The following is a 230686-nucleotide window of genomic DNA, read 5'->3' as shown; positions in this document are numbered from 1 at the left end:
GCATTTAATGAAGGCTTACTGAGATTTATGGTTGGGTCAAGACTGTTGGCACATTATAACTCTAAAAAAGACGATTTATCTTTAAACATACATTCGTCATAGACAGGGCAAGCGCCACATTTGGGCGTGCGTGCTTGACAGGTATAGCGCCCGTGTAAAATAAGATAGTGATGGGCGTCAATCATAAAGTCTTCTGGAATACGCTCGACCAGATTTTTTTCAACGATGAGTACGTTTTTCCCAGTAGCAAGGCCAGTACGATTCCCTACTCGAAAGATGTGCGTGTCGACCGCCATGGTTGGTTGACCAAAGGCGGTATTTAAGACCACATTGGCTGTTTTTCGTCCAACGCCTGCCAGTGATTCTAAATCTTTGCGATTATCAGGGACTGTACTATCAAACTTTTCGATCAAATCACGGCAGGTCTTGATGACGTTTTTGGCTTTGGCGTTGTATAAGCCAATATTTTTGATATAGGATTTTAATCCGTCTTCACCCAGTGCCAGTATCGCCTCAGGCGTATTGGCCACGGGGTACAACTGCTGGGTGGCAATATTGACGCTCACATCCGTTGCCTGTGCAGATAGTATAACCGCCACAAGCAACTCAAAATTACTGTCATAATTGAGCTCAGTGACAGGCTCCTTAATTGTCTCTGCCAGCTTTTCAAAGAATGGACGCACATCACGGTTGGGCATGCGTCTGGATGGCGGTGTGTCGGCTGTTTTATGTTTGACCGTTTTACTCATGGCGTTTGGCTGTTATGTTAGTGAGTGGTGATACAAAATTATAGGCGAGATGTACTATCTGTGTGATTTATTAAAGTATCAATCTCGTAATGAAGGCGCTACTTATAGACTTTCGAGCTCTGCTTGTAGTGCGTCAAGCTCCGCTTGTTTTTTATCATTGGCTCGGACACTTAGCTGTTTTTCTAGTTTTTTAATCTTAGTGCGTAATTTGGCCGCTGCAATGGTGTTTTTTGCTTGCGCTTCACTGATGTTGAAAGATTGACTGGCGGCATTATTCAGTTTGGCTTCTACCATACTGACCACAGGTCTACTGTTGCTACTATCAGTAAGCTGGTCGGTCACGCGTCTTAGATGCGTGTGATAGCGCTGTCTTAAGTCTTCTTGCTCGGTTGCGCGTTCAGAGGTAGAAAGCTTACGCTCTATCGTGACCAAATCAATGCAATCAACAGGACAAGGAGCGATACACAGCTCACAGCCGGTACATAAATCCGTAAAAATAGTGTGCATGTGCTTGCCAGTACCGACGATAGCATCAACAGGGCAGGCAGGAATACACTTGGTGCAGCCGATACAATCATCTTCTCGGATAACGGCGCGTACCTCGGTAGGACGTTCAGATGTCGCGTCTATCGGCCACTGCGAAGGCGCCGCTTTGAGCGTCGTTTTATCGCTATCAGGAGCAACAATTTGAGCGATGGCATTGGTCACTGGCTGACCGCCAGGGACACACTTATTGTACGGTTCGTCACCTAGCACGATGGCAGCGGCATACGGTAGGCACCCATCTGGATGCTCACAAAGCCCGCACTGCGTCTGCGGCAAGCAAGCATCAATGAGTGAAATCTTTGCCTGTGTATCAGCGGGCAGTGTTTCAATGCTCAATGGATCGAACAATATTGGCAGATTGACTAAGCGGATATTGGTGCTATTTTGCATGTCATTAAAAACCTTAATACCAGTAATAGAGGGTGGTATTAGTATGATAAGTATAAAAATAAAGGGCTGAGATACCAGAGTTTGGAATCAGTAACGTATTGCCAAAAGGCATGTTCAGTCAGCAAAACGATTTTGACTAAAACAGTAATTTTAAAGACATAACGTTCAAACCACAACGTTAAAGCGCTGCTGTTGATTAAAGTGTTATTTGTTAAAGTGTTATGCCTTGTTCATGAGCAATCTGCGCAATCAACTCATAAGCAATGCTACCTTTTGACGGTATTTTGGGTAGGTTTGAGACATCAAAAAAATCAGCGTGTGACAGCTCATCTGCTTGGATGACAATGTCACCGCCTGCATAAGAGGCTCGGAAGCCAAGCATCAAATTAGACGGAAATGGCCACGGCTGACTGCTCACATAGCGAATGTCTGCGACGCTAATATTTACCTCTTCTGCTACTTCACGTACTACTGCGTGCTCTAGGCTTTCACCCACTTCTACAAAACCTGCAATGAGACCGTACAGTCGTGGCAGTGTTTGCTCCCCATAGCGATGATGGTGTGCCAGCAATACTTGCATTTCTCCCGTCTGTGGATTGGGACGAGTAATGGCAGTGATGACACAAGGCTGGACACGAGGGTATTGGCGTAATCGACACACTGGACAAACCATGGCACGCTCACCTCGGTCTGCATGAACGACGGCGGCCGCACAGCGACTACAAAACCGTGTGTCTGTCTGCCAACGCAATAACTGTATGGCTTGGCTAATCTGAGTGATTAAAGCCACAGGAAGCTGAGTGATCAGCTGGCGATAAGGAAGAAACACATTACTGCTGCTTTCAGCGACAAGAGGGAGCGCCACGTTATGAGCGACTGCATAATCATACGTAATGGCACTAGCAGCTTGTGCTGTGAAGGTATTGATATCACTGATTTTACGCTTAATGTCTATTGAATCATCTGGCAAGCCATCAGAGAGCCAGTGATTTGGCGCTAGGCTTTCGAGGAGGGTGACATGACCCACCTGATAAGCTTGCGGGTGTCCGCTATCATCTGGATTTGGACGGGTCTGTGGTAATTGAACCTGCAGTGGCCACCAGCCATCTGGCGTTTGTTGGCATAAAACGGTGTCATCACTAAACACAAAAGCACTGGCCATACCCAAAGTTCCAAAACGTTGAAGGCAAGTCTGTATCGTATAAAAAACAGACTTGCTTACAGTAAGATAAATTAATATTTATGGCTGCAAAAAATCGACCATAACACCATGGTCATAGCCACTGAATGGCGCTGTGATTAGGCAGCAAGTAGCTGACTTAAGCTCTGCTGACCGACATCAAGCGCCTGCTTGCTAACAGGACGATTGTGCTCAAAACCATCTAAATGATAGTCGACGGCCATCATGACATCGGCGATGTAGGCTAGCGTGTCATCTTCTATACGTCGTCCGCCTTCGATACGTTGCTCAATATAGTTGGCCAATTGGCTAAGCATACTAGCAGCGGTTGGCAGTTGTAAGAAGCGTACCGCCCCTGCAACTTGGCGCATCATCTCAGGAATATTCTGGATATTGAGCATGTCTCGCTCTGGCTCAGCCAAATAATCATTGACGGCTTGTTCGGCACTGGCAATAGCGGTACGACTTTCTTGTATCAAGGTGTCGCTTGCAGTATTGAGCTGATGCAATGAGATATGCGGATTGTTTAAAGGCAAATAAATCGCCCCTGGTGTATGCATTTCGGCCATAGCGATGGTCGCGTTCTCTGCATGCATCAATGCCAGTAACAAGTGGTCAAACTCATCAGAAGAGGGCGCTCGCCAATATCTGACAGCGTCTGCTGCGGTGCTCAGGCTGTTCGCGGCATTTGTTAGACCAAGCAAGTGGAGTGCGGAGCTCAATGCCGTGAGTTCTTCAATAATTTGTGTCGTCTGCATATCGATTGGATTGATTGAATCACCACGCGCGTAGCTGTCTACATGCTCCTTGATTGTGTTGATTTGGGTTTGAATGATGGTATTTAACGTATCGGTAAGCACACGATTAGGACCAAACAAAAAACGCTTCATTTGCTCAAGCTGAGGGCCTTCTAGATGATTATTGGCATATTGCTCACGCAGTCGCTGTGCTTCTTCATGGTCACGCTGGCAGGCAAAGCTGACCAAATCAGCAAAACGCCTATCCATGATGGGTAAGTAGCTTTGGAACTGCTGCTCTAAATAGATGAGAGTATGTTTTTGGCTCAGATTTAGCGGCAACATAGCCGCAATATCCGTGACGGCCGCATTGGCCGCTTGCCAGAACAGGCTGCTGGTGTTTGATGCTATCAACGCACAGGCTGCACTCATAGCATCAAGTTTTTGTTGATCATCTGGGCTGATGTCACCTTGCTGATGACGCAGAGCGACGCCAAGGCCACTACGGTAAGCATCGGTCAACAACTCACTATCAAGGTTGAGCGCTTTAAGTGGTTGGAAGTTTTGTTCAGGGTTGGCAATAACCACGCTGCTGCTGCCAAAAGCAGAAAAATTGTCTGCTGTGATAGGAGTCTCTTGCCCGTGAGCATTGAGCTTATTAATAACTGGTAATAACAAGGTTGGTTCTATCGACTCTGTCAACAGCACAAACTCGACATAACGATCCAGCGTCATGATGGCTTCTGATAAGTCCATGATTAAGTTGACATCGTTATTATCGCCACTATCATAAAGGCGCTGTAGTCCTTTCACAATAGCGGTATTTAACACTTTTGCACCGACCAAAGAGATCAGCTCAAAGATATAAGACAGCTGCTTTAATACCGTAATAGAATCTAGCAATAAAGGTGCCTGACTACTATCATCAGTAAACTCACTCAAATGAATCTCGGTGTCTTTCAGGGTTACGATGATCTCATCATGCAACAAATGTAGTGAGGGTAGATTAAAATCAGTAACACTAAGTGTTGGGACGGTGAACTTCATTTGCGCAGACTGGTCCATAGTTGTTTTTCCATAAGGTACTGATGCGAATAGCGATGGTTTAAATGAGGCATAAAAAGCGTTTATTAGTGATGTTTTAACGCTTAATATAACAATAATCAAGGCGATAGTATAAACACCAACGTCGTAAATTATTTAAATGACGGTTATATATTGGCTTTAAGCTCAGGATACTCTTCTGCAAGGGCGTTATACCAGTTTTGATTGGCACTCTCATCTGTGGTTGATTTTAGTAATAGAGACGCTAGATTGGCAAAGCTTGCATGCGCTGTTGGTCCGCCGTCGGTCTGTGTGTCTTCTTCAATAGCAAGCGTGACTTGTCCACCCGTCATCGCTAAATAAACTTCGGCCAAGATCTCTGAGTCAAGTAACGCCCCGTGGAAGGTACGATCTTGTTTACCAACGTCTAGGCGACGTACTAAGGCATCTAGCGTGTTCTTTTGCCCAGGATATTGCTGCTTTGCCATTACCAGCGAGTCAGTCACTTGTACGCGCTCGGAGAAGTCGTGCATACCGACTTTGGCAAACTCCATGTTTAAGAAGTTCATATCAAATGAGGCATTATGGGCGATGATTTCTGCGCCGTCCATAAAGTTATACAGCGATTGCGCGACTTGATCGAAGGTTGGCTTATCCGCCAAAAAAGCCTCAGAGATGCCATGAATGCGAATAACCTCATCATCCATACCGCGCTGCGGATTGATATAAACGTGTAGTTTCTCGCCAGTGAATTTGCGTCCCACCATCTCGACAATACCAACTTCAATGATACGATCGCCTTTTAGCGCATCAAGCCCCGTGGTCTCAGTATCCATAATGAGTTGGCGGTCAGCCTCATGGCGGTGTATGGGCTTTGGTAGTAGTGGGGTAAAGTGTGGGTTAGCACGGCTAGTATCACCATCGAACTTTGTGGCACCAGTCGCCATGTCTGGCGTGTGGCTATCTAGGGTGGTATCAGGCATTGGTGCGTGGGTCTCTGGCATATCTGTGGTACTCATTGACATGGGTTTTATCGCATCATTTTGAGAGCGATTGATTTTTATAGTAGTGGCTGGACTTAGCACATGATCGTGCTGATTTTCTAACGGTTCTTCATCATGCTCATCGTCCACCACATCAAAGCCTAAGGGGTCAAAATTTAACCAGTCATCGTTAGAATCGCTAGAAGCCGTGGGTGCTTTATCAGTCGTTATTTGCGCTTTTTTTTTAGACACATCTGCCAATACTGCAGTTGAGGCGTCCTCACTGTTAGAGGTTACGCCTAGGTTTGCCAACTCGTCTGCTTTTTCATTGCCTGCGTGTCCAGCATGTCCTTTTACCCAATGCCAATCAACATCACGCTGTTGACAAAGCTCGTCTAACTGTTGCCAAAGGTCTTGGTTGGCCACGGGTTTTTTACTGGCAGTTTTCCAGCCTCTTTTTTTCCACCCGTCAATCCATTCGGTAATGCCTTTTTTGACATAACTGGAGTCGGTCCAAATCTCAAGTCTTTGTGTAAGTGAGCTATGCGTCAGTGCCTTTATCGCACCCATCAGCTCCATACGGTTGTTGGTCGTCTCTTTGTCACCGCCATATAAATCTTGCGTACTGCCGTCACTAAATATGAGATGTGCGCCCCAGCCGCCCGCACCAGGATTGCCTTTACAGGCTCCATCTGTATAAGCAACCGTCGTATTTGCTTTGGCGGCCAACGGATTCATCGCGTTATTTTTGCTAAACTGCTGCGCTGAGGTGCGATTATCTGACATAACAAATTACTGACCTAATAAATGATAAATGAGGGTGGCGCAAAGAGATTCTTTAGCGTTATTTTCAAGATAGTTATCCCTTAATATGCTGGGCCTGAGTATAACAAATCTATCGTTAATATGGACAGTGCTATCGTGAATATCAGCAGTCTCAGTGCGCAAAATCGCAAAACCACTCATCACATCTTATATGATAATAGTAACTGTCTGGTTTTCTGTTAAAATAGGTTAGGTTGCGACAAGGTGGGTCTGTCGTCTGGCTGAACGAGTCAGTAGCCATTTACTGTACTGACACCACTCTACCGGTCACGCTAATCGTCATGTTTTTGTCACCACTGTATAATGATAATTTCCTTCACACACAAAAGTTTTAATGCATGCAGGATAACCCTATTATGTCCTTACGCTCAAACGTTTTTTCTAAAAGACAGACCCGCTTAGTGTTCAGTATGGCGATAAGCAGCGCGCTATTTTTGACCGCTTGTAGTGAGAGTCATACGCAACCTGAAGCAGAAGTGGTTGAGGCGGCGTCAGACTTATCTGTCTTTGAAGGGTGTTATACGGTAAGCCAAGATGAGCCTGCCCAAATAAAAGTCAGTCAACAGGAGGGCTCGTGGGTGATGCAAATGAAGGAGCCTGCAAGTGCCAAACGTGTTTGGGACAATCCTGAGCCATTAGAGGCGATCGAAAATAGTGCGGTGCCGCAATTTTTCTCTATTGACCCAGAGCATGTCGACGCCGTTATCGGTCGGCCTGATCGAGTACTGGTACTGGCTCATGTCAAACCCGTTTACGCCAATATCGACCCACTCTTAGACAGTGAGTATTTGTCCTACATTTATCGCGGTGCCAATACCATCTATCGTGTGGAGTGTGATGACGTCAATACGGATATTTTAGCCAACCCGCATGCCGATATTGTTATTGAGGATGTGGATGAGCGTATTTAGGTAAGTACTACGAGCGTGAGTTCAGCGTCATTTGTTATCAACAGTTCAGTCATTAGAGTTAGGCAATATGAATTTTTTTAGTTATGTGGTTTTGGGTGGGTTTTCTTATGCGGCTGGTTGGGCGGTAAGGACGTATATATTGGATAAAAAGCCTGAAACTGAACAACCTTACAACCTCAAACATCCTGCTATCTTGGCGTATTTGGGTGGTTTCTTTATTATTATGCTGATTGTCTCTTGGCTAATAGGTCGTTATTTACTCGGGCACGTTGCCATTGATTTACCCTTTATTATTATTAATAGTATCGTGGCGACCTTTGTCTATTCGTTCGGGCTTAATCCCGAAAAATCTCGTTATGATGTCCCTAATTAAGAGAGCTGATAGATTTAATAAACAAGAAAAAGCCATGATCAAACCAATGATCATGGCTTTTTTAGTCACGTAATTGTCTATGGCTTTAAGCGTTGGGCGGTTATGATTTTTTTTGAATATCGGTACTATTCTTAGTGTTTGATTGACTCTTAGTGTTTGATTGACTCTTAGTGTTTGATTGACTCTTAGTGTTTGATTGTTCTTCTTTCTGACCGTCCGATTGCTCTTCTTTCTTAGAAGTCGATTGTTCTTGTTTCCATGCTTTGTATTTATGTAGATCTTTTTTAGCTTGCTTTAGGAAAAATCTGAGTACCAGTGCGTCATCGACATAACCGATGAATGGAATGGAGTCTGGAATAAGGTCAATAGGATTTAGTGTATAAATCGCACCAATCACGCCAGCTGAGATGGTTTTAAAAGGAATCTTACGATAGTCGCCTTTGTAGTAGTCTTTGATCAGACTCATGAATAGCATCAAATCATCGCTAAAAGGTTCAAGATAGCTATTATCTTCTAGTTTTTCTTTGAGCTTGTCTTCTTGGCCTATCAGGTGTTTCAAATTGGAGACAAGTGCGTCGTGTTTATCAGTGTTTTTATTAAACATAATTATTATCCTTACTTATTTGCGATGAATTTGTATTTACAGTAACAAATCTAATCGCCCTATGTTGTGTGTCTCGGTAGCGAAAAAGTAAAGATGGGTAAAGGTTGGGCAACTTGGCGTGTGGGTAAATACGCTACCATAGACGAGCGTGATAACATGCGTATCCTGCACGTACTCGCGCCATAAACACGGCATTAAAGCGGATGAATAATCAATATAAAAGCATACAGGTAGTAGCAAAGCATGGGTTCAAAAATACCGTCTATACAGCCATCAAGTCGTGCAACACACACGCAGCCAAAGACAGCGACCGAAATAAGTACTGGATTAAATCGCCGGCAGTTTTTGCGTCGAATAGGCATTGGTGCCGGTACTGCAGCCTTAGCAGCCCAAGGGATCTCTCAAGTTTTTGCAGCCAGTCCTAGTGAGCATAATGGTCGTTTGCAGATTACTAAGGACGATTTGCCCACGGCGTTATTGGATGAGCGTTTACCATCGCAGACGTCATTTTCACAAACAAGCTGTATCACACCAACGATTGAGACACGAATTTTTGCCAGCTCCAATGTTGGCGGTAGTGAGGAGCGCAATCAGCTGGCGTTGGATCGGCTGGCTTGTGCCGGTTTTAAGGTGAATAACCCCGCGATTACCACTCGGCAGTATTTGCGCTTTGCAGGCACTGATGTACAGCGAGCCGGCGACCTACAAAATATCGCGACTGGTGCGATAGCGGCGCCTAAGCTGCTGCTAGGCGTACGCGGTGGATATGGTGCGATGCGTTTACTACCCATGGTGGATTGGTCAACGCTTGGGCGCATTATGGCGGAGCGCGGTACGATACTGGCAGGCTTTAGTGATGTGACGGCTATCCAGTGTGCGCTACTGGCAAAAGGGGCGATGAGCTCACTCGCGGCACCGATGCTTTATAGCGAGTTTGGCAAAATAAAACCCGACCAAGTGACGTGTCGACAGTTTGCTGCGGCCCTGAGCAATCCCAATTTAACCATCACGGTACAAGATGCGTCTTTAACCAGCCAGCAGTTACCCAGTATGCTGACAACGGGTGAGCCAAAAGTCTTGAGGGGCACCATTTGGGGTGGCAACCTGAGCGTGGTATCGGCGCTCGCAGGTAGTGAGTATCTACCGCGGCTCGAAGGTGGTATTGTATTTTTAGAAGATGTGGGCGAGCAGGCGTATCGTATTGAGCGTATGCTTTATGATTTGTATTTGGCAGGCGTGTTTAAGGGTCAGCAAGCGATCGTGTTTGGTGCGCTATCTGGGGCAGGGGAGGACAGTTACGACAAACGTTATGACGTTGCCACCGTGGTTCGTCAATTGCATAAGCTCACAGGCTTACCGATTTATAGTGGCATGCGTTTTGGCCATATTGGACAAAAACACAGCTTCCCACTTGGGGCAATTTGCCAAATTAGTCCAAACACAAGCAATGGCTATCAGCTAGCTTTTACCAACTACCCAACCATCAAGGCAGATGCCATGCACGTTGCAGGCTTGTGGCAAGCGGTTTAAGCGTTCAATGCTATCATTGCTAAATGGGCAGCCGCGAAAACTTATCCTGATACTCTTTAGGCGTTAGTTCCGTGGCACGTTTAAACAAGCGGGTAAATGAAGAGATATCATCATAACCAACGTGATCGGCCAGCGATTTAATCGTCACATCGCCTGATTCTAACAAACGTTTTGCCTGCTCAATTCTGACAGCTTGAATGTACTCAATCGGACGCATGGCGACACAAGACTGAAAGCGTCTGTTCAAGGTACGCGGGGTGATATTGACCATATTAGCCAAACGACTGACTTGAATAGGCCGATGGAAGTTTGCTTCGATAAACTCTTGTACTTGTTTGACGAGCGGGTCTGAATGCGGTTTGTGCAACGTCACGTTTGTATAACTGTTTTGATTGCCTCTTTTACTGTCGATAATCTGAGTTCTTGCCACTTGCGTAGAAATCTCACGCCCGCAGTAGCGCTCTATCAATAATAATCCCAAATCATAAAAAGCACTACCACCCGCGGCACAGAATATATTACCCGATTGGGTGACAAATTGATTCTCCTGTAAATCAACGAGTGGAAAATCTGCTTTAAATTTACTCGCATAACCCCAATGAGTCGTGGCTATCTTATCGTCTAGTAGTCCTGCCTTTGCCAAAAAGAACGCTCCGCTACAATTGCTGGCAATATCAGCCTTGGTCTTAGCCAGTCGCTGTAGGTGCGGTAGCAGCTCACTGTTTTGTCTTAATACTTTATCGATTGAATCACCAATGGTGGGTATTAATAATAAATCGCATGCCGTGACGTCTTGAATGTCGCAATGCGCTTGCATGAGTAAGCGATTGCTGCATCTGATATCCACACCGCCTAGGCTCGCTATTTGCACATTAAATCTAGGCTCAACTGCCTCATCCAAAAATCGCTGCCAGCTGACACCAGTGAATGAAAACAAGTCCAATGCGCCAGCAAGCACACTACCGAGCACCCCATCGAATCCCAAAATAATGACTTTAAAAGGTTGGTAGTTAGGCATCTGTGTCGGCTTTCCTTTGATAGCTATTACCCAAATAGACAGTTTTTTAGCTAAAAACTTCTGATGGTATGTCTTATTTGACCATAATTATGTCATAAATGACAATACGGCAAGGCGCGAAATTAGCTTAGTATCTATTGATAACCAATTTTTTTGTTAACGACAATACTAACGAGAACATTATGGCCGCAGAGACGCTTATCAATGATTTTGAAGTACCGTTCCAATTATACGATGTTTTGGACACTGAAACGCTGACCGAACATCCCAAATTCTCAGAGCATAGCCGCGAGACATTCGATGCGGTATTAGACACCGCTAACAAAATAGCAACCGATTTGTTTTTGCCGCACAACCATGTTGCCGATAAAAACGAGCCGCAGTTTGATGGTAAAAAAGTCAGCATGATAGATGATGTGAAAGTCGCCTTTGATGCGTTTCGTGAGTCGGGCTTTATCGCGGGTCGTTATAGCTTCGAAGATGGTGGGATGCAGCTGCCTGAAACAGTGATGACAGCAGTGGCAGGCTATTTTATGGCGGCCAACCCATCAACGACTGCGTATCCATTTTTGACCACAGCGGCAATCAACGTGCTCTCACACTTTGCCAATGACGATATCAAAGCGGCCTTTATGCCGCGTATGCTGACGGGGGACTTTACTGGAACGATGGCACTGACAGAGCCACATGCGGGGTCATCGCTTGCTGATATCAAAACCACCGCGGTAAAACAAGACGATGGCTCATATCGTATCAAAGGCAGTAAGATTTATATCTCAGCAGGCGATCACGAACTGTCTGACAATATTGTCCATCTGGTATTGGCCAAAATTCCAGGCGGGCCTGGCGGTGTCAAAGGGATTTCTTTGTTTGCCGTGCCAAAATATCGCTTAAACGATGACTTGTCGGTTGGCGAGAGCAATGACGTGCATTTGACTGGACTGATTCATAAGCTTGGTTATCGAGGGGCTACCTCGACGGCATTGAGCTTTGGTGATGAAGGCGAGTGCCATGGTTATCTGATTGGCGAAGCGCACTTTGGTCTGCGTTATATGTTCAAAATGATGAATGAGGCACGTATCGCGGTTGGTTTTGGTGCCTCTATGATTGGCTATCGGGGTTATCAGTACTCGCTAGATTACGCCAAAGACCGAATGCAAGGTCGAATCGCACCGAACAACAAGCCTGAAGATGCCGCCACGGCAATCATCCAGCATGGCGATGTAAAGCGTATGTTACTCGCGCAAAAAGCCTACTCTGAGGGCGGTATTTCCTTGTGCTTATACGGCTCAAACCTTATCGACCGTATCAATACTTGTGAAGACGAAACGCTAAAAAATGAGCTGTCAGAACTATTAGACTTACTCACACCAGTGTTAAAAGCATGGCCGTCTGAGTATGGCCCTAAAGCCAATGACTTGGGCATTCAAGTATTGGGCGGTGCCGGTTATACGCGCGAATATCATGCCGAGCAGTTTTGGCGTGACAACCGTCTCAACCCCATCCACGAAGGCACAAATGGCGTGCAAGCCTTAGATTTGTCATTTCGCAAGTTATGGCAAAAAGGCGGTCTTGGTATTCAGATTCTAAAACGTGAAATCACGCAAGATCTAACCAGCATCACCACGCCTGAGAGCGCAGCGCTTGCGGGTAAATTAACGCCTTATATGGGTCATCTGCATGACGTGCTGGTGCATTTAAGCAAAGTTTTACAGACTGAAGAGGCGGTAACGCTTACTGGCAACGCCCAAGCGCTCATGAATGTTTTTGCCTCCATTGTGCTGAGCTGGATTTGGATTCGCCAAGCGAGTAAAGCTGAGCAACTGTTAAGTGAGACAACCGATGCTGAAAAACAAAATTTCTATCAGGGAAAAATACAGGCGGCAAAATATTTTATCGATTGGGAATTACCATTAATCAATCGCGATATCGCAATTTTAACCCACAACAATTCTGTTTGCACGGACATGCAAGCCGACTGGTTCTAAAAACCTCTCTAAGGAAAGAGTAATGACAACAATCAACAAGCAGTGGCGACTAAAAGCAAGACCCGTTGGCGAACCGAGCGCCGATACTTGGGAATATACCGAGACAGAACTGCCGACCATCAAAGACGGACAGTTGCTGATAAAAATTGAGTATATCTCTATGGATCCGGCGATGCGTGGGTGGCTCAATGACGCAAAGTCTTACATCGAGCCGGTACAGATTGGTGATGTCATGCGCGCTGGTACGGTGGGTGAAGTTATTGCAAGCAAGCATGAGAAGTTTGCCGTTGGTGATTATGTGGCTGGTCACAATGGTGTGCAGTCGTATGCCGTCAGTGATGGTACGGGCCTGCACAAAGTCGATCCAAATCTCGCACCCTTGTCTTATTACTTGGGCGTATTGGGTATGCCGGGCATGACTGGCTATTTTGGTTTGTTAAAAACAGGGGAGCCAAAAGCAGGCGAGACCGTTGTCGTATCTGGCGCGGCAGGTGCGGTTGGTAGTTTGGTTGGTCAAATTGCCAAAATTAAGGGCTGCCGAGTCGTCGGTATCGCAGGCGGTAGCGAAAAATGTCAGTTCTTGATTGATGAGCTTGGATTTGATGCGACGATCGATTATAAAAATGAAGATGTAAAAAAAGCACTGAAGAAAACCTGCCCAGATGGCGTTGATGTGTATTTTGACAATGTTGGTGGCGATATTTTAAATGACGTACTCACCCAGATTAATCTGCGCGCGCGTATCGTTATTTGCGGTGCGATTAGCCAATATAACAACACCACAGCGGTCAAAGGCCCATCAAATTACTTGTCATTATTGGTCAATCGCGCGCGTATGGAGGGTATTGTGGTGTTTGATAATATCAAGGAATACCCAATCGCGATGAAAGAGATTGCGGGCTGGATTCAGTCAGGTGATATCAAAGTAAAAGATCATATCGTTGAAGGTATCGAGACCTTCCCTGATACCTTAATGATGCTTTTTAAAGGGAAAAATTTTGGCAAGTTGGTACTTAAGGTAGAGGGATAAATCATGACACCAAATATAAATGGAGTAGCAAGTAATGTTGCTGGTAAGCGCATTTTGATTACGGGCGGTGCTTCTGGTATCGGTGCAGCCAGTGCGTTACTACTGGCCAGTCGCGGCGCAAAAGTTGTGATTGGCGACAGGGCAGAAGAACTAGGCGCTGCCATCGCCAAGCAAGGTCAAGATGCTGGCAATAGCATTACCTTTAAAAAGGTAGATGTCACCAGTGGCGATGAAGTACGAGCGTTATTTGCTTTTGCTGTGCAAGCGCTTGGTGGCCTCGATGTCGTGGTAAACAACGCTGGTATCGATCATAAACCTGCCCCCATGCATGAGCTAACTGAGGAAGATTTTGACCGCAATATCGCAGTGAACCTAAAAGGTGTCTGGCATTGTATGCGTGCTGCGGTTACTTGTATGGCACCAACTGGCGGTGGTCATGTGATTAATGTGGCGTCCATTGCAGGCTTGCGATCTGCGCCCATGTTGTCTATTTATAGCGCCGCCAAACATGGCGTCATGGGGCTTACCAAGTCTGCGGCCCATGAATACGCCCGTGTCAATATTCGCTTTAATGCGGTGTGTCCCAGTTTTATCGATACACCAATGGTGCGTAATACCATGGCAAATATGGACGAGCGCGCGCAGCAAGCCACCATCAAGGCCAGCCCACTGCGCCGTTTGGGAGAAGTTGATGAGGTGTCTGGTGCGATTGCATGGCTGGCCAGTGACGAGAGCAGCTTTATGAATGGTCATGCCTTTACCCTCGATGGCGGTATGTTGGCTTAGTGTCTAAAGTATTTATTAAAATATAAGGAATAACGATGAAGGATTTATTTGATTTAACCGGTAAGATTGCCTTAGTGACGGGTGCCAGCCGCGGTATTGGCGAATCTATTGCACGTCTGCTTGCCTCAAGAGGGGCACACGTGATTGTCTCTAGCCGCAAAATCGACGCTTGCCAAGCAGTGGCTGATAGCATTATTGCTGATGGCCATAAAGCCAGTGCTTTTGCTTGCCATGTGGGAGATATGGAGCAGATTGATGCGATTTTTGAACATATCAAAAGTGAATTTGGTCAGATTGATATTTTGGTCAATAACGCCGCCGCCAACCCTTATTACGGGCATATCTTAGACACCGATTTAGCGGCTTTTGATAAGACCGTTGAAGTTAACATTCGCGGCTACTTCTTTATGTCGACCGCTGCGGGCAAGATGATGCGCGAGCAGGGCGGCGGCGTCATTTTAAATACCGCATCCGTGAATGGTTTGGTCGCAGGTGACAAGCAAGGTATTTACTCAATCACTAAGGCGGCTGTCATTAGTATGACCAAAGCCTTTGCAAAAGAGTGTGGCCCGTTAAATATTCGTGTGAATGCGTTATTGCCAGGCTTGACCGATACAAAGTTTGCCTCTGCCTTGACCACCAATGATAAAGTCTTAAAAATGGCGCTGCATGCCATCCCTTTAGGGCGCGTGGCTGATCCCGATGAGATGGCTGGCACAGTATTATATCTAGTGTCTGACGCATCGAGCTATACCACAGGCGCGACCGTGGTGGTAGATGGCGGCATGCTCGCCTAGCTTCGTGTTGCTGATAGAAGCACAGAAACCGTTTTTAAAAAAAACCGCATAAGAGTCATTTCTGTGCGGTTTTTGGTTTAACGCCTGAATTGAATAAAAAACTTCTTTAGACTTCTACTATCGTATCGCGTTTACGACCCTTCCTATACGCAAACCAGCTCGGTAATGGCATAATAAACACAAAGAACCAAACTGGCAGAGACGGACATAAAACAAGGGAGTCAACCATGGATTCAGTGAACGACAATATAGCAGCCGACATCTCTAAAAACAAAACGTGGTTATTTGTCCCAGCGACTCGGATCGATCGAGTGGCAAAAGCGTTTGCCAGTGATGCAGATGCAGTGATTATTGATTTGGAGGATGCCGTCGCCCAAGAGGATAAGGCACAAGCTCGAGAGGCGTTGAAAAAATACTATGATGATCAAAATGACACGCAAAATCATCAGCCGATTTGGCTACGGATTAATCAAGCAGGCAGTCAAGCATTTCCCAAAGACATAGCGCTATGTCAGAAAATGCCTAAAATAGCGGGTGTGCTACTGGCCAAAGCGGAAAAAGCAGCAGATATTGAATACGTGCATCAGCGTACTGGTCTACCTGTCATCGCACTAATAGAAAGTGCCGCTGGTTTATATCACATAGATAGCATGGCAAAAACAACTGGATTGATCGCGTTCAGTTATGGGTTTTTAGACTTGTGCAATGATCTGCGCGTGCAAGCAGGCACGCCCTCAGCGGATATCATTGCCAATCAAATCCGCTATCAATTAATTTTAACGTCGAAAATACATCAGTTAGCGCCGCCCATCGACACCATTTACCCTGACTTCAACGACGGGGCAGGATTGCGCGCTCGCGTACAGTTGTGGTCGCAAATGGGTATGTTAGGGATGCTGTGTATTCATCCCAAGCAAGTAGCCACTGTCCAACAAGCCCTACAACCGACAGCTAGTGAGCTTGAGTTTGCGCAGCGTGTGGTCGCAGAGTATGAACAAAGCGGGCAGGCGGTGTTTAAAATAGAGGGCGAGATGGTCGATGCGCCCGTGATTGAGCGCTGCCGTCAATTATTGGTGAAGTCGCAGTGATTGGCAAAGTGGCGAGCGGTGAAATAATGCTTTATCATAAACCACACATACTAAGACTCTATCAAAAAACCCTATGATTTTTATCAGCAATAATATTAGCCTCAGTGACAATGAAGTGGAGATCAGTGCCATACGCGCGCAGGGAGCAGGCGGGCAAAATGTCAATAAAGTCTCCTCTGCGATTCATCTGCGGTTTGATATCCATGCCTCAAGTTTGAGTGATATTCATAAGCAGCGCCTGCTGGATAGTAAAGATAGCCGAATCACCAAAGAAGGTGTGCTCATCATCAAAGCCCAGCAGTTTCGCACGCAAGAAAGAAACAAAATCGATGCGTTTGAACGTCTGCGCAGCTTCATCATAAAAGCCACGTATGTCAATAAGACCCGCAAGCCTACCAAACCGAGTAGAAACGCCAAGCGTAAACGTGTCGATCAAAAAACCCAGCGCGGCAAGACCAAAGCCTTACGCGGTAAAGTGGACTATTAAAACCAGCGCTCCTTACTGCTTAGCCGAGTCTGCTGCCCAGCTCAGGGAAGCGCTTTATCATAAATAACATCAGTAGCAGCGCGGCACTCGCGATAGCCGCCCCAACGTAGCCCACACTGGATAAAGAGATATGCGTCACTGCATAACCGCCGAACAACGCGCCTGTCCCAATTCCTAAATTAATAATGCCTGAGAACATCGACATCAGCATGTCTTGCGCACTCACATCCACCATGATGACTTTGGCTTGCATAGAGATAATCAGTAGCATGAGCGCGGCCCCCCAAAGTAAGGCAATCAAGCTAAGTGCCCATATCGAGGTCACAGCAAAGAGTAGCGCGAGCATAGAGACCAGCATCAGTATCGTCGATATCAGCATCAGCCTAGTGTTAAAACTGTCACCCCAGCGGCTAAATATCACACTACCCAAAATACCTGCGGCACCAAAAAGTAGCAATACAAAAGTCGCTAGGTTTTCACTGATTGAGCCAACCTGCCGCATGAAAGGCTCGATATAAGAGTAAGCAGTGTAGTGGGCGGTAAAGACGAGCAAAATCAGTAAATACAAACAGACCAACAATGGATTTTTGAGCAATTCTGGGATCTTTCGAAAAGAGCCTTCAAACATACTAGGCAGGGTTGGCAAGAGCTTCGCTTGGAGGATAAAGACAATGAGGGCAATGACGCCAATACCGCCAAAGGTCGCGCGCCAGCCAAACCATTGACCAATCAATCGTCCTAAAGGTACACCTAGCACCATCGCAAGCGACGTACCCGTCGCCAGCACACTAAGCGCCAACGCTTTTTTACCTTTAGGTGCCACGCGTATGGTAATTGCCGCCGTGATTGACCAAAATATCGCATGGGACAGTGCAATCCCAACGCGACTGATAAGCAGCACATCAAAACTCCAGGCAAACACTGACAGAACATGGCTTGCAATAAAGACGGCAAAAAGACCTAAGAGCAAACGCTTGCGCTCAAAGCGACTGGTCAGCAGCATCAGCGGCAATGACATCGCAGCGACAATCCAAGCATAAAGCGTCAGCATCCAACCTGTCTCTGCCGTGGTGATAGAGAAATCTTGAGCAATGTCACTTAATAATGCTACAGGGACAAATTCGGTCGTGTTCATAATGAATGCGCTCACACCCATCAAAAAAACTTGAAAATACTGAGTTCGGCGAGCGTCTGAGCTCACCTCAAGGTTGTGTTTCATAAAATCCAGTATAAAGAAGAGGCTAATACAGCAAAATTAGCTGAAAAGTGGGATAAGACATATAAGGGGCTCAAGAAAGGAGGGAAAGATACCAATTCAAAGGGATAAGTTAAAGTAGTTTTTTGCTAATGAGCATCGGTTTTCAAGCAAGAAGTAACACGATATAAAAGGAGTGTTGGGGTTTCATGGATAACCTTTGTCCACCTATTGGTCATCAAGAAGGCTGTTTTATAATCAGACGCTTGATAGGGTCTGGTATTGTTAACACGCTTTAAAAGTAAGATTAATAATAGTATTGGTTAACAGTAACAACATGAGTAACAGTATTTATTTTCTATCATCTGGTATGCTATCATCAGTGAATCACCTATCGTGGGTTTAACAGTTTTGTACCGCTAGCCGTTATGGCAATCTAATGGCGACGGACAAACCTTGCAACTTCCAGCACGATATAAAATAACTCTGGTAAAGCGCATGAGCCTGTACTCCGACATCCTCATTTGTGCCTGATTTTATTTGCCTGTTTGGGCTTATTTCATACTTTTTTGTCGGAGTTACAGGAGTCTAAGGTGTTCAATACCAAGAGCCACACGGCCAACCAATCCAAATATACCCGTCGTTACCGTCCGTGTCATCCTCTGGCGCAATATGCAGTCAATCAAATAGAGGCACTTAAGCTGTGTTCGCAAGACATTGTCAAAGCCATGGGTTATCCTCTGAAGCATACCATACCCGCCTGTGATCGCCTGCGGCACGTATTGTCGAACAAGCATCTTGGGCTGGATGGCAGTTATATAGATAAGTACTTTACAGCCGATGATTTTTTAGCGAAGCTGTTTGTGGTGCTAGAAATACCTTATGCCCCATTTGCAGAAGACATCGAGCAGATTAAGTACAAATTAGCCCATGCCCCCAATCCTTTACCCCAATATAACTTACGAGCGGATGTGGATTTTCACTTTACTAGCGGCGCAAATTGGATGTCTCGCGCCGCCGCATCACGTTTCGCTCAGGTCCATCTACCTCGTGGTTTTGCCACACTGGATGAGGCAGAGCGGGAGTCGATAGTGCAAGAAGGTATTTGTGAGCACTATCAGCAGTATGAAGGGCATTTGCCGTATGACGGGAGAATCAAAGGCTATCGACTGACTATTGAACAAAATAATACAGTGATGGATAGAGTGACGTACGGCTCACCAAAGTCTAGTGGTGTGTAAGTACTGTGATTATATAAAAGGCCTATTAACTTGAGTGAAGAGATTTTGGTAGATAAGCCATAAAGAGGGTTAGCATAAATATAGACGTTTTAAGCAACATAAAGCTTCACTTTTAGTGAGGCTTTTTTTATTGTCAAAGCCAACGTTTTAAGCGATATATGCTGTATCTATATCTATGTCTTGATTGGTCATTCAGGTTTAGAGATTGCCCGCCATAAAATCACAAACAGCGCATCGAACTCCGCAATAATGGGCGTCTCTGTCTGACGAATGATATGCATCAGTCCAAGGCGGTTGATAAACCCCATAAACACGTCAAAAAGTGTATAAAGTGGCACTGTGTCATTTAACACACCACGAGTTTGGCCATCTTCTAACACCGTCAAAAACGCATCAATCAGCTCTTTGTTCTCATAAATAGCGATATTACGAAAGTGTAGCTCTGATACCGAATACAACACCATCACCGCATCGGGATGGGAGTCGACAAAGTCAAAGCATACCCATAACGTCTTACGCAGCCGCTCCTCTACGCTATCAATACCTTGCAGATGATCTATCATCCGTGACGCTAGTCGTCCCAACACTCTGTCCATAATGGTATAAAACAGGGTTTGTTTGTCGCCAAAGTATTTGTAAAGGGTTTGCAATGAGACATTAGCGGTCTTCGCAATCTGCGCCATGGTGACCTCATTAGCATCAAAACCTGCAAATAGCTTACGTACGGCTTTTTCAATATTGTCCAGCGTGGTAGGGCGCATAGCGGATAAAGGGGATAGGTGCCGGGCCTCAGTGACGTGATCTACCTGACTGGTCGTTTTCATACCTTATGCTTCCTGTGTGCTGGTGTGTTTTAGACATTTTCTACGCAAGCCCTAAGTCGCCCAACCAACTTACTACACAAACAAAATGAGTAATGGGTATTACCATTGTTGTTTAAGTGGTTGCGCGAGTACGGATACTATCCTAGTATAAGTACTCAGTGTGAGCAATCAACAAGGGTTTATTATCTGTTTTTAACGGTAATACATATTACCATACATAGAGTGATTTCCCTTTAGATAAGTTTGGCTTACCCACTACCCATTCACCCTCGTCAAGGATAGACAACATGAGTATAGAAAAATTTACCCCAAACTGGATGACTGAAGAGCACCAAATGGTTTATGACAGTGCGCTAAAAATGTTTAAAAGTTGGGAGTCAAAGGATGAGCAGTGGCGCAAAAACGGCATGATTGATCGCGCGGCTTGGGAAGAGGCAGGGGCGATGGGGTTTTTGTGCGCATCAATACCAGAAGCGTATGGCGGCGGCGGCGGAGATTTTGGCCATGAAGCGGCGCTTCTTTATGCACAAGCAGAGGCCAATCAGTCAGGTTTTGGTGGGACGGTGCATTCAGGTATTGTCGCCCCTTATATCTTGGCTCATGGTACAGAAGAGCAGAAAAAAGAATGGCTACCTAAGATGGCGACTGGTGAGTATGTGGCCGCGATTGCTATGACTGAACCTGGGACTGGCTCAGACCTACAAAATATCAAGACTTACGCCGTAAAAGATGGTGAGGACTATATTATCAATGGTTCAAAAACCTTTATCACCAATGGTCAGCATGCCAATCTGATTTTGCTGGCTTGCAAGACAGATCGTGATAAAGGCGCTCAAGGTGTCTCACTTATTATGGTAGAAACCGATAAAGTGACTGGTTTTGAGCGTGGTCGTAATCTCGATAAGATCGGTATGACTTCACAAGACACCTCGGAGCTGTTCTTCAGTAATGTACGTGTGCCCCAAAAGAACCTTTTGGGTACAGTAGAGGGCATGGGTTTCATTCAGATGATGCAAGAGCTGCCCCGTGAGCGTCTGATCATTGCCATATCAGGGATTGGTGCAATGAAACTTGCGATCGATTTGACACTAGATTACGTTAAAGGCCGAGAAGCCTTTGGCAAGCCAGTTTGGTCGTTTCAAAACACGCGCTTTAAGATGGCAGAATGCTACGCTGATTATCTTGCTGCTAGCAGTATGTGTGATGCCGCCATTGATGCCATGTTGGAAGGTAAATTAACCGTTCCTCATGCCTCACTGGTTAAGTACTGGGTGACGCAAAAACAATGTGACGTGATTGATGAGTGCGTCCAGCTCTTTGGGGGCTATGGCTATATGACAGAGTATCCGATCGCTCGCTTGTATGCCGATGCCCGAGTTCAAAAAATCTACGGTGGCACCAATGAGATCATGAAAGAGCTGGCGTCACGCTTTATGTAAGTGTTTGCCGCCGTTTTTTGGATAAAGTTAGTACCTTTTATGGTTCGTTGAAAATAAAATTGCGCTAGTTATTGTTGATTGATAAAAGAAAAAGGGATTTTTTATGACTGAGACCGCTTACATTTATGAGGCTATCCGTACCCCGCGTGGCAAAGGAAAAAAGGATGGTTCTTTGTATCAGGCATCACCGACTTGGTTGACGCGTACCTTATTAAAGGAGATGCAGCAGCGTCACCACTTGGACACCAGTTTGGTTGATGATGTGGTGATTGGATGTGTGACACCAGTTGGTGAGCAAGGTTCTGATATTGCACGCATTGCGGTTATCGACGCTGGCTGGGCGCAAAGTGTCGCGGGTGTCACCTTGTCCCGGTTTTGTGCGTCAGGCCTTGAGTCTATCAATTTGGCTGCCGCCAAGATCATGTCAGGTATGGAGGACATGGTGGTGGCAGGTGGGGTTGAATCCATGAGCCGCGTACCGATGGGTTCTGATGGAGGTGCTTGGTATATGGACCCTCGGGTCAATGAAGCGACGCATTTTGTGCCGCAAGGGGTTGGCGCAGATACCATAGCGACGCTCAAAGGCTTTAGCCGTACTGACGTCGATGCCTTTGCCACCGAGTCGCATCGCCGTGCTGCTAATGCGTGGGAGAAAGGCTACTACGATAAGTCCGTCGTTCCTGTGACGGATATCAATGGCATGATGCTGTTGGACAAAGATGAAACCATCCGTCCTAACACCAATGTTGAGACGTTAGCGGGACTTAAACCCTCTTTTATTGTACCCGGAAAAATGGGCTTTGACAGTGTTATCTTGGACAGATATACCACGATTGAGAACGTTGACCACGTGCATCATGCTGGCAATTCTTCGGGTATCGTTGATGGGGCCGCTCTGTGTTTGGTCGGTAGTGCCGCTGCCGGTCAAAAAGCAGGTCTTAAGCCACGCGCTAAGATCACGATGGCATCAGTTATTGGCTCAGAGCCTGCCATTATGCTGACAGGACCGACGCCTGCCTGCCAAAAAGCCCTCAAAAAAGCGGGTATGCAAGCTTCAGATATTGACCTGTGGGAGATCAATGAGGCATTTGCTGCGATACCGCTAAATACCGCTGATGATTTTGGACTCTCGCTCGATATCGTCAATGTCAATGGCGGCGCGATCGCCATGGGTCATCCGCTTGGGGCAACAGGTGCCATGCTCATGACGACTGTCCTAGATGAGTTAGAACGTCGTGACCTAAAAACGGCGATGATTACCCTATGTGTGGGCGGCGGTATGGGTATTGCGACGATCATTGAGCGTGTCTAGAGCATTGAGCGCGAACAGGTTGATATGCTTTTATTAGCTTGATTTGGTTCAGATAGGAAGAGCATTGTAATTAAGGGACTATTCAAAGGACGAAACATGACTATAAACAATAGTGTAAAAGATGGGGCTAAAGACAGTGTGGATTTAATTAATAAGCTGAAAGGCTTTTCTGCCCAGCGTGATGACGATGGCATCGTGACTGTCATCATTGATCAAAGTGCACGCAAAATGAATGTCATCGGTGATGGTTTTACCGAGGCGTTTGCGGCAATGACAGACCTCTTTATCAACGATGAGTCTGTGAAAGGCTTAATCTTGACGTCAGGTAAAGAGACATTTGTGGTCGGTGCCGACATTGACCAATTGGCTACTATCAAAACCGCTGAGCAAGCGTTTGAGTTGGCTGAAGATCTGAAAGGTAGTCTGCGTAAACTTGAGACATCAGGAAAACCTGTCGTTGCAGCGTTGACAGGGACAGCACTTGGCGCTGGTTTAGAGCTTGCCCTAGCGTGTCATTATCGTGTTGCAATCGATGCACCTAAAATGAAACTGGGACTGCCTGAAGTCAAATTGGGCTTGCTGCCAGGCGGCGGCGGTACTCAGCGTTTACCGCGCCTAGTCGGTATTCAAGCAGCACTTGAGCTGATGACGCAAGGCAAAGAGCTGCGCCCAGCCACTGCTAAAGACATGGGTCTGATTGATGCCATTGCCACTGACAAAGTAGATATGCTAAAGCAGGCCAAAGAATGGATTAAGGCCAATCCAAATGCCCAGCAGCCATGGGACAAAAAAGGCTTTAAAATCCCTGGTGGCGATAGCAAGCATCCTCAGGTAGTGCCAGTATTTTCAGTGGCGCCGGCCATGGCCAATCAAAAATCGCACGGTAATTATCCAGCGATTACGCACATCATGTCTTGCGTGTTTGAAGGGTGCCTCGTGGATATCGACACTGGTCTTGAGATTGAATCGCGTTACTTTGCGGCTTGTGTGCTCTCTGTTGAATCTAACAACATGATCAACACGCTATGGACTCAGCTTAACAATATTAAAAAAGGTCAGTCGCGTCCTCAAGGGTTTGAGCGCATGCAAAGCAAAAAAGTCGGTATTTTGGGCGCTGGTATGATGGGGGCGGGCATTGCTTATGTCACTGCCAAAGCGGGCATTGATGTTGTGCTACTAGATACCGAGATAGCAGGGGCGGAAAAAGGCAAAGCGTACTCTGCTAAGATTCTTGATAAAGCCATCAGCCGTCAGCGCGCCACTAGAGAGCAAAAACAAGCGCTATTAGATCGTATCAAGCCAACTGTTTCCTATGACGATTTGGCAGACTGCGACCTTATCATCGAAGCGGTATTTGAAAATCGAGACATCAAAGCCAAGTGTACGCAGCAAAGCGAAGCCGTCATTGCTAAAACAGCGGTTTTTGCCTCTAATACCTCTACACTTCCCATCACTGGACTGGCAAAAGCCAGCACGCGCCCAAACCAGTTTATTGGTCTGCATTTCTTTTCACCCGTTGATAAGATGCCTTTGGTTGAGATCATCATGGGCGAGCAAACCGATGATGCGACTTTAGCCAAAGCCTTTGATTATGTGCTGCAAATTGGCAAGACGCCTATCGTGGTAAATGACAGTCGTGGGTTTTATACCTCGCGTGTGTTTGGCACGTATGTCTCAGAAGGTATCGCCATGTTAGGCGAGGGCGTTCATCCACGCAGTATCGAAGTGGCTGGCACGAAAGCAGGGATGCCGATGCCGCCACTGGCGTTACAAGATGAGGTGTCATTGAGTCTCGCGCTACACGTTAGTAAACAGCAGCAATTGGATATGGCCGCAGAAGGAAAGTCGATTCCTGTACGCCCATCGTATGAGATTCTCAAAACGCTGGTAAAAGAGTACAACCGCACAGGCAAAAAGAGCGGCAAAGGCTTTTATGAGTACTCAGACAATGGCGATAAACACTTATGGCCTGAATTGACGAAACTATACCCACCAAAAACGGCGCAACCACTGCAGCAGGATTTGGTCGATCGGTTGATGTTTATCCAAGCCAATGAATCTGCTAAGTGTTATGAAGAAAACGTCGTACGCTCTGTCGCTGACGCCAATATTGGTTCTATTTTTGGTTGGGGCTTTGCGCCACATCAGGGTGGTACGCTACAGTTTATCAATGCCATGGGAATAGACGCGTTTATTGCGCGTAGCCGTGAGCTTGCTGCGACATACGGGGAGCGTTTCGAGCCTGCTCAGATTTTGTTAGCAATGGCAGACAAAGGCGAGGTGTTCTCAGATGACTGACAGACAGCTACCAAACCATGGACAAATGCATGAACAAATGACTGACTGTCTGCGAGGGTTACGAGTGGTTGATTTGACTCGTAACCTACCCGGACCTTTTGCCACGCGCCTGCTGGCTGATTTGGGGGCAGATATCATCAAAATCGAACCCAAAAATGGTGACCCAGCCAGAGCTTTTGGTGACTTGTTTACCGCCTTAAATCATGGCAAGACCACCGAAAAACATGATTTTCGTGATGCTAAAGGGATTGAGGCCATTAAAGCCCATCTTAAAGACGCGGATGTCATGTTAGATAGTTTCCGCCCTGGTGTCCTAAAAGGTATGGGCCTAGACGCCCAAACGCTGCACGCCATCAACCCAAAGCTGGTGATCGTCTCAATCACAGGGTATGGTGTCACAGACAGCACGATGGAAGCTGAGGACAGTATCAATCATGACTGGGCCAATAAAGCAGGCCATGATATTAACTTTATGGCCATGAGCGGTGTCCTTGATCAATTAAAGACCGCCCAAGGTGAGCAGGCCATGCCGAATGTCCAGTTTGCTGATTTAGCGGGCGGTAGTGATACGGCAGTGATTGCTATACTTGCTGCTGTATTCGCCGCCCAGCGTACCCGAAAAGGTCGTCATATTGCGATCAGCATGACCCATAGCTTATATCAACACATGGTCATGCCAAAAGCAACCGGCGCACTGGTTGAGAGTCTCACAGGTAAGCGTCCCACGCCGCAGCATGACTTTTTGGGCGGGGCACTGCCTTGCTACCGTTTATACCAAACTGCCGACCATCGTTATATGGCGGTTGGCTCATTGGAGCTAAAGTTCTGGCAAGGACTGTGTGGTGTGCTGGAGTTGCCAGCGCTTAAAGATGTACACTGGCAACGGGGCGTTATGCCGCACATGATTGAGAGCCAGTCGGCAACCAAAACAATCGCAGAAAAATTTGCCAGTCAAACGCTGGCCTATTGGCAACAAGTCTTTGCTTCGGTTGATGTCTGCGTGACCCCTGTACTGAGCTTACATGAAGCCAAAGCGCATCCCTTGTTTGCCCATCAAGATGAGCATGACGCCACATCCGGATGGCAGCAAATTGTATAAATAAATGGCCGAGCATCATCACTGATGCAGCACGGGATACCTTTTAACTCAACCCTTGATGAGGTCATTCAGATAAATGGCTTTTTTCTAAATTCGCCAAAAATGCGGCAAAACCCTCTGCTGCCCGAGCTTCTAAACGGCTGCTGGTAATCACACGGACCTGATTGCTCCAAGTGATGGCATAGCCTTGGGCCTCAAATTTTTTAACCAAATCCACATCTTCATGACAAGGCAATGGGGCAAAGCCACCCACCGTGAGATATGCTTCACTGCTAAACATTAAATTTGCGCCGTGAATGTGGCGATGTCCCATACTGTCTTGGTAGTGATTGATATAATCTTGTCGCGTTTGCGGTGCTAAATGCGCCCAGCTATCCACGCTCACCACACCGCAAATCATATCCGTAGGCTGCTGCGTCATATGGGCGATTTGCTGTATCAGCCAGTCTACCGTTACGATTGAATCTGCGTCTGTGCAGGCAATCCACGTTGCGCCTTTTTTGATAGCATGGCGAATACCCATATCTCGCACCCGTCCCACACAGTGATAATGACAGCATAGGTAATCCACACCTGCGGCTTTGACTAATGCAAGCGTCTCATCGGTGCAACTATCCAGCACCACAAGAGGGTACGCCGTAATGGTCGGCGGCAGCTGCGTCATGGCTGTCTGAACCGACGTGAGGCAATTGGTCATTGTCATCGCTTCATTATGAGCGGGAATCACAATACCGATTTTTATCTCATTCATGTACCACCCATTCTGTTGCTAGCTGTCGTACGCCTCATATTAAGTTTTCTTGCATAGCGACTGAATTTGAAGTGTTTTGCCAAACGTCTAGTAAAAAATCGGTATCGATAATCTCACTTTGATGACTAAAAGCCACTTGCTGAGCGCTCTTATTGTTTGTCCCACGCTTTGCTAAATTAAATGCTTGGTGTAAGCGTTGGTGCACCGTGTCGCCCGTCATCACAAAGCCATCAATGGGGTAGCGCCAGTGACAGCACAGTAATGTGCCGCCTATGGCAAGGTTTTGACCGATCCAAGTGGTCACCGCATCAATCTCGTCTGGCGATAAATAATATAAAATTTCGCTAATGACAACCAAATCAAAGGGTGGTTGATTGACAAGCGGATGGTCTGATGAAGGATCAGATCCTAAAAATGCCTCTTTAAAAGTGAATAGGGCGTTAGGAATCGTCCCTTGAATCACCCTAACATGAGAGAACGCTGCCAAGCGTTGACTGGCAAGTTGTACCGCATGATGATTACCATCTATACAGGTCAATGCCTGACAGCGGCGGGCCAGTAATTCGCTAAAAACGCCATTGCCGCAGCCCAATTCAATGGCATTGCCATATTGTGCTTGGGGCAGGACCGCCAGACACATATCACGTTTGCGTTTTTCATACCAGCGGGTCTGATATTGCCATGGGTCGGTACTGTCGCTATATAACGCATCAAAATACGTGGCTGAATAGCTGTCAGACTGGTTGTCAGTATCAGTATCAGTATCAGTATCAGCGGTAAGCGTCATTGGCGTTGTCAATTCAGACATGTGGTTCATACAAATAAACCTCCCAGAGCTGGCTAATTCTAGCGATGGCTTGCGCCGATAAAATGGGCGGGTTGCCCGTACTTTCATCAACAGTGATTTGGCTTTTAAAACAGGCAATGGCTTGCGTTTTACGCTGTAATTGCTCAGCGGTTAAATCAACTCTGAGGGCACAGTGCCAAGGAATGCGGCCATCATCCGGTTTTGCCCAATGCCATGCCCAAATAAGTGCTTGATAACAGGCCAAATTGTGCTGCTTGGCAAAAGCAGATACCACCTGTCCTGTGGCTTCGTGATCAGGATGGCCATCGTGAACAAAAGGTGTCACTAAAATATCGTCAGGCTGAATAATAGCGGCTAATTTTTCGTTAAACGGGGCTTGTTGTGCAAATACATCACCATCTGCTAAACCTAGAGTCATAGTCGTGACTTGTTGAGCGATGCCCAATGCTTTTAAGGCCGCAAGGCTTTCTTGTGGACGGATGACATTAAGTTTTTGTGGCGGATAAATCTGTGAGTCTGGGTGGCTTTGTGTGCCATTGGTCACATGAATCAAGATGATAGGATTGCCATTAGCCGCCAGTTGTTGCAGCATACCGGCGCAGCCCAAGATTTCATCATCGGGATGCGGGGCAAAGACACACACACGCTGATGCGGCAAAAAGTTTTGTGCAAGATTCAATCGAGGTAAGTCTTGCAGTCCTTGCCAATTCTGCCAAGCGTCTTGACTGGTGCCATCGCCCTCAATCACACGGTCACCGACAATCGGATGATTGTGTTCAGAAGTGGCCGTATAATCGGTTACGGTATCGGTACTGACCGCTGCCTCATTATCGCTAAATGTTAGGTCAGACCATGCAGGATGTTCTGACATATTGGTGGTTACAGTTGCCATATGTTTTCCTGTCCATTCGTTGATTCATTGATTGTTTCGCTGGCTAAAGTACTTGATAGTTCGCCAATTTTTTGTAAATCAAACGCGCCGTGACTTTGGCGAATAAATACAGGCAAATCCGCTGATAGCCTTGCGAAATGGGCATTACCACAAAAGGGTGCTGCGCCCAATGCCAGTCCAACGGTTTCGATGACTTCAAGCGCCAACTGCTCGACGTTCACTCTTAATTGGCGAATGGCAAGTTCATGACTGTGTTCTGGTTGGCTGTCTATCAAGTGAGCCACATGGCGAAAATACTGCTGAGTGACGGCCAATGCTGTGCCAATCTGTCCCAGATACATGGCTTTAAAATCGTGCGGTTTACGCTGATACCCTTTTATCAAATAGGTCGCTATAGATGCCGTTGCGCCATACCAGCAGGCAGCTACCCCTGCCGCGCCATGCCAAAAGCCCACGCGTTCTAAATACGCGTTTGCCGCGCCAACATGACTGGCTGCTGCTTGATTGAACTGTATGGTAGCTGTATCAGTGGCTTGCATGCCGACCGCTTGCCATGCTCCGTTGTCGATCTTGATCCCGTCTTGCTGCATATTCACAACAAGTAATTGCAATTGACCATTCTCATCTCGATAAGTCATGAGACCATGATCCACGATATTGGCGCCTGAACACCATGACTTTGAGCCGCTGATTTTGCCTTGTTGATAACGTATGGGGTCAGGATGACCTTCTGCCGCCCAAATTGCCCATAGCCCTTGTGCCGTTTCGCTATAGCCGACTTCATGTAAAATACTTAGGGCGTCTAAGTGTGACTCAAACCATTTAGCAATCGTTAAATCAATGCCTGCCACATATGCCAAAATTTGCCAACGCATTAAGGTGTGTGGGTTTGTCCTGTCACCACTGGCAGGATGGGGGATTTTGTCGCTATAGGTGACTAAACGCTTTAAGAGGTCGTGCCGCAGTTTATCGGTGATAACCAACGTGTCAGTCGTTTGACGATCAGCGGAGATAATGTCGTCTATAGCGATCTTAATGTTTTTTAATAAAGGATTTTTTGCCTCTAACGTTACCATGGAGATTTCCTAATAATTATTGTGGGTCAGGCTTTTAGACGGTAGCTGGACACTCTTTGGTTGTGTGATGACTTTTGACATCGTATAGATCATCTAAAAAATCTTGTTGCCAAGCGTGTAAATTGTCTTGCTGTAACCCCTGTAACAACGCCTGATAGCGCTCCTTTCGCTGGGCAAGTGGCATCTCTAAAGCTGTTTTTAAACCGTGTATGATGCTTTTGGGCTGGTGCGGATCGATAATGACCGCCGCTTGCATTTGTTCAGCAGCCCCGGCATAACGTGATAGCATTAACACACCTGGATTCTCAGGGTTTTGGGCGGCAATGTATTCTTTGGCGACTAGGTTCATGCCATCTTTAAGCGAATTGACCCAACCGATATCGCTGTGCCAAAACGCCTTCATTAGTGCCTTGTGATTTAGCACTTTTTCGCTATACGTAATCGCCTGCCAGTTATTTATAAAATCGTTAGCTTTGTCGTGGGCGCTAAAGCCATCGGTTTTAAACGTAGGCATTTGCTCCCCATTCGGCAAAAATTGCTGATTAATACCACGGACGGTTTGTTTGACATTGTCATAAAGCCGGCGATAAACAGGTAGATCTAAGCGGCTAGGGCAGGCAATTTGCAGTAATTTTAGCTGGTTTTGATACAGCGGATATTGTTGTAAAAAATAGCGATATGCTGAAAAACGCTCCAATAAACCTTTGGAGTAATCAATTCTATCGACAGCAATTATCTGCTGTGCGGCGGGCTTTATGACGTTTTTTTGCTGTGGGTGTTTTACCGTTTGTGAGGGTAGATGTGAAGATGAACGAGTGATCTGCTGCTGGATTTTTGCCACATTCACACCGATTGGGTAGGCGTTAATCGCTAAACAGTGCGTGGCGCATAAATCTAGATTGAGCGTTAACTGCACCCCAGCGAATCGGTTAAATGGGGTAAAGTCTTGACTGTTATATGACTCATTTAAAGGGCTGTGTTGTAAAAAGCGGCCGTTTAAATAATGCTGAAAGACGGCTATAGCGTTGGTTTTATCTTGCTGAGTTTGCGTACCCAGTACATCATAATGGGCAAGATGTTCAATCAATTCAGGGCTTTGGTTAAGTTGCTGCCAAAATGCCAGTGGGGCAAATGGAATGTGCAAAAAAAAGCCAATACGATTATTTATCCCTAATTGTCGACAGTAATGCGCCACGCTTAAAAAATGGTAATCATGAACCCAAATCACGTCATCCGGTTCAATCACTTTTTTTAATTGCCTGGCAAAAAGATGGTTTACCGCTTGATAGCCTGCATAATCTTGCGGGGCTTGGCTGATTAAATTGGCTTGCTCGTGCAACAGTGGCCACAGTACATTATTGGCAAATCCGCAGTAAAAATGTTGGTACTGCTTGGTCGTTAGAGCAGTGGTTATATAGGTGACTTTTGGGTTTGCTCTTTGCCCGTCAACGTCAGCGCTTGCTAGAGTAGGTGGTTTGCTACTGCTAAACGCATTGGTCGCACAGTCGTTAAAACCATCGACACAAGGATCTAAAATCTTGCCATTCCAGCCCATCCAAATACTTGGATTTTCTATTAATACATCATGCAGTGCTACCGCAAGGCCGCCTGCCATCGGATTGTTGTCGGGCATTTTAACCCGATTAGATAAAACGATTAAACGGCTCATATAACGTGTCTCATTGGGTTTTTGATAGAAGAGGTGTGAGCGTCTGCTAAGTCAGATGGTAGAGCAAGGTGGCTTTGAAAAAAGCTTAAGAAGCTCTCAAGCAACACCCGTACCTCGTGTACGCTATGCACATAGTAATGGGCGCACGTTCGCTCATCGCCTACTTTAATACCCATGCCCTTTACTGTTTTTTGGGGTGTTTTTACTGTTTTAGCCCCATTTTTGTCTTGCACAGCTATAAAACCTGCCTCATCGGTAATGTCATCACCAATAAAGATAGGACACAAGTCTTCGCTGACTTGCATATTCTTTAATAAGGTTAAAATTGCTGTCCCTTTATCTGCCCCTTTTGGCATGATTTCCCACACATATTTCCCTTGTTTCAATGTCCAATTGGAATGATGGTTTAATACTGTTGACATTATGGTATAAGCTGCATCCGCTAAAGTAGGGTCACAGCGATAGTGTAGGGCAACGGAATATGGCTTATTTTCTATCGTGAAATCACGATAAGGCAGACAAGATTGGATGATGCGCTGCCTGATAGTGGTAAGCTCGGTAGCATCCACATGCGCAACGCTTATGTTGTCACTACTATTGCTACTATTATTATCACTGTCTTCTTTGCTATCAAATGCTATTTCTAGCCCATGAGTGGCGGCAATCGGTAACTGTAGAGGAGACAGCATTTTTTTTGCTTCATCAAGACTGCGTCCTGTCACGATAGCGACGTTAACGCCATGACTTTGTATTTTTTGTAAAAGTGTCAATGTGGCGTTTGGAATGGCGCTGTCTTTGGGATTAAGCGTAAAATCTGCCAGCGTGCCATCCATATCCAAGAACAAACAGTAGTGATACTGATTAGATAAATAATCAGCAAAGGTGTTGGGCGGGATGTACGACGGCGTACTTATGCTGGGGTTTATTGCAACAGTCACACTTTTTCCTTTTTAGTGAGGCAATATTATGTTTTGACTAAATGTAACCTGACTTTGAGATAGGCTATCTGCTAAAAGCTCATGCGTTTGTCAGTTTGGGTGGCGAGAGTAACGAGCTGTATACCTCCAAACCTGATAATAAGTTTGCCATAGACCCAGTTGTCCTCTGGTGGCGAGTATGTTTAATTTGGCATCATTTCTGTAACTCACCAGATGTGGCCTTAATGAACGCGCTTTCGTGAATAATGGCTCATCTACTGCTTGGATTGATAAGTACAGGTTTGATCCGTTTTTTATTAAGGGTCTTGCACGTTTTATAACAGCCTAATTTGCTTTGATATCGAGGGAATTGTTTGGCTGTTTTCTTTTATTGCTTCGGCTGCCGGTGGGTTATTCAAATTCACGCAGATTACGGTCGGCAATTTTGCGGCTTCAGTAATTGGTGGGCTGATGATGGGATATGGTGCCCGTCTTGCATTCGGCTGTAATATTGGCGCTTACTTTGGTGGTATTGCTTCTTTTAGCTTGCATGGCTATATTTGGGGCATACTCGCCATGGCAGGCACTTTTTTAGCATTGTACATGCGTCCCCTGTTTGGACTGTCAGTGCCAAAATCTAACGATTCTGTGTGCTAATACAAAATACTCATCCCTATGATGAGAGTGTCTAATCTGAAAAGGCTCGCAATTAGTTGTGAGTCTTTTTTACTGGGTGTTCCATCGTAAAATGAGGGACGCTTCTGAGGTTTAATAAGGCTCGTTTGTACCGTGTGACGGGTTATGTGCCAGCTTTTGAGTTTGAAAAACGGTATTATAGTCGTTTAACCTTGACCGCTATTATTGCCTGATAGGGTTAAATCAGCCTTCGATACAGTCGGAGCGGTTCCATACATTGAATAACTACTATGTATGTCTGATCCGCTATGAAAGAACATTTATACAAGACCATTGATATATAAGGTACATTGCTATGGAAACAAAACAGAATCCTCTGGAACAAAGCCAAAATGCTGTAGAACACAGACCCGTATTTATGCCTAGAGTCAACAGTGACAATCTGGTAAAAACAGACATGGTGAGGTTTGAGCGGCATGTGGGGTTTGCAAGTAGACAGAAGAAAAAATCTATCAATGATCTGCATCAAGTCATTCGTAAAAAGTATGGTTTTAACCACGTCCTAGAGCTGTCTAGTAAATCGGGTAATAAGTTGAGCTTTCCGTTAAGCCCACTGAGCTTGAAGCTAACGAATGAGCATGATGGTAGGGAATATAGTGTCGAAAACGCTTTTTATGCCAGTAAGGTGTTTGAACATGGTGGACCTTACATCGACTTGCTGACCGCCCCGCCAAGACAAGCCAAAAAAGACGAGCGATTAACAGCCTCAGGTGAACTCATTGGCTACAACTATTTTGGTATGGAGTGGAGTATCGAGCCATTGACCACCTTTTATGATTGGCTATATGTGAATGCTCTAAAACAAAACCCTTCGCTGCACGAGGCGGTCATGCAGTATCAAGCTTTTACTGATATTACGTTTAATCCTAAAAAATCTATCCATAGTGCGGCTTATGCGCTGGCGATGTTTGTGGCGCTCAATAAGCGAGAGTTGCTCGATGAGGTTGAAGATCCGATGGCATTTTTTGATTTATGTAGTGACTTTAAAGTGAGCAATACCGAGCAGCTTTTGGAAAAGGGTTGGGTCTGATCGCTAGATTGGCACTCTTTTTTGAATGCCATGACACAGAGGCATAGAGACACAGAAACATACTTACCAGTCAGTTTTTATAAACTGTAGTGATTGAGCTTGCGTTTTTATGACTATATATCTAAAAGCGTTGGAATGAGAGATAATACGCTACAGGCTTTTAGCCGCTATGATTTGAAAAGTAGAAACGTGCTTAGAGATGCGTACAAATTGATAATATTAGACATTTAATAAAGCTAACCCAAATAAAAAGGCAGTTCCAAATGACCGACAATAACCCATACAACTTTTTACCTTTGCAGCCGACAGGTAGAAATGAGACTGATACTGCAAACACTTATGCGCCTGAAGACATGATTAAAATATATGAGCAGCAATTTCTCATTTCAGTGCCTGAAGACAAGCTGACAGAGTTTTTGCCAGCGCTCAAAGAGTTTTATGACATTGATGATCATACGTTAGACGTCAGTGCCGTTATTTTTGAGGCAATCGCGGATTCTAGCATTATTTACAATCATAAAATCAAAGTAGGCGATTATCAAATAGTAGGTGGGTTGATAGAGGAAGCGATCGAATATGATGAAGATAATAAAGAAGACGAAGGCGTTAAAGACAAAGAAATTCAAGCCTATACATTAGAGTGTCAGCGTACTTTTTTCATTAACGATGTAGAGATACCTTATCATTTTAATTTGTTTATTTATGGTGACGGGTATTCTACTTTAACCAAAAAACAAACCGTGCTAGAAAAAATGTATTGGTTCGTCAGAGTTAGGTACGAGGAGAACCTATTAGACGATTCTGAAGATGGTGAGAGTTTAGAGTCTATTAATGAGCAGCTCGACCGCTTAGGTATTCGGAAAATGGATCTGACGACCATAGACGAGATAGTAAGCTATGTAGAGGACAACATCATAGATGACGCAATGGTGGACGAGCTGAATAAATTATTAGATGATGCAGAGTAGCGTAAAAAATAAGCGGTTGGGTGAGCGGTGTTTGTGACGCCAAGCACGATAAAATAAAGGGTTGTCTTAGGTAGGTAAAACGATCTAGGGCAGCCCCTTAAGTTTTGAGAGTTTAGGGCAGGGCACAGTTTGGGCACCAAATGGGCACCGCACCGAAAACGAGCTTTTTGACTGAGTAGATAAACTTAACTATATTCAAAAAGATATTACGAAAATTTCTCTACAAACCCCTGAAAATTAGATAAAAAAAAGCCTCACTGTTAAGTGAGGCTTTTTAAGTATTTGGAGCGGGAAAAGAGATTCGAACTCTCGACCCCAACCTTGGCAAGGTTATGCTCTACCACTGAGCTATTCCCGCTAAATCATCTGATAAACAATCTATTGTCTAGATGATGACGAGGTATTATACGCAGTTTTTTTGGTCTGTCAACACCTATGAAGAAAAAAAGTAAAGTTAGTAAAACAGGCGTGTCATCTGGTCATGAATATATGTTATAACAGTTTATTATATTATGTATTCCAAAAGCTTTGTATTGCATAAATAGGCTGGGACGCACTTTATAATTTAACTCACTGACATTTTCAATGATCAATACTTACCAAGATAAGTCATAAGGATAAAAAATGAGTCAACAATATACCATCGCCGATTATTTGTTTGATCGTGTCGCAGAAGCGGGTGCCTCTGAGATATTTGGCGTGCCTGGTGATTTTAATTTAACTTTTTTAGACAATATCATCGCCTCTGATAAACTACGCTGGGTGGGTAACACCAATGAGCTAAACGCAGGTTACGCCGCTGATGGCTACGCACGCGAGCGTGGCTTTGCTGCTATGGTGACCACTTTTGGGGTGGGGGAGTTGTCCGCGATTAATGCGACCGCAGGCTCTTTTGCTGAGTATGCACCAGTGCTACACATCGTGGGGGCACCAAGTACAGCACTACAAGATTCCAAACGTCGCATCCATCACACTCTGGGGGATGGCACATTTAATCATTTTATCAAAATGGTAGAGCCTGTAACGGTAGCACGGGCACAGATTACCCCTGAAAATGCGGCATCAGAGATCGACCGTGTGATTCGCTTGATACTAAAAAAGCACCGTCCAGGCTATCTGTTGCTATCCCCTGATGTTGCTCGTCAACCTATTTATCCGCCAACGACCAAGCTTGATGACAGCCAAGAAGACATCACTAGCCAAGCCGCACTAGCCAATTTTAAGCAAGCACTAATAGATTTTTTGCCAAATAAAACCACGACGCTTATGGCAGATTTGATGGTGCATCGTTTGGGGCTACAGCCGCAGCTCAAAGCCTTAATCGCCGATACCGATATTCCCTATACAACGCTGTCGTGGGGCAAGACATTGCTAGATGAAAACAGCGATCGCTGGGCAGGGACGTATGCCGGTGTGGCATCACGACCAGTGGTTAAAGATGCGGTAGAAAACTGCGAATGTTTGATAAAAATTGGTGTGCAATATACGGATACCACCACGGCAGGCTTTAGCCAAGATATCAATGAGGAGGTGGTGGTCGATCTGCATTATGAACGCGCGTCTATTAGCGGTCAGAATTTTGCTCCGATTGCGTTAAAGGATTCTTTACAAGCGCTACATGAAGTGATGACATCTGGTATCAATATTATGCCCAAACCTTTTTGTGAGCCAGTCAAGCCGCACGAGCAAAATGGCAAAGATGACGAGCCTATTCGTCAGGATGACCTTTGGCACATCATTGCAGACCACTTAAACCATAACAACCTGGTGTTTTCTGACCAAGGGACTGCCTACTTTGGTATTAGTGATGTGCGTCTGCCAGAGGGCGTTACGTCCTATGGGCAACCAATGTGGGGGTCGATTGGCTATACGTTGCCAGCAAGCTTGGGCGCTGCTATTGCCTCGCCAAATAAGCGTAGTGTCTTACTGATCGGTGATGGTTCAGCGTTATTGACGGTACAAGAGCTCGCAGTGATGATTCAAGAGCGTATCAACCCAGTCATAGTATTGGTTAACAATGATGGCTATACGGTTGAGCGGGCGATTCATGGTGAACATCAGCGTTATAATGACATTCCTAAATGTAATTGGCAGATGATGCCGCAAGCGTTTGGTGCCACGGAAGACAACAGTTTAATTCTCAAGGTGAACACTGCTGGTGAGTTGAAATCTGCGCTCGAAACAGCGGCGGCAACCACAGATAAGTTAGTCATGCTAGAGGTGATGGCAGACAAGCATGATATCCCGCCACTGTTAGCTGATATCAGCGCCGCCCTGAAGCCGAAAGCCGATTAACAGTATCGGCCAAGTTTTGATGATAAACGCAAAAACCCATTTAGTTTGGTGACTAAATGGGTTTTTTTTGACTGTTTTTATAATGTTGCCCAACTAAACAGAGATAGCCCTTATGTCTGTTTGCATACTTTAGTATCATGACAGGTTAGGCGATGTTCAGCCCTTGGCATTCAACAGGAGATAACCCATCGTGATTTGGCTAAAAATGCTTATTGGCGCGTTGATGGTATTGGTGATTCAATTATTCGCACAGACTCGGTTTTTCTATTTGGCTGCGCTTGCGCCCCTGTTCCCCACTTTTACTTTGATCAGTCATTTCATCGTTGGTACCGAGCGTAGTCCCGCTGACCTAAAAGTGGCCCTCATATTTAGTATGCTTGGGGTCATACCGCATCTGATTTACACTTTTGTGGTATTTTTTAGCATCAGCTATATTGGCTTGTATAAGGCGTTGTTATTAGGGGTCGTTGCTTGGACAGTGGCAGCGGCTGTCTTGGTGGTCGCATGGCAATACATTCAGGCTTAATGAAGGGTATAGCATCATTATTACGTCACTGTCGCAAGAACCCAACTCATCATAATCGATTAAAATAGGGCTTAAAAAGATGGATACCTTAAATATCCTGTATCTCGTAGGCGCAGTACTCATTTTCGCCAGCATTATGGCGAGCACACTATCTGCGCGCTTAGGCGTACCATTGTTATTGCTGTTTTTGATAGTAGGAATGCTGGCGGGCGAGCAGGGAATATTGGGTATTGAGTTTTCTCAATATGCGCTCGCCAATTTTGTCGGGCAAGCAGCCTTAGCCTGTATCTTGTTAGATGGTGGTTTACGTACCTCTTTTAAGTCGTTTCGAGTCGGTTTAAAGCCTGCAGTTACTTTAGCTACGTGGGGTGTGCTGGTCACGGTGATGGTGTTAGGCGTGTTTGTCACTTGGCTGCTCGATGTTGACTGGCGCTTTGGTTTGTTAATGGCCGCTATTGTTGGTTCGACCGATGCGGCAGCTGTATTTTCTTTATTGCGCAATGGTGGGGTTAAACTGAATGATCGCGTTCAAGCCACGCTTGAGTTAGAGTCCGGTGCTAATGACCCGTTGGCTATTTTGTTGGTAACTGGTCTGATTGCCTTAAACGTTGATCCTGCCGGACAGACGGTACTTGGATTTTTAGGCTTGCTGTTGCAGCAGCTGAGCTTTGGGTTGGGTATGGGCTTACTCTTTGGTTACTTGCTATCTCGGCTGTTGCCAAAGGTGCACTTGGCAGAAGGCATGTATGCTATTTTGATACTTTCTGCTGGTTTGGCCGTTTTTGCCGCGACCAATCTACTGGGCGGTAGTGGCTTTTTGGCGGTGTATCTGACGGGCGTGTTGATTGGCAATCATAAGGTGCGCTCAACTGAGCATGTCATGCGAGTGATGGATAGCTTTGCTTGGTTATCGCAAGCGGTACTGTTTGTGGTATTGGGGCTTTTGGTCACTCCATCGAATGTCATCAATGTCTGGCACTATTCAGTAGCGATTGCGGCCTTTATGATTTTGGTTGCCCGTCCTATCGCCGTTTATACCAGTGTGAAACCTTTTAGATTTAAAGACAGAGAGATTGGTTTTATCTCTTGGGTCGGCTTACGTGGGGCGGTACCTATTACTCTTGCCATGCTGCCCGTGATGGCTGGGATAGACAACGCCTTTATGCTGTTTGATATTGCGTTTGGTGTGGTGGTTTTATCATTGATTTTGCAAGGGACGACCATTCCTTTTATGGCCACTCTGTTCAAAGTACGTATTCCGAATAATAAAGACCCAAAAGAAGAACACGAGGTTTGGGTCTCAGATAAAGCGAGCATAACCTTGTATGAGTTTGAAGTTCAATCGGGCGCGTTTGCTATTGGCCGCCACCCGATGGACATCTCTAAACGCATTAGCCCCGACGAAATCAGTGTGTTTGCACTGGTACGCGGGCAGCAAATTGTGGTGGTTGATAATGACACCAAGCTAAAATTTGGCGATAGTGTCTGGTACGCGATGCGCGGCAATCATGCCAGTAAAATTGCCAACATCTTTAATGATACAACACTCGATCGTAAAGCCATCGATGATTTTTATGGTGACTGGCTGCTATCACCGAGTGTCAAACTTGGAGACTTACCATTTTTTGCCGGTATTATGGAATCTGAAACGTTAGTAAAAACGCTAAAAACCACAGATGAAGAGGGCTTCAAAAATATGTGGGAGCAAACGGTTGCTGAGTACGTAAAATCACACTTGGGTACCGCGCCCGTCTCAGGCGACACCGTGGCAATCAGTGAAGAGTGGTCATTGGTCATTAAGGAAGTGGATGACAAAGGCAAGCTGAGAACCATTGGTCTAAAAAACCAAGAACCACACACAGCAGTATAGTCTTTGTCACTATGGGCCATAATGTTGGTCAGTAGCTCAGCGTCTTAAAACTTGAGTGGTTGCAGTAAGCATGTGACTGGGTGAGAATAAATAGTCGTAAACGAATACTATCAAAAACCCTTTGTAGACTATCAAATGCTATAAAGGGTTTTGATTCAACAATCTTTATAGAAGTGAGCTACTACCACATTAAATCATCTGGAATCACATAAGCCGCGTAAGGATCGTCTTCTGCCAGTACTTCTTCTGTCGTATCGTTAGACACCACCATAAAGCCTTCCATTTTCGCATCTATACGATCTGCCAATGGTCGAGGGAGGAGGGCATAGCCTTCTTCTAGTCGTGCAATCACCACATGACCGACCACAATTTGATCATACAGTTTTTGGGTGATAGCAATTTTTTTCACCTTAGAGTTATCTACAAACTGATAGCTAACATCACCATCTGTATCGGTAATCTGATGCTGCTTAATCATTTGTACAATATTGGCTTTTAGCATTTTCTCTTCTAAAGCACGTTGTTTTTCCTGATTGAGCTTTTGATCTTTCTCCAGCTTTTTTGCTTGGGCTTCTGCCAACGCTTTTTTGGCTTCCATACTCTCTGAGTCACCAGTCCGCTTGGCATGCTGCGTCTGCTTGCTGATTTTTTTGGCTTTTTTGCTATCCACCAATCCCGCTTTTAACAATTGAGCCTGTAGGGCATTTTTTGCCATAGTTCCATCACCTAAATAAGATTACTTCAATCATAAATTAAAAAAAATATATTGTAGCAAACTTTCCTAGGGCATGCTGTTAGGAGAGGACAAGACTTCACGAATGTGTCAAACGAACTCTATTAGACATTGTTTTTGATTATGGTGTGGGTTGGTCTAACCGTATGGGACAATTGTAATTACATCACTGGATGAAAGGGTCTAAATTGGTTATGATCAAATCATGGGAGTAAATAACTACATTTAAGGATAAATTATGACGACATCACAGCACATTTTGGCCTGTATTGACGGCTCGGCAGTGACCGAATCGGTTTGTGACTATGCAGCGTGGTATGCCAGTAAGCTGAACTTACCAGTCGGTCTGCTGCATGTTAGTGATATTCCTGTGTCGACCAGACGTGATTTGTCAGGGGCGATCGGTATTAATAGTCGCCAGTTTTTATTAGAAGAGTTAACGGAACTGGATGAACAAAGAGCAAAGGTTGTGAACAGTTATAGCGATGCCCTAGTGCAAGATGCCAAAAGTCACATTCAAGGTAGCTTTGATGGTGTCAGTGTCCGTATCTACCAACGGCACGGCAAGCTGTTACCAGCCATTGAGCACTTTAAAACAGAAAACCGAGCCGTGGTCATGGGACGGCGCGGAGAAGACCATAAAAACAGTCGCATTAATATCGGTAGTCAAATTGAAACAGTTGCCCGAGCATCAGATGTTCCGGTACTGATTTGCTCAGAGAAATTCAAAGAGCCAAGCTCATATATGATTGCCTTCGATGGCAGCAAAACGGCTATTAAAGCGGCGTGGATGGTTGCGAGAAGTCCTGTCTTGAAAGGGTTGCAGGGTCATATCGTCATGATAGGCAACCATAATGACACTGCCAAACAAAGCTTGAGTGCAGCCGCAGCGCAGCTCGAAGATGCAGGTTTTACCGTAGAGGCCCATCATTTATCGGCGGCTGATGCCGTTGATGGCCTGTTAAAATTCCAAGTAGACAATCACATTGATATTATGGTGGTGGGCGCCTATGGCCATTCTAAGTGGCAGCAGTTATTTTTGGGAAGTACCACGACAGAAATTATCGCCAGCACGTTATCACCAGTGATTTTGGTGCGCTAACTTTCGTATTTTGTAAGCTTTACGATTGTAGTAGTCAACCAGTTTGAGTTAACTTCTAAAAGGTTTTGATAAGTAGAGTCTCTTTTGCTTAGCCGTCAGTAGAAAATCCTTAAGGCTATGGGATGACAAGTTAAATATCATCGCATAGCGTAAGTGATCTCTAAGACTTCAAGACGATTCATGCCTCTCGCGTGTTATGCGATGCTTTGTGCATCTTCGCGCTTCTCAATTTTGTGTTGATCCTCTGTGCTGTTAACTTTCCAATAGCTAGAGACATACAGATGTGTTTTTGGTATCAAGCGCTCTACTTTGAAGTATTGGCGTAGCGCACGCATACTATGGAACTCACAAGCCGCCCAAACCGCAGGTTGTCCCCTAAACCATGGAAGTGTTTTAATACGCTCAAGTAAAGGGCTGTTTTCTGCATTAGGTGTGGCATTAATAATCCAATGGATTTCAACATTTGCAGGCTTTTTGAGTGTTTGTCGGTCCGCCTCAGTAGTCACCTCAAGTACAGCGTAGCCGCGCGCGTCATCAGGGAGCTGAGCGAGGTTGACAGTGATCGCAGGTAGGGCCGTCATATCGCCAACCAATAAAAACCAATCCGCATCATTGTTAATGAGCTTCTTTGGTCCAGGACCACCCACCAAGATTTGCTGTCCAACTTGGGCGTTTCGTGCCCACGTAGAGGCAGGCCCCTCAGCGTCATGCAAAGCAAAATCAACATCTATTTCATTGTCACGTTGGCCGCTGATCGTATACGTACGCATCAGTGGACGTGACTCTTTTTCTTGAGGAAACATGAGTTTGATGTAAGCACTCTCTTGATCGACTGGAAAGTCTCTCAATCCGTCACCGCCAAGCGTGACGCGGCACATATGTGGCGTGATGTATGTCGTGCCAATAACCTCAAGAACTCTTGGATTGGGTTTTGCCATATTATATTTTCCTTTTATTGTCATGATCGTTGTTCAATGCTTCGTGGTGCTTAAAAGCTCGCCTTTAGACTGACTGACACTTGACGCTCAGGTCCCATCCAGCAGTTATCGAGGTCATAGCAAGCGCCAACATAGGTTTTGTCAAAGAGATTGTTGATACTAGCGCCGACAGCAAGCATAGGATTAATCTGATAATTGCCACCGATATCTACCAAAGTCACACTTGGTAGCTCGTCTGAGTTTTGTTTATCAACCTGCATGCCACCCTCATAGCGAACCCCGGCATTGAGGGTGAGCTTGTCTGTGGCATAGTAGTCTGCCCATAGCGTGGCTTTGTGCTTAGCGATTTGCGCCGGCGTGTTGCCGACCACATCTGGATTGAACTCATCCTCGGTAATCTCAGCATCGGTATAGCTGTAGCTTGCAGCGATATCTACCCAGTCATTCAGCATATGACTGCCGGATATCTCAACGCCTTTAGAAGTAATCTCGCCAGTTTGAACTTTCTGTTGAGAGTTAGATGGGTTCGTTACGATGACATTTTTTTGTGTAATATCAAACACAGCCAACGTCCCTTGGGTGGCACGATCTGAGGACAGGTATTTGATACCCGCTTCTAACTGGTCAGCGGTGGTTGGTTTAAATGGTTCATTGGTAATAAAGTTGCTACCGACAACGGGCTGAAACGATTGTGAGTAGCTGACATAAGGAGATAGTCCATTATCAAAGTCATAAATGGCAGCAAGACGGCCACTGGTCTCTGACGCATCATTACTAATCGTTTTGTCACTATAAATAGCCCCTTTAGTGGCTTCGGTTTGCTCGGTGCTACTGTCAAAATTGTCGTGACGTAATCCTGCTACTACCGTTAAATCTTGCCACTGCATCTCATCTTGTACATAAAGTCCCAGCTGGCTTTGTTCGATGTCTTGCTTTTGACGATAAATATCTAACGGCAAATTGTCCGCATTTATCTGGGAGAAGTCTGGACTCGATAAATCAAGATTTGGTGTGCCAGCTGGCCCAGCATCGTAGTAAGTCGCGTTGCTGTCGGTCTCTTGATACTCGACCCCAAACAATAGGTTATGTGATGTATTGGCAGTATCTAGCTGATAAGCCAGCTGATTGTCTGTGGTCCAGTTGTTCATAGTCTCATCAGTGGTGTATGCCACGCGATTGAGAGTCGTGTCACTACCCTCGACAAACCCACGGTTATATATATTACGTTGCTGCGCTTCGGCGTCGGTATAGCGCGTGACATGTTTAAAGGTTAACTGATCATTGAGGTCCCAGTTGACAGTGACGCTCGGCATGAATACTTCTTTGCTAAAGCGATTCCATTTATCACCTGCATAGGCATCACTGTCTAGTTTGCCGTAGCTGGCATTGTAGACAGTACCAACAGCAGGCAATGGGGTTGAGGGTACCATTTCTGGATCATCTTGATAAAAAAGATTGGCAAGGACAGAAACATCGTCAGTTGCTTGCCATTCAAGTGATGGATTGATCAGGGTGCGTTCTTCTTCTGTGGTCTGCATCTGTCCATCTTTTTTGCGCTTTAACGCGACCAAGCGATAATTCAGTGTGTCTGTAAGAGGGCCTGTGGTATCGATTGCTACTTCTCTGAGATTTTGGTTGCCAAGCCGAAGCTGCACCTCAGACGCTTGGGTATTTTTTGGACTCTTGGCGACTTGGTTGACCATACCACCGGGGGCGGCGTAGCCATAGAGTGAAGAGGCGGGCCCTTTTAATATTTCTACCGCTTCCGTGGCATAGATATCAACTTGTGGCATCAGGTTCCAAGCACCATCATAAGGCAGTCTTAGCCCATCGTAAAAATTAGAATAGGTCTTAAAACCGCGAATATTGTACTCATCAAAAATAGACACGGTGCCGCGACTCTCGGTCGTCACCCCTGGCTCATAACGTAGGGCGGCATTGACGCTGTCAGCTTGACGCTTTTGTAGCAGCTCTTGATCGATTCTTGTGTAACTCATTGGTGCGTCATTGGGATCTAATGCGGTTTTTGTTCCTGTACTGCGGTAGCTGTCGGCGTAGACGGTAACCGCATCTAAGGTGGTGGATGGAGTCGCCTCGTTGTCTCCGTTAAGCTTCGGCACATCCTCCGCATAAGCAGCATGACTGATGCCCATTAATAAGCCAATTTGTATTGCCACTGTTAGACGTTTTTTTTGAATAGATTGGAAGGGTAAAGGCGACCGCATTATATTTCCTTTTAGATAATGACCATTGACTATGACAGATTTTATTTCGAGTTCGTTAAACAACGCGATTAATGATAACATTAATGATTATCGTTATCATTAAAAAACTACATTTTGAGAGGATGTCGCAGGATTAGCAGTCATGAATCGTGTGCTTTACAGTGAAGTGACAAAGAAAAAATTTGTCTAGCTGAATGGTTAAATGCTCACAATAGATAAAAAACAGTGAATATTTGCCAGTATGTTTGTGTTATACGTTGAATAACTAAAGATGATTAATGGGCGTTGTTCGGATAAATAAACGACTATCACTGTACCTAAAAGCGGGGCGTCTTTCTAAAAGACGCCCCTTTACGTTATCGTTATGGATTTATTTTCAATGACTTTATTTACAATGGCTTTATACTCAAAGTCATATTTACTTCAACATGGAGATGGCATCGGCACTGGCGCGCTGTCGTTCTTCAGCATTTAGTTCAATTAAGCTGCCTTCTTTCATCAGTAACAATCGATCAGCATGCTCAAAGTAGCTGTCATCATGACTGATAATAAATAAGGTTTTACCCAGCGCTTTTAGTTCAGGAATCAGGGTCTGATAGAACACGCGGCGAAACGCAGGATCTTGGTCAGCCGCCCACTCATCAAGTAACAGGATGTCCTTATGTTCAGCGACAGCGATGAGCATGGCCAATCGTTTACGTTGTCCCTGTGATAGTTTATCGGTAGACAGTCGATGGTCAGTCACACTGACTTTATCTTGCAGGTTTAATTTATGCAGCCAGGTGTCTACTAACGTCATATCAGGGTCATTACCCTCACAGCCAATCAGTTGTTTAAAGAGATGTTGGTCACTAAAAATGGCAGAAAACAGCTGTCGATAATCAGCATTGTTTTTTGAGTCAATGAGCTGAGCATCAATGTGGACAGAACCGGTAGTAGGGGTAAAAATCCCTGTCATAATCTTGGCAAGGGTAGATTTGCCACTACCATTAGCGCCGATCAAAAAGACCACATCGCCACGTTTTAAGGTTAAATTGACGTCTTTTAATATATCATTTGAATGAGCCGTATTTTTTGTCACTAGAGCAGATGCATCAGAGTGATTGCTCTCATAACGATAATGAATATCGGACAAAGTAATAGATTGCCAGTCTTTGACGGCGGTGTCGGTGGCAAATGCTGATTGATAATCTGCCAGCTCTAAGGATTTTATTTTATCTAGTGCAACTTGTGCTGTTTGCAGCGTCGGATAAGCACCGACTGCATGAAGGAGAGGCGATTGCACAAATAAAATCGTTAAAGAAAAGGTAGTGGCCACAGGCATCGGTATATCAAGATAGTTGGACACCGCAAACACCACACCAATCGCTGCGAACATCATGATGTTTGACCAATTCACTGCCGATAAATGAAACGTGTCAGACTTAACCACTGTTTTTTCGTAAGATTTGGCATGGGACAAAAAGTCGGTGTTATACAACTTTTTAGCGCGATGTTGATTCAGCGCCAGCTCTTTACGTCCTTCTATAATAGATTCATAGTCTTGATATAAAAGATCGTTAATGTCTCGCAGTTCTGTCAAATGCTTATAGACATGTTTCACTAAAATGGTACTGATCCAAATGGTCATCACAATCCAAAACATGACAATCAACAGTAGGGGCAATGATAGCCAACCCAGATAAAGGGCGACACCCGCAGATAAGATAATCCCCTGTACCAACTCTGGCATGCGTACAAAAGCCACAGTAATGGACTGGATATCAGAGGATAGGCTGGCGAGTAAACGCGCACTACCCAAATGATCTATTTGCGGGACTTTGGTATCGATGATTTGTTTGACCAGCGTCGTTCTAAGCTCATAAACAAACTTGTGACCCAAACGTGTCAAGGCATACTGCGATAAGAAAGTAGTGACTAACAGCAGTAGCACTAACGCTGAAAAGTAACCCAAACTCACCCACGATAAGGTATTAAACGCGGGCTGACTGATAAACGTGTGATTGATATAAGCAATGATACCCACACTGACGGCCGCATTCACTAGATTAAGCAAGATAACTTTGAAAAAGGGCAAGCGGTAGTGCGCCCAAATCATGTGATATAAAGAAGCTGTGGCACGAGAGGACATAGTGACTCAATAATAGGATGGATTTTACGTATTTTTGATGGCATAAAAGGGAGTAGGTCGCGCCTAATCCCTTTTATTGAAAATTATTAATACGGCTTAAGCAGCGTCTCTTAAAAGTCGAAAGTTGCTGACACCTTTAATGCTGTGGGCTCACCTGCATTTAAATATCCAGCCCCCGCATAACCACCCACTGATTGCCAGTAATCTTCACCAGTAACGTTAGTAACCACTCCTTTTAACGTGACATCTTGTCCTGCCAGCATCGTACGGTAGCGCGCACCAAGGTCTAACGTGGTATAACCATCCACTTTTAACGTGTTGGCCGCATCGGCATAACGTGCGCCTGTGTGAATGATATCGCCCGTCAATGTTAGTCCTTCAACTGCTGCCAGATCATACTCTAGGTTGACGTTGCTTTGCAGTTTGGGTATACCAATGACACGGTTGCCATCTAATGAGGTATCACCCGTGTCTTTTTGTTTGGCGCTTAAATAACTGACACCCGCGATAATGCGCATATTTTCGCTTGGGCTACCGAAAACTGATAGCTCAGCCCCTTGGTGACGGTTTTCACCCGCTGCCACAAAAGTATTGGTATCATCGACATAGTCACGCGGCTCCTCAGTATGGAATATCGCGAGACTACTACCAATCATGCCGTTGTCATATTTAACACCCACTTCAGTTTGTTTGCTGATATAAGGTGCGAGTTCTTGACCGCCATTGGTGACAATCGTTTCACCTTGGTTCACAGTTAGAGGTGCCATTGCACCTGGCGCTAGGCTTTCGATATAGTTACCATAAACAGACCAGTCCATACTGGGTTGATAGACGAGACCGATACTTGGTGTCCACTCGCTCTCATCGTATTCAGAAGTTTTTGCCTGAGTGCTGTAGTCATAGCTGGTCGTTTTGATAGTCTGATGACGCACGCCTAAAGTGGTTTTTAGTTTGTCATCGAACAAAGAGAAAGTATCCGCTAACGCAAAACTTTGCAGCTGTGTTTCATTTATCCGTTTTGGATCGTTTAAGTCACCAGCAAAATCTGCGCTACCTGACCATCTATCATCACGATATTTAGTAGGACTATATAGATTAGTGGGAGTGGGAGGTGCACTATCATAAGAAGCATACGCGCCTTTTTCTTCCCGATCATAGAGATCGGCTGCTAGTACCCAATCATGATCGATCTTACCGGTTTGCCATTGACCACGGAGACCAAGCTCGGCACTCTGTACTTTATCTTCTCGAGTGTTATCAAATCGAGAAGTAGTAGCAGTACCATCAGTATTGGTTACTGTAAGACCGGATAAAGAGTTGTCTTCGTCGCCACTTCGCACACCGTAAGCACCATAACCAGTGACGGTGTCACTAAAGTCATATTCGCCTCTAATGGTACCAAACACATCTTCTTCATCAGAGTAAGTCCAAGGCTGCGCCCAGTTTTTTGATGCTTTTGGCGCATTTGGTACGCTAGACACTCCTGCAAGATTGACATTAGGACGAGTTTCTTTCAGCCTGTTGTCCTGCCAGCCTAAGTCTGCTGATAGTCGATACTGATCGCCTCTATAGTCTAGGCCAAAAGCGGCTAGACCCAAGGTTGAGGATTCGTCATCGATTGCGCTGTCGCCATCTTGATAAGCGGCATTAAAGCGCACACCAAAAGCGTCCTCCGTACCGAAGCGATCACTCACGTCGACTGCTACTTTGCCTTGATCGCCTTGACCATAGCCGAGCGTCACCTCACGCAGTGGCTCATTACCCGCACGTTTTGGTAGTAGGTTAATCGTACCACCAGCGTTACCTCCGCTAGGAGCTGCGCCATTTAACATGGCAGAGGCACCGCGCTGAACTTCAACACGCTCGAATAACTCAGTTGCGATATATTGTCTGGGCAATATACCGTATAAACCATTGAACATGGTGTCATCAGAGGTTGTGACAAAGCCGCGCATAAAGTACGCTTCTTGGAAGTTACCGTAGCCTCTGGCGACACGCACAGTCGGGTCTTTTTTGAGCAGGTCACCCACACTTTGTGCTTGCTGATTGGTGATATATTCGTTGGTATATGAGACCGTAGAGAACGGCGTATCCATGATGTCTTGATTCCCTAAGATCCCAACGCGGCTGCCTGTGGCAACTTGCTCGCCTGCATAAGCAGGGGGTAATCCGTCTGCTGAGGCATCGGCGCTACTGGTCACTACAATGGTGTCCAGTACGACGCTAGGGTCAACTGACTGGGTATCGGTACTGATATCTGTTTGTGCCCACGCAGCTTGGCTCGCCCCCAATAACACCACGGAAGTGGACAGACAAGAGGAGCATACTGACTTTAATGAGAGCGGGGCGTCAGACACATTCATGGGATTAAGGCGAAAAATAGCAGAGTATAAGCGAGACAGTTGCATGAATATTTCCAGCGTGTGATTTAAACGCATATTATAATGATAATTGTTTTCATTACAATAACATTACCGCATTAAGTGTAAACCTGTCTGTCAATGATAGAGAGTGTCCTTAACGTTATGGTGGTGTACCCGATAAAGCGTTTAAAGCGCCATACTCATGTAGTGCAAGCCATCAGATAAAAGCGCTACTTTGCTAGACCTATCCATATTTATCGATAATCGATGAGTCGTTCAGTCTCCACTGTGTGTGAATATATAAAGCGCGAACGGTTTATTGCATTCGCCAATACACCTTTATCACCATATCCTGACGTGATAAGCCAAGGCTTGCTTTTAATTTTGGTCTTAACGACTTGATATCTGTTGCTTCAAGCGCGCCCCATACCTTGTCAATCTTGCGCGGCATGGTGGTGAGCTGCGTTTGTAATAACGTCACTATTTGTGCAGCAAGGCCAGTCTTAGGTGTATTGACAATAGGCAGTAAGTTGTTTTGCAAAAAACACGCATCCTGACGTAGTTGGTCGCTAAGTTTTAGGGTATGGAGGTAACTCACGTCCTCTGGATCATTGGTGATGGTAATGACTAGGGGAGGGAGTGGGTTTTGCCAGTTCTCTAATAGATTGGCTACTGTAGGCAGCGAGGTTTCATCACAGATGAGTAAGCATTGGCCTTCAGTGAGATGTTCTGTTTTTTCAGGATACTCACGCACACTTTTTATTTGCATGTCACGGGTGAGAGAACGCGCCCAGTTACCGCCTGGGGTGTCACCATGAACATAGACATCTATCCAAGCTTGAACAGCGCCACTGTCTGAATCTTGCCAAGCTTTTCGTAAAGTGTAATAACGCTGCAAAGGCTTGTCCTGATTTACTGATTCGTTGTCTGCTGATATATTGTCCACTGATTCATTGTTTGGCGCCAATAATCCATCGGAATCAAGTTCAAATAAATAGGCATAGCCTGGATGATTAAGCGGGGTACTAGCAGGTGCGGTTACCACCAATCGGTATAGATTAGGACTGGCATAATAACCATTCATCACAGTAAAACGTTGCTCTTGAAGTTTAATCGTGCGTTTGCCAAGCTGGCTGGCAGACTTTTGCAACAGTGTGATGTATTGCTCTTGCAGTGCCACTGAGTCGCTAATAGGGGACGTAAAATGGATGAAGTGCTGACTTGTGACAGCGGAGGCGGCTGCGAAAATGTGGCCGCTGACAGGGCTTTTAGCTTGAAGTGTGCCGGCTGTGTTGTTGTCAGTAGTAGGGGTTATGACCTCTAGCAATATACCATCACTATAGATCTCTTTTATCGTCGCTACCTCGTACTCGCGCATTGATTTTTTGGTAAAAGCGTTGATAAACATGGCAAGTTCATCTTGATGCTCTTCATTGATGTGACTGACGAATTGGTCTTTATCGGTAATGGCTAACGGTGTTTTATTGATATCATGCTGGGCAAGTGGTTGAGCCATAAATATGATTCCAAGCTAAAAATCAAATAGCAGTCAATTAACTGATATCTAAAAATACGAAGTAGCGGAGAGGGTAGATAAAAAAATCAGAGACTTGATGTTGATCAACAAGACATCTATAACTGACTAGAGAGACAGAAATACAGGAACGAATAAACAGTGAGGATCGATAAGCGATGTAGGTTAGTGATAACCATTAACATCTAAATTATTATTACGTTAATCGGTGTATATGTCAATGTGTTTAGGCTTGACGGGACGTTATTTTATAGCTGTGACACCAAAGGTGATAATACAGGATGTGGGGAGCGGCAACACGCAAACAGCGTAAGAGATCTATTGAGTCGCTTTATTCGTTTGCTCGGGCGAATGGTTAAATGTATGCTATTTCTGTGTTAAGGGTAAGCAAGACGCTGGTAATGCCCGCCAGTAGGGCAGTCAGATGGAACTGGCTGATTAATATAATGAAAATGGATTTTTAAGGTGATTCTCATGTATGCAGTGATTGGAGCAGGTCCAATGGGGTTGGCTGCAGCCCGAAATTTACAAAAACTGAATATTGCTTTCACAGGTTTTGAGTTGCACACAGATGTGGGCGGATTGTGGGATATCGACAATCCACACAGCACTATGTATGAAAGCGCCCATTTAATTTCGTCCAAGCGCATGACCGAATTCGCCGAATTCCCTATGAATGACTCGGCCGCTTCTTACCCTCATCATACGCAGCTACGTCAGTACTTCCGCGATTTTGCAGAAAAATTCAATCTCAAGTCACACTACGAGTTCGCCACGCGAGTGATTAGCGTGGAGCCGGAAGGTGAGCGTTGGCGTCTGATTAGTGAATGTGATGGCCAAACGCAATCACGCTTATTCGATGGTGTCTTGATCGCTAACGGCACTTTGCACACCCCTAATATGCCAAGCTTGCCGGGTGAGTTTGCAGGCAAGTTGATGCACTCATCCGAGTATCGTAGCCCCTCCATTTTCACAGACAAACGCGTGCTGATCGTTGGCTGCGGTAACTCTGGGGCGGATATTGCCGTTGATGCAGTACATCATGCCAAGTCCGTAGACATCAGTTTGCGCCGAGGCTATTATTTTTTGCCCAAATTTATTAAAGGTCAGCCAAGTGATACGCTCGGCGGCAAGCTAAAGCTGCCACGTCCGGTGAAACAGCGCATGGACGCTGCCATGATCCGGATGATCATTGGCAAACCCTCCGATTACGGATTACCGAATCCAAACTATCGTATGTATGAGTCCCATCCAGTGGTCAACTCACTGGTGTTACACCATTTGGGACATGGCGACATTAAGGCGCGTCGGGATATTCGTCACATAGATGGTCATACTGTGACGTTTAGTGATGGTGAAAGTCATGATTATGACTTGATTCTTATGGCGACCGGTTACCTACTTGACTATCCATTCATTGACCGACAGCATCTCAACTGGCCGATCAATCAAGATGCACCGCAGCTCTATATGAATGTGTTTCATCCTACCCATGACAATTTATTTATGATGGGTATGGTTGAAGCCGCAGGTTTGGGTTGGGAGGGCCGCAATCAACAAGCGCGGCTGGTGGCGCTTTATATTCAGCAGCGTGAGCAAAACACAGAAGCCGCCAGACAGTTCAATGAGGTGAAACGTCGGCGTGCTGGCACAAATCTCGATGGTGGCTATAATTATATCAAGCTTGCACGCATGGCGTATTATGTGAATAAAGATGAGTACTTAGATACTCTGTCCAAGCACATAGCTGAGCTCAAGATAGAACAACCTATACTGGCGTCAGAAGTATGATGGCGGCGGTGGTATTTTCACCAAGTAGTTTGGTTTTGCTTAATCTGATCTTGGCGTTAATGATGTTTGGTGTGTCACTGAGCCTGCGTCTCGAAGATTTTAAGCGCGTCATTTTGTCTCCAATCGCACCAATTGCCGGTTTATTTGCTCAGTTTTTGTTGTTGCCTTTGATGACGTGTCTGCTTACTTGGGCATTAAACATCGACCCAGAGCTGGCGCTAGGGATGATTTTGGTGGCGTCCTGTCCTGGCGGTAGCTTCTCTAATATCATGACTTGGCTGGCACGCGGCAATGTTGCGGTGTCAGTCAGCATGACAGCTGTATCGAGTCTTGCTGCGACCGTATTAACACCATTGAATTTTGCCTTTTACGGTTGGCTTAACCCGCATACACGCGAATACTTGACGCAAATCACGATCGAGCCTAGCAGCATTTTGATACTGGTTTTGCTGGTTCTGGCAGTGCCTTTAGTGCTCGGTATGGTGACGGGGCGCAAACTACCGGATTTAGTAGTACGCATTCAAAAACCGCTGCGCATTGTCTCGCTGTTGGTGTTAATGGGTTTTGTCGCGATTGCTTTTTCAAGTAATGTCGCCCTTTTTATAGAGCGCTTTCACAGTTTTTTTTGGTTGGTAGTGGCGCACAATCTGCTGGCACTCTCGTTGGGTTATGGGATAGGCCAAATGCTCAAGTTACCAATCGCTGATCGACGCGCTGTGACCTTGGAGGTGGGCATCCAAAACTCAGGATTGGGTTTGGTCATTTTATTTACCTTTTTCCCAGAGGCGGGCGGCATGATGCTGATCACGGCATTCTGGGGCGTCTGGCACTTAGTGTCAGGCCTCACACTTTCACAAATCTGGGCACGGATTCCCTATGAATAAACGTATACTAATCACTGGCGCGGCTGGCTATATAGGCCATCAACTGGGTAATCGACTGGCTGCTCATTATCATGTAGTCGGTACAGATATCCGCCGCCGCGACGATTTGGACTTCTCAGTTGCAGTACTGGATGTACGCGATCAGAGTCTGACAGCATTACTAAAAAAAGAGAAGATTACCCATGTTGTGCATCTAGCCTCCATCCTACAAGCATCGAAAGATCGCGCTCGTGACTATGATATCGATGTCAATGGCACGCGCAATGTGCTCGACTGCTGCATTAAGGCAGGTGTACAGCACTTAACGCTGACCAGTTCTGGAGCGGCCTACGGGTATCACGCCGATAATCCTGAATGGATAGACGAACAAGATGCATTACGCGGTAATACTGAGTTTGCCTACTCCGACCATAAAAGACAGGTCGAGGAAATGCTGGCCGACTTCCGCCAGCAGCATCCGCAACTACAGCAACTCATTTTTCGGCCGGGTACCGTATTGGGAGCCGATACTCGTAACCAGATTACCAGTTTGTTTATGGCGCCGCGTGTTCTTGCGCTTAAAGGTAGTGATTCGCCTTTTGTGTTTATTTGGGATCAAGACGTGATTGGGGCCACGGAGATGGGGATACGCGAGGACAAAGTTGGTATCTACAATATGGCGGGTGATGGGGCGCTGACGATGAAGGATATTGCTAATCGACTCAACAAACCGCTACTTACGCTGCCAGTATGGTTGGTTAAATCTGGGTTGCAGGTTGCAAAATGGCGTGGCAAACCAACGGGGCCAGAGCAAGTTAATTTTTTGCGGTATCGTCCCGTTCTCAGCAACCAGCGGTTAAAAGAAGAGTTTGGTTATCCTTTAGCGAAGACGTCTGCCGAAACGTTTGAGTACTTCATCGAACGCAATGGTCTGCGTAAACCCTGACACAGAGAATGTCATCAATGTCATTAACATCTGTCACTCTAATCACTGGTGCGGCCTCGGGTCTGGGCTGGGCGATGTCTCGTCACTGGTACGCAGCGGGACATCGTTTGGTGCTGGCTGATATAGATGGGCCAGCTTTAAGCGCACGTGCTACTGAGTTGGGAGACTCTGATAGAGTCATGGCGGTCACCACAGATATCACTCAACTCGATGATATTGCTTTTCTTATTGAGCAAGTGCGTGAACGCTTTGGTCGGCTTGATCTACTGGTTAATAATGCTGGAATTACCCACCGCTCACCAGCGCATCAGACTGATCCTGCGGTGTTCCGCAAAATCATGGCAGTAGATTGGCAGGGGGCAGTAGAGTTGACCATGGCAGCGCTACCCCTGCTACGTGAATCCAGCGGTCAGATTGTCTGTATTGGCTCGATGGCAGGGTGGATGCCAGTGCCGGGGCGTGCAGCATACTGCGCCGCTAAGGGGGCATTGACACAATTCTTTGAAGTGCTACGCTTGGAGCTAGAGTCTGAGGGTATTCACATCCTCATGGTGTACCCAAGCTTTCTGGATACGCCTATTGAGAATCATGCGCTGGGGCATAATGGTGGCATCGCCCGGCACCCACGCTCGATGGTAGGTAATATGCGCAGCGCTGAATGGATGGCTGACTTGATCGATCAAGGGTTGCAGCAGCGCAAACGCTGGATACTGCCTGAACCTATTTCGCGCTTTGGCAGTTTACTGTGGCGAGTGGCACCGGCTCTATACTTGCGTCAGGTGCGTAAACGCTTTAAAAGCGAGCTGTGATAACTTGATTAAGACTAATATTTGGTAACTACTGAAAACAGGAGCTCTGACCCCTTGAGCTCATCCAACTACAGGAATAACTATGACTTCACCGCTTCACCGTCTGTACTCTTTTCGTCGTTGTCCCTACGCCATGCGAGCTCGTCTTGGCCTTTTATTTGCCCAATTGCCAGTGGCGCTGCGGGAGATCACGCTCAAAAACAAACCGGAACAGATGCTAGCGATTAGTCCGAAAGGCACCGTACCGGTTTTACAGCTTGCGGATGGGACGGTGATTGAAGAGAGCCTAGAGATAATGGTATGGGCATTGGAGCAGCAAGACCCACAAGGGCTGCTTGATGAAAACGTTTTATCTCAGGCCCATGCTTTAATTGAGCAAAACGACAATGAGTTTAAACACTGGCTAGATCGCTACAAATACGCCGATCGTCATTTAGAGATGACGCAGACAGAGTATCGACAGCGGGGAGAAGCGTTTTTACAGGTTTTGGAGGAATTACTGACCAAAAATCCCTACTTACTAGGGAGTCGTATGACTATTGCTGATATTGGTATTATGCCTTTTGTTCGCCAATTTGCCCATGTGGATCGTGACACTTTTTATAGCTTGCCATATCCCAAGCTGCAACAGTGGCTACAGAACTGGCTTGCGCACCCGTTATTTCTGCAAGTCATGACCAAATTTCAACCATGGCAAGAGGGAGATGCGGTGGTGGTTTTTCCGTCTTAATACGACAACTTCTCCCCCTGTAGCCTTTTTCGGTTGACCTGACCATACGTTGACAATAAAGAAATAGCGTACTCACATCGTGAATACGCTAAAAATTGATAAGTGTTAAATAATCGTGTGCAACCGCATATCACGCTTAAGTGAGTTTTAAGTCGAGATTGGGGTGTCTAAAGCCATCTGTGGTGGCTGATTTTTTTTACTGTCAACCGCAGCACTGAGGTTCACTAAGAAAATGGCAATGGCGGCAATAATACCTGGTATGGCGATAAACAAAAAGTTGGTTTGATGACTGAGCTCAAGCGTCAGTAACGCACCCGTCAAAATGGGTCCAACAATTGCGCCAATGCGCCCGATACCTGATGCCCAGCCCATCGCTGTCGTACGAACCGCGGTAGGGTAGTACTGAGCCACAAAGGTATAGAGCAATATCTGTGAGCCGATCGTAGTGGCGCCAGCAATCGCGATGAGGGTGTATAACACCACCTGAGGACTGTTATAACCAAGCAGTATTAATGAAACCGCACCAAGAGCAAACATAGTGGTCAAGACCGGCTTAAGGTGGAATTTATCAGCCAGCACACCGCCACCAATCGCACCCACCATACCACCAATGTTGAGCGCAAATAAAAACAGCATACTAGCGCCTAGCGAATAACCCGCTTGAATCATCAGTTTGGGCAACCAGCTGGCGAGGGCGTAAACCATCAGTAGGCACATAAAAAAGGCAACCCAAAACATAATGGTCGTAAAGCCGCGGTTTTTTAGGAAAAGCGCTTTAATAGGAGCGTCATCACCTTTGGTCGGTTCGTCTAACAATAAAGTGGTAGAAGGGGTGACGGTTGCCTGTGGCGCCAGCTTTCGCACGATGACTTTCGCCTCTGTGTCTCGTTTTTCTTTGACAAGATACATCAAAGACTCAGGCAGCATTTTCCAAATAATAGGTAGTAGCAAGGTCGGTATGCCGGCAATATAAAACATCACCTCCCAGCCAAAGTCCACCACCAAAAACGAGCCCAGTAGGGCGGATGCCATACCACCGATGGCATAGCCACTGAACATCACCGCGACCAACGTACTGCGGATGCGTTTTGGCGCATACTCTGAGGTCAGTGCGACACAGATGGGCATCACGCCACCAATGCCCAAACCGGCGATAAAGCGCAAGGCAGCAAATTGCATTGGACCACTAGCAAACGCGCCTAAAAAGGTAAAGCTGCTGAACAGGCCCACGCAAATCATGATGGTTTTTTTGCGACCGATCTTGTCAGATAAAGTACCAAAGATCATCGCCCCAAACATCATGCCAAATAAGGCCGCGCTGGCAAGAAAACCTGCTTGTACAGCCGTCAATGACCACTCTTCCATAAGCAGTGGTAGTGCCACACCATAAATGATGAGATCGTAGCCATCAAAGATAATAATTAATAAACACCAAAACAGCACTTTCCAATGAAAGGGCGCAAATTTGGCGTCATCAATCACTTTATTGACGTTTAACGTTGGTGATTCCATTCGTCTTTCTCCATGGGTAATGTCCCTATAAGTACTTATTAAGTTAGGGTTTTCTAAGGATCAAGTCAAAAACCCTCTAAGTATAAATTTATACCAAAAAGGTATGGTTGTTGCTTGGGTGGTGTAGGGGAAATAAGGGCTGCCACTAAAATGCATAGTTATGATTTATAAACCTATGACTTTTGCGGTGTGACTGTTGTGAAAAATCAGGTGCTTACTGACCGTAAATCACACTTTTAAAAACACGGGTAAAAAAACAGCTCATATATCTAAAAGATATATGAGCTACTGGGTTTTCTCTTCTCACATGGCTACTTAAGTGCGCAATAAGTTTGACGTTATGAATGGGTCAAATGTTGTCGCACAAGCTGGTTAAATACCTCAGGCTGCTCAATATTTGAGATGTGTGAAGCGTCGATCGTGGCAAGCGTGGCGTTTGGGAGACGCTCGACCATATATTGACCATCAGCAACCGTCGTCACAGGATCTTTAGATCCTGCCACCACCGTGATCGCGACATCGATATCTTTTAACTGTTCGCGAGTATCAGCGACAGACAGCGCTTCACAGCAGCTGGCATAACCCTCGCTACTACCAGCGGCAAGCGTATCAGATAAGGTTTGTACGACCTCAGGATGGGTATCGATAAAGCCTGCGGTAAACCAACGCGATGCTGCTGTGGCGGCAATAGGGTCTAGACCTTGCTCTCGTACCAACTGCGCACGATCTGTCCATGCTCCCTCGTTCCCAATCTTCGCGGCGGTATTGCATAGCATTAAGTGGTGAAAGCGGTTAGCATAATTGAGGGCTAGCCATTGACCAGTCATGCCGCCCATTGAGATGCCGCAAAAAAATGCTTTATCAATATTCAGATGATCAAGCAAATCAATGACGTCTTGACCAAGCTCATCAAGACTATAAGGGCCTTTGGGCGCAGAAGATTTACCATGACCGCGAGTGTCATAACAAATAATGAAGTAATCATTTTGCAAGGCGTCAATTTGCGGCTGCCACATGTGGTAATTTGTGCCTAAGGAGTTGGAGAATATAAGCGCAGGGTGGTGACTATCACCAAAAGTAGCATAGTGTAAAGTAACGTCTTTATTGTTAAATAGGGGCATAACTATTGTCCTTATTTGGAATGGTGTCATTATCGTGTCAGTGGCGCATAGGCTTGTGGCTATGATGGTTAACTATTTATATGCTCTATGCGCAATGGTCAACACGTTCAATAATCATGGCGATGCCTTGTCCCACCCCAATACACATTGAGCAGATGGCAAAGCGTTTGTCCGTTTTTTCAAGTTGATTGAGTGCGGTTAAGATCAGCCTTGCGCCCGACGCACCTAGGGGGTGACCAAGCGCAATTGCCCCACCATTGGGATTGACGCGTGCGCTATCATCTGGCAAACCTAAGTCGCGTGTACAGGCTAGCGATTGCGCCGCAAATGCTTCGTTTAATTCAATGACATCCATCTCATCGAGCGACAATCCTGTTTGCCCCAATAGCTTTTTCATTGCTGGTGCAGGGGCAAACCCCATGATGCGCGGTTCAACCCCGACCGTCGTTGCCGCCACAACACGGGCACGCGGCTTTAAGTTAAACTGCTTCACCGCTTGCTTTGAAGCGACTAAAAAAGCCGCCGCCCCATCATTAATCCCTGAGGCATTACCGGCTGTCACGGTGCCGTTCTCTTTGACGATGGCACGCAGTTTGGCTAATTTCTCAAGCGTGGTATCAGCCCGAGGATGCTCATCGGTATCGACAATGACCGCATCGCCTTTGCGCTGCGGGATGACGACTGGGGTAATCTCGTCTTTGAAAAATCCTGCCGCTTCTGCCGCTTTGGTACGTTGTTGGCTACGTAGGGCAAAAGCATCTTGGTCAGCGCGATTGATGTTGAACTGCTCGGCGACGTTTTCTGCCGTTTGCGGCATGGTCTCGGTGCCATATAATTTGTCGAGCTTTGGATTGATGAAACGCCAGCCCATCGTAGTGTCTTCAAGCGTTTGGCCGCGCCCAAATGCTTTATCTGATTTGCCCATTACAAACGGCGCACGGCTCATGCTCTCAACGCCGCCTGCGATAATGAGATCGGCTTCTCCTGCTTTAATCGCGCGCGCGGCGATGGCTAGCGCATCCATTGATGAGCCACATAAGCGGTTGACGGTGGTGGCAGGCACTTGATAGGGAAGGCCTGCGAGCAGTGACGACATACGCCCAACGTTACGGTTATCCTCACCGCTTTGATTGGCGCAGCCATAGATGACGTCATCTACTTGCATCCAGTCGACGTTGGTATTGCGCTCCATTAGTGCTTTGATAGGGATAGCGCCTAAGTCATCCGCCCGTACTGGTGCCAAGCCGCCACCGTAACGCCCAAAAGGTGTGCGAATGGCGTCTATAATATAAGCATCATTTAAACCAGTGATGAAATCAGTCATGGTGAGTATCCTGTCCTGAGAGTTGGGTTTGGATTGTGAGTTTTTTTATGAATGAGTGGCATCAATGAGCCTAGCACCAGTCACTGCTTGCAACTCAGCAAAGCTCATACCGTCAATCATCTCTGTGACTGCTAAGCCTTTATCAGTGACATCAATGACACACAGATCGGTGTAAACACGATCAACGCAGTGTTTGCCAGTCACGGGGTAGGTCAGTTCACTGACAATCTTAGGATCGCCTGTTTTCGTTGTGTGATTGGTCATAACAAAGACTTTTTTGGCACCAACCGCTAAATCCATGGCGCCGCCGACAGCGGGTATTGCGTCTTCTGCACCGGTACTCCAGTTAGCTAAGTCGCCATTGGCCGCCACTTGAAACGCACCCAACACGCAAATATCGATGTGACCACCACGCATCATGGCAAACGAGTCACCGTGATGAAAGAAGCTGCCACCCTCTAACATGGTGACGTATTCTTTTCCGGCATTGATCAGTTCGGGGTCTTCCTCACCTTTGGCGGGCGGAGGGCCAAAAGCCAACAGGCCATTTTCTGAATGCAAAAACACATCCTTATCAGCAGGCAAATATTTTGCAATTTTGGTGGGCAGACCAATGCCCAAATTGACATAGGCACCATCTGGGATATCTTGGGCAGCACGCTTGGCGATTTGGTCCCGTGTTAGTAACGTATGGCTCATGGTGAAGCTCCTTATAAATGGCAGTGTTAAGCGATGACTAAGCGATAGCTGCGGCGTTGGCATGAGTTGGCTGGATTGGCACCACATGCTGCACAAAGATACCCGGCGTGATGATGTGTTCGGGATCAAGCTCACCCAGCTCAACGGTTCTAGAGACTTGAGCGATGGTCACGTCAGCCGCCATTGCCATGATTGGACCAAAGTTACGGGCAGACTTACGATAGACCAAGTTACCCCAGCGATCGCCCTTGTCAGCTTTGATTAAGGCAAAATCTGCTTTAATTGGATACTCTAGGACATAGTCTTTACCATCGATATGGCGCGTTTCTTTACCTTCTGCGAGCAAAGTACCAAAACCTGTTGGCGTGTATACCGCACCAAGTCCCATACCGGCGGCTTGAATACGACAGGCGAGATTGCCTTGTGGCACCAGTTCAAGCTCGATTTTGCCCGCATGATACAGCTCATCAAACACCCAAGAGTCTGATTGGCGCGGGAACGAGCAAATGATTTTGCGTACCGCCCCAGATTTTAATAGTTTGGCAAGACCATGGTCACCGTTACCAGCATTATTATTGATGATAATCAAATCTTTAACGCCCAAACTGATGAGGCCGTCAATCAGTTCGGCAGGCTGTCCTGCAGTACCGAAGCCACCAATCATAATCGTAGCGCCATCTTTGATTTGACTGAGCACATCTGTGAGACTTTTATCCGCTTTGTTAATCATATTGATATCCTATAAGACAGTAGTGTTAGAGATTATTAGCCAGAATTTTCGTTAAAACCGTTGAATCATTCATTAAGGAGGCTGAGTGTTAATGGGTGGTATCAGAAGGTGGTATGATCAATCACTCATAGCGTTTGCGATTAAGTAGAAAGTGGTGATAAACGTTTTTTTGTCAAAACATAATGAGCCACCATACCGATAACAATGCCCCAAAATACAGAACTTAACCCAAGAAAACTCATGCCAGAGGCGGTCGCTAAAAAAGTAATTAAGGCGGCGTCTCGTTGGCCGTCATCTTTCATAGCAATCGTGATGTTGGCAGAAATAGCACCAATAAGAGCAAGGCCTGCCAATGCTGCGACCAGCTCTTTTGGCAACAGACTAAACACCATGACAATGCTACCGGCAAACAATCCCCCTAATAAGTAAAAAATCCCATTGGCGACGCCTGCGATATAGCGTTTTTCTTTGAGCTCATGTGCATCTTTGCCTGTACACAGCGCGGCAGTAATCGCCGCGAGTACAATGGTAATGCCACCAACACAAGCGACCACTAATGAGGCAAGGCTTGCGACACTGACGATGGGTTTGGCTGGTGTGTTGTAGCCACTGAGATTTAAGATGGCCATACCCGGTAAAAACTGCCCTGTTAAGCTGACCAAGATTAAGGGAATGGCTAGATTAAACGTGGCATTCCACGTCCATTCAGGCCAGATAACGGTGGGTATGGTAATCGCCAAATTCATCGCAACAGGATTCATCCTGCCGAGCAGGAGACTTAAAATAACCCCGCATAACAAGACCCAAATCATGGTGTAGCGCGGTGAAAAACGTTTGGCCAATAAGTAACAACCAAGCATGCTAAACACGATAAATGGCATGGTGTTGGTGGCCACAAATAACGCTAAGCCAAACTGAAACAAAATACCGGCCATCATACCAGCCGCAATACCATTCGGTATCCACCTTAAAATCTTGTCAAAAGACCCTGTAGCACCCACCAAAAATATGACCACTGCTGAGAGGATATAAGCAGATATGGCCTCATTGATACTCATCTCAGGAAATACGGTTACCAGTAGTGCTGTACCGGGCGCTGACCAAGCAGTGATGATCGGCGTCTTGTATTTAATAGAGAGATAAATGCCAGATACGGCAGCCCCAATTGAGATACCCCAAATCCAAGAAGCCATCATTGCATCTGAGACCTGCGCGGCTTGTGCGGCCTGAAAAAAGATAATCAGGGGGCCAGCATATGAGATGAGCACCGCCAAAAATCCTGCCACCGACGCGGAGAGTGACCAATCTTCTTTTAAGGTTTGGATGACAGTGGCCATATTGCTTCCTTGCAAATGAGCGGTAATCCTAGAGTAGGAGAGGTTAAATTAGTCAAACTCCGAGCTTGTTGGGCGCCTTTAGCCTGCGTCACCACCACCCACAGGGATCGTACTGCCAGTGATATAAGAGGACTCATCTGACGCTAAAAACACAATGGCATTGACTTGTTCATCGATCGTGCCATAGCGTTTCATAAAGGTGCGATCAATGGTTTGATCAACGACTGCCTGCATCCATAACTTTTCATCGTCTGTTAAGGGCTTAGCATTACGTGGAATCTTTCTGGGCGGCGCTTCTGTACCACCCGTTGCGACCGCGTTGACACGAATACCGTCACGGGCGTACTCAAAAGCGAGTGAGGCTGTCATGGCATTCACACCACCTTTCGCGGTTGAGTAGGGGATACGGTTGATACCACGTGTGGCGATGGAGGAGACATTGACAATGGTGCCCGCTTGCTGTTCGACCATGACTGGCAATACCGCACGGCAACACCAGAGCGTTGGAAATAATGAGCGACTGATTTCTTTTTGCACCTCTTCTTCTGAGAAGTTGATAAAGGGCTTCATCCATATTGCCCCGCCAACGTTATTGACGAGTACATCGATACGACCATAAGTGTCAAGAGCCTTATCGATAGCCGCTTGTGCGCCTTGATAGGTTTCAAGATCCGCTTGAATCATCGTGGCATCACCGCCGTTTGCCGTGATGTCGGCCAAGACTTCTTCCACCAACGGTGAGAAGTCGGCCATGACTATTTTTGCACCCTCACTTGCTAGACGTAAGGCGACGCCGCGCCCGATACCTTGGGCGGCGCCAGTGACGATACATACTTTATTTTCAAAGCGCTTACTCATTGCTGTCTCCTAAAAACCTTGCTTGTCACGCTATGGTTTAAGCCATGTTATTTTTCACTTGGGGTGAATTTTTCATAATAAAAATTGCTGGGTTTTAGCTGTCTAGTGTCTAGCCAGTCACTGACCGCATCGACCATGGCTAAAGGACCACAGAGATAAACATCAACGTCACCTCCATTTAACCACTCATCTTCAACATGGCTTGTGACGTAGCCTTTACGCTCATGGCTACTTTCTTCGCTTGCCACGCAGGTACGATAATCAAACCACGCATGGTTTTGTTTCACTTCTTCAAGTTTGGCGATTTCCACTAAGTCCGTATCATTGGTGACGCCGTAGACCATATTGACAGGGTGATGAGCGCCTGATATTTCCAAGCTTTTTAGCATGGATAAGAAAGGGGCGATGCCTGTTCCACCTGCCAAAAATAATGTCGGGCGCACCAGTGGACGTAGATAAAAACTGCCAAATGGCCCTTCAAAGTCAATGTCCTGACCAATCTGAGCGATATCAGATAAGAAGGTGCTCATCTTGCCGTTAGGGATATTACGGACGACAAACTCAGCCTGCTTCGTGCTAGGCACAGAGCTAAACGAGTAAGAGCGTGTCTCGTCAGAATCAGGAATACTAATATTGACGTATTGACCTGGCAAAAACACCAAGGCATCTGGGTTTTCGATGTCCACACCAAAGTGAATAGTGGACTCTGACAGTACATTGAGCTGTTGTAGCTTGCCTTTGAAAGTAGATTTACCCACTTTACAGGCTTCAGAGGAGCTTGGTACTTTGATGACGCAGTCGCTTTCTGGAATCATCTGACAGGTCAACACGTAACCCTCAGCAGCTTCCGCTTCTGTGAGCGCGTCTTCGATATACATGTCAGGGTGCATATCGTAGCTACCTGACTCACAGTGACAACGGCAGGTGCCGCAAGCGCCATCAAGACAATCCACTGGGATATTGAATTTTTGACGATAAGCGGCTTCGGCGACCGTTTCATCTGCTTCACACTTGATAAAACCTGTGACGCCGTCTTCGAACTGTAGAGCAATATTGTATTCCATGAGAAATATCCCTTTTCAACACGTGTTAAATGAAACGTAGTGTCTGAAGAATGAGTGAATGATAACTAGATGTGATAGACATCCATAATTTGATGCACATAGTCGTCTTTTAAGACCACGTATTTATCTAAAATCTTTGGTTTGTCTTGATTCATATCTATCTTGTACTGAGAGTATCCCCAATAGGTATTGGTCTCGTGATAGCGATAAGATTTATTAATCCAGTTAAAGCGTACAGTCACGATCCCGTCATTATCTTCAAGTAACTCAATGTTAGATAAGTTGTGGGTGGTGCGGGTATCAGGGATGGTCGCTGAAGAGCGCTCCGTTTCGATACGGAAAATACGATCTTCAAGACCACGACGATCAGGATAATAAATCAGTGAGATCTCTCTTTGTGGGTCGCTGATGAGCTCGCCATCGTCATCCCAGCTGGGCATCCAAAATGGACAGTCTTCGTCATAGCACGTCAGCCATTCATCCCAGTTTTTTTCATCAAGTAAACGCGCTTCACGGTATAAAAACTGCCGAACGTCTTCGATATTAACGGTTGTATTTTTCATTATCGATATCCTTATGTGTTTATGAATCCTGCCATAACAAGCAAGTTACTGGCTTTCGTATTACCCTTCACCATGTAGCTGTTTTTCTTGCTCTAGGGCCTTTTTCATCTCTTGATGCCAGTAGCGATGCTGTACGGTATATAAGCCTTCGTCTTCCGTTTTAACGCCACTCATTAAAGGTTTGAGATCGATGGCGGCTGCCCCTTCGTCAGCACCTTCTATCCAGTGCTCTGAGCCTCGGCACATATCATTCCATTCGAGCTTGATGCCGTTATAGCCTTCTTGGCATGAACGGAATTCCTCTAGGTCATCGGGTGTTGCCATGCCGGTGACGTTAAAGAAATCTTCGTACTGGCGGATACGGCGAGCACGTGCTTCATCGCTTTCACCTTTTGGGGCGATACACCAAATACTCACTTCTGTTTTATCAACAGCAATAGGACGTAGCATACGAATTTGCGAGCTGAACTGATCCATGATATAGACGTTCGGATATAAGCATAAGTTACGCGAACGTCCAATCATCCAATCCGCCATGGCCTCGCCATACTTGGCCACGTAGTCGTCACGATACGCATAGTTTGGACGGTCTTGTGGGTTTTCCCACTGGGTCCATAGCAGCATATGACCATTTTCAAAGGAGTAAAAACCACCGCCTTGACGACCCCATTTACCAGCGTTCATGGCCTTGATATTGTCTTCTTTAACCGCTTCGGTTTCTTTACGGCGCGCAGTTGTCGCAGCATAGTTCCAGTGCACAGCTGAGACGTGATAGCCGTCGGCCCCATTTTCAGCTTGCAGTTTCCAGTTACCATCAAAGGTATAAGTTGACGTGCCACGTAGAACTTCTAACCCTTCTGGTGATTGGTTGACAATCATGTCAAGGATTTTGGTGGAGCCACCAAGCCAGTCTTCGATAGGTTCGACATCATCATTTAGACTGGCAAATAAGAAGCCTTTATAGTTGGCAAGTTTGACTTGCTTGAGGTCATGCGAGCCTTCTTTATTAAAACATTCCGGATATCCTGCGTGTCTTGGGTCTTTTACTTTGAGTAGTTTGCCTGAGTTGTTAAAGGTCCAACCGTGGAATGGGCAGGTATAAGTGGCTTTGTTGCCTTTTTTATGACGGCATAACTGAGCGCCGCGGTGTGAACATGAGTTAATCATGCAGTGCAGCTCGCCTTCCTTATTACGGGCAAGGATGACTGGCTGACGACCAATGTATGACGTGTAGTAGTCGTTATTGTCAGGGACTTGCGTTTCATGAGCCAAATACACCCAATTGCTCTCAAAAATGTGTTTTATCTCAAGCTCAAATAGCTCTTCATTGGTGAAGGCACTACGATGCAGACGATAGATCCCTTGTTCTTTACTTTCTTCTAAAAAATCATCAATAGTGATATCTGATCCTTCAGGTATTAGGTTGATACGCTCGCTCATGGTGGCCTTCCTTGTATAATAACGGTGTTAAATGAGGGTAGGGAGTGAGGTTTGATACGACACTTGGGACGTATCAAACACAAGAATCTACTGTTTATTAGCTACTTATATTCAATAACAAGTGAGCCTTAACCTTGGGCACGGCGGCGTTCAACTTCACTGCCTTGGACCGGTTTATCGATGTCTTTTACGAGATGAAAATCAAAATCAATACTGGCATAGGGTTTATCAAGCGATTTTTCTTGTAGCTTGTCAGCGTCTTCAACCATCGTCACTTCTGGCACCAAGCCTTCACGACTGGCAAAAGCAAAGTCATCCCATAAGTATTCATCGCCATCGATGTTAATTTGCGTGGTCAATTTGCGATGTCCATCTGCACTGGCAAAAAAGTGGATGTGGGCTGGGCGATGACCATGACGGCCGAGCGGGCCCAGTACTTTTTGCGTCATGCCGTCTGGTGGTACTGAGTAACCGAGCGGTACAATACTGCGGAAGGCATAATTGCCGTTTTCGTCCGTGATGATGCTACGACGTAGGTTAAAATCAGACTGTGATTCATCAAAGAAAGAGTAGTTGCCTAAGCTATTGGCATGCCATACTTCAACTTTGGCATTTGGCAGTGGTTTGCCATCGTTGTCATAAACAGTCCCTTGCATAAACAGCACGGTGCCATTGTCAAGATCCGTACCGTCGTCTAGACGAGCAAAGCCCTTTTCTTCTGGCGCACCAGCGACATAGAGTGGCCCTTCGATAGTACGTATGGTCCCGCCATCAAGACCCGCTTCTTTTAAATCTTCTTCAATCATCAAATCCATGAAGTGATCGAAACCAAGACCGGGTGATAATAAACCAGCCTCTTTGCCCAAATCACCAATAAATTCAACCCCAGTCCAGTATTCATCGGCCGTGATTTTTAGGTCATTGATGGTTTGCATGAGGTCAGTGACGATACGTAATACAATCTCTTGTACGCGTGGATTGACTTGTTCAGGGAAGTCAATTTTGCCTTTGATGAATTGCGTGGCTAGTGCTTCAATTTGGCTGCGTTCCATGTCTCTCTCCTTGTTGAGGACTATTTAAAGGTTTTGATATTGAGCTTTCTTACTTAAATTGTGTCGATTAAATGGCTGATCTACTAAATTTTGGGTCATAAAGTACCCTTGGTCTGCGATAGACCAATGGAAGTCTAGTGAGAAAAATGTGTGGAAACGATTGCTGATACGCTATTGGTGATTGGTTATAAGCCACTCTGATGGCGCTGACCAATAGCGCTGTCTACGGGTTTAGCTATCATCATCACGGACAGATGAGGGATGACGTAGTAATGGCGTGACCTCAACTTTCATGTATGGGTACAGGGGGAGCGACATCATGATGTCGTGTAGCTCTTCATTACTATCGACATCGAAAATACTAAAGTTAGAGTACTCACCAGCCAAACGCCAAATGTGACGCCATTTACCTTGTTCTTGGAGTTTTTGTGAGAGGGATTTTTCGGTTGCTTTAAGCTCGTTGACTTTATCGGCATCCATATCCGTTGGGATTAAAACATCCATTCTGACGTGGTATAACATAACTGTTTCCTTGTATCTGTTGAAGGGTAGTGTGGCTGACAACTGCTTCCTATCAGCACTCAGTGTTCATATATATGGTTACCTGTATTTTTGACGCTTTTTGGCGACTTGCTATACGCTCTTAGTGTCAGAGTTACTCGTATAGTTTACTGCGGTTGGTTTTTATAATGTGGACGCGGCTTGTTTGGCATAGTGGTATACCTTGTCGCTATCTACTTCGATACCAAGACCTGCGCCAGTAGGAACGCTCAGGCCAAAATTTTGGTAGTCAAGCGGCTGTGCTAAGATATCTTCGGTCAGTAAGAGGGGACCGAAAAGCTCTGTGTCAAATCTCAAACTAGGATAAGTGGCAAACACGTGTGCTGATGCCGCTGTACCGATAGGACCCTCTAACATCGTACCGCCGTAAAGCTCGACACCCGCTAAATGTGCCATGTGTCCGATCAAGCATGCTGCCTTTAAGCCACCTGCTTGGTTAATTTTTACCGCAAAGACATCGGCACAGTGATCGGCTGCTAGCTGAAAAGCGTTTTGTGGGTCTTGAACCACTTCATCCGCCATAATAGGCACATCAAAGTGCTCTGTTAACCGTTTTAGGGCCGTTTTATTGCGCATCGAGATGGGCTGCTCTATTAGGTCAACGTCGCCTGCTTGCAGTAGACTAATGCCTTTCATTGCCTCAAGCTCTGACCACGCCTGATTGACATCGACGGTAATTCGGCAATCTGGTAGCGCTTGTTTGATAGCCAGTACGTGGGCGACATCTTCAAGAATCGGATTGCTACCAATTTTTAACTTAAAGATACGATGGCGTTTTTGTGCCATCATTTGCTTGGCCTCACTGATATCGGTAGCCGTGTTACCACTGGCCAGCGTCCACGCCACCTCGATACGATCACGTACCCGGCCACCGATCAGCTCACTCACGGGCAGGTTTAGACGTTTGCCTTCGATATCTAGTAGCGCTGTTTCAATCGCACACTTTGCAAAACGGTTGCCGTTGATGTGAAGGTTTAACAGTTGCATCGCTTTTGCTGCGCTGGCGGGCTGCTCTTTTAGTAGTAGCGGGGTAAAGTAGGTGTCGATGTTGGTTTTGATGCTATGAGGACTCTCTTCAGCATAGCTTAGGCCGCCAATCGTCGTCGCTTCGCCCCAGCCTTCATAACCGTCTTCTGTTTGAATGTGTACGAGCACGAGTACTTGTTCGTTCATGACGGTACAAGCAAGCTTATGCGCTCGAATAGTAGGTATTGGTACCAGCAAGGTATTAATTGAACGAATCATGACAGTCCCTAATTGAATGAGTGTTGCTTCCTTATGCTTAATAAGAACTATAAATGCTAGATAACTGCATGTCTAAGACCTATTTAGTCTACTATTGATACCTTTTAGGTATTTTTATAACCAACCTGCGCCGTGTTATGTTCTTTAGGTATAAAGATGGTTGCTATGATCGCGTTCACTCAGTTGATATAGCCACTAGTAACACCACTGAAAAATGACATTAAAAAAGCCCAAGGCTTAATCAAGGAAGAGAAAGATGGAACTGAGGCATTTACGCTACTTTGTGGCAGTCGCAGAAGAAAAAAGTTTCAACAAGGCTGCTGCTCGCCTGTATATCTCACAGCCGCCCCTTAGTAGACAAATCAAGCAGCTAGAGGAAGAGATAGGCGTTACGTTAATTGATAGGGAAAATCGCCCGCTCAAACTGACTGAAGCAGGGGAGTTTTTTTATGATCATGCGATGCAGATACTAAAGAAATCGGATGATCTGCGGGCGATGACCATTCGTAAAGGTAATTTTGACAACTCTTTGTCTATCGGTTTTGTCTCATCGATACTGTACGGCATCTTGCCAAAAGTAATCGCCTATTTTCGTGAAGTATATCCAAACATCGAGATTAAACTGTACGAGCTGAATTCTTGGCAACAAACACAAGGGTTGGTAGACGGCAAAATAGACGTTGGTTTTGGTAGGCTGCTGTTCGAAGATGCCTCTATTCGGCGGCTGTTGCTCAGAGAGGAAAGCTTGGTGGTTGCAGTTCCTATTGGTCATCCTTTCGCGCAAGAAGGGCGTACCAGTTTGAGACTAACCGATTTAACCAATGAGAATCTATTACTGTACCCAACCGCGCCGCGTCCCAGTTTTATCGATTACGTCTTGGAGTTGTTTGAGGCGCGTAATTTAAAAGCCAACTATTTTACGGAAGTGCGTGAGTTGCACATTGCATTAGGATTGGTGGCCGCTGGTGAGGGTTTGACAATTGTCCCCAAAACCCTTGAACATTTGCGTAGTCAAGAAGTGACTTATATACCCTTTGAAGATCGATTGATTACCTCACCGATTGTGATGAGTGTCAGGCACTTTGATAAGTCAGAGCTTTTAAAAACATTGCTGGACGTCACTTATCAAATCTATGATGCAGAAGGCTTTGACTATAAACGTGAAAACATTTAAAGATCTCAAGAAAGACAAAAAGACGGAGTATTCTCTCGAGGGTTTTAGGTATTTAGGCCCCAGCACTTTGCTGTTAGTGTTAAGGTTTACAATAAAAAAGCCGCTGAGCTGCGCCAATTTACCCTATAGTTGTTTATAAATTTGATGAATTTATTAGGACTTATCCCATAAAGTCTGAAACTTTGATATTAAGTATGGCCATAAGATTTAGCGAGTAGTTATAGACTCATCCCAGTAGGGCGGCGAACCATAGTACCCTTCAATAAAATCAATAAAACACCTGACTTTATGAGGCAATAGTTTCCTGTGCGCGTAGACCACATATAAGCCTAAAGGCTCTGGTTCAAACTCAGGCAACACTATCACCAGCTTACCACTACTAAGGGCAGCACTAGCAATAAACGTCGGTTGCAATATCAATCCTGCCCCCGCTATTGCAGCGTCAACCAGTACGTCGCCATTATTACTACGAAATTCACTCCCTTGTTGCATGTATTTTGTCTTTAAGCACTGGTAGAGGTCTTCCCGTCCTTCCATATTCATGTAGCTATAGTGCAAATAACGATGATGATTAAGGTCGGCAAGCTGTGTAGGCGTACCATGCGTTGCAAGATACTGAGGCGAAGCGCATAAAACCACACGTATGGGCGCGACGGGTTTGGCAACAAGCGATGAGCTTTTTAGCTGCCCGATACGCAATGCCACATCGAACCCTTCCTCAATGATATCTACCTTACGATCACTCAGTTGTAGATCGACCTTGACCAAAGGATAGCGTCGCTGAAAGTCGGTGACTAATCTCGCCATGTGTTTTAGGGCAAACGACACAGGCGCACTTATTCTTAAGACCCCTTTAGGGTTCTGCTGCAAGCCTCCTAATTGCGACTCCATGTCATCAATACTTAATAAAATTTGCTGTGCGTGCCCAAAGTAGTGACTACCAGCCTCAGTGAGGCTGACTTTACGAGTAGTACGATTAAGCAGACGTGTATTGAGCTGATCTTCCAACTTAGAGACATACTTGCTGACCAATTGCGGTGACAGGCGCAAAGCGTTTGCCGCATTACTAAAGTTGCCTTCGGTCACGACCGCGACAAAGGCACGCATCGCATCAATTCTATCCATGGGTTATCTACTCTTACCTTTATTATCAACGATATGTTGTTAATTATTCCCTATAATCTATCTTACTCTAATAATACGTTGATAGTAAAGTGTGTTTATGCCTAAAGGCTGACAATATATTTTAATGAAACATCATGGAGTAAGAATAAAATGCAAACATCCCTGTTCAATAAAACTTTGCAGACCAAAGCTGGGTCTGCCGCTTTCATCCTTCGTGTACCAGTCGGTTTGATTTTGGCCGCACACGGTGCCCAAAAGCTGTTTGGTTGGTTCGGTGGCAATGGTTTGGCAGGTACCGCGCAGTGGCTGAGCAGTATGGGCATTGAACCTGGGTATCTAATGGCTTTGCTGGCAGGAGGCGCGGAGTTCTTCGGCGGTCTTGCACTAGTAATAGGGCTACTAACTCGTCCTGCCGCTCTAGTAGCCGCCTTCACTATGCTGGTCGCTATCTTTTCTGTACATATTGGTAATGGTTTATTTGCCGCTGATGGTGGTTATGAGTATGCATTGATCTTGTTTGTTACTTTGATTGCTTTAGCTGTACAAGGTGGCGGGTATCTCAGTGTGGACAAGGCTTTATCAGAAAAACTAGGGCGTGTTTAATCGTTTCTATCAAAACGAAAGCAGCATTAGGACATTAGGAGTAAGCGATTATGTTGATTCATGGCAAGTGGACTGAAAACTGGCAACCGGTACAAGCTGAGGACGAGCAAGGGCGGTTTATCCGTCAGACCTCATCATTTCGTCATTGGATAACGCCGGATGGAGAGCCCGGTCCGACTGGCGTTGGTGGCTTTAAAGCAGAAAAAGGCCGCTACCATTTATATGTGGCATTGATTTGCCCTTGGGCATCACGCACCTTGATGGTACGGCAATTAAAAGGCCTACAAGAAATGATTGATATCACTGTTGTCAATCCACAACTTGGTGACCAAGGCTGGCAGTTTGGTGGGTTCGATGGCGCTGACAATGATACTATCAACAGTGCCCAATATGTCCATCAACTCTACACCAAAGCCGCGCCTGACTTTACCGGACGGGCGACTGTACCTGTGCTATGGGACAAAAAAAGCGGCACTATCGTCAACAATGAGTCCGCTGACATTTTGCGGATGCTCAATAGTGCCTTTGCAGAACTAGTGTCAAGCGATGTTGATTTGTGCCCAAAAGATCTGGCTGATGACATTGAGTCACTAAATTTAGACATATATAACAATCTGAATAATGGGGTCTATCAAGCGGGTTTTGCAACGACACAGCCTGCCTATGAAGAAGCTTATCATCAAGTATTTCACATGCTAGATTTACTGGAAAAGCGTCTGAGCGATGGTCGCCAGTATCTGTTTGGTACTCAGCTGACCGAAAGCGATATTCGCTTATTTGTCACCCTTGTACGCTTTGATGCGGCGTATTATGGACTGTTCAAATGCAATCGTCACTTGATTAAAGATATGAATGCACTGCATGCCTATATGCTACGAATATTAGCACTGGATGGTATCGCAGCAACGGTGAGTGTAGAGCATATCAAGGCGGGATATTATTCCATAAAGGCGTTAAATCCGAATGGAATCGTTCCTGTTGGACCTAAAAGCATTCAGTAAATCAGACAGCAAATCCATAAAGTTTTTACCTAACCTTAGTGTTTATAGGCTGCGTCGTATTATTTATCGCCTGAATGAACAGACTGGAGTAACGTTAATGAGTAATGAATTTACAAGTAATAAGATAGGGGAGAGTACCATGCCCGTACCATTATCGGCCGACTCAGTAACGCAGCCAGTACTGTTTATCCCTCATGGTGCGGGGCCGTGTTTTTTTATGGATTGGCAACCGGCTGATACCTGGGACAAAATGGCTGTGTTTCTAAAAAGTATCTCAAATCGTTTACCACAGCGTCCCACAGCTATTTTGATGGTTAGTGGCCACTGGCAAACGCCTGAGTTTAGTGTTACCGCTGGCAGGCAACCCGAGCTGATTTATGACTATTTTGGTTTTCCTAAGCATACTTATCAGCTCACTTATCCAGCGCCTGGTGCGCCAGTATTGGCAGATCGTATTAGTAAGTTGCTCACCACTGCAGGTTTAGACAACAGACAAGATATCTCTAGAGGCTTTGATCATGGCGTGTTTGTGCCGTTGAAGTTGATGTTTCCTGAGGCAGACATTCCAGTGGTGCAGTTGTCACTACGTAATGACCTTAATCCTGAAGCGCACTTGCTGGCAGGTCGAGCCATTGCATCATTACGTAAGGAAGGGGTGTTGATTGTGGGGAGTGGTATGAGTTTTCATAATATGCGTGGCTATGGAGACCCACGTTTTACCGCACCGTCAGAGATATTTGACGAGTGGTTGACTCAAGCTGTGGAGGCGGAGCCAGAAGCGCGATTTGCAGCCCTATCTAAATGGTCAAGTGCGCCTCATGCGCTCGAATCTCATCTGCTGGGTGCAGAAGAGCACCTGATACCTTTGATGGTGGCAGCAGGCGCAGCAGAAAGCGATCACGGTACCAAAGTTTATTCTCAGCAAGTCCTTAGCACACAGATATCAGCTTTTCAGTTTGGCTAATCTCGTTAAGTGGGGATTCAATCAGTTCCTTGACTGCCCGTGTACTAAGATGAAGAAGCGTCGAAACCAATACAGTCATGATCAGTATGAAGACTAAAAGCGATAGGTCAGTCTGCCTACCACATTTATAGGTTCACCATACGTTAACCCAAAGAAGTTTTCGCCAGCAAGATATTTTTGATTGAATAAATTATTGACGTTAAGCTGCGCTTCTAGATTTTCATTGACAGCATATCTTGCCATGATGCTAGCCAGTGTCACATCATCTTGGCCGTACTTTTCAGAGCGTCCAGTCACAGGATTGGTGACAATACCATAGTAGCCGTTTGACCAATCAATACCGCCACCAACGGTCAAGTTAGGAATGATATCGTTCATATCATAGGTGGCAAACAGATTAAGCGTGGTGTCAGCGTAGCCAGTGTTGATGGCTTTGCCATTCTTGCCTTTAGCATTAAAGTGCGTGTAGCCAATAGTCGCTTGTAGCTTGTCACTAAGCTGACCGGTGACTTCTACTTCGACGCCCTGACTGGTGCCATCTGCGCCAACATAGGCTTTTTCAAGACCAGCACCTGGTATTGTTTGACCGCCATCGAGTTGTGCAAGGTCGTTTTGCTCGATTCTAAAGATACTGACTTGGCTTTGTAGTGCGCCATTATCCGACTCACTTTTTAGACCAATCTCGTAGTTTTTGCCTTCGATAGGATCGAGATAACGACCATTGATATCACGTTCTGACTGAGGTTGAAAGATCGCGCTATAGCTGGTGTAGAGGCTGTGATTGTCGTTGACATCATAAGTGATACCCGCATAAGGCGTCCAAATGTGCTCGGATTCAGTATTTACATTACTGCCATACTGAAAACCCGAGCGCTCATAATCAGACACACGTGACCCCAAAATTAACGATAAAGGATCGGTTAACTGAAGCTGAGTTGCCGCAAAAATGGCTTTTTCTTTGGTAGTGACATCAGAGCTTTGGGTTTTGTCACCCCACACTGGTTCAGGATAACTGCCATCCCAATTGCCAAATTCAGACACAGGCAACAGTCCGTCGGGCGGTGCTGTATAAGTAAAGGTGTCAAGATCGCTTTTTTTATAAGAGCCACCGACGATGACTTGATGCGTTCTACCTAAGGCATCAAAATTACCGGTCAATTCGGTTTTAACATTGACTTGCTTGCGTTCGGTATCGGCGTGGAATGGATTTAAGTTGTAAATCAGTCCAGCGTCAGGATCAACGCTGCTGGCATACATGTACAGCAGTTTTGGGCTACTGTCGCTCTCGTTATAACTGGCGTTGGTGGTGAGGTTCCAGTTCTCATTGAAGTCATGGTCGATATCAGCAAAGTAATAGACGTTGTCAGAGTCCCAGTTTGTCCAATTGGCACTGCCATTCTTACTGGTGTCCCATTCTGCTTTTGAGCCATCGCTTAAGTAACTTGGCAAACCGCCCCACATGGTTGATTTTGACTTATTGTGCTGACGGCTGGCCCCAATGCTGACTGTAGTATTGTCGCTCACATCCGCATCAACCGTGGCATAAAGCAGATTTTGTCCCAATTCTTGACGGTCGATAAAGGTATCGCTATCTTGATAATTTGCCACAACTCGGCCCCGTACCGCACCGCTCTCACTCAATGGCTGGCTGTGATCGACACTGAGGCCATAATGACCATAACGATCTACGTCAGCTGAGAGTTCAGTAGCAGGTACACTGCTATCTGCACGTTTACGTATTAAGTTAACATTGGCAGAAGGGTCACCTGTGCCACTCATCAAACCGGTGGCGCCGCGTACAATTTCGACATGATCAAACATAGCGGTGTTAATACCATATTCGCCCATGGCGGCCTGCTGAACAAAGTCAGTGTCCAACCCGTCAATTTGGAAGCCATTAATGCCAAAACCCCTTGCTGAAAACCCGCTGCGAGCGCCATCAATACTGCCCACTTGAATAGCGGGTGCGCGTTTGAGTACCTCTGTTAAATTGTTTGAGTTTTGATCTTTGATCTGCTGATGGGTGACCACACTGACGGCCTGCGGGGTTTCTCTGGCTGATAACGCCAATCCTGTGGCGCTACTAGCGACAGGGATGGTGTAGCTATCAGTATTTTCAGTGACTTGTTTATTGATATCTGCTGTGACCACGATGGTGGGTAGCGTGGTACTTGGTTCTACTGCGCTGTCTGCGCGATTGATTTTTCCACTCTCATCCGTAGTCGTGGTTTGCGGTGATGTTTCAGCATGAATCATCGATGAACTTACCGCTAAAGAAGCAATGGCTGACAGGTGCATGGTTTGTTTGACAAACCAACTTAAAGTGCTGGGTTTATGGCGCTTTATATTTTGTGTGATTGTAAACATCAAATAAGATCTCAATTATAGTAGTAGGGTGGCCGGTCCAACATCATGTTGATACAGCGTTAAATTTTTTGCTAATCAAACGCTGTAGAAATAACATACCCATTGGCTGGTATTAGATAGACACGGTCGAATGCCGAACAATGATAATGATAATTGTTACTATTAGCAATACAGTATGAAATATTTTTGAAACATTAACGAATCCATCGATGTCCTACACCGTAAGTTTATTAATTTGAGGGAAGAGAACGAAGGGTATGAATAGACGATTTGGGAATGAAAGAATAGATGCTAAAAAACGAGGCGACACCACACTGCAAACTGTTAAATGCTATGAGTAGGCTAAGTGATGGTAATCGTTCACTAACGATAGCTTTTGCAAGACTTTTAATTGTCTAAATGTCTCGCTTGTCCAGAATGACGACACGGCCAGTTATCGTCACTTTGGGCAAACTTTTCTTTAATAGTGTTTACACTACTGTTTATGCTCTAATGCGACGCATCAGGTATAAGAAGTACGCGCCACCAATAATGGCGGCAATCGTGCCCGCTGGGATCTCGTAAGGAAAGATAATATAGCGGCCCAGCCAGTCAGCGACGACCATTAGGGCTGCTCCTAAAATAGCCGACAGCTGCAATTGGCGCTTTAGCTGAACGGCTCCTAGTGTGCTGGCGAGGTGCGGAATCATCAGGCCGACAAAACTGAGTGGACCCACTGCCAAAGTCGATACGGTACTAAGGGCTGCTACGAGAATTAATATCAGACTTTGAAACAGTCTCAAAGACACGCCGAGTTCACGTGCTATGCCACTACCTAAACTGAGTATCTCTAATGGTTTTATGACCATAAAACTCAATAAGAAGAGTAATAAAGCAAACGCCACAAGCAGCCACGCAGTTTCGGGACTGGCAAGATACGTAGAGCCTGACAGCCAGCTGAGGACCGCTTGTAGGCGCTGATCCCCAGATATTTTGACTAGGCTTAACAGCCCTCCCATCAATGCGGCAATAGCCACACCAACCAATAATAAATAGGCTGGATTGATCCGACGAGCGAGCCATAAGATTAGACCAAGCACGATAGAGGCGCCTAATAGTCCTGATAATACAATACCCAGGTAGCCAAAACTGGGTAGGAAAATAAAGGCCAATACCACACCGATCGCTGATCCTGAGCTAATGCCCAATACTTCAGGGCTAGCCATAGGATTGCGCGTCAAGGTTTGTAGCAACACGCCTGCCGTCGCTAACATGACGCCAGTGGCGGCAGCACTTAGGGTACGTGGTAGCCTAAAATCAATAATTAAGTGCCATATCGCGTTTAGTTGCCAGCCGTTTGCGGTGGCGGTGAAGACAAGCACGCTTATTACTAGCAGCACTAAGGCCACACTCCAGCGAATTAAGTGAGTGGGGCGGCGCTCTGACACCAGAGTTGGGATAACCTCATCGGTATGCTGGCGGCTTTGGGTCACTATCAGCCATATGACCAATGGCGCGCCAAGTAAGGCTGTCATAGCATCAGCAGAAATATTTAGGCTCAGATAGTGTTGTAGTAGTGTCGTGGCATTACTGGTAATCCACAATAAAAGCGCCCCAAACCCATACCCTAATAACAGGCGGTAACCAATACGCCGAACGGAAAACACATTAACAAGGGTGGCGGCACCCAAACCAATAAAACCAATAGGGCCCACACGACTAACGACAAGAGCGGTCAGTAAGGCCACCAATCCCACCACCAATCCGCGAATAAGATTAATAGGTACGCCCAAGCTTTTTGCCTGCCTATCGTCCAAGCTCATTATCTCTAGGGGTTTTAACAAGGGTAGTAAGCTGATAAAAGCAGCCACGCTGGTAATGGTTAATACACTAGATACTTGCCAGTTATTCTGAGTGAGGCTACCTGCCGCCCACACCATGACGTTTAAGGATTCTTCAGCGTAATAAATCAGTAATAAGGCCGCAATAGCCCCCAATAAAATGTTGGTGACCAACCCTCCTAACACCAGTACCAAAGGATTCATGCGACTAGGAGCAGCTAGGATGAATACAATCGCCATACTGCTAAGTGCCCCGATAAAAGCGACCCAAAAGCTTCCTCCTAGCGCCAAACTAGGCAGGAATAAAGTGACAATTAGCAAAGCCATGTTGGCGCCACTACCGACTGCCAGTGTCGTGTCCGAGGCAAGCGTGTTTTTAACCAACTGTTGCAATAGCACACTGACCAATCCTAAAAGACCGCCGGCAGTCGATGCCACTAACATCGTCGGTACTATTTTCAGCTGAACACTCATGTCCTCAAGTGACAGCTCAAACGAGGGGGTAAACAGTTCGAAAAAAGGTAGGTGCCATAGTTGACGTATGACCGCGTAACTGCTTACCAGTGCCATCACTATTAATAGGACAACCATCATATAAATGCGGTTCGCAGACAAAAAATTATTTTTACTCATCATAAATCGGTATTGCCTACAAAAGTGACATTCGTTAAGCGATCGGCTAAGACATTCATAGAAGCCACACCACTGTTATTCCATGTTGCGGGCAGTAAGGTGACGCAGCGTCTTTTACCAGCAGGTTGTCGGTCTCCATCAAAGGAGTAGCCCAGTCGTTGCCATACTAAGCTGTCTTGTAACTCCAGCTTAAGCAGGTTACTGAGAGGTTCCACGATCACAAGGCAGGTATCGTCATCAAGTTGTGCCAACTCTCCTAGCATGATGGGTGCAAACCCCCATTGATTGCCATCTGCCAATGCCACGAGCTGTAGGCCCATGACCTCTAAAGCGGGATGAAACAAACTATTGTATGAAAACATCCGCAAATTGTTGCTGTCAGCAAATTGTACAACGGCCAATTTTTTAATATGGGGGTGGCGCGCCCGAAAAGTCTGGCCCGCTTGAGCTATTTTTTGCTTACTTCTGTCTAGGTATGCCTGCGCGGCTTGAGGGTGGTGAACATACTCTCCCAGTTTTAAAGTGGGTTCTATAAAATCTTCCCAAGTCGCGACTTTATTAGGGCTGGTCAATTCAATAGAATGGATGGGCAAATCGCCGTACATGGGATGCAAATGCTGATAAAACGCGTTGTCTATCACCATATCTAAGTCTAACTGAGAGAACATTTCAGGATTGGGCTGATAGCGTGTGCCTACATCGAGTGTCGTATCGGGTATGGTGGGTTTGCCGACCCATTCTCTATAAAAGGGTTTATCACCCATAGCCACTGGTGGATAACCCATGGCAATGAGCGTCGCGGCAATTCCCCAGTCGGGGGTCATGACACTAGGTAGTGATTGATCGTTTGGATTAGATAAGGGAGTAGGTGGGGTATCAGGCGACTGGCAACTGCTTAACAATAAGCTACAGCACAAAGCCACAAAGAATCCGATCAAAGGGGAGGCAGTGTGACGCTGTGATCGATAAATTCTCATATAACTGCTACTTTTTGGTCAGTGGCAGGATGGGTTAGCAAGGTAAAGTCCACCCCAAATATTGAATGTAACACCTCTTTTTGCATCGTACTTGGGACATCACCCATGTGACAAAGCTGGCCTTGTTTTAAGGCAATAAATTCATCACAAAACCTTGCCGCTAGGTTCAAGTCATGCAAAATAATGACCACACCCAAGCCTTGTTGGTCAACCAATTGCCGAATCAACTTTAGAACTTCAACTTGATAAACCACATCAAGCGCCGCCAATGGCTCATCTAACAGTAGAAACTCTGTATGCTGTGCCAAACACATCGCCAGCCACACGCGTGCGCGCTCACCACCAGATAGCGTCGACACTTGACGGTCTCTAAAGGCATCGACTTGAGTGAGTGTGATGGCTTTATCCACTTGCTCATGGTCCTGCGCAGAGGGTTTTTGCAGCCATTTTTGATGGGGATATCTTCCCAGCATCACCAGCTCATAGACAGTGAAAGCACCAGCGTCAGGAAGGTGTTGCGGCAGATACGCCAGATTTTGCGCTAATGCCTTGGCAGAAAACTCTCGTAAATTGTGGTCATTGATATGGATGTCACCTTGAGTCGGCGTCATCTCTCCTGCCATCGCTTTAATAAGGCTGGACTTACCTGAACCGTTGTGACCAATTAAGGCGTACAGTTTTTTTGGCTCAATTTTAAAAGAAGTTGGATGCAGCAATACTTTCTTTTGACGTATTAAGGCTAAATTATTGATGTACATCATAGTGAGCTGTCTAAAAGTAAATGAAGCATTCTAAATAAAAACTGCTTAATAATGCAAATGATTTTCATTTTTACTTATGTGATAAACAGGTGAGAGATTCCCCGAGAGACGAACGGCAATGTGTGGTTGGTGGTGGCTTTTGGTATCGAATTTTGACTCATCCTCTACACCATTAAAGGTATGAACAAAACAATCGTTGGTTTGAAGATCAATATGCCAGAGGGCAGCGTGCAATAGGTATGGATGGTCCAATAAAATAGTACTTTTTAAACATCTATCGCTAGTGTTTTAAAAAGTACGTCGAGGCGTTAAAGAAGAAGTTACGGTCAGAGAAAAAATGTTATATTTGGGGTTATAAAGGCACAAATAGCGATCAATTTATCCATTGCCCTGACTGCTATTTTTTGCAACCCTACCATACAAAACAAATTCAATAAGGAAGATTTATGCACATCACTGCCAACTTCGATGCAGGTAATATCGACATTATTAATGTAGACAATAAAAAAGACATTCAGCTGGCCATTCGTCCAGACGTTGGTGACGCGTTTTTTCAATGGTTTAACTTTCGTCTATCAGGTCAGATCGGGGAGCAGTACGTACTCAATATTCTCAATGCAGGGGACGCATCATATCCTAAAGGGTGGGAGGATTATCAAGCGGTTGCATCATACGATCGTCAGCACTGGTTCCGACTGCCAACCTCTTATAAAGATGGACAGTTAAGCATCAAGGCAGACTTAGCGTGTGACACCATTCAAATCGCTTATTTTGCGCCTTATAGCTATGAGCGTCATCAAGATTTATTAGCAGCAGCTCAAGAGCATCCGTTAGTAACCTTAGAGCATTTAGGAGAAACCCTCGATAAGCGCGACCTAACCTTAGTGAAAATTGGTGATGGCAATACCAATAAACGCAATATTTGGATCACAGCGCGTCAACACCCTGGTGAGACGATGGCAGAATGGTTGGTTGAAGGATTAATAGACACTCTGCTAGACAGCGATAATGCCAACAGTAGATTGTTGTTAGACAAAGCAAACTTCTATATTGTGCCTAACATGAACCCTGATGGCAGTGTGCGCGGACATCTACGCACAAATGCAGCAGGGACCAATTTAAACCGTGAATGGTCAAATCCAAGTCTAGAAAAAAGCCCTGAAGTGTTCTACGTGATCAAGAAAATGGAGGAGACGGGGGTTGATTTATTTTATGACGTACATGGCGATGAAGCATTACCATACGTGTTTCTTGCAGGCTCACAAGGTACGCCAAGTTATAATGACCGCCTTGCACGTTTACGGGATCGATTTTCAGAAGTGTTAAGACTCGCCAGTGTCGATTTCCAGTCTGAATTTGGTTATGACGTTGATGCGCCGGGTAAAGCGAATATGACACTTGCAACCAACTGGGTCGCTGAACGCTTTGACTGCTTAGCCAATACCTTAGAGATGCCGTTTAAAGATAACGACAACGTCCCCGACTCAGTGATGGGGTGGTCACCAGAGCGTTCTGCGAAACTGGGGGAAGCGTCGTTAATTGCCATGTTGGCGGTCGTTGATGATTTACGTTAGCTAATGACTGGCGTTAATAGATGATAGACCTTTTGCTCAAGACAGCAGTGCACGTCATCAGTCTTTTTAAAACCCTAGCAAGAAGTGTTTGTTAGGGTTTTTTTATAGGTTGGGTTGTACCAAGCCGGCTCATCCTCTATTTGCTTATTTTCTGCTTCTTTAAAACCCATAAAAAAAGGCTTGCCGCATCGCTGCGAACAAGCCTAATTTAATATGTGGTGGGCCCAGTAGGACTTGAACCTACGACCAAAGGATTATGAGTCCTTGTTTTTACAACAACAATACACAACAGATAGCGATAAGTAGCTGTAATTTACGGCTGTAAGTCAATTGATATAGGGGTTTAGAGTGTGATTTAAACATACCTGTCAATAAGTAGATATATCTATCAATAAATTCAGAGTATCAAAATAGTATCAAAAGTAATGGTATTGATACTCTTTAAAAGTTTAAGTGCTTATCCCTTATCCCTTACTGTTTATTAATAATTAACAGTAAGGGATAAGTATTTAGTTCAAAGTATTAAGAAAGCCAGCTGCTAGCTAGCTTTCTTTTTTATGTGGTTTATATTAAAGCTATTATATAAATTGAACTGCCTCGAATTTATCGGAGGTTGATTTACTTGAGTCAGGCAGCAATACCTGACAGGATTAAACTATCATAATACCGCTTTTCAAACTCAAAAGGTGACACATAACCAATCGTGCTATACGGCCGTGGTTTGTTAAACCAATCCACCCATTCAAGCGTGGCTAATTCAACATCATTAACACCAGACCAGTGCTGCTTCAAATATTTAATCACCTAAGATTTATAAAGCCCGTTGACCGTTTCAGTCACCGCATTACCGTATGAGTCACCAGTCGTGCCCACAGAGGCAATAACACCAGAGTCAGTAATACTAGAAGTGTAGCGAATAGATAAGTACTGAACGCATCCACCGCTATGATGAATTACATCTTTGGGGTTGTTTCTATCCGTTATCACTTGATTTAACGCTGCCATCATCATATCGGTATTCATACGATTAGATGCTGTCCAGCCGACAATATGACGGGCAAACACATCATAATAAAAGCGGTATAAACCCAGCCGCTCACTGTCTTAATGTAATTAAAATCTGCAACCCATAGCTGATTAGCACGATGAGCTGTAAAGTTAAGATTAATTAAGTTATCAGCCCTTTTTTGGTCATTACGGCTGTTGGTAGTAAGCTTACTTTTACTACGCCAAACGCCTTGAAGTCCATGCTGCTTCATTAATCGCTCTACAGTACATCGAGCAATCTTTATACCATCCGCTTTCATCTGCTGCCAAACTTTACGCACACCATAACGGCATTTGCTATCCTGCCAGATACGTTTAATTTCACTCAGAAGCCCTGATTTAAATCCCATTGAAAAGAAATGAGCACAAGCACAGTTTCTACGCCAAGGATGGATGGAAAATAATCTAACTAAACTTTTTCATGATATAGGCTGTATCGATTTCATAGAGACTTGACTTTAGAATGATTGACTAATGTTCGTCTTTTATCTTGAATTGATGTAAGTATTTATATATACCTTATAGGTATATATAAATACTTACATGGTTTTTGACTTGGTCTCCATAAAGCAATAACTTAGTAGCTACTTACAGGGAGATTATCCAAGGAGACGTAAGAATGGATTCACAGACATTAAACATCAATAAAATTATTGATGAAGCTAAGTTTTCCCCCTTTCACTGGAAGGTTCTGTTCTGGTGTTTATTGATTATCATTTTTGATGGCTATGATCTCATTATTTATGGTGTCGCTCTACCATTACTCATGGAAGAGTGGGCGCTAACCACTGTACAAGCCGGCCTTCTTGCTAGCTCTGCTTTGTTTGGTATGATGTTTGGCGCCATGATTTTTGGTACTCTATCTGACAAAATTGGACGCAAAAAGACGATTTTAATTTGCGTCGGTTTATTTAGTAGTTTCACATTTTTTGGTGCATTTGCTGAAAATCCTATCCAATTCGCTATATTACGCTTCATTGCCGGCCTTGGTATTGGTGGCGTTATGCCAATCTGTGTTGCATTAACTTCTGAGTATGCTCCAAAACGCATACGCAGTACGCTTGTTGCAGTTATGTTTAGTGGTTATGCAATAGGTGGGATGGCCTCAGCACTATTAGGATCGTTTCTAGTCGTAGATTATGGTTGGGAAGTGATGTTTTATATTGCAGGGATACCCACTCTGCTATTACCTATTATCTGGAAAATGTTACCTGAATCCTTGATGTACTTAGTTAAAGAAGGGCGAGAAAAAGACGCTAAAAATATCGTTCAAAAACTTGTACCACAAGAAAGTATTACTGCGTCTACTGTTCTTTTGTTAGATGAGCCTACCAAGAGTGACGATGCTCCTATTAAAGCCTTATTTTTAAAAAATCGTGGCTTTACTACTATTATGTTTTGGGTAGCATTTTTTATGTGCTTACTCATGGTCTATGCATTAGCAAGCTGGTTACCGAAGCTTATGACTCAAGCAGGGTACTCACTTGGTGCTAGTATGTTGTTTTTATTCGCACTAAATATCGGTGGTATGATCGGTGCAATTGGTGGCGGTGTGCTGGCTGACAAATTCCATCTCAAACCAGTATTGACTGTGATGTTTGCTGCAGGAGCAATATCATTAATACTACTTGGCTACAACAGCCCCCAAATGGTGCTGTACACGCTTATCGGTGTAGCAGGCGCAACGACTATTGGCTCACAAATCCTACTCTACACTTTTGTTGCTCAATATTATCCTACTATCGTCCGTACTACTGCAATGGGTTGGGCATCTGGTATTGGCCGTATCGGTGCTATTGTAGGACCTATTCTAACGGGTGCTCTGCTCACACTTGAATTAAACCATCAGACTAACTTTCTATTTATTGCCATACCAGGTGTTATCGCAGCCATTGCTATTTTCCTGGTAAACCTCAACGCTGCGGTAGATAGCAAACAAGCTGAAACTAAACCTATTACTTTAGATGTCCCTGCATCAGCTTAAAGATTACTTAAAAGTCTTCTAGCATAGAACCGTGTTTCATTCAAAAATATAATTGAGTACTCAATTAGTTTTGGACACAAATATCGAAATAGGCTCAATAGTAATGTAATCAAAATATCAATGAAGGACCTAAATAACTTTTAAGGAATAATTATGTCAATATTAAAGAAGGACGTGTGGAATCGAAAGCTTTTTAATGGTACGTGGAAACCAACTGAATCTAGCTATCCTGTTATTGAAGTGGCAACAGGTCAGCCACTGGGTGAAATTGGCTATGCATCTACTAAGAACGTTGTGATTGCAGCTCAAGAAGCGAAAGCTGCACAGAAAAAATGGTGGGCTTTGAGTTATCAAGAGCGCCAAGCTGTATTTGAAAAAGCGGCTTTACTGTTAACTGAAAACCAAGCAGAAGTGATTGAGTGGTTAGTAAAAGAAAGCGGTTCTTTACCACTCAAAGCAGGTTTTGAAGTTAGCATTACGCTTCAAGTACTTAAGAGCTGTATTGGGTTACCGGCGGCCGATCAAGGAAACTTATTACCTACTCAGACGAATAAGTTGAGTATTGCTAGGCGTATACCTTTGGGTGTAGTGGGTGTTATTTCACCATTTAACTTTCCTTTGTATTTAGCACTACGTGCCGTCGCACCCGCATTAGCGCTTGGTAATGCTGTCGTTCTTAAACCTGATGAAAGAACAGCTGTATGCAGTGGCTATGTCATTGCACGTCTCTTTGAGTTGGCTGGTTTGCCTGAAGGTCTTTTACATGTACTACCAGGTGGATCAGAAGTTGGTGAGGCGCTAACTTTAGATAAAAATATTTCTAGCATTCAGTTCACAGGATCAACAGATGTTGGTCGTATCGTTGGAGCAAATGCAGCTAAAACATTAAAAAAAGTTTCATTGGAGCTCGGTGGTAAAAACTCACTAATAATCTTAGATGATGCTGACATCGAGTTAGCGGCAGAAAATATTGCATGGGGTGCATTTTTACATTCGGGACAAATTTGTATGACCTCAGGAAAAATACTGATTCATGAAAGTATTTATGACAAAGTCAAACAAAGAGTTATCGAAAAAGTCGAAAAATTCGTAGTTGGTAACCCTTGTGAAAGTAACGTGACGATTGGTCCTCTTATCGATACTAAGCAAGCTCAAAGAGTAGAAAGTTTAGTTGATAATGCGATTAAGCACGGTGCTAAGCTTGAGATTGGTGGCCAAGCCAATGGAGTGTTCTTTGAGCCGACTGTGCTCTCAGACATCACTGTTGATAACCCTATTTTTAGTCAAGAAATTTTTGGTCCAGTTGCTGTTCTAATTCCTTTTAGCAGTGATGATCAGGCTGTTGAGTTAGCTAACAACGGAAACTATGGATTATCTGCAGGCATTATTACCTCAAACGTTGGCCGAGGGATGCATATTGGACAACAATTAGATGTTGGTTTACTGCACATCAATGATCAAACCGTCAATGATGACACCGTGAATCCATTTGGTGGATTCGGGACTTCAGGAAATGGAACACGCATTGGTGGTCCTGCAAATGCAGATGAATTTACGCAATGGCAATGGATGACGGTTCAAGCACAAGCACCGCATTATCCTTTTTAATTAAACTTAATTACTAATTATAGGAAATAACATTATGAATGATATGAAAGATATCACAGCAGCGATAACTGCCTGTAAAGGTGCTGATTTCGAGTTACAACCATTAAAAATACGCTTACCTCAGGGTGATGAGGTATTGGTAAAAGTGGTTGCAACGGGAATGTGTCATACCGATTTAATTGTACGTGATCAATATTATCCAGTACCACTTCCAGCCGTACTCGGGCATGAAGGGTCAGGAATTATTGAGGCAGTAGGGCCAAATGTCACTGACTTACAAGTTGGAGATCATGTGGTTCTTACCTATGGTTATTGTGGGAAATGTGCACAATGTAATACTGGAAACCCTGCTTATTGTTCAGAGTTTTTTGGAAGAAATTTCAGTGGGGCAGATTTAGAAGGCAACAATGCAATTTGCACACATGACGGCCAATCTGTTCATGATCACTTTTTTGCTCAATCCTCTTTTGCAACTTATTCTCTAAGTCGTGAGAATAATACAGTTAAAGTCAGTAAAGATGTTGCGCTCGAATTATTAGGACCTTTGGGTTGTGGCATCCAAACAGGAGCTGGCGCGTGCATAAATGCTTTGAAAGTAACACCAGCGAGTAGCTTTGTAACATGGGGTGCCGGTGCAGTTGGTTTGAGTGCTCTACTTGCGGCAAAATTATGTGGAGCATCCATTATTATTGCAGTTGATATTGTTGAGTCCCGTTTAGAGCTTGCTAAACAATTGGGAGCGACCCATATCATTAACAGCAAAACACAAGACCCTGTAGCTACAATCAAAGAGATTACAGGCGGTGGTGCTAATTTTGCTTTGGAATCGACAGGACGCCCTGAAATTTTAAAAATGGGTGTGGATGCACTTGGTATCTTAGGTAAAATAGCCGTGGTTGGCGCACCTCAGTTAGGAACAAATGCCGAATTTGATGTCAACGACTTGCTACTAGGAGGCAAAACCATTATCGGGGTTGTCGAAGGAAGTAGCTCGCCGAAGAAGTTTATTCCTGAATTAGTCACACTATATCAGCAAGGTAAGTTTCCTTTTGATAAGTTAGTTAAGTTCTACGATTTTAAAGACATTAACCAAGCAGCGATAGACAGTCATAAAGGTATCACGTTAAAACCCATTATTAAAATCTCTGAAGGTGTATCAGAAAGCATACTAACAGATTAGAGGGGAAGGGGCAGTTAAATCAAAATACTGAAGAAAAACTGATATCAGCTGCCCTGACTATTACAGCTCTAGTTCAAAGAAAAGTATCACATAAGTCTTGGAAAGCAAAACTCCTAATATCTTTTTGAACGCTACTAGGGCGTGTTATCAAGGGTTGATCTTAGTTTACTAAATATAGAATTAGTATAGTGCCGACAGCAGCAATAACGTCAATATTTCTCTTCCTATTGATATAACGAATTCTCAGTTATTGAAGACCTATATCAATATTGTGAATCTCAAATCTGACTTATTCTTGTCAGCTATATAAAATATTAAAAACAATTTTAGTATACCTAAGAAGTATGAAAGATCAATAAATTAGGTCTTAGACAAGTCCGTTCATAATATATATTTAAAAAAAAGCATATATTATTTTTTGCTAAAAGATTTGTTAATAACCTCTCCTATATATTAGTTAAAGGTATAAAACACTTACAAGCTAATAATATTGTCAGGCTCTATGCACAATGAAGTACCGCCCCTAGGCGTTTTAAATGAAATTTTGAAGTTGCCATTTTATATAAATATTAACAAGGATGTTCTATGAAAGCCACTCAAGGTAAAATCATTTTAACGGCTATGGCTATTTCCTTACCATTAGCTGTTCACGCTTCTGACTCTCATTACGTTCCAGGTGTTGAAGGAATTAAAGGAAGCGTGGCACCGCCACCTGGGATTTATTACAAAGGCTATGTGATCAACTATAGTGCTGATAAAAACGAATCTTTACCATCTGATAGCGAAGTCAATGTTGCTGCACTAGCGAATAGAGTTGTCTGGGTAACCCAACAAAAAATACTGGGTGGCGATTTAATATTGGAAGGTATTATACCTTTAGTCAATACAGACCTCAAAATTGGTGGTCAAGATATTGATAGGCGCACAGGCCTAGGTGATTTATATGTAGGAAGTGTATTAGGCTGGCATGATAGTAGATGGGATGCAGTGGCAGGAATAGGATATTGGGCTGATACGGGTGATTTTGATAAAAGTCGACTTTCCAGTCCTGGTAAAGGTTATGATTCGGTCATGCTCACACTCGGCGGTAATGTCAAACTTACTAAACAAGGTGATATTAATTTCAGCGCATTAAGCCGTTATGAGATGCCTAACGGTAATAATCTTAACGATGAGCTAATCACTGAGTGGGGTCTGAGTAAAAGTTATGGATTACTCGATATTGGACTCGTGGGTTATAATACTTTTGAGACTAGTAATAGTGATGAGGAAAGAAACGCTTTAGGTTTATCTATAGGATACTTTTCACCGCCTAACTTACTAGGTGGAGATATAGCTTTATATAAAGAGTATTCAAATAAAGAAACCTTTGAGGGAGAAGTGATAAGAGCTTCGTTAACTAAAGCATTTTAAAGGATTCAAGCGTTTATATTCTATCGCCCACTACTCTAAACAGCGGTGGGTTGCATGCTTCACTTATACTAAAGTAATTAATATCTGAGCTTACCCTTCCTTTATCATTAATGCATTTGCCCGCGCTATCGTAGGTTGAGTTGGTTCAATAAGATATGGGCCATATGGTAAGCCTGAGCATATCAATTGGTCAGCGGTTATCATTGATGCAACCGAAGGCCACATTGAACGTCCAAAAAAACCAAAAACAGTACTATAGTAGAAAAAAGGAACAACACACCTTAAAAGCTCAGATCATAGTATATTGGCAAACAGGACTGATACTTGATGTGCAAACCTGTAGGGGCTGTGTACATGACTTTAGTCTTTATAAACAAACCTGCCCTTATTGGCTACCTAAGAATACCAGCTATCTAGTAGACAGTGGTTACCAGGGCATAGCCAAGCTACATAAGCTAGTATTTATCCCTTTTAAGAAACTAAAGGGTAGTGAGTTATTAGAACTCTGCAAACAGGCCAATCATTATCTATCAGAGTTGCGCATTCTAGTTGAGTATAAAATAGGTCTAATCAAACTGTGTAAAATCCTGGCTGTACGCTACCGTAATTGTCATCAACGTTATGACTTAAGAATAAAGCTGTTCGCAGGTGTATTAAATTTCGAGCTTAGCCTATGACTTTTGCAAAAGGTCTATTGTCGAGATAGTTCAATATGTATTACTTTAAATACTGGCTTATATACTTAGTAAATTTTTCAGGTTGTTCAATATTTGAGATATGCGAGGCATCAATAGTGGCGAGCTTAGCGTTAGGTGTATGATCGACCATATATTGGCCATCAGCAACGGTCGTCACCGGGTCTTCAACGCCTGCCAACACTGTAATTGGTACACGAATATCTTTTAACTGCTTGCGAGTATCAGCGATAGATAACGCCTCGCAGCAGCTTGCGTAGCCCTCTGCACTGCCAGCCGTAAGAGCGCTAGACAATGCCGCGACTACATCTGGGTAATGATCGATAAAATCTGCTGTAAACCAACGCGGAGCAGCTGTAGCTGCGATAGGCGCTAGACCTTTCTCACGTACCAACCTTGCACGCTCCGTCCATGCTGTTTCGTTACCAATTTTCGCGGCGGTATTACATAACATCAAGTGGTGGAAGCGATCGGGATGATTGATAGCTAACCATTGACCTGTTATGCCGCCCATAGAAATGCCACAAAAAAATGCCTTATCAAGATGCAGGTGATCTAACAAATCAATCACATCTTGCCCCAGCTGGTTTAAATTATAAGGGCCTCTGGGTGCTGATGATTTACCATGACCACGAGTGTCATAGCAGATAATAAAATAATCATCTTGCAAGGTATCGATTTGTGGTTGCCACATACGATAGCTAGTACCTAAAGAGTTGGAAAATATTAGGGCGGGGTTGCTGCTATCACCAAAGGTGGCATAATTTAGCGTTACGTCTTTATTTTCAAATACAGGCATGATGAATGTCCTTATTTTGACTATCGTGTGATTGAAGTATTACTTTTGACCTATTGAGGTGGGTATTTATTTTATTTTGAACGATTAATCAGCCTTCAACGCGCTCAATAATCATTGCGATGCCTTGTCCAACACCGATACACATTGAGCAGATTGCATAACGCTTACTCGTTTTTTCAAGTTGATTGAGGGCAGTTAAGATCAAACGGGCACCTGAGGCGCCGAGTGGATGACCAAGGGCAATCGCACCGCCATTAGGGTTGACGCGCTCGCTATCATCAGCTAACTCCAAGTCACGCGTACAAGCTAGAGCTTGCGCGGCAAAAGCTTCGTTTAATTCAATGACATCCATCTCATCAAGCGTTAGTCCCGTATGCTCAAGCAATTTTTTCATCGCTGGTGCTGGGGCGAAACCCATAATACGCGGTTCAACGCCTACCGTAGTTGAGGCCACAATACGTGCACGCGGCTTTAGATTAAATTCTCTAACCGCTTGCTCTGACGCTACTAGGAAGGCTGCTGCACCATCATTAATTCCAGAGGCATTACCAGCAGTCACCGTACCATCTGCGGTGACGATAGGACGCAATTTAGTCAACTTCTCAAGGGTGGTGTCAGCACGAGGATGCTCATCAGTATCGACGGTGACAGGCTCGCCTTTACGCTGCGGGATGACGACAGGGGTCATCTCGTCTTTAAAGAATCCTGACGCTTGCGCCGCTGCGGTACGTTGTTGGCTACGTAGCGCAAATGCATCTTGGTCGGCACGGTTGATATTGAATTGCTCTGCGACATTTTCGGCGGTTTGCGGCATGGTCTCTGTGCCATATAGCTCATCAAGCTTTGGATTGATAAAGCGCCAACCCATAGTGGTATCTTCCAGCTTTTGACTACGACCAAACGCCTGATCCGATTTGCCCATCACAAATGGCGCACGGCTCATGCTCTCAACACCACCTGCGATAATTAAATTGGCTTCACCAGCTTTAATCGCACGAGCAGCTATCGCTAACGCATCCATTGACGAGCCGCACAAGCGATTAACAGTGGTTGCAGGCACTTGATAAGGTAGGCCAGCTAGCAATGATGACATGCGACCGACGTTGCGATTGTCTTCGCCGCTTTGGTTGGCACAGCCGTAGATGACGTCATCTACTTTTACCCAATCGACATTAGCATTACGTTCCATTAACGCCTTGATAGGGATAGCACCTAAGTCGTCTGCACGTACTGGTGCTAGACTGCCGCCGTAGCGACCAAAAGGAGTGCGAATGGCATCAATAATATAAGCGTTATTTAAACGAGTGATTGAATCAGTCATGGCGATTATCCTGAGTTTTGATTATCTTAAATTCTGATTAAGAGGGTTTTTTATTTAGTAGCGTCAATTAACGTTGCGCCAGTCAATGCTTGCAAGTCCGCAAAGCTCATGCCATCGACCATTTCAGTGACGGCTAAGCCTTTATCAGTGACATCGATGACACATAGATCAGTATAAATTCGATCAATGCAGTTTTTGCCAGTCACAGGGTAGGTAAGCTCGCTGACGATTTTAGGGTCGCCAGTCTTAGTCGTGTGATTGGTCATCACAAAGACTTTTTTGGCACCAACGGCTAAGTCCATAGCACCTCCAACAGCGGGTATCGCATCCTCTGCACCAGTACTCCAATTGGCCAAATCACCATTAGCAGCTACTTGAAACGCACCCAACACGCAAATGTCGATATGGCCACCGCGCATCATGGCAAAAGAGTCACCATGATGAAAGTAGCTACCGCCATCGAGCATAGTAACGTATTCCTTTCCAGCATTAATCAGTTCGGGATCTTCTTCACCTTTGGCAGGTGATGGACCAAAAGCTAATAAGCCGTTTTCTGAATGCAAAAATACGTCTTTATCATTAGATAAGTATTGTGCGATTTTGGTCGGTAGTCCAATGCCTAAGTTGACATAGGCTCCATCTGGAATGTCTTGTGCAGCGCGTTCGGCTATTTGGTCACGGGTCGAAACGGTGTAAGAGGTATGGCTCATAATGACGCTCCTTATAATTGGCAGTATTTAGCGGTGGCTATGCTGCAGTGTCAGAAAGTTCAGTACTAGTGCTGGCAGATTGGACTTGCACCACATGCTGCACAAAAATGCCTGGTGTAATAACGTGCTCAGGATCAAGCTCACCAAGATCAACTGTTTGAGAGACTTGAGCGATAGTCACGTCAGCTGCCATTGCCATAATTGGACCAAAGTTACGTGCAGATTTTCGGTAAACTAAGTTACCCCAACGATCACCCTTGTTTGCTTTTATTAAGGCGAAATCAGCTTTAATTGGATATTCCAAGACATAGTCTTTGCCATCGATATGACGAGTTTCTTTGCCTTCTGCGAGTAGAGTACCGAACCCTGTTGGTGTATATACGGCTCCAAGCCCCATGCCTGCCGCTTGAATACGGCAAGCCAAATTACCTTGTGGTACTAATTCCAGATCAATTTTTCCTGCATGATAAAGCTCATCGAATACCCATGAGTCTGATTGACGAGGAAAAGAACAAATGATTTTACGTACCGCGCCCGTTTTTAATAATCTGGCAAGACCATGATCACCGTTTCCAGCATTATTATTAATAATGACAAGGTCTTTAACACCTAAATTGATAAGGCCATCAATGAGTTCAGCTGGTTGCCCTGCAGTTCCAAAACCACCAATCATAATAGTGGCGCCATCTTTAATTTGGCTAAGTACATCCGTGATATTTTTTTCAGCTTTATTAATCATGTTTATGTCCTATACAAAAGTAATATTAGGTATTGCGAGACTTAAGTTTGATGCATCTTCGAGACTGTCTTGTTGTTTTGGCTGTTCTATTAATAAAAATGACGTATATTTTTGCTTATGAAAACAAAGGTAATAAGCGTTTTTTGCTTAAAATATAGTAGGCAACCATGCCGATAAGAATGCCCCAAAAAACAGAGCTTAGTCCTAGAAAACTCATACCAGATGCTGTTGCTAAAAAAGTGATTAGCGCTGCATCTCTTTGAGAGTCATCTTTCATTGCTATAGTAATGTTGGTAGAAATAGCACCGATAAGTGCAAGACCGGCTAATGCTGCAACTAGCTCTTTGGGCAACAAGCTAAATACCATCACGATGCTACCGGCAAGTAGTCCCCCTAATAGATAAAAAATACCGTTTGCCACACCTGCTATGTAGCGTTTCTCTTTTAATTCATGGGCATCCTTACCAGTACAAAGTGCTGCGGTGATTGCTGCTAGGACAATCGTAATACCCCCTACACAGGCGACTACTAACGAAGCTAGGCTTGTAATACTGACGATAGGCTTGGCTGGTGTGTCATAACCACTAAGATTAAGAATCGCCATACCAGGTAAAAACTGTCCAGTTAAGCTCACAAGAATGAGTGGAATCGCAAGGTTGAATACGGCATTCCACGTCCACTCAGGCCATATTACAGTAGGTATGGTAATGGCTAAATCTATATTGACAGGGTTCATTTTTCCTAATAGAACACTTAAAATGACACCGCATAGCAGTACCCAAATCATGGTATAACGTGGTGAAAATCGCTTGGCTACTAAGTAACAGCCAAGCATGCTAAATACGATAAATGGCATCGTATTGGTTGCTACAAATAACTCTAAACCAAATTGAAACAGGATACCTGCCATCATACCGGCAGCGATACCATTAGGAATCCATCTTAAAATCTTGTCAAAAGATCCAGTTGCACCTACTAAAAAAATCACAATCGCTGATACGATATAAGCGGCTATCGCTTCATTAATACTCATATTCGGAAAGACGGTTACCAGTAGAGCCGTACCGGGTGCTGACCAAGCGGTAATAATAGGGGTTTTATATTTAATAGATAAATAGATACCTGAGACGGCGGCACCTATAGATACTCCCCAGATCCACGATGCCATCATCGTTTCTGATACCTGCGCTGCTTGTGCTGCCTGAAAAAAGATAATTAATGGGCCAGCATAAGAGATCAGTACGGCCAAAAATCCTGCCACAGTAGCAGAGAGTGACCAGTCGTCTTTCAAGGTTTGAATGACAGTTGCCATATTGCTTCCTTGCAAATTAGCAGTAATCAGAGAGTAGTAAGTTAGACGCTGTGTTGCCTAACTTAAAAGCTCAATTGATGTGGTTAGCCTTCGTCGCCACCACCCACAGGAATGGTACTCCCAGTGATATATGACGATTCATCTGATGCTAAAAATGCAATGGCATTGACTTGCTCATCTATCGTACCGTAGCGTTTCATAAAGGTGCGGTCAATGGTCTGGTCAACGACTGCATTCATCCATGATTTTTCATCATCAGTTAAAGGCTTTGCATTACGTGGAATCTTTCTAGGCGGAGCTTCAGTGCCACCAGTCGCTACTGCATTTACTCGGATACCATCGTTTGCGTACTCAAAAGCGAGCGATGCGGTCATGGCATTGACGCCGCCTTTCGCTGTCGAGTAGGGTATGCGGTTGATACCGCGTGTGGCGATAGAAGATACATTGACAATAGTACCAGACTGCTGCTCAATCATCGTTGGTAATACGGCGCGGCAACACCACAATGTCGGAAATAATGAGCGACTGACTTCTTTATTAATCTCTTCTTCTGAGAAATTGACGAAAGGCTTCATCCATATCGCACCGCCAACATTATTGACTAGCACATCGATACGTCCATAGGTATCAAGCGCTTTATTAATAGCCTCTTGCGCACCTTGATAAGTCTCAAGATCAGCTTGGATAGTCGTCGCGTGCCCGCCATTTGCAGTGATTTCTGCTAACACATCTTCTACCAAAGGTGAGAAATCTGCCATCACTATCTTGCCGCCTTCACTTGCTAAGCGTAATGCGACCCCGCGACCGATACCTTGTGCGGCACCAGTTACGATACATACTTTATTATCAAAGCGCTTACTCATTGCTGTCTCCTAGAGAAAAGTATTCTATCGCTGTATTGTTTGAGCTATATTACTGCTCACTAGGTGTGAACTTTTCATAATAAAAATTGCTAGGTTTGAGGCTACTTGTATCTAACCAATTACTAACGGCATCGACCATCGCCAGAGGACCACACAGATAAACATCAACATCGCCATCATTTAGCCAATCAGCTTCAACATGGCTGGTTACATAGCCTTTGCGCTCATGAGCGCTTTCCTCGCTTGCCACACAGGTATAATAGTCAAACCAATCGTGGTTTTTCTTCACTTCTTCCAGTTTTTCAATCTCTATCAAATCAGCATCATTAGTAACACCGTAGACCATCTTGATAGGATGATGAGCGCCCGATATTTCTAAGCTTTTTAGCATCGATAAAAAGGGTGCGATACCTGTACCACCAGCTAAAAATACAGTAGGGCGTACGATAGGACGTAAATAGAAACTACCGAATGGTCCTTCAAAGTCAATATCTTGACCTAGCTTGGCAACATCAGATAAAAAGGTACTCATTTTGCCGTTTGGAATGTTACGGACGACAAATTCAGCCTGATTGGTACTAGGCATTGAGCTAAAAGAGTAGGAACGTGTCTCATCAGAGTCAGGGATAGTAATATTGACATACTGCCCAGGTAAAAATACTAAGGCATCTGGGTTATCAACCTCAACGCCGAAGTGAATGGTGGATTCTGACAATACATTTAGCTGTTGTAGCTTACCTTTGAACACAGACTTACTAACTTTGCAGGCTTCTGATGAGGTTGGCACTTTAATGACGCAGTCGCTCTCGGGGATCATTTGACAGGTCAAGACGTAGCCATCATTAGCTTCGGTTTCGGTCAGCGCCTCTTCAATATACATATCAGGATGCATGTCATAGCTGCCTGACTCACAATGACAACGGCAAGTACCGCAGGCGCCATCTAGACAGTCCACAGGGATATTGTATTTTTGGCGATAAGCGGCTTCGGCAACGGTTTCATCATCTTCACATTTGATAAATCCCGTGACACCATCTTCAAACTGTAGAGCTATGTTGTATTCCATGAGAAACATCCTTTTTCAATATATGGCTACTGACTAACATCACTATACTTTTGGTTGGCTCGTTGATACTTCATAAATTACCAACAAGCTATTTTTAAATTTAATTATTTGTACTAGCTGGCAAGTATAAATAAAATCATGCGAACTCTAGACGTGATATACATCCATAATTTGATGTACGTAGTCATCTTTTAGTACAATGTATTTGTCCAAAATCTTTGGGCTAGCTTGATTCATATCTATTTTGTATTTAGAGAATCCCCAGTAAGTATTGGTCTCATGATAACGATAAGACTTATTGATCCAGTTAAATCGGACACTAACAATGCCATCATTATCTTCAAGTAATTCGATATTAGATAAGTTATGTGTGGTACGGGTATCAGGAATGGTTGCAGAAGAACGCTCAGTCTCGATACGGAAAATACGATCTTCAAGTCCACGACGATCAGGGTAATAAATAAGAGATATTTCACGTTGCGGATTGCTTATTAGTTCGCCATCATCATCCCAACTAGGCATCCAAAATGGACATTCTTCGTCATAACAAGCCAGCCATTCTTCCCATTTTTTTTCATCAAGCAATCGTGCTTCACGGTACAGAAACTGACGCACATCTTCGATATTAACCGTTGCATTTTTCATTAGCGATATCCTTTTATATTTGTTCGTCCTGCAATAACTAGCAAGTTACTGGTTTAAGTATTTAGGGGCAATATTTAAATTGAATAATTGCCCTAAATACTTAGCTAATATTAGCCTGCGCCATGTAGCTGCTGTTCTTGCTCTAGGGCTTTTTTCATCTCTTCATGCCAATATCGATGTTGCACGGTATACAATCCTTCATCTTCAGTCTTGACCCCACTTAATAACGGTTTAAGGTCAATGGCTTTTGCACCTTCGTCAGCGCCTTCTATCCAGTGCTCAGAGCCACGACACATGTCGTTCCATTCTAGCTTAATGCCGTTATAACCTTGCTGGCACGAGCGAAATTCTTCTAAGTCATCTGGCGTTGCCATGCCGGTCACGTTAAAGAAGTCTTCGTACTGACGGATACGACGAGTACGTGCTTCATCGCTTTCGCCTTTCGGTGCGATACACCAGATAGTGACTTCAGTTTTATCAACGGATATTGGACGTAGCATACGGATTTGCGAGCTAAATTGATCCATAATATAAACATTTGGATATAAGCATAAGTTACGTGAGCGTCCAATCATCCAGTCGGCCATTGCTTCACCATATTGGGCAACATAGTCATCGCGATACGCAAAATTAGGACGATCCTGCGGGTTTTCCCATTGAGTCCAAAGTAGTAAATGACCGTTCTCAAAAGAATAGAATCCGCCACCTTGACGACCCCATTTACCAGCATTCATGGCTTTAATATTGTCTTCTTTTTCTGCTTCTTGCTCTTTGCGACGTGCTGTTGTCGCAGCATAGTTCCAATGGACAGCTGAAACATGGTAGCCATCAGCACCATTTTCAGCTTGTAGCTTCCAGTTACCATCAAAAGTGTAGGTTGAGGTGCCACGTAATACTTCTAAGCCTTCTGGTGATTGATTGACAATCATGTCAAGGATTTTGGTTGAGCCGCCAAGCCAGTCTTCAATCGGTTCGACATCATCATTAAGACTTGCAAACAAGAAACCTTTATAATTGGCAAGTTTGACTTGCTTTAGGTCGTGAGAGCCGTCTTTATTAAAAGCGTCAGGATAACCTGCGCCGCGTGGATCTTTAACTTTAAGCAGCTTGCCCGAGTTGTTATAAGTCCAACCGTGAAAGGGGCACGTATAAGTTGCCTTATTGCCTTTTTTATGACGACATAATTGAGCGCCGCGGTGGGAGCAGGCATTGATCATACAATGCAGTTCACCTTCTTTATTACGCGCAACGATGACCGGCTGGCGGCCGATGTATGTTGTATAGTAGTCGTTGTTATCAGGGATTTGAGTCTCATGAGCCAGATAAACCCAGTTGCCTTCAAAGATATGTTTCATTTCAAGCTCAAACAGCTCTTCATTGGTAAAGGCACTGCGATGTAGGCGATAAATTCCTTTTTCTACATTTTCTTCTAAAAAATCATCGATAGCGATATCTGATCCTTCAGGTATTAGATTAATACACTCGCTCATGGCTTTCTTCCTTGTAAATAACGGTGTTAAACGATGTTAGGGTATGACGCTTGATACGACAACTGAGTGCATATCAAGCGAAAATCTATAAAATTTAGTGGTTGCTAACAGTAGCTAGCGATACTCAATAATTAAGCTTGAGCACGGCGACGTTCAACTTCACTGCCTTGTACTGGCTTATCAATGTCTTTCACTAAATGAAAGTCAAAATCGATACTGGCATACGGCGCGTCCAGCCCTTTTTCTTGTAGCTTGTCAGCATCTTCAACCATCGTCACTTCTGGTACCAAGCCTTCACGGCTAGCAAAGGCAAAGTCATCCCACAGATACTCATCACCATCGATGTTAATCTGCGTGGTCAATTTGCGATGACCGTCAGCACTCGCGAAGAAGTGAATGTGAGCTGGGCGATGACCATGACGTCCTAGCGGGCCCAATATTTTTTGGGTCATACCTTCTGGCGGCACTGAGTAACCTAATGGGACGATACTGCGAAAAGCATAATGGCCGTTTTCATCAGTGATAATGCTACGACGCAAGTTAAAGTGCGACTGCGACTCATCAAAGAAAGAGTAATTGCCTAAGCTATTGGCATGCCATACTTCAACCTTGGCATTTGGCAATGGCTTGTCATCTTCGCCATAAACGGTCCCTTGCATGAATAGCACGGTGCCATTGTCAAGATCAGTGCCATCATCTAGACGCGCAAAGCCTTTTTCTTCTGGCGCACCAGCGACATAGAGTGGACCTTCGATGGTACGTACAGTGCCACCGTCAAGACCCGCCGCTTTTAAGTCTTCTTCAATCATTAAGTCCATGAAGTGATCAAAACCAAGGCCAGGAGAGAGTAATCCTGCCTCTTTGCCTAAATCCCCAATGAACTCAACCCCAGACCAGTATTCATCGGCCGTGATTTTCAAATCATTGATGGTTTGCATGAGGTCGGTTACGATACGTAAGACAATGTCTTGTATACGTGGGTTAACTTGTTCAGGAAAGTCAATTTTACCTTTGATGAACTGAGTGGCTAATGCTTCAATTTGGCTGCGTTCCATGTCTCTCTCCTTGTTGAGGACTATTTAAAAGGTAGTTATAGCGAGCACTCTTACTCAAAATACATTCATTCATTGCTTATTTTTGGCAATAGGTGTCCGTTGGTCTGGTATAGACCAATAATTGTTAAAAAATAGATTAAGGCGATTTTGGGATGCTATTATTTGATTAACATCAACGGTATTAATGAAATCTAGTAATAGCGTTATAGGGCACTAACTATCATCATCGCGAATAGAAGAGGGATGACGAAGTAAAGGGGTGACCTCGACTTTCATATAAGGGTAAAGTGGTAGCGACATCATAATGTCATGTAGTTCTTCATTACTTTCGACATCGAAAATACTAAAGTTAGAATACTCTCCCGCTAAGCGCCAAATATGACGCCACTTACCTTGTTCTTGCAGTTTGTGTGATAGTGCTTTTTCAGCTTGCTTAAGTTCACTGACCTTATCAGCATTCATATCTGTCGGTAACAACACATCCATTCTGACGTGATATAACATAATTATGTCCTTATACTTTATGGGTAGTTATATAGCTGATATTTGGTCTTTATCAGCACTTATTGCGTGGAGCTTTTAGTAGAGGTCTATCAGACCCCAGCGTGAGAGTCGCTTACGTAAGTTCTTAACGACATCGGATTTGAGGATGATAAATTTGATTGTCTGGCATAGTGATATACTTTGTCACTATCTACTTCTATACCTATACCCGCGCCAGTTGGAATAGTTAAACCAAAATTTTGATAATCAAGCGGCTGAGCTAGGATATCCTCTGTTAATAGCAACGGGCCAAACAGCTCCGTGTCAAAGTTCAGACTAGGATAGGTAGAGAACACATGCGCTGATGCAGCAGTACCAATGGGTCCTTCTAGCATCGTCCCGCCATAAAGCTCGATACCCGCTAGATGTGCCATTTGTCCAATGAGACAGGCGGCCTTCAATCCGCCGGCTTGATTAATTTTTACAGCAAAGACATCGGCACAGTGATCCGCTGCCAATTGGAAAGCATTATATGGATCTTGCACAATTTCATCAGCCATAATAGCCACGTCGAAGTGTTCAGCTAAACGCTTTAGGGCTGATTTATTACGCATCGATACTGGTTGCTCGATTAAATCAACGCCGCCGTCCTGCAACAGACTAATCCCTTTCATAGCTTCAAGCTCTGTCCATGCTTGATTAACATCAACGGTGATGCGGCAATCGGGTAAAGCTTGTTTAATAGCTAATACATGGGCAATATCATCAAGAATAGGGTTGCTACCTATTTTTAATTTAAAAATTCGATGTTTTCTTTGTTCAATCATTTGATGAGCTTCAGCGATATCGGTATCAGTATTTCCGCTAGCAAGCGTCCATGCGACTTCGATACGATCACGGACGCGACCACCGATGAGCTCGCTGATAGGTAAGTTGAGTCTTTTGCCTTCGATGTCGAGTAGAGCAGTTTCAATCGCGCATTTTGCAAAACGATTACCGCTGATGTGGGTGTTCAAGAGCTGCATTGCTTTTGCTGTACTTGTAGGCTTCTCTTTCATCAAGAGAGGGGTAAAGTAAGTATCGATATTGGTTTTGATACTATGAGGACTTTCTTCAGCATAACTTAAACCGCCAATCGTCGTTGCTTCGCCCCAACCTTCGTAGCCATCTTCGGTTTGGATATGTACCAGAACCAATACTTGTTCATTCATCACGGTACAAGCAAGTTTATGCGCTCGAATAGTAGGTATTGGTACTAGTAAAGTATTAATTGAACGAATCATATCTGTCCTTAGTATAAAATTTTGGCTTCCTTATGCTTAATAAGAACTATAGGTGTTAAATATCGACATGTCTAAGACCTATTTAGTCTTATTTTAATACTTTTTAGGTATTTTGTTGAAAGGTAGGTATCATGTTATGTTCTTTAAGTATGGACATTCTGTATATGAAGTAGGTGATAGAAAAAAGGGAAGAGACTAGAACGACTTAGGATAGAAGCAATAGAAAGTCAATCAAGGAAGAATAATGGAACTTAGGCATTTACGCTATTTCATAGCCGTGGCAGAAGAAAAAAGCTTTAATAAAGCAGCTGCTCGTTTGTACATCTCGCAGCCACCACTTAGCCGGCAAATAAAACAATTAGAAGAAGAGATTGGCGTTACGCTTATTGATAGGGAGAACCGTCCCTTGAAACTCACTGAGGCTGGCGAGTTTTTTTATGATCATGCGATTCAAATTCTAAAAAAATCAGACGACCTGCGTACCATGACTATTCGTAAGGGAAATTTCGATAATTCGCTTTCGATAGGTTTTGTATCGTCTATATTGTATGGCATATTACCGAGAGTGATATCACGTTTTAGAGAAGTTCATCCGAATATCGAGGTTAAATTATATGAGCTAAACTCCTGGCAACAAACGCAAGCATTGACAGAAGGTAAGATAGATGTAGGTTTTGGCAGGTTGTTATTTGAAGATGCTTCTATCAGGCGAATGGTGCTTAGAGAGGAAGATTTAGTAGTGGCTGTTCCTATAGAACATCCCTTATCAAAAGAAAAATGCAACAGTTTGAGCCTTATTGATTTAACAAATGAAAATCTCTTACTCTATCCAACAGCACCGAGGCCCAGTTTCATTGATTATGTATTGGAATTATTTGAAACCCGTAATTTGAAAGCGAACTATTTTATTGAAGTACGTGAATTGCATATTGCCTTAGGGTTGGTAGCAGCAGGTGAAGGTCTGACTATCGTACCAAAGACACTTGAGCATTTACGTCATCAAGAGATAACCTATATACCATTTGAAGAGGGGATACTAACTTCGCCAATTGTGATGAGTGTCAGGCATTTCGATAAGTCTGAATTATTGGAAACGCTATTAGATGTTACTTATCAAATTTACGATGAAGAAGGCTTTGTTTATAAACGTGAGAAGATTTGAACATATATGAAATCCCGAGCCCATCTCAGATTCTGAGGAGCCCATTCCAGATTCTGTGTAACTACCATTTATATTAAATGCTTTCAGTTACCTTGACCCAAAGGTATCCTGTTAAGTAATCCACTACAGATATTATCAGCTAAATATTTCTCATGGCGATAGGTTGATATAGTAATTGCTAATACTCAAAATATGGTTAGAGTGCCATATTTATGTTTATCAATAAAGCCAACCACCACTCTTGCTTAAGATCTTCATTCACGTGATTAAGCTCCTCAATATGTTAACCTTAACTTTTTTACTGTTCTACTTAATATGCGAACATCGTACTATATAATCTCAAGGGCGTATTTCTGTGTGTTCATTATCGTATTCTCTCAAAGTGTTAAAACTTTGACAATATTGGGTCGGTTTAGTTTTCCCAAGGATCAAAGTTAGCCCAAGCGTAGACATAGCCGATAATCACTAAGCTATCTACTTCGTTTTTAGAAACTACCTCATTTGGGTAATTTATATTCTTACTCTGAAGAAGCAAGCTGCCATCTGATTGGCTAAATAATGTTCTCATACCATAGAAATCATATCTTCTAATTAAATAAATTTTGCCATCTCGAATTGTCCGTTTGCTTAAATCGACTGAGCACTGGGCACCTCGCATGATCACGGGCTCCATGCTGATATCTTCTTGACTATAATATAATGTCTTGTCAAGTTGAGTTTTTGATCGCTCTGCAATTTCAGAGGGTGATCTTAGTGATTTGTTCGAGTATTGAAAGTTAGAAATGAAATTAGTTGAATTGAAAAGCTTCTCTATCTCTTTCAACGTATCTCTGTTTTCAAGCATATTATCCACTGTTATATTTGATTCAAACCATCTCTCATATTTCTCTTCTTCATATGCTTCGATTTGCTTTTCTTGTTCGGCAGATAATTCAAATTGATGTTCATGTTCACAATACATACGATCTTCAAATTCGTCACGTAAATACCGGATGCTATATGGAAGCTTAGGATCTAATCCTAATTTTTTAATGTAGATTTGCCTATTATCTTCTTCTACTGAATTTAGATAGTCCATTGCATCATCAATGTCCGCATAAGAAGAGTAGGGATACTCACCATTTAAAATCCAGTATTCGGGTTTATCTAAAACTTGAGAAAGACGAAGCAAGTATTCTCCACTTGGGCAGGCTCTTCCTCCAAGCCATTTTGAGACACTTGATTTTGAGACACCTGTGGTCTTTACAATGTCTACTTGTCTAAGACCTTTATCATTCATGCATCTCTTAATTCTAGCTGCAACTTCCTTCAGGTATTCACTCATAAAGCATTCTCTAATTAAGATTTCATAAAAGTTTCCCTAATGTCATTTTAGCACAGGAAACTTTTATGTGAAATTTTATTTAAACGAGTTTTTACGGCACTTTTATATTAAATATCCTTTGTATAAAGCCTATATTTAATCAATTTTAGAATTTAGGAAACTTTAACTTGATTTAAAAGTTTCTTTGGTAGACTATAGCAGTAACTAATTAACTTCTTTAATCAATAATTATGAAGGAAGAGCTATGTTTCGTAGAAAAAATTGGTCTGACTACACTCAATCTGAGAAAGATATGATGAGACAGGTTGTCATAGAGTCGGATATTGATACCCCATTTACATCAGAATATGCAGCAGCGTATCTCGGGAAATCTACAAGTACACTTCAATACATGCGCTGTCATCAATCTGACGCAATCACTTATAGTAAAATAGGCCGGCACGTCTTGTATAGAAAGAGGCACCTCGATCAGTATATTGATGATTGTGAAAAGTCTTGTACGTCAAGCTAATAATCTCAAAGTTCTAGTCGATAGAGCTAACTAAAGATCGAATGCTTATACAGGGAGTGCCTCATGACACATAGCGAAAAGAACAAAGATAAAAGATCTTATACTGAGTTTGGTGTTATGCATATGATTATGCATAAATTCGGTGATTGGGAAATTGAAACTCGATATATGTCTCGTATCGAAAAAAGTTTATATCTCGATATGCGTACTATTTATTTAAAGACTGGTGAAAGTCTAATGTCTGATATTGATATGCTTTCACGTCGCTTGTCATGTCGAACCAAGAGTGAAAAAAAGGCCTTAGCATTCCTTCTAAAGGATAAATTTATATTTGATAAGCGTACTAAACGTTATAAGCACTCTGAATGGGAAGTTATTCTAAAGAACTATAAATTTAAAAACCCAAATAAAAATGTCACAAATTATATAAGTGAAAATAATAGTGTGACAGATGGTGTCACGTCAAATAAACCTTTGACAGCTGCAGAGAGACAAGCAAAATTACGTAAAGAAGTTAAGGTGATTCGTGGGTATTTGTCTTCTATAGGTATTAACTCTAAAGAGGTCAAAGGCATAACTAAATTACGAGAACTATTTTATGAACATAAAAGTATAATCGAGTTGAATTCAGAAAATAATAATGTCACAAGCGATGTCACGGACGGTCACAATGAATATCATTCGATTGTCACACAAGAAGACGCTATAACTAACAAACAAAAACTAGAAACTAATAACTATGAAAAAGAAATAAACCACGAAGAATGGCTTGAAGAAAAATTTGAGTTGTTTTACGCAGCATATCCAAACAAAAAATCCAAAGGCCTAGCTGAAGCAGTGTGGCACAGTGTGTTTACAGGAACTGGGAAAAGGGGGAAAGTTAAACACGAACGACCTGATGATCTTCAAGCCTTGTTCGATCAAATCATGAAAGCAGTGCAAGATCAAACCCCTATAATACAAGCCTCTAAATATCAAAAACACCCGAGCACTTGGTTAAATGCAAAATCTTGGGAGGATGAACCAACCATAGTTAAAGCGTCTCCTACAATGAACGGTAAATCTTATAATCGAGATAATGATCCACAAGCGGTAAATGATTACTGGGGCAATCCTGGGGCTGACATGACTGATGAAGAGAAAAAAGCTTGGATAGGCGATCTCGAATATTATGATGAGAATAAGCATCGTATATCGTAATAGCCTAGCTCTGTATTATTGGCTAGCATCAGCACAAACGCTACTTCACTCAGCTACAAAAAATTAATGGAGCTTTGATATGACATCATTAAACTATGCACAAAAACGAAATGATATAAAATGTATAAGCGATACAAATATTAATAATCATAAACAAGATGTGCTTAGTAGCCTAGCTAAGCAAGAAAACTCTACCTTTACTAAGCTTTCCTGTGAGATGGATGAAATCACTACTAACTGTGATGTACACGGCCGACAAACATGGAAAGTGCTAAAAACCGTGATAAAAGCGGGTGGAAATCCCTGTCAGAAATGTAAATGGGATGCTGACGCATATACCGAACGTTTAGCCCGCCTGCGTAATGAGCTTAGTAGAAATCTTAATATCCCAAAAGAACATTTGGGTATGGGTTTTAATGCATGGGCTATATTGGGCGATGAAGCAATTCGTGAACGTTTTTATAATATTATAAGTGTCATGCGTAGGTATGTATCAACCTACGGCGCTGGCAGTGAAAATATTATATTAACAGGTAACACTGGGACTGGCAAAACTAAGTTGGCCTGCCTAATTGCTAATGAGATTATCAGCCAAAAGTTCAAGACTAATATGACTGTAGTTTATAAGCGGGAGAGTCAGATTCATAAAGAGGTCAGGATGACGTGGGATAAGAATACCAAAGATACGGAAGCTGCATATATCGAGCAGATTAGTCGTGCTACGGTCTTTATTATTGACGAGGTGGGCGAAAACGGGACCCGATTGAATGAGCTAATGGCTCAAGAAGATAGAGAGCGCCTATCCGCTATCATCGACCGCCGCTATCAACTAGGTTTACCGACAATTATTACTACCAATCTATCGCCTGATAACTTTAATCGTTACATTGGCGACCGTGCAGTCGACCGCATCTGCCAACGTATAATTAATATCAAATGCACGTGGCCTAGTTATCGTATGCTTACGCAAAAGGTTACGAATTTGTGAGTACAAGTTAGAAAATGTAATAGCTTAAAATTTAATACATCACACATGTGAATGATGCTAAATATTTTCTGGTTATCCTTGATAAAAACGTACTGTAGTAGTCAAATCCTCATATTAATAAAGCAGTATATTGATGCTAGTCTATATAAGATTATCAAGAATGAGCTTCATGAGCTACTCCATGCCGAGATTCTCTCTGGGGTTGATGTGAAGCACAGCCCATCTTTATATTACACCAGCATTGAGACGATAAGCTTAAAGCAGACATACAGCAATGCTATACATCTATTGACCCAATATTGTACGGCGGACGTTCAGAGTGAAGCTAGACTATTTAGTCTATCTAGCACGAAAAGTAATCAGTATAAAAAATATGTCGATAGTGACATGACTTTAAATATTGGACGGTGTTCCAAAAAGTATGCTGTCATTAGATGAAGCCATAATTAATATAAAAGAACACCATATTGAACGTCCTAAAGCGATCATCGAACTTTTTAGAGAAGCAATACGTCTTTCTAACTGCTCGCCTCAACCGATGTTTTAAACGATAGTTATTACTCTCTATACCCGCAGTATGTTCTTTACCAATCTGCTTAGGATCTGCTTTAAAAGCTGTCTTAAAGCTACGCCAGTTGTCCATACTGATTGAACCATAGTGAACCTTAAGTTGCTTAAGCCTGGCTCGCAGCTTCTTAGCGGTCTTTAAGTCACGTTTACCCAAAGCATAAGCCATAATCTCACCAGTATCGCGGTCATAAGCATAGATGAGTTATACCTTATGTTTCTTACGCTTCACGTATGTCCAAAACTCATCCACTTCCGAATGCTCGTAATAGTGATGCTTTGGGAGTATCTTATAGATTGATGAGCCTATGGTGCTCAGTATCTTACCAATACTCACTGAGGTAATCGTAGCGACGTCTCTAACGCCACAACTATGAACCGCCATGAGGCGTATCTTATGCTCTATTTGAGAGTGGCAACCTTAGTAAGTAATCGCATGATCGCCAATGAATTGACGTTTGCAGACTTTGCATTGATAGTTTTGCCTGCCATCGCTTTTTACAACATTTTTTTAAACTGGAAGAGTGGCAGTTAGGGAAATTAATATCTATTTGTGTCTTCATAACCTCAAATATAATATCTTTGCTCCAGCTGTCACCTTTCCTTTAATTCTTCAGAATGATTTTTGATATACCACCAATACTTCTAATAAAAATTAAGATGAGTAGTCGACTAACTTATCAAAAAAATTTCATTGGGAGTTTGATAACTATGTTTCGTACATAGAGTTATTTACTTTTTAGATAGGATTGAACGCCACAAGAGGCTGGTTATATCAAAGTATACCTAATAACGATATAAATTCTGATAATAAAAAATTAAACATAAGAGATGTCTGTCTTTATTTTTATCATCATTCCAAAGATCGATAACCACCATCTACAATTGATCATATATGATGAAAATAAGGTGTATGCTCAAATATTACTTATAAAATTCGATAACAAATAGACCTCTTAAGCCTAAGATTTACATAACCTATAAATTACTTAAAGTGTCATTTAAAAAATTAATAAACCATTTTTGGGCTAGCACATGGCCTTTTTTCTCATGCCAATGTAGCGTTACATCAAATTCGGGCAATTCAAAGGGAACATCAAAAATACGTATTGATGGATTGTATTTGAAGTATGCATCAACACGTGAAGGAACTGTTACGATTAAATTATGCTTTTCAATGAGTTCATCAAGAATACTAAATTGAGGCACCCTCAATTTAATTTTGCGTCTTAAACCTTGTTTGCTAAGGTAACTTTCAATCAAGTTATGACCTGTTGACGCTGAAACAATCGCATGATTTTCTTGAAGAAAATTATCTAAAGTTAAAATATCTTTAACAGACTTTATATTTTTGCTTACTAAACAGACATATTTTTCACGGAAAAGAGTAAATGTATTTAAACTACTATCTTCTAAGTTTTTATTACAAATTGCGGCATCAATTTTTCCAGTAATAAGCCAATCTGAAAGCTTTTTCATATCAACAGTAATTACTTCCACAGCGATATTTGGAGCAATTTTCTCTAGGCTTGAGAGAATTAAAGGTAAAAAATACATACCTCCGATATCTGTCAAAGCGATTCTAAAGCAGCGATTACTGTTCCTAAAATCAAACTCCTTCACTTCATTGATAACATTTTCAATATCCAATAAAGGTTGATTTAGAGAATCGTATAGTTGAGTTGCATGAAAGGTTGGAATCATTCCCTCTCTAGTTCGGGTAAATAATTGATCTTTCATCAAATATCGCAACCGAGAAAGGCTATGACTGACCGAAGGTTGGGTAATATTCAAACGTTCAGCTGCTAAACTCACACTCTTCGTATCAAAAATTGTAATAAATACTTTTATCAACTTCAAATCGACAACCATGGTTTCATCCTACCAACACTACAAATATAGATAACAGTTATATTTAAACATATATTTTATTAATTTGCTCTATAAAAAAAATCTATCTAAGCTAAAAGATACAAATCAATATGCATGACTGATAAAGAACATCAGTCCAAGTGTATATCTGATAGTAAACAGGGATTGGGCAAAAACTAAATCGACATGTACGATTTTTATAGTTTTTAGCCTCAAAAGGATGAAGTAATGCAAAATATCAATGCTGCAACACTGATTGATAAGGCTCCATTAAATACTCAACATAAAATTTTAGTATTTTGGTGTGCCTTAATTATGTTATTTGATGGCTATGACCTAGTCATATATGGCTCTGTATTGCCCCGTTTAATGGCTGAATGGCACCTTACACCACAAACCGCGGGATTATTAGGCGCAGCCTCCTTAATGGGTATGATGATAGGTGCAGTTACTCTAGGAATGGCAGCCGACAAATTTGGTCGAAAGAATATTATCGTCGCCTGTACAATTTTATCAAGCCTAGCCGTTGCAATGAATGGCTTTGCCTATGATACAACAACTTTCTTTATTTGCCGCTTATTAACGGGTGTTGGATTAGGCGGGGCAGTACCTAATCTTGTTACTATTATTAAGGAAATGGCACCTAGTAGTCATCGTAATCGTTTAATTAATTTAATGCTATCGTTCTATGGAGTAGGTGCAATTATTTCAGCTTTATCTGGTTTGTTTTTAATTCCAACCTTTGGATGGGAAGTCACGTTTTGGATAGCAGGTAGCTGTATCTTAGTTGTTCCAATTATGTATAAAACTTTACCTGAATCAATTAGTTATCTCATTCAAAAAAACAAACAATCCGAAGTTATTAGAACTCTAGCGAAGTTTAATCCCGCTCATAAACATCAGCCAAATATGCATTATGTAGTTGATGTCACAGCTCATCAGCAAAAAATTCCATTAATTGGTTTGTTTACTGAAGGTAAAGCGACCAAAACCTTATTGATTTGGATTGGTTTTGCAATGGTAATGCTTATGGTTTATGGGTTAAGCACATGGTTACCAAAGCTAATGAATGTCGGAGGATATTCTCTAGGTTCGAGTATTACTTTCCTTGTTACCCTCAACTTAGGAGCAATTATTGGTGCATTAGTTTTTGGTGTGCTGGCCGATAAATGGGGAGCAAAAGCTACGCTAATCTTTGGCTATTTACTCGCGGCTGTATCCATCAGCTTTTTAGGCTTTCATCCACCGGCATTTATTCTAAGTTTTTTACTGATAATTGCAGGCGGTGCGACCGTAGGTTCAATGTCAGTCATACATACCTTAGCGGCAGATTTCTATCCTGCTAATATTCGTTCTACCGGCGTCAGTTTCTCTGCAGCAATGGGACGTTTCGGAGCAATTTCAGGTCCTTTATTTGGAGGGTACCTCTTAGCGATGGATCTACCATTTGAGCAAAATTTTATGTTCTTTGCGATTCCAGGCATTATTGGTGCAGTTGCAATCGGTTTATTTACACATCAAAAATCATCATTAGCCCATCAAGCTTTAAAAGGAGAAGTTTATGAATAATCAGATAAATAGTACGGGTCATATTTGGAAGGATCATATTTTCCAAGGCAAATGGGTTAAAACAAATCATAAATCCCGCAATATTGTGAATCCAGCTAATGGTAATATTCTATCATCGGTTCAATTGGCTTCTACAGACAATGTAAATACTTCTGCTGAGATTGCTACTCAAGCACAAATTTTATGGAAAAGCAGTACTTTTGAAGTACGTGCAAAAATTATAAGAAAAGCAGCTCAATGGTTCGAAAAAAACATTCAAACTTTCATTGACTGGAATGTTCAGGAATGCGGCTCGACTTTATTAAAAGCTGGTTGGGAGGCAAACGCCTGTATTGAGCAGCTTTATATGGCATCTTCTATGCCTATGGCAGCTTCGGGAGAAGTTTTCCCTTCTTCTATCCCAAACAGAACGAATGTATGGCAACGTGTACCTCTAGGGGTAGTTGGAGTAATTTCCCCATGGAACTTCCCATTGCTTCTGTCCATTCGCTCTATAGCTCCGGCTTTAGCCATGGGTAACAGTGTCATTTTGAAACCATCTGAATTTAGTAATATCACAGGTGGAGCCTTATTGGCATGGTTATTTGAAATGGCTGAATTACCTGAAGGTGTATTTCAGGTTTTAAACGGAGAAAGTCAAATTGGCGAAGCTCTAGTTAACCATCACCAAGTTAATATGATTTCATTTACAGGTTCAACTGGCGTAGGTAAAAAAATTGCTGAATCTTGTGCTAAACAATTAAAAAAATGTGCACTGGAATTGGGTGGAAATAATGCCATGATTATCTGTGAAGATGCCGACTTGGATATAGCTGTAAATAACGCAGTTTGGGGGACTTTCCTGCATCAAGGGCAAATTTGTATGCAAACTGGGCGCCATCTAGTTCATCGTAATGTTGCAGATTCTTATATTCAGAAGTTAAAGCAAAAAGCATTATCTCTTAAAGTTGGAGATCCATCTTCACCAGATACACATTTAGGTCCACTCATCAATGCAGCACAACACCAAAAAGTCTCTGATATGGTAGAGAATGCTGTAAGTCAAGGTGCCGTTCTAGAATGTGGCGGTAGAGGTGACAAATTATTCTATCATCCTACCATAGTTACCAATATCAATAAGGATGATCCAATTTTTACCGATGAAATCTTTGGCCCTGTGGCTCCTGTTTTAATATTTGATGATATTGACGAAGCAATTGATATTGTCAATTCATCTAAATATGGACTTGCTGTTGCAATCCATAGCCGTCGTACCGCAGCAGCATTTAATTTAGCCAAAGAAATCAAAAGTGGTATGATTCATATTAACGATCAGACCGTAAACAATGAATACCATGTACCTTTTGGCGGTATGGGTGAATCAGGCTATGGTGGTCGTTTTGGTGGACCAGCTAATTTTGATGAATTTAGTCAACGCCAATGGGTCAGTATTCTCGATCAAGGAATTCAGTATCCATTGTGAGATTCTCTTGTTAACTAGCAAAAATAAACCCAGCTAAAAAGCTGGGTTTATTGATTAACACATATAGGGCATATTGAATATTTAAAGTTTTAACCAGAGATACGCCCAATCGAGTGCTACCATATTCTCGTAACTTTACTTGAGACGATCAAAGCTAGTCGCAACTGTCCTGTAGTTTCTCAATGTAGCAAAAGCATTTTCTATTAAGTATCGCGCCTTGCACAAGTGCCAGTCTATATGATCATTAGTGGACTTAATGTTCTGTTTTCTGGGAGTATTATTGAAGAAAATCGCTTGTTTAATATACGCCCGCGATGGGTCAAAATTATAATGAGCTATGCTGAAGCAAGCGTAGAGACAAACTTGGTAACCTGGCGACTCGATAGGGAGCTTACCATTACTAAGAGAGACCTAACCTAAAGCACAGAGTTCAAAGCCGAAGCTATTAAGAAAATATCATACAACAGCGATAATATCTCAGCCGCCGAAAAACAGTTTGGCACAGCCATGCAGACCTTATCTAACTTTCACAATAAAGCCAACCAAGGTAAGCTTTTCGTTACAGAAAAATATGATCCTGAGCTTATGAGAGCTCTTGAAGAGAACAATCGCCTTAAACGACAGCTTAAAGTTGTGGAGGAGAAACGAGGGGTATCAAATGAGGAGGAATAAAGCAAAGCACTGCTTTATCCCGATGTACAAGCCACCGCGTACTTTGCGAAAAATAGTCAGTGAAGTATGCCTTTATCAAAGCCAACCAAAAGATATTTAGCATCGCCCGTATGTGCAATATGTTGGACATTAAACCATTAAGCGACTATGACTAGCTAAGTCGTGATATTAGCGACTATTGTGAGCTACTAGTTAAGGCCGCTCACAGTGAAACTAGTGAGTGTTAAGGTGTTAATCGATTGCATGTGAAGCTGACAGAGCAAGGCTATGATATTAACCCATATATGATCAGAAGCATCAAAGAAGTACACGGCATCACATGCTGTCGTCACAAACATTTTAAAGTCACTACTGACTCAAAGTACAACAAGCTGGTTGATCCAAGCGTGTTGAATTAGACGTTTGATGCCAACCGTCCTAATGAGTCTTGGGTCAGTGATATTACCTATATTTGGACGAATAAAGGTCGGTTATATTTAACAGGGATTAATGACTTGTACATCAAAGAGCTGTGTTAGCAGTGAGACAAGAATTCAAAAAGGTTTGGGCTACAGATCGTCAAGATAGATGTTGTTTGACTTTTATCGGCAGGCTGCGTAACTAAAACATCCCAAGTTTAACTGTACGGATTCGACAATATAGGTCTTAATGTTGCCCTTTGAGTATTGTGCGAGAACTTAAAGACTAACCATTTCCTATTATTTTCTTCTCAATTTTCAGTAAGCCCCAGCAATATTTTAAGTAATTAAAATATCTGACCCTAGTTTCTTATTTAGCTGAAGTCAGATATTTTGAATTTAACAAATTGGTAGACGGACATCCAATTTGCGCTAGCGTTCGATCGACATCTTGTTTTAAAAGCTGAATGACCCCATCGACCCCCGCTTCTCCTTGAGCTGCTAAACCGTAAAGCGTAGCTCGTCCTAGACAAACCATATCTGCGCCTAGACACAATGCTTTAACAATATCCGAACCTCGTCTAAAACCGCTGTCAATTAATACAGGTTTATCCATTACTTGTGCAACTTCCGCCAATGTTTCCATTGGTGAAATACTACAGTCTAATTGTCTTCCACCATGATTAGATAAGATCACACCATCAGCCCCGCATTGCACTGCAATATTTGCATCTTCATGACGGACGAGCCCTTTTAATAATAAGGTATGGGGCCAAATTTCCCGAATGCGTTTTAAACTCTCGGTATCAAAAGTGGCATCCATTTGACGACTCATCAGTGCTGCTTGAACTTCCAGACTAGTGCTTTGTGAAGTGACAAAATTCGCCAATTGAGGCATACCATTACGCATAAAACGCAATGCCCAAGCAGGATGCAATATCCCATCTAGCAATAAACTTGGAGTGAAACGGAGTGGTAAACCAAACTCATTACGAATATCACGTTCGCGATAACCATTCACACTAACATCTAAGGTAATAATTAAAGTAGTATAGCCTGCAGTCAATGCTCGCTGTACCATGTGTTCAGCTAGCTCCTGATGTACAACATAAAGTTGAAACCACTTTTCTCCATCACAAGCCTGTGCCACTTCTTCAATTGACATATTTGAAGCTGTAGATAATATAAACGGAATATTGGCTTTTGCGGCGCTTTTTGCCAATAAAGCGTCACCTTTAGGCCAAAAAGAACTATTTAGCCCTGTTGGTGCGATTGCAAATGGTGCAGACCATTTGTGGTTAAATAACTTACAAGAAATATCTCGTTGACTGACATCAACAAGACGTTGGGGTTTAAAGCGCCATTGATCAAAGATATTTCGGTTATGTTGTAGTCCCTTTTCATCTTCGGCACCACCATCTAAATAATCAAAGACTATACGCGGTAGTTTCGTTTTAGCTTGTTGTCGATAATCTTCAATATTAATATAAGACATAGCCTTTTCCTTATGACAAAATGACAAAAAAATCTGAAAATTCAAGATTTAATGCCAATGTTTACATTTACTAGTCTTGCCAATCCCAGGATTAAAGCTATTGGTCGGATCGAGAATTTTTAAATGTTCCTGATACTCTGTTGAAGCATGATATATATGTCCGACATTATGTTCTGCAGGGTATTTTGCTCCCCGCTGCTCTAGATAAGCTAAAACCTCATTTTTAAATTGATGAGCATCTATACCTTCTTTTAACAAATAATCCTGATGGCAAACAAAACAGAAAAAGTGACCACAACAGCTCTCCATCATTACTTGTTGTTGAAGATGCTCAGGCAGATCAATTAACCACTGTTGATCATTACGACGCAAGGCAACATCAAATGAGACCAGACGTTCGTTAGGGTCGATTCCCTCGCTTTCACAGTAGTAAATGAGACAGCCTCCAATTGCAAAACGAATCAGAAAGGCATTTTTTTCTTCTGCTGGGGTACATTGAAAAAACTGTTCTATTTTTCCTTTAAAGAATTTAGTTAATAGTTGCTGAAGTTCATCTTGCTGTGCTTGTTCAATTTTAATCACTAGATGATGTTGATATTTTTTCTGAAATTTCTGTAATCGAGGTTCAATCCATGTAGGTGTTAGATTATTAAATAATTGAATACAACGATCAAAACTATTGTTAGGCAATAATGGTACAGATTTAAAAAAACGATCTAGCTTGGCTTTTAGGGCAAATAAAGTAGGAATTTTTTCTGCCCCGAAAATATCAATTATTTTATACATATGTTTGGCATAACGCTGAGTCAGTTCAAATGCCTGATGATGAATATATTCGGCCTGACTTGGTAGAACTGTGAGATTTTCTAGTAAGTATTTACGCAGTTGAATCAGTTCAACTTCATCATTGCTACTAATAAAATAAGCAGTTGAGTCTGACCCAACTTCAAAGGTCGGCAAACGCACAGCAAAGACAGCAAGTTTACCTGAGCAACCTGAACTTTCATGTAAATATGCTGGATTTCCATTATAACGTGTCGGCGTCGGTGACGTAGTATCACGTAGGTTCTCAGCATACTGTTCAGCCCAGATTTGACCGTTCCAGTCTTCCGCTTGATTAATCACATAATTTTGTTGTTCTAAATTTTGAAAAACTTGTTCAGGTGTTTCACCAAGCTCAATACCCAGATGATTTACAAGTTGTAAGCTACCATGCTCATCAATTTGGGCAAATAGAGACTTTTCGGTATAGGCAGGACCACGACGAATTAAGGAACCCCCTGAGTTATTACAAATTCCGCCAATAACAGAAGCACCAATGCATGAAGAACCAATCACCGAGTGCGGCTCACGTTTATAAGGCTTTAAAGCATTTTCCAACTCAGTCAAAGTGGTGCCAGGAAAGGCTAAAACCTGCTGTGCATTATCTAATAATTGTAAATCTGTCAACCGACGAGTACTGACGACAATCACATCGCGGTCATAATCATTAGCATCAGGAGTCGACCCACCTGTTACACCTGTATTGGATGCCTGTAAAATCATGATTACATCATGTTTTACACAGATCTCCAGTGTTCGCCATAGTGCCAATAAGGTATCTGGAAGAGCAACCCCAATCGCGTCTCCCTTACCCACCCGAAATCCCTTCAGATAAGGTGCTTTATCATTTGCTTTATAAAGCACCTTATCCGAACCTAAGGTTCGCAACAATTCATTAATCAGTTGATGTTGTATGGCCATTAAAATTTTTCCCTTAGATGGGTTTATATTAAATCTGCAGTGGTAACTTCAATTAAAGTCGGCTGTTCAGAATCTAATGCCTGTTTAAAAGCAGCAACAAATGACTCATCATCTTGAACACTACATGCCACAACACCATAGCCTTTTGCAATCTGAGTAAAGTCAATGCCAGGCACATCCATACCCGGAATATTATTAACTTGTAATACCTCTGCAAACCAGCGTAAGGCGCCATAAGTTCCATTTTTTAAAATAATAAAAATTACTGGAATTTTATACTGTGCTGCAGTCCATAATGCAGTAATACTGTAGTTGGCTGAACCGTCCCCGATAATTGCAACAACTTGACGTTCTGACTTTGCTAATTGGATTCCTACGGCAGCGGGCATACCAAAACCTAAACCACCTGCTGCTGCAAAATAATAACTACCTTGTCCATTTAATCTGAGACGTTCCCACAAAATGTTGGTGGTTGATGTAGATTCATTGGTATAAATAGTTTGTTCAGGCGCCAATCTATTGATTAAATCAAATAAACGTTCTGGCTTGATATATCCTTGCTGATGACTAGGCTCAGATAAAGCAATAGGATGACGGGGTTTAACAGGGAAAGGTTTTGCCTCAACAACTTCACTTAAACGTGCCAGACTGTCATCTAAATCACAAATAAAACTCATTCCCATAGCAGCACGTGCAGCTTCCTGAAAATCGCATGTAAATGCTATTAATTCAGTATTTGGCCCTAAATATTGGCCCGGCTCATATTGGTGATAACGAAATATAGGTGCACCAAAAACTAATACCAAATCATACTCTTCAAAAATATGCGCAATGCCGGCAATACTTGCGGGCAATATTCCTTGAAAATGAGCATGTGTGGTTGGAAACGGACAGCGTGGTGATGAAGGCGCAACCCATACAGGCACATTAAGTTCTTCTGCAAATTTAATTGCATTTTCATTAGCGGATTGACGGTCAACATCGGTACCAAGCACCAAAGCCACATTTTTAGCCACTTTAATTTTTTCTTGTATTAAAATCAAATCATGAGCCGATAAACATTGTGAATTAAAAACCTGTTTATGCAATAAGTGTTCATTTTGCTCATCAACTTTTACATCCCAATCATTATAAGGAATTGAAACATACACAGGTCCCGAGGCTTCAGCTCTGGAAATATCAATAGCTCGACTAATCGCATGAGGAACCTCATGAGCACTAGCAGGTTCGTGACTCCATTTCACCAATGGTTTAGGTAATTGGGGTGCTTCAACATTGGTTAATAAGGCTTCTACTCCCATCATCGCACGGGTTTGTTGTCCGGAAGTAATAACTAAAGGAGTATGTGAATTCCACGCATTACTTAAAGCTCCCATCGCATTACCCGTACCAGCAGCTGAATGTAAATTTACAAAAGCTGGTTGTCCTGTTGCCTGTGCATACCCATCTGCAATCCCAACAACGGTGCCTTCATGTAGACCGAGAATATATTGGAAATCTTTAGGAAAGTTTTTTAGAAATGGCAATTCATTTGATCCAGGATTACCAAAAATTGTCTGGATATTGTTCTTTCTTAATATGTCATAGGTATATTGATGAACTGTTTTCACATCAGGTCCTTGTTTATGTGATGTCTTAACATAAATCATAGATACAAGGGAACTATAGCTCAAATGAATATTAGTAATTATGTATTATAGATAATACTTATAAGTCCAGACATGGAATAGGAGAGCATTTATTAGACCTCTTACATAAGTCATAGTTAGCCCTTAAATGTTCATTTATAGAAGTTTGAATTACACTAAAGAAACCGTAGAGATAAACTTGGTAAACTACTAACTCGAGGGGAAGGGTTTACCATGATTAGAAAAGTAGAGCTATAGCATGAAATTCAAAGCAGAAGATGTTAGAAAAATTCAGCCAACAATGGTAACTTGAATGTAATTGTCCAGCAGCTAGGAATAGCGAAGCAAATATTATCTAATTGACAAGGAGAAATTAATAAATGTCAGCTTAAAGTGATTGAATAATATGACCCGCAACTGTTAATCGTTCTTGAAAATGTAAAACAGCTCAAGCGACAACTCAAAGTAGCTGAAGAGGAATGAGAAATCCTAAAAAAGCCCACCGCGTACTTTATGAAAAATAGTCAGTGAAGATAACAATCTCTTTAGCATCACCACTATGTGCCATGTCTTAAGTGTTAAGCCATCAAGCTACTACGACTGACTAAGTCGTGATATTAGCGACTATTGCCAGCTACTAGTTAAGACCGCTCACAGTGAAACTGGTGAGTGCTACGATGTTGATCGATTGCATGCAAACCCCAATTCTAACCTTTTAACCTAACAAAATCATAAAATCTAAAAACCTCTTAAAGCTATATTTTATATAGCTTTAAGAGGTTTTTTATATCTAAAATAATACTAAATGTTTAATAAAATTAATTATTTTACGATTTTAAAACCCACAAAAATAAAGCGTTTGACACCTGAGTGGTTATTAGATAACATGAATTGTATTCACTAATATCGTATATAAGATGAAAAATAATAAACTTAAGGTTGGGCAAAAACTTGCTATTCCTAGTAAGGATTATTTGTATGTACATCCGTATGCTAGAGCTGCTTTATGTGTTTGGCAGAGACTGAGACCTAAAACTCCTTATATCGATATGAAGTTTTTGGATAACTTTTACCGTCCACCACTTCGCTTGGTTGAGGGAAGGAATAATACTTTTTATTTCTTTAACGATTTCGAGAGAGTCGATCAGGTCTTAAGATTCGAGAATGATAGTGATTACCCATGTTTAATCATCCCTGAAAGTATCAATGATATTCAGCAGCTAGCATGGCGAGAAGTAGTCAGTTTGATTTCCTTGAAAGGTGTCAATCATCCTGATTTATTTAAGACACTGAAAAATAACGCGCCTCAAAGTGTTATATGTCAGTTGATGCGTATTAAGTATTTGACCGTAAAGGAATACTGCCGCTTTGCACGTATTAGCCAGAGCAACTATGAGTATCAACAATGCAAGTTTGCATCAGAAGAGCGTGTCATAGGTATGCCTAAAAGCATGGACTGGCTGAGTGACGCACGCTAATGAATATGCATAAATTCGATACTACTGAATTACAGAGAGTCCTAGAACAGTTGGTACCCTCTAACTCACCGCACTATATAAAAGTACAAAATCTGGTTGTTAATCTGCTGGATATCAATCCAAACTTTTACCTGCACATTGGTGAACATGCCAGCCTAGATATACAGGTATTGACACCGTCTGAATGTGAAGCTATTGCTGGTACAGTTATCAAAGAGAAAAAGATTGAGGATTGGGCCGTCACTTATATGCTGGTTTTGTTTTACCAGAGATATGGTCAAGTACATATTAATAATGAAGCATGGCGGTTTATGAGTGCATACCTGCAAGTCATTATTATGATTGCTGCACGTAAAGATGAGCACTCTGCCAAAATCAATCAGCTAAGTGTGCGCTTTAGAATGGGATTAAAGAACAACAACCCACAATCTAAGATCGTCGACAAGTTAATCACTATTCATGCTCAACATGATTCAATGGCAAACGTACTATCAGCGTTACGTCAGTATGAAGCTCAGACAAAAAATAACGAAGCATCAGGCAAAGTCATTAATCAAAAATTGGCGGGTAAAATTGGGCAAATACGACTTGCTTATGAAGTGATTGCAGAGAACAAAGTCTTTGTAGGCAAAACTTATAGCAATTCAAAAGATAATGAGCCTAGCAAAGAACACTCTAATACGTTGTACCTTGATAGTACTGACGAACCACTAAGAGCGACAGTATTTGGCAATACCCATAGAGAGGATAACGTTGCTTACGATGAAAATATTGCTGACGACGAACCACCTAAACTTTTAGACAATGACTTCAAACCTTCCAAGACAACAGCCAAATCCTCAGAGTTACAACAATGGAGGCTAAAAAACAACTACCGACATGCCCGCCGCAATCAATTTAATTTTCCCACCAATATTCGTCAACTCAGCCTACTAAGTTATCAAATGCTATTTGCTCGAATGTGGCAGCTTTTTACCACTGTCAGCTATAAACAGCGTCAGGTTTATGCCGTTATATTACTATCAATGCTAAGTGGCCGTAAGATTCAAGAAGTGGTTCAGGAGCTGCAGTTGGATAAAAGTCAGCGCAAGTGGCTGAGTCATGAGAGCGGTTCGGCTGCTGATGGTTATGTTATGAGCATCACTATTAACGTGACCTCGAATCGTAGAAGTCACTTATTACCGTATCGTCAGAGTTACGATAATGAATTCAAACTACCTCTACCAATTAGATTACAAGCGGTTATTAAGAATAAGTTTTTGGTTAATAGCCATGATGTTTCTGAGGTGCTAGTAAGCTTAAAAAAACAGCTGGACTTGCCAGCATTATCAAACCAGCATATTGATGCTTGTTTATATACGATTATCAAGAATGAGCTTCATGAGCCACTCCATGCCGAGATTCTGACTGGGGTTGATGTGAAGCACAGCTCACCTTTGTACTACACCAGTATTGAGACGATAAGCTTAGAGCAGACATACAGCAATGCTATACATCTATTGACCCAATATTGTACAGCGGACATTCAGAATGAAGTTCGACCATTTATTCTATCTAGCACGAAAAGTAATCAGTACAAAAAATATATCGGTAGTGACATGACTTTAAATACTGATATCTGCCAAAGATTCTTTGATGAGCTTGCTGAGGCAGCTGAGAGCTATAACGGTCGATTAAAGCGGAACGTAAGCATAAGGCAGGACCGTTATATTGAGCAGTTTAATGCTTATGGTGTCTGGCTATGGCACATCATATTTATTCAGACTGGGATTAGACCTGTAAAGCATGCGCCGGGGCTTTTAAATCAATTTGACTTTAGGCAAAGGCTGTTATGGGTGTCCGATAAAGAAGAGCGTCAGGGACAAGGGCAGGGAAGACTCATTCCTCTAAGTGATTTCTTGATCACAGCCGTTCAAACCTATATTGAATATATCAATCAATTTGCAGTCCTCCATAATGCAATTTATCCAAATGACCAATTCCCACTAGACGACATATTGAAATCTAAACAGCCGCTCATCCAGCTTTTTAGTAAAAATCCTAAAGGGTTTTCTGGTATTACGCCTAGTAAAATTCGTTATCAGACAAGGCATTTTTTTAGCCATCAAGATAATTGGCTAAGGCATCAATTACGCTCAATCCTAACAAATAAGCCTCCTGAGCATCTGATCTGCGCCTTATATGGTCATGAACATCCAGATCAGGAGGCTATGAACCCCATGTCGTCACTATCCATTAATGAGCTAAAAGAACTATCTGCTGACTTAGATAAAGTTGCAGTTGAGCTTAACCTACGACAAGTTGAGGTGAATGTATATGGATAATGCCGTTGCTCATCAGTTAAGAGAAGAAAATAGAAGCAAAAGTTATGATGCTATCAAAAATGAGGCGAAAGTTTTGATAGCGTCTTATGTGGACGAGAATGCTATAACTACAGAAACAGACTTAACTGAATACTATCAAGCAATCGATAACGCGCTTAAGACGCGCTTTGATACCGCCCATACTTACTATTTAGCCAGACAAGGTTTTTTAGCATCCATTCGAAATTACAACAAAAAGAATGGTACTGATTTAGATGAACCTGTGGTGCCCGTCATCGCAGAGCGCGATAATTTAATCATCTCTTATGATTGGATGGTGAATGGCGCTCAAGTAAGCCTTGCTAGTCAGCAAATGATTGAAATATGGCAACGAAAAAGAAAGTTCTCAAACAATGATTTAATTGAGTCAGCGCTCTACTGTAGCATGATGTATGGTGGATTAAATGATATAGATGCACTAAAAGCTCTGTATCAATGGCTCCTAGGCGAACGCGATATCTACCGGCTGCAGTTGCCAGGAGCGGATCAGTCATCAATCTCGAATGCTAGCAGTGAACATTTAGCGCTAATTTTACTAAGTATTTATGATGACAATTATGGTTGTTCTCATAGGAAAGGTCATATTTTAGAGAATGTATCTACTACAAGCTTACAGCGCTATGTAGAGTACATACCTGACGATATGACACTTTGCTTTCTATATGCGCTGAAAGATAAAAACCTGAACAGAGAAGGTGTGAAATCGTTTGAAACCATTATTAGTGATACTTGTAAGAAGCTAAAACTACAAAATAAAGATAAAAGTAAACCGCATCTATCGCAATTAATAAAATATGCGAACTATCATTGGCGGCAGATGAAGGGTACCGATATAGATAGTGCGCTGTCTATTGTTAGACAAGGCAAAATCAAAACCACTGGCTTAAGTATAAATGAGCTCATTAATTATAACCAAGAGGCGATTGGCTCAAACCCGCCACCACTTAATTGGTCAGAGCTGTTTGTAGCAAGTTATTCAGGATTAAGTAAAAGAAGTGCTAATAAAAATAATTATCCAAGCTTTAGCAAAAATCTCATTAAAAAGGTGCAAGATGCTCTCAAAGGCAGCAGGGTATCAGCTATTTCGCATATAGAGTTATTACAACAGGATTTCGCTCAACCGAATGCCACGCGTCTTTTAGGGTGGGTCAAGAGCTTATTGAGTGATAGTAATAGCAGGCTAGATACCATCAGTAAATACGTGGGCTGTATTGGTCGTGATTGGCTGATGCTAACGATGGATGAGACTCTTGATGAATGGTCGGATGAAGACTTTGAAGCTGTCTATGAGGAGATTATTCAAAGTAAGATTAAGGATGGTCGTAAATTTTCGATACTTAAAAAAGATTCTGATTTCAACGATGAAGCTATAAGTAACATAAATGAAGATGCAGGCATTATCGAAAGTGAGGTACCTGATTCCCCAAGCGTATTAAATGAGCTGGCAAGTGACATTAAAGTATCTTACTTAGATCAGCTTAAAGATACTCAAAAATTTACCTATGGTCGCCTGAGAGCATTTCATGATTATCAAATAGAGTATTACGATGCTCCATATGTGTATTTTCCATGGGGTAATAAACGTCAGGTTATAAAGGCGAGTATGATATCGCCTCGTATATATCATGCGATGAAAGAGTATCTGGTCACCTCGGATTTAGACTATGAACAGAAAAACCTTTGCTTAGTAGTCTTAAATCTGGCATACCGAACAGGAATGCGAATAAAGGAACTCATCGGTATTAAAGTTGCTGATGTAGCAGATATCTATGCTGATGAGCATGGACAACGAATAGAACAACCACAAATATGGCTAAGACCGAATCGCTATCGAAGATTGAAAAGTAGCAGTGCAAGTAGGCTTATACTGGTTGATTGCTTACTTAAGCAAGACGAGCTGGAACAATTTGTTCAGCTATATCATCAGCAGAAAAGACTGAAGCGACGTTACTTGTTTTCTCAAGGATCAGGTGATCAGCCGTTACCCAGTGTATTTTTTAGTAATCTCATGAAGTTGATTTGGGATAGATTGCTAGGAGAGCATGACTTCACATTTCATAGCTTTAGACATACTGCTATTAGTCAACTGGCATTAGTACTACGTGAATCTTCATTGGTACAGGTGATGACGGATTATAATAACGACCAGTGCGAAAAAATAGTGAAAGGAATTCTTGGTTATCACAAAGAGCAGGGCGCTTGGTTTGGGCTGGCAAGTCTTGCAGGGCATTTAACGTGCGACACAACCTTCGAGCATTACATTCATACTGCTCACTTGCTAGCAGGGGAACAGCTCAGCAGAGCGTGCTTGCAGCTACCTATAACCGTTTTAGAGTTAATAACAGGGCTTGGTTATTCCGCTATATATAGACAAGATAAAACTGCTTATGATGCAACGACAAAGACGGTGCAGCTAAATAAGATAAGACCATATTTACTTAAAAAGATAGCTTCCAATAAAGTACCATTATTCAAGAATATAGATGAATCTGAAAACAATGCTAGCCAGCAACTGTTAAACGATAGTTTGAATGGATCGAAAGAGTCTATTCAAAAGTCAATTTTCATTCATCCTAAATATGCGGACGTCATAGGTTTTTTAGAGGACTTACAGAAGTTAAATATCAACTCTAGAAATGAGCTGTTACCTGAGATTGCTATTAGACATGGTATAAGTCTAAATGAATCTAAATGTTTATATCTGCGCGCTAGCGAGCTGTTTGATGATGACAGGCTATTACTAGGTAGGCCTAAAGGTAGTAAAAATCAGGAAGTAATAATTAGAGCATTAGATAGAGCTTATCAGATGTCTATAAAGGATCCTGAGAAGTTGGGAGTGTTTATTGAGATATTTGCACATAAACATAACTTAAATAACTCATCGATTCATTTTGGTATTAAGGAGACCCAGCTGGAGATGCTACAGAGTTTTATGCTAGTAGGCTGTCAGCTTATTGATGCCAGTCATTGGCAGGTTAGGGCATATAGCGAGCAAGTTGTAAGTGATGTTAAAAAAGACTTGAATCTGAACAGCTCAATACGTGTCGGTGCTCGTGAAAACTTCCACGGCTATGAGGTAAGGGTAGTGCAGAAAAAGCGTAAACGTTCTGGTAAGAATTTGGCTATTACTGATGATTACTACGCTTCGTCGGGGGTGCTGAAATATCTAGGGTATCTTTTGATTGTGCTAATTAAACATGACAATAAATAGTTAGTAATCATTATCGTTGCAAGTAGCAGCTATGAAACAATTAAGCCCGAGTAATTAAATTATTTAGGTTTATTATGTGAATCAACAGCTAAGCTAGCTAGCTCAGACCTATATTCTTCGAGTACAGACTCCGCTGTATCTATAAAGACAGTTAAGTTTTGAATGCGTTCTTCTATATTTTCAATTTTATCTGTCTCTGCTGTCTCATCACCATAAAACCTACTTAAAAAGGATTCTGGAGAGTTAAAAGCTTCAATAGACTCAATGAGTTTCACAATATCATTGTTTTTATCAGCAATATCGTTAAGGTATTTTAAGACACAGTGTGACATGACTACTTTTGATGATTTGTCGATAGCTAACAGTCTTTCTTGCCATCCTGCTTCGCTAACTTCAAGTGTGTCTTTACTATCATAGGGATTAAAAAACGAGCTAATGGGTATAACGGACTGAGGGCTTATCTTCTCTAACGTATCAATAAGAGCTTGGTTTTTCTTAAATAAACTATCTTCATCTGCTAAGCGATATCTTAATCGCCAAAACTCTAAAATTATTTCTTTAATCTCAAGTTGAATAGTTTTTGTCTCGTCTGCATTACCATATTCTCTTTCTTTATCAAAAAGTTCAGCTAAATAGTGAAGCATCCATCTCTCTAAAGTACTGGTAGAGCTTTCAAGCCCATATTCTTCTACAAGATTCTTTCCTAACTGCTCCAGTGATTTAGTATCCATATAACTCGCCGTCCTTAGTGATTAAATATACTTTTTTACTATTAGGAATATACCCAAACTCCTTATAATAATCCTCGTCCTTTCCATGTCTTGAATGAAGTCGATGTTCACCTGAAAATGATACTATTAAGTTCATATTTAAAGCTCTAAGCATACTGATGAGAAAATGCTTAGAAACGAGCATTTTAGTACCACGGGAGTACTCTTGATTACGAGAGCGCAAACGCCCCCAATAAGACGTTCTAATAACTTCACTACCATTTTTATCAAACCAAGTCTTACCAAGTGAGTCACAGCTTATGTTCATAAGTTCAATAACACTGTCAGTAGGTTTTAGACTTCTATACTCAATAGATGCTGACCAAGGGTCTTTCTCGAAAATGGTATTATCGAACCATTCAGATTCTGATATAAATGATTTTAAATTAAAGACACCGTTGTCAATATTAAAGTCGTCGCCTTGTTTTGGTAAACAATAATCGCTAGGGTCTGTGTAAGACTGCAACGAACGCAATAAAGCAAAAGATGTCTTAGGATCTACTAAGCTTGAACGCATGTTAAAACTTTTTTCTTTTCTATCAAATACTTCTGTCCAACTACCCCATATGGGCAACCAATCGTTATCAAAATTGAAATGTTCATCAAAGTCGCTTGATGACATACTGTACTCCCAACTTGGACTATTCTGCTCTATACCAATATGCCACTCGGTCGTTCGTTTAGGTGTAGGGTCTCTATAGTTCGATAGCCAAACGCCATTCAGCAATGTAAAATCATACTTCGATAGCCAATAAGAAAATGTATACCAGTCTTGTTGAACTAAGGGCCTTTTATTTAGCAATATATCTGCCGCAATCATCAGTGAATGATAGTTTCTATAAAATTCTAAATCTTCTACTTCTGGTGCTGAGCCATGACTATGATTTGTTGCTTGCCACTCATATATTGAAGATGAGTGTCTGCTATCTGTTAATTTATTCGGATTATTAAACAAGCTATCTTTGACAAGAGATACTTCATAGTAGGCATATTTGGCATGTAAACCAAAATATTCGCCAAGAGGCTCAATCCAATAAGGTCCAAAATCAATACCAAATGAATCTACTTCAGACTTATCGATATTCTGATATTCATCTAAATTAACAGCTTCTTTTTCTATAACCTCAAAATTTGAAGTTCCAATTGACTCGTAAGCTTCTACTTCAGTCAGTGTTAAACTAATAATATCTTGCTCATGTAGGTTCAGAAGAATTTTAGCAGAATAAAAACGGATTAAAATGTGAGGTTTATCTGGATTTATATTAGACTTGAAGAAGTCAATATAAGGTGCTATTGCGCTGGCATGTCCATTAGAAACCTTTAAAAAAGCTATGAGCAACCATTGAAGGGCAGTATAACTGTAATAACTAAAACGGTTGTCGATAAACGCTTTATTAGTCTGCATATCTATCTGATTTATTAAAGCATCTAATACGGGTTTTTGTTGGAGCTCTACCAGTACTTTGACAGCATGAGAATTAAGCCAACGTGTATAAAGAAAGGGTGATGCTAACCCTGAGACAACATAACCTGCATAGGCTTCCTCAATATTATCTGGAGGTATCAAATGAGCAAGCCACTCACCGTCAGATATATCATCAGATAAATCTTGTTCTAACAAGGTTAAACCATATTCTAATACGTCTTTTGAGTCTTCAGGATCGATGATTTTACTAATCATGCTTACCATGTTAAATAGTTGGTCACTATCTAGAAGTTCCGCGCTTTCTGAACGCCCTAATAATACCTGTCCAAGTAACTCACTCTCTGGAAGATTAGATATTAAACTCATTACAGTAATTAACTTCAAGTCACCATAGCGAAGACTGATGAATAGCTCTAATGTATGCCTGCGACAATATACTTTGAATTGTTCGCTAAAACATTCTCTTACGGCTTCACGTTGTTTCCATTTGTCAGGTATTGTTTTCAAAATAAAGTTTAATCTATATACCCCTATTTTAGGATCATTTAAGGTCGACTCTATATAATCGTAAACGTAGGTATTAGACAGCCTATTATGAAGCTCGCTATAGTAGCTATCATCTAATGAACTATATTCTTTAATACTTAGGTATCTATCTTGAGCTGATTGATAATCGTATTGGCTATCTAGTTGATCATCGATAAAAACGTTGGCCCAATCTATACTCTCAACTGTAGAGCTACAATCATAACTGGAGTCTCTTGATTTAAGTTTATCAGGCTCATAGGTATCGAAAAACCGTTGTATATCATCTATTTGTAGTGAGTAATTATCGTATAGCTTTTTAAGTATAGTTCTATTGTTTTCAGATGGATTAGGTATAACTTGATATTGATAGACTATAAGAATCACAGCTTTTTGAATTTCATTATCTAAACTATTAAATTGAATACCATCTAATATGTCTTTTAAATAAGAACCTGTTTCTAGGCAAAGCAAGGAAAGAAGTGCTAATGGTGAGATAAGCTTATGTTCTAAAAGCTTTTCTCCTATTGCACTGATTACTAAGTCATCTTCGCCAAACTGTCTATCACGCCACCTACTTGCAATAGCTAAAGCTGAATTTGGATGGATATCAACGAGTGCTTTAACGGTTGCATCCCAGTTAAAATGGTCTTCGTATATATATTTATATGTGAGCTCAGAACATCTAGCGAATCTGTAGGCTAGTTCAGGTTGTCCACTATACGTTAGCCCAGTGGTATTAGAAGCATGATAAATTAAAGCCTCCCATCGAGAAAAGTTTTCATCGCCAATCTTACTACTGACTTCTATAGCTTTATTAAAATATGACTCAGCCTGCTTGGTATCTAACGGTAGTATTGCTCTTGCAACTTCTACAATATCGTCCAGTATCTCATTTGCATTTATTTGAGCTTTAATTGCTCTCTCGAAGTTTTGTTGACTCAAATCGTAAGCAAAGTCTTTAAGTTCAGAACGCTGACAGCATATTCTTGTAAACTCATTTAGGGTTCTAGGAAGTAATGTAATTTCCCTAATACTAAGATAATCAAATAACTCCTGTACTAACTGTTTTATGTTTTGACTATTAGTAATGATAATTTTAAACCATGCCCATGCAATGTCTTCTACCATACTACGATTAAAGCGATATTCATCTGCTTTAGGGAGATAGGAGTCATTTAAAACAATACTAATCGACTCTTCAATACCTGAAATGGTTGACGTAGATAACAGGCTATCAGCTAACAAGTTATACCAAGGAATTAACTTTTCAATATTATTGGTAATTTCATTCAGTTCAAATGAACTGTTAGATTTTTCGATTTTTGCTTTACTGTTTGCGTCAATAATGTCTTCTATTGTTAATTCGCTAGCTTGCCACTTAGCTAATAATGCATAAGCAAGCATATATATTGATTTTTCATAGTGACCACGAGTATCTTCAAGCTCATAAGGAAATCTGATTGGCATATAACGGGATAATATATCTGAAGCAGTTATCCCATTACAGACTTCAGATCTATAACATGCTAACAGGTAGTTCGTCATAGTATGCAAACTTACAGGTCGAGTTCCATCTTGTAATTCAATTAAAACGCCTTTACGACTTATAATTTTGAAAGATCTTGATAAATATTGAGCGGGAATATCATAGTTATGTTGAACGGTTTCGTTTACTATACCCAATGTGAAATAAATGTTATTGCTGGCATGTTGTAGCATGGACTTTAAATCTGCCAACTTGTTATAAAGTAGAAATTCCTGTGCTACTTGAGTTGCTACCATATAGATTACTGATTTTGGTTTCCATTTATTCAGCCAAATTAAGCTTTGTTCAGCGCCATGTATGTTGAAATGAGCAATAAATAGCCGCACAATATCTTTATCATCAACTCCTGTATGATATCTTCCATCTTCAGGTTGCTTGAACAAGCTATGAAGCCAGTCTTCAGCTACTCGAAGTTTACTTCTTGCTTCACTCATTAAGTTTTCTTTATATGAAAGCAGTTGCGCTTCATAGGCGAATTTTGCACCTAGCCATTTATTTTCTAAAGTGAAAATATCATTAGCGATTAACTCTTGTAACTTGTTATCATCAAAAAAAACTGAAGCTAAGTCTAAATTTTCTGCTATTAAGGCATTTTGTCGGGTTTGAGCGGCACTTTCACCACCAGCCATTAATGCTAGCTTAGCAACATCAACTAACCTATTAAGCTTAATGCCTGCTTTGATTGCAAATTGAAGCCGTTGTACTTCAATGTGTCTTCTTTCTAGTGAGGAGGTTTCAGGTAGAAGTTTAGAGCTTAAGACTGCATCGAAAAGATCTTCATATTCCTCAGCCTCTAGCATTAGCTGTGGTAAAACTGAGGCAACATAATGTGAGTCGCTAACCAGAGGTTTGAGCGTAGTGATATAAGCTCCAAGTTGTTGACTGTCTTTGGGACGATACTTGTCTCTAAACCAAGTTTCTGTTGGTTCATCAATAAATTGGATATAATCATCTAGTAACCGAATGGGATGTCCACCAATATCTGCGATAAAGCTTCTGATTTGCTCTTCAGGAACCTGTGATATTTTCGCGAGTACCTCGATAGGTAGTAGAGGTCTAAGAATCGCAATAGACTCACACAGCTTGTCTATTTTGGCGCTCTCAATAAAGTTATCTTCTTTAATCTTATCGACGGCTGCTTCTAATAAATCACTTATAGTGTCTTCAATGCTTTTAGGGTTTGTACCGAAGAAGCGTAGGGTTTCTGGTAAGCTTTGCTCTTTTGCCAGTGCCATATATTGGATACGTGGATTTTGAGATGTTAGTCTGTGAAATTCCGACACATCTGCAGGCGATATTTGATCATAGTGTTTTTCTAAATTATGCTTAGTCTCTTCAAGAGTAAAGGGGTTTAAATTAAGTAACTTAACTGCTGAAGGTGCATCAAGTAACGTCAATCTGTAGGGTCTACAGAAACTAATTAATTTGACATTGTCAGGAAAAGATTCTTTGATTAAGTCTTTAATAAAAGATCTGACTTCTCCAAATTCTTCAGCTGCCATTTGAGCGTTATCAGCGGCATCAATCACAATCGAAAGGATTGCGTTAGGGTTAATGTAATTAAGCTTCTCTGCGGCTTGCTCAATTCTTGATAAAAATGCTTTAATATAATCGAAATCTGTAGCTGAGGAGCTTGGAATTAAAGGATGGGATAACCCTTTTGCTGCTAGTTCATTAGCTATTTGAACCAAAGCTGTTCTGTGAGTATGCCTTAAAGTTGAGGTGTTTCTATAATCCCCATCCCCAAAACAATCGTAAACAATAGAGATTGAATCTTCAGGTAGGTATTCATGAATGTGAGAAGCAAAGATAGTTTTGCCAACACCACCTTCTGCTTGAATTATAAAAACATTGAAATTATCATCAATAATCTGGCTAGTAAGTTGTTGCTCTTGCTCACGTTGAATAGGGTTCTCAACTATCTTAATTAGATTTTTCACTGGAAATAGAGCGTCTTCATTTGTATTAAGCGTTCTTAAAACGTCGATTTTATTAATAGAGTTGCTATTTTGACTTTCGCTTAACGCCTTTCTCGTGATTAGCTCTTTTAAACTAATAGGGGAGTGTGCGTCAGAGCCAGCGAGATAAGTTGCGGTTTCTGAGGCAAGAATATTACGTTGTTCCCAGTAATCGTCAGCAGTGATATCAAAAGTTATTAATTTACAAAAGTCAGAGAGGTTTTGACCGTTTAAGCCTGTATATAGCTCAAGCTTTCTTTGATTAGTCAGCTTAGTAGAGTACCCTAAAGCTACTTGTTTGATACTCTCATGAAAGCCTTCATTAATAGATCTGTTCGATACGAATATAAACTTGAGCTTAGCTTGGGCTGATTCTTTACCAATAACCTCAATAAGAGCTTTGTAGCGGTCGCTGAAACCTTCTATCGTATTTCTTAGTTTACTTGGGTCAAAAGGAGTTTCCTTACTCTTCGTCGTATGCTTTAGCTGATAATATTTGATGCTATCAGCTGTCTCAAAACTTTCTCCGCCATAATATTCAGCGACGTCAACCACATATTCCCCATCAGAAACATGCTGGTCACCTAACTCAACAGAAGAGACTCCTTCTATCGTTATTAGCTTTAATTTGGAATCCGACTGTAGCAGTAATAAAGCTCTTCTTGATGCCCATAAATAGTGAAACTGGTCACCATCACGGCTTGTTCTGACTAAATCAGTTGACGACATTTTAAAGAACTCTTCTTGGAATTTTAGTAGGTTAGTAATATTTACTGATTATTTCAGCTTGTGTCAAGCTAGCATGCTGACAATAAAAGGACTCTATTGAGTTTAAAGCGTCTCTTAGTTGCCGCTGTGACACTTGAACATACTGTAGGGTAACATCATCGCTTGATTTAGCTTCACGATGATTGAGCAAGCGTTTAAGGACTGGATAGCTGATATTTAAGCTATTGGCTACCGTTCCGAAAGTACGACGCAGATCATGTGGAGTAATATATAGGTTTGCTTGATTACCTATGGCCTTGTAACTACCACTTAAGTCTTTTATATGATCATCGCTGGCTTGCAAGTCACTTGGAAATACCCATTGCTTACCAGAACTCATTCTCCACCTTTCTTCGAGTAGGGCCTGTAAAATATTACTAGTAGGCATATGATAATCAGAACCGTTTTTTGTATCTTTGAATATTATCCTGCCAGCTTTAAGGTCGATGTCAGACCACTTTAAAGACTGCGCTTCGTTTAAACGCACACCAGTAAACATAAAAAATAGCATGATATCTCGTGCATTATTGCTATGGGGCGCTTGCATGTGTGAGCTTCTATCAACATAATTTAAAAGCGTTTTAAGATACATACCTATATATTCTTCTTCAATATGTTTGGTACGTGGTTTAATTCTATTCCAGTCTTTTTTAGCATTGAGTATACGTATAGGTTGCTCTTTTATTAAAAAGTCTTCGTCATCATCTAAAAAGCTATCACGGCAATAATTCCAAACTGATCGCAGAGCTCTCATCGTTGCATTAGCCTGAGCTTCGCTATGCTTGCTTATCTCCTTATGTTTATCACTTATCATTGACTTAGTAATATCATTTAGAGAGATATTTAGCCAGACTTTTAGCTTATGTAGTATTTGACGGTCATAAGTGGTAATAGTGCCTTCAGCTAAGCCAGTCTTCGTTGATTTAAAGTAGTCATAAGCTTCTTGCAGTGTTGGCACATTATTGGTCTTATCTTTCGGATCTTCTAGGTTCTCATGAAGCCCGTCATAAACATGCATGCCTTTTTTGATGTTAGCCATCATTATGCTTGCTTTTTCACGTGCTTCGGTTAGTGTAATTAAATGCGTTTCTTCTACTTCGTCTCTATACAGCTTTCCATTGATGCGCTTATGCAATGTATAGCGTTTAGACTGCTTACCGACACGTAGCGCAAATCCAGTTAATACATCATCCATATAGATATCAGTACCTTTAGCGGTATAGTCTATTGAATCAATAAATTTTTTGGTAAGTTTAACTTTCATATATCACCCATGCAGCAGTATATAACCATAGTATTAGTAGTCATCATACTTTAATTACTACAAGGGTCAAAGTATCAAGATAGTATCAAAAAATTAATTATATCAGTGCACTTGCATGAAATTTAGACAATAAAAAACCCTTACAAGTCAATGACTGTAAGGGTTTGAATTTGGTGGGCCCAGTAGGACTTGAACCTACGACCAAAGGATTATGAGTCCTCTGCTCTAACCAACTGAGCTATGGGCCCTAACGTTAGACGCACAATGATACCTGATTTTTTCGATTTTTCAAGTAAAAGATGAGCGTATCAAGGATATTTTTTATCAAAGCCCGCTATCTCAGTCTCGCCTGATCGAGCAGTATCAAGCTTTGTAGTCACAGTCATTGTGAGTTTGTTTTTTTAAATGGTTGTTAATATGAGTTTTGTGCCTGTAAATGTTCAATTCTGGCGCATCGTAACGCCTCGCCAATTGCTGGGCCTTTTAGGTCTGGCGCAATGTCTTGCATACTGATAGCGTGAAAACTGCCTAACGCTATCATCATCTGTCGGTGCTGTATTGCCAGCTGTAAGGCATGGCTGGTCACGAGTAGTTGTGAGAGCTTTTCAGGTTCTTTATGAGCACCGCACGCTTGTATGAGGTCAATTTTTTCAGCAGCACTAAGACTGTTGAGAGCGCTTAGTTTGTTGGTCTGTTGAACGAATAAATTGGCAAATTGCGTTTGGGCTTTTGGTACTTTGGCAGTAGTGCCTATCTCGTTAATACCTGTCACAGTCGTGGTTACATTAGGGTTTGAGTCTGCATGCCTCACATTAAATAAATCTGCATTGAGACTAGCCATCAATAGCGCCCAACGTTGTGACAGATTCAACTGCATCTGACCAGAAAAATATAGAGCTGTCTGCACCGTTTCTCGTATGTGGTCATTGTCCCAAGCATGGTGCAATGGCGCAAAGTACTCTGTGAGCGCGCCAATGCTAAACAGCTGCTGCCAATACACATGAGGCGATAGCTGCATGGTCGCGCGGCTCGACTCTTGCCAAATCCGCTCCGCACTCAAATGCGTAAGTTCCCCAGAGCTAACCAACTGGCGCATCAAGGTTAAGGTTTCATCAGCGATGGTAAACCCCAAGTCATAATAACGGCTATAGAAGCGGGCGGTGCGTAATACTCTTAGGGGATCTTCGCTAAATGCACTTGAGACATGGCGCAACGTTTTATTTTCTATGTCTTCCAATCCGCCATAATAATCAATCACCTCACCATTGACTGGCGTGTCATCGGTGAGACTCATCACTTCTATGGCCATGGCATTAATCGTCAAATCACGACGTTGTAGATCTTCTTTTAGGCTGACATCAGGACTGGCATGCACACTAAAGCCTTGATACCCAACTCCTTGCTTGCGCTCCGTGCGTGCCAGTGCGTATTCTTCATGGCTAATAGGGTGCAAAAACACAGGAAAGTCTGCGCCCACTTGCAGGAACCCTGCGTCAAGCATCTCTGCAACAGTGGCACCAACGACAACGAAGTCTTTATCTTTAATAGGACGCGCTAACAGTTGATCACGTACGGCCCCACCAACCAGGTAAATTTGCATAATATTCTCTGTTTATTAAGTAAGAGCGAGCTGACCCAATGGACACTGATCAAAAAAAACCAGTCAATGCTTGTTCAACGGCATTGACTGGTTTTAGTATAGCAGACGGACTCTGTCAATAGATGACAGCGCCTATCTTAATGGTACGCTCACAATTTTATCAGACGCATGACGTACTATAATTTTCGTTTTCTAGGTCCTGAGCTTCAGTAACAGCAAGAGCGGTCATATTGACGATACCACGTGCAGTAGCCGATGGTGTCATAATGTGTACAGGCTTGCTAGTACCTAATAAAATAGGACCAATCGAGGCACTGCCGGTTGCCGTCTTAAGTAAGTTGAAAGCAATATTAGAGGCGTCAAGCGTTGGTAAAATAAGCAGATTCGCCGCCCCTTTTAACGGGCTTGATGGCATATGGTTTTGACGGATAATTTCATTAAGCGCCGCATCGCCTTGCATTTCGCCTTCGAAGTCAAAGTCTACATTCATATCAGTCAGTAACTGGTGAACTTTACGCATTTTGACAGCGCTGGCACGATTTGAAGCGCCAAAGTTAGAATGTGACACTAGCGCGACACGTGGCGTGATACCAAAGCGACATAACTGGTCAACCGCCAAGACCGTCATTTCAGCCAACTGTTCGGCTGTTGGATCTTCATGCACATAAGTATCAGCGATAAAGATATTACGATCTTGCATCAATACGGCATTCATGGCGTAAAAATCATTAACATCTGCTTTTTTATCGATGACGCTTTGAACGTACTCTAAGTGCAGTTGATAATGACTGAATGTGCCGCAAATCATGCCATCGGCATCGCCATTATCGACCAGCAGTGAGCCAATTAAAGTGGTTTTACGACGTACATCACGACGGGCAAGCTCAATACTCACACCGCGGCGTTTGTTCTTTTCGTAGTAACCCTGCCAGTAGTCTTTATAGCGAGGATCATCATCTGGATTGACGACAGTCATGTTTACGCCATCTTTTAGACGCAAGCCCAGTTTTTCGATATTGGCTTCAATCACTGAAGGACGACCAACCAAAATGGGCTTCGCTAGCTGTTCGTCAACGACGACTTGTACCGCAAGCAATACATTGTTGTCTTCGCCTTCACAGTAAACAATACGTTTTGGATCGGATTTGGCGCGGGCAAAGATTGGCTTCATGACAAACGCTGAGTTATAGACAAACTCAGACAAACGCTGACGATACGCTTGCAGATCATCGATAGGCAAGGTTGCAACACCTGAGTCCATGGCCGCTTTAGCAACCGCAGAAGCGATTTCGATGATTAGGTTTGGCTCTAGAGGACCTGGGATTAAGTAGTCGCGACCAAAACTTTGCATTTTTTCGATGTTTCTAACGTTGGTGGTTGGTGTCGCCTCAACGTGTGCCATAGCAGCGATTGCTTTTACGCAAGCCACTTTCATCTCTTCGTTAACCGTTGTTGCACCAACATCTAATGCACCGCGGAAGATATAAGGGAAGCATAAGGCGTTGTTTACTTGGTTTGGATAGTCTGAGCGACCTGTCGCCATGATAACGTCTGGACGGACAGCATGTGCCAGCTCTGGCATGATTTCAGGGGTTGGGTTAGCCAAAGCAAAGACGATAGGGTCTTTTGCCATACGGCGAACCATATCTTCAGACAAAGTGCCTGGCATTGATAGTCCTAGGAACATATCAACATCGTCCATGACTTCTTCAATCGTCGTCGCAGTTGTATCGCGCGCATAGCGCTGTTTGGTTTCATCAAGGTTTTCACGGCTGGTGCTAATAATACCGCGTGAGTCTGAAACAAAGATATTGTTTTTATCAACGCCAAGCGCACAGATAATATCTAGACAAGAAATGGCTGCCGCACCTGCGCCTGAACAGACAATTTTAATCTCTTCAATTTTTTTGCCAGTAATCAATAAAGCATTGAGCATCGCCGCTGCAACAATAATTGAGGTACCATGTTGGTCGTCGTGGAACACTGGAATGTTCATGCGTTCACGCAGCTCACGCTCGATTTTAAAACACTCTGGCGCTTTGATGTCTTCTAAGTTAATGCCACCAAAAGTAGGCTCAAGAGACGCAACGGCTTCGATGAACTTATCTGGATCGTTTTGGGCAATTTCAATGTCAAAAACGTCGATACCTGCGAATTTTTTGAACAGGACACCTTTACCTTCCATGACGGGTTTTGACGCCAATGGACCAATATTACCCAATCCCAATACGGCAGTACCATTGGTGATCACCCCAACCAAGTTACTACGAGCGGTATATTTAGACGCAAGTGTTGGGTCTCTTTCAATCTCAAGACAAGGCACTGCCACACCTGGTGAGTAGGCCAGTGCTAAATCGCGCTGGTTGGCCAGCTGCTTGATAGGGGTAACTGATATTTTACCTGGGCGTGGGAACTCATGGTAATGTAAGGCAGCTTGTTCAAACTGCTCTTTTTCTGTACTAAGGGTGTCCGTATTCAAAGTGGTATCGTCATTCATAATAATTGCCATGGTTGGAATAAATTGGAATAAAGTAAATGGTGATAAAAAAATAATGTCTCACCCTCATCCAAATCATCGAATGATAAAATCAAAGGGTACAGAGACACTAAAAGAAGTAATAATCGGCGATTAAATATCAAGTCAAAAAACAATGCTACAAAAACCGTTATTCTAGCATTATTGGCAATTCACTGCCTAGTCAACAGCGGTGAAATCTGCGAATAATATAATAAAATGATATTCATTATTTAGCTAGTTGATAATGCCAAATAATGCGGCTATATAGCAACCCTAATTTCACAATGTTTCCAAATGCTATCGCAGTTTACTAAGACGAGCAGCTAATCGGCATTTGCGGGGCGTTAGGCATAGGCGGGGTACTATCAAGCTCGGTGGCGATGTCTTGTACCTGATAAGGGTCAGCCAGTAAATTAAACACCCGATTTACTTCTTCAAATTGACCTTGTTCGGCGGCAGTAATCGCTCGCTGTGCCATACTGTTACGCAAGACATAAACAGGATTATTGGCTCTCATATCATTGATAGCTTGTTCAAAAGATACAAGCTCTATTTGTGCCAAATAACTGATTGACCAGTCTTGCCACACTTTTTGTGCTTTTTGATCGAGCTCCGCTGTCATCGTTGCCAGCAGCTGCTGCTCATAAGGATGTTCATCAGGCGCTATAAGACCCAATAGCGCCCTAAAACTATTGGTATAATCCAGTAAGTTGTCTTCTAACAGTGTCAACCATTCAAAGGCCAACGTTAAGCTATCCTTCTCATGTGGCAGTCCAAGCTTGCGGCACAGCCCTTGCTGATAGTGCTGCATAAAGGTCGCTTCGTAAGGTGCCAAGCAATCTGATAGACCATCACGAGTAACCTCTTCTAGACGCATAAAGTGCGGCAGCCAGATATTGAGGTTCCAATGACCGATAGCGGGCTGGTTTTGATACGCATAGCGTCCTGTATGGTCAGAGTGATTGTTGATCCAAGCAGGATTAAAGCGCTCCATAAACCCAAAGGGGCCAAAGTCTAAGGTACTTCCCGTGATGGATAAGTTATCTGTGTTCATCACGCCATGAGCGAAGCCAATCAGCTGCCAGTCAGCAATCATACGCGCCGTACGTTCCACCACGGCGGTCAAAAACGCTAATACTGGCGCTTTACTATCACGGCACTTGGGGTAGTAAGTATCAATCATATAGTCGGTAAATTCACTGAGCAAATCTGGCGCAAAGCTGGTAATCCATTCCACATGACCAAGGCGGATATGACTGTCAGCCACACGCATCAAGGCGGCGCCTGCTTCCATTCGCTCGCGGCGTACTTTCGTATCGGAGACGACAAACCCCAAGGCGTTGGAGGAGGGAATACCAAGCTGGGTGAGCGCGTGTCCACACAAGTACTCGCGGATGGTACTACGCAGCACCGCGCGGCCATCCCCCATCCGTGAGTAGGGGGTTAGACCAATACCTTTAAGGTGCAAATCCTGCAATTGGTCGTTGTTATCGAGTACTTGAGCCATTAACAAGCCGCGTCCGTCACCCAGTTGTCCCGCCCATTGTCCAAATTGGTGACCAGCATAGGCCATGGCCAGTGGTTTAAACGCGGTAGGTACATATTGACCACCAAGAATATCAACCCAGCGCGCCATTAACTCGTCGTCATCTGCCCAGCCCAATTGCTGTGCAAGCGGTGTGTTGAAGTGACCTGCACGTGGATTGTCCAATGGTGTCGGTGGCTGCTCATGATAAAGGCGCGTGTCCAAATTAACGTAGGTGTTTTGATAGCGCATACACAGCTCCCATTGAGATCTAATATTGATTAATGAAGTCACTATAGCACAGCCTTCGTAGCGCATCGTGTCACTCTGTCCATCTCTTGTAAACCAGGCGTGCTCAGCTGTTTTACACCCCACCCAAAAAATACGACTAGCAGGGTCAAACTTGCTTAGTCTACTAAATATAGGACTTACCCTCATTTTCCTTGCGCTCTATACTTTTGGAAAGGTAATGAGTGAAAGGACACGGCTCATAGCCTATTATAAATGACATAAAAAAATCCCTCTATCTGTTACGGATAGAGGGAGGGATAACGTCACAATACGGAATATGAACTGTTCACAAGTCGTTGGCGTTTAAGCGGCTTTGGTATTTTGGCCAATAGAGCGAAACGCGGTTTTTAGATTGCTGTTATGCTCAAGTATTTTTTGTTCAATCTTGGCATAGTCATGCTTTAACTTGTCATCAACCTCATGTATGCGATCAGCAAACTCTGTCTTTTTTAGCTCAATGGTTTTGGCTTTTAGCGCTTGCCACTCTTCCACAGTTTGAGTGAAGGCATCATATTCAAACTTGATACGATCTTGGAAGCTTTTCATTGCATGAGGCAGATCAAGACCACTCACTGCTGCTGTTTCAATCTGCTGTTGTGCTTTTTTGAATTGCATTTGCACTTCGGCATGCTTAATAGTCGTATCATCAACCGTACGTAACTCAGTGGTTAGGCCAAACTTTGATAAGCCTGCAATCAACCACTTAGTAGGGTCATACTGCCACCATTTTACGCCGTTACGATAATCATATTGGAAGAAATGATGGTAGTTATGATAACCCTCACCCCAAGTAAAGATGGCTAAGAAGAAATTATCACGGGCGCTGTTGGTATCGGTATAAGGACGCGTACCAAACATGTGGCATAGCGAGTTAATAAAGAAAGTAAAGTGATGCGTTAGTACCAGACGTAGTAGACCTGCTAAGACTAACGTACCCCAAACGTCACCGATTAACCAACCAACTGCCGCGACCATAGCGACGTTCGTTGCCAATACCCATAAACCATAGTACTTATGCTGAATTTGTAGCACTTTGTCTTTGGTCAGATCAGGGATGTTTTTGTAGTCAAACTTACCACTAGGATAATTGCGTAGCATCCAACCAATGTGACTAAACCAAAAGCCACGCTTCGCTGAATAAGGATCGTCTAAGCGATCATCAACATGACGATGATGACTACGGTGACCAGATACCCAGTCAAATGCAGAACCCTGCACCGCTAAGGTAGAGCCAAGTAACAAAAAGTTTTTTACCACTGGATGCGCTTTATACGCACGATGCGACAGTAGGCGGTGATAGCCCGCTGTGATGCTGATGCCTGTCCACACCATAAAGGTGCCAAATACACCCCACACTGGCGCGCTAACCTCATGAGTAAATAAGTACCAAGGCGTAATGATAGCAGCAGCAATAGGCGTGGCTACCAAGATTGTCGCTGGAATCCAGTTGATCGGTGCCTTCGTAAATTCAAACTCGCGCATGTCAAGGCTCTCTTCTTTGGGAGAGACGTCAACTTGTCCGGCAGCATGCGCGTAGTTGCGTTTAGCCACAGGTTGCTCATCGAGTGAGCTTTTCGTTTTATTCTCGTCAAAACGTGTTTTAAAGCGTGTGACTTGAACGCTGGCGGCTTTTACAAGCGTGTCACCAGATTTGATAGCGAAACGTAAGCCTTTAAGCGGGAAGCCAAGTGCTTTTTTTGCAATCATATAATATCCCTAGCGGTATTAATTTAAGCCTATATAGTACCTTAAAAAACCAATAAAGTGAACACTTATACACTATAAAAATATTGCTAAATAACAATAACTTGTATGGATTATAGAATGTTTTGACAAAAATATCGGGTGACTTATCAGGCAGGGGGTAAAAGTGTAAGTAACACTGTAGATATGTAGAGCCTCTCAAGTAAATAAAAGGCTGGCTAGGTTTTTCAATCCAGTAATAAGTGACGAGGATAATCAGTGATAATGACGTCAGCTTGCCATCTGATGAGCTGCTTAATGGTATCGATATCATTGACCGTCCAAGCACTCACGGGCAGACCATAACGATGGCTACGTTCTATGACCGACTGGCTTAGCAGAGGGTAATGAATACCCAACTGGATACAACCAAGTTGTAGGGCAGTGTTGGACGCAATTACCAAAGTCTCAGGAGTGCGAATCAACAAGCCACGTGGGATATGTCTTAATAGTGTGCTGCGTTGTAGCCGTGCGTGTAGCTCGACATCAAAGCTGGTTAGGACAATAGGTAGGTTAGCCAGTGGGCTGTCAACTAAGTCTTGGCTCAGCGCTCTAATGAGTTTGCCGTAATCAGTGCGGCCATGGGTTTTAATCTCAAGCTCAATATACGTAAAACCACTTAGTACAGGCGCTATGCTAGCCAATGTCGCAATTTGATGATCGAGTTGTCGATGACGTTGAATCTCAGCAACACTTAATTGATCAAGGCGTGATTGCTCTCCGCACATACGCGCTAAGTCATCATCATGAAACACAACTAAGTGGCCATCGGCGCTTAATTGCACATCAAACTCCACCCCCGTTAAGCCGTGAGCCTTAAGACGTTGAGCGTGCTCGAAACCTATGAGTGTGTTTTCTAATGCCTCACCACGAGCACCGCGATGACCTAATAAGAGCGTATGTTCGAAATTTATCATATCAATACACGCTGTGAGCTGCTTTTACCAGTAAGCATATAGGGCCAAATGAGCAGCGTCTATAGGTAGGATAGGGAGGTGTTTGTTATGTTTTTGCAACCAAGTACCCGTTTTACCTATAATGGATGGCGTTATTTGTACATCCATGGGCTACACTGATGACCATTTCATCCAAACACCGTATAATGATGTGATTTTCAAGCCTATGACAGTTCGGGTGACGGTTTGAGCATCAATCACTGTCTGTCAGTGGCGGTACGAATCAGTAAATGGGAGCAAAATAAATATGAGCGTAGCAAATAAGAGTTTGAGCAAGTGGCAGAAAGTTGCTGGAGTCGGCATAGTATGTAGTTTGGCGCTTGTAGGCTGTGATCGCTCAGAGCAAGAAGACGTTACCGAGACGGCAGAGGTCACAGAGCAGGAGTCAGATGTGACAGAAAATGCGGCAGCCACCGCCGTCAGCTGTGATGACCCAATGGTACAAGATCGTCTCAAAACGGCTCTAAAAAATACGCTCAATCAGCAAGCACAAATGCTGGCTACCAACTACGCCAATGATGCAGAAATTAGTCTGGCCAGTGGCGTTGTCACTGATAAAGTAAATGGGGTTATGATTGATATACAAAACGCGGCGGTTTTACAAGCAACCAATAACAATGGTATGACGACCTGTCAGGCAAGCGTTAGCATGACCTTACCAAGCGAAGACTTGTATCAAGCCAGTCAAGTACAAGCCGCTAATAATCAGCCAAGCTTGCAATCACGCTTAGCGCAAGACAATATCCGTATCAATAACAATATGCTCGTTGATGATGCCTTTACCTATGTGGTGGGTACTCAAGGTGGGCAGGTACGGACACGTATCGCTGGCCAGCCAGCATTGATTACCGTGGTGGCCGATGTGATGGCAGGTTCTGTGTTTAAATCAGCGATAGATGATCAGCGTGCCCAAATGGCCGCTGAGCGCCGTGCAAATGCACAAAACAATGAGAGTCAGTCAGCACCAACTCGTCAGCCTAGAACGGTAACGCCCGTTGAGCCAATTCGCCCGGCTGAGCCTGCTACGCCGCCGACCATCAATAATCCAAGTAGCAACCAAAACAGCTCTACTGATAACAGAGCACCTACGGAGGCGGCCAAAAAACCGACCCCAGCCACTGCACCAAAAGCAGTACCTAACGATGAAAGCATCGATATGGTTATTATTGAAGATGAAAGCGCCACTTATTAATTAAGCGGTAAGGTGAACACTGTTATTAGGCGTCGTATCAAATCAGCAAAAAACCCGCAATCTTAGGTTGCGGGCTTTTTTTGTCTCTTATAGTAGCGTTTCAATGGGCTGCTGTTGTCATCTAGACCTATTTGTCATCAGCAAATTTTTGTAATACTTGGCTGTTCCAGAGTACTTCAGAGGCTTGTTTGGGATCAGTACAAAAACGCGCGGAGACGAATAACCAGTCCGACAAGCGATTGATAAAGCTCACTGCTGTACCGCGAATCGCTTGCGGACGTTGCTGTTGTAGTAGCACCGCTTGGCGCTCAGCCCGGCGACAAACACTACGTGCCACGTGCAGTTGGCTGACCAATACTGAGCCTGTCGGTAAGATAAAATCTTTTAGCGGTGGCAAGGTTGTATTCATTGTGTCAATTTGCTCTTCTAACCACTCAATATGAGTCGCATTGACGCCCTCATATTCTGGCATAGCAAGCTCACCGCCGATGTTAAATAATAAATGCTGAATGATGACCAAGGCTTCCGAAAACTCCTTGCTTATAGATTGCCCTGTATTTTTTTGTAGTTGAGCACGCACTAGGCCAATGTGCGAGTTGAGCTCATCAATATCGCCCATGACGTTAAACAAACTGTCGGCTTTACTGACTCGGCTACCATCCGCCATGCCAGTGCTGCCATCGTCTCCCGTGCGCGTATATATTTTGCTTAAGCGGTTGCCCATATCTAAATCCTTACCTGTTTTTATGATTGAATCACGTTAGTTGCGCGCTCATTGTAGTATTTTATGGCTGTTTTCGCTAAGATAATGGGTTAAATTTTATATTGTCGCCGTTTTTCAGTCATTGTTATTATCATCACACCGTAACAGTGGCAGTCAGTGTTCCTTGCTAACAAGAGGCGGCCAGTATTGTTAATGTTATTTTATCTACTCTATTTATATGAAAAGGCGTTTTAACTATGTCCACACCACTTGCCGATGCAATGTCTCAGCTTGCCATTTATGATTCAATGACTGGCGGCAAACGTCAGTTTGTACCACTCAAAGCAGGACAGGTAGGCATGTATGTGTGCGGTATGACCGTCTACGATTATTGTCACATTGGTCATGCACGGGTGATGGTGGCCTTTGATATGGCGGTGCGATGGCTCAAACAGTTGGGTTACGACGTTAATTATGTGCGTAATATTACCGATATTGATGACAAAATCATCGCTCGCGCTCGCGAGAACAGCGAAGACATTGGGGCGTTGACGCAGCGTTTTATCGCAGCGATGCACGAAGATGCGAGCGCACTTGGCTGTGAGATGCCAGATGCCGAGCCACGGGCAACCGATCATATCGAAGAGATGCAGCAAATGATTGAGACGCTGGTCACGGGCAATTATGCGTATGCAGGAGATAATGGCGATGTTTATTATGCGGTTGATAACTTTGCAGGTTATGGCAAATTATCGAAGCGCAATCTTGATGATATGCAGGCAGGCTCGCGAGTCGATGTCGAAAATAACAAGCGCAATCCGTTTGATTTTGTACTTTGGAAAGCGGCAAAACCTGATGAGCCGCAGTGGGCGTCACCATGGGGACAAGGGCGTCCAGGTTGGCATATTGAATGCTCGGCAATGTCGACTAAATGCTTAGGAAACACCTTTGATATCCATGGCGGTGGTCATGATTTGCAGTTTCCGCATCATGAAAACGAGATAGCACAGTCTGAAGCCGCGACTGGTTGCGAGTACGCACGTAACTGGATGCACGTCGGCTTTATCAATGTCGATGGCGAAAAAATGTCTAAGTCACTAGATAACTTTTTTACCATTCGTGATGTGATGGCAAAGTATCTGCCAGAAACCGTACGGTTTTTCTTATTATCAAGCCATTATCGCAGCCAAGTGAATTTTTCTGATAGTGCCTTGGATGAAGCGCATAATAGCCTAAGCAGATTATATAATGCATTAAAACTGGCTGAACAACAAAAAGGACAAACGCTAGTCGTTGATAAGACATCTATAAATGATGCTTATCGCAGTGCGGCGGGACAAGACTTTATCAAAGCGATGAATGATGATTTTAATAGTTCTACGGCGATTAGCGTGTTATTTGGGCTGGCGCGTGATATCAATAAAGCCGTTAAAGCTGAAGAGATGGATACCGCATGGCAATTGGCGCAGCAACTCAAAGCGTTGGCGCAGGTGTTGAATGTTTTACAGCAACCAGTGCAGCAGTTTTTGCAGGCAGTGATTGGTGACAAAGCCGATGGTGGTTTAACAGATGCGGCTATCGACAGCCTAATCATCGAGCGTGCAGAGGCCAAAGCCAATAAAAACTTTGCGCGTGCGGATGAGATACGTGAGCAATTAAAAGAGGCGGGTATCGAGCTTGAGGATAGCCGCGCTGGCACAACATGGCGCCGTGCATAAGGGAGAAGTTACAAAACACACATAATTATCGTTATAAAGTAAGTCAGCCTTGGGCTGGCTTTTTTTGTAGACTGCATTAAGTCAAGGTTATATTAAGATCGATTTTTTGTACATAACCTCCTTTCAAACTAGTGGTTTTTAAAAATATGAATACTCTCAAAAATGGCGCTGTTGGAGATCAGGTTGTGGCAAGTGGTTTTGAGTGCGACCACTACCGAAGTCCAGAGCGTTTTACGCTGTGCTGGAATCTCCTGCCATTGCTACTAGGTTTATTCGTTATTGTCCTGAGTGTGGTTTGTGTCCCTGCCAATGCGGCAAGCAATCCCGATTCACTCACGGAGTACGCGACCCAAAAAGTCAATGATATTAAAGACGAAGGCGTGAGCGTCTCTGGTGTCGCAGAAGAGATGTTCGATCCTACCGAGCGAAACGCTGTCGAACAAGCGGGTACCTTACAAGGTGATGCTGGGTTGACAGGGGAGTTTCACGAGGGTTATTACTTATTAGACAAGCTCAATGTAGGCTTGCCACCTTTGGCTGAGCCACCGAATCTCACCACACCGCTTGCCACTTTAGAGTTTTTTCAGTCAGCGGTGATGAAGCAGCAATACGGCTTGGCAGCTCATGCGCTGAATATGAATCTGATTGATAAGGAGAATCAACGCACTCGTGCCCTTGAGTTGACGAAACAACTTGATTTTTTACTGTCTGAAAAAAAACTTTATGTGTTTGATGAGTTGCCAGATCGTCCTGATGGTTTGATTGAGCCGCCACTGGGTAACAACAGTAGCGTAATGGGGACGGCCAGACGCTCTATTCAACTTGGTTACATGGATTATCGTGAGCGCCGGGTGCCTATTTATTTGCAGCGGGTACGGGTTGAGAACAACGCGCCTATTTGGGTGTTTTCTGCTCAGACCGTTGGCAATATCGACAATCTCTATGAGCAATATCATCCAGCAGAGTTTGAGCGTTATCTGCCTGTGTGGCTAAAACTTAAGTTTTTTGGTATCGCTTTGTGGGAGTTTTTAGCGCTCCTCTCATTTTTCTTCGTTACGATGGGGATTGGTTGGCTATTGAGTAAGGTGACGGGGAAGCTGATCAATCGCTATGTCGATGACGAAAAATATAGGACGTATGTTGGTAGTAGCAATGGTTTGGTAGATTTGGTTAGTAAGCTAACCGTGCCTTTGACGTTCACCATCAGTTTTTTGCTGGTTTTTACCTTGGTCTCAGGTGGATTTCCTTATTTAGATGCCGTTGCCTCATCAACCCGCCCGCTGATTTGGATTGGTTTGGTGTTTAGTACCATGTGGCTGGGCATTCGTATCATCAACTTCTTTGCCAACCGCTATCAAAATATGCAGATTGAAAATCTGTCTGAAGAACATTTTGACAAGGAGCGCCGACGCCGCACATACGTATCGATTTTTCGCCGCGTTTTTATTTTTGTCATGATCCTCGGTAGTATCTGGATTGGGCTAAGTGAATTTACCAACATGGAAGGCCTTGGCAAGACGTTATTGACCTCGGCGGGTATTGCAGGTGTGGTCATCGGTATCGCCGCGCAGCCAATATTGGGTAACATCATCGCAGGCTTGCAGGTGGCGGTGACCCAGCCTGTGCGCATTGGTGATACCGTCATGATGGAGGGAGATTGGACGACGATTGAGGATTTGCGTTATACCTACGCTGTGCTAAAAACGTGGGATGAGCGTCGATTGATTGTGCCGATGCGCCGACTGATTACCGAAATTGTAGAAAATTGGTCACACACAGAGGTGCATCAAACTTGTGTGGTCTACTTGTACGTTGACTATGGCGCAGATATTGAGGCCATTCGAGACAAGTTTGCTGAGGTGGTTAAGGAAAATGACTTATGGGATGGTACAACTGATCCTGAGATGGTCACAGTGTCATTAAGCGAAAATACCATTAAACTGCGTGGTAGCGTGGCATCTGATGGGCCTATGAGTGCTTTTTACTTAGAGTGTCAAGTACGTGAGAAGATGCTTAATTATCTGTACCATGAACAGAAAGCTTACTTACCAGCCGAACGTTTCATATTAAAGGACAAAAATGAGTAAGCAGTGACTCAGTGTTATTAGGTAGATGCTAGTAAAATACTCTGATAAATATAGCATGCGATTCGTCTGCTTATTTGTTATAATATGGCGTTATTTTTAAGGGATAAATGAGCGATTAAGTGTAAGGCGGTGCCACATAGGCGTGTCCTTACCACTGATAAATCAATAGCAATTTTCGAGTGTGGTATTTAGCTGGCTCATTGCTGATTATTTAAAGCGCTGTGATTGTCAGTCTTTATCAAAAAAGATTTGAAGATCATACAGTTATATCGGTGATCTTAGTTGATTGTCTTAATGCAAAAATCCCACCCATCAAAATAACCACCACTAGGGGTCTGTATGTTGCGAATTGTCGATGAAGCCTTAACCTTTGATGACGTTTTATTGTTGCCCGCCTATTCAGAAGTCTTGCCAAAAACTGCGGATCTGTCTACCCGTTTGACCAAAAACATCACCCTTAATCTACCGCTAATTTCTGCGGCAATGGATACAGTGACTGAGTCTGAAATGGCCATCACCATGGCGCAACTAGGCGGCATGGGTATCTTACATAAGAGTATGGATATCGAAAAGCAAGCCACCCAAGTACGCCGCGTCAAAAAGTTTGAAGCGGGTACGGTTGTCGATCCGATCACTGTACATCCAGAGATGACGATTGGTCACTTACTACAGTTGACGCAAGACAATAATATCTCAGGTGTTCCTGTGGTCGAAAGAGGGACTGATAACGTCGTGGGTATTGTGACTCACAGAGATTGGCGCTTTGAAACCAACCTGTCACTGCCAGTCAGTCAAATCATGACGCCAAAAGATCAGTTGGTCACGGTACATGAAGGTGAGAGTAACGAAAATATCAAAAGACTGCTGCATGAGCACCGGATTGAAAAAGTGATCGTCATTGATGACCACTTCCGTTTACGTGGTTTGATCACAGTGAATGACTTTGCCAAAGCTGAAAACAATCCAAACGCTTGTAAAGATGAGCAAGGTCGCCTTCGTGTTGGCGCAGCCGTCGGTACTGGTGCAGATACGCAAGCGCGCGTTGAAGCGTTAATTGCCGCTGATGTCGATGTTATCGTTGTAGATACTGCCCACGGTCATTCAAAAGGCGTGATTGATAAGGTGTCTTGGATTAAGAAGCATTACCCCCATGTGCAAGTGATCGGTGGCAACATCGCAACTGGCGATGCGGCTAAGGCGTTACGTGATGCTGGTGCTGATGCTGTAAAAGTTGGTATCGGTCCAGGCTCTATCTGTACGACTCGTATCATTGCAGGTATTGGTGTACCACAAATCTCAGCCATCGATAATGTTGCCAGTGCCCTGCAAGACAGCATTCCGTTGATTGCTGATGGTGGTATTCGCTATTCAGGTGATATGGCAAAAGCCATTGCTGCGGGCGCGTCGTGCATTATGGTAGGCTCGTTAATGGCAGGCACTGAAGAGGCGCCAGGCGAAGTTGAACTGTTCCAAGGTCGTTACTACAAAGCGTATCGCGGGATGGGCAGCCTTGGGGCAATGTCAGGCTCTAATGGTTCATCAGACCGTTATTTCCAAGATGCCAAAGATGGCGTGGAAAAATTAGTACCAGAAGGTATTGAAGGTCGAGTTCCTTATAAAGGCCCAGTTGCTGGTATTGTGAATCAGTTGGTTGGCGGTCTGCGTTCATCAATGGGCTATACTGGCTCTGCAACCATCGAAGATATGCGTACCAACCCGCAGTTCATCAAAGTGACGTCAGCCGGTATGAAAGAGTCGCATGTTCATGATGTACAAATCACTAAAGAAGCGCCGAACTATCGAGTGAATTAAAAACCATGTCCTAGTCTTGTATCATAGCAACAACCGCTGAATTGCAGGGCTGTAATGACTTTAAGATACAAACAGCCAACAATGCTTTGTTATTGTTGGCTGTTTTTTTTGTAAAATACAAAAACAGATTATTATAATGATAGTATCGCCTGCGTACACGTTTGGCTTTTCACTTTTAGACTTGAGGAACATAGATAATGAGCTACTTTGGCACCGATGGTATTCGCGGAAAATTTGGTGAGTTGCCGATTACACCTGATTTCATTTTAAAATTGGGCTATGTGACGGGACAGGTGTTAATAGAGAGTAGTGGCAATCCTGCGCGCAAGCCAAGTGTGGTCATCGGTAAAGACACGCGCTTGTCGGGTTATGTGATCGAAGGCGCGCTACAAGCGGGATTCAATGCGGCTGGTGTCGATGTTCATATGCTCGGTCCCCTACCAACGCCGGCTATTGCACACTTAACTCGTAGTTTTAATGCGGATGCTGGCGTGGTTATCTCAGCGTCACACAATCCTTATTATGATAATGGCATTAAGCTGTTTTCAGCTGACGGTAAAAAGCTGTCTGATGAGATGCAAAACTCCATCAATGACAAGTTAAAAGCCATCATGACCGCCTCTGAGGCGGATAATGACGTGATTATGCCTATTCTTGATCCAGCACAACTCGGTAAAAACAATCGAACCAATGATGCAAAAGGTCGCTATATCGAATTTTGTAAAGGCAGTTTTCCTTACCAGTATGATTTGAGCCATCTGACAGTCGTGGTGGATTGTGCCAATGGTGCAGGCTATAGCGTGGCCCCAAGAGTCATGCGTGAGCTTGGCGCCAATGTGATTGCCATTAATAACACGCCTGATGGTATTAATATCAATGCCGAGTGCGGTTCGACTCATCCTGAGGGTTTACAAAAAGCTGTACTCAAATACGAAGCAGACGTTGGTATTGCCTTAGATGGTGATGGTGATCGTATCGTGATGGTTGACGAAACTGGCAAGTTAATTGATGGTGATGGCATCTTATACTTGCTTGCTACCCAAGGCCAAACCAAGGCAGAAGGTGTGGTTGGCACACTTATGAGTAATATGGGCTTAGAGTTAGCACTAAAGGCGGCTGATATTGAGTTTACTCGCGCCAAAGTGGGTGATCGTTATGTGATGCATGAGCTTGAGGCCAATGGCTGGATACTAGGTGGCGAGCCTTCTGGGCATATTTTATGTTTAGATAAAAGCCGGACCGGTGATGCTATCATCGCAGGTCTACAGGTATTGTCCGTGATGCAGGCGCAAGGTCGCGCCCTTAGTGACCTTGTCGAAGGTTTTGAAGTGTTACCGCAAAAGTTGGTCAATGTGCGTCTGTCGCAAATGCAAGATCCTTTTGAACATGAAGCGCTGGTCACAGCTTTTGATAAAGCGCAAGCCACATTAGAAGGCCGTGGGCGTTTATTGATTCGGCAGTCAGGAACTGAGCCTGTGATTCGGGTCATGGTCGAGTCTGATGATGAAATAGAGTGTGATGTGTTGGCGAACGATTTAGCCGACCATATTAAAGCGGTTTTAGGCTAACAGTGAGTCACGTACCCACATTAAAATGAGGAACTACCATGAGCATGGATTTTACCGATCAACGTTTGTCATATGAAAAAGGTGTGCTGGATCAGCAGTCCGTACCAGAATCGCCATTTGAGCTTTTAAAGGCATGGATGAATGAGGCAATAGAGCAGAAGGTACAAGAACCTTACGCCATGAGTCTAGCAACCTGCAGTGTGGATCATACACCGAGTGTGCGCATTGTGTTATTGCGTGAAATTACTGATACGGGTATTGTTTTTTATACCAATTATGAAAGTGCAAAAGGGCATGATATTGCCAAAAATCCCAATGCAGAAGCGCTGTTTTTTTGGCATGAGCTGGAGCGTCAAATTCGTATCAGTGGCAAGGTTACTAAAATAGACGCTGATAAGTCTGCCGCTTATTTCCAAAAACGTCCCCATGACAGCCAAGTGGGGGCGTGGGTGAGTCAACCGCAAAGCGGGGAAGTGGCCAATCGTGAAGTCATGCAACAAACGTTTGAAGAATTACAAGCAGAGTATCCAGAGAATACGCCAGTCCCAACCCCTACATTTTGGGGTGGCTATGAGGTCACAATTGAAAAAATAGAATTTTGGCAAGGCCGTGCCAATCGTATGCACGACCGTATTGTTTATACACAAGACAGCAATAATAGTGAGAGCGTAGTAAATTGGGCAACCAAACGCCTGCTACCATAACGGTTAGAGGGTTTTAAAGACAGATAAAAGCCACTGTAAATACCTGTGTAACTGGATTTGCAGTGGCTTTTTTATGCTAATTTTTTGCTGTCGCATTGGTGTCGACGGCAGCTGAAACTGACATACCGGGACGCAACCGGGCAAGCCCAGGCTGATCTGGGTCTAAGTCGATTCGTACCGGAATACGTTGAGCTATTTTTATATAGTTACCTGTCGCAGGATTGGCTGCGCCTGCACTAAACTCACTGCCGGTTGCTGGTGAGATATTACTGACATGGCCACTGAACGCCGCACCGCCAAGCGCATCTACATGAATGGTGGCCGGTTCACCAACTGCCATGTTTGCTATCTGAGTTTCTTTAAAATTTGCAATAATCCAGACGCCTTTTGGTACGATATACATCAGTTGGGTACCGGCGTTAACGTATTGGCCCTCTTTGACACTTACTTGGCTCAATTGGCCCGATTCAGGTGCTGTGATGATGGTATTGGCTACGTTAATCTGTGCTTGCTTCACACCTGCTTGAGCACTTTTGATATTTGCATCCAAAGAAGAGCGGTTGCCACTGGTTTTTTCGCGGTTTTCACGAGCAGCTTGTAAATTGGCTTCCGCCTGTTGCACGCTCGCTTGTGCCTGAGCGAGTTGTGCCTTGGTGTGAGCGACTTCTGCTTTTGATACGGCACCGATGGCATCTAAACCTTGGTAGCGCTCCACGTCTGCGCGCGCACTGTCCACACTGATTTTAGCGCTGTATAAATCCGCTTCTCGTGCTTCGATTTGCGCTTGGCTGGTTTGTGTGTCTTGCGCGTTACTGGAGCGGTTGGTAACCGCAACCTCTGTATTGGCTTGCGCTTGCTCAAGCTGTTGCTGGAAGGTCCGATCGTCTATTTTTATCAGTAGATCACCTGCTTTGACACTAGCAAAGTCTTGCACGGCGACTTCGGTCACGTAACCCGACACTTGCGGGCTAATAATAGTCGTTTGACCTTTAACAAAGGCATTATCCGTTTGCTGTACCGTGGGGGTAAAAGGAGGTAATTTCCATGCGTATAAAATCAGCGCCACCCCAATGACAATCAACAAAATCAACAGTCCTAAATTTAAATAAGATTTTTTCTTAGGCGACCAACCCGTCGTATCCGCGATTGGTTCTTTTGGGGGCATCGGCGGCTCATGGCTGTCTACAGAGCGCTCTACAGGTGAGGAGGTTGGAGGCTCAGAAGCTGTGTCTAACTCTGGTGTGTCTGGTCTATTTTGCGTAGCGTTTACAGCAGTAACCGATGGGTTGGTATCGGATTCTGTGTCTTTAGCGGGAGCACCAGCTGACGTCTGAGGTGTTTTGTTAAGCTCACTGGATTTTTCTTGGCTCATGACGCGTTCCTAAATTTTGAATATACAGATACTAAAAGTATTTTAATGGCTACTTAAATGGCGCGAATGTTGTCAGATCAATGAACCCGATTACTTCGATTCACGCATTTTTGCAATAATCGCCAGTTCTTTGGCAAGTGGGTTACGCTTATGATAGCGATTATAAAAATAATTTATCAACAAAATTACCGTAACGCCGGTGGCAACACTGGCCATAAGGACGAATAAGTCGCTATATGCCGCGACAGTTGCTTGACGCTGAACGCCTTGCAACACTTGCCCCATCGCAGTCACGTTTGCTTGTGCTGTGTCTGTGGTTTGACTGGATAATGTCAGGCGAGCACCTGATACTTGGGCACTGAATGCCGGATTACCTAAATTGAGTGAGCTGACCATATCTGCATAGTGCACTTGCGTACGAATCGTAGTAAAGGCTTGGATGGCAGCTGCGCCTGCTAGCCCGCCAACCGTCTGCGAGATCCCAAAAATCACTGAAAAACTAATAATATAGGCAGGGCCGTTGGCAATAGCGCGAAACATGCCCTCAAAAACCATTGGGCCCATAAAGTAAACAGCAGCAAAAGCAATGAGGAATTGGCTGAGATAAAACGTGGTAGGGGCTGAATTTACAGAGACGCCTGTATCCAACCAAGCACCGATGGCAATCAGTGCCACTGCAAAAATCACGGGTCGGCGCAAATCCATGGCATTGGTGCTAAAAATACTGGTGATCAGTGCCAGCACACTGGCGGCTAAGATGATGGCGTAAAAGTTTATCAGTTGATCATTAGTATAACCAAGGTTAGCAAGTAGGCCGGCCGCGCCGACATTTTGTTCAGAGAGCAAGATACGCATGACAGCGCCTGTGACCGTAAAAGCGATGATATTGCGGCTACGCATCCAGCGGACTTGTAACATCGGATTTTTGCGGTGTGTCTCAATCCATAAGGCGATGCCAATCGCAGCGATGGCAATGATTAGTGGGTAGCTCAGCCAAGGTGTCGTCCACCATACAATCCTACCTTGTACCAAAAACACAGCCAGTGCGGCAAGCCCACCTGCAAAAAAAGTAAAGCTTAGAAAATCAAGTTTTTCAAACACTTTTTCCGTATTGCCTGGTGGTAGCTCCAAAAGGTTGATCAGTCCAAAGCAAATGAGCACCAAACCAAACTCAAATAAAAATAAATTTTCTAGCTGACCATCGACAGCCAAGTAGGGTGAGATAATCCGTGATAAAGGGATACCAAACTGTACTAAGCCAAATCCTAAAATCAAACCACTGATACGTTTGGCGGCGGGCATGCCTTGCAAACAATAGAAAATCGCGAGTACGGTCATGGCGCTAGCCACCATGCCACTCAATCCTCTAGCAATGATCTCTAAATAGTAAGGATCAATTCTGATACCGGTGGTATTTAACAGATGGCTACTGACCAGCCACTGTAAACTGGTGGCAACTAACAGAAAAAACAGCGTGATTTTACTAAAGAGTGACATGCCAAATTGCTGGCGAATTTTGTATAGCAGCACTGTAATACAAGCGTTGGTCATATTGTAGGCGACGGAGATCCAACCGCCCTCTAACGGCGTTAGGCCAAGTTCTCCTTGGATTTGAGTCAGATTGGCGACCAAGAGACCATTTTGGAAGCTGGCGGTGATGCCAATAAAAATACCAATCAGTAAATAAAATACTTTACGGCGTGCAGGGTGGTCAGGGTTGGCAGGGGAACCCACCATAAACGGTTGTTCATGGGGTTTAAATTGGTATTCATGACTCATGAGCGTACGATAATAGTTTTTGTAGGAAGGTAGAGAGACATAAAAAATATTCCAGACGAAAATAGAGCCAGTTGGACTGGTACTCATTGAGCTTAGTGCGATTGAACACCGATAAAACTAAAAAAACGATCTAAGAAAAGCGTGGAAAATTTTATCATAATTATCTTTTGGCTTTTGTCACATACACGTAATTTGTGGCTGAACTCGAAGCTTGATGGTCTTGTCATGACTTGGGGTAAGTGCGAATGGCACCGTTACTGGTAGGCTGTCAGATTAAATAAAGTTTTTAAACACATTTTTAGTCTGCCAACACAGAAGGTAACCCAGGGATCAAGCAAACAGAAAAAACAGCTCTTTTCAGAGCTGTTTTTTCTACACTAAATAATTGCTCGGTCATTGAAAAACAATGCCAAAATGTCAAATTGATTGATCGTAATTTGCTTCTAAACGCATGGTGCGCTGAAAACTATCGCGACTAGCCAGTTGTAACGCATACTGCTTAACATAAGGATAGTCCTCTAATGCACCGCGTTTGGCAAGCATGATTAAGTCAAACGACAGCATAAAATCAGCGCCGCTTAGCTTGTGATCAACAATAAAGGACTTACCTGCAACCTCTGTGTTTAAATAGCTTAACAGCTTGTGTTTTTCCTGACAGATACAATCGTTCAAAAATTCATTGTCGTCCACACCCGCTTTTTTAGTAAATTGCTCAACTGATAAAGGTAACATCAGTGAGCTTTCAGCGAAATGCAGCCACTGTAAATAACGCCCATATGCCGCACTGTCTGTAGCAGGGCGTAAGCGCTCTGATGCAAACCGTTCAATCAATAGCTCAGTGATCGCACCTGACTCAGCATAAAGTTGGCCATCCATTTCGATAACCGGAGACTTACCGAGTGGATGTACTGCCTTTAGAGAGTCTGGTGCTAAATGGGTCTTGGCGTCACGTTGATGACTGACGATCTCATAAGGCACGCCTAGCTCTTCTAAAAGCCATAAAACACGTAACGATCGTGATTGGTTAAGATGATGTAAGCGAATCATGATACTAACCTTTTGGTGTGGACGGCTCTATGAATCTTTGAAATACATTAACCGTTAAGCTTGGTTATCAAACGTTTAGCCGCTTCTTCTGATGACGCTGGGTTTTGACCAGTAATGAGCAAACCATCTTCTACGACAAATGATTCCCAATCAGCAGCTTTTTCATAATTACCGCCATTGGCTTTTAGGGCATCTTCTACTAAGAACGGCACAACGTCGGTAAGACCAACGGCTTCTTCCTCTGAATTGGTAAAGCCCGTCACTGTCTTTCCTTTGACCAAATACTCCCCATCAATTTTGACATTTTTGAGAACAGCAGGAGAGTGACAGACAAAGGCCACAGGCTTGTCTTGCTTCACAAAAGTCTCGATCAGGTTGATAGAGTTTTTATCCACTGCCAAATCCCATAGTGGGCCATGACCACCCGGATAAAAAACCGAATCAAAGTCTTCCGCTTTCACATCAGCAAGCTTTTTGGTATGGGCCAAATGCTCCTGAGCTTCTTTATCGTCTTTAAAGCGCTTCGTGTCTTTGGTTTGCGTGTCTTCAGTATCGCTACTAGGATCTAGAGGTGGCTGACCACCAGCAGGAGAGGCAAGGGTTACATTGACGCCAGCATCCAGAAAAGCGTAGTAAGGGGCGGCAAATTCTTCTAACCAAAAACCCGTTTTTTTACCCGTATCACCTAAACGATCGTGAGAAGTTAGTACCATTAAAATATTCATAATTATCCTTATTTGTTATTGGGTTCAATCAACATAAATCATTAACAGTCACGCTCATTGCTTAAGTCATCAATGAAACGCATTAACATAAGCCCATGAAAACGTTATCGGTATGAGTGCTGACTGACTGTTAACGGTTAATCACATTCGTATATTAGTATTCGTGCTGCGATAGTAATTTTCAGTAGTAGTATTAGCCATTTATGTTGTTAAGTGGTTATTGACTACGCTTCAGTTATTTTTCACCAACCAATTTTGATTAATGAATGTCAGCGACTTTCACCACTGTCTTACCAAAGTTGTCGCCATTGAGCATACGAACAAAGGCATCAGGTGCGTTATCTAAGCCTTCAGCTATGTATTCTTTGGTTTTGACCTCACCGGTCTCGACCCACTTACTCATGGTTTTTAGGAATTCAGGGAAGTGATCGCCATACTCTTCAAAAATGATAAACCCTTTGATGGTTAATCGCTGGCTTAAAACCAGACCCGTCAACACACTTAAACGATCTTTACCGTCAGGCAGCTCAGTCGCATTGTACTGTGCGACAAGACCACAGACTGGGATACGAGCATGCGCATTCAAGAGGGGCATGACAGCATCAAATACCTTGCCGCCCACATTTTCGTAGTAGATGTCGACACCATCTGGGCAAGCCGCTTTTAGCTGCTCGGCAAAGTCATCGGCTTTATGATCGATACAAGCGTCAAAGCCAAGCTCATTAACCGCAAAGTCGCATTTTTCTTTGCCCCCTGCGACACCCACAGTACGTAAGCCATACTGATTACCGACTTGTCCGACGGTAGCACCGACTGGACCGGTAGCGGCAGCGACGACTAAGGTTTCGCCTTTTTTCGGCTTGCCAATATCGGTTAACCCCATGTATCCAGTAAAGCCTGGCATACCTAATACACCCAGACCATAAGAGGGGTTGGCCATCTCTTTATCAAGCTTTAGGACGCCTTCGCCATCACTGACACTATAGTCCTGCCAGCCTGAGTTTGAGACGACTAGGTCGCCCACGGCAAATTTATCAATATTGGACTCAACGACTTGGGCCACCGTACCGCCCATCATGACATCACCCACTTCTAATGGTTCTGCATAGCTCTTCGCCGCACTCATACGCCCGCGCATGTATGGATCTAACGATAAATACACTGTCCGCAGGAGCATCTGGTTGTCGTTTGGCGTTGGGATGTCGCTGGTGATCATGTCAAAATTTTCTGCTTTTGGCTCACCTGTTGGGCGGCTGGCAAGTTTGATTTGACGGTTTGTTTTTTGGTTTTGTTGTTTATCAAAACTCATAATAAGATTCCTTTTTAGTTATTGGTTTTTAGGTTTTTATTTTGCATGGCGTAGTTACTCTGTAGAGAGTAACTACTATAAATAGCATAACGATATGTAGTGTTTATTACGCAGATGTTACGGCTTAAGACGCTTTGCTGTTAACGGCACGTTGCAGGATACGGCGTGATACGGTTAAGTCATTGTTACCGTGTTCACCCAGTTTCACCATTTTGTGGGCGTCAAGTTGCTTAATAATGGGATCTATCGCAGCTTCGGTGAGATCCGCATCTGCTAAGCTGACGGGCAAGCCAAGGTCACGGAAGAAGTTTTCGGTATAAACAATGGCCGTCTCGATAGTAGCATCGTCGTCTTGCTGCTTATCGGTCAGGTTCCAAACGTTTCTTGCATACTGTAGCAGCTTTTCTTTTTTACTGGCTTTAAGCTCACGCATCACTGACGGGAGTAAGATGGTCAATGTGCGCGCATGATCGATACTATGAAGCGACGTCAGCTCATGACCAATCATATGTGTCGTCCAGTCTTGTGGTACGCCTGTACCGATTAGACCATTGAGAGCCATCGTCGCTGTCCACATAATGTTCTTACGTGTCTCTAAGTTTTCTGGATCTTGTGCAACCGCTTGACCTTCGTCAATGAGGATTTTGAGTAAGCTTTCAGCAAAGGCGTCTTGTACTTTTGCATTGACAGGATAGGTGAGGTATTGCTCCATTACATGAACAAAAGCATCTGCCACCCCATTCATCACTTGACGTTCAGGTAGGGTTAACGTTTTGACTGGGTCTAAAATCGAGAACTTAGGGAAGGCAAGTGGGTTGCCAAATGGCAGTTTTGCTTGGCGTTCACTATAGTTGATGACACCACCTGAGTTCATCTCAGAACCAGTAGCAGGAATGGTCAGAACAGCACCCAAATCGACAGCCGAGTCGAGATTTTTACAATAACCGGTCAGGGCGTCCCAGGCTTGCTCACGTGAGACAGTCCCATCCGCTTCGGTCAGTGAAGATACCAGTGCGACAAACTTACTGCCGTCAATGACTGAGCCACCGCCGACTGCCAATATAAAGTCAATATTGTGCTCATTGACCATGTCAGCTGCTTTTAAGAGGGTAGTAAATTCTGGATTGGCTTCGATACCACCAAACTCAAATACGGTGCGTGTACCGCTTGCTGCTAGGGCTTCTTTTACTTCATCTAGCGTACCTGTGCGCTGTGCTGAACCGCCACCATAAGTAATAAGCACGCGTGCCTCAGTAGGCACCAATTCTGATAATTGGGTGATTTGGCCTTCGCCAAAGACGATACGGACAGGATTGTAATATTGGAAATTGTTCATAGTATTCCTAAATGGTAGATCATTAATAAATGTATAGATTGTAAACGTATGGGTTGCAAAGATGTCGGACGCATGATGTTAAACCGCTCGCTTTTGCACGGAGGGCATTGTACATTAAATAGACCAGTCGTCTAGTTATTTTTACAAAACTCTCTTATAACTTGCTTAGTCTCGTTTATAAGTGAGTTTGCATCAATAGTGGTGTTGCATTTAGGAGGCTAGCGCCCCAACTGTGACGTGGTCATTTGCCATACTTCTGCCAATGGTGTGTTGGTTTGACTGATTTTGGCGATTAAGCTGGCACCAAGCCACGCAAAGTACCAACGTTTGGCTATGCTTTCAGCAGAGATGTTGTCAGGCTGCGGTACTGAGTTGTCCGTCCAGCCTGCTTTGATGTGATCAGCAAGCCAAGTGATGGTTTGTTGATAACCCGCGTTTAGGGTGATACGCATGGGTTCCGACATATCTGCCACCTCAGCGCTAAGCTTAACGACTAAGCATTTATCATAATCACAGCCATTTTGCTGAGTGTCATACCAGTTCTGAAAATAGTCATAAAGCTTTTGCTGAGCGCTGACATCTCGCTGAGCGATGGTGTTTAGACGTGCCTTGTAGTTGGCAAAATAGTTGCTAATAAGGGCTTCGCCAAAGGCTTCCTTGGAGGCAAAGTAATGGTAAAAAGAACCTTTAGGGACGCCTGCTGTGTCTAGTATCTGCTTGATACCGACAGCAGTAAAGCCTTTTTTGGCGATCAGTTGATAGCCTGTTTCTAGCAAATGAGTTTTGGTATCTAGTGGAATTTTGGTTGCGTTAGCAGACATAGTAGTCATGTTCTCCTAGAGTTTTTGCAAGTTTTTTGAATAGCGTATGGGGTAGCATATTGATAAATGTCATGAACGGCCACTTATTATACGTTTTATGATTGTTCTTATATTTTTTATTCAAGCTTTTGGCACTTATTGTCGATGGCTGTGTGACGACGTTACGTTTTTTCTACAATATGGCATGAGGAAATATTCTCATTGTAAGATCATCTATGTTAGCATTAGACCAGTCGTCTAGCAAGTTTTGGTTTGCTACACGTGATGAAGAGTAGTAAGTTAGGTAATGAAAAAGATAAATAATCAAATAGGCCTAATGACACCAATTATTATTTTCTCTCTTAATTTGCTAGCTGTATAGCTTTACTTAAAATTGCAATGACCCTCATAAAATAACTAAGGATAATTATGTCAACCAATAACAATAGTACAATAACCAATGCGTACAGTGATTTTCATCTCCAGTACATTGCCGGTAAGTGGCAGGCTGGCCAAGATGATCGCGTCAACAGTGACAGCAACCCTTATAGTGGTGATACCCTTGTAGACATTCAGCAAGCCACGGATAAGCAGCTGAATGAAGCCTATCAAGCGGCAAGCGCTGCCCAAACAGAATGGGCACAACAAACCCCAGCTGAGCGTGCTGCTGTGATGTATAACGTCGTCAATATTTTAGATAAGCGTCAAGAGGAAATCGTCGATTGGCTTGTCAAAGAGTCGGGCAGCACTCGTATCAAAGCGATGGTGGAATTCGGCAGTGCGCGGGCGATTACCCTTGAGGCGGCAACTTTTCCGAACCGTGTGCATGGTGAGATTCGCCCGTCTAATACGCCCGGCAAAGAAAACTTTGTTTACCGTGAGCCAATTGGCGTGGTAGCCGTTATTAGTCCATGGAATTTCCCACTGCATCTGACGCAGCGTTCTATTGCGCCAGCGTTAGCGCTTGGTAATGCTGTGGTGTTAAAGCCTGCGAGTGACACGCCTATTACGGGCGGTTTATTGCTCGCAAAAATATTTGAAGAAGCGGGTCTGCCAAAAGGACTGCTAAATGTGGTGGTTGGGGCGGGCAGAGAGATTGGTGATGCCATCGTGACTCATGATATCCCGAGTTTGGTGTCGTTCACCGGTTCAACCTCAGTGGGCAAACGTATTGGCGAGTTGGCCAATGGCGGCGATTATATAAAACAAGTGGCGCTTGAGTTGGGTGGTAATAGCCCATTTGTCGTTTTGAAGGATGCTGATATCGAACAAGCGGTTAAGGCGGCAGCTTTTGGTAAGTTCTTGCACCAAGGTCAAATCTGTATCGCTATCAACCGTATTATCGTGGAAGATGAGATTTATGATGATTTTGTAGAGCGCTTTGTGGCTCATGTTAAGACACTAAACGTCGGTGATCCCAGTAAAAAAGAAACAGCAGTTGGCCCCATCATTAACACAAAACAGGTTGAGTCGCTTAAAGAAAAGATTGCCAAAGCCCAAGAAAAAGGGGCTAACATGGTATTGAGCGGTGATATTAAAGGTCAAGTCGTACCACCGCACATCTTTACCGAAGTGACGCGCGATATGGATTTATCACGTAATGAAGTATTTGGGCCACTGGTCGGTATCATCCGTGCTAAAAATGAAGACGAAGCGCTATCGATAGCCAATGATTCAATGTATGGTCTCTCTAGTGCGGTCTTTACGGCAGACATGCAAAAAGGTCTACGCTTTGCTCGCGGTATCAGAGCGGGTATGACCCACATTAATGACATCTCGGTGAATGACGAAAGCAATGTGCCATTTGGTGGTGAGAAAAACTCAGGTATTGGCCGTTTCAATGGGGAATGGGTACTCGAGGAATTTACCAGAACGCATTGGATATCCATGCAGAATACGCCGCGTGACTATCCGTTCTAAACGTTTTAAATCAAGCTTCTACTAAAAAGACTGCTCTTGTGGCAGTCTTTTTATTGGGTACATGTCAATAATGCCAGTTGCTGCGATGATTTCCTACCTAGCATGAAACCCTAATAAACCCTCAATTTCTTCCATCGTCATCCGCCTGACGAGTGCTTGCTCCTCTACTGACAAACGATTGGTATGTTCTTTTATCATTGTATGGATGCTACGAGCGATTTCGGAGGTCGTGGCGTAATACATTTGCGGTTGTTCTTTGGTCAGAGTCATCAAAAATCGATTGATGATTTGACGCTTTTCGTCTGATGCGTTTTGTTCAGTCATATAGTTCTCCTAAAGATAATCCATTTAAGCAGTCAGGCCCATGAGAGTCAATGAGTGTCATGAAAATGATGATAAATACGGTAGGATTGATACAGGTGGTCATTGTATGTTTTATAACATTCATTTAAAATGAATCTATAAGATGGATTTTACTCATATGTTCATAAGAAGGCCACTATGCACTCTATTGATTTGCCCAGCAAACCGCCAACCTCTCCGCATCCTATTCTTAATCTGAGCTTTCGTATATTTTTTAGTGCCGCCGCGTTGTTTGCGGTGGTTACGATGGTGCTATGGGCTTTTGTTTTTACTGGTCATACGGCCATCAACGCCCAAGTATTAAACCCGCTCTACTGGCACGGTCATGAGATGATTTATGGTTATGCACTAGCAGTAGTTGCCGGATTTTTGCTGACAGCGGTAAAGACGTGGACAGGGGTTATGATGCCCTATGGTTATAAGTTACTGGGTATCTTTAGTTGTTGGTTGTTGGCGCGTCTGAGCTGGTTGGCTTTTGGGCTGGGGATGACAATTGCGGGCAGTAGTGTATCGTGGTTATATGTTGGCGCAGTGTTTGATTTGTTGTTTATCGGTCTGATGGCGTTTTCGGTTTGCCGAGCAGTGCTACAAGTAAAGCAATATAAGCAACTGGGTATTTTGGCAAAGCTCGTGCTGCTCACCGTGGGTAATGGTCTGTGCTATTGGGGCATTGTCAAGGCAGACATGAGTATGACCAAAATTGGGATATACGTGGGTTTTTATTTAATTATTGGGTTGGTGCTAACCATTGGTAGGCGCGTGGTGCCGTTCTTTATTGAGCGTGGACTTAGCGGGATTAGTACTGAAGGCGAAAAACAAACCGTGACTTTACGAAATAGTAAGGCGCAAGATATCGCAAGTCTACTGTTCTTTTTAGCATTTTTTATCGTGGATTTATTTTACCCTAATAAGTACTTGCTTACCCTCACGGCGCTTGGGGTCGCAGTGGTCAATACGGTCCGTTTAGTCGGTTGGTATCATCATGGTATTTGGCAAAAGCCACTGCTTTGGTCGTTATATGTCGCGTTTTTGGGAATGTGTCTGAGTTTTTTGTTGTACGCGTTGCAGCCGTGGTTAGGATATAATCACAACATTGCTATGCATGGGCTAGCTATTACTGGCATTGGCATGATCACGGTCGCAATGATGACGCGGGTATCCCTTGGGCATACTGGACGTAGCATCCATCAGCCGCCCAAAATGGTAAAATATATGTATGGTCTGATGGTGCTGGTATTTATCAGTCGGGTACTGTTGCCGCTGGCTGATATGAGCCATTACTTATTATGGATTATGGTCGCTCAAAGTGCGTGGATTGCCTGTTTCGTGCTATTTTGCATCAGCTACCTACCGATGCTGGCACGTCCTAGACCTGATGGGTTGTTTGGGTAGATCAGGTTGAGTACCCATTCTACCATCCCGAGCCCACAGATAACGTTGCTGGTTGACACCTTAAATTTTTGGAAAAAGTGTAACGTTTTAGGACTAAAAATTAGGCAGAGACAGTTGCTTTAAGACAGTGACATTAAAAAGGAGCGCAAATGAATGCGATTGACCAATTATAGCGATTATGCACTGCGCTCATTGATTTACTTAGCAGTGAGACCGGAGCCACCATTATTGGCAAATATCAGCGATATTGCGAACAGTTATGGTATCTCTAAAAGCCATTTGACCAAAATTATTCATCAATTGGGACAGCTGGGTTATATAGAAAGTGTGCGTGGTAAAAATGGTGGTATTCGGTTGGCGCGCGCGCCTAAAGAAATCAATTTGGGCGTATTAATCAAACAGATAGAGCCTGACTTTGACTTGGTAGAGTGTTTTGCGACACCCATAAGCAGTGACGACAGGCACCCTCGTTCGACTGGACTACCCATCACCCTTATCGATGAAACCGTAGAGCGCTCGCCAGGCTGCGTCATTAGCCCAGTGTGTCAACTTAAAAGCGTATTTTTTGAGGCATTAACCGCCTTTATTAACGTTTTGGAACGCTATACATTGGCGGATGTCATTAATAATGAAGAGGAGTTGGCGACGTTGTTATTTCGATAGCGTCATCATCGGTAATGGCATGGCCAGTGCTAACAGTAGGGCTACCGAGATGGTAGCCCTGTTTTTTTATACATTTTCGAACTATGCGGTTGATTACGTGTTTTCTAGCTTTGGCCGAGCTTTATCAATTGCTTTTAACAGCGCTTTTTCAAACTCACCTTCGTTAAAGGTAACCAAATAAGAATGGGCGGCGCAAAAATTGCGAACCTCGCGCCATTCGTGCGCAAGATTGCTTGCCCAGTCGCAATACTGCTTACCCGCATTTGGCTCATTTTTGAGTGCTTTTTTGGTGGTAGGATGTAGTATCAGTTCAGGGAGTACCGCTTCTAGTAATTTCATCGGCGGACTCATAAAGGTGTCATCCACATGTAAGCTTTTGCTAGCAGGGTGATAGGCCAATAAGGAGCCAGCATGAATCATCTCGTTAGGCGAGATATAGTAAATGCCTTGTGACATCGAAAACTGCAGCTCAGAATAGCGTTTAGCGACCGCTTCGCTTTCGACCAAATCCTCAGCCCATTTCACTTCTGGAACTTGCTGATGATGGCGACGACTGCCATAAAAAATCGCTTGCGGGAAATCCTCTGCCATTTGTGCACAGTGTACGGTATGAAAAGGGTGGACATTAAGCACTGCTTCAACCTCTTGTCCATTATTGGTCAGTGCCATCACCTCATCGCGAACCTCATCCGTTAGAGCATAACTGTCTAGAAAGATAAAGCGCCCTGAATCTAGCTTTACCAGTGAGCATTGTGTGCCAATGTTTAGAACACCGCCTAGGCGAAATGAGCCGCGTATATTCCAAAATCCGTTGCCTAAATCGTGTATTTTATCTGACATTCATCTTTCTCCTTATTTTTTACAAATAGTTTAAAAATTTTAAAAACCATCACTTAAAGTATGAGTGTTTTTGAAATTTAATGGTTTCATTAGCGTCTGGTTTTACTTAAATTATTGCCTTTATAGCTTATAACGATTGCAGTTCAGATTGAGCGGTTGCAACGGCAGACAACAGCGCTGCTTCAAATTCCCCTTTGCCGAACTCAACCAAACCGGAGTGGGCACCGCAAAAATAGTGCGTGTCACGCCATTGGTGAGCCAGTGCGGTGGCCCAAGCGCAATACTGCTCACCTGCATTTTTCACATCTTTAAAGGCTTGTTTGGTCGTTGGGTGCAGGCCTAAAGTAGGTTGGAGGGCATTAAATAGCTTAGAAGGCGGTATCTCAAACGTGTCATCGACGTAGATACTTTGGCTGGCAGGGTGATAGACCAGTAAAGAGCCTGCGTGGATATTTTCATCGGGCGAGATGTAGTAAATGCCCTTAGGCAGAGAAAATTTAAGTTCAGTATAGCGCGCCGCGACAGTGGCGCTTTCGACGACGTCCTTTGCCCAATGTACTTCTGGCACTTGCTGATGATGGCGACGACTACCATAAAAAAGCGCTTGCGGGAAATCTTTTGCCATTTGCGCACAGTGAACGGTGTGAAAAGGATGGACGTTTAACACGGCTTCGACATCTTTACCATCGTTGGTCAAACCCATTACTTGTTCACGCACATCCCCTGTCAGTGTATAGCTGTCTAAGAAAATAAATCGTCCTGAGGCCAGTTTTATCAAAGCCGATTGTACACCTATATCAAGCACGCCATTTTTGATAAACGAGCCCCGTATACTCCAAAACCCTTTGCCTAAATCATGAATCTCATCATCCATAGATTTCTTCCTTAATATTTATAATTTTTGTATTCTTGGATTATTTAGTTATAGGCAGTTCAAAATAAAATCGATACCTCAATAGCTACAGGCGACTGGAATAATTTTTCCTTGCTTGCTGCTAACACAGAGGCTGCGAAAAAGTTATTCCAGTCGCTTTATACCCCTTTGTAAATGAGTCGACTCTATTAGTATGGCCTATTAATGTGTGGCACTTAATGAGTATGGTTTTTTGAGGCGGAAAAGTCTGTAATAAAAAAGAGAGAAGCAATGTAGATGTGTAAAAATACAAAAGAGTTGTTAGGGAAATGTCACTAATCTCTATGCAAGAGGGTGAGGGGAGGTTATTCATAACAGCCATACGGGTACAGTGAGGGCGAAAGAAAAGCAACACACGGAAACCTGTGTTTACTATGTGATGTGATAATATAAAGTACTCAGCGTTCTATCGCGAGTTTTGGCTCTATTTTGACGCTCAGCCCAGTTACCATTGTTCCATTTCTATCACCTAGCCTACCTAGCCTTCGCTAAAAAAGCTCCTAACACAGTCAGCACTATTTTGAATCATATAAATAAAAGCAAAGATCACAAACAAACAAACCCCAATAATCAAGATCCCAGCACAAAGACGCCCGCCAGTGCCGCGGATCAGCTGCCGTTTTACTCACCTTCGTGGGTGCTGAAGTTGACGATTGGCTTGATTGGAATGTTTGCTTTTTTGCAGGTGTATTCTATTCAGGCAATTTTGCCCGTATTGATGTTGGATTTGTCAGCAAGCGAGGTACAAGCAGGCATGGTGGTGGGTGCAACCGTGCTGGCGATTGCTATTATGTCACCGTTTTTGGGTATGTTGTCCGATGCGGTCGGACGCAAATCGTTTATCGTCGGTGCTTTATTGTTTTTGGCCATACCTACTGCCTTGATTGCGCAAAGCCCAAGTATCGGATGGATGGGGATGTGGCGCTTTATGCAAGGACTATCGGTACCGGGTATTACCGTAGTGACAATTGCTTACATCGGTGAGGAGTTTGAGGGACGAGCGGTGACAGAGCTGATGTCGTTTTATGTGTCAGGGTCGGTGCTTGGTGGCTTTATGGGACGATTTTTGCTTGGGCATTTGCATGAGCTGATCGGCTGGCGCTCTGGTTATTATGTGATGGCGGCTATGACGCTCATAGGCGCACTCTGGGTCTTTAAGATGCTCCCCTCATCGCGTCACTTTGTGGCCAATCCAAACTTTCGCTCAGCGATACAGACCCTAGGTGAGCATCTGACCAATCGCTATGTGGTGACTGCCTGTCTGCTTGGTGCCTGTGTATTGTTTTCATTAGTCGGCTGTTTTACTTTTATCAATTTGCATCTGGCTAAGTCGCCATATAATTTGAGTACGGGCGCGCTTGCCAATATTTTTGCGGTGTACTTGATAGGGGTTATTATTACGCCATTATCCACCACACTGCTACGTCGATTTGGGTCGGCGCGTACAGTTCGAGCCGCTGTCCTTATTTCTATCACTGGGGTGCTGTTGACCTTGGTTATGCCATTATGGGGTGTGGTGATAGGGCTGGCTATCATGTCTACAGGGGTGTTTATTACGCAATCGGCAACCATCAGCTATATCGCGGTGAATGTTAAGAAAGGGCGCTCACTGGCGTCTGGATTATATTATATGGGTTATTACGCGGGAGGTACGTTAGGGGCGTGGCTGTGCGGCATAGTATATGCACGGGGACAGTGGTCGCTTACGGTATGGTTGCTACTATTCGTACAGGTCTTGGCGTTGTTGATTGCCAGCTTTGGCATGGTGAAGACCAAATCACGCACTGCTTAATCTGCTTTTAAAAAGCAAGCGATAGGTTTGGTAGTACTCACTTGCCGCTTTACATATAAGCACTTTTTTTTTACTATCAATGAAAAGGCGATTGATTTTATTGTTAGCACCAGCAGCCCTCTGCTTGCAGAATAGGTAGAGGTTCGTAACAACACTGGCTCAGCAGTATGTGGCTACTGTCTTATAACAACCAGTTATCGTTAAGTACAACTACAAAGAACGCATCTATATGACCCACAAGGAAGTCAAACCTATGTCAAATACTTACCAAAGTGCCCCGTCTGCCTATGATTATCCATTATTGGTCAAGCAGTTATTAAACCGAGCCAAGACGGTATCGCAAGAGCAAGAAATTGTTTACGCTGACAAAAAGCGTTTTACTTATAAGGATCTGTTTAATCGTATTAATCGCTTAGCCAATGTCTTAGCAGATTTGAAGCTTGACGCTGGTGATGTGGTGGCCGTGATGGACTGGGATAGCCATCGTTATCTTGAGTCTTATTTTGCCGTACCAATGTCAGAGTACATCTTGCAGACGGTTAACATTCGTCTGTCACCAGAAAAGATCCTTTATACCATCAATCATGCGAAGCCTAAAGTGTTGTTGCTCAACTCTGAGTTTGCGCCTTTGGTCAAAGATTATCAGTTTGAAAACTCTAGCATTGAGCATATCATTTGGCTAGATGACAATGGGGTGACGTTCGAAGGTGTCTTCGGCGGTAACCAAAACCGCGTAACGGGTGAGTATGAAGCGTTACTAGAAGCGGCTGAAAGTGAGTTTGACTTTCCAGAGTTTGATGAAAACACCATTGCAACCACCTTTTATACCTCAGGCACGACCGGCGATCCCAAAGGGGTGTTCTTTAGTCACCGCCAATTGGTATTACACAGCCTAACAGAAGCGGCTACCCTTGGTATGTTACCGAATAAACAAGGGGTTAGTTATGGTGATGTCTATATGCCAATGACCCCGATGTTTCATGTCCATGCATGGGGCTTTCCATTTACCGCCACGATGGTTGGTCTGAAACAAGTCTATCCCGGCCGTTATGCGCCCGACGCTTTGATGGATTTGATTATCAATGAAAAGGTGAGTATTACTCATTGTGTACCTACGATTTTGCAAATGGTACTCAAAGAAGCGCAAGATCGTGATGCCAGTTTTAATGGTCTCAAAATGATCATTGGTGGTTCAAGATTGACTGAAGGCTTGGCAAAAACGGCAATGGCTCAAGGTATCGAGGTTTATACCGGCTACGGTATGTCAGAGACAGCGCCCCTGATCAGCTTGACAGAATTTAGCCTAAATGAGCCTGAGATGACAGAGGATGAAGACATTGCTCGCCGCTGTATGACCGGTAAGCCTGTGCTAATGGTTGACGCTCAGGTATGGGGTGAGGGCAACCAACCAGTGGGCACAGGAGAAGACAATACGGGTGAGCTGGTATTGCGTGCCCCTTGGCTGACCCAAAGCTATTTGAAAAATGACGATGCAGGTAAGGAGCTATGGGAAAACGGTTACATGCACACCCAAGATATCGCCTATATACGTCCTGATGGGTATATTAGAATTACGGATCGTTTAAAAGACGTGATTAAATCCGGCGGTGAGTGGATTTCCTCATTAGAGATTGAAACGATTTTATCACTGCATCCAGCAGTGGCAGATGTGTCAGTGATTGGCGTTCGCGATAAGCAGTGGGGCGAGCGTCCACTAGCACTCATTGTCCTCAAGCCTGCTTGCCCAGACACCAGTGTTGATGATATTAAAGCCATTGCTGAAAAGGCAGTAGAGCGTGGTATGATTCCTAAATATGGCGTGCCGAGTCAGTTTAAGTTTGTCGATGATCTGCCAAAAACCTCGGTAGGCAAGCATGACAAAAAGGTCATGCGTGAGATGTATGCCAATCAGACCGAAGTGTAATGGTAGTAGCTGATAAAATGCGTGCATCAGTCAAAAGATTGGGTGGATGAACGCTTAATAGTTGACCTTTATGATTGGCTCTGCTACATTTTAAACCGATACACTATGTATCGGTTTTTTAATTCTGGCAAGGATGACCAGTAACTCATTAAACATTCTCTACTAAAATAACACTGCTTCAATAACATTGCCTCACACCTCGTTTACGCTAAGGACAGCTATTATGAGTGACCCAACCAAAAATCCAGTCTCTTCTCAAACAACAGACACGCCTAAATTCGCTGATATTTATCATAACTCAATTACGGATCGAGAGCAGTTTTGGGCCGAGCAAGCCAAGCGCATCTATTGGCACAAAGAGCCTGAGCAGATCCTTGATGATAGCAATTTACCTTTCGCGCAGTGGTTTGTCGGTGGCGAGACCAACCTTTGCTATAACTGTGTGGATCGGCATCTAGAAGAGCGCGCAGAGCAAGACGCCTTTATCTGGCTATCCTCAGAGATCAATCAAGAGTTAACAGAAACCTTCCCAGGCGTTGTTGATGCGTTTAAAGATTTGGGCAATAGCGTGGAGTTTTATACGGACTATGCCAAGCGTCGTCTGACCTATAATGATTTGTATAAAGAAGTGAATTATTTTGCCGATGTACTACAGCGTCATGGCATTGAGAAAGGTGATCGCGTCGTTATCTACATGCCGATGATTCTAGAAGCGGCTTACGCCATGCTAGCTTGTGCTCGTATTGGTGCGGTGCATTCGGTAGTGTTTGGGGGCTTTGCGGCACACAATTTGGCGATTCGCATGGATGACGCCGAAGCAAAAATGGTCATCACAGTGGATGCAGGTCTGCGCGGTGGTAAAGTCATCAACTATAAAAACTTGGTTAATCAAGGGGTTGCGCAGGCAAACGTAAAACCTGAGCATGTCCTCGTTGTGAATCGCGGCGTACTCCCATTTAAACCGCAAGATATTGATGTGGACTATGCCACCGAACGCCGCCGTAGTTGTGAGGCCAATGCCATTGTTGAGCCGGTATGGTTAGAGTCCAATACCCCATCTTACTTGCTCTACACCTCTGGTACGACGGGTACGCCAAAAGGGGTACAGCGTGATACGGGCGGGCACGCTGTCGCACTCACCACCTCAATGGACTACATCTATGATGGTAAAGCGGGCGAGACTTTTTGGGCGATATCAGATATCGGCTGGGCGGTCGGGCATTCTTATACGATCTATGCCCCATTGCTTGCGGGCATGACCAGTGTCATGTATGAAGGCTTGCCGCATCGTCCAAACCCGGGTATTTGGTGGCGGATTGTCGAGGCCAATAAAGTTAACATTTTGTTCACCGCCCCCACGGGCGTGCGTATGCTCAAAAAACAAGATGAGACGTGGATGACCCGCTATGACGTATCAAGCGTCAAGTCATTCTTTTTGGCAGGTGAACCGCTTGATGAGTCAACGGCCAATTGGCTCACCCAGCATTTAGGCGTGCCTATTTTAGATCATTATTGGCAAACAGAGTCCGGTTGGCCAATCTTAAGTAATACACCAAAATTTGACCACAAACCGCACAAACAAGGATCGCCAGGTTATCCGATGTATGGTTATGATGCACAGGTGATAAATGAAGAAACGGGCAAGGTTTGCGCGGCTGGTGAAAAAGGCCTACTAGCGATTAAAGCCCCACTACCACCCGGTTGCCTCACGACAGTGTGGCGTAACGATGAGCGTTTTATCAGTAGTTATTTTGGCCTGTTTGATGGTCAGCAGTATTCTACTTCAGATTATGCGGTGACTGATGAAGATGGCTACTTTTATATTTTGGGACGTACCGATGACGTGATTAACGTCGCTGGTCATCGAATCGGCACACAAGAGATTGAAGAGGCCATCAGCAGTCATCCCGAGATGGCAGAATGCGCCGTTGTGGGCATTCAAGATGAGCTAAAAGGTGAGTTGCCCATCGCTTTTTGTGTGTTAAAAGATCATGAACAAGTAGCGACAACCGAAAATCGCTTCCGCATTGAGCAACAAGTGGTTGGTGCGGTGGTTAAATCTCTGGGTGGTATTGCTCGGCCCGCGGCCATTTACTTCCCGCAAGCGCTGCCAAAGACCCGCTCTGGTAAAATTCTACGCCGAGCTATTCGTGCTTTGGCAGAAGATAAAGACACTGGCGATATGTCTACGCTTGATAATCCAGCAGCGATTGATGCCATCAAGCAGTCTATGAAAGACTACTAATTTTACGTCTCTTTTAGAACGAATTTTGATGGTGCAACGCCCATGCGAAACGAAAGCTCATGAAGACTCATGGGCTTTTTTATTTGTTAACGTCTTAGAGAAAATTTGTTTGATTGATCACCACATTGATCGCAACTTAAATAAAAGTTCGATAAAGCGCTTGACCCTAAAAATGATTTATTGTTATAGTCAATAACGATACAAATTAAATCATTTTAAAATTAAGTTTTATCGAGAAAAATTTATAGTTATTCGTCCCCTTTATGAATATAAAGACACCGTTAAACGGTAGTCTCGCAAACAAGATAAGGATATCTTATGCATCACGTCCAGCAGCTTATTAACGGCCAATTTACTCAATCGAATACCGATGAATGGATTGACATCACCGATCCCGCTACTCAAGAAGTCATCGCTAAAGTCCCACAAACGACGGACGATGAAATTAACCAAGCGGTTGCTGCCGCCCAAACAGCCTTTCAGACATGGCGCAAGACCCCTATTACCACGCGTGCTCGTATTTTTTTAAAGTATCAGACACTCATTCGTGAGCACATGGATGAGTTGGCAGAAATCTTGACCGCAGAGCAAGGTAAAACCATCGCTGATGCTCGCGGTGATGTGTTTCGTGGTTTGGAAGTCGTCGAACATGCAGCAGGCATCGCCAATTTGCAGATTGGTGATTTTGTAGAAAACGTCGCATCTGGTGTAGATACTTATAGTATCTGGCAGCCCCTAGGCGTTTGTGCTGGCATCACACCCTTTAATTTCCCAGCGATGATTCCACTATGGATGTTCCCCATGGCGATCGCCACCGGTAACACCTTTATCCTTAAGCCTTCTGAGCAAGACCCGATGGTTACCATGCGTTTGGTTGAATTAGCAATTGAAGCTGGCGTACCTGAAGGGGTGTTAAACGTGGTGCATGGTGGCAAAGCAACCGTCGATGCTATCTGTGATCATCCTGATATTAAAGCGGTATCATTTGTCGGCTCTACTGCCGTGGGTAAGCATGTTTATGAGCGCGCTAGTCAATCAGGCAAACGGGCTCAGTGTATGATGGGTGCCAAAAACCATGGCGTTATCTTGCCAGATGCCAACAAAGAGCAGACGCTCAACCAACTAGCCGGTGCCGCATTTGGTGCTGCCGGTCAACGCTGCATGGCACTGTCCGTTGTGGTGCTAGTAGGGGCAGCTGGTGACTGGATCGATGATATTAAGGCCAAAGCAGAAGGCTTGGTGGTATCAGCGGGTAAGAACGATAAAGATTTAGGTCCACTAATTTCTCCTGCAGCCAAAGCTCGCGTTGAGCACCTGATTGGTACGGGGGTAGAAGAAGGGGCGAGCCTGCTACTGGATGGTCGCGGTATCACGGTCGAAGGGTTTGAAAAAGGCAACTTTGTTGGACCTACTATTTTTGATAATGTCACAAGCGACATGCAAATTTATAAAGAAGAAATCTTTGGGCCAGTATTGTGTATCATGCGTGCAGCCGACCTTGATGAAGCGATTGAGCTGCTTAATGCTAACCCACATGGCAATGGTACGGCGATTTTTACGCAGTCGGGGGCGGCCGCGCACAAATTCCAACAAGACGTTCAGGTCGGTCAAATCGGTATCAACTTACCAATTCCTGTGCCATTACCGATGTTCTCGTTCTCAGGCTCACGTGCCAGTAAACTTGGTGATCTCGGCCCTTATGGCAAGCAAGCCGTGCAGTTTTATACCCAAACAAAGACAGTTACTGCGCGCTGGTTTGATGATGAGGCGAGCCGCGGCGTCAATACCACTATTTCAATTTAGTCGTTGATCTACTATATTTGCGGTACAGCGAGAAGTTTTTTGACGGTAACTTTGCAGTTTGATGCTGTTATCGTCAAACCGCACTTATATTGACATAATAGTTCGTCAACTCTAATTCACCACATTTGTTACGCACGCACAAGGATGACCCTATGGATTTTTCATTAACCGAAGATCAGATTGCTTTTCGCCAAACGGCCAGACAGTTTGCCCAAAAAGAGCTTAAGCCAAATGCGGCGGAATGGGATCGTACCTCGCACTTCCCAGTTGATGTGATCAAAAAAACTGGTGAGCTTGGCTTTTTAGGGCTTTATACCAACCCAGAGTACGATGGCTTAGGGCTACCACGTTTGGACTCTGCCATGGTTTTTGAAGAGTTGGCATGGGGCGATACGGCCGTTGCCGCTTACATGAGCATTCATAATATGGCCGGCTGGATGATCGGTGAGTTCGGTAGTGATGCCTTATGCAAAAAGTATCTGCCAAATATGGTCAGCGGTAAATGGCTGGGTAGCTACTGTTTAACGGAACCAAATGCGGGTTCTGATGCCGCTTCTCTTCGTACCAAAGCAGTGAAGCAAGGCGATGACTATGTGCTCAATGGAGAAAAAGCCTTTATATCAGGCGCAGGCTCGACCGATGTGCTAGTGGTTATGGCACGTACGGGCGGTGCAGGACCAAAAGGGGTGTCAGCATTCGTCGTTGACGCTGATAGTGCTGGGATAGAGTACGGTAAAAATGAGCATAAGATGGGCTGGAAAGCACAGCCAACGCGGACGATTAGCTTTAAGGACGTAAAAGTCCCTGCAGAAAACTTAATCGGCGAAGAGGGTCAGGGCTTTCGTATTGCGATGAAGGGCTTGGACGGTGGGCGGATTAATATTGGGATTTGTGCGATTGGTACGGCCCAGTCAGCGCTAGAGACGGCGACCAATTATGTCCAAGAGCGCAGCCAGTTTGGCAGCCCGATTGCAAGCTTACAATCAGTACAGTTTAAGCTTGCAGATATGCTCACTCAAACGATTGCGGCGCGGCAAATGCTCTATCTTGCCGCTAATAAAGTCGATACTAATGACGCGCAAGCCACGGCCTACTGCGCGATGGCAAAACGCTTATCAACCGACCTTTGTTTTGAGGTTGCAAATGAAGCCTTACAGTTGCATGGCGGCTATGGTTATCTAAACGAGTATCCACTTGAGCGCCACGTACGAGATCTGCGTGTCCATCAGATTTTAGAAGGCACGAATGAAATTATGCGAGTGATTGTCTCACGGCAACTGTTACAAGACGATGCGTTGGGTCAATTGCGCTAGTACAGCTATATATTCAGTTATTTGCCAATAAAGCCATGCTAAAACAAGGATGTTTTATGACAGACTATACCAATCTTAAACTATCGATCAGCGGTCATACCGCTACCGTCACACTGAACAACCCGCCTGCCCATACGTGGACAATGGACAGTCTGCAAGCGTTTAAACAGTTAATCACTGATCTAAATGTCAAGGACGATATCTATGCCTTAATCGTTTACGGTGATGGCGAGAAGTTTTTTTCAGCAGGTGCGGATCTTAATAACTTTTCAGACGGGGATAAAGGTCATGCAATCAGCATGGCCATTGCTTTTGGCGAAGCGTTTGAAGCATTGTCTGCTTACCGCGGTGTCAGTATCGCGGTTATCAATGGCTATGCGATGGGTGGCGGACTTGAATGTGCGCTCGCCTGTGACATTCGTATCGCCGAGGCGCATGCACAGATGGCACTACCAGAGACAGGAGTGGGTTTATTGCCATGTGCGGGCGGTACGCAAAATCTACCTTGGCTCGTTGGCGAAGGCTGGGCAAAGCGCATGATCTTATGCGGTGAGCGCGTTGATGCCGATACCGCATTGCGTATTGGACTGGTTGAAGAAGTTACTGCTAAAGGTGAGGGTCTTGCAGCAGCACAAACATTAGCCCAAAACGTCGCTAAGCAGTCACCTGTGGCCGTCAGCTATTCCAAGAAACTCATTCAAGCGGCAAGAGACACGCCACCTGCGCAAAACCTTATCCATGAGCGTGAGGCCTTTGTTAAGTTGTTCGATACAAAAGATCAGCGCGAAGGCGTTCAAGCATTTTTAGAGAAGCGTAAACCCAACTGGCAAAATAAATAAACGGCATAAATTTAGGGCGTGTCCTCATTTTAAAAATGGTGATAAAAATGAGATAAATTGCAGTCAAACAAGAAAAATAGTGCAGATAATATCGAGATATTAACCAACTATTTGCCGCTGTTTGGCAAGATTTAGCCATTTTTAGTCCATTTAGATGACTATCGATTGAATCGAGGACACGCCCTAGCCTTAATGGTAACTTTACTTTCAATTTTTGTAGGTGAGCTTGATGACAGCAACGGATGATAGTAGTAATCAAAAAATTGTAGAGCAGGAAGCATCGGTGTTATTTGATACTGAGCCGACAAATTGTGGCCATCTGATCGGTGTCATGACGTTGAACACGCCTAAGTCTTTAAATGCCTTAAGCGTTGATATGTGCCAGTTACTATCCGCACAGTTAGAGCAGTGGCAGAGTGATGATCAAATAGTTGCCTTAGTACTAAAAGGGGCAGGCGATAAAGCGTTTTGTGCTGGCGGTGATATCCGTAAACTGTATGACAGTATGTCTACCAGTGCCCCACTGCCAAACCCGTATGCGACAGAATTTTTTAGTCATGAATATCGTCTCTACCGGCAGATGCATTTTTATGCCAAACCATTAATACTTTGGGGTGATGGCATCATCATGGGGGGCGGGATGGGGCTGATGGCAGCGTGTAGTCACCGTCTGGTCACTGAGCGCACGCGTTTTGCCATGCCTGAGGTGACTATTGGCCTGTTTCCTGATGCCTCGGGCAGTTGGTTTTTACAGCGCATGCCAGCCAAAACCGGTTTGTTTTTAGGGCTAACGGGCGCGATGTGTAATGGTAACGATGCTCTATTAGCCAATCTGGCAGAGTATGCCGTCGCCAGTAGTGACTATGATGCTGTTATTCAACGCTTAAGACAGAGTAATTGGCAAGCGGCAATGGATTCTAGTAAGACAGATAACAGTCATGATCATAGCGCTCATCGCATCGTTAGCCGTGCACTTGCCGCGCAACCAGTGGCTGATTTACCCCCTAGCAAGTTGGCTACCTATTGGCGTCCTATACAGCAATTGATGAATAGCGGCGGCTTAGGGGATATTGATGCTGTACTCCAAAGTGATGAAGCGCTGGCACAGCTAGATGCAGCCTTTGCTGAGGATAGCTGGACACAGCGAGCTGTCGCAACCTATCGTCACGGTTGCCCCACGACTGCGGCTTTGACCTATGCGCTTTATCATAAAGTCACTGATTTATCGATAGAGCAAGTTTTGTATTTAGAGACCAATGTAGCCGTACATTGTGCCGCCAATCCGGACTTCAAAGAAGGGGTGCGGGCGTTACTAATTGACAAAGATCGCAATCCGCAGTGGTCACGCTCGTTGGCCGATTGTCTGAGTGCAGAAGGGCACGCATACATTCAACAGCATTTTGTAAACCCTTATCACAAAGGCGAGCATCCTTTGGGCGACTGGTTGAGTGATAACGCGTTAGGCAATGAGCTTGTGCGCTAAAGAGTTGGCTTACCAAAGCAGCGTAAGTATGAGATATAAATTAGCCTCAAAAAAATAATGACAGACTATATGTAGTAATGTCCTACATAAGCAATCATCAAGGAGTGATGAGATGGGTACACAAAATATAAGTACGACTGATAAAAATGGTGCTAAGCCAAACATAGCCTTTATCGGGCTTGGTAATATGGGAGCCCCGATGGCGGAGAACCTGTTAAAAGCAGGGTATTCGCTATCTGTATATGATTTGTCTGAATCAGCGACTCAGCGTCTACAGCAAGCAGGAGCAAGCGTTGCTGATAGCCCTAAAGACGCAGCAAGTAACGCTCAAGTTATTATCAGTATGTTGCCAGCAGGCATGCATGTCCATTCTGTTTATTTAGGTGAAAATGGCTTACTTGCAGAGTTGCCCAAAGGCACACTGGTCATTGACAGCAGTACGATAGCAGCGGCTGACGCGACAGTAGTAGCGGAGGCAGCAAGTAACCTTGGTATAGATTTCTTGGATGCACCAGTCTCTGGCGGTACAGGCGGTGCAGTCGCTGGTAGCTTAACCTTCATTGTGGGTGGTAGCGCTCATGCCTTTGCCAAAGCTGAACCAATACTAGCCGTGATGGGAAAAAATATTTTTCATGCCGGCGACCATGGGGCAGGACAAGTAGCAAAAATCTGTAATAACATGCTACTGGGTATTCTCATGGCAGGAACGGCAGAAGCCATTAACTTAGGCGTTAAAAATGGCTTAGACCCCAAAGTATTATCAGACATTATGCTACAAAGCTCAGGTCGCAACTGGACATTAGAAGTCTATAATCCTTATCCCCAAGTCATGGAAAATGTGCCTTCTAGTAATGGTTATCAAGGTGGATTTACGAGTAAGCTGATGCAAAAAGACCTCAATCTGGCCATGCAAACGGCTCAGGATACCAATGTCGAAACGCCAATGGGGGCCAAGGCGACAGAGCTTTATGAGGCTCATACTGTAGAGAATGGTGATAAGGACTTCTCAAGTATTATGGGGCGTCACGATAGCTCAGTGCTGTCCTAGTATTGCCACTGTATCTCTCAGTGACACATTCTTAATTTGATTTGGTGATGTAAGTTGTAGCTGAGATATATGCGTAGAAGTAAAATAAAAAAGTCTGCCCTATTGAATAGGGCAGACTTTTTTATTTTTACTGTTAGGTACTTTTAGCTTTGTAGATCGTACACAAGAGCCTGAACATCCTGTGCTGCTTTTTGTAGACGTGGTACATGCGTCAATAGCTCGTCCAAAGATACTCGTATGGTTGGTGCATGCATGTATAGTGAGGCTAGATAGCGTGACTTCTTATCCAATATAGGTACTGCCACTGCCACCATTTCAGAGATAAACTCTTCATTGTCTATACCGATGCCCGTTTCAGCAATACGGTCAAGCTCGTCATTTAAGGCGTCAATATCGGTAATGGTGTTTTTAGTAAATTTATCTAGTGGTAAACCTTGTAGTATTTTGTGGCGACTGGTAGCAGATAACTGGCTTAGGTATAGCTTGCCCGTGGCGGTGCACCACATGGGAGATTTTGCGCCCACGGGTAGATAAATCTGTAGCGGTAAGGTCGTTTGTGCTCGATTGGTATAGATCATATCCATATGATAGGGCACACCAATACCGCAGGTTTCTTTAATTTCGTCAACCAGCTTTTGCAAGATCATTTGCCGCTCATTAAAAAACAGCCGCTGCTGCCAAAGCTCGACACTGAGGTTACGTACTCGCTTACCAGGAATAATACCGCCACCTATATCGACGGTCAAAAACCCTTCATCGACCAAATTTTGAATCAATCTGTGAATGGTCGGCTTAGGTATATCTAGCTCTTGTGACAGCTCAAGGGGCGACAGAGGCAGAGACGCATAAGATACCGCCTCTATGATTTCTAGCACACGGGTGATCGACGATACTTTAGGCATATAAATGGCTCAATAGTAATAATAAAGAATACAGCGGCAAACATTGCAAGATATTTATAAATAGGACAAACGGGACAATTCAAAGGCTTACGCCACACTCATCACTCACTCTAATTTAGCATAATATCAAGCGCAGACAAGCGTTAGTCACACTATATAGCAATATTTACATGACTGCTTATATGTCTGAAATTTAGCTTTAAAGTAAGAATAGCTACGTTAGCTCACAAAACACAACAAACTGTAGTAATAAGCTATATAACTACCCTTGAGTTGAATAAGCAGGTAAGTCATTATAATGACATATTTTGTAATACCTTTACATGAACATTAAGCCACTTAATATTCATGTCGAGGCTGTTTGGTTACTTTAGGAGCATTGTGTAACTAAAAGGCGAAGTTTTGCAGGTTGGTAGGGTAATTATTACAATACCTATGCAATCTTTACATAATAGCAAATAAAAAGCGCGCCTTCAGGGGTGACTTTTTGAGGCAAAATTGTTTTAATCTGCTCAACAAAATGATTGATTCACAAAAGCGAGATAATCATTTTTTTATGGGCGACTTATTCCACACTTTAGGAGAGTATTTATGAAACTTATTAAATTAACAGCAATTTCTGCTGCCGTTTTAGCATCAAGTGCTGCACTAGCTGCTGAGCCAGTGATCGTTGTTGATGACAATGATGCCGTTGTTTATGAAGCTGAGCCGGTAGCGGTTGCATATGAAGCAGAGCCTGCTTCTTATGCATACGATGCGGACGCTGGTGTGGTAAGCAATACAACTGGCGCTATCGTTGGTGGTACTAAAGGTTTCTTTAGCAAAGTAGTGAACCCAGCCTCAGTTAGTGCTGAAGTTGGTACACTGGGTTATGGTGCTAACATCGGTTGGTCACTAAACGAGAAAACTGAACTACAAGCTGGTTGGGCAGGTGGCGATGTCGCTGATCTTTTCGGCGGTGATTTTGATGTAGATGACGTCAACTATGACGTTGATTCTGACTTTAGTAACCCATACCTAGGCGTGCAGTTACGTCCTGCTGGTAACTGGTTCACAATGGGCGCTGGTATCATCGTTCCTGATAACGATTTTGATGTACGTGCTAATGCTGAAGGTCCAAATTTTAGAATTGACAATGTTGATTATAATGCTGCCGAAACTGGTACTTTGTCAGGTACTATGGAGCATCGTAATAAGTTAGCGCCTTATGCTACTATTGGTTTCCGTCCTAACATCACTAACAATTTCGGCTTGTTTGGGGAAATTGGTGCAGCTTATATGGGTCAAACCGATGCCACTGTTCGCTCAAGCAATCCAAATGGTCCTGTTACGGCTACGACTGTGAATGGTACTACTGTTGTGACAGGTGATGATGTTGCTCAAGCTGCTGAGCAAGAACTAGAAGACAAAGACTGGTTAGAGTGGATGCCAATTGTTAAACTTGGTGCTACTTACCGCTTCTAAGCCAAGCACAGTTTAAATACTGTCGTTAGAAGAAAAGTAAGAACAAAAAAACGATCCTTTTTAGGATCGTTTTTTTTGTTTAAAGTAAAGAAAAAGCAATGATTTAAAAGTCGTACATGATTACTTCTCTAAAAAATAACCACAGTTTGCTGAATGGGTAGGATAGCAACATGGTATTGCGAGCGAGAGTCAGCCGTGACCCACAAAGATAACGGGTCTCTAATAGCGTTCAGTAAATCAGCAATGAGGTATGAATAATCTACTCCTAAACCTTGTGCCAGTTTGTATTGATGAATTTTTATAAAGCTTTCTTTTATTTGCCAGAGTAGTTTAGTGATAATGTCATGTTGGCTGGTTGGCAGTGACTGTATGACCCTAAGCTCATTGTCTGAGTAAAAACGCTGCGCCACATGCCATGCAACGTCGTTAGTCTCTATATCAATGCCTATAGGACGATGACGGCTAATAGTGACAGCGACTTTACTATTTGAACGCGTATTCAACGACTGATTCAGGTTTTGGTGTACCGCTTTTTTTTGGGTAGCACCTGTGTGGCTAAAGCACACATAGTGTTTACTGTCGATAAGCTGATAGGGGAAGTCTGATTCATCCAGTGTATCGCGAAGCTCTAGATAATTTAAGAGCTGCTGTAGCAATAATCGCACCCCCTTACGCTGTAGTTGGCGTTGTTGATGGGCCATCTCACGAGCCGATAAAATGACGCGTGGACTATAGTATTGCCAGTTAAGACCATCCATTTTATTAAAATGTATAGTCGACGTATTAAAAACCAATAACCATGACGATTTTTCCCGAAAGGTATCAAAACTTAGACACAGGGGTTCACTTACTTGCGCAGTGGCGCACCACGTCGTCGGGTTGAGCTGAGTGTATTGAAGATGGGTTAATTTTACCGTTGGCATCATTGATCGTGTCGAGTAGGGTGAGTTGTCTTAGTTTAATAAACCGTAAAAAGCCCAGCAATCAATATTACTGGGCTTTATCAATTAAACGACGCTTTATTAATTATGGTTGGTTGCGTCAGTCTTAGTAAGACAACTCAGCACGGCGGTTTTGTGCATAAGCTTCTTCAGTGTTACCAGTAACTGCAGGGCGTTCTTCACCATAGCTGATGACACGGATATTGTTTACGGGCACACCTTGAGCAGCAAGATAGTCACGGGCGGCTTGGGCACGGCGCTCACCTAATGCCATGTTATATTCACGGCTACCGCGCTCATCAGTGTGACCTGCGATAACAACGCCAGCTGCTGGATTTGAGCTTAACAGCGCTGCGTGTTGATCCAAGACATTGGCTGCTTGTGCCGTAATCTCACTACTATCGAAAGCAAAATAGACAACCGCTTGCAAGTTCTCAGCGGTAGTGATAACAGCATTTGGGTTATCTACGATGACAGCGCCAGTGTAGTCAGCTTGGCCACTTGGAATACCGAGCGGGGCCACAACTACTTCAGAAGTAGAACGTTTGGTAGCACAGCCTGTGGTTAGGGCAACTGCGCTTGATAATACAGCAAGTACCGCGATCTTAGAAAAACTGGTTGACATGATGAGCTCCTAAAATTTTAATTAAATTTGTTTTTTTTAACTGCTTGCGATAAAACTTAGACAATTACTAACTATCATATACTAAGTGTTACTTTATGTAAGTAGTATTACTGTAAATAATTCTAGAATTTACAAACAGATATACAAAGCTTTGATCGCTGTCCACTACCAACGGTGTTTGCCCCAATTTTCAGGATTGGCCCAATAATCCGCATTGAGCCAATTGGGTAATTGTTTATAATCATATAGGTTAAATTGCCAAAGTGTGGCGGACACTAGGGACGGCGTGTCTGATGAAGGTGATTGTTTTTGGTTCACACGATCAACGTCGAAAGACTGCTCGCTTAAGATATCAAATGGAGTAAATCCATAAGCCTTTAAGTCTATGGTGCTATCAAGTGCGATTAGCAGATGGGCGGAATAAAGATCGCGATAGCGCATGAATAGGGGAATGTATTGCTGTAGCATCTCTGCTGATAACGTGGGTAGCCAAAAGCAAGCAAGCTCATAACGCTCTGGTGTTGGTTGCTGTATCAGCTCTGATAAAGTTAATGGCTGCAATGTCCCAGCGTCTGCTACCTTATCATCATCTTTACTCATGACATGGTCTTTGAGTTGTGATTTTAGGGCTAAGCGGGCATTATTGTCTTGCACCGCCCAAAGTAACTCAGTGCTTTCATCCGTGTGTTCGGTGGTAGTTGGCGCTGTTACCTGTGTGACTAGCGATGGTAGCAGAGCACCTACGTAATCTATAAGTAGGGGGAGCGTAATGTCTGAGCGACTGGCGGTGTGCTTTGTCATATAATAGGCCGTTTATCGAGTGGTGGTCATCGGTAAACCTATTAAATCATTTTCGTGATCATTATCCAATGGATGATTTACGCCAATTTTTTGGTTGATACCTTTTGTCAATTTTCTATGACTGTGGCCGTAACAACCCTATCTCTACCTTAATCACTGTTCTGATATCCATACTGGCTTATCAATGTAATAATTTTAAGGTCTGTACTTGAAAATTGGCAGTTTAGGTCAATGTAACTATAAGTTTATGGGCTATAGATTTATTGATAATCCATCGTCTTAAAAATTTGCTTAAGGTTTTGTTCATTGCCGTTAGCGCTAATGGCGCTCACCATACTACCCAACTATTTATGTCATAAATAATAATAGGAATTTATATGTCTACTGCTGAAACCGATGCTCAAATTATTAATCCTGAAATGCCCGATGTACCGCCGCATGCCCCGCATAAAATTAACTTAAAAGATTATCAAAAGCCAAGTTTTGATGTGGTAACCGTTGATTTAGACATTAAGCTGTTTGAAGCGTATGCGCAGGTAGACAGTACGCTACAAATGGTACGCCAAACAGCAGGAGATCTCGTGTTATTTGGCGAAGATTTAGAGCTGCTGGCCATTAGTATGAATGGCGACCAACTGGCTATTGGAGACTATCAGCAAGAAGCGGGTAAGCTCACGATAGTTAACGCACCTGACCAAGTGACGTTAGAGATTCAAGTACGTATCTGCCCGCAAACCAACACCGCACTTGAAGGTTTTTATATGGCGGGTAGTGGTGATGATACGATGTTTGTCACCCAGTGTGAGCCAGAAGGTTTTCGGAAGATTACTTTTTATCCAGACCGCCCTGATGTGCTGGCCATATTTACCACGCGTCTTGAGGCGGATAAGCGCTATCCGACGCTATTGGCCAATGGTAACTTAGTCGAAGCCGGTGAAGTGGCGGACGAGCCAAGCCGTCATTATGCGATTTGGCATGATCCAACTAACAAGCCGAGCTATCTGTTTGCCTGTGTGGTCGCTGATTTAGATGTGTTGACAGACGTTTATACCACCAGCGAAGGTCGAGAGGTTGCGCTTGAGCTGTATGCAAAATCTGCCGATATTGATAAATGTGATGTCGGTATGCAAGCCTTAAAAGACGCCATGGAATGGGATGAGGTTAATTATGGCCGAGCCTATGATTTAGATCGCTATATGATCGTCGCGGTCAGCCAATTTAATATGGGCGCGATGGAGAACAAGGGGCTTAATATTTTTAATACCGCTTGCGTATTGTCGAGTCCAGAGACGACGACCGATGCGCGTAGTTTTAGCGTCAAAGCCATTATCGCTCATGAGTACTTTCACAACTGGACGGGTAACCGCATCACTTGTCGGGATTGGTTCCAGCTATGTTTAAAAGAAGGGTTTACGGTTTATCGCGATCAGTCGTTTTCAGCGGATCAGCAGTCGAGTGCCGTACAGCGGATCGATGATGTTGCCACCTTGCGTGCCCATCAGTTTTCTGAGGATGCAGGGCCACTTGCGCATCCTGTGCGTCCTGAGAGTTTCGTTGAGATCAATAATTTTTATACGACGACGGTTTATGAGAAGGGCGCTGAAATCGTACGCATGATTGCCAATACCTTGGGGCCAGTCGATTTCCGCAAGGGAACAGACGAGTACTTCCGCCGTTATGATGGGCAAGCCGTGACCGTTGAGGACTTTTTATCGGCGCTCAGTATTACTGATGATAAAATAGAGGAGTTCATCGATTGGTATCGCCAACCAGGCACACCAGTCGTCTCAGGTCACCAAGATTATGATGATGCGGCGCAAACGTTAACCATTACGTTGAGTCAGCAAACACGTCACGTGAGCGGTTTTGAGGCACCAAAACCCTTGCCAATTCCTGTAGCGACGGCGCTGTTTGACAAGGACTCTGGTGACATTGTGGCTGAACGTATGCTGCTGCTAGATGAAGCCACGCAAACCTTTGTTTTTGAAGGGGTAGCTAGCGACCCTGTGGTGTCATTGCTGCGTGACTTTAGCGCACCTGTGCAACTGAATTATGATTATCAGGACGAAGATTTGGCATTTTTGCTGAAACATGAGACCAATGGTTTTAACCGCTGGCAAGTCACCCAAATGCTCGTTAATCGTATTTTGTTGCAAGGTCAAGGTACAAAGAGCAGCCCTGATATATATTTGCAAGCGTTGGCGCAAACATTACCCGTATTAGCAGCTGATGATGCGATGTTGGCTGCGCGCTTGCTTGATATTCCATCAGCACAGGAGCTGGCGTCTGCCATTCATAAAGACTATGATCCAGAGTTGATTAAAGCGCAGCGTGAAGGCTTGTATCAACAAGTGGCAGAGGCGCTACAAGATCAGTGGGCAGCGCTTTATAAACAATTGCCAATGCAATCTTATGACGATAGCGCTGACGCTCGCGGCACACGTGCCCTACGCAACGTCGTATTGGACATGGCCCTGACGGCTAACGTCAAGGGCGCAGTAGAGTGGGCTCAGCAGCAGTATGACAATGCCAGCTGTATGACCGAACGCTTTGGCGCATTGAAAGCCATGGTCAATCACCAAGTGGCAAATGCTAGTGAGTATCTGACGGACTTTTATACACGCTTTCAAGCGAATGACTTGGTCATTGACTTATGGTTTAGCGTGCAAGCGTCTGCTGATAATGTGAGTACCGAGGTTATCCAAGCATTGCTTGAGCATGAAGACTTTGATTGGAACACACCCAATCGCGTGCGTTCAGTCATTAGCGCCTTTAGTTCACAGCCTACGGTACTATGGACACAAGAAGGTCTGGACATTTATACCAGCGTGATTAAAAAGCTGGACGATGCCAATCCTGTCTTGGCCTCACGCTTATTACAAGTGCTGGCACGATGGAACACATTGGCTGAGCCACGTCGTCAAATGGCGCATGATAAGCTCGTAGATTTGCAGAAGCACGCTGCCTCTAAACACGTACTTGAAAGTTTGGATAGTGTACTAAAGGCGGAAAATGGTTAATGCCTAGAAGACTTACTGATCAGTAGGCTCAAAAAAGCCCGTCCGACACTCGGTCGGACGGGCTTTTTATGGAGTATCTGATGGCGCTGACTTGTAGCCAATCTAGCTTAACGATTTGGCAATACGTCTTTGACCATATCACGTAGTTTGTGTAGCGCCGTGACGGTACTGTCCCAATCTAAGCAACCATCGGTGATGGATTTACCATACTCAAGCTGGCTTAAATCAGCCGTTAGCTTTTGATTGCCACCTTTTAGATGACTTTCAATCATCATGCCGATAATGGATTTATTACCGTTTTGGATTTGTTCTGCGACATTATTGATGACCATAGGTTGCAGATAAGGATCTTTACCTGAGTTGGCATGGCTCGAGTCAATCATGATTTTGCTATTGGTTTTGCCTTTTGCTAGCTCGTTTTCAGCTTGTGCAACGGCTGTTTCATCATAGTTAGGTTTGCCGTTGCCGCCGCGTAGCACCACGTGAGCGTAAGGGTTGCCTTTAGATTTGATGATAGAGACCTTGCCATCTGCTGACAGACCTAGGAAACTATGGCCTTCTTTGACTGCTTGCATGGCATTGACGGCCACTGTCATACCGCCATCGGTACCATTTTTAAAGCCAACTGGGCACGATAAGCCCGAACTCATTTCACGATGCGTTTGGCTCTCAGTGGTACGGGCGCCAATCGCTGACCAGCTAATCAAATCTTGCATGTATTGCGGGGTATTAGGGTCTAAGGCTTCGGTGGCACAAGGCAAGCCTTTTTCATTTAAATCCAGCAACAACTTACGAGCAGTACGCAGACCTTTTTCGATATCGAAGCTGTCATTCATATCAGGGTCATTAATCATACCCTTCCAGCCAACAGTCGTACGGGGCTTTTCAAAATAAACGCGCATCACGACAAAGACACTGTCTTCGATTTCTTTGGCTAACACGGCCAAACGATCGGCATATTCGTGGGCGGCTTTGATATCATGAATAGAACAAGGGCCAATGACTACAAACAGTCGCTTATCTTTACCATCCAAGATGTCCTGAATCGTGTTGCGACCTTTTAGAACCGTGTTATACGCTTTTTCTGATAAAGGCAGCTCGGTTTTTAGCTCAGCGGGAGTGATCAAAGGAATGAACTTTTCAATATTCACGTCGTCAATATCTGCATTATGGGTAACTGATGTTGTCATGGTTATATATCATCTAGCTGATTTATAGGAATATTCATTATGCGGACAAAAGTGTTGGTTGACAAGGGCAGTCGCGCAGTTAATTGACTGCTAACTGGAATATCGAAACCAAAACTTAGTTATAATTAAGAGCGTTAACGCATAAACGTAACGGCCTGATTGCGGTTTTTAGGCTGAAAATTTTGCTGACGGTAGTGGATTCACTTTAAAAAGGTAACCATTCTGCTGGTAAGGATTTTAGAAGCATCTGTCATGCTTGCGAACCGCTAGCGAGGAAGATTTATACTAGTAGAATACCATTCACGGATGTACCACTTTTATTCTGAACTGACTATACGATGACCTATCAGCCACCTTACATAGGTCAATGGTTAAAAAATCTATAGGTGGATTTAGCTATTTTTGCCATCGTCACGTATGATGACGACATAAACGTTATAATCTAAGTAACATAAATTTTGTACCCATTGTAATTTTGAATATTGAGAACTTGTCATGACCGATTCTGCTACCTTTGATGAACATACTGATTTAACCGGCGAGACAGCGACTTACCCTCAATTGCTCCAATCAAAAGATGCGCCGCTCGTCATCGGTATCGTCGCTGGTGAAGTGTCGGGTGACAGTTTGGGCGCGGACTTTATGCAGCAGATGAATAATCTACGTGATGACATTGTCTGGGTGGGTGTGGGCGGCACCAAGATGCAAGCGCAAGGACTGCAAAGTATTTTTCCGTTAGCGCGTCTGGCAGTGATGGGTTTGGTGGAAGTCATGGCGCAGCTGCCCGATTTACTCAAAGCCCGCCGTGAGCTATTAACGGCGTTTGATGCGGCTGATATTGATTGGTTTATTGGTATTGATGCGCCCGATTTTAATCTGCGAGTGTCTAAGAAGCTAAAGCCTCAAGGCATATTTTGTGTGCAGTATGTCAGTCCCTCTATTTGGGCATGGCGTGAGTCACGTATTCATAATATTAAAGCGGCGACCAATCTGGTGTTGTGCTTGTTCCCGTTTGAGCTGTCAGTTTATGAGCGCCATAACCATCCAGCGATCTGTGTCGGCCATCCGCTACTTCGTACTATTGATCAAACCTTGTTAGACACGCCTATCAATCAGCGCCGTAGCGAGCTGGTCTGGCACAATGACGGCTTGCAGCAGTTTTTTATTGAACGGTTTGATGACGTCAGCCAGCTGATTTGTGTGATGCCAGGCTCACGGCGCGGCGAAATCACAGCGATTTTGCCGTTGATGCTGGATGGTATCCAAAAGCTTATATTGTTAGATCCAAAGCTGTGTTTTATCATTCCTACCGTCGATCAAAACCATCAATATATCGTCCAAGATGTCATTGATCGGCGCTCAGAGCAGCTGCGTGCCGCTATCGCTGTGGTCTATGATGATAGTCAGCCAGCCTTTAGTCAGCAGGCGATGGCGGCCTCTGATGTTGTTATGCTGGCCTCTGGTACGGCAACGTTAGAAGCGATGTTACTTGAGCGACCGATGGTGGTGGTTTATCAGTTAAACCAAATGACCTATCAAATTGCGAAGCGCTTGGTAAAAGTGCCTTATGTTGCATTGCCCAATATTTTAGCTGACACAGCGATCGTTCCTGAACTTATTCAAGAACAGGCGAGTGGTGATAATATTTGCCGTACGGTCATGCGCCTAATGCAGCCCCGTGCCTACGCTGAGCAATTAAAAGACCTAGTAGCCACAAAGCAACTATTACAACAGCAAAGTAACCACGACCCTGCTCATAGCGTGATTGAGCAATGGTTTATTCAAGGTGGTCATAAAGCCTAATGTGCAATGGCGCATAATCTGTTCCGTTCTACTAATAAACACCCGTTCTATGAATAAAAAGACACCCCAACGCTATGAGTAATCCGCCCTTGATAGAAAATTGTATGACACCAATCGCCGTTAGTATTGAGCAAGTTGACATCAAAGGCCAATATGTCCAACTGGCAGCGCCCATCGACTTGTCGGGTCAACTGAATATCTCTGAGCTGCGCGCTCAGTATTTGGTCAATGCAGCAGAGAGCGGGGAGCAAACACCGCTACAGATTGGCGTTGATGAAGCAGGGCGCGGACCGCTATTAGGTAGTGTCAATGTGGCTGCTGCTATATTACCTGCGGCGTGGTCAGGATTGATTGAGAGGCAGCCCCTCAAAAATACGCCATTATCTATACTGACGGACTCTAAGCAGTTGAGTGAAAAAAAGCGTGATGTTCTTTATCCCTTGGTTCAGCAGCACGCTATTGGCTGTGTCGTCGCTGAGATACCAGCTGCGGTGATTGATCAGGTCAATATCTTGCAAGCGACGATGCTTGGCATGCGTTTATGTACGGAAGGGTTGTTGGAGGAAATCGTCACGCATCTTATTACGGATAGGATCGAAACCAGTCATACAGCGTCTCAAATGAAACGCCATGCTCAAATTCAGGTACTGTATGACGGCAATCGTTGCCCTGATTTAGATTATGCCCTGCTTGATGAAATAGGCATAAAAAAATCGGCTATTGATTGCCAAGCTTGGGTGAAGGGTGACGCGCGTCATACCAGTATTGCAGCTGCCAGTATCTTGGCAAAAGTAAGTCGCGATAAAACCATGTATGTCCTTGATGCCGAGCACCCAGAATATGGCATTGCCAAACACAAAGGTTATCCGACACGGGCACACATGGAAGCCATTGGGACGTATGGCGTACTAACTGCGCACAGACGCAGTTTTGAGCCCGTAAGAAAGGCGCTTGAAAACTAACGTCAAATGACTATTAGTCCCTTTTATCAATAGCCTAAGTAGCTACTTTAATTGTTAAAGCAAATACAGCCAGCTATCAATATATCAATAGCGCGGAATTTTTAATAATCTTATCCTCGTAATTACAAGACTAAAACGACGAGTCTGGCTGCTGTAAGAAGGCTTCTTCTTCGTCAGTTGACTCGCGGTCCAACGTGTCATTACGATGAGGATAACGTCCAAACTGCTCGATAATATCTTTGTGACGGTGTTCAAAGTCCAGCGTTACAGCGTCTTTTAGCTGCTCAAACAGGGGCAGATACCGCTCATGAATCCACAGTGATTCTGAGTGCATAAACGGCATGATGATAAACTGGCGCCACTCCATCGGTAGTGTATCAAAATGCGGCTGTTGGACAGCTTCTTGTGCCAATACTACTGCCATATTGTCTTGCGCAAAGGCACACGCTTGACCGCGATGTAGATTACGTGAAAACTGATCTAAGACAATAATTTCTGCTAAGCGCCCAGCCAAAGCGGTGATTGAGCTGTTACTGTCTTTTGAGACTTCTGCGTTGCGCCAAGTTACGCACTCACCCTGTTTTGCCGCCTGCCAAATTGTGCCAAATTTATCATGTATCTGCTGATCAAATTGATCATTTTTGGCAAACCAATATGGTTCATTGTCTTTATCAAACCAAAAATCCAAGACCGCCCGAGCATCAGGATTCAGATGGTCTAAAGGAATGTTTTTTGGATCAATTTGCGATAAATTTTCTTGACTGCTGGCGGTGGAATAATCAGTTGATAATGACATAACATATTCTAATTATGATGGATTTAGTCTACTATAGCGCAAATATTTATGTCTGTCATGACGCCGACAGCGACTATTAGGTAACCTATTATGAATCCAAAAAACTCAGTAAACACCCCCCATTCATCATTGCCGGCAACGCCTTATTATCTACTGGATGAGGCGGCAATCGTCGCCAATATGCAGATTATCGCCCGCCTGTGCGAGCTGTCAGGTGCTAAAGCCCTACTGGCGCTCAAATGTTTTGCCACGTGGGGCGTGTTTGATGTTATGAGTCCCTTTTTGCATGGCACGACCTCCTCTTCATTAAATGAAGTACGTTTGGGTCATGAGACCTTTGGTAATAATACCAATAATGAAGGCGAAGAGCGTGGCCAAAATAAAAAAGAAACGCATGCGTATAGTGTCGCTTATAGCGCAGATGAAATTCCTGAAGTGCTGAGCTATGCCGATAAAATTATCTTTAACTCAATCTCGCAATTGCACGCTTTTAAAGATCAAGCTGCGGCGCAAAATATACCAGTAGGTCTGCGACTGAACCCTAAGACTAGCAATTCGTCATTCATCATTGCTGATCCCGCCCGTCCTTTTAGCCGTCTGGGTGAGCACAACAAAGATAAGATTAAAGCGGTGCTTGGTGATATTACGGGTGTGATGATTCATAACAACTGCGAAAATGACAGCTTTGAGGCTTTTAGCAAGAGCTTGGCCGACATTGAAGACAGATTTGGTGATGTTTTGCAGCAGCTTGACTGGGTCAGTTTGGGCGGCGGCATTCACTTTATCGCTCCTGACTATCCGCTAGAGAAACTTGCTAAAAGATTAAAAGATTTTAGCGAAACCTATGGCGTGCAGGTCTACCTTGAACCAGGGGAGGCGAGTATCCATGGTGCGGGTTCACTGGTCACGACCGTGTTAGACACCATGCACAACGACAAGAACTTGGCTGTCGTTGATGCCTCTATTGAGGCGCACATGCTTGATTTATTAATTTATCGCGAGTCAGCCCCCATTGCTTCTATTAATGCCGAAGCGATGAGTGTCTCACCTGTCGATATGAATAAGACAGCGGATGTATCAGACAATACAATCATCTATGGTCGCTCTTGTTTGGCAGGGGATATCTTTGGTGAATATACTTTACCTGCTAACTTGCAAATAGGCGATAAGATTGCGTTTGGCAATGCGGCAGGCTATACCATGGTCAAGAAAAACTGGTTTAACGGGGTCAATATGCCTGCAATTGTGATTCGTCGCCTAGATGGCAGCCTTGATATCCAGCGCGAATTTAATTATCAAGACTATAAAGCCAGTTTGTCTTAGTATTCAGGTTTCACGGTTTTTTACCTATTAAAAACAAAGGTTTAGGATCAATGAAGGGTGAATGTAATACAGGTGTTTTTTCTGCATTATTTTTTACCGATAAGGGAATAAAAATTGTTATAATCGCGTCGAGCAAATACGAGAGGGTTATTTGCTCGACGGGTGCGTGGGTTTTCCTCGGTCTTCCTTTTTAATTCACGCATATCATTCACTCGTTTCTGTTTTGCATAGCCGCAATCAATGGTATCGACAGGGACACAAAGGAGGATTGTTCATTGAACACAAACCAACAAATTAAGCCCAACAAAAAAGACGTACTGATCATCGGAGCAGGCGGTGTCGCTCAAGTAGTCGCGCATAAGTGTGCGATGCATAATGATGTGCTTGGCGAGATTCATATCGCCTCACGTACGCAAGACAAGTGCGATGCCATCGCTCAAAGTGTGAAAGAGAAAAATAGCTTCAAAGAGCCTGCCGTGTTGCACACGCATCAAGTTGATGCGATGGACACCGAAGCGCTAATAAATCTGATTCAAGACACAGGTATTCAAATCGTCATTAATGTCGGTTCGGCATTTATCAATATGACGGTACTAGAAGCTTGTATCGAGACAGGCGTGGCGTATATTGATACCGCTATTCATGAAGATCCACGCAAGATTTGTGAGACGCCGCCATGGTATGGTAATTATGAATGGCAACGTCGCGATCGCTGTGCGGACAATAATGTCACGGCTATCTTAGGCGCAGGCTTCGATCCTGGTATGGTCAATGCGTATGCGCGTCTTGGCTATGACATGATGGATGCAGGCTCGGTGACCGACATTGACATCATCGATATTAATGCTGGCAGTCACGGGAAATATTTCGCCACCAATTTTGATCCTGAGATTAACTTCCGTGAATTTACCGGTACGGTTTACTCGTGGCAGGACAGCAAGTGGCAGTCTAATAAGATGTTTGAAGTCAAACGTACTGACGATTTGCCAGTGGTTGGTGTGCAAAACAGCTACCTAAGTGGTCATGATGAAGTGCATTCTTTGTCAGCTAATTTGGATGTGCCAAACATTCGTTTTTGGATGGGCTTTGGTGAGCACTATATCAATGTCTTTACCGTGCTACAAAACTTAGGGCTATTGTCTGAGCAGCCTGTGATGACCGCTGAAGGCCAAGAAGTGATTCCGTTAAAAGTCGTCAAAGCAGTACTACCAGACCCAAGCTCGCTGGCACCGAACTACACTGGCAAGACTTGCATTGGTGACAAGGTTAAAGGCAAGATTAATGGCGTTGAGACCGAGGTGTTTATCTATAATGTCTCCGACCATAAAGACGCTTATAATGAGGTTGGTAGCCAAGGTATCTCTTATACCGCAGGCGTGCCACCTGTCGCCGCTGCCATGCTCGTCGCGACTGGCGAGTGGGATGCGGGTAAGATGGTCAACGTCGAAGAGCTTGATGCCAAGCCCTTTATCAATCTACTCAATAAGATTGGCTTGCCAACGCGTATCAAAGACAGCGAAGGTGATAGAGCACTTGAGTTTGATATTTAAGTAAAATTGTCTTAGGTATAAAAAAGCCTATCTGTTATGGATAGGCTTTTTTCTTGGCTGATAGTATTCGAATATCATCCCTCACTAGGATTATAATTTTTCAATGCGGCATGATTGTGTTTTTGCTACTATCTATCATCAGTCCAGTGAAGACTATTGTTATCGTAAAATTTTTGTCTATAAGTTCACCAGCTCCCCAGTAATAACTCATATCACACTACAAACATTAAAACGAGACTATCAAATGCAATTAGAAGTTAATGTCATCGATGCCTTTACTGACACTGTGTTTAAAGGCAATTCTGCTGCAGTTATTATCACAGATGATTGGTTAAGTGATGATTTGATGCAGTCTATTGCTTTTGAAAATAATCTGTCTGAAACCGCTTTTATCGTTGCTGATGACGATAAAGGAATCTACCACATTCGCTGGTTTTCACCCTCCACCGAGATTGCTTTTTGCGGTCATGCGACGTTGGCATCAGCCTTTGTTTTGTTTAAGAAGAACCCTACGGCGGCGTCTATCAAGTTTTCGGCCAAAGCGGTTGGTGTTTTGACAATCGTACAAACAGAGACTGGAAAAATCCAAATGGATTTCCCAAAAAAAATGCCTGAAAAAGTTGATAGCATTCCTGATAGTCTATTATCTGGCCTTTCTGTTGCGCCTGTTGATGTTTACAGAAATAATCAAGCGTACTTTGTCATTTATAACGCTGAGTCTGATGTGTTAAACGTCGTTCGGGATAATGAGAAGCTAAAAAAGCTGTTACCATTAAATGTGGTAGTGACTTGTCAAGCTGAATCGGATGCTTATCATAAGTACGATTTTATATCGCGATATTTTTGGCCAGAGAATGGGGGCGGTGAAGATCCCGTAACTGGGTCAGTACACACTGGACTTGCACCGTTATGGGCCGAGCGTTTGGAGAAAAATGAGTTGGTTGCGTATCAAGCTTCAAATCGAGGCGGGGTTCTAGACTGTGTGGTTATAGGCGATAGAGTGTTTATTTCTGGCAACGCCGTACAGTATCTGACGGGTGTTATCACAGTTGAGGAGTAATCGGCTTTGCCTGAGTTAAAGACAGTTGGACTTTTTGCATTGACGGCACTAGCAGAGATTGTCGGTTGTTATCTGCCTTATCTATGGCTGCGAGAAGGTAAGTCTATATGGCTACTGATACCTGGCGCGCTTAGTTTGGCGGCATTTGTCTGGCTGCTGACATTGCATCCAACCGCAGTAGGCAGAGTGTATGCCGCTTATGGTGGGGTGTATGTCGTGATGGCAATTATTTGGTTATGGACGGTCAATGGTATTCGGCCAAACACCTGGGACATATTAGGCTCTGCGGTGGCACTGCTTGGCATGGCGATTATTATGTTCGCGCCGCGCAGTACCTAGTTTAAAAGATAAGTCTGGTTGATACGTTCAATCAATACGCGTATTCATAAGTGCTTACTTACGGATACACGGCGATTTGCTATAATAAACAACAAGCCGATGAGTAGAGGCGGCCAACTCTTATTTAGCACAAAGATGCTTACTGTTCTGGTTGATTGATTATTATGCGTATCCGTAAACTGTTTAAGTTTGAAAATGCTCACATCGTTCGTAACTGTAGCTCTGAGCGCTGCAAACACTCTATCCATGGTCACAGCTATCAGATTGAGCTGATTCTTGAGGCTAAGCGCTTAGATCATGGGCAGATGGTCTATGATTTTGGTCTGTTAAAATCCTCGATTAAAGACATTATTGATAGCTTTGATCATGCCATCTGTTTTTGGAGTAAAGACGATCCTGAATATATCGCAGCTTGTAAAAAATTCAGTGCACGCTGGATAAGCTTACCCGTGTCACCATCAGCAGAGCAGTTTTCACGAGTGATATTCTTTTGGGCACAAGAGATTCTACAACAAACCCAAATGCAAAACGGTGAGACAGACGTTAGCGTTTATTCGGTGATTGCACACGAAACCGCAACGGGTTATGCCCAGTGCTTTGCTGATGATGTTGCCAATGAGCAAATGGGCAAACTGACTTTAGAGGAATTTGCGTTTAGCGAGCAAGTTTGTGCGGAGTGGCATGATCCTGAGCTATACGCCAAGTTGATTTGCGGTGAGCGTTTTGTGAACCCATCAGTGACCATGCAGGTGCAGCCAGATGCCTAACAACAGTTTAAAAGACGAAAGCAGCTTGCAAACCTTGCAAACACTGACACTGCATTCTGAAGACGATACAAAGGCCTTGGCTCGCCAGTTGGCCGCTTTGCCTTTGAGCGGTAGTGTCTGGCTGGCAGGAGATTTGGGTGCAGGTAAAACCACCTTAACGCGCTATTGGTTACAGGCGCTGGGACATAAAGATGCGGTAAAAAGTCCAACTTATACGTTGGTTGAGCCTTATAGTATTCTGCAAGAGGATGGTACAACCAAGCCAGTCTATCATGCTGATTTATATCGCCTGCAAGATCCAGAAGAGCTGTCTTTTATAGGGTTTGATGAGTATCTGGATGAGCCAAATGCATTGGTCATCATTGAATGGCCAAGTCGTGCAGACAGTTATCTACCACCGCCGATTTTGTTTATTGATATGACACAAGGTGATGATGGTAAAGAAGCCCGTCAGATTACACTGCGACTATCGAAAGTAGGGCAAGCGCAAGGGCTAGATCTGTCAGCGCTCCATATTTAGTTTTTATCAAAGATAAGGCGCAAGATACCGAAACACATGATATTTATAGATGTCCACTAACCACTCTGATACACGCATAAAAAAACTATCGCCGCTGCTTATCAATCAATTAGCCGCTGGTGAGGTCGTCACGCGTCCAGCAGCAGTTGTCAAAGAGTTACTTGAAAACGCTATCGATGCAGGTGCGACTAATATTGAGGTTCATATTACTCAAGGTGGTATGGGCATGATTGAAGTGGTGGACAATGGGGTTGGTATCCACCCCGATGATATGGTGATGGCGATTACCCGTCATGCCACCAGCAAAGTCGCTGATGTGGCCAATTTGCATGGCATTATGACGTTGGGTTTTCGCGGCGAGGCATTGGCAGCAACGGCTGCTGTTTCTCGTCTGACGCTGACTAGTAGCCACGATAACAGTGGGATTGGCCGCCAATTACAGGTTGCTGGCGTGTTGGACGATACGCCCACACTATTACCCGTGGTGCACAATCGTGGCACGACGATTACGGTAAGAGATTTGTATTTTAATGTGCCCGCACGCCGAGGCAACTTGAAGTCTATTGCCACCGAATTTGGCCACATTGAAACGATTGTTCGTGAGGTAGCATTAGCACGAGCAGACATCACCCTCATGCTCTTTCACGATAATAAAAAAAGGCTGTCACTATCTGCTAGTACCACCCATAACGAACATAATAACCGTCTGTCTTTAGCGCGCCTTGAGCAGGCGATAGGTAGCGCTTTGACAAAGAACGCGATTGAAGTAGCGGTTGACTTATCTAGTTTAACCCAGCCATCATCAGAGTATGTCAACAATAAAAGCGTTAATCACCACGCAGGTATTAGTGGTTGGTTATGGCCTGTGCGTGACCAAAAAGAGAGCCTGCCAAAGTTGATCTATGTAAATGGTCGGCTGGTGAAAGAAGCGTTAATCAGCAATCAGCTCCGCCAATTGGCTCAAGGCGCGCAGCTCACAGGCATGGGTTATGCGCTCTATTTTGATATGCCCACCCATTGGCTTAACATCAATGTGCACCCATCCAAACAACGCATTAAAATAAGTCCGCTCAATAATGTCATGGCACATTTAAACCATGCGCTTCGTTCAAAGTTGAAAGCGTTCAGTGCGACAGAAATGGCAGTTCAGCCAGAGACAACATTACCCAACCGTTATGCGCCTACCAGTAAATCACTTGATACAACCTTGCCCAAGACTTCTGCTATCCACAGTTTCGTCCAAAGCGGTCAAGTACAGTCGCCTAAACGTCGCTATCAGCTGTCAGCCACTACGCAGTTATCTGAGGGTGAAGCAGTAGCCGATTTTGAGGCGCCTTCATATCAAAAGATGACGACCGCGCGTGCCACTCCAACTGATTGGAACGATTCATTGATAGAAACAATAGGCGTACACTGTTTAGATATCATTGCTAGCTTGGATGAATCAGTGTCTGAGTCTCTTATGAAGGAGGGCAATCAGGGTAAAAAGACGCGCCCATGGCTATTGTTTTATAGTGAAGGACAGTGCTTACTCATTAGTGCAGACGTTTGGCGCTTGAAGGTTAGTGGGTTGTTTGAATCCCGTGTGTTTAGTAACAGGATAGTGAGTAACGAGATATTTAAAAAAGATAAAATGTCCAATAGTGTGAATGGTGCTAGAGAGATTAATCAGCAGCTTGCCATCGTAAGCGCGCAAATGTCAGGACAAGATTTGAGGGTGTTTAACACAGACATTAAAGCGCTGTTGTTTAAGCACGCCATTAAAGTCATAGACAGTCATCGATTGGTAGCGTTCATGCTGTCAGATACGCACTAAACGCTCTTAAGCGCGTCTCTAGATCAGTTTCTATTTACTCCACAATATAAATAATATGAAAGGCAATCCCATGAGACATTCGTCTGATAGCTTATCTCATCATATGGCGGATAACAGTGTGGTGTGTTTGATGGCGCCCACCGCCAGTGGCAAAACAGCTTTGGCTTATGAGTTGTATGATACAGGGCGTTATGAGCTAATATCCGTAGATTCGGCGCTGATATATCGTGATATGAATATCGGTACGGCCAAACCGACGGCCGCTGAGCTTGAGCGTTATCCCCATCATTTAGTCGATATCGTTGACCCCATGCAAAGCTATAGTGTTGCTGAGTTCGTCAGTGATGTTGCGCGCCTTATCGATGACTGCCATCACAACGGCAAGATTCCCTTGCTTGTGGGCGGTACTATGATGTATTACATGGCGCTACTTGACGGGCTGTCGCCTGTGCCTGATAGTGATGACAACACTCGTGCACGCGTAGAGCAGTGGCGACAAAATGAGGGTATCGGTGCGCTTTATGATTATCTTGGTGACGTGGATGCGATCAGCCATCAGCGCCTAAATGCAACCGATACCCAGCGTATTACTCGTGCGGTTGAAGTCTATTTGCAAACAAGAACCCCCATAAGTGACTGGCAGCGTCAACCAAAACGCGCGTTAGCACACAATCCCAATCAGCAGTGGCATGCCTTAGCGGTGATGCCTGATCGTCCATGGCTGCATGAGCGTATTGAGCAGCGTTTAGATATCATGTGGTCTGAAGGGTTGGTGGCGGAGGTCATACGTCTATTTGAACAATATCCGTTAACACCTAATTTACCTTCTATGCGCTGCGTTGGCTATCGGCAAGTATTAGAGTATCTAGTACACATTAAACACCCCATATTTGAACAACCCCATCTAGATAAAGCTCAATTTTATAACGCGTTTGGGGAGCTTGAAGGGTCAATAAATAAAAAAATAAAACCAAGCAGTACGCTTGATCTACAAGCTCAGTCAATGATGTCTGACAGTCAGACCGAGGCACTTGCTTGTCAGCAAATGCAAAATAAGGCATTATATGCTACAAGGCAGCTGGCAAAGCGCCAATACACTTGGTTACGAAAAATAATCCAATTGCCTAGTGCTGCAGCAGAAGTCAAAAAGCTATCTGATTTATCTAGTAATGACAGCTCTAGTAATGAAAAAAGCCACGCTATAAACAGAGCTTTGTCGATACAGGAATTTAGTACGATGGAGCAGGCAAGAGCGCATCTACAATAAAAGTCAGTGACCGTTAAAGCAGAGTATATAAAGATTGTGATGTAAAAAATGCTTTATAACCCCATAAGGAATTAATGACAATTAGTTTCAAAGTATAATGTAGATAACTGCTATAATTCAAATCTATCAAAATAGTTGGTCGGATGTCAGGTCAGCTATTTTCCAGTCATTATCAATTGACGTTTGTTGATAAAAATAGCTAATGAAACAAGTAGTTACTTAATCATTTACAATAATAACGTATTCACGATAAAGTGGCCTGCCTTAAGAACAATAAGTATGTATTTAGATACGTTTTAAAAAGAACACTTATTATTGTATCTATCTTTAGCCAGTATAATTAAATGACCACTTAAAATAATTGGCGCTTAAAATATAATTATATAATATTTAGGAGAGATTTCATGTCAAAAGGACAAACTTTACAAGATCCGTTCTTGAACTCGCTGCGCAAAGATCGCATTCCTGTTTCTATTTTTTTGGTTAATGGTATCAAGCTGCAAGGTCAGATTGAGTCATTTGATCAGTATGTAGTCTTACTTAAAAATACAGTCAGCCAAATGGTGTACAAACATGCCATTTCCACTGTTGTCCCAGCGCGCAACCCCCGTAGTACGACAACAGGGACTGGCACTCAAACTCAGAGCGCCGCCCCAGCAGGCTATCAGGGTAGTGGTTTTGAGCGTGGTAGCAATCCAGCTGGTACAGGCGGTTTTGAAGATCGTGGTTTTGCCTCTAATCGTAGTGGTTTTAATCGTGGCGGTTTTGGTCAAGGTCAAGAGCGTGGTTTTGAGCGTGGTAGCTTCGGACAAAGTCAGGAACGTGGCTTTGAGCGTGGCGGCTTTGGTCAAGATCGTGGGTTTGAGTCGCCAGTAGAGAGCACTCGCTTTGAGGACAAATCAAGTGACGGCTCTAATGATAACAATGACAGATAATTGAACGCGTAATAGAGGTGCGTTGCATCGTTGAGACATAACTGATTCGATCAAGACCTGCTCTAGAGTAGGTTTTTTTTGTCTAAATGGCTGCACCCGTTCAGCAAGTGACATTTATATCAAGTAACCTTTACATATAATAATGATCTAATCTTAATCATTGGTCATCTGCTGTATAGCGTACGCAGATTATTAATATAAGACAGAATATAGTAAAATGTTGTCTTGATTCATTATAAAAACAGAGCGAATTCATGAGTAATACCCAAATCAATGTAACCCATGAGCAGTTCATCAGTACCGCCATCGAAGCAATTAATACTGAGATAGCGGCGTTATCGTTATTGACCGAGCAGATAGACGATAGGTTTGCGCAAGCTTGCGATGTGATTTTGGCTTGTCAGGGGCGCGTCGTGGTCACTGGTATGGGTAAGTCAGGATTGATTGGGCGAAAAATAGCCGCGACGTTTGCCTCTACGGGCACGCCCGCTTTTTTTATGCATCCTGGCGAAGCAGGACATGGTGATCTGGGTATGTTGGTAAAGGGCGATGTTTTGCTTGCCATCTCTAACTCTGGTGAGTCAGATGAGATAAAAATGCTATTGCCTGTTGTTAAACGTTTAGATATTCCGCTGATTAGTATTAGCCGTGATAAGCGAGGCATGCTACCACACGCGGCTGACATTGTATTAACCCTTGGTAAATCACAAGAGGCTTGTCCGCTGAACCTTGCGCCAACGTCGAGTACGACGGCGACTTTAGCTCTTGGAGATGCATTAGCTGTGGCCTTGGTGCACGCACGCAACTTTACGTCAGAGGATTTTGCCTTATCGCATCCAGCAGGTGCATTAGGCCGCCAGCTACTGACACGAGTTGAGGATTTGATGCATACAAAATCTGAAGACTTACCTCTGATACATCAGCAAGCGCCCTTGCAAGAAGCACTCTTTACTATGTCTGCTGGACGTTTGGGTATGACCGTGGTGACCGATGACAATGAGAAAGTCGTCGGAGTATTTACAGATGGTGACTTACGTCGTGGTTTGGAAAAAGGTATCGACCTGCAAACACCGATGCGTGAAGTCATGGTGAGAAATCCGCGCCATGTTAGTAAGACCATGCGCGCCTCAGATGCCCTTAGTGTGATGAATGAAAGTGGGATCAGTCAGTTGTTGATTATTGATGACGAGGGTCGCTTAGAGGCGATCATCACCGTACATGACTTGCTAAAAGCTGGTGTGAAGTAACTATTATTTTAAAAAATAGCCTTTAATATAATAAGAGATAACTGATGCAAGACTTAATAAAAAAAGCGGGACAAGTAAAGCTATTGGTCATGGATGTTGACGGTATTTTATCGAACGGTCAAATTATTTATGACGGTAATGGTATCGAGACCAAAGCATTTTCTGTTCATGATGGCGTTGGGGTGAAATCTTTGGCGCGTTACGGTATTTTGACGGCGATTATTACGGGTCGTCGTAGCGCGATGGTGGATAAGCGCGCCGCAGAAATGGGTGTCGATTATGTGGTACAAGGTCGTGATGATAAGCTTATTGCTTTAAATGAGTTATTATCTAGCCTTGATCCTGCGCTTAGTATTACGCCAGCTGATTGTGCGTATATGGGTGATGATCTGCCAGATATTAAAGCGATGCAAACGGTAGGATTTGCTGCGACAGTGCCCAATGCGCACGCCGAAGTGATCAAGCGCAGTGACATGGTGACTACCCGTACAGGGGGTACTGGTGCCGTACGTGAAATATGTGATCTGATTTTAAAGGGTCATGGCCACTATCAAGACTTTATCGCGCACCATACGCTTGATGAAGCAAAAACTCAGGATAACTTGTCGTGAATACTCGTGTGTTAATAGTCCTTGCTTTGATTATTGCTGGTATTGCTGGCTGGTTTTTTCAGCAGCAAGGAAAGATATCACCACCAGTAAGCATGGAGACGACGGATGTGGACTATGAAGCCACAGATATTAGTGCGGTACAGACTAACGAGAAAGGTGAGACTGAATATGAGCTGACCGCTGAATCGTTGACACACAACCCAGAGACCAATTTGGATGAGATGTCAGGGATTACCATGAATTGGGAGCCATCAGCAGAGCAGCGCTATCGTATTGAAGCGGGTAGTGCGGCTATTAGTCAGCAGACGGGTGAGCTTAGCTTGTCAGGTGGCTTTTCACTGGTCAGTGAAGGCAGTAAAAACACGCCAGATATTGAGCCGATAAAAGTGACTGGAAGTACTCTAAAAGGCAATACCAAATCAGGGCAGGTATATAGTGAAGAGCCTGTGAAGATTGAACAAGGGATGAATCGGTTTGAAGCCTCTAGTATGACCGCCAACCTTGAAACAGGGGAGTATGAGTTTGGTCAAGTGGCGGTTGCCTTTACCCCAGCTGACCGTCAAGATAAAGCATTGTTCTGAGCCTAAGTATTCTTACCAAGTCTGTACTTAAAAAGCGTGCTAAAAACAACCGTTAGTATGACGTGTGCAAGCCCTACTACCTATTATAAAACGAGTAACTTTTATGAAATCTAAATTTTTGCTTACTTTGTGCCCATCATTGATACGCTCAAATCTAACATCGTGTCGCTTACCTCGATTGAACGCGCTGCCGATGGTTATGTTGTTAGCGTTGCCATTGTATAGCCATGCTCTACCGTCAGATGCCAATCAAGAAATTAAGCTGTTGGCGGATAAAGCCACTTATAGTGAGCGTACAGGTATTACCAGTTACTCAGGCAACGTCATTATTACTCAAGGTACGTTTAAGATGACCGCGGATAACATCACGGTCAATTTGTCGCCGCAGCGTAGTATTAATTCGGCCGTCGCGACGGGACGCCCAGCTACTATGCAGCAAGTCGTCACTCAAGAAAAAGGTTTAGCAAAAGGTCAGGCGAATAAAATTGACTATAATGCAGTGACTGGCATCGTGACTCTGACCGGGAATGCTAAGTTGGTGCAAAATGGTGCAAGTTTTGCGGGTAACGTTATTCGTTACAGTCTAAAAGCTGGCGATGTCGAAGCGACTGCTGGTGGTAATCAGCGTGTAGAGTTGGTCTTTCCACCCAGTAATAGTAATAGCCAAAAGAGCATACGTTAAAAACCTAGGTGGTTAGTGATTAATAGAAAAATAAGACCGTATGAATGTGTCGGTGCTTGAATTTTGCAATAGTATGAGTAAGTTATGAGTGATAATAAAAATATAGACTCCTTAGCAACCAGTAACAGTACAGTGCCTGCCGTCCGATTATCGATGCAAAATCTAGGCAAACGCTATGGTAAACGCTGGGTAGTTAAGGATGTTTCTTTCTCTGTTGAGCAAGGTCAAGTTGTTGGGCTGTTAGGGCCAAATGGTGCCGGTAAAACGACCAGCTTTTATATGGTGGTTGGGTTGGTTAATATGGATAAGGGGCGTGTGACCTTAGGGAAGATGGACTTGTCAAAATATGCGATGCATGAGCGTGCTCGTGCCGGTATTGGTTATTTACCGCAAGAAGCCTCTATTTTTCGCAAGTTATCTATCGAAGACAATATTTTGGCTATTTTGGAGACTCGTCAAGAATTGAGTAAGAGCGAACAGCGGCAAGAGCTTGAAAAATTAATTGGCGAGTTCCATCTAGAGCATGTCAGAAAATCTCAGGGTATGAGTGTTTCAGGTGGTGAGCGTCGTCGTTGTGAGATTGCTCGTGCCTTGGCAGCTGACCCCAAGTTTATCTTATTAGACGAGCCTTTTGCGGGTGTTGATCCTATCTCTGTTGGCGATATCAAAGATGTTATTTTGACCCTTAAAAATCGTGGTATTGGTGTGCTGATTACAGATCATAATGTTCGTGATACGCTGGCTATTTGTGAGAAAGCTTATATTGTCTCAGAAGGCGCCATTATTGCTGAGGGAACTTCATCTGAAGTCTTAGAGAATGATCTGGTGAAGTCTGTCTATTTAGGTAAAGATTTTCAAGTATAAGCCTGCACATCAAAACAGTTCTCACGCTTATATGTGTGCTGGCAGCTGACATGAGGTTTTAAATTAAGCCTGCATGTTAGCTGTCGTTGTTTTTCTTATGTTCCATGCTTCCCTTTCTATAGAGTACAGCCTGTCACCCTGAAGGCTGGTTTATCATAAAAACACTTTCAAATTAATACCTATCAAAACATTACGATACTCTACTTATTATTCTTGATTGATCATCTGAATAAGGCTGATATGTTATGGCAAAAAATAAAAGCAGCTATGTCTGCCAACATTGCGGGGCTCATTTTGGTAAATGGGCAGGGCAGTGTACAGACTGCGGAGAATGGAACAGCTTAGTGGAAGCGCCAAATGTCAGTATGCCGCATCATAATAAAAGTACGGCCAGACCTAATGCCAGTCGTGCGACCACTCGTAGTGCTAGCACCCCTACTGGTAACTATTCTGGTACGCACAGTGCGGTCATGCCGCTCAATGCGGTCAGTGTAACGCTCGACACACGCTTGCCAACGGGTATCAGTGAATTTGATCGGGTACTTGGTGGGGGATTGGTGGCGGGTTCCGTGGTGCTAATAGGGGGTGATCCTGGTATTGGTAAGTCGACCATCTTGTTGCAGACAGCGACCAACATGGCACGTGCTGATTCATTGGCAGGTAGCGCGTTGTATGTAACAGGTGAAGAGTCACTTGCACAAGTTGCCATGCGTGCTAAGCGCTTAGATTTGCCTGCTGATAGGCTTCGAGTGCTGGCAGAAACCAATGTCGAGACTATTTGTGCTGCGCTGACTCAAGAGCAGCCCGCCATTGCTATTATTGACTCTATTCAGACTATTTATACGGATGCGATTAATTCGGCGCCAGGCGGTGTCAGTCAAATTCGAGAGTCGGCCGCGATTTTGACCCGCTATGCAAAGCAAACAGGCACAGCGCTGTTTTTAGTGGGTCATGTCACCAAAGAAGGCACGTTAGCAGGTCCTCGCGTGCTTGAACATATGGTCGATACAGTACTGTACTTTGAAGGTCAATCAGACTCTCGTTTTCGGATGATTCGCGCGGTCAAAAACCGGTTTGGGGCAGTTAACGAGCTAGGTATCTTTGGCATGACTGATATGGGGCTCAAAGAAGTCGCTAATCCATCAGCTATATTTTTAAGTCGCTATGATAAGCCTGTTGCAGGCTCGGTAGTGATGGTCAGCCGTGAAGGTACCAGGCCGTTACTGGTCGAGGTACAAGCGTTAGTTGATGATTCTCAAGGGCAACCAAGACGGATGGCCCTAGGCCTAGATTTTCAACGCTTATCTATGCTCTTGGCAGTGATGCATCGCCACGGTGGTATCCATACCAGCGGGCAGGATGTCTACGTCAACGTGGTTGGCGGTGTTAAAGTCATTGAGACAGGGTCGGATTTAGCCGTATTACTGGCCTGTGCGTCAAGTATTAAAGAGAGGGCGTTACCGTCTTCATTGGCTGTGTTCGGTGAAGTCGGGTTGTCAGGTGAGATTCGCCCAGTACCCAACGGTCAGGAGCGCTTAAAGGAAGCCATGAAGCATGGATTTAAGCACGCCATTATCCCAAAGGCCAATGCGCCTGCTAAGGACTCGCCCCAGTTTAAAGGGATTAACGTGATTGCCGTTGAACGTCTTGATGATGCGATTGAAAGCGCGTTTGAATTATAAAGTGGACGGCTTCCATTCAGACTATGATTTGCTGTGTCAAAATGTCTAAGCCTACAGGTCTAATAAACGTTAAATCCTAAAAAAGCGCCTAACTATTTTGCATAGTTAGGCGCTTTTTGTTTGATCTGATTAAACTAAATCATGACTGGTTTAAAACTATGGACCCGAAACACGCTCGATGGCAACGTTACCGACTCCTTTACTAGTAATGCCAAGACGTTTAGCCGCACCATAAGACAAATCTAACACACGGTTGCCATGGAATGGACCACGATCATTTACTTTTACCACAACGCTTTTGCCATTTGTTTTGTTGGTTACTTTAACATAGCAATTTAATGGTAGTGAGCGATGGGCCGCTGTTAATCCATTCATATCGAAAGTTTCGCCGCTGGCTGTTTTGCGACCATGAAACTTACGTCCATACCAAGAGGCGAGGCCAGTTTGCTTAAACTTACTGACTGAGTTAGAGGCGACGGCTGTCAGACGCTCTAACACATCTTCATCATTTGTTACTTGCGCAGTATCACTGGCCAGCAGTGGGCTGCTAAGCGCCAATGAAGTAGGTTGACGTGCTGATTTAACTAAACTTGATGCACCGTCATGCTGACGGCTAAGCTCGCCAAGCACACGATCAATATGGGAGGCGTTATCTTGTGAAATCATCGCAAGAGAGGTTTTTGCTTCTACAGCATTTGCATTAGTAGCGACTGCAGAGCCAGCAAATAACACTGCTGACATAGTAAGTAAACCAGATAAACGCTTATTCATAGATACCTCTATAACTTATACATTAAAACCTAACTCTGATACTGTCAGATTGAGCGTGACATGGTTTAAATAATCTCACCACGTCCAGCTTCTAAAACCTCACCATCAATTTGTTTTTCATGTAGTAACTGAGGTCAAACCAAGGCTTTGATAGATTTTAATATATGGAAATTTTTCATTATCATAAGTAAGAACGGTAATATGACCGAGGAGACTTATGAAACGCTCAAATGATAGTTAACTATTTTAGTAAAGCACCTAATTTTCAATGGAAAATTGAGTACCCATCTCATAGCATATCAAGTTTACAAACTTTCTGATATTGCTAAATTAATAAAGGTTTTAGAGAGTATTCGGTGTTTCTATGTTATCAAACCGTTATTTAAGTAGTTTATTTGAAAGCTCAAAACCGACAAGCTGCTAACTATAAGACCAAGCTGCAACCACAATATAATTAAGTGCAAAGTTTCTTAGGAGCTATGTACGGGTTATGTATCATAACTACAATAAAACGAGGTTAACGCAATTATTTGTAAAAGACAAGGACTAAAACTTTTCAGTACGGGTTAATAATGAGGGGGTTTTAAAAAACTAGCTGCCGAAGTTTATCGAGATAAATTTGTTAAATAATAATAACTTATCTGTCATTTACGACGAATAATGGGCCAGTTAATGGCCCATATTATTTAGCATCCGTTAAAAGTAACAAAATATTAATATGGATAAAGATAGCCTGAATAGCCAAATTTTTGTCGTTGGCTAGTGACGGCTTTTGAGGTGCTTATATCGTAGGTTCGCTGCTATATTGCAAGGGCTAAGAGGGTGGGGCACTAATATAAGCAATTGATTTGATAGTAAAATAATGGGTTTTTTGCCTATGATGTCAGCTAGGTTTATGGGTGTGAATAGACATGAGCAGACCAAAACCCGCCATTAAGGTGACGATAGCGGTACCACCATAGCTAATAAAAGGCAAAGGAACCCCAACCACGGGTAAAAGCCCCCCAACCATGCCGACATTGACAAACACGTAGACAAAGAAAGACATAGCAATGGCCCCCGCTAATAGCCTGCTATAGACATCGGGGTGAGTAAAGGCAATGTATAAGGCGCGCATGAGTAAACAGGAATAAATAAACATCAATAACATCACACCCAACAGACCGAACTCTTCTGAAAAAGCGGCGATGATAAAATCAGTGTGACCTTCTGGTAGGAAGTGTAGATGTGATTGAGTACCTTCTAAATAGCCCTTCCCTGTGAGTCCTCCAGCACCAATAGCAGTCTTTGACTGAATGATGTTCCATCCAGCACCCTGAACATCCGCTTCAGGGTTGAGTAAGGTTAAGACGCGCGTACGCTGATAATCGTGTAACAGGAAATTCCAAGCAATGGCGATAAAAGGCACTGCTAAAATTGCTGCGGCTGAAATCAATCGCCAAGATAGGCCCGCTAAAAAAAGCACAAAAATACCGCTGGCTGCTACTAATAGCGATGTACCCAGATCAGGTTCTTTAGCAATTAATAGCACGGGTACAATGATTAACGCCAAGGTTATAGCGATACTAGACGCTGAGGGCGGCAGATCACGTTTGGATAAAAACCAAGCACACATCATTGGCATGCCAAGTTTCATAAACTCTGACGGCTGCACACTACCAAATCCTGGTAAGTTAATCCAGCGCTGAGCACCCATACGTACTTCACCAATGATATCAACCAACACCAGTAGGATTAACCCCAGCACATAAAATATGGGGGTAAAAGTGCGATAGAGGCTAGGCGGTATCTGTGCCATGGTAAACATCACCGCAAAGGCCACACCATAGCTGACCATTTGGCGTAGAACCATAGCAACATCTTGGCTCGCCGCACTATACAAAATCGTCAAACCAATGCAGCAAACTGTTAATAAGAGAAGAGTCAACCACGGATCTATATGCACACGTTGCCATAGCGTTGGTGCATGACCTTGACCTAAATGATGGCTCTGACGTGAAAAACGGTATTGCGGATTAGAGGACATAAGCAAAAGGTGTCTGACAATTGGTGTAAAGGAAAGTTTTTATCTAAAGTATGATTTTAGAACGCTGGTACGGTATCTATGTTAGGAGCACCTTACCGACGAAGTAACATGTGAGTAATAAGGTCACGTAATTATAAAAATTATAAGGATAAGTGTTAATTACGAATATTACCCTTGTGATTAGAGGCGATAGTTTAGCCTGCTTGCTGAAAATTTGATAGTATCCATAAAACGTTTTTAGCGGTAGTTTCTTGCAATGATCAACACAAAAAAACATTCTTGTAGGCAGATCCATCAGCCTATTATTGCACTACTCATATGTGCCAGCAGTCTCCCTGTTCATGCTGCTATTATTAGCGACAACAGTGAGCGCCGTATCCAAATACGTCAGGGCAGTAGCGCTGACAGCAGTGTCTATATCAAACCTTCTACCAGTGCCTCGATCCACACTCCTGGCGTTACGATGCTAAGTGGCGAAAATGCGACAAACGGCGATAGTATGCAAGGATTGATTGCCCAAAAGCAGCGTGACTTTGCCCTCGCTGCCAGTTTGTCTATCGAAGAAAATAAACAGGTGAGTATCAACCGACGTGCGCCTGTGTATGATACAACTTACGGTAGTAACAGATACAGCACCGCGAATAATACTTATAATAGTGCTGCCAATGCCTTTACCAGTATGGATTTTAATGCATGGTTAAACAGTAATACTTACCGGGCTCGTCAAGTAGCAGATTATCAGCGCTATTTAAGCGCCAGAGTCGGCGCGCAAAATGTACCGCCATTGTCTCAGTTACTGACCACGGCTCGTAGTTGGAGCAAATGCGGCTATGAGCCTTATCAACTACCACCGCAGCATCTATGGGCAAACATTGTGCCGACGTTACGTCTGTATACGGAGCTCAAACACCAAGGTATTCTGCCAGCCAGTAGTGAGATACGCTCAGTATACCGCAGTCCCGGACTTAATGACTGTGCTGGCGGTGCTGATAGTAGTAAACACATGAATGCGAGCGCCATAGACATTTGGGTGCCAGAATATGAAGACAATTTATGGCGGCTTAGCACCATGCAAGATGGACTGTGTCAGTTTTGGCAATATCAGGGCGAGCCTCACAATTTTGGTCTAGGGCTATATGCTACGGGTGCCATTCATCTAGACACTGATGGTTATCGAAAATGGGGCTTTAATCATGCGAGTAGCAGCTCCTCATGCCGTTATTGAGTGGTCTACTCCATTAATAAAAGACCCATAAGTATGAATTGATAGTAATAAGATGAAATCAGTGGCGGTATAATAGTGTCTAGAGAATGAAGTATCATGTGTCAAATGCCCTAAAATCAGAAGCTAGATGCGTAAATCATCAAAAATTTCTGACGGTGACACCTGATATGTAAAAGATAATAGGTCTGTTACTCTCCTTCATATCGTTTAATATATAAAGTAAAAACAGCACTTCTTATAAGTAGGATTTATGAAAAAGCGGTATTTAACAAGAGCGAAGGCGAATAAATCCCATCAATCTAAAAAAAGCTTTCTACAGTCCACTAATACATATATGGCATTATTTAGTTCAGCTTTTTTCGTTTTTTTGTTTATCAGCGCCTGTAGTCCAGAGAGTTCCTCTGAAAATAGCTTACTGATTACAGAACAGTCTGCGGCCAACCTTGATAGAAAATTACAAAACGCTGAAGATATCGAAGAAAACATCATAAACTCTTACGCCAGACTGGCCGCTAAGCGCTCTGATGTCTGTCCAAAACTGATCCAAGAAGCGTTGGGTAGTCAGGTTATTGAACGTACCTCAGAAGTCATGGTCAATAAACACTGTGATTACTTTTTGTACCCGCGAGAGGGTCAGCGTATTTCGGTTAGCGTTAACGACAGGCAAATTGAAGCACTGTTAATAGTGCCAGCATTGCATAACTTTGCTAATGGTGATTACAAAGTAGACTCCTACGATAAGCATGTGATTCGATTGAGCTACAGTGGTGCCACCTATAAGCCAAAAAATCTAGTTTATGACGTTGCAGTGACCGTCTCTAGTTGAGTCGCTCGTTTTTTGATGAGCCCGTTTGCTAGTGGTTTTTTGTGACTACTAAATGAGGCGGGGCGCTATCTGTAGCGCTCCTCATTTGTGTCGTATTACTTTGGCAGTATTCCGTAGACACTCCCTACCTTTGGGGTAGTGGGTAGTGAATTTATACCGCTACTTTATAGTGTTTTTGTCCTGCCAGGGGTCATCCTGGCCCACAGTAACGATTAAGAAGTCATCGGGCTTTAGCGTCTCGCGCATGGTCTGATTGATCTCTGAGAGTTTTACTTGATCAATACGTTTGACATAGTCGGTCAAATAGCTGTTTGGTAACTGATAAAAATTCATCATACCTAGTAAGCCATTAATCCCTGCATTGCTCGCAAAGCCCATCGGAAAGCTGTTTTTTAGATTGTCCGTTGTCAGACGCATCTCAGAGCTGGTAATGCCTTGGTCTAACGTGTTATTGATAACCTCCAAACTGGCCTCAATGGCAGCGCGTGCTTTGTCATTACGTGTCGAAAAACCAATCTGATAGGGGCCACGTGCCAGCATCGGATTCATAGAACCTGATATTCCATAAGTGTAGCCAAGGTTTTGTCTAACCTCAGTCATTAATCGCGCATTAAAATCGCCACCTGCGAGTACCTCATTGCCGACAGCAAAATTGGTTTGCTGCTGCTGATCTTTTGGATTGGTAGCGCGTTTACTACCTAATTGTCCCATTAAAATGGTGGTCTGAGTACTTGGAAACGGAATATGAATGTGCTTTGCTTGGTTAAGAGGTTTCGGCTCGGGTAGGTCTGCTGCGGACTGACCGGTCGGTAACCCATTGGTGATATCTTCAGCAAGTTTTTTCGCTTGGGGTAGCGTGAGATTGCCTGTCATGGCAATAGACGCATTGGCCGCGACCAAATACTGATTTTTAAACGCTATCAGCTGTTGTTTGTCGATGCTCGGTACACTGTCAAGGGTGCCGACTGATGGATGAGCATAAGGATGGTCCCTATATAATGCTTGGTTAAAAGCAATGCTGGCAAGACTATTGGGGTCTTGTTTTTGCTGTTGCAAGCCGACTAAAAGTCTTGCTTTATTGCGTGCTAGAATGTCCTCATCAAACGCAGGTTCGCTGAGCATTTGAGTCATTAGATCAATGGCAGGCAGTAAATGCTTGTCGTCAGATAAGCTACGTAGTGAGACAATAAACATGTCCTTGTAGGCACTGCTGCTCAGATTAATACCTAACGTTTCAACGGTTTGTGTAAATTCATCTTCGTCTAGTTTTTTAGAGCCTTGTGTCAACATGGTGGCAGTCATATTAGCAATGCCAAAACCTTCTTTACGAATGCTAGTATCACGCGCACTACCAGCATTAAAACGCAAATCGACATCGACAATCGGTAATGCTGTCGTTTGTACAAAGCGTACGGGCACCCCAGTTGTGGTTTTGAACTGTTGAATCTTTGGTAGGGTAACTTTTAAAGGTTTGTCATCGTCAAGGCTGGACAGTGTGGATAAGGCGGCAATGGGTGCACTGGTATCAACTACAGCGGTAGAGCCTCGATATTCTTCGGACCCTGTTGTATCCGCATGTGCGGTGATGGTCAGTGTGGACAAACCCAGCCCCACACCAACGCTCAGGTAGGCGGTCTTTTTAAGCGTAGCATTTGCTACTTGTGTCAAAATTAGGGCACTGTTCGCAGGCTTTTTTCTTTTTTGCACTAAATCACTGTTTTGAGTCATGGGTGTCTTCTTATAAATGAAATATGTGTGGTCGGTGGTTTCATTGCATAACTAAAACCTCACCATTATTTCTGGTTCTCTGCTTGCTCTTTAGGTGGGACGACGTGCATTACTGTCAAATTGTTCTTTACTAGATATTTTTTGCTAGCAGCTTGTATGTCAGCGATCGTCACGCTATCAAGCTTAGCTGGTAGCTCGGCAAGCAGCCTGTCATCAAGCCCAATAGATTGTAATGAGCCAATCATGCGTGCCTGTCCTTCCATGCTGTCTTGCGCGTAAACGAGGCCAATTACCGTATTGGTTTTGGCTCGGCTGATTTCATCAGGAGAAATTGGGTTGGTTTTGAGCTTTTCTATCTCGGCGGTGATGGCTTGCTGTGCTTGCTCTAAACTCACGCCTTCGCGCGGCGTTGCTTGAATCAAAAATAGGCCATCGCCGCGATCCAATAAGTCATAAGAGGTACCCACGGCGGTGAGCAAGCCTTGCTCACGTATCAGGCGACTCTCCAAACGTGCAGACAGCCCGCCGTCTAACACGTCTTGCGCAAGTGAGAGCGCGTAGGCTTGATTTTCATTGTTTGGATCTACAGACACCAGACTCGGTACGTTATAACCCATGAGTAGCACAGGGACTTGTACGGCTTGCTCAGAGTCGACTTGCTGATAACCCCGAAAAGCCTTTTGACTGACCGCGGGGCGTTTGGGTAAGTCGCTGGGTTTTAAATCTCCAAAGTAACGTTTGACTTGAGCCAATACTTCTGTTGGCTCCACATCCCCAACGATAACCAAGGTAGCGTTGTTTGGTGCATACCAAGTCTGGTACCAGTCTTTTAAGTCTGCGAGCGTAATTGATTGCAGCTCAGCCATCGGCCCGATGACGGATTCGCCTTTTGGACTATCGGGGAGCGCTAATAAGCGAAATGACTCGTAAGCTTTGGCCAGTGGATTGTCATCAGTGCGTTGACGACGCTCTTCCATAACCACTTGATGCTCTTTGGCAAACTCTTTATCATTGAAGGTTAAGTTTTTCATTCGATCCGCTTCGAGCTCTAACGCTAACGGCATGCGATTGGCCGGGAACAGCTCGTAATAACCTGTGTAGTCATAACTGGTAAAAGCATTATTGACCCCGCCAAATTTGGCAATCAAACGCTCATAATCCTCACTTGATACATCGGTAGTGCCTTTGAACATCATGTGCTCAAGCAGATGAGAGATACCACCTTTATCAAGTGGCTCATCTGCCGAGCCGACCCGATACCAAATTTGAGTCATCACGACTGGTGCGCGATGATCTTCTTTTACCACTATTTTTAGCCCATTCTCTAACTGGTATTCATGGCGACCGGACATGTCGATGGCTAACGCTGATGGCGTCTCTTGACTTTGACCTAAGGGGTTTTGAGTGACTGGATGTTGAACAGTCGATGGGGCGCTGGTATCCATTGTACTGGTTTGGCAAGCGGCAAGTGAGGTCGCTAAGGCTAACGCACAGGCAACGCGTAGTGACGGAGTAGATAGTGGCAAAAACGAGGACATGGTAGGGTCTACTTATATAAAATGGCAACTTATAAACTGATGGGTACATATACCGGCTTTAACGATAGCGATAGAAGGCGTTATAAAGATTTATGCGCTCCAACCATCACACTGGCAGTTGGCTTAAAGTCTGGCGTGGTACTACACCCTATCACTGACAGCACAATGGTCGTTAGTAGTAAAGCGGCGCTGATGTGAGTTACTTTTTTATCACGCTTGTTATAACTATTGGATAGCGAAGCCATAGATCATTCCTAATACGAGGTTATAGAATAAGGAGCGGATTATCGAATAAGTTTTGATAGGGTAGGCGAAGTTAGGCGTGTAGAAGGTCAGAGTTTTGTGTCAAAACCTTAAGGCAAACTTTCTTAAATCCCTGTATCGCCTTTTAAACTTGTAAATTTTGATGATAGTCTATGATGGTAAGGGCTGAGCGCCACTCTAACTATGGTAAACTAAGCCAAAAATAAATGGTCATATAGATGGCAAGTACGTCACGCTATATCCAACCATTGACAATAGACAAATAATTAACGAGTGATAACTTTTAGGGCACGCTTATGAATAACCCCAATAATAGCAATCGTGTGGTCATCAACCTTGACGATGGTCTTGATGACTTGGATGACGATGATATTACCTTACCCAGTCTGCCGGCGCAATCTGTGCCTATCATCGATGAGACTGAAAAGGTTGAATCACAGCAGGTACCCCATACTGAGAGTGACAAGCCAAAAAAAGACAGTACAGCAAATCCAAACAACGCAAACCATGAAGAAGAAAATGTCGCTTTGGCCACGCCAATTGTGATGACAGAAGAGCACCATGTTCCTAAAGGTGCTTCTGAAAGTTTTTCAACTGCCAAAGAAAAAGTGGCTGCCACTAAGACGAATACCGCGTCGATCGTCCCAACCATGCCATTGCAAGAGCAGTTGGGTGATAGCCCAAGTGTCAGTCCTGTTAGCAGCAGTGCGCCAAAAGTAAATCAGCAACAAGCAACCACCGAATTGCAAGAGACGCAAGGGAGCGAGAAAAAAGGCAGCTGGTTTAATCGTATGAAGACGGGACTGAGTAAGTCACGTAAGAATTTGGCCGAAGGTATGGTCAGTATCCTCATCGGTGGCAAAGAGATCGATGATGAGCTGTTAGAGGAAGTTGAAGATCAGTTGCTGGTTGCTGATATTGGTGTCAATGCAACCAACCGTATCATTAAGAGTCTGACCGAGCAGACCGCCCGTGGTGATTTGATTTATGCCCATTCATTGTACAAGGCTTTACAAAGTGAGCTGGTCGACATCTTAACGCCAAAAGTTGCGCCTCTGCTCATTGATACCAGTAAAAAGCCTTTTGTAATCTTGGTGGTGGGCGTCAATGGTGTGGGCAAAACCACAACGATTGGTAAGCTTGCTAAGCGTTTGCAGGGTGAGGGTAAGTCAGTCATGCTGGCGGCCGGTGATACGTTTCGAGCAGCAGCCACTGAGCAGCTGCAGATTTGGGGTGAGCGCAATGACATTCCAGTGGTGGCACAAGGTCATGGTTCTGATAGTGCCTCTGTCATCTTTGATGCAATGCAATCGGCCAAAGCAAAAAATATCGATGTGCTCATAGCGGATACCGCTGGACGTTTGCAAAACAAAACTCATTTAATGGCCGAGCTGGAAAAAGTAGTACGAGTCATGCGTAAAGCAGATCCGAGCGCACCGCATGAAGGTATGATTGTGCTCGATGCTGGCACGGGGCAAAATGCCATTAACCAAGTAGAATTGTTTAATAAAGTGGTACCATTGACCGGTATTACTATCACTAAACTAGATGGTACTGCTAAAGGGGGTGTGGTCTTTAACATTGCCGAAACGACTGACGTGCCTATTCGCTATATTGGCGTTGGCGAGTCCATTGATGATTTACGTGCCTTTAGTCCAAAACAGTTTGTAGCCGCCCTGTTTGAGACAGATGATAAAGAATAACGAAAAGCTTGTCAGCAACCAGACAGTGTGAAAAGACAGATAGCATGAAAGGAATCAGCATATGATTATTACCAGTATTGAACTGTCCGATGTCGTTTATGATGACTTGTCATCTCCTAACGCTGCTTTGTTGCTGGCAAGCCACACGATAGGCAATACCACAAAGCTTGTTTGGTGTAATTGGTTGGAAGTAGACGAGTATTGGCAAGACAAAATTACACTGAATGCACTGGCGAAGCATTATAAGTTTGATAGTAATCATGTGGCGTTTGTAGCGGCAGAGGCATTAGACGCTGGCAATAGTGAACAGCAATTACTGTTGACGTGTATTCATCAGATACAGCAGTATATCCAAGGCCTGCGCTGTGATTTTGACTTGCCCATAGATGTAAGTTTGGGAACGGACTTTCAGCGAAGAGTCTGGCACGCCCTACAAGGTATTGGTTTTGGCGAGACCATCAGTTATGCCATGCTTGCTCAGCGTGTTGGTAGTCCCAAAGGCTTTCGTGCTGTAGCACAGGCCAATAGTAAAAACCCCTTTAGCGTTATTATTCCTTGTCACCGAGTCATTAGTAGTGATGGGAAGCTTGGTGGTTATACCGGAGGACTGGACAAGAAAAAGTATTTGCTAGCGCTTGAAGGCGCAGAGTACAGACCCTAATCTAAAAGACAGTGACTCTAAAGAGCGAGCAGGAAGCGCTTGGCGGATTATTGCTAAAGAGTTTGTCTATGCTTGATGCTGATATTGATGCGCTGGCATGTCTGGCGGCGCTAGCACATAAAAAAGACCAAACGCTGAAAATGTTTGGTCTTTTTCGTTTGAATAACTCAAAAAATTACTGTTCGAGCTGAGCCATCACGTCAGACGAGAAGTTTACATTGCTATAAACCTCTTGTACATCGTCAATATCCTCTAGCATGTCAATCATTTTCATGACTTTTTCGGCATCATCAACATTGTCTATTTCAGCCGTGGTTGATGGCGACATGGTCACTTCAGCATTGTCAGAAACAAGGCCTGCAGCGTTCAGAGCATCTTTGACTTGACCAAAATTTTCCCATTCAGTAATGACAAGTAAGCTTTCGCCATCGTTTTCGATATCAAGAGCGCCTGCATCTAGTGCTACCAACATGACTTCATCTTCTAGGCTCACATCGTTAAAGGTGATTTCACCGCGCTTATTGAATAAATAAGCAACCGAGCCTGAGGTACCAAGGTTACCGTCGTACTTCGTAAAGGCATGACGCACTTCGCTGACGGTGCGATTGACATTGTCGGTCATGGTTTCGACCAGTACGGCGACGCCTCCGATACCGTAGCCTTCGTAGCTGATCTCATCCATGTTTTCAGTATCGCCGCCACCTGTACCGCGATCGACTGCCCGATTGATCGTGTCTCGGGTCATATTGACTGACAGTGCTTTTTCAATGACGGCACGTAAGCGTGGGTTTTTATCCGGATCAGGGTCACCTTGCTTGGCAGCAGAAACAATTTCACGAATAATCTTGGTAAATACTTTGCCTTTTACCGCATCTTGACGGGCTTTACGGTGTTTAATATTTGCCCATTTTGAATGGCCTGCCATATAACATCCTTAATTTTTGCGTACTATTTTATGCTTAAAAAAACGTTAATAACACTCTTTAGTGCCTGTGCAGGTATTTTTATAATATGATTACTCTGTCTCATCAAGGTAATAGAGCTACCCACACGTTAACGATTTGTATGTTGTTGAGAGTGCTTTTTTGCTACACTGTGGCAACTTATAGATTGTTTTTACTGTCATAAGTGAGCAATATTATAAACCAGTTTGGTGTATTTTAACTAACTTGTCCTTATCCATCACATTTTAAGTCATTGGATGCTATCAAGCCATTGATTTTATAAAGTTACCGACTCTATGAAGCAACCCAATACTGAAGCCATCACACACTTGCGTAACCGTATTCATATCATTATTGAAGGTACAGACACCCGTTTGGGTAAGCTCTTTGATATTGTGTTATTGATTGCGATTTTGACCAGCGTCGGTGTGGTCATGCTAGATAGCGTGTTGTTTGTGCGTTTGCAGTATGGAACGATATTTTTTTATGCAGAATGGTTTTTTACTATTTTGTTTACGCTTGAGTATTTGTTAAGGTTGTTTTCAGCGCCCAATCGCTTCCGTTATGTTTTTAGTTTTTTTGGTGTCGTAGATCTGCTGTCTATATTACCCAGTTATTTGAGTCTTATATTTGGCGGTGTACAGTATCTTATTGTCATACGTATTCTGCGTCTCTTACGAGTGTTTCGAGTACTAAAGCTCAAAGCTTACATGCAGCAAGCCGGTTTTTTAGCGTCTGCCCTGAGAACCAGCCAGCAAAAGATAACCGTGTTTTTCTTATCGCTGGTACTTTTAGTGACTATTTATGGCTCAATCGTCTATGTGGTGGAGGGGCCTGAAAACGGCTTTACCAGTATTCCAATTTCTATTTATTGGGCGGTTGTGACTTTAACCACCGTAGGCTATGGAGATATTTCGCCAAAAACGCCGCTAGGGCAAGCCATTGCAACGATGGTCATGATTACAGGTTATGCAGTCATCGCGGTACCAACAGGAATTTTTACCTCAGAGTTGACACGTAACATGCGCCCCCAGCTTAACCCAGTCACTTGTCCAAACTGTGGTAAGTTTGGTCATGCAGTGGGAGCGGAGTTTTGTGATCGCTGTGGACATGCCTTACACGTCTAATAGCATAGACAGCCACTTTTCTGCATAGCTGCCTATTTTTACACGTCAATATATGCATCAACCAGAGGAGATAGGTCAATCTCAACGCCCAGATTGACCAAATTCCAGTATTGTCCTGATATGGTGCGATCTAGCATCATGGTGGTTGCAGAAGGCTGAAACTGACCAAAATATTTTAAAGATGTGCGCATTTGTGCAATGACTTCATGATGTATTTGACTACGACCAAAATCAAAAGCACCGTCTTGATAGGGTTTAATAGACAGTGGTTTTAGACCAATGGATAGCCATTTTTCATAAAATTCCCCCGGTATATTTTTATCATCATCACGGCGAATATCTAGGGCAATTAGGTCTTGCTCAAGCGCGGTCACATCGCCTTTGATGGCGTGCTTTGCAAAACGACGAAACAATTGAACTTCGCTATCACTGTAACTACGTATACCACCGAAATCATAAGCGACTACGCTGCCATCCTTGCGAAAGGCAAAATTACCGGGATGGGGGTCACAGTGCATACGGTACAAGCCAAACAGCTGTCCTGCGGTAAAATGAAACAAGCGCTTGGCTATTTTTTGCTTGATATCATTGTCCCACGTCGCCGCAACTGACAGCGGCTCTCCCATCTCCTCTGTGAGTGTTAAAACCCGCTTAGAAGAGTGGCTGCTGACAACTTTTGGAATGACAAGCCCTTCGTCCTCTGCATGAAAAGCACCAAATACGCGTAAGTTGTGCGCCTCTTTAATGTAGTCGAGCTCATCATGTAAACTTTGGCGAATTTCGTTAAACAGTTGCGCTTGCAACTGTTTGCTCATGTTAAGTACACCAGCGATTTTCAAAGCCATACGCACTTGTTTAAGGTCACTATCGCAGTTTTCATCGACATTGGGGTACTGGACTTTTACCACTACTTTTTGTCCAGTTAGCAACACAGCTTTATGCACTTGCCCAATAGAAGCGGCGGCAAATGGGGTTTCTTCAAACTCGCTGAACAACTCTGCCACAGGCGCTTTCAGCTCACGTTCGATTTGCGCACGTATCTGTGTGTATGGCATGGGCGGCGCATCTTTTTGTAGCTTTTCTAACGCCGTTGCGACTTCAGGTGGAAACACATCTTTATATTGCGAGGCAATTTGTCCCACTTTCATCACAGCCCCTTTCATCTCACCTAGTGTCTCGGCTATCTGAACACCCACATCTTGCATCAGCTCAGAGCGCGCTTGTAAGCGTTTTTCTTCATCACTTGAGAGATGCTTAAATGAGTTTTTAGCTGCTTTGCCGGCAATACTTGCTGTCATGCCAGCGAGTTTCATGAAGCGCTTTCCAGACGTTTTTGCCATTCATATCACCATATAAGGGGGAGGTTATTTGCTCAGCTAATTTTAGTATTTTATTCAAACGATTGCTGTTTAACTAATGTGCTGTTCTTATCTGCGACTCACTATAGTTTATGCCTTTTTCTATTGTTTCTCACTCGTGCTTAAAAATAATGTTCAAAACCATTAGCCAAAAAAGCACCGTCTAAGGTTAGCCCTCAAGCGTTATAGAGTAGAGATTGTCCAGCCAATACGTCAATGCCATTTGATACCCTAAATGTCCCAAACCACAAATCACCCCGACAGCAACATCGCTTAAATAAGAGTGCTGACGAAAAGACTCACGCGCATGAACATTGGATAAATGTACTTCTATAAAGGGTTTTTGTGTCGCCAAAAGGGCATCGCGTAGAGCAACCGAGGTATGAGTGAAAGCGGCAGGATTAATAATAATGGCATCTACTTGCGCTGCCTTATCCGCGAGCAGTCCATGATGTTGGATTTCATCAACCAGCTTGCCTTCATGATTTGACTGCACGCAGATCAACTCAATGCCATACTGCGCAGCTCGTGCTATTAGACGCTTTTCAATGTCTGCCAGTGTGGTATGACCATAGATGTCCGGCTCTCGTTTACCCAGTAAATTTAGATTGACGCCATTCACCAGCAACAGCTTGTGTGTGAGTGATTTATCAATGTTTTCATTGGCAGGTTTTACGGGTGATGGGGACGTCATAATGGTCTCTACGGTTATTAAACGATAGGGGTGGTTTATCATTTGTGGCAAGGGCGACGCGCTATAGAAAAAGTAACGGTACTATCTAACCGAGTTAACTATTTGAACTAACTGAGCTAACTACCTGAGCTGTCTCATCGAGCCATCTAATCGAATTTATCCCTTTATGATAACAGCTTGCGAGATAGGTTATAAAAAAATTACATGAAAAATCAACCTAAGGGCAAAAAACGATGTTAAAACTCTTTATGTTGCTAAAAACCCGTGCTATGATATTTTTTACGTAATAGTTATTACATGTTTGTTACTATTACTATGGCAAGCTAATAGAAAAGACACTGATTGATTTGTAAAAACAGTTCTCTACTATAAACGCGCTGTGTCAGTGATGGTTATTAAGGTAGTACTCTTAAGTTTTTGATTTCATAATCTTAGATCCCGTTTATATGCAATGTTGCAAAGGAATTTGGGACTAAGCGGACTTTTTTAGGAAGTAATATTATGTCAGCTCGTGAGCAAGGTATCGTTAAGTGGTTTAATGACTCAAAAGGTTTTGGTTTCATTCAACGTGATAGCGGAGAAGATATTTTCGTCCATTTCCGTGCGATTCAAGGTGATGGCTATCGCTCTTTAAAAGATGGCGAAAAAGTTGAGTTCAGCGTAGTAGAGGGCGATAAAGGCCTGCAAGCTGAAGAAGTCAGAAAAATAGAAGAGTAAGCTATCTAGGCATTAGAGCGGTTTAGCTACAATGTCTATATACACTCCTGATATACTACTGAGTCAAGCCCGTCTTATCTTACCTATGTTGGATATAAACCAGCATGTTTGGTAGGATCAGATGTTAGGCTTGGCTTTTTTTATGCTCATGGATTTGCTAGCGGTATACAGATTTTATACCGCTGCCGCTGTTCTAAGGCTGGCTTCTCAAACATCTATTCACAATTAATAACGATCAAACAGCTAATTTAAAAGGAAATTTTTTTGAGTAATTTTACGACGTTTACTGATTTGCCATTGTCAGAACCGACCTTACGGGGTGTAAATGATCTGGGTTTTACTGAATTGACCCCTATTCAAGCACAAATACTACCCCATACATTGGCAAATCAAGACGCTATCGGCCAAGCACAAACAGGCACTGGTAAGACAGCAACGTTTTTACTGACGATTATGGAAGCTTTACTTAAGCGTCCTTTTACCGCTGATGAAGCGCGGTATTTAGGTGAGCCACGTGCCGTGGTTATGGCCCCCACCCGTGAGCTTGCCCAACAGATCTTTGATGACTGTGTGGCACTGACCAAATATACCTCCTTACATAGCGTCTGTATCATGGGTGGTACCAATTATGAAACACAGCAGCATGAGCTTGAGCGCCAATATGTCGATATTTTAGTGGCGACACCAGGTCGTCTGATTGATCTTGCCAATAAAGGTATGGTCTATCTAGATCGAGTAGAAGTACTGGTGCTGGATGAAGCTGATCGCATGCTTGATATGGGTTTTATTCCAGACATCAAGCGCTTGGTAGGCCGAATGCCAGCCAATACCGATCGCCAAAGTCTCCTGTTTTCTGCCACCTTTAACCAAGATGTGATGAATCTGGCCTACCGCTGGTTACATGAGCCACAGTTTGTCGAAATTGAGCCTGAGCATAAAACCAGTGATTTGGTGGACCAACACTTTTACTTATTAACAGAAGACCAAAAATTAGCAGCCTTAGAGCGTATTATTAGTGATACCGCCGTGGAGAAAGTAATCGTCTTTGCCAATCGTAAGGATCAAGTAAAGCGGCTTTATCACAAGCTACGTCAAGCCCATAAGATTGTTATGCTATCAGGTGATGTTATTCAACAAAAACGTGAAAAATACTTACAACGTTTTAAAGATGGTCATGCGTCTATCTTGGTAGCGACAGATGTAGCCGGTCGCGGCATTCATGTCGATGATATCAGTCATGTGGTTAATTACACCTTGCCTGATCAGCCAGATGATTATGTACACCGTATCGGCCGTACTGGCCGCGCTGGGCAGACTGGTATTAGCATCAGTTTCGTTAGTGAAGATGATGCTTTTAATGTGCCTGCGTTAGAGAAACATTTAGATACCAAGTTTACGCTTGAGCAGTGGCAGGAGTAGTTTCTGTAAACTGAATATTACTTTACAAAAAAGCGCTTCATATTCAAAACTGTATGAAGCGCTTTTTTTAACTTTGCCAGAAGAGAAAAGGCTTATGAAGAGCGTGCATAAAAGTTATTGGGAATGATGCATGGAGGCTGGGCTATCGTTCATATCATGCATGCTATGATCCATCTTTGGTGTTATATTGTGACTCATTTGGCTCATATCATGAGAGGGTGCAGTATCTGCGTCAGACACCATAGCAGAATGGCTGCTATGCTCCATCTGAGCATGGCCACCGCTGTGTCCGCCATGCATACTAGACATTGCTATGGGCACAAATACAACCGCCAAACCAGACAGCACCATCACCGAGCCGTTAAGCTGCCTGAGGCGAAAACGTCCAATTTTGTCCCGTAACCAGCCCACAGTTTCATGCGTGGCAACCAACATCGGCACTGTGCCGAGGCCAAAGACAAACATGAGCGCCGCCCCACTTAATGGGTTATGAGCGACCACGGCGATAAGTAATGCGCCATAAACCAAACCACAAGGCAAAAATCCCCACAATAAGCCCGCCGTTAAGGCGCGTGGGAATGTGTTTAGTGGAAATACTTTTTGCCGAAGGGGACTAAGATATTGCCAAAAGCGCATACCAAAACGCTCAAGCTTATTTAAAAATGGTGCGCCAAGCATAGTCATGCCGACAAACACCAACACCAACCCCAACAAAATGCGCGGTGTGCTGTTGCCTTTCATTAACGGTTCTAGCACAGTGATGCCAATAAGCCCTGCGATTAAGCCCAAAAATGCGTAACTGGTCAAACGGCCTAAATGATAAGTCATAACAAGCGCACGGCGCTTGGCTGGACTGACGTCTTTCATCGACAAGCCAAATGCTGTCACAAGACCACCGCACATTCCTAAACAATGGGGCGAACCAAAAAAACCCATCAATAATGCCGCAACGAGTAAAGCTGTGGTCATAGGGCGCGTCTCCTAAAAAAGCGAACCTTGTTATATCGTTCACACTTCATAAAAAGTATTGTCAGAAAATTAAACCCGGTCAGTTAACTCAAGGTTAGGTTTATGAGTTTTTATCTATACTAGAATGACTGCCGGCTTCTGTGTCAGTATGGGTCACTGTCAGACTAGGTTTGTCATGTACAGATGTACGGTCAGTCGGCGGAGTGGGGCTGGATGACTCGTGAGCTTGCATGGTTTGCCGACGCTCTTGACGGTCATCCAAAATAATACGCTGTGATGCATTGTCTAAATCTTCAAATTGGTTTGACTTTACCGCGTACCTTACTGCCCAAATGGCAACCACAAAAAGCATGAGACTCAATGGGATTAATAAAAATATACTGAGCATGGTCACTCTCTTAAATAGCAATTTCTTTTATTATTATACACCCATTGCAATTGTAATAACGGCTTGTACGAAAAAACTAAGCCAACAGAAAATGGTAAAACACCCTTTAAAGTGACATTGAATCCTATTCGTCAGGTGTTTTTGGTACATTGCCTCTTGGGGTCAACAACTGCTGTGTCGTCATGTCTTTGGCATGACGACAGTCTACCTGCGGACGTATCACATCACGCAAATAGGCGGCGATTTCATAAACGGCCCGTCGTGAATGACTTAAGTTTTGCGCAGGTTTCATCCAGTCACGGTTAACGGGTAGGGGGGCGTTAAGCGGTGTGCTATTGATACCATTTAAGGCAAACTGTCTACGCGCACGCGCCATATGATAGCTATCGGTAATAAGATAAACGTGATGCAGCGGAATACGTTTGGCGGTAAAACGTGCATTTTCACAGGTATTCATGCTGGCGTTTTCGCTGATTAGGCCATCGATACCATGCTCGATCAGCCATTGACCTAACCACGGCGCTTCGGCACCGCTCAGTACAATAGGCAATGGTAAGTCGTGATATGCGCTGGCAGCAGTACGAGCGCGATTGAGACTATAGGGATTGAGGATGGTTTGATTGTTACGATCATTGGTGAGCCCCCCACCTAAGACCACGTAGGCGGTGGGCGGTGAATGCTTTGCTATAGCGGGCACTTTGGGTAAAGGCAGAAGGGTGAATACATAAACAATAACTTGAGAAAATAGCGGTGTGAATAAACTGATGAGTACTAAAATGACAGCCGTTGAGCCAAGCAAAAAAGTCACATTGATAATGCGAAATAGCTTCATCATACGCTCAGCTGACCGCAAATAATAACGCCACAGCCGCTTAGAACGTGATTGTTTAGACCACATACTCATGATGTCCAATGGAGCCGTCAGAGTTTACCCAAACTGGCTCACGCGATAACTGAATGGCAAACTTTTCATAGACGACATTGACAATGTGTTGTTGAGCATTTGCAACGTCCTCTTGGGTGGCTTGATACGGAGTGTGATTGGTAAGTACCAGTGCTTGCTGCTGATGGGTAAGAATTGGGGCAATACCGTGCCCTTTTAAACCCGCTTGTTCAATGAGCCAGCCTGCGGCCACTTTTATCATGGCATCAGGCATGGGGTAGCCAACGATAGCAGGATACGTGGCTTGTAAAGTAGTAAATTGATCTTGAGGAATGATAGGGTTTTGAAAAAAACTGCCGCAATTTGCAAGTTGCTTAGGGTCAGGCAGTTTTTGTTGACGAATATCTATAATGGCTTGCATGACGTCGTCAGGAATTGCCTGTTTGCGACCATGTTGCTCAGCATAACGCTCGGCCACTGTTTGCACATCCCCATAACTGGCTAATATTTTTTTTGCATTGGTATGTAGTCTAAAGCCCACACAGCTAATTAACCATGTATTAGGCGCACGTTTAAAGATACTGTCGCGATAGCCAAACTGGCAGTCTGCTGCTGTTAAATGATGCCATGTCTTAGTCGGCAAGTGATAGGCGCGTACATACTGTAAACAGTCTTCTAGCTGCACGCCATAAGCACCGATATTTTGTACAGGTGCAGCCCCAGTGAGACCTGGTATCAGTGCAAGATTTTCTAGACCGTACCAGCCTTGATTGACAGTGTACACAACCAAGTCATGCCAGTTTTCGCCCGCCATCACTTCAATATCGACGTAGCTATCTGTTTTGGTAACTAGGTTAATGCCACGCATTTTTGGCTGCAAGACAACTGCCTGTAACTGTGCTGGTAATAATACGTTGCTACCACCAGACAGTACAAATAATGGTTTCTTTTGCTTGGCACTGTCTGCATATTTTGCCATAAAAGTGTCAAGCTGCGCCTCAGTCGTTAATGTGACGACCGTATCGGCGACACAGGCTAAGGCCATGGTGTTATGACGTGACAAATCAATTGAATCATTGATTGATACACTGGCTGGAAAGTCAGCTGTTTGAGCAGATTGAGCACTCAGATCAAGGCGTAAGGTTGAGGTCATAACATAGCCTATATAGCAAATGATGCGGTGTTTATTATAAAGAATGCGATACACAAAAGTAGCAGAAATATAGACTGTATTGCTAACAAGCTTTCCAACTTTCAATCCAAGCTTGGGCGCTTGACTCAATACGCTCGATCACTTCTTCAAAATCGTCGCTATCACCTTTATAAGGATCTGGCACATCGTCGCCACTATACGTTGGATCTTCTTCGCTGAATAAAGCGAGCTTGGCTAAATGGTCTTCATCTGCCAAGCTATCCTTGATGGCTTGTAAATCGGCTAAATTTTGAGCATCCATCGCCAATATCAAATCAAAATTACGAAAGTCATCCGTGCTTACTTGGCGAGCGACTAACTTATTAATCTTATAGCCGTGTGATTTTGCATGGCGCTGAGCACGTTCATCGGGCGCATGACCAATATGCCAGTCGCCTGTCCCTGCTGAGTCTACTTTAATAGATAAGCCAGCAATCGCTGCTTGCTGACGAAAAACCTCCTCAGCAGTGGGCGATCGGCAAATATTCCCTAAGCAAACCAATAATATAGAGGAGGGCGTACAGGTTTTCATTAGCATAATATAACCTTGTATAACAAAAAAACATGCCATAAAGAACCAGCACCATTATGCGGCTTTTATTAGCATGCCATTGATTCAATAAAACAGTCGCCAGCGTAACGGTTAATGCCTTGAATAACAAGGGCAGAGGCTGAACAATATGGTCATGCAAGAGACGCATTGTGACCACATTCAGAGCGCTGTCAAACTGTTACGTTTGATACAGATGTTTTAGCTTGTGGTTCGTAAACGTGACCATGGTGACAAAAATGATAGCCGCCGTACTGTGTGGTTTTTGCAGTATTATAACGATATATCATGAATAGAGCGATATAGTGCTTTTACTATTTTAGTCTTGTTTACTTTTAAAGCGTTGCAGATCACGGCGCTCTTTTTTATTGGGTTTGTTATCGGGCCGGGCAAGATTGGCAAGTTTACGCTGCTCAGCATAATAAGCGCGGCGCACTTCGCTCTCTTCGGTCTCTGAGTACAACACTTGGGCAGCAGCGGCATTACCGCGTTGTGCCGTTAGCGCTTCGACAATCACGGTCTTTTCAGTCATAGCAGTAGCTGAGCCTTGACGAATGGTCAACTCATCTCCGACTGAAATCTCTTTACTGGTTTTGACACGGCTACCGCCATAATGCACTCGGCCACTCTCGATCGCTTGTTTGGCAAGCGTACGCGTCCGGTAAAAACGTGCGGCCCACAGCCACTTATCAAGACGAATCTTAGCGAAGGCTTGGTTTTTATCATCAATATTATTTTTCATAACAGCAACTCTATACTAATTTCCATATTTATTTAAAACGAGATGGTCTTAATAAGATTAGGGCAAATTTAGTATTTGCAAATAGGTTTTTTGTTATTCGTTGCAGTGAGCATAGGTGATTTGAATTAATGATGGTGAGAAGCCGTAATTTTTACCGCCATTACTGTTGTAAATGGGAGGGGTAGACACCGCGTTCGCAGTGTCTGCCTGATGCAAAGTTAGTGACACCACTGTTGTTCACATGGCACGCCGTCATGATTACCATCCATCTTTGTATTAGGACAGTGATTACTAAAGTAAGTGGCTTCTGCGCACGAGGTCATTTGCGAGCAATGCTGTCTGCCATCACAAGAAAAGCTTTGTGCTGCTGACTTTGTACTCATTACTGGCTCTACTACCGAGGTTGATGCGGTTTCTATGTCAGTATCAATGTACGTGGGTGGTATGTCATCAAAGTCAGTAGATGTAGATGTTGCGACAGAAACAGGGGAGGTCTCAGTCGCAACATCAATTGTAGAACTGTTTGTGGGACTTTTAGGTTGAAGGGTTCTATAGCCTACCAACGCCAAAATCAGCAACATGACGATCATCAATGTGTTTTTCATAACTGCCCCATGCCAATGAATAAACGCTCATCGCTAACCGTCATTATCCATCCATCAGTGGCAGTTTTTTAATTGATTAAAAAGCTGCTATGATCGACGATCCTTGATACGAATTCTACCTACTTCAAAAACAGCTGATAGCCGATGTTGTCATTGAGCATGGTGCAGTCATAGCCAATGTCGAGTAGTGCGTCTTGTAATTGACGAGAATTGCCTTCAGAGGCTTGCAAGCCAACTAACACGCGACCTTCAGCAGCGCCATGATTGCGATAATGGAACAAGGTGATATTAAAATCGTCGCCCAATTTTTCTAAGAAGGTGAGCAGGGCGCCTGGACGCTCTGGGAACACCACTTTTAATAACTGCTCGTTTTCGATATGAGCATGCCCGCCAATCAAATGACGAATATGCGATTTTGCGATGTCATCATCCGTTAAATCATGGGCCTCATAGCCATCGGCTGCCAATTGAGTGCTAATCGTTTGGCGCTCTTTTTCGCCTTCTTTTAAGGCAATACCGACAAAGATTGCTGCGGGCTCCATAGAGTCAGGTGATTTTTTACTATCAGCACGATAGTTAAATTCTGTGATGTTACGTCCATGTAGGCTGCGGCAGAAGTTTAAGAAAGCGCCAGTCTGTTCAGGAATAGTCACACCAAAGATGGCTTCTTTTTTCTCACCAATTTCGGTACGCTCTGCGATATAACGCAAACGGTCAAAGTTCATATTGGCACCGCAGACGATGCCAACACAGTTTTTGCCTTGCAGATTATGCGCTTTGATGTATTTTTTCATGCCAGCTACTGATAATGCACCGGCAGGTTCAACGATACTACGATTTTCTTCAAAGATATCTTTGACGGCAGCACAAACTTCATCATTGGTACAAGTGACGACTTCAGGTTCGACCACAGGGCCTGATTTGTCGCTTTTTTGCGTACGCACCACGTCAAAAGGCAATTCACCAATCTGAGCCACTGCCACACCATCTACGAACAATCCAACTTGCTCGAGTTTGACCCGCTCACCAGTCTCAAGCGCTGCCTTT

At 43.8% G+C, this 230686-nt stretch carries 183 protein-coding genes, 2 tRNA genes and 6 pseudogenes (1 of these 191 running past the window's edge); 89 read left to right on the top strand and 102 right to left on the bottom strand.

Annotated elements, in window-relative coordinates; genetic code table 11:
• Positions 1-53: 53 nt before the first annotated feature.
• From nth to dnaQ, 5 genes are all read right to left on the bottom strand, one after another.
• Positions 54-749, bottom strand: a complete 696-nt coding sequence (nth, locus tag DVY93_RS01170) for an endonuclease III (RefSeq protein ID WP_230708445.1) — start codon at positions 747-749, stop codon at positions 54-56.
• Positions 750-851: 102 nt separating this feature from the next.
• A complete protein-coding gene (locus DVY93_RS01165) occupies positions 852-1685 on the bottom strand; it encodes an RnfABCDGE type electron transport complex subunit B (RefSeq protein WP_230708443.1) in 834 nt (277 codons plus the stop codon).
• A 211-nt stretch (positions 1686-1896) separates the two neighbouring features.
• Positions 1897-2847, bottom strand: coding sequence for an NAD(+) diphosphatase (nudC, locus tag DVY93_RS01160; protein WP_230708441.1), 951 nt, complete (start codon positions 2845-2847; stop codon positions 1897-1899).
• Positions 2848-2984: 137 nt separating this feature from the next.
• The gene (locus tag DVY93_RS01155) at positions 2985-4667 is read right to left on the bottom strand and encodes a hypothetical protein (RefSeq protein WP_198334635.1); all 1683 of its coding nucleotides are present in this window, start codon (positions 4665-4667) and stop codon (positions 2985-2987) included.
• 146 nt (positions 4668-4813) lie between these two features.
• On the bottom strand, positions 4814-6415 hold the full coding sequence (gene dnaQ, locus DVY93_RS01150; protein WP_230708439.1) for a DNA polymerase III subunit epsilon: 1602 nt from the start codon (positions 6413-6415) through the stop codon (positions 4814-4816).
• A 395-nt stretch (positions 6416-6810) separates the two neighbouring features.
• Here dnaQ and DVY93_RS01145 point away from each other — a divergent pair, with 395 nt between their 5' ends.
• Together DVY93_RS01145 and DVY93_RS01140 are read left to right on the top strand one after the other, a co-directional pair.
• Positions 6811-7365 carry a hypothetical protein gene (locus DVY93_RS01145; RefSeq protein ID WP_230708437.1) on the top strand — a complete coding sequence of 185 codons (555 nt, stop codon included), beginning with the start codon at positions 6811-6813 and terminating at the stop codon, positions 7363-7365.
• Between the two features lie 67 nt (positions 7366-7432).
• The gene (locus DVY93_RS01140) at positions 7433-7738 is read left to right on the top strand and encodes a hypothetical protein (RefSeq protein WP_193005470.1); all 306 of its coding nucleotides are present in this window, start codon (positions 7433-7435) and stop codon (positions 7736-7738) included.
• Between the two features lie 100 nt (positions 7739-7838).
• Here the strand turns inward: DVY93_RS01140 and DVY93_RS01135 are convergent, their stop codons facing one another.
• Positions 7839-8342, bottom strand: coding sequence for a YkvA family protein (locus DVY93_RS01135; protein ID WP_230708436.1), 504 nt, complete (start codon positions 8340-8342; stop codon positions 7839-7841).
• Between the two features lie 243 nt (positions 8343-8585).
• Here DVY93_RS01135 and DVY93_RS01130 point away from each other — a divergent pair, with 243 nt between their 5' ends.
• Positions 8586-9872 carry an LD-carboxypeptidase gene (locus DVY93_RS01130; RefSeq protein ID WP_230708434.1) on the top strand — a complete coding sequence of 429 codons (1287 nt, stop codon included), beginning with the start codon at positions 8586-8588 and terminating at the stop codon, positions 9870-9872.
• 19 nt (positions 9873-9891) lie between these two features.
• On the opposite strand, the gene DVY93_RS01125 is transcribed toward DVY93_RS01130, so the two are convergent.
• Positions 9892-10890: a GlxA family transcriptional regulator gene (locus tag DVY93_RS01125; protein WP_193005473.1), complete on the bottom strand. Its 999-nt coding sequence runs from the start codon at positions 10888-10890 to the stop codon at positions 9892-9894.
• Positions 10891-11072: 182 nt separating this feature from the next.
• Here DVY93_RS01125 and DVY93_RS01120 point away from each other — a divergent pair, with 182 nt between their 5' ends.
• From DVY93_RS01120 to arfB, 6 genes are all read left to right on the top strand, one after another.
• On the top strand, positions 11073-12878 hold the full coding sequence (locus DVY93_RS01120) for an acyl-CoA dehydrogenase (protein ID WP_230708428.1): 1806 nt from the start codon (positions 11073-11075) through the stop codon (positions 12876-12878).
• A gap of 22 nt (positions 12879-12900) precedes the next feature.
• Entirely contained in the window at positions 12901-13908 is a 1008-nt protein-coding gene (locus DVY93_RS01115) for an NADP-dependent oxidoreductase (protein WP_230708426.1), read from the top strand.
• A gap of 3 nt (positions 13909-13911) precedes the next feature.
• Positions 13912-14694 carry an SDR family NAD(P)-dependent oxidoreductase gene (locus tag DVY93_RS01110; protein WP_230708424.1) on the top strand — a complete coding sequence of 261 codons (783 nt, stop codon included), beginning with the start codon at positions 13912-13914 and terminating at the stop codon, positions 14692-14694.
• 35 nt (positions 14695-14729) lie between these two features.
• The gene (locus tag DVY93_RS01105; protein WP_198334644.1) at positions 14730-15491 is read left to right on the top strand and encodes an SDR family oxidoreductase; all 762 of its coding nucleotides are present in this window, start codon (positions 14730-14732) and stop codon (positions 15489-15491) included.
• Between the two features lie 227 nt (positions 15492-15718).
• Positions 15719-16579, top strand: a complete 861-nt coding sequence (locus tag DVY93_RS01100) for an HpcH/HpaI aldolase/citrate lyase family protein (protein WP_230708423.1) — start codon at positions 15719-15721, stop codon at positions 16577-16579.
• Between the two features lie 73 nt (positions 16580-16652).
• Positions 16653-17066 carry an alternative ribosome rescue aminoacyl-tRNA hydrolase ArfB gene (gene arfB, locus DVY93_RS01095; protein ID WP_198334646.1) on the top strand — a complete coding sequence of 138 codons (414 nt, stop codon included), beginning with the start codon at positions 16653-16655 and terminating at the stop codon, positions 17064-17066.
• Between the two features lie 19 nt (positions 17067-17085).
• Here arfB and DVY93_RS01090 read toward each other — a convergent pair whose 3' ends face one another.
• Complete coding sequence (locus tag DVY93_RS01090; RefSeq protein ID WP_230708422.1) at positions 17086-18285, bottom strand: sugar transporter; 1200 nt, start codon at positions 18283-18285, stop codon at positions 17086-17088.
• 569 nt (positions 18286-18854) lie between these two features.
• On the opposite strand from DVY93_RS01090, the gene DVY93_RS01085 reads away from it, so the two are divergent.
• Positions 18855-19502: a hypothetical protein gene (locus tag DVY93_RS01085; protein ID WP_230708421.1), complete on the top strand. Its 648-nt coding sequence runs from the start codon at positions 18855-18857 to the stop codon at positions 19500-19502.
• Positions 19503-19690: 188 nt separating this feature from the next.
• On the opposite strand, the gene DVY93_RS01080 is transcribed toward DVY93_RS01085, so the two are convergent.
• Positions 19691-20326: a TetR/AcrR family transcriptional regulator gene (locus DVY93_RS01080; RefSeq protein ID WP_230708420.1), complete on the bottom strand. Its 636-nt coding sequence runs from the start codon at positions 20324-20326 to the stop codon at positions 19691-19693.
• 287 nt (positions 20327-20613) lie between these two features.
• Between DVY93_RS01080 and DVY93_RS01075 the strand changes: the two genes are divergently transcribed.
• From DVY93_RS01075 to DVY93_RS01060, 4 genes are all read left to right on the top strand, one after another.
• Positions 20614-21765, top strand: a complete 1152-nt coding sequence (locus DVY93_RS01075; protein WP_230708419.1) for an acyl-CoA dehydrogenase family protein — start codon at positions 20614-20616, stop codon at positions 21763-21765.
• Between the two features lie 103 nt (positions 21766-21868).
• Complete coding sequence (locus tag DVY93_RS01070) at positions 21869-23077, top strand: acetyl-CoA C-acetyltransferase (protein WP_230708418.1); 1209 nt, start codon at positions 21869-21871, stop codon at positions 23075-23077.
• A gap of 96 nt (positions 23078-23173) precedes the next feature.
• Entirely contained in the window at positions 23174-25375 is a 2202-nt protein-coding gene (locus DVY93_RS01065) for a 3-hydroxyacyl-CoA dehydrogenase NAD-binding domain-containing protein (RefSeq protein WP_230708417.1), read from the top strand.
• Complete coding sequence (locus DVY93_RS01060) at positions 25368-26474, top strand: CaiB/BaiF CoA transferase family protein (RefSeq protein WP_230708416.1); 1107 nt, start codon at positions 25368-25370, stop codon at positions 26472-26474. The genes DVY93_RS01065 and DVY93_RS01060 overlap by 8 nt, the downstream gene beginning before the upstream one ends.
• 64 nt (positions 26475-26538) lie before the next feature.
• Here DVY93_RS01060 and DVY93_RS01055 read toward each other — a convergent pair whose 3' ends face one another.
• From DVY93_RS01055 to otsB, 6 genes are read right to left on the bottom strand one after another with little or no spacing between them, the layout of a single operon-like run.
• Positions 26539-27216: a glycosyltransferase gene (locus DVY93_RS01055; protein ID WP_193005502.1), complete on the bottom strand. Its 678-nt coding sequence runs from the start codon at positions 27214-27216 to the stop codon at positions 26539-26541.
• Between the two features lie 43 nt (positions 27217-27259).
• Entirely contained in the window at positions 27260-28042 is a 783-nt protein-coding gene (locus DVY93_RS01050) for a class I SAM-dependent DNA methyltransferase (RefSeq protein ID WP_230708415.1), read from the bottom strand.
• A complete protein-coding gene (locus DVY93_RS01045; protein WP_230708414.1) occupies positions 28026-28925 on the bottom strand; it encodes a PIG-L deacetylase family protein in 900 nt (299 codons plus the stop codon). The genes DVY93_RS01050 and DVY93_RS01045 overlap by 17 nt, the downstream gene beginning before the upstream one ends.
• Positions 28913-30001, bottom strand: coding sequence for an acyl-CoA dehydrogenase (locus DVY93_RS01040; protein WP_230708413.1), 1089 nt, complete (start codon positions 29999-30001; stop codon positions 28913-28915). The genes DVY93_RS01045 and DVY93_RS01040 overlap by 13 nt, the downstream gene beginning before the upstream one ends.
• Positions 30002-30035: 34 nt before the next feature.
• Positions 30036-31670, bottom strand: a complete 1635-nt coding sequence (locus tag DVY93_RS01035; protein ID WP_230708412.1) for an alpha,alpha-trehalose-phosphate synthase (UDP-forming) — start codon at positions 31668-31670, stop codon at positions 30036-30038.
• Positions 31667-32608, bottom strand: a complete 942-nt coding sequence (gene otsB, locus DVY93_RS01030; protein ID WP_230708411.1) for a trehalose-phosphatase — start codon at positions 32606-32608, stop codon at positions 31667-31669. The genes DVY93_RS01035 and otsB overlap by 4 nt, the downstream gene beginning before the upstream one ends.
• Before the next feature lie 327 nt (positions 32609-32935).
• On the opposite strand from otsB, the gene DVY93_RS01025 reads away from it, so the two are divergent.
• The 3 genes from DVY93_RS01025 (at position 32936) to DVY93_RS01015 (ending at position 35281) form a co-directional block, all read left to right on the top strand.
• The gene (locus tag DVY93_RS01025; RefSeq protein ID WP_442966491.1) at positions 32936-33244 is read left to right on the top strand and encodes a YeeE/YedE thiosulfate transporter family protein; all 309 of its coding nucleotides are present in this window, start codon (positions 32936-32938) and stop codon (positions 33242-33244) included.
• A gap of 355 nt (positions 33245-33599) precedes the next feature.
• Positions 33600-34313, top strand: coding sequence for a DarT1-associated NADAR antitoxin family protein (locus tag DVY93_RS01020; protein WP_230708663.1), 714 nt, complete (start codon positions 33600-33602; stop codon positions 34311-34313).
• A gap of 263 nt (positions 34314-34576) precedes the next feature.
• Positions 34577-35281 (top strand): hypothetical protein, encoded by a 705-nt coding sequence (locus DVY93_RS01015; protein ID WP_230708410.1) that lies wholly within the window; start codon positions 34577-34579, stop codon positions 35279-35281.
• A 283-nt stretch (positions 35282-35564) separates the two neighbouring features.
• Here the strand turns inward: DVY93_RS01015 and DVY93_RS01010 are convergent.
• A tRNA-Gly gene (locus DVY93_RS01010) sits at positions 35565-35639 on the bottom strand.
• A 266-nt stretch (positions 35640-35905) separates the two neighbouring features.
• Between DVY93_RS01010 and DVY93_RS01005 the strand changes: the two genes are divergently transcribed.
• The 3 genes from DVY93_RS01005 to DVY93_RS00995 all read left to right on the top strand — a co-directional run bounded on the left by DVY93_RS01005 (position 35906) and on the right by DVY93_RS00995 (position 39972).
• A complete protein-coding gene (locus tag DVY93_RS01005) occupies positions 35906-37576 on the top strand; it encodes an alpha-keto acid decarboxylase family protein (RefSeq protein WP_230708409.1) in 1671 nt (556 codons plus the stop codon).
• A gap of 190 nt (positions 37577-37766) precedes the next feature.
• On the top strand, positions 37767-38102 hold the full coding sequence (locus DVY93_RS01000) for a GlpM family protein (protein WP_230708408.1): 336 nt from the start codon (positions 37767-37769) through the stop codon (positions 38100-38102).
• 79 nt (positions 38103-38181) lie between these two features.
• Complete coding sequence (locus tag DVY93_RS00995; RefSeq protein ID WP_230708407.1) at positions 38182-39972, top strand: potassium/proton antiporter; 1791 nt, start codon at positions 38182-38184, stop codon at positions 39970-39972.
• Between the two features lie 181 nt (positions 39973-40153).
• Here DVY93_RS00995 and DVY93_RS00990 read toward each other — a convergent pair whose 3' ends face one another.
• Entirely contained in the window at positions 40154-40687 is a 534-nt protein-coding gene (locus DVY93_RS00990) for a DUF2058 domain-containing protein (RefSeq protein WP_193005494.1), read from the bottom strand.
• A gap of 256 nt (positions 40688-40943) precedes the next feature.
• Here DVY93_RS00990 and DVY93_RS00985 point away from each other — a divergent pair, with 256 nt between their 5' ends.
• Positions 40944-41807: a universal stress protein gene (locus tag DVY93_RS00985; RefSeq protein WP_230708406.1), complete on the top strand. Its 864-nt coding sequence runs from the start codon at positions 40944-40946 to the stop codon at positions 41805-41807.
• 194 nt (positions 41808-42001) lie between these two features.
• On the opposite strand, the gene DVY93_RS00980 is transcribed toward DVY93_RS00985, so the two are convergent.
• The 5 genes from DVY93_RS00980 to DVY93_RS00960 all read right to left on the bottom strand — a co-directional run bounded on the left by DVY93_RS00980 (position 42002) and on the right by DVY93_RS00960 (position 50980).
• Positions 42002-42745 carry a siderophore-interacting protein gene (locus tag DVY93_RS00980; RefSeq protein ID WP_230708405.1) on the bottom strand — a complete coding sequence of 248 codons (744 nt, stop codon included), beginning with the start codon at positions 42743-42745 and terminating at the stop codon, positions 42002-42004.
• Positions 42746-42795: 50 nt separating this feature from the next.
• Positions 42796-44970 carry a TonB-dependent siderophore receptor gene (locus tag DVY93_RS00975; protein WP_230708404.1) on the bottom strand — a complete coding sequence of 725 codons (2175 nt, stop codon included), beginning with the start codon at positions 44968-44970 and terminating at the stop codon, positions 42796-42798.
• A 418-nt stretch (positions 44971-45388) separates the two neighbouring features.
• The gene (locus tag DVY93_RS00970; protein WP_230708403.1) at positions 45389-47101 is read right to left on the bottom strand and encodes a multidrug ABC transporter permease/ATP-binding protein; all 1713 of its coding nucleotides are present in this window, start codon (positions 47099-47101) and stop codon (positions 45389-45391) included.
• Between the two features lie 110 nt (positions 47102-47211).
• Complete coding sequence (locus DVY93_RS00965) at positions 47212-49509, bottom strand: TonB-dependent receptor (protein WP_230708402.1); 2298 nt, start codon at positions 49507-49509, stop codon at positions 47212-47214.
• A gap of 271 nt (positions 49510-49780) precedes the next feature.
• Complete coding sequence (locus DVY93_RS00960) at positions 49781-50980, bottom strand: siderophore-interacting protein (RefSeq protein WP_230708401.1); 1200 nt, start codon at positions 50978-50980, stop codon at positions 49781-49783.
• A gap of 492 nt (positions 50981-51472) precedes the next feature.
• On the opposite strand from DVY93_RS00960, the gene DVY93_RS00955 reads away from it, so the two are divergent.
• From DVY93_RS00955 to DVY93_RS00935, 5 genes are all read left to right on the top strand, one after another.
• Complete coding sequence (locus DVY93_RS00955; RefSeq protein ID WP_230708400.1) at positions 51473-52789, top strand: flavin-containing monooxygenase; 1317 nt, start codon at positions 51473-51475, stop codon at positions 52787-52789.
• A complete protein-coding gene (locus DVY93_RS00950) occupies positions 52786-53673 on the top strand; it encodes a bile acid:sodium symporter family protein (protein WP_230708399.1) in 888 nt (295 codons plus the stop codon). Before DVY93_RS00955 ends, DVY93_RS00950 begins: the two co-directional genes overlap by 4 nt.
• The gene (locus DVY93_RS00945; RefSeq protein WP_230708398.1) at positions 53666-54598 is read left to right on the top strand and encodes an SDR family oxidoreductase; all 933 of its coding nucleotides are present in this window, start codon (positions 53666-53668) and stop codon (positions 54596-54598) included. Before DVY93_RS00950 ends, DVY93_RS00945 begins: the two co-directional genes overlap by 8 nt.
• Positions 54599-54615: 17 nt before the next feature.
• On the top strand, positions 54616-55407 hold the full coding sequence (locus DVY93_RS00940; protein ID WP_198334670.1) for an SDR family oxidoreductase: 792 nt from the start codon (positions 54616-54618) through the stop codon (positions 55405-55407).
• A gap of 82 nt (positions 55408-55489) precedes the next feature.
• On the top strand, positions 55490-56137 hold the full coding sequence (locus DVY93_RS00935; protein ID WP_230708397.1) for a glutathione S-transferase: 648 nt from the start codon (positions 55490-55492) through the stop codon (positions 56135-56137).
• Between the two features lie 147 nt (positions 56138-56284).
• Here DVY93_RS00935 and DVY93_RS00930 read toward each other — a convergent pair whose 3' ends face one another.
• The 13 genes from DVY93_RS00930 to DVY93_RS00870 all read right to left on the bottom strand — a co-directional run bounded on the left by DVY93_RS00930 (position 56285) and on the right by DVY93_RS00870 (position 69643).
• A complete protein-coding gene (locus tag DVY93_RS00930; RefSeq protein ID WP_230708396.1) occupies positions 56285-57649 on the bottom strand; it encodes an MFS transporter in 1365 nt (454 codons plus the stop codon).
• 338 nt (positions 57650-57987) lie between these two features.
• Positions 57988-58770 (bottom strand): 3-oxoadipate enol-lactonase, encoded by a 783-nt coding sequence (pcaD, locus tag DVY93_RS00925; protein ID WP_193006999.1) that lies wholly within the window; start codon positions 58768-58770, stop codon positions 57988-57990.
• An 85-nt stretch (positions 58771-58855) separates the two neighbouring features.
• On the bottom strand, positions 58856-60094 hold the full coding sequence (pcaF, locus tag DVY93_RS00920; protein WP_193006998.1) for a 3-oxoadipyl-CoA thiolase: 1239 nt from the start codon (positions 60092-60094) through the stop codon (positions 58856-58858).
• 45 nt (positions 60095-60139) lie between these two features.
• Complete coding sequence (locus DVY93_RS00915; protein WP_230708395.1) at positions 60140-60793, bottom strand: 3-oxoacid CoA-transferase subunit B; 654 nt, start codon at positions 60791-60793, stop codon at positions 60140-60142.
• 37 nt (positions 60794-60830) lie between these two features.
• Positions 60831-61523, bottom strand: a complete 693-nt coding sequence (locus tag DVY93_RS00910; RefSeq protein ID WP_198334676.1) for a 3-oxoacid CoA-transferase subunit A — start codon at positions 61521-61523, stop codon at positions 60831-60833.
• Between the two features lie 140 nt (positions 61524-61663).
• The gene (gene benE, locus DVY93_RS00905; protein ID WP_230708394.1) at positions 61664-62860 is read right to left on the bottom strand and encodes a benzoate/H(+) symporter BenE; all 1197 of its coding nucleotides are present in this window, start codon (positions 62858-62860) and stop codon (positions 61664-61666) included.
• Positions 62861-62938: 78 nt separating this feature from the next.
• A complete protein-coding gene (locus DVY93_RS00900; protein ID WP_230708393.1) occupies positions 62939-63718 on the bottom strand; it encodes a 1,6-dihydroxycyclohexa-2,4-diene-1-carboxylate dehydrogenase in 780 nt (259 codons plus the stop codon).
• A 47-nt stretch (positions 63719-63765) separates the two neighbouring features.
• Entirely contained in the window at positions 63766-64782 is a 1017-nt protein-coding gene (gene benC / locus DVY93_RS00895; RefSeq protein ID WP_230708392.1) for a benzoate 1,2-dioxygenase electron transfer component BenC, read from the bottom strand.
• A gap of 65 nt (positions 64783-64847) precedes the next feature.
• Entirely contained in the window at positions 64848-65345 is a 498-nt protein-coding gene (gene benB / locus DVY93_RS00890; protein ID WP_230708391.1) for a benzoate 1,2-dioxygenase small subunit, read from the bottom strand.
• A 60-nt stretch (positions 65346-65405) separates the two neighbouring features.
• Positions 65406-66785, bottom strand: coding sequence for a benzoate 1,2-dioxygenase large subunit (gene benA / locus DVY93_RS00885; protein WP_193006991.1), 1380 nt, complete (start codon positions 66783-66785; stop codon positions 65406-65408).
• 128 nt (positions 66786-66913) lie between these two features.
• Positions 66914-67837 (bottom strand): catechol 1,2-dioxygenase, encoded by a 924-nt coding sequence (gene catA, locus DVY93_RS00880; RefSeq protein WP_193006990.1) that lies wholly within the window; start codon positions 67835-67837, stop codon positions 66914-66916.
• Positions 67838-68068: 231 nt separating this feature from the next.
• On the bottom strand, positions 68069-68359 hold the full coding sequence (gene catC / locus DVY93_RS00875; protein WP_230708390.1) for a muconolactone Delta-isomerase: 291 nt from the start codon (positions 68357-68359) through the stop codon (positions 68069-68071).
• A gap of 162 nt (positions 68360-68521) precedes the next feature.
• A complete protein-coding gene (locus DVY93_RS00870; protein WP_230708389.1) occupies positions 68522-69643 on the bottom strand; it encodes a muconate/chloromuconate family cycloisomerase in 1122 nt (373 codons plus the stop codon).
• Between the two features lie 256 nt (positions 69644-69899).
• Between DVY93_RS00870 and DVY93_RS00865 the strand changes: the two genes are divergently transcribed.
• The gene (locus DVY93_RS00865; protein ID WP_193006987.1) at positions 69900-70817 is read left to right on the top strand and encodes a LysR family transcriptional regulator; all 918 of its coding nucleotides are present in this window, start codon (positions 69900-69902) and stop codon (positions 70815-70817) included.
• A 207-nt stretch (positions 70818-71024) separates the two neighbouring features.
• Here DVY93_RS00865 and DVY93_RS00860 read toward each other — a convergent pair whose 3' ends face one another.
• Entirely contained in the window at positions 71025-71942 is a 918-nt protein-coding gene (locus tag DVY93_RS00860) for a LysR family transcriptional regulator (RefSeq protein ID WP_230708388.1), read from the bottom strand.
• A gap of 150 nt (positions 71943-72092) precedes the next feature.
• Here DVY93_RS00860 and DVY93_RS00855 point away from each other — a divergent pair, with 150 nt between their 5' ends.
• From DVY93_RS00855 to DVY93_RS00845, 3 genes are all read left to right on the top strand, one after another.
• Entirely contained in the window at positions 72093-72545 is a 453-nt protein-coding gene (locus DVY93_RS00855; protein ID WP_230708387.1) for a DoxX family protein, read from the top strand.
• A 50-nt stretch (positions 72546-72595) separates the two neighbouring features.
• On the top strand, positions 72596-73546 hold the full coding sequence (locus DVY93_RS00850; protein WP_230708386.1) for a glutathione S-transferase family protein: 951 nt from the start codon (positions 72596-72598) through the stop codon (positions 73544-73546).
• 97 nt (positions 73547-73643) lie between these two features.
• The gene (locus DVY93_RS00845; protein ID WP_230708385.1) at positions 73644-74510 is read left to right on the top strand and encodes a DODA-type extradiol aromatic ring-opening family dioxygenase; all 867 of its coding nucleotides are present in this window, start codon (positions 73644-73646) and stop codon (positions 74508-74510) included.
• 93 nt (positions 74511-74603) lie between these two features.
• Here DVY93_RS00845 and DVY93_RS00840 read toward each other — a convergent pair whose 3' ends face one another.
• The 4 genes from DVY93_RS00840 to DVY93_RS00825 all read right to left on the bottom strand — a co-directional run bounded on the left by DVY93_RS00840 (position 74604) and on the right by DVY93_RS00825 (position 81068).
• A complete protein-coding gene (locus DVY93_RS00840; RefSeq protein WP_230708384.1) occupies positions 74604-76877 on the bottom strand; it encodes a TonB-dependent siderophore receptor in 2274 nt (757 codons plus the stop codon).
• Positions 76878-77359: 482 nt separating this feature from the next.
• Entirely contained in the window at positions 77360-79333 is a 1974-nt protein-coding gene (fhuB, locus tag DVY93_RS00835) for a Fe(3+)-hydroxamate ABC transporter permease FhuB (protein WP_230708383.1), read from the bottom strand.
• A complete protein-coding gene (locus DVY93_RS00830; RefSeq protein WP_198334688.1) occupies positions 79330-80307 on the bottom strand; it encodes an ABC transporter substrate-binding protein in 978 nt (325 codons plus the stop codon). Before DVY93_RS00830 ends, fhuB begins: the two co-directional genes overlap by 4 nt.
• A complete protein-coding gene (locus DVY93_RS00825) occupies positions 80304-81068 on the bottom strand; it encodes an ABC transporter ATP-binding protein (protein WP_230708382.1) in 765 nt (254 codons plus the stop codon). Before DVY93_RS00825 ends, DVY93_RS00830 begins: the two co-directional genes overlap by 4 nt.
• A gap of 446 nt (positions 81069-81514) precedes the next feature.
• On the opposite strand from DVY93_RS00825, the gene DVY93_RS00820 reads away from it, so the two are divergent.
• Positions 81515-82642: a M14 family metallopeptidase gene (locus DVY93_RS00820; protein ID WP_230708381.1), complete on the top strand. Its 1128-nt coding sequence runs from the start codon at positions 81515-81517 to the stop codon at positions 82640-82642.
• A gap of 627 nt (positions 82643-83269) precedes the next feature.
• Here DVY93_RS00820 and DVY93_RS00815 read toward each other — a convergent pair.
• Positions 83270-84012: pseudogene (locus DVY93_RS00815) on the bottom strand (IS3 family transposase); the annotation flags it as partial.
• Between the two features lie 296 nt (positions 84013-84308).
• On the opposite strand from DVY93_RS00815, the gene DVY93_RS00810 reads away from it, so the two are divergent.
• The 5 genes from DVY93_RS00810 to DVY93_RS12500 all read left to right on the top strand — a co-directional run bounded on the left by DVY93_RS00810 (position 84309) and on the right by DVY93_RS12500 (position 90551).
• Positions 84309-85673, top strand: a complete 1365-nt coding sequence (locus tag DVY93_RS00810) for an MFS transporter (protein ID WP_102077911.1) — start codon at positions 84309-84311, stop codon at positions 85671-85673.
• Between the two features lie 153 nt (positions 85674-85826).
• Positions 85827-87281 (top strand): benzaldehyde dehydrogenase, encoded by a 1455-nt coding sequence (locus DVY93_RS00805; RefSeq protein ID WP_102077912.1) that lies wholly within the window; start codon positions 85827-85829, stop codon positions 87279-87281.
• A 34-nt stretch (positions 87282-87315) separates the two neighbouring features.
• A complete protein-coding gene (locus DVY93_RS00800; RefSeq protein WP_102077913.1) occupies positions 87316-88461 on the top strand; it encodes an NAD(P)-dependent alcohol dehydrogenase in 1146 nt (381 codons plus the stop codon).
• Between the two features lie 585 nt (positions 88462-89046).
• Entirely contained in the window at positions 89047-89874 is an 828-nt protein-coding gene (locus DVY93_RS00795) for a SphA family protein (RefSeq protein ID WP_102077914.1), read from the top strand.
• 155 nt (positions 89875-90029) lie between these two features.
• A complete protein-coding gene (locus tag DVY93_RS12500; protein ID WP_102077915.1) occupies positions 90030-90551 on the top strand; it encodes a transposase family protein in 522 nt (173 codons plus the stop codon).
• 40 nt (positions 90552-90591) lie between these two features.
• On the opposite strand, the gene pcaD (DVY93_RS00790) is transcribed toward DVY93_RS12500, so the two are convergent.
• The 12 genes from pcaD (DVY93_RS00790) to DVY93_RS00735 form a co-directional block, all read right to left on the bottom strand.
• Positions 90592-91368 carry a 3-oxoadipate enol-lactonase gene (gene pcaD, locus DVY93_RS00790; protein ID WP_102077916.1) on the bottom strand — a complete coding sequence of 259 codons (777 nt, stop codon included), beginning with the start codon at positions 91366-91368 and terminating at the stop codon, positions 90592-90594.
• Positions 91369-91456: 88 nt separating this feature from the next.
• Entirely contained in the window at positions 91457-92689 is a 1233-nt protein-coding gene (gene pcaF, locus DVY93_RS00785) for a 3-oxoadipyl-CoA thiolase (RefSeq protein ID WP_102077917.1), read from the bottom strand.
• A gap of 50 nt (positions 92690-92739) precedes the next feature.
• Entirely contained in the window at positions 92740-93399 is a 660-nt protein-coding gene (locus tag DVY93_RS00780) for a 3-oxoacid CoA-transferase subunit B (RefSeq protein WP_102077918.1), read from the bottom strand.
• A gap of 37 nt (positions 93400-93436) precedes the next feature.
• Positions 93437-94138 carry a 3-oxoacid CoA-transferase subunit A gene (locus DVY93_RS00775; RefSeq protein WP_102077919.1) on the bottom strand — a complete coding sequence of 234 codons (702 nt, stop codon included), beginning with the start codon at positions 94136-94138 and terminating at the stop codon, positions 93437-93439.
• A 115-nt stretch (positions 94139-94253) separates the two neighbouring features.
• The gene (benE, locus tag DVY93_RS00770) at positions 94254-95450 is read right to left on the bottom strand and encodes a benzoate/H(+) symporter BenE (protein WP_102077920.1); all 1197 of its coding nucleotides are present in this window, start codon (positions 95448-95450) and stop codon (positions 94254-94256) included.
• Between the two features lie 83 nt (positions 95451-95533).
• On the bottom strand, positions 95534-96313 hold the full coding sequence (locus DVY93_RS00765) for a 1,6-dihydroxycyclohexa-2,4-diene-1-carboxylate dehydrogenase (RefSeq protein ID WP_102077921.1): 780 nt from the start codon (positions 96311-96313) through the stop codon (positions 95534-95536).
• Positions 96314-96362: 49 nt separating this feature from the next.
• On the bottom strand, positions 96363-97388 hold the full coding sequence (gene benC, locus DVY93_RS00760; protein WP_228706726.1) for a benzoate 1,2-dioxygenase electron transfer component BenC: 1026 nt from the start codon (positions 97386-97388) through the stop codon (positions 96363-96365).
• A 138-nt stretch (positions 97389-97526) separates the two neighbouring features.
• The gene (gene benB, locus DVY93_RS00755; protein ID WP_413775317.1) at positions 97527-98033 is read right to left on the bottom strand and encodes a benzoate 1,2-dioxygenase small subunit; all 507 of its coding nucleotides are present in this window, start codon (positions 98031-98033) and stop codon (positions 97527-97529) included.
• Positions 98034-98134: 101 nt separating this feature from the next.
• On the bottom strand, positions 98135-99514 hold the full coding sequence (benA, locus tag DVY93_RS00750; RefSeq protein WP_102077924.1) for a benzoate 1,2-dioxygenase large subunit: 1380 nt from the start codon (positions 99512-99514) through the stop codon (positions 98135-98137).
• A gap of 131 nt (positions 99515-99645) precedes the next feature.
• Positions 99646-100569 (bottom strand): catechol 1,2-dioxygenase, encoded by a 924-nt coding sequence (gene catA / locus DVY93_RS00745; protein ID WP_102077925.1) that lies wholly within the window; start codon positions 100567-100569, stop codon positions 99646-99648.
• 213 nt (positions 100570-100782) lie between these two features.
• Entirely contained in the window at positions 100783-101073 is a 291-nt protein-coding gene (gene catC / locus DVY93_RS00740) for a muconolactone Delta-isomerase (RefSeq protein WP_102077926.1), read from the bottom strand.
• 89 nt (positions 101074-101162) lie between these two features.
• Positions 101163-102335 (bottom strand): muconate/chloromuconate family cycloisomerase, encoded by a 1173-nt coding sequence (locus tag DVY93_RS00735; protein WP_102077927.1) that lies wholly within the window; start codon positions 102333-102335, stop codon positions 101163-101165.
• Positions 102336-102579: 244 nt separating this feature from the next.
• Between DVY93_RS00735 and DVY93_RS00730 the strand changes: the two genes are divergently transcribed.
• Positions 102580-103497 carry a LysR family transcriptional regulator gene (locus DVY93_RS00730; protein ID WP_102077928.1) on the top strand — a complete coding sequence of 306 codons (918 nt, stop codon included), beginning with the start codon at positions 102580-102582 and terminating at the stop codon, positions 103495-103497.
• Positions 103498-103909: 412 nt separating this feature from the next.
• On the opposite strand, the gene DVY93_RS00725 is transcribed toward DVY93_RS00730, so the two are convergent.
• On the bottom strand, positions 103910-104821 hold the full coding sequence (locus DVY93_RS00725; protein ID WP_102077929.1) for an XRE family transcriptional regulator: 912 nt from the start codon (positions 104819-104821) through the stop codon (positions 103910-103912).
• 244 nt (positions 104822-105065) lie between these two features.
• Here DVY93_RS00725 and DVY93_RS12495 point away from each other — a divergent pair, with 244 nt between their 5' ends.
• From DVY93_RS12495 to DVY93_RS00715, 3 genes are all read left to right on the top strand, one after another.
• On the top strand, positions 105066-105332 hold the full coding sequence (locus DVY93_RS12495; protein WP_102078925.1) for a helix-turn-helix domain-containing protein: 267 nt from the start codon (positions 105066-105068) through the stop codon (positions 105330-105332).
• A 63-nt stretch (positions 105333-105395) separates the two neighbouring features.
• Positions 105396-106532, top strand: a complete 1137-nt coding sequence (locus tag DVY93_RS00720) for a DUF1376 domain-containing protein (RefSeq protein WP_102078924.1) — start codon at positions 105396-105398, stop codon at positions 106530-106532.
• A gap of 79 nt (positions 106533-106611) precedes the next feature.
• Positions 106612-107520: an ATP-binding protein gene (locus tag DVY93_RS00715; protein ID WP_102078923.1), complete on the top strand. Its 909-nt coding sequence runs from the start codon at positions 106612-106614 to the stop codon at positions 107518-107520.
• A 430-nt stretch (positions 107521-107950) separates the two neighbouring features.
• Here DVY93_RS00715 and DVY93_RS00710 read toward each other — a convergent pair.
• Both DVY93_RS00710 and DVY93_RS00705 read right to left on the bottom strand, forming a co-directional pair.
• Positions 107951-108650, bottom strand: a pseudogene (locus tag DVY93_RS00710) (IS1 family transposase).
• Between the two features lie 415 nt (positions 108651-109065).
• Positions 109066-109959: a LysR family transcriptional regulator gene (locus DVY93_RS00705; RefSeq protein WP_102083147.1), complete on the bottom strand. Its 894-nt coding sequence runs from the start codon at positions 109957-109959 to the stop codon at positions 109066-109068.
• A 228-nt stretch (positions 109960-110187) separates the two neighbouring features.
• Here DVY93_RS00705 and DVY93_RS00700 point away from each other — a divergent pair, with 228 nt between their 5' ends.
• Positions 110188-111528 (top strand): MFS transporter, encoded by a 1341-nt coding sequence (locus DVY93_RS00700; RefSeq protein WP_102078019.1) that lies wholly within the window; start codon positions 110188-110190, stop codon positions 111526-111528.
• On the top strand, positions 111521-112990 hold the full coding sequence (locus DVY93_RS00695) for an aldehyde dehydrogenase family protein (protein ID WP_102078018.1): 1470 nt from the start codon (positions 111521-111523) through the stop codon (positions 112988-112990). Before DVY93_RS00700 ends, DVY93_RS00695 begins: the two co-directional genes overlap by 8 nt.
• A 135-nt stretch (positions 112991-113125) precedes the next feature.
• On the opposite strand, the pseudogene DVY93_RS00690 reads toward DVY93_RS00695, so the two are convergent.
• A pseudogene (locus DVY93_RS00690) lies at positions 113126-113302 on the bottom strand (IS5/IS1182 family transposase); the annotation flags it as partial.
• A 132-nt stretch (positions 113303-113434) separates the two neighbouring features.
• Here DVY93_RS00690 and DVY93_RS00685 point away from each other — a divergent pair.
• Positions 113435-114174, top strand: a pseudogene (locus DVY93_RS00685) (IS3-like element ISPar1 family transposase); the annotation flags it as partial.
• A 256-nt stretch (positions 114175-114430) separates the two neighbouring features.
• Here the strand turns inward: DVY93_RS00685 and DVY93_RS00680 are convergent.
• Genes DVY93_RS00680 through mdlC form a run of 3 tightly spaced genes read right to left on the bottom strand, consistent with a single transcriptional unit; the run spans position 114431 to position 118908 of the window.
• A complete protein-coding gene (locus DVY93_RS00680; protein ID WP_102078017.1) occupies positions 114431-115555 on the bottom strand; it encodes an alpha-hydroxy-acid oxidizing protein in 1125 nt (374 codons plus the stop codon).
• A gap of 48 nt (positions 115556-115603) precedes the next feature.
• The gene (gene dld / locus DVY93_RS00675; RefSeq protein ID WP_102078016.1) at positions 115604-117298 is read right to left on the bottom strand and encodes a D-lactate dehydrogenase; all 1695 of its coding nucleotides are present in this window, start codon (positions 117296-117298) and stop codon (positions 115604-115606) included.
• Positions 117299-117321: 23 nt separating this feature from the next.
• Entirely contained in the window at positions 117322-118908 is a 1587-nt protein-coding gene (gene mdlC / locus DVY93_RS00670; RefSeq protein ID WP_219621249.1) for a benzoylformate decarboxylase, read from the bottom strand.
• A gap of 935 nt (positions 118909-119843) precedes the next feature.
• On the opposite strand from mdlC, the gene DVY93_RS00665 reads away from it, so the two are divergent.
• The 3 genes from DVY93_RS00665 to DVY93_RS00655 are packed head-to-tail and all read left to right on the top strand — an operon-like array spanning position 119844 to position 125978.
• Positions 119844-120404, top strand: coding sequence for a hypothetical protein (locus DVY93_RS00665; RefSeq protein WP_102078014.1), 561 nt, complete (start codon positions 119844-119846; stop codon positions 120402-120404).
• The gene (locus DVY93_RS00660; protein WP_102078013.1) at positions 120404-122728 is read left to right on the top strand and encodes a hypothetical protein; all 2325 of its coding nucleotides are present in this window, start codon (positions 120404-120406) and stop codon (positions 122726-122728) included. Before DVY93_RS00665 ends, DVY93_RS00660 begins: the two co-directional genes overlap by 1 nt.
• On the top strand, positions 122721-125978 hold the full coding sequence (locus DVY93_RS00655) for a site-specific integrase (RefSeq protein WP_180952614.1): 3258 nt from the start codon (positions 122721-122723) through the stop codon (positions 125976-125978). The genes DVY93_RS00660 and DVY93_RS00655 overlap by 8 nt, the downstream gene beginning before the upstream one ends.
• Positions 125979-126037: 59 nt before the next feature.
• On the opposite strand, the gene DVY93_RS00650 is transcribed toward DVY93_RS00655, so the two are convergent.
• From DVY93_RS00650 to DVY93_RS00610, 9 genes are all read right to left on the bottom strand, one after another.
• Positions 126038-126709: a hypothetical protein gene (locus tag DVY93_RS00650; RefSeq protein ID WP_102078011.1), complete on the bottom strand. Its 672-nt coding sequence runs from the start codon at positions 126707-126709 to the stop codon at positions 126038-126040.
• Positions 126699-132935: a hypothetical protein gene (locus tag DVY93_RS00645; RefSeq protein WP_102078010.1), complete on the bottom strand. Its 6237-nt coding sequence runs from the start codon at positions 132933-132935 to the stop codon at positions 126699-126701. Before DVY93_RS00645 ends, DVY93_RS00650 begins: the two co-directional genes overlap by 11 nt.
• Positions 132936-132966: 31 nt before the next feature.
• The gene (locus tag DVY93_RS00640; RefSeq protein ID WP_102078009.1) at positions 132967-134238 is read right to left on the bottom strand and encodes an integrase family protein; all 1272 of its coding nucleotides are present in this window, start codon (positions 134236-134238) and stop codon (positions 132967-132969) included.
• Between the two features lie 171 nt (positions 134239-134409).
• Positions 134410-134486: transfer RNA gene (locus tag DVY93_RS00635), tRNA-Ile, on the bottom strand.
• 164 nt (positions 134487-134650) lie between these two features.
• Positions 134651-135838, bottom strand: a complete 1188-nt coding sequence (locus DVY93_RS00630) for a tRNA nucleotidyltransferase (RefSeq protein WP_230708380.1) — start codon at positions 135836-135838, stop codon at positions 134651-134653.
• A 160-nt stretch (positions 135839-135998) separates the two neighbouring features.
• Entirely contained in the window at positions 135999-138335 is a 2337-nt protein-coding gene (locus DVY93_RS00625; protein ID WP_193006977.1) for an NADP-dependent malic enzyme, read from the bottom strand.
• Between the two features lie 331 nt (positions 138336-138666).
• Positions 138667-140133 (bottom strand): protein adenylyltransferase SelO, encoded by a 1467-nt coding sequence (locus DVY93_RS00620; RefSeq protein WP_230708379.1) that lies wholly within the window; start codon positions 140131-140133, stop codon positions 138667-138669.
• Between the two features lie 342 nt (positions 140134-140475).
• Positions 140476-141654: an acyl-CoA desaturase gene (locus DVY93_RS00615; RefSeq protein WP_230708661.1), complete on the bottom strand. Its 1179-nt coding sequence runs from the start codon at positions 141652-141654 to the stop codon at positions 140476-140478.
• Positions 141655-142103: 449 nt separating this feature from the next.
• Positions 142104-142832, bottom strand: coding sequence for a glycerophosphodiester phosphodiesterase (locus DVY93_RS00610; protein WP_193006975.1), 729 nt, complete (start codon positions 142830-142832; stop codon positions 142104-142106).
• Positions 142833-143118: 286 nt separating this feature from the next.
• On the opposite strand from DVY93_RS00610, the gene DVY93_RS00605 reads away from it, so the two are divergent.
• A complete protein-coding gene (locus tag DVY93_RS00605; RefSeq protein ID WP_193006974.1) occupies positions 143119-144063 on the top strand; it encodes a hypothetical protein in 945 nt (314 codons plus the stop codon).
• A 127-nt stretch (positions 144064-144190) separates the two neighbouring features.
• Here the strand turns inward: DVY93_RS00605 and DVY93_RS00600 are convergent, their stop codons facing one another.
• Complete coding sequence (locus DVY93_RS00600) at positions 144191-144787, bottom strand: cob(I)yrinic acid a,c-diamide adenosyltransferase (protein ID WP_193006973.1); 597 nt, start codon at positions 144785-144787, stop codon at positions 144191-144193.
• Between the two features lie 236 nt (positions 144788-145023).
• On the opposite strand from DVY93_RS00600, the gene cysS reads away from it, so the two are divergent.
• The 5 genes from cysS to pdxH all read left to right on the top strand — a co-directional run bounded on the left by cysS (position 145024) and on the right by pdxH (position 152655).
• Positions 145024-146484, top strand: a complete 1461-nt coding sequence (gene cysS / locus DVY93_RS00595; protein ID WP_230708378.1) for a cysteine--tRNA ligase — start codon at positions 145024-145026, stop codon at positions 146482-146484.
• A gap of 146 nt (positions 146485-146630) precedes the next feature.
• On the top strand, positions 146631-148571 hold the full coding sequence (locus DVY93_RS00590; RefSeq protein ID WP_230708377.1) for a mechanosensitive ion channel family protein: 1941 nt from the start codon (positions 146631-146633) through the stop codon (positions 148569-148571).
• Between the two features lie 339 nt (positions 148572-148910).
• Positions 148911-150383, top strand: coding sequence for an IMP dehydrogenase (gene guaB, locus DVY93_RS00585; RefSeq protein WP_230708376.1), 1473 nt, complete (start codon positions 148911-148913; stop codon positions 150381-150383).
• Positions 150384-150580: 197 nt separating this feature from the next.
• Positions 150581-151951 carry a phosphoglucosamine mutase gene (gene glmM, locus DVY93_RS00580; RefSeq protein ID WP_230708375.1) on the top strand — a complete coding sequence of 457 codons (1371 nt, stop codon included), beginning with the start codon at positions 150581-150583 and terminating at the stop codon, positions 151949-151951.
• A 44-nt stretch (positions 151952-151995) separates the two neighbouring features.
• Positions 151996-152655: a pyridoxamine 5'-phosphate oxidase gene (gene pdxH, locus DVY93_RS00575; protein ID WP_230708659.1), complete on the top strand. Its 660-nt coding sequence runs from the start codon at positions 151996-151998 to the stop codon at positions 152653-152655.
• Positions 152656-152731: 76 nt separating this feature from the next.
• Here pdxH and DVY93_RS00570 read toward each other — a convergent pair whose 3' ends face one another.
• The 7 genes from DVY93_RS00570 to DVY93_RS00540 all read right to left on the bottom strand — a co-directional run bounded on the left by DVY93_RS00570 (position 152732) and on the right by DVY93_RS00540 (position 161053).
• Positions 152732-154027 carry an HlyD family secretion protein gene (locus tag DVY93_RS00570; protein ID WP_193006968.1) on the bottom strand — a complete coding sequence of 432 codons (1296 nt, stop codon included), beginning with the start codon at positions 154025-154027 and terminating at the stop codon, positions 152732-152734.
• A gap of 90 nt (positions 154028-154117) precedes the next feature.
• Positions 154118-155806 (bottom strand): MFS transporter, encoded by a 1689-nt coding sequence (locus tag DVY93_RS00565; RefSeq protein ID WP_442966490.1) that lies wholly within the window; start codon positions 155804-155806, stop codon positions 154118-154120.
• Positions 155807-156223: 417 nt separating this feature from the next.
• Positions 156224-156853 (bottom strand): glutathione S-transferase family protein, encoded by a 630-nt coding sequence (locus tag DVY93_RS00560; RefSeq protein ID WP_193006967.1) that lies wholly within the window; start codon positions 156851-156853, stop codon positions 156224-156226.
• Between the two features lie 47 nt (positions 156854-156900).
• Positions 156901-157578, bottom strand: a complete 678-nt coding sequence (locus tag DVY93_RS00555) for a type 1 glutamine amidotransferase domain-containing protein (RefSeq protein WP_193006966.1) — start codon at positions 157576-157578, stop codon at positions 156901-156903.
• A 259-nt stretch (positions 157579-157837) separates the two neighbouring features.
• Complete coding sequence (locus tag DVY93_RS00550; RefSeq protein WP_198333750.1) at positions 157838-158887, bottom strand: NADP-dependent oxidoreductase; 1050 nt, start codon at positions 158885-158887, stop codon at positions 157838-157840.
• A gap of 124 nt (positions 158888-159011) precedes the next feature.
• The gene (locus tag DVY93_RS00545) at positions 159012-160223 is read right to left on the bottom strand and encodes an iron-containing alcohol dehydrogenase (protein ID WP_230708373.1); all 1212 of its coding nucleotides are present in this window, start codon (positions 160221-160223) and stop codon (positions 159012-159014) included.
• Positions 160224-160441: 218 nt separating this feature from the next.
• Complete coding sequence (locus DVY93_RS00540) at positions 160442-161053, bottom strand: TetR/AcrR family transcriptional regulator (RefSeq protein ID WP_404672063.1); 612 nt, start codon at positions 161051-161053, stop codon at positions 160442-160444.
• A 399-nt stretch (positions 161054-161452) separates the two neighbouring features.
• Here DVY93_RS00540 and DVY93_RS00535 point away from each other — a divergent pair, with 399 nt between their 5' ends.
• Positions 161453-162943, top strand: a complete 1491-nt coding sequence (locus DVY93_RS00535; protein WP_230708372.1) for an aldehyde dehydrogenase family protein — start codon at positions 161453-161455, stop codon at positions 162941-162943.
• Positions 162944-163036: 93 nt separating this feature from the next.
• Here DVY93_RS00535 and DVY93_RS00530 read toward each other — a convergent pair whose 3' ends face one another.
• Complete coding sequence (locus tag DVY93_RS00530) at positions 163037-163267, bottom strand: hypothetical protein (RefSeq protein ID WP_193006961.1); 231 nt, start codon at positions 163265-163267, stop codon at positions 163037-163039.
• Positions 163268-163444: 177 nt separating this feature from the next.
• Between DVY93_RS00530 and DVY93_RS00525 the strand changes: the two genes are divergently transcribed.
• Together DVY93_RS00525 and DVY93_RS00520 are read left to right on the top strand one after the other, a co-directional pair.
• A complete protein-coding gene (locus tag DVY93_RS00525) occupies positions 163445-164698 on the top strand; it encodes an NnrS family protein (protein WP_230708371.1) in 1254 nt (417 codons plus the stop codon).
• Between the two features lie 153 nt (positions 164699-164851).
• Positions 164852-165361, top strand: coding sequence for an Rrf2 family transcriptional regulator (locus DVY93_RS00520; RefSeq protein ID WP_230708370.1), 510 nt, complete (start codon positions 164852-164854; stop codon positions 165359-165361).
• 93 nt (positions 165362-165454) lie between these two features.
• On the opposite strand, the gene DVY93_RS00515 is transcribed toward DVY93_RS00520, so the two are convergent.
• The gene (locus DVY93_RS00515; RefSeq protein WP_230708369.1) at positions 165455-166201 is read right to left on the bottom strand and encodes a hypothetical protein; all 747 of its coding nucleotides are present in this window, start codon (positions 166199-166201) and stop codon (positions 165455-165457) included.
• Between the two features lie 127 nt (positions 166202-166328).
• Positions 166329-167075 carry a hypothetical protein gene (locus DVY93_RS00510; protein ID WP_230708368.1) on the bottom strand — a complete coding sequence of 249 codons (747 nt, stop codon included), beginning with the start codon at positions 167073-167075 and terminating at the stop codon, positions 166329-166331.
• 652 nt (positions 167076-167727) lie between these two features.
• Here DVY93_RS00510 and DVY93_RS00505 point away from each other — a divergent pair.
• The 8 genes from DVY93_RS00505 (at position 167728) to mmsB (ending at position 179561) form a co-directional block, all read left to right on the top strand.
• Positions 167728-168906, top strand: a complete 1179-nt coding sequence (locus DVY93_RS00505; RefSeq protein ID WP_269062801.1) for an MFS transporter — start codon at positions 167728-167730, stop codon at positions 168904-168906.
• Positions 168907-169159: 253 nt separating this feature from the next.
• On the top strand, positions 169160-170830 hold the full coding sequence (locus tag DVY93_RS00500) for a fatty acid--CoA ligase (RefSeq protein ID WP_230708367.1): 1671 nt from the start codon (positions 169160-169162) through the stop codon (positions 170828-170830).
• Positions 170831-171053: 223 nt separating this feature from the next.
• Positions 171054-173075 (top strand): propionate--CoA ligase, encoded by a 2022-nt coding sequence (locus DVY93_RS00495; RefSeq protein ID WP_230708366.1) that lies wholly within the window; start codon positions 171054-171056, stop codon positions 173073-173075.
• 318 nt (positions 173076-173393) lie between these two features.
• Positions 173394-174878, top strand: coding sequence for a CoA-acylating methylmalonate-semialdehyde dehydrogenase (locus DVY93_RS00490; protein ID WP_193006954.1), 1485 nt, complete (start codon positions 173394-173396; stop codon positions 174876-174878).
• Positions 174879-175030: 152 nt separating this feature from the next.
• Complete coding sequence (locus tag DVY93_RS00485; protein ID WP_198333741.1) at positions 175031-176191, top strand: acyl-CoA dehydrogenase family protein; 1161 nt, start codon at positions 175031-175033, stop codon at positions 176189-176191.
• A gap of 56 nt (positions 176192-176247) precedes the next feature.
• Positions 176248-177030: an enoyl-CoA hydratase gene (locus DVY93_RS00480; protein ID WP_230708365.1), complete on the top strand. Its 783-nt coding sequence runs from the start codon at positions 176248-176250 to the stop codon at positions 177028-177030.
• A gap of 229 nt (positions 177031-177259) precedes the next feature.
• A complete protein-coding gene (locus tag DVY93_RS00475) occupies positions 177260-178513 on the top strand; it encodes an enoyl-CoA hydratase/isomerase family protein (RefSeq protein WP_230708364.1) in 1254 nt (417 codons plus the stop codon).
• A 112-nt stretch (positions 178514-178625) separates the two neighbouring features.
• Positions 178626-179561, top strand: coding sequence for a 3-hydroxyisobutyrate dehydrogenase (gene mmsB, locus DVY93_RS00470; RefSeq protein WP_230708363.1), 936 nt, complete (start codon positions 178626-178628; stop codon positions 179559-179561).
• A 143-nt stretch (positions 179562-179704) separates the two neighbouring features.
• Here the strand turns inward: mmsB and DVY93_RS00465 are convergent, their stop codons facing one another.
• Entirely contained in the window at positions 179705-180463 is a 759-nt protein-coding gene (locus DVY93_RS00465; protein ID WP_193006949.1) for an IclR family transcriptional regulator, read from the bottom strand.
• A 591-nt stretch (positions 180464-181054) separates the two neighbouring features.
• Between DVY93_RS00465 and DVY93_RS00460 the strand changes: the two genes are divergently transcribed.
• Complete coding sequence (locus tag DVY93_RS00460) at positions 181055-181927, top strand: hypothetical protein (protein WP_230708362.1); 873 nt, start codon at positions 181055-181057, stop codon at positions 181925-181927.
• A 128-nt stretch (positions 181928-182055) separates the two neighbouring features.
• Here the strand turns inward: DVY93_RS00460 and DVY93_RS00455 are convergent, their stop codons facing one another.
• The 3 genes from DVY93_RS00455 to DVY93_RS00445 form a co-directional block, all read right to left on the bottom strand.
• Entirely contained in the window at positions 182056-182850 is a 795-nt protein-coding gene (locus DVY93_RS00455) for a 4'-phosphopantetheinyl transferase superfamily protein (RefSeq protein WP_230708361.1), read from the bottom strand.
• Positions 182851-182974: 124 nt separating this feature from the next.
• On the bottom strand, positions 182975-183493 hold the full coding sequence (gene pal, locus DVY93_RS00450; RefSeq protein WP_193006946.1) for a peptidoglycan-associated lipoprotein Pal: 519 nt from the start codon (positions 183491-183493) through the stop codon (positions 182975-182977).
• A gap of 165 nt (positions 183494-183658) precedes the next feature.
• A complete protein-coding gene (locus tag DVY93_RS00445; RefSeq protein ID WP_230708360.1) occupies positions 183659-184294 on the bottom strand; it encodes a DUF6231 family protein in 636 nt (211 codons plus the stop codon).
• Positions 184295-184713: 419 nt separating this feature from the next.
• Here DVY93_RS00445 and pepN point away from each other — a divergent pair, with 419 nt between their 5' ends.
• A complete protein-coding gene (pepN, locus tag DVY93_RS00440; protein WP_230708655.1) occupies positions 184714-187314 on the top strand; it encodes an aminopeptidase N in 2601 nt (866 codons plus the stop codon).
• A 107-nt stretch (positions 187315-187421) separates the two neighbouring features.
• On the opposite strand, the gene DVY93_RS00435 is transcribed toward pepN, so the two are convergent.
• A complete protein-coding gene (locus tag DVY93_RS00435) occupies positions 187422-188504 on the bottom strand; it encodes a 3-deoxy-7-phosphoheptulonate synthase (RefSeq protein WP_193006943.1) in 1083 nt (360 codons plus the stop codon).
• A gap of 495 nt (positions 188505-188999) precedes the next feature.
• Between DVY93_RS00435 and lpxB the strand changes: the two genes are divergently transcribed.
• Both lpxB and DVY93_RS00425 read left to right on the top strand, forming a co-directional pair.
• Positions 189000-190307, top strand: a complete 1308-nt coding sequence (gene lpxB, locus DVY93_RS00430; RefSeq protein WP_198333732.1) for a lipid-A-disaccharide synthase — start codon at positions 189000-189002, stop codon at positions 190305-190307.
• 74 nt (positions 190308-190381) lie between these two features.
• The gene (locus DVY93_RS00425; RefSeq protein ID WP_230708359.1) at positions 190382-191269 is read left to right on the top strand and encodes a ribonuclease HII; all 888 of its coding nucleotides are present in this window, start codon (positions 190382-190384) and stop codon (positions 191267-191269) included.
• A 130-nt stretch (positions 191270-191399) separates the two neighbouring features.
• On the opposite strand, the gene DVY93_RS00420 is transcribed toward DVY93_RS00425, so the two are convergent.
• Positions 191400-192065, bottom strand: a complete 666-nt coding sequence (locus tag DVY93_RS00420; protein WP_427673285.1) for a DUF924 family protein — start codon at positions 192063-192065, stop codon at positions 191400-191402.
• Between the two features lie 90 nt (positions 192066-192155).
• Between DVY93_RS00420 and DVY93_RS00415 the strand changes: the two genes are divergently transcribed.
• From DVY93_RS00415 to radA, 15 genes are all read left to right on the top strand, one after another.
• Positions 192156-193388, top strand: coding sequence for a carboxynorspermidine decarboxylase (locus DVY93_RS00415; protein WP_230708358.1), 1233 nt, complete (start codon positions 192156-192158; stop codon positions 193386-193388).
• A 275-nt stretch (positions 193389-193663) separates the two neighbouring features.
• Positions 193664-194938 carry a saccharopine dehydrogenase family protein gene (locus DVY93_RS00410; protein ID WP_193006939.1) on the top strand — a complete coding sequence of 425 codons (1275 nt, stop codon included), beginning with the start codon at positions 193664-193666 and terminating at the stop codon, positions 194936-194938.
• Positions 194939-195182: 244 nt separating this feature from the next.
• A complete protein-coding gene (locus DVY93_RS00405) occupies positions 195183-195998 on the top strand; it encodes a PhzF family phenazine biosynthesis protein (protein WP_230708357.1) in 816 nt (271 codons plus the stop codon).
• Between the two features lie 6 nt (positions 195999-196004).
• Positions 196005-196337 (top strand): YnfA family protein, encoded by a 333-nt coding sequence (locus DVY93_RS00400; RefSeq protein WP_230708356.1) that lies wholly within the window; start codon positions 196005-196007, stop codon positions 196335-196337.
• A 164-nt stretch (positions 196338-196501) separates the two neighbouring features.
• Positions 196502-197104 (top strand): 6-pyruvoyl trahydropterin synthase family protein, encoded by a 603-nt coding sequence (locus tag DVY93_RS00395; protein WP_230708355.1) that lies wholly within the window; start codon positions 196502-196504, stop codon positions 197102-197104.
• Positions 197097-197624 (top strand): tRNA (adenosine(37)-N6)-threonylcarbamoyltransferase complex ATPase subunit type 1 TsaE, encoded by a 528-nt coding sequence (tsaE, locus tag DVY93_RS00390; RefSeq protein WP_230708354.1) that lies wholly within the window; start codon positions 197097-197099, stop codon positions 197622-197624. Before DVY93_RS00395 ends, tsaE begins: the two co-directional genes overlap by 8 nt.
• Before the next feature lie 49 nt (positions 197625-197673).
• Positions 197674-199440, top strand: coding sequence for a DNA mismatch repair endonuclease MutL (gene mutL, locus DVY93_RS00385; RefSeq protein ID WP_230708353.1), 1767 nt, complete (start codon positions 197674-197676; stop codon positions 199438-199440).
• A 70-nt stretch (positions 199441-199510) separates the two neighbouring features.
• Positions 199511-200707: a tRNA (adenosine(37)-N6)-dimethylallyltransferase MiaA gene (miaA, locus tag DVY93_RS00380; RefSeq protein ID WP_230708352.1), complete on the top strand. Its 1197-nt coding sequence runs from the start codon at positions 199511-199513 to the stop codon at positions 200705-200707.
• Positions 200708-201111: 404 nt separating this feature from the next.
• Positions 201112-201642, top strand: coding sequence for an RNA chaperone Hfq (gene hfq, locus DVY93_RS00375; RefSeq protein WP_193006932.1), 531 nt, complete (start codon positions 201112-201114; stop codon positions 201640-201642).
• Positions 201643-201896: 254 nt separating this feature from the next.
• Positions 201897-202889 carry a KpsF/GutQ family sugar-phosphate isomerase gene (locus tag DVY93_RS00370; RefSeq protein ID WP_193006931.1) on the top strand — a complete coding sequence of 331 codons (993 nt, stop codon included), beginning with the start codon at positions 201897-201899 and terminating at the stop codon, positions 202887-202889.
• A gap of 44 nt (positions 202890-202933) precedes the next feature.
• Positions 202934-203500, top strand: coding sequence for a KdsC family phosphatase (locus DVY93_RS00365; RefSeq protein WP_230708351.1), 567 nt, complete (start codon positions 202934-202936; stop codon positions 203498-203500).
• Positions 203497-204081 carry an LPS export ABC transporter periplasmic protein LptC gene (gene lptC, locus DVY93_RS00360; RefSeq protein WP_193006929.1) on the top strand — a complete coding sequence of 195 codons (585 nt, stop codon included), beginning with the start codon at positions 203497-203499 and terminating at the stop codon, positions 204079-204081. The genes DVY93_RS00365 and lptC overlap by 4 nt, the downstream gene beginning before the upstream one ends.
• 193 nt (positions 204082-204274) lie before the next feature.
• On the top strand, positions 204275-204763 hold the full coding sequence (gene lptA, locus DVY93_RS00355; protein ID WP_230708651.1) for a lipopolysaccharide transport periplasmic protein LptA: 489 nt from the start codon (positions 204275-204277) through the stop codon (positions 204761-204763).
• A gap of 153 nt (positions 204764-204916) precedes the next feature.
• Positions 204917-205627 carry an LPS export ABC transporter ATP-binding protein gene (gene lptB, locus DVY93_RS00350; protein WP_442966489.1) on the top strand — a complete coding sequence of 237 codons (711 nt, stop codon included), beginning with the start codon at positions 204917-204919 and terminating at the stop codon, positions 205625-205627.
• Between the two features lie 245 nt (positions 205628-205872).
• Positions 205873-207309, top strand: a complete 1437-nt coding sequence (gene radA, locus DVY93_RS00345; protein ID WP_230708349.1) for a DNA repair protein RadA — start codon at positions 205873-205875, stop codon at positions 207307-207309.
• 156 nt (positions 207310-207465) lie between these two features.
• Here radA and DVY93_RS12490 read toward each other — a convergent pair.
• Positions 207466-207807, bottom strand: a pseudogene (locus DVY93_RS12490) (septal ring lytic transglycosylase RlpA family protein); the annotation flags it as partial.
• A gap of 1156 nt (positions 207808-208963) precedes the next feature.
• Positions 208964-210106, bottom strand: a complete 1143-nt coding sequence (gene rodA, locus DVY93_RS00335; protein ID WP_230708348.1) for a rod shape-determining protein RodA — start codon at positions 210104-210106, stop codon at positions 208964-208966.
• Between the two features lie 256 nt (positions 210107-210362).
• Between rodA and DVY93_RS00330 the strand changes: the two genes are divergently transcribed.
• Together DVY93_RS00330 and DVY93_RS00325 are read left to right on the top strand one after the other, a co-directional pair.
• A complete protein-coding gene (locus tag DVY93_RS00330) occupies positions 210363-211331 on the top strand; it encodes a D-Ala-D-Ala carboxypeptidase family metallohydrolase (RefSeq protein WP_230708347.1) in 969 nt (322 codons plus the stop codon).
• A 334-nt stretch (positions 211332-211665) separates the two neighbouring features.
• Positions 211666-212157 carry a hypothetical protein gene (locus DVY93_RS00325; protein ID WP_230708346.1) on the top strand — a complete coding sequence of 164 codons (492 nt, stop codon included), beginning with the start codon at positions 211666-211668 and terminating at the stop codon, positions 212155-212157.
• A 159-nt stretch (positions 212158-212316) separates the two neighbouring features.
• Here DVY93_RS00325 and DVY93_RS00320 read toward each other — a convergent pair whose 3' ends face one another.
• The 3 genes from DVY93_RS00320 to DVY93_RS00310 form a co-directional block, all read right to left on the bottom strand.
• On the bottom strand, positions 212317-213885 hold the full coding sequence (locus DVY93_RS00320) for a M16 family metallopeptidase (protein WP_230708345.1): 1569 nt from the start codon (positions 213883-213885) through the stop codon (positions 212317-212319).
• A 65-nt stretch (positions 213886-213950) separates the two neighbouring features.
• Positions 213951-215423 carry a M16 family metallopeptidase gene (locus tag DVY93_RS00315; protein WP_230708344.1) on the bottom strand — a complete coding sequence of 491 codons (1473 nt, stop codon included), beginning with the start codon at positions 215421-215423 and terminating at the stop codon, positions 213951-213953.
• An 80-nt stretch (positions 215424-215503) separates the two neighbouring features.
• A complete protein-coding gene (locus DVY93_RS00310; RefSeq protein ID WP_230708343.1) occupies positions 215504-215668 on the bottom strand; it encodes a hypothetical protein in 165 nt (54 codons plus the stop codon).
• 810 nt (positions 215669-216478) lie between these two features.
• On the opposite strand from DVY93_RS00310, the gene ftsY reads away from it, so the two are divergent.
• Positions 216479-217390 carry a signal recognition particle-docking protein FtsY gene (gene ftsY, locus DVY93_RS00305; RefSeq protein ID WP_230708649.1) on the top strand — a complete coding sequence of 304 codons (912 nt, stop codon included), beginning with the start codon at positions 216479-216481 and terminating at the stop codon, positions 217388-217390.
• A 61-nt stretch (positions 217391-217451) separates the two neighbouring features.
• A complete protein-coding gene (locus DVY93_RS00300; RefSeq protein WP_193006919.1) occupies positions 217452-218051 on the top strand; it encodes a methylated-DNA--[protein]-cysteine S-methyltransferase in 600 nt (199 codons plus the stop codon).
• Between the two features lie 175 nt (positions 218052-218226).
• Here the strand turns inward: DVY93_RS00300 and DVY93_RS00295 are convergent, their stop codons facing one another.
• Complete coding sequence (locus DVY93_RS00295; protein ID WP_230708342.1) at positions 218227-218976, bottom strand: YebC/PmpR family DNA-binding transcriptional regulator; 750 nt, start codon at positions 218974-218976, stop codon at positions 218227-218229.
• Positions 218977-219291: 315 nt separating this feature from the next.
• Here DVY93_RS00295 and DVY93_RS00290 point away from each other — a divergent pair, with 315 nt between their 5' ends.
• Positions 219292-220122 carry an ion transporter gene (locus tag DVY93_RS00290; protein WP_193006917.1) on the top strand — a complete coding sequence of 277 codons (831 nt, stop codon included), beginning with the start codon at positions 219292-219294 and terminating at the stop codon, positions 220120-220122.
• Between the two features lie 38 nt (positions 220123-220160).
• On the opposite strand, the gene DVY93_RS00285 is transcribed toward DVY93_RS00290, so the two are convergent.
• On the bottom strand, positions 220161-221462 hold the full coding sequence (locus DVY93_RS00285) for an ABC1 kinase family protein (RefSeq protein WP_193006916.1): 1302 nt from the start codon (positions 221460-221462) through the stop codon (positions 220161-220163).
• A gap of 187 nt (positions 221463-221649) precedes the next feature.
• A complete protein-coding gene (gene aroQ, locus DVY93_RS00280; RefSeq protein ID WP_193006915.1) occupies positions 221650-222174 on the bottom strand; it encodes a type II 3-dehydroquinate dehydratase in 525 nt (174 codons plus the stop codon).
• A 501-nt stretch (positions 222175-222675) separates the two neighbouring features.
• Between aroQ and DVY93_RS00275 the strand changes: the two genes are divergently transcribed.
• Together DVY93_RS00275 and DVY93_RS00270 are read left to right on the top strand one after the other, a co-directional pair.
• Complete coding sequence (locus tag DVY93_RS00275; RefSeq protein WP_057760416.1) at positions 222676-222891, top strand: cold-shock protein; 216 nt, start codon at positions 222676-222678, stop codon at positions 222889-222891.
• A 264-nt stretch (positions 222892-223155) separates the two neighbouring features.
• Complete coding sequence (locus tag DVY93_RS00270; RefSeq protein ID WP_198333710.1) at positions 223156-224310, top strand: DEAD/DEAH box helicase; 1155 nt, start codon at positions 223156-223158, stop codon at positions 224308-224310.
• Between the two features lie 114 nt (positions 224311-224424).
• Here the strand turns inward: DVY93_RS00270 and DVY93_RS00265 are convergent, their stop codons facing one another.
• The 8 genes and pseudogenes from DVY93_RS00265 to ilvA form a co-directional block, all read right to left on the bottom strand.
• Positions 224425-225279, bottom strand: coding sequence for a sulfite exporter TauE/SafE family protein (locus tag DVY93_RS00265; protein WP_193006913.1), 855 nt, complete (start codon positions 225277-225279; stop codon positions 224425-224427).
• 100 nt (positions 225280-225379) lie between these two features.
• Positions 225380-225667, bottom strand: a complete 288-nt coding sequence (gene ccoS, locus DVY93_RS00260) for a cbb3-type cytochrome oxidase assembly protein CcoS (RefSeq protein ID WP_230708341.1) — start codon at positions 225665-225667, stop codon at positions 225380-225382.
• Positions 225668-225791: 124 nt separating this feature from the next.
• Complete coding sequence (locus DVY93_RS00255; RefSeq protein ID WP_230708340.1) at positions 225792-226565, bottom strand: YdcF family protein; 774 nt, start codon at positions 226563-226565, stop codon at positions 225792-225794.
• On the bottom strand, positions 226555-227703 hold the full coding sequence (gene murB, locus DVY93_RS00250; RefSeq protein WP_193006910.1) for a UDP-N-acetylmuramate dehydrogenase: 1149 nt from the start codon (positions 227701-227703) through the stop codon (positions 226555-226557). The genes DVY93_RS00255 and murB overlap by 11 nt, the downstream gene beginning before the upstream one ends.
• A gap of 82 nt (positions 227704-227785) precedes the next feature.
• The gene (locus DVY93_RS00245) at positions 227786-228280 is read right to left on the bottom strand and encodes a low molecular weight protein-tyrosine-phosphatase (protein ID WP_193006909.1); all 495 of its coding nucleotides are present in this window, start codon (positions 228278-228280) and stop codon (positions 227786-227788) included.
• Between the two features lie 331 nt (positions 228281-228611).
• A complete protein-coding gene (locus DVY93_RS00240) occupies positions 228612-229034 on the bottom strand; it encodes an RNA-binding S4 domain-containing protein (RefSeq protein WP_193006908.1) in 423 nt (140 codons plus the stop codon).
• A 218-nt stretch (positions 229035-229252) separates the two neighbouring features.
• Positions 229253-229414: pseudogene (locus tag DVY93_RS12485) on the bottom strand (excalibur calcium-binding domain-containing protein); the annotation flags it as partial.
• A 344-nt stretch (positions 229415-229758) separates the two neighbouring features.
• On the bottom strand, positions 229759-230686 hold the 3' portion of the coding sequence (ilvA, locus tag DVY93_RS00230) for a threonine ammonia-lyase, biosynthetic (protein ID WP_193006907.1). Its footprint extends 626 nt past the window's final position; the window shows 928 of its 1554 coding nt (coding positions 627-1554); its start codon lies off the right edge, out of view — the gene reads right to left on this strand; it ends in the stop codon at positions 229759-229761.

The organism is Psychrobacter sp. CCUG 69069 (assembly GCF_021023115.1).
GTDB lineage: Bacteria > Pseudomonadota > Gammaproteobacteria > Pseudomonadales > Moraxellaceae > Psychrobacter > Psychrobacter namhaensis.
Note: the sequence above shows the minus strand (reverse complement) of the source record. Positions and strands in the feature narration are given on the sequence as shown.

What these genes read in the sequence shown, in the direction of transcription:
- DVY93_RS00780 (WP_102077918.1), bottom strand. Translation starts at nt 93,399, where the DNA reads ATGAGCCATACCTCTTACACCGTTTCGACCCGTGACCAAATAGCCGAA.
- DVY93_RS00845 (WP_230708385.1), top strand. Translation starts at nt 73,644, where the DNA reads ATGAGTAATGAATTTACAAGTAATAAGATAGGGGAGAGTACCATGCCC.
- rodA (WP_230708348.1), bottom strand. Translation starts at nt 210,106, where the DNA reads ATGTCCTCTAATCCGCAATACCGTTTTTCACGTCAGAGCCATCATTTA.
- DVY93_RS00525 (WP_230708371.1), top strand. Translation starts at nt 163,445, where the DNA reads ATGCACTCTATTGATTTGCCCAGCAAACCGCCAACCTCTCCGCATCCT.
- DVY93_RS00610 (WP_193006975.1), bottom strand. Translation starts at nt 142,832, where the DNA reads ATGATAAATTTCGAACATACGCTCTTATTAGGTCATCGCGGTGCTCGT.
- DVY93_RS00660 (WP_102078013.1), top strand. Translation starts at nt 120,404, where the DNA reads ATGAATATGCATAAATTCGATACTACTGAATTACAGAGAGTCCTAGAA.
- DVY93_RS00535 (WP_230708372.1), top strand. Translation starts at nt 161,453, where the DNA reads ATGTCAACCAATAACAATAGTACAATAACCAATGCGTACAGTGATTTT.
- DVY93_RS01070 (WP_230708418.1), top strand. Translation starts at nt 21,869, where the DNA reads ATGACTGAGACCGCTTACATTTATGAGGCTATCCGTACCCCGCGTGGC.
- DVY93_RS00950 (WP_230708399.1), top strand. Translation starts at nt 52,786, where the DNA reads ATGATGGCGGCGGTGGTATTTTCACCAAGTAGTTTGGTTTTGCTTAAT.
- cysS (WP_230708378.1), top strand. Translation starts at nt 145,024, where the DNA reads ATGTCCACACCACTTGCCGATGCAATGTCTCAGCTTGCCATTTATGAT.
- nudC (WP_230708441.1), bottom strand. Translation starts at nt 2,847, where the DNA reads ATGGCCAGTGCTTTTGTGTTTAGTGATGACACCGTTTTATGCCAACAA.
- DVY93_RS00820 (WP_230708381.1), top strand. Translation starts at nt 81,515, where the DNA reads ATGCACATCACTGCCAACTTCGATGCAGGTAATATCGACATTATTAAT.
- DVY93_RS01040 (WP_230708413.1), bottom strand. Translation starts at nt 30,001, where the DNA reads ATGGTAACGTTAGAGGCAAAAAATCCTTTATTAAAAAACATTAAGATC.
- DVY93_RS00940 (WP_198334670.1), top strand. Translation starts at nt 54,616, where the DNA reads ATGTCATTAACATCTGTCACTCTAATCACTGGTGCGGCCTCGGGTCTG.
- aroQ (WP_193006915.1), bottom strand. Translation starts at nt 222,174, where the DNA reads ATGACGTCCCCATCACCCGTAAAACCTGCCAATGAAAACATTGATAAA.
- DVY93_RS00485 (WP_198333741.1), top strand. Translation starts at nt 175,031, where the DNA reads ATGGATTTTTCATTAACCGAAGATCAGATTGCTTTTCGCCAAACGGCC.
- DVY93_RS00825 (WP_230708382.1), bottom strand. Translation starts at nt 81,068, where the DNA reads ATGATGTACATCAATAATTTAGCCTTAATACGTCAAAAGAAAGTATTG.
- DVY93_RS00365 (WP_230708351.1), top strand. Translation starts at nt 202,934, where the DNA reads ATGCAAGACTTAATAAAAAAAGCGGGACAAGTAAAGCTATTGGTCATG.
- DVY93_RS00490 (WP_193006954.1), top strand. Translation starts at nt 173,394, where the DNA reads ATGCATCACGTCCAGCAGCTTATTAACGGCCAATTTACTCAATCGAAT.
- radA (WP_230708349.1), top strand. Translation starts at nt 205,873, where the DNA reads ATGGCAAAAAATAAAAGCAGCTATGTCTGCCAACATTGCGGGGCTCAT.
- dnaQ (WP_230708439.1), bottom strand. Translation starts at nt 6,415, where the DNA reads ATGTCAGATAATCGCACCTCAGCGCAGCAGTTTAGCAAAAATAACGCG.
- DVY93_RS12500 (WP_102077915.1), top strand. Translation starts at nt 90,030, where the DNA reads ATGGGCCATATGGTAAGCCTGAGCATATCAATTGGTCAGCGGTTATCA.
- DVY93_RS00530 (WP_193006961.1), bottom strand. Translation starts at nt 163,267, where the DNA reads ATGACTGAACAAAACGCATCAGACGAAAAGCGTCAAATCATCAATCGA.
- benA (WP_193006991.1), bottom strand. Translation starts at nt 66,785, where the DNA reads ATGAGCGAGCGTATCAACCTAATACCTGAAGGATCAGATATCACTATT.
- DVY93_RS01060 (WP_230708416.1), top strand. Translation starts at nt 25,368, where the DNA reads ATGACTGACAGACAGCTACCAAACCATGGACAAATGCATGAACAAATG.
- catA (WP_102077925.1), bottom strand. Translation starts at nt 100,569, where the DNA reads ATGGAACGCAGCCAAATTGAAGCATTAGCCACTCAGTTCATCAAAGGT.
- DVY93_RS00565 (WP_442966490.1), bottom strand. Translation starts at nt 155,806, where the DNA reads ATGAGTCATGAATACCAATTTAAACCCCATGAACAACCGTTTATGGTG.
- DVY93_RS00600 (WP_193006973.1), bottom strand. Translation starts at nt 144,787, where the DNA reads ATGGGCAACCGCTTAAGCAAAATATATACGCGCACGGGAGACGATGGC.
- DVY93_RS00555 (WP_193006966.1), bottom strand. Translation starts at nt 157,578, where the DNA reads ATGAATATTTTAATGGTACTAACTTCTCACGATCGTTTAGGTGATACG.
- DVY93_RS00945 (WP_230708398.1), top strand. Translation starts at nt 53,666, where the DNA reads ATGAATAAACGTATACTAATCACTGGCGCGGCTGGCTATATAGGCCAT.
- DVY93_RS00650 (WP_102078011.1), bottom strand. Translation starts at nt 126,709, where the DNA reads ATGGATACTAAATCACTGGAGCAGTTAGGAAAGAATCTTGTAGAAGAA.
- DVY93_RS01035 (WP_230708412.1), bottom strand. Translation starts at nt 31,670, where the DNA reads ATGAGCCGTTTAATCGTTTTATCTAATCGGGTTAAAATGCCCGACAAC.
- DVY93_RS00310 (WP_230708343.1), bottom strand. Translation starts at nt 215,668, where the DNA reads ATGGCTTCGCTATCCAATAGTTATAACAAGCGTGATAAAAAAGTAACT.
- lptB (WP_442966489.1), top strand. Translation starts at nt 204,917, where the DNA reads ATGCAAAATCTAGGCAAACGCTATGGTAAACGCTGGGTAGTTAAGGAT.
- DVY93_RS00330 (WP_230708347.1), top strand. Translation starts at nt 210,363, where the DNA reads ATGATCAACACAAAAAAACATTCTTGTAGGCAGATCCATCAGCCTATT.
- DVY93_RS00735 (WP_102077927.1), bottom strand. Translation starts at nt 102,335, where the DNA reads ATGATTCGTTCAATTAATACTTTACTAGTACCAATACCTACTATTCGA.
- lptA (WP_230708651.1), top strand. Translation starts at nt 204,275, where the DNA reads ATGGTTATGTTGTTAGCGTTGCCATTGTATAGCCATGCTCTACCGTCA.
- DVY93_RS00540 (WP_404672063.1), bottom strand. Translation starts at nt 161,053, where the DNA reads ATGACTACTATGTCTGCTAACGCAACCAAAATTCCACTAGATACCAAA.
- DVY93_RS00840 (WP_230708384.1), bottom strand. Translation starts at nt 76,877, where the DNA reads ATGTTTACAATCACACAAAATATAAAGCGCCATAAACCCAGCACTTTA.
- DVY93_RS00720 (WP_102078924.1), top strand. Translation starts at nt 105,396, where the DNA reads ATGACACATAGCGAAAAGAACAAAGATAAAAGATCTTATACTGAGTTT.
- ccoS (WP_230708341.1), bottom strand. Translation starts at nt 225,667, where the DNA reads ATGCTCAGTATATTTTTATTAATCCCATTGAGTCTCATGCTTTTTGTG.
- DVY93_RS00830 (WP_198334688.1), bottom strand. Translation starts at nt 80,307, where the DNA reads ATGAGAATTTATCGATCACAGCGTCACACTGCCTCCCCTTTGATCGGA.
- DVY93_RS00240 (WP_193006908.1), bottom strand. Translation starts at nt 229,034, where the DNA reads ATGAAAAATAATATTGATGATAAAAACCAAGCCTTCGCTAAGATTCGT.
- DVY93_RS01165 (WP_230708443.1), bottom strand. Translation starts at nt 1,685, where the DNA reads ATGCAAAATAGCACCAATATCCGCTTAGTCAATCTGCCAATATTGTTC.
- DVY93_RS00285 (WP_193006916.1), bottom strand. Translation starts at nt 221,462, where the DNA reads ATGGCAAAAACGTCTGGAAAGCGCTTCATGAAACTCGCTGGCATGACA.
- DVY93_RS00455 (WP_230708361.1), bottom strand. Translation starts at nt 182,850, where the DNA reads ATGCCAACGGTAAAATTAACCCATCTTCAATACACTCAGCTCAACCCG.
- DVY93_RS00415 (WP_230708358.1), top strand. Translation starts at nt 192,156, where the DNA reads ATGAATCCAAAAAACTCAGTAAACACCCCCCATTCATCATTGCCGGCA.
- DVY93_RS01045 (WP_230708414.1), bottom strand. Translation starts at nt 28,925, where the DNA reads ATGGCAACTGTAACCACCAATATGTCAGAACATCCTGCATGGTCTGAC.
- catA (WP_193006990.1), bottom strand. Translation starts at nt 67,837, where the DNA reads ATGGAACGCAGCCAAATTGAAGCACTAGCCACGCAATTCATCAAAGGC.
- DVY93_RS00265 (WP_193006913.1), bottom strand. Translation starts at nt 225,279, where the DNA reads ATGACCACAGCTTTACTCGTTGCGGCATTATTGATGGGTTTTTTTGGT.
- pdxH (WP_230708659.1), top strand. Translation starts at nt 151,996, where the DNA reads ATGGATTTTACCGATCAACGTTTGTCATATGAAAAAGGTGTGCTGGAT.
- pepN (WP_230708655.1), top strand. Translation starts at nt 184,714, where the DNA reads ATGCCCGATGTACCGCCGCATGCCCCGCATAAAATTAACTTAAAAGAT.
- DVY93_RS00275 (WP_057760416.1), top strand. Translation starts at nt 222,676, where the DNA reads ATGTCAGCTCGTGAGCAAGGTATCGTTAAGTGGTTTAATGACTCAAAA.
- DVY93_RS00865 (WP_193006987.1), top strand. Translation starts at nt 69,900, where the DNA reads ATGGAACTGAGGCATTTACGCTACTTTGTGGCAGTCGCAGAAGAAAAA.
- DVY93_RS00395 (WP_230708355.1), top strand. Translation starts at nt 196,502, where the DNA reads ATGCGTATCCGTAAACTGTTTAAGTTTGAAAATGCTCACATCGTTCGT.
- DVY93_RS00935 (WP_230708397.1), top strand. Translation starts at nt 55,490, where the DNA reads ATGACTTCACCGCTTCACCGTCTGTACTCTTTTCGTCGTTGTCCCTAC.
- DVY93_RS00325 (WP_230708346.1), top strand. Translation starts at nt 211,666, where the DNA reads ATGGCATTATTTAGTTCAGCTTTTTTCGTTTTTTTGTTTATCAGCGCC.
- DVY93_RS00630 (WP_230708380.1), bottom strand. Translation starts at nt 135,838, where the DNA reads ATGCAAATTTACCTGGTTGGTGGGGCCGTACGTGATCAACTGTTAGCG.
- hfq (WP_193006932.1), top strand. Translation starts at nt 201,112, where the DNA reads ATGTCAAAAGGACAAACTTTACAAGATCCGTTCTTGAACTCGCTGCGC.
- DVY93_RS00730 (WP_102077928.1), top strand. Translation starts at nt 102,580, where the DNA reads ATGGAACTTAGGCATTTACGCTATTTCATAGCCGTGGCAGAAGAAAAA.
- DVY93_RS00665 (WP_102078014.1), top strand. Translation starts at nt 119,844, where the DNA reads ATGAAAAATAATAAACTTAAGGTTGGGCAAAAACTTGCTATTCCTAGT.
- DVY93_RS00910 (WP_198334676.1), bottom strand. Translation starts at nt 61,523, where the DNA reads ATGATTAACAAAGCGGATAAAAGTCTCACAGATGTGCTCAGTCAAATC.
- fhuB (WP_230708383.1), bottom strand. Translation starts at nt 79,333, where the DNA reads ATGATGAGTAAAAATAATTTTTTGTCTGCGAACCGCATTTATATGATG.
- DVY93_RS00515 (WP_230708369.1), bottom strand. Translation starts at nt 166,201, where the DNA reads ATGTCAGATAAAATACACGATTTAGGCAACGGATTTTGGAATATACGC.
- DVY93_RS00425 (WP_230708359.1), top strand. Translation starts at nt 190,382, where the DNA reads ATGAGTAATCCGCCCTTGATAGAAAATTGTATGACACCAATCGCCGTT.
- pcaD (WP_193006999.1), bottom strand. Translation starts at nt 58,770, where the DNA reads ATGCCCCTATTTAACAATAAAGACGTTACTTTACACTATGCTACTTTT.
- DVY93_RS00480 (WP_230708365.1), top strand. Translation starts at nt 176,248, where the DNA reads ATGACAGACTATACCAATCTTAAACTATCGATCAGCGGTCATACCGCT.
- glmM (WP_230708375.1), top strand. Translation starts at nt 150,581, where the DNA reads ATGAGCTACTTTGGCACCGATGGTATTCGCGGAAAATTTGGTGAGTTG.
- DVY93_RS01115 (WP_230708426.1), top strand. Translation starts at nt 12,901, where the DNA reads ATGACAACAATCAACAAGCAGTGGCGACTAAAAGCAAGACCCGTTGGC.
- pcaF (WP_102077917.1), bottom strand. Translation starts at nt 92,689, where the DNA reads ATGACTGATTCAATCACTCGTTTAAATAACGCTTATATTATTGATGCC.
- DVY93_RS01015 (WP_230708410.1), top strand. Translation starts at nt 34,577, where the DNA reads ATGACCGACAATAACCCATACAACTTTTTACCTTTGCAGCCGACAGGT.
- DVY93_RS01120 (WP_230708428.1), top strand. Translation starts at nt 11,073, where the DNA reads ATGGCCGCAGAGACGCTTATCAATGATTTTGAAGTACCGTTCCAATTA.
- DVY93_RS00860 (WP_230708388.1), bottom strand. Translation starts at nt 71,942, where the DNA reads ATGGATAGAATTGATGCGATGCGTGCCTTTGTCGCGGTCGTGACCGAA.
- DVY93_RS00620 (WP_230708379.1), bottom strand. Translation starts at nt 140,133, where the DNA reads ATGCGCTATCAAAACACCTACGTTAATTTGGACACGCGCCTTTATCAT.
- DVY93_RS00965 (WP_230708402.1), bottom strand. Translation starts at nt 49,509, where the DNA reads ATGCAACTGTCTCGCTTATACTCTGCTATTTTTCGCCTTAATCCCATG.
- DVY93_RS00980 (WP_230708405.1), bottom strand. Translation starts at nt 42,745, where the DNA reads ATGGCAAAACCCAATCCAAGAGTTCTTGAGGTTATTGGCACGACATAC.
- DVY93_RS00465 (WP_193006949.1), bottom strand. Translation starts at nt 180,463, where the DNA reads ATGCCTAAAGTATCGTCGATCACCCGTGTGCTAGAAATCATAGAGGCG.
- DVY93_RS00420 (WP_427673285.1), bottom strand. Translation starts at nt 192,065, where the DNA reads ATGTCATTATCAACTGATTATTCCACCGCCAGCAGTCAAGAAAATTTA.
- benB (WP_230708391.1), bottom strand. Translation starts at nt 65,345, where the DNA reads ATGAAAAATACAACCGTTAATATCGAAGACGTTCGGCAGTTTTTATAC.
- DVY93_RS12495 (WP_102078925.1), top strand. Translation starts at nt 105,066, where the DNA reads ATGTTTCGTAGAAAAAATTGGTCTGACTACACTCAATCTGAGAAAGAT.
- DVY93_RS01005 (WP_230708409.1), top strand. Translation starts at nt 35,906, where the DNA reads ATGAGTCAACAATATACCATCGCCGATTATTTGTTTGATCGTGTCGCA.
- lpxB (WP_198333732.1), top strand. Translation starts at nt 189,000, where the DNA reads ATGACCGATTCTGCTACCTTTGATGAACATACTGATTTAACCGGCGAG.
- DVY93_RS00855 (WP_230708387.1), top strand. Translation starts at nt 72,093, where the DNA reads ATGCAAACATCCCTGTTCAATAAAACTTTGCAGACCAAAGCTGGGTCT.
- DVY93_RS00545 (WP_230708373.1), bottom strand. Translation starts at nt 160,223, where the DNA reads ATGAACAATTTCCAATATTACAATCCTGTCCGTATCGTCTTTGGCGAA.
- DVY93_RS00695 (WP_102078018.1), top strand. Translation starts at nt 111,521, where the DNA reads ATGAATAATCAGATAAATAGTACGGGTCATATTTGGAAGGATCATATT.
- DVY93_RS01065 (WP_230708417.1), top strand. Translation starts at nt 23,174, where the DNA reads ATGACTATAAACAATAGTGTAAAAGATGGGGCTAAAGACAGTGTGGAT.
- DVY93_RS01105 (WP_198334644.1), top strand. Translation starts at nt 14,730, where the DNA reads ATGAAGGATTTATTTGATTTAACCGGTAAGATTGCCTTAGTGACGGGT.
- pcaF (WP_193006998.1), bottom strand. Translation starts at nt 60,094, where the DNA reads ATGACTGATTTCATCACTGGTTTAAATGATGCTTATATTATAGACGCC.
- DVY93_RS00765 (WP_102077921.1), bottom strand. Translation starts at nt 96,313, where the DNA reads ATGAGTAAGCGCTTTGATAATAAAGTATGTATCGTAACTGGTGCCGCA.
- DVY93_RS00625 (WP_193006977.1), bottom strand. Translation starts at nt 138,335, where the DNA reads ATGAATGACGATACCACTTTGAATACGGACACCCTTAGTACAGAAAAA.
- pcaD (WP_102077916.1), bottom strand. Translation starts at nt 91,368, where the DNA reads ATGCCTGTATTTGAAAATAAAGACGTAACGCTAAATTATGCCACCTTT.
- DVY93_RS01130 (WP_230708434.1), top strand. Translation starts at nt 8,586, where the DNA reads ATGGGTTCAAAAATACCGTCTATACAGCCATCAAGTCGTGCAACACAC.
- DVY93_RS01135 (WP_230708436.1), bottom strand. Translation starts at nt 8,342, where the DNA reads ATGTTTAATAAAAACACTGATAAACACGACGCACTTGTCTCCAATTTG.
- DVY93_RS01050 (WP_230708415.1), bottom strand. Translation starts at nt 28,042, where the DNA reads ATGAACCACATGTCTGAATTGACAACGCCAATGACGCTTACCGCTGAT.
- tsaE (WP_230708354.1), top strand. Translation starts at nt 197,097, where the DNA reads ATGCCTAACAACAGTTTAAAAGACGAAAGCAGCTTGCAAACCTTGCAA.
- DVY93_RS01090 (WP_230708422.1), bottom strand. Translation starts at nt 18,285, where the DNA reads ATGAAACACAACCTTGAGGTGAGCTCAGACGCTCGCCGAACTCAGTAT.
- DVY93_RS00255 (WP_230708340.1), bottom strand. Translation starts at nt 226,565, where the DNA reads ATGTGGTCTAAACAATCACGTTCTAAGCGGCTGTGGCGTTATTATTTG.
- DVY93_RS00445 (WP_230708360.1), bottom strand. Translation starts at nt 184,294, where the DNA reads ATGACAAAGCACACCGCCAGTCGCTCAGACATTACGCTCCCCCTACTT.
- arfB (WP_198334646.1), top strand. Translation starts at nt 16,653, where the DNA reads ATGATTTTTATCAGCAATAATATTAGCCTCAGTGACAATGAAGTGGAG.
- DVY93_RS00510 (WP_230708368.1), bottom strand. Translation starts at nt 167,075, where the DNA reads ATGGATGATGAGATTCATGATTTAGGCAAAGGGTTTTGGAGTATACGG.
- DVY93_RS00970 (WP_230708403.1), bottom strand. Translation starts at nt 47,101, where the DNA reads ATGTCCTCTCGTGCCACAGCTTCTTTATATCACATGATTTGGGCGCAC.
- DVY93_RS00810 (WP_102077911.1), top strand. Translation starts at nt 84,309, where the DNA reads ATGGATTCACAGACATTAAACATCAATAAAATTATTGATGAAGCTAAG.
- DVY93_RS00775 (WP_102077919.1), bottom strand. Translation starts at nt 94,138, where the DNA reads ATGATTAATAAAGCTGAAAAAAATATCACGGATGTACTTAGCCAAATT.
- DVY93_RS00500 (WP_230708367.1), top strand. Translation starts at nt 169,160, where the DNA reads ATGTCAAATACTTACCAAAGTGCCCCGTCTGCCTATGATTATCCATTA.
- DVY93_RS01140 (WP_193005470.1), top strand. Translation starts at nt 7,433, where the DNA reads ATGAATTTTTTTAGTTATGTGGTTTTGGGTGGGTTTTCTTATGCGGCT.
- mutL (WP_230708353.1), top strand. Translation starts at nt 197,674, where the DNA reads ATGTCCACTAACCACTCTGATACACGCATAAAAAAACTATCGCCGCTG.
- DVY93_RS00560 (WP_193006967.1), bottom strand. Translation starts at nt 156,853, where the DNA reads ATGATTCGCTTACATCATCTTAACCAATCACGATCGTTACGTGTTTTA.
- benE (WP_102077920.1), bottom strand. Translation starts at nt 95,450, where the DNA reads ATGGCAACTGTCATTCAAACCTTGAAAGACGACTGGTCACTCTCTGCT.
- DVY93_RS01075 (WP_230708419.1), top strand. Translation starts at nt 20,614, where the DNA reads ATGAGTATAGAAAAATTTACCCCAAACTGGATGACTGAAGAGCACCAA.
- DVY93_RS00800 (WP_102077913.1), top strand. Translation starts at nt 87,316, where the DNA reads ATGAATGATATGAAAGATATCACAGCAGCGATAACTGCCTGTAAAGGT.
- DVY93_RS01125 (WP_193005473.1), bottom strand. Translation starts at nt 10,890, where the DNA reads ATGCCTAACTACCAACCTTTTAAAGTCATTATTTTGGGATTCGATGGG.
- DVY93_RS00520 (WP_230708370.1), top strand. Translation starts at nt 164,852, where the DNA reads ATGCGATTGACCAATTATAGCGATTATGCACTGCGCTCATTGATTTAC.
- DVY93_RS00715 (WP_102078923.1), top strand. Translation starts at nt 106,612, where the DNA reads ATGACATCATTAAACTATGCACAAAAACGAAATGATATAAAATGTATA.
- DVY93_RS00495 (WP_230708366.1), top strand. Translation starts at nt 171,054, where the DNA reads ATGAGTGACCCAACCAAAAATCCAGTCTCTTCTCAAACAACAGACACG.
- DVY93_RS00680 (WP_102078017.1), bottom strand. Translation starts at nt 115,555, where the DNA reads ATGTCTTATATTAATATTGAAGATTATCGACAACAAGCTAAAACGAAA.
- benE (WP_230708394.1), bottom strand. Translation starts at nt 62,860, where the DNA reads ATGGCCACTGTCATCCAAACCTTAAAAGAAGATTGGTCACTCTCCGCG.
- DVY93_RS00295 (WP_230708342.1), bottom strand. Translation starts at nt 218,976, where the DNA reads ATGGCAGGCCATTCAAAATGGGCAAATATTAAACACCGTAAAGCCCGT.
- benC (WP_230708392.1), bottom strand. Translation starts at nt 64,782, where the DNA reads ATGGAATACAATATTGCTCTACAGTTCGAAGACGGCGTCACAGGTTTT.
- DVY93_RS00985 (WP_230708406.1), top strand. Translation starts at nt 40,944, where the DNA reads ATGACGACATCACAGCACATTTTGGCCTGTATTGACGGCTCGGCAGTG.
- benA (WP_102077924.1), bottom strand. Translation starts at nt 99,514, where the DNA reads ATGAGCGAGTGTATTAATCTAATACCTGAAGGATCAGATATCGCTATC.
- catC (WP_102077926.1), bottom strand. Translation starts at nt 101,073, where the DNA reads ATGTTATATCACGTCAGAATGGATGTGTTGTTACCGACAGATATGAAT.
- miaA (WP_230708352.1), top strand. Translation starts at nt 199,511, where the DNA reads ATGAGACATTCGTCTGATAGCTTATCTCATCATATGGCGGATAACAGT.
- DVY93_RS00640 (WP_102078009.1), bottom strand. Translation starts at nt 134,238, where the DNA reads ATGAAAGTTAAACTTACCAAAAAATTTATTGATTCAATAGACTATACC.
- dld (WP_102078016.1), bottom strand. Translation starts at nt 117,298, where the DNA reads ATGGCCATACAACATCAACTGATTAATGAATTGTTGCGAACCTTAGGT.
- DVY93_RS01110 (WP_230708424.1), top strand. Translation starts at nt 13,912, where the DNA reads ATGACACCAAATATAAATGGAGTAGCAAGTAATGTTGCTGGTAAGCGC.
- DVY93_RS00645 (WP_102078010.1), bottom strand. Translation starts at nt 132,935, where the DNA reads ATGTCGTCAACTGATTTAGTCAGAACAAGCCGTGATGGTGACCAGTTT.
- DVY93_RS00300 (WP_193006919.1), top strand. Translation starts at nt 217,452, where the DNA reads ATGATTATTACCAGTATTGAACTGTCCGATGTCGTTTATGATGACTTG.
- catC (WP_230708390.1), bottom strand. Translation starts at nt 68,359, where the DNA reads ATGTTATACCACGTCAGAATGGATGTTTTAATCCCAACGGATATGGAT.
- benC (WP_228706726.1), bottom strand. Translation starts at nt 97,388, where the DNA reads ATGTTTCTCATGGAATACAACATAGCTCTACAGTTTGAAGATGGTGTC.
- DVY93_RS00370 (WP_193006931.1), top strand. Translation starts at nt 201,897, where the DNA reads ATGAGTAATACCCAAATCAATGTAACCCATGAGCAGTTCATCAGTACC.
- DVY93_RS00290 (WP_193006917.1), top strand. Translation starts at nt 219,292, where the DNA reads ATGAAGCAACCCAATACTGAAGCCATCACACACTTGCGTAACCGTATT.
- DVY93_RS00930 (WP_230708396.1), bottom strand. Translation starts at nt 57,649, where the DNA reads ATGGAATCACCAACGTTAAACGTCAATAAAGTGATTGATGACGCCAAA.
- DVY93_RS00975 (WP_230708404.1), bottom strand. Translation starts at nt 44,970, where the DNA reads ATGCGGTCGCCTTTACCCTTCCAATCTATTCAAAAAAAACGTCTAACA.
- DVY93_RS00435 (WP_193006943.1), bottom strand. Translation starts at nt 188,504, where the DNA reads ATGACAACATCAGTTACCCATAATGCAGATATTGACGACGTGAATATT.
- mmsB (WP_230708363.1), top strand. Translation starts at nt 178,626, where the DNA reads ATGGGTACACAAAATATAAGTACGACTGATAAAAATGGTGCTAAGCCA.
- DVY93_RS00955 (WP_230708400.1), top strand. Translation starts at nt 51,473, where the DNA reads ATGTATGCAGTGATTGGAGCAGGTCCAATGGGGTTGGCTGCAGCCCGA.
- ftsY (WP_230708649.1), top strand. Translation starts at nt 216,479, where the DNA reads ATGAAGACGGGACTGAGTAAGTCACGTAAGAATTTGGCCGAAGGTATG.
- pal (WP_193006946.1), bottom strand. Translation starts at nt 183,493, where the DNA reads ATGTCAACCAGTTTTTCTAAGATCGCGGTACTTGCTGTATTATCAAGC.
- DVY93_RS00245 (WP_193006909.1), bottom strand. Translation starts at nt 228,280, where the DNA reads ATGCTAATGAAAACCTGTACGCCCTCCTCTATATTATTGGTTTGCTTA.
- DVY93_RS00460 (WP_230708362.1), top strand. Translation starts at nt 181,055, where the DNA reads ATGAAACTTATTAAATTAACAGCAATTTCTGCTGCCGTTTTAGCATCA.
- murB (WP_193006910.1), bottom strand. Translation starts at nt 227,703, where the DNA reads ATGACCTCAACCTTACGCCTTGATCTGAGTGCTCAATCTGCTCAAACA.
- guaB (WP_230708376.1), top strand. Translation starts at nt 148,911, where the DNA reads ATGTTGCGAATTGTCGATGAAGCCTTAACCTTTGATGACGTTTTATTG.
- DVY93_RS00315 (WP_230708344.1), bottom strand. Translation starts at nt 215,423, where the DNA reads ATGTCCTCGTTTTTGCCACTATCTACTCCGTCACTACGCGTTGCCTGT.
- DVY93_RS00475 (WP_230708364.1), top strand. Translation starts at nt 177,260, where the DNA reads ATGACAGCAACGGATGATAGTAGTAATCAAAAAATTGTAGAGCAGGAA.
- DVY93_RS00900 (WP_230708393.1), bottom strand. Translation starts at nt 63,718, where the DNA reads ATGAGTAAGCGCTTTGAAAATAAAGTATGTATCGTCACTGGCGCCGCC.
- DVY93_RS00550 (WP_198333750.1), bottom strand. Translation starts at nt 158,887, where the DNA reads ATGAGTTTTGATAAACAACAAAACCAAAAAACAAACCGTCAAATCAAA.
- DVY93_RS00590 (WP_230708377.1), top strand. Translation starts at nt 146,631, where the DNA reads ATGAATACTCTCAAAAATGGCGCTGTTGGAGATCAGGTTGTGGCAAGT.
- DVY93_RS00655 (WP_180952614.1), top strand. Translation starts at nt 122,721, where the DNA reads ATGGATAATGCCGTTGCTCATCAGTTAAGAGAAGAAAATAGAAGCAAA.
- DVY93_RS00850 (WP_230708386.1), top strand. Translation starts at nt 72,596, where the DNA reads ATGTTGATTCATGGCAAGTGGACTGAAAACTGGCAACCGGTACAAGCT.
- DVY93_RS00615 (WP_230708661.1), bottom strand. Translation starts at nt 141,654, where the DNA reads ATGCGCGAGTTTGAATTTACGAAGGCACCGATCAACTGGATTCCAGCG.
- DVY93_RS01155 (WP_198334635.1), bottom strand. Translation starts at nt 4,667, where the DNA reads ATGGACCAGTCTGCGCAAATGAAGTTCACCGTCCCAACACTTAGTGTT.
- DVY93_RS00995 (WP_230708407.1), top strand. Translation starts at nt 38,182, where the DNA reads ATGGATACCTTAAATATCCTGTATCTCGTAGGCGCAGTACTCATTTTC.
- nth (WP_230708445.1), bottom strand. Translation starts at nt 749, where the DNA reads ATGAGTAAAACGGTCAAACATAAAACAGCCGACACACCGCCATCCAGA.
- DVY93_RS00705 (WP_102083147.1), bottom strand. Translation starts at nt 109,959, where the DNA reads ATGGTTGTCGATTTGAAGTTGATAAAAGTATTTATTACAATTTTTGAT.
- DVY93_RS01100 (WP_230708423.1), top strand. Translation starts at nt 15,719, where the DNA reads ATGGATTCAGTGAACGACAATATAGCAGCCGACATCTCTAAAAACAAA.
- DVY93_RS00805 (WP_102077912.1), top strand. Translation starts at nt 85,827, where the DNA reads ATGTCAATATTAAAGAAGGACGTGTGGAATCGAAAGCTTTTTAATGGT.
- DVY93_RS00990 (WP_193005494.1), bottom strand. Translation starts at nt 40,687, where the DNA reads ATGGCAAAAAATGCCCTACAGGCTCAATTGTTAAAAGCGGGATTGGTG.
- DVY93_RS00870 (WP_230708389.1), bottom strand. Translation starts at nt 69,643, where the DNA reads ATGATTCGTTCAATTAATACCTTGCTGGTACCAATACCTACTATTCGA.
- DVY93_RS00725 (WP_102077929.1), bottom strand. Translation starts at nt 104,821, where the DNA reads ATGAGTGAATACCTGAAGGAAGTTGCAGCTAGAATTAAGAGATGCATG.
- DVY93_RS01145 (WP_230708437.1), top strand. Translation starts at nt 6,811, where the DNA reads ATGTCCTTACGCTCAAACGTTTTTTCTAAAAGACAGACCCGCTTAGTG.
- DVY93_RS00605 (WP_193006974.1), top strand. Translation starts at nt 143,119, where the DNA reads ATGAGCGTAGCAAATAAGAGTTTGAGCAAGTGGCAGAAAGTTGCTGGA.
- DVY93_RS00795 (WP_102077914.1), top strand. Translation starts at nt 89,047, where the DNA reads ATGAAAGCCACTCAAGGTAAAATCATTTTAACGGCTATGGCTATTTCC.
- DVY93_RS00570 (WP_193006968.1), bottom strand. Translation starts at nt 154,027, where the DNA reads ATGAGCCAAGAAAAATCCAGTGAGCTTAACAAAACACCTCAGACGTCA.
- DVY93_RS00960 (WP_230708401.1), bottom strand. Translation starts at nt 50,980, where the DNA reads ATGGCTCAACCACTTGCCCAGCATGATATCAATAAAACACCGTTAGCC.
- DVY93_RS01080 (WP_230708420.1), bottom strand. Translation starts at nt 20,326, where the DNA reads ATGAAAACGACCAGTCAGGTAGATCACGTCACTGAGGCCCGGCACCTA.
- DVY93_RS00405 (WP_230708357.1), top strand. Translation starts at nt 195,183, where the DNA reads ATGCAATTAGAAGTTAATGTCATCGATGCCTTTACTGACACTGTGTTT.
- DVY93_RS00700 (WP_102078019.1), top strand. Translation starts at nt 110,188, where the DNA reads ATGCAAAATATCAATGCTGCAACACTGATTGATAAGGCTCCATTAAAT.
- DVY93_RS00320 (WP_230708345.1), bottom strand. Translation starts at nt 213,885, where the DNA reads ATGACTCAAAACAGTGATTTAGTGCAAAAAAGAAAAAAGCCTGCGAAC.
- DVY93_RS00915 (WP_230708395.1), bottom strand. Translation starts at nt 60,793, where the DNA reads ATGAGCCATACGTTACTAACACGGGACCAAATCGCCAAGCGTGCTGCC.